The 230,686-nt window shown below is 31.1% G+C and carries 192 protein-coding genes, 1 tRNA gene, 2 other RNA genes, 4 pseudogenes and 2 riboswitches (1 of these 201 cut by a window edge); of the genes and pseudogenes, 52 read left to right on the forward strand and 147 right to left on the reverse strand.

Features of this window, described 5'->3' with window-relative positions; genetic code table 11:
* Positions 1–245 precede the first annotated feature (245 nt).
* Positions 246–321 (reverse strand) — tRNA-Met (locus I6U51_RS05770).
* Between the two features lie 518 nt (positions 322–839).
* On the opposite strand from I6U51_RS05770, the gene I6U51_RS05775 reads away from it, so the two are divergent.
* Positions 840–1,220 carry a hypothetical protein gene (locus I6U51_RS05775; RefSeq protein WP_211141733.1) on the forward strand — a complete coding sequence of 127 codons (381 nt, stop codon included), beginning with the start codon at positions 840–842 and terminating at the stop codon, positions 1,218–1,220.
* Positions 1,221–1,432: 212 nt separating this feature from the next.
* On the opposite strand, the gene I6U51_RS05780 is transcribed toward I6U51_RS05775, so the two are convergent.
* From I6U51_RS05780 to I6U51_RS05790, 3 genes are all read right to left on the reverse strand, one after another.
* The gene (locus I6U51_RS05780; RefSeq protein WP_211141734.1) at positions 1,433–2,548 is read right to left on the reverse strand and encodes a pyridoxal phosphate-dependent aminotransferase; all 1,116 of its coding nucleotides are present in this window, start codon (positions 2,546–2,548) and stop codon (positions 1,433–1,435) included.
* A gap of 323 nt (positions 2,549–2,871) precedes the next feature.
* Positions 2,872–4,626, reverse strand: coding sequence for a sigma 54-interacting transcriptional regulator (locus I6U51_RS05785; protein ID WP_211141735.1), 1,755 nt, complete (start codon positions 4,624–4,626; stop codon positions 2,872–2,874).
* Positions 4,627–4,762: 136 nt separating this feature from the next.
* Positions 4,763–5,101: a hypothetical protein gene (locus tag I6U51_RS05790; RefSeq protein ID WP_211141736.1), complete on the reverse strand. Its 339-nt coding sequence runs from the start codon at positions 5,099–5,101 to the stop codon at positions 4,763–4,765.
* An 824-nt stretch (positions 5,102–5,925) separates the two neighbouring features.
* On the opposite strand from I6U51_RS05790, the gene I6U51_RS05795 reads away from it, so the two are divergent.
* The 3 genes from I6U51_RS05795 to I6U51_RS05805 all read left to right on the forward strand — a co-directional run bounded on the left by I6U51_RS05795 (position 5,926) and on the right by I6U51_RS05805 (position 8,352).
* Positions 5,926–6,390 (forward strand): DUF4342 domain-containing protein, encoded by a 465-nt coding sequence (locus tag I6U51_RS05795; protein WP_211141737.1) that lies wholly within the window; start codon positions 5,926–5,928, stop codon positions 6,388–6,390.
* A gap of 113 nt (positions 6,391–6,503) precedes the next feature.
* Positions 6,504–7,187, forward strand: a complete 684-nt coding sequence (locus I6U51_RS05800; RefSeq protein WP_211141738.1) for a response regulator transcription factor — start codon at positions 6,504–6,506, stop codon at positions 7,185–7,187.
* Positions 7,180–8,352: a sensor histidine kinase gene (locus I6U51_RS05805; RefSeq protein ID WP_211141739.1), complete on the forward strand. Its 1,173-nt coding sequence runs from the start codon at positions 7,180–7,182 to the stop codon at positions 8,350–8,352. Before I6U51_RS05800 ends, I6U51_RS05805 begins: the two co-directional genes overlap by 8 nt.
* 140 nt (positions 8,353–8,492) lie before the next feature.
* Here the strand turns inward: I6U51_RS05805 and I6U51_RS05810 are convergent, their stop codons facing one another.
* The 10 genes from I6U51_RS05810 to I6U51_RS05855 form a co-directional block, all read right to left on the reverse strand.
* Positions 8,493–9,077 carry a DUF3841 domain-containing protein gene (locus I6U51_RS05810; RefSeq protein WP_211141740.1) on the reverse strand — a complete coding sequence of 195 codons (585 nt, stop codon included), beginning with the start codon at positions 9,075–9,077 and terminating at the stop codon, positions 8,493–8,495.
* The gene (locus I6U51_RS05815; RefSeq protein WP_211141741.1) at positions 9,053–9,613 is read right to left on the reverse strand and encodes a DUF3841 domain-containing protein; all 561 of its coding nucleotides are present in this window, start codon (positions 9,611–9,613) and stop codon (positions 9,053–9,055) included. The genes I6U51_RS05810 and I6U51_RS05815 overlap by 25 nt, the downstream gene beginning before the upstream one ends.
* Before the next feature lie 34 nt (positions 9,614–9,647).
* A complete protein-coding gene (gene grdD / locus I6U51_RS05820; protein WP_211141742.1) occupies positions 9,648–10,802 on the reverse strand; it encodes a glycine/sarcosine/betaine reductase complex component C subunit alpha in 1,155 nt (384 codons plus the stop codon).
* A gap of 94 nt (positions 10,803–10,896) precedes the next feature.
* Positions 10,897–12,435, reverse strand: coding sequence for a glycine/sarcosine/betaine reductase complex component C subunit beta (gene grdC / locus I6U51_RS05825; protein ID WP_211141743.1), 1,539 nt, complete (start codon positions 12,433–12,435; stop codon positions 10,897–10,899).
* Positions 12,436–12,531: 96 nt separating this feature from the next.
* Complete coding sequence (gene grdA, locus I6U51_RS05830) at positions 12,532–13,008, reverse strand: glycine/sarcosine/betaine reductase complex selenoprotein A (protein ID WP_211141744.1); 477 nt, start codon at positions 13,006–13,008, stop codon at positions 12,532–12,534.
* 103 nt (positions 13,009–13,111) lie between these two features.
* Positions 13,112–13,435 carry a thioredoxin TrxA gene (gene trxA / locus I6U51_RS05835; RefSeq protein WP_211141745.1) on the reverse strand — a complete coding sequence of 108 codons (324 nt, stop codon included), beginning with the start codon at positions 13,433–13,435 and terminating at the stop codon, positions 13,112–13,114.
* A gap of 19 nt (positions 13,436–13,454) precedes the next feature.
* Positions 13,455–14,396 (reverse strand): thioredoxin-disulfide reductase, encoded by a 942-nt coding sequence (trxB, locus tag I6U51_RS05840; RefSeq protein WP_211141746.1) that lies wholly within the window; start codon positions 14,394–14,396, stop codon positions 13,455–13,457.
* Positions 14,397–14,436: 40 nt separating this feature from the next.
* Positions 14,437–15,981 (reverse strand): glycine betaine uptake BCCT transporter, encoded by a 1,545-nt coding sequence (locus I6U51_RS05845; RefSeq protein WP_211141747.1) that lies wholly within the window; start codon positions 15,979–15,981, stop codon positions 14,437–14,439.
* A gap of 149 nt (positions 15,982–16,130) precedes the next feature.
* Positions 16,131–17,444: a betaine reductase selenoprotein B gene (gene grdH, locus I6U51_RS05850; protein WP_211141748.1), complete on the reverse strand. Its 1,314-nt coding sequence runs from the start codon at positions 17,442–17,444 to the stop codon at positions 16,131–16,133.
* Between the two features lie 14 nt (positions 17,445–17,458).
* On the reverse strand, positions 17,459–18,784 hold the full coding sequence (locus I6U51_RS05855) for a glycine/sarcosine/betaine reductase component B subunit (protein WP_211141749.1): 1,326 nt from the start codon (positions 18,782–18,784) through the stop codon (positions 17,459–17,461).
* Between the two features lie 428 nt (positions 18,785–19,212).
* Here I6U51_RS05855 and I6U51_RS05860 point away from each other — a divergent pair, with 428 nt between their 5' ends.
* From I6U51_RS05860 to hutG, 3 genes are all read left to right on the forward strand, one after another.
* Complete coding sequence (locus tag I6U51_RS05860; protein WP_211141750.1) at positions 19,213–19,833, forward strand: TetR/AcrR family transcriptional regulator; 621 nt, start codon at positions 19,213–19,215, stop codon at positions 19,831–19,833.
* 107 nt (positions 19,834–19,940) lie between these two features.
* Complete coding sequence (locus I6U51_RS05865) at positions 19,941–20,444, forward strand: hypothetical protein (protein ID WP_211141751.1); 504 nt, start codon at positions 19,941–19,943, stop codon at positions 20,442–20,444.
* Positions 20,445–20,520: 76 nt separating this feature from the next.
* Positions 20,521–21,540: a formimidoylglutamase gene (hutG, locus tag I6U51_RS05870; RefSeq protein ID WP_211141752.1), complete on the forward strand. Its 1,020-nt coding sequence runs from the start codon at positions 20,521–20,523 to the stop codon at positions 21,538–21,540.
* A 60-nt stretch (positions 21,541–21,600) separates the two neighbouring features.
* Here the strand turns inward: hutG and I6U51_RS05875 are convergent, their stop codons facing one another.
* From I6U51_RS05875 to buk, 15 genes are all read right to left on the reverse strand, one after another.
* Positions 21,601–21,891, reverse strand: coding sequence for a hypothetical protein (locus I6U51_RS05875; protein ID WP_211141753.1), 291 nt, complete (start codon positions 21,889–21,891; stop codon positions 21,601–21,603).
* A 168-nt stretch (positions 21,892–22,059) separates the two neighbouring features.
* Positions 22,060–23,106 carry an HD-GYP domain-containing protein gene (locus I6U51_RS05880; RefSeq protein ID WP_211141754.1) on the reverse strand — a complete coding sequence of 349 codons (1,047 nt, stop codon included), beginning with the start codon at positions 23,104–23,106 and terminating at the stop codon, positions 22,060–22,062.
* 347 nt (positions 23,107–23,453) lie between these two features.
* Positions 23,454–24,977: a histidine ammonia-lyase gene (gene hutH / locus I6U51_RS05885; protein WP_211141755.1), complete on the reverse strand. Its 1,524-nt coding sequence runs from the start codon at positions 24,975–24,977 to the stop codon at positions 23,454–23,456.
* Between the two features lie 30 nt (positions 24,978–25,007).
* Positions 25,008–25,646 (reverse strand): cyclodeaminase/cyclohydrolase family protein, encoded by a 639-nt coding sequence (locus I6U51_RS05890; RefSeq protein WP_211141756.1) that lies wholly within the window; start codon positions 25,644–25,646, stop codon positions 25,008–25,010.
* A 27-nt stretch (positions 25,647–25,673) separates the two neighbouring features.
* Entirely contained in the window at positions 25,674–26,936 is a 1,263-nt protein-coding gene (gene hutI / locus I6U51_RS05895; protein ID WP_211141757.1) for an imidazolonepropionase, read from the reverse strand.
* A gap of 97 nt (positions 26,937–27,033) precedes the next feature.
* Positions 27,034–29,055, reverse strand: coding sequence for a urocanate hydratase (locus I6U51_RS05900; protein ID WP_211141758.1), 2,022 nt, complete (start codon positions 29,053–29,055; stop codon positions 27,034–27,036).
* 24 nt (positions 29,056–29,079) lie between these two features.
* A complete protein-coding gene (gene ftcD, locus I6U51_RS05905; protein ID WP_211141759.1) occupies positions 29,080–29,976 on the reverse strand; it encodes a glutamate formimidoyltransferase in 897 nt (298 codons plus the stop codon).
* Positions 29,977–30,314: 338 nt separating this feature from the next.
* On the reverse strand, positions 30,315–31,142 hold the full coding sequence (locus tag I6U51_RS05910; RefSeq protein ID WP_211141760.1) for a histidine racemase CntK family protein: 828 nt from the start codon (positions 31,140–31,142) through the stop codon (positions 30,315–30,317).
* Between the two features lie 169 nt (positions 31,143–31,311).
* Positions 31,312–32,790: an amino acid permease gene (locus tag I6U51_RS05915; RefSeq protein ID WP_211141761.1), complete on the reverse strand. Its 1,479-nt coding sequence runs from the start codon at positions 32,788–32,790 to the stop codon at positions 31,312–31,314.
* Between the two features lie 186 nt (positions 32,791–32,976).
* Positions 32,977–36,021, reverse strand: a complete 3,045-nt coding sequence (locus I6U51_RS05920) for an ATP-binding protein (RefSeq protein ID WP_211141762.1) — start codon at positions 36,019–36,021, stop codon at positions 32,977–32,979.
* 235 nt (positions 36,022–36,256) lie between these two features.
* Positions 36,257–36,832, reverse strand: a complete 576-nt coding sequence (locus I6U51_RS05925; RefSeq protein WP_211141763.1) for an indolepyruvate oxidoreductase subunit beta — start codon at positions 36,830–36,832, stop codon at positions 36,257–36,259.
* 2 nt (positions 36,833–36,834) lie between these two features.
* Positions 36,835–38,622, reverse strand: coding sequence for an indolepyruvate ferredoxin oxidoreductase subunit alpha (gene iorA, locus I6U51_RS05930; protein WP_211141764.1), 1,788 nt, complete (start codon positions 38,620–38,622; stop codon positions 36,835–36,837).
* Between the two features lie 32 nt (positions 38,623–38,654).
* A complete protein-coding gene (locus I6U51_RS05935) occupies positions 38,655–39,323 on the reverse strand; it encodes a hypothetical protein (protein WP_211141765.1) in 669 nt (222 codons plus the stop codon).
* A 78-nt stretch (positions 39,324–39,401) separates the two neighbouring features.
* Positions 39,402–40,502, reverse strand: coding sequence for a histidinol-phosphate transaminase (hisC, locus tag I6U51_RS05940; RefSeq protein ID WP_211141766.1), 1,101 nt, complete (start codon positions 40,500–40,502; stop codon positions 39,402–39,404).
* A gap of 12 nt (positions 40,503–40,514) precedes the next feature.
* Positions 40,515–41,576, reverse strand: coding sequence for a butyrate kinase (gene buk, locus I6U51_RS05945; RefSeq protein WP_246517114.1), 1,062 nt, complete (start codon positions 41,574–41,576; stop codon positions 40,515–40,517).
* A 976-nt stretch (positions 41,577–42,552) separates the two neighbouring features.
* Here buk and I6U51_RS05950 point away from each other — a divergent pair.
* Positions 42,553–44,151, forward strand: coding sequence for a sensor domain-containing diguanylate cyclase (locus I6U51_RS05950; protein ID WP_211141767.1), 1,599 nt, complete (start codon positions 42,553–42,555; stop codon positions 44,149–44,151).
* A gap of 111 nt (positions 44,152–44,262) precedes the next feature.
* Here I6U51_RS05950 and I6U51_RS05955 read toward each other — a convergent pair whose 3' ends face one another.
* On the reverse strand, positions 44,263–46,326 hold the full coding sequence (locus tag I6U51_RS05955) for a sigma-54 interaction domain-containing protein (RefSeq protein ID WP_211141768.1): 2,064 nt from the start codon (positions 46,324–46,326) through the stop codon (positions 44,263–44,265).
* A gap of 362 nt (positions 46,327–46,688) precedes the next feature.
* Here I6U51_RS05955 and I6U51_RS05960 point away from each other — a divergent pair, with 362 nt between their 5' ends.
* A complete protein-coding gene (locus tag I6U51_RS05960) occupies positions 46,689–49,238 on the forward strand; it encodes an ABC transporter substrate binding protein (protein ID WP_211141769.1) in 2,550 nt (849 codons plus the stop codon).
* Between the two features lie 50 nt (positions 49,239–49,288).
* Here I6U51_RS05960 and I6U51_RS05965 read toward each other — a convergent pair whose 3' ends face one another.
* Both I6U51_RS05965 and I6U51_RS05970 read right to left on the reverse strand, forming a co-directional pair.
* Positions 49,289–50,497: a P-loop NTPase family protein gene (locus tag I6U51_RS05965; RefSeq protein WP_211141770.1), complete on the reverse strand. Its 1,209-nt coding sequence runs from the start codon at positions 50,495–50,497 to the stop codon at positions 49,289–49,291.
* Positions 50,498–50,684: 187 nt separating this feature from the next.
* Positions 50,685–51,020 (reverse strand): YqfO family protein, encoded by a 336-nt coding sequence (locus I6U51_RS05970; protein ID WP_211141771.1) that lies wholly within the window; start codon positions 51,018–51,020, stop codon positions 50,685–50,687.
* 260 nt (positions 51,021–51,280) lie between these two features.
* Here I6U51_RS05970 and I6U51_RS05975 point away from each other — a divergent pair, with 260 nt between their 5' ends.
* Positions 51,281–51,571 carry a hypothetical protein gene (locus I6U51_RS05975; RefSeq protein ID WP_211141772.1) on the forward strand — a complete coding sequence of 97 codons (291 nt, stop codon included), beginning with the start codon at positions 51,281–51,283 and terminating at the stop codon, positions 51,569–51,571.
* Between the two features lie 83 nt (positions 51,572–51,654).
* Here the strand turns inward: I6U51_RS05975 and I6U51_RS05980 are convergent, their stop codons facing one another.
* A complete protein-coding gene (locus tag I6U51_RS05980; RefSeq protein ID WP_246517116.1) occupies positions 51,655–52,341 on the reverse strand; it encodes an FMN-dependent NADH-azoreductase in 687 nt (228 codons plus the stop codon).
* Between the two features lie 320 nt (positions 52,342–52,661).
* On the opposite strand from I6U51_RS05980, the gene I6U51_RS05985 reads away from it, so the two are divergent.
* Positions 52,662–52,970 (forward strand): winged helix-turn-helix transcriptional regulator, encoded by a 309-nt coding sequence (locus I6U51_RS05985; protein WP_211141773.1) that lies wholly within the window; start codon positions 52,662–52,664, stop codon positions 52,968–52,970.
* Between the two features lie 97 nt (positions 52,971–53,067).
* Here I6U51_RS05985 and I6U51_RS05990 read toward each other — a convergent pair whose 3' ends face one another.
* The 8 genes from I6U51_RS05990 to I6U51_RS06025 form a co-directional block, all read right to left on the reverse strand.
* Positions 53,068–53,865, reverse strand: coding sequence for a 4Fe-4S binding protein (locus I6U51_RS05990; RefSeq protein WP_211141774.1), 798 nt, complete (start codon positions 53,863–53,865; stop codon positions 53,068–53,070).
* Between the two features lie 80 nt (positions 53,866–53,945).
* On the reverse strand, positions 53,946–54,386 hold the full coding sequence (locus I6U51_RS05995; protein WP_211141775.1) for a DUF2178 domain-containing protein: 441 nt from the start codon (positions 54,384–54,386) through the stop codon (positions 53,946–53,948).
* 2 nt (positions 54,387–54,388) lie between these two features.
* Positions 54,389–54,586, reverse strand: a complete 198-nt coding sequence (locus I6U51_RS06000; RefSeq protein ID WP_211141776.1) for a helix-turn-helix transcriptional regulator — start codon at positions 54,584–54,586, stop codon at positions 54,389–54,391.
* 374 nt (positions 54,587–54,960) lie between these two features.
* Entirely contained in the window at positions 54,961–55,980 is a 1,020-nt protein-coding gene (locus tag I6U51_RS06005; protein ID WP_211141777.1) for an alpha/beta fold hydrolase, read from the reverse strand.
* Between the two features lie 211 nt (positions 55,981–56,191).
* Complete coding sequence (locus tag I6U51_RS06010) at positions 56,192–56,827, reverse strand: TetR/AcrR family transcriptional regulator (RefSeq protein ID WP_246517118.1); 636 nt, start codon at positions 56,825–56,827, stop codon at positions 56,192–56,194.
* A 133-nt stretch (positions 56,828–56,960) separates the two neighbouring features.
* The gene (locus tag I6U51_RS06015; protein WP_211141778.1) at positions 56,961–58,199 is read right to left on the reverse strand and encodes an efflux RND transporter periplasmic adaptor subunit; all 1,239 of its coding nucleotides are present in this window, start codon (positions 58,197–58,199) and stop codon (positions 56,961–56,963) included.
* Positions 58,200–58,293: 94 nt separating this feature from the next.
* Entirely contained in the window at positions 58,294–60,657 is a 2,364-nt protein-coding gene (locus I6U51_RS06020; protein WP_211141779.1) for an ABC transporter permease, read from the reverse strand.
* Positions 60,657–61,364, reverse strand: a complete 708-nt coding sequence (locus I6U51_RS06025; protein ID WP_211141780.1) for an ABC transporter ATP-binding protein — start codon at positions 61,362–61,364, stop codon at positions 60,657–60,659. The genes I6U51_RS06020 and I6U51_RS06025 overlap by 1 nt, the downstream gene beginning before the upstream one ends.
* A 177-nt stretch (positions 61,365–61,541) precedes the next feature.
* Here I6U51_RS06025 and I6U51_RS06030 point away from each other — a divergent pair, with 177 nt between their 5' ends.
* The 7 genes from I6U51_RS06030 (at position 61,542) to I6U51_RS06055 (ending at position 67,723) form a co-directional block, all read left to right on the forward strand.
* On the forward strand, positions 61,542–62,216 hold the full coding sequence (locus I6U51_RS06030; protein ID WP_211141781.1) for a response regulator transcription factor: 675 nt from the start codon (positions 61,542–61,544) through the stop codon (positions 62,214–62,216).
* The gene (locus I6U51_RS06035) at positions 62,213–63,241 is read left to right on the forward strand and encodes a sensor histidine kinase (protein ID WP_211141782.1); all 1,029 of its coding nucleotides are present in this window, start codon (positions 62,213–62,215) and stop codon (positions 63,239–63,241) included. Before I6U51_RS06030 ends, I6U51_RS06035 begins: the two co-directional genes overlap by 4 nt.
* Positions 63,242–63,409: 168 nt before the next feature.
* On the forward strand, positions 63,410–64,177 hold the full coding sequence (locus I6U51_RS06040; RefSeq protein WP_211141783.1) for an ABC transporter ATP-binding protein: 768 nt from the start codon (positions 63,410–63,412) through the stop codon (positions 64,175–64,177).
* Between the two features lie 57 nt (positions 64,178–64,234).
* The gene (locus tag I6U51_RS06045; protein ID WP_211141784.1) at positions 64,235–64,804 is read left to right on the forward strand and encodes a TlpA disulfide reductase family protein; all 570 of its coding nucleotides are present in this window, start codon (positions 64,235–64,237) and stop codon (positions 64,802–64,804) included.
* Between the two features lie 9 nt (positions 64,805–64,813).
* Positions 64,814–64,948, forward strand: coding sequence for a CD1871A family CXXC motif-containing protein (locus I6U51_RS25030; RefSeq protein WP_281395932.1), 135 nt, complete (start codon positions 64,814–64,816; stop codon positions 64,946–64,948).
* Positions 64,941–65,786, forward strand: a complete 846-nt coding sequence (locus I6U51_RS06050) for a 4Fe-4S binding protein (RefSeq protein ID WP_211141785.1) — start codon at positions 64,941–64,943, stop codon at positions 65,784–65,786. Before I6U51_RS25030 ends, I6U51_RS06050 begins: the two co-directional genes overlap by 8 nt.
* A gap of 47 nt (positions 65,787–65,833) precedes the next feature.
* Complete coding sequence (locus I6U51_RS06055) at positions 65,834–67,723, forward strand: FtsX-like permease family protein (protein WP_211141786.1); 1,890 nt, start codon at positions 65,834–65,836, stop codon at positions 67,721–67,723.
* Between the two features lie 146 nt (positions 67,724–67,869).
* On the opposite strand, the gene I6U51_RS06060 is transcribed toward I6U51_RS06055, so the two are convergent.
* From I6U51_RS06060 to I6U51_RS06115, 12 genes are all read right to left on the reverse strand, one after another.
* Entirely contained in the window at positions 67,870–68,706 is an 837-nt protein-coding gene (locus I6U51_RS06060; protein WP_211141787.1) for a YARHG domain-containing protein, read from the reverse strand.
* 99 nt (positions 68,707–68,805) lie between these two features.
* Positions 68,806–69,975: a GAP1-N2 domain-containing protein gene (locus I6U51_RS06065; RefSeq protein ID WP_211141788.1), complete on the reverse strand. Its 1,170-nt coding sequence runs from the start codon at positions 69,973–69,975 to the stop codon at positions 68,806–68,808.
* On the reverse strand, positions 69,930–71,207 hold the full coding sequence (locus I6U51_RS06070) for a TRAFAC clade GTPase domain-containing protein (protein ID WP_211141789.1): 1,278 nt from the start codon (positions 71,205–71,207) through the stop codon (positions 69,930–69,932). The genes I6U51_RS06065 and I6U51_RS06070 overlap by 46 nt, the downstream gene beginning before the upstream one ends.
* A 53-nt stretch (positions 71,208–71,260) precedes the next feature.
* Positions 71,261–71,908 carry a hypothetical protein gene (locus I6U51_RS06075; protein WP_211141790.1) on the reverse strand — a complete coding sequence of 216 codons (648 nt, stop codon included), beginning with the start codon at positions 71,906–71,908 and terminating at the stop codon, positions 71,261–71,263.
* 39 nt (positions 71,909–71,947) lie between these two features.
* Entirely contained in the window at positions 71,948–73,210 is a 1,263-nt protein-coding gene (locus I6U51_RS06080) for a vWA domain-containing protein (protein WP_211141791.1), read from the reverse strand.
* A gap of 302 nt (positions 73,211–73,512) precedes the next feature.
* A complete protein-coding gene (locus I6U51_RS06085; RefSeq protein ID WP_211141792.1) occupies positions 73,513–75,858 on the reverse strand; it encodes a hypothetical protein in 2,346 nt (781 codons plus the stop codon).
* A 66-nt stretch (positions 75,859–75,924) separates the two neighbouring features.
* Entirely contained in the window at positions 75,925–79,332 is a 3,408-nt protein-coding gene (locus tag I6U51_RS06090; RefSeq protein WP_211141793.1) for a tubulin-like doman-containing protein, read from the reverse strand.
* A gap of 23 nt (positions 79,333–79,355) precedes the next feature.
* Positions 79,356–81,101 carry a VWA domain-containing protein gene (locus I6U51_RS06095; RefSeq protein ID WP_211141794.1) on the reverse strand — a complete coding sequence of 582 codons (1,746 nt, stop codon included), beginning with the start codon at positions 81,099–81,101 and terminating at the stop codon, positions 79,356–79,358.
* 56 nt (positions 81,102–81,157) lie between these two features.
* Entirely contained in the window at positions 81,158–82,624 is a 1,467-nt protein-coding gene (locus tag I6U51_RS06100) for a TRAFAC clade GTPase domain-containing protein (RefSeq protein WP_246517119.1), read from the reverse strand.
* 31 nt (positions 82,625–82,655) lie between these two features.
* Positions 82,656–85,328 carry a GAP1-N2 domain-containing protein gene (locus tag I6U51_RS06105; protein WP_211141795.1) on the reverse strand — a complete coding sequence of 891 codons (2,673 nt, stop codon included), beginning with the start codon at positions 85,326–85,328 and terminating at the stop codon, positions 82,656–82,658.
* Positions 85,329–85,335: 7 nt separating this feature from the next.
* Positions 85,336–86,514, reverse strand: a complete 1,179-nt coding sequence (locus tag I6U51_RS06110) for a zinc ribbon domain-containing protein (protein WP_211141796.1) — start codon at positions 86,512–86,514, stop codon at positions 85,336–85,338.
* A gap of 34 nt (positions 86,515–86,548) precedes the next feature.
* The gene (locus tag I6U51_RS06115) at positions 86,549–87,577 is read right to left on the reverse strand and encodes a hypothetical protein (RefSeq protein ID WP_211141797.1); all 1,029 of its coding nucleotides are present in this window, start codon (positions 87,575–87,577) and stop codon (positions 86,549–86,551) included.
* 601 nt (positions 87,578–88,178) lie between these two features.
* Between I6U51_RS06115 and I6U51_RS06120 the strand changes: the two genes are divergently transcribed.
* The 5 genes from I6U51_RS06120 to I6U51_RS06140 all read left to right on the forward strand — a co-directional run bounded on the left by I6U51_RS06120 (position 88,179) and on the right by I6U51_RS06140 (position 93,411).
* On the forward strand, positions 88,179–89,420 hold the full coding sequence (locus tag I6U51_RS06120; RefSeq protein WP_211141798.1) for a hypothetical protein: 1,242 nt from the start codon (positions 88,179–88,181) through the stop codon (positions 89,418–89,420).
* 304 nt (positions 89,421–89,724) lie between these two features.
* Complete coding sequence (locus tag I6U51_RS06125; protein ID WP_211141799.1) at positions 89,725–90,450, forward strand: ATP-binding cassette domain-containing protein; 726 nt, start codon at positions 89,725–89,727, stop codon at positions 90,448–90,450.
* The gene (locus tag I6U51_RS06130; RefSeq protein ID WP_211141800.1) at positions 90,437–91,189 is read left to right on the forward strand and encodes an ABC transporter permease; all 753 of its coding nucleotides are present in this window, start codon (positions 90,437–90,439) and stop codon (positions 91,187–91,189) included. Before I6U51_RS06125 ends, I6U51_RS06130 begins: the two co-directional genes overlap by 14 nt.
* Before the next feature lie 74 nt (positions 91,190–91,263).
* Positions 91,264–92,700 carry a sensor histidine kinase gene (locus I6U51_RS06135; protein ID WP_211141801.1) on the forward strand — a complete coding sequence of 479 codons (1,437 nt, stop codon included), beginning with the start codon at positions 91,264–91,266 and terminating at the stop codon, positions 92,698–92,700.
* A gap of 15 nt (positions 92,701–92,715) precedes the next feature.
* Positions 92,716–93,411, forward strand: a complete 696-nt coding sequence (locus I6U51_RS06140; protein WP_211141802.1) for a response regulator transcription factor — start codon at positions 92,716–92,718, stop codon at positions 93,409–93,411.
* 35 nt (positions 93,412–93,446) lie between these two features.
* Here the strand turns inward: I6U51_RS06140 and I6U51_RS25310 are convergent, their stop codons facing one another.
* The 3 genes from I6U51_RS25310 to I6U51_RS06155 all read right to left on the reverse strand — a co-directional run bounded on the left by I6U51_RS25310 (position 93,447) and on the right by I6U51_RS06155 (position 97,365).
* Positions 93,447–95,873: an EAL domain-containing protein gene (locus I6U51_RS25310; protein ID WP_211141803.1), complete on the reverse strand. Its 2,427-nt coding sequence runs from the start codon at positions 95,871–95,873 to the stop codon at positions 93,447–93,449.
* 101 nt (positions 95,874–95,974) lie between these two features.
* Entirely contained in the window at positions 95,975–96,121 is a 147-nt protein-coding gene (locus tag I6U51_RS06150) for a hypothetical protein (protein ID WP_211141804.1), read from the reverse strand.
* Positions 96,122–96,183: 62 nt separating this feature from the next.
* Positions 96,184–97,365, reverse strand: coding sequence for a hypothetical protein (locus I6U51_RS06155; protein WP_211141805.1), 1,182 nt, complete (start codon positions 97,363–97,365; stop codon positions 96,184–96,186).
* Between the two features lie 473 nt (positions 97,366–97,838).
* On the opposite strand from I6U51_RS06155, the gene I6U51_RS25035 reads away from it, so the two are divergent.
* The gene (locus I6U51_RS25035; protein WP_211141996.1) at positions 97,839–98,675 is read left to right on the forward strand and encodes a methyl-accepting chemotaxis protein; all 837 of its coding nucleotides are present in this window, start codon (positions 97,839–97,841) and stop codon (positions 98,673–98,675) included.
* A gap of 87 nt (positions 98,676–98,762) precedes the next feature.
* On the opposite strand, the gene I6U51_RS06165 is transcribed toward I6U51_RS25035, so the two are convergent.
* The 3 genes from I6U51_RS06165 to I6U51_RS06175 all read right to left on the reverse strand — a co-directional run bounded on the left by I6U51_RS06165 (position 98,763) and on the right by I6U51_RS06175 (position 105,739).
* A complete protein-coding gene (locus I6U51_RS06165; RefSeq protein ID WP_211141806.1) occupies positions 98,763–99,689 on the reverse strand; it encodes an indoleacetate decarboxylase activase in 927 nt (308 codons plus the stop codon).
* Positions 99,690–99,712: 23 nt separating this feature from the next.
* Positions 99,713–102,319 carry an indoleacetate decarboxylase gene (locus tag I6U51_RS06170; protein ID WP_211141807.1) on the reverse strand — a complete coding sequence of 869 codons (2,607 nt, stop codon included), beginning with the start codon at positions 102,317–102,319 and terminating at the stop codon, positions 99,713–99,715.
* Between the two features lie 177 nt (positions 102,320–102,496).
* On the reverse strand, positions 102,497–105,739 hold the full coding sequence (locus tag I6U51_RS06175) for a DEAD/DEAH box helicase (RefSeq protein ID WP_211141808.1): 3,243 nt from the start codon (positions 105,737–105,739) through the stop codon (positions 102,497–102,499).
* Between the two features lie 224 nt (positions 105,740–105,963).
* On the opposite strand from I6U51_RS06175, the gene ffs reads away from it, so the two are divergent.
* An RNA gene (ffs, locus tag I6U51_RS06180) (signal recognition particle sRNA large type) lies at positions 105,964–106,228 on the forward strand.
* Between the two features lie 13 nt (positions 106,229–106,241).
* A non-coding RNA gene (gene ssrS, locus I6U51_RS06185) (6S RNA) lies at positions 106,242–106,433 on the forward strand.
* 61 nt (positions 106,434–106,494) lie between these two features.
* On the opposite strand, the gene I6U51_RS06190 is transcribed toward ssrS, so the two are convergent.
* Both I6U51_RS06190 and I6U51_RS06195 read right to left on the reverse strand, forming a co-directional pair.
* Positions 106,495–107,940, reverse strand: coding sequence for a HAMP domain-containing sensor histidine kinase (locus tag I6U51_RS06190; RefSeq protein WP_211141809.1), 1,446 nt, complete (start codon positions 107,938–107,940; stop codon positions 106,495–106,497).
* Positions 107,941–107,958: 18 nt separating this feature from the next.
* The gene (locus I6U51_RS06195) at positions 107,959–108,654 is read right to left on the reverse strand and encodes a response regulator transcription factor (protein WP_211141810.1); all 696 of its coding nucleotides are present in this window, start codon (positions 108,652–108,654) and stop codon (positions 107,959–107,961) included.
* 173 nt (positions 108,655–108,827) lie between these two features.
* Here I6U51_RS06195 and I6U51_RS06200 point away from each other — a divergent pair, with 173 nt between their 5' ends.
* On the forward strand, positions 108,828–109,403 hold the full coding sequence (locus I6U51_RS06200) for a hypothetical protein (protein WP_211141811.1): 576 nt from the start codon (positions 108,828–108,830) through the stop codon (positions 109,401–109,403).
* A 76-nt stretch (positions 109,404–109,479) separates the two neighbouring features.
* Here I6U51_RS06200 and I6U51_RS06205 read toward each other — a convergent pair whose 3' ends face one another.
* Together I6U51_RS06205 and I6U51_RS06210 are read right to left on the reverse strand one after the other, a co-directional pair.
* Positions 109,480–110,649: a hypothetical protein gene (locus I6U51_RS06205; RefSeq protein ID WP_211141812.1), complete on the reverse strand. Its 1,170-nt coding sequence runs from the start codon at positions 110,647–110,649 to the stop codon at positions 109,480–109,482.
* On the reverse strand, positions 110,636–112,474 hold the full coding sequence (locus I6U51_RS06210; protein ID WP_246517122.1) for a MutS-related protein: 1,839 nt from the start codon (positions 112,472–112,474) through the stop codon (positions 110,636–110,638). The genes I6U51_RS06205 and I6U51_RS06210 overlap by 14 nt, the downstream gene beginning before the upstream one ends.
* Positions 112,475–112,677: 203 nt before the next feature.
* On the opposite strand from I6U51_RS06210, the gene I6U51_RS06215 reads away from it, so the two are divergent.
* Entirely contained in the window at positions 112,678–115,008 is a 2,331-nt protein-coding gene (locus I6U51_RS06215; protein WP_211141814.1) for a YcdB/YcdC domain-containing protein, read from the forward strand.
* 85 nt (positions 115,009–115,093) lie between these two features.
* Here the strand turns inward: I6U51_RS06215 and I6U51_RS06220 are convergent, their stop codons facing one another.
* The 4 genes from I6U51_RS06220 to I6U51_RS06235 form a co-directional block, all read right to left on the reverse strand.
* Positions 115,094–115,711 carry a HutD/Ves family protein gene (locus I6U51_RS06220; RefSeq protein WP_211141815.1) on the reverse strand — a complete coding sequence of 206 codons (618 nt, stop codon included), beginning with the start codon at positions 115,709–115,711 and terminating at the stop codon, positions 115,094–115,096.
* Positions 115,712–115,758: 47 nt separating this feature from the next.
* On the reverse strand, positions 115,759–116,934 hold the full coding sequence (locus tag I6U51_RS06225) for a phosphoribosylaminoimidazolecarboxamide formyltransferase (RefSeq protein ID WP_211141816.1): 1,176 nt from the start codon (positions 116,932–116,934) through the stop codon (positions 115,759–115,761).
* Between the two features lie 50 nt (positions 116,935–116,984).
* Positions 116,985–117,066, reverse strand: a riboswitch (ZMP/ZTP riboswitch).
* 192 nt (positions 117,067–117,258) lie between these two features.
* Positions 117,259–117,906: an MBL fold metallo-hydrolase gene (locus tag I6U51_RS06230; protein ID WP_211141817.1), complete on the reverse strand. Its 648-nt coding sequence runs from the start codon at positions 117,904–117,906 to the stop codon at positions 117,259–117,261.
* 61 nt (positions 117,907–117,967) lie between these two features.
* Positions 117,968–119,158, reverse strand: a complete 1,191-nt coding sequence (locus tag I6U51_RS06235; protein ID WP_211141818.1) for a multidrug efflux MFS transporter — start codon at positions 119,156–119,158, stop codon at positions 117,968–117,970.
* 143 nt (positions 119,159–119,301) lie between these two features.
* Between I6U51_RS06235 and I6U51_RS06240 the strand changes: the two genes are divergently transcribed.
* The 3 genes and pseudogenes from I6U51_RS06240 (at position 119,302) to I6U51_RS06250 (ending at position 122,020) form a co-directional block, all read left to right on the forward strand.
* A complete protein-coding gene (locus I6U51_RS06240; protein ID WP_211141819.1) occupies positions 119,302–119,862 on the forward strand; it encodes a TetR/AcrR family transcriptional regulator in 561 nt (186 codons plus the stop codon).
* A 547-nt stretch (positions 119,863–120,409) separates the two neighbouring features.
* Positions 120,410–121,175, forward strand: a pseudogene (locus I6U51_RS06245) (AraC family transcriptional regulator).
* Between the two features lie 74 nt (positions 121,176–121,249).
* A complete protein-coding gene (locus I6U51_RS06250) occupies positions 121,250–122,020 on the forward strand; it encodes an epoxyqueuosine reductase (RefSeq protein WP_211141821.1) in 771 nt (256 codons plus the stop codon).
* Positions 122,021–122,099: 79 nt separating this feature from the next.
* On the opposite strand, the gene I6U51_RS06255 is transcribed toward I6U51_RS06250, so the two are convergent.
* The 3 genes from I6U51_RS06255 to nifJ form a co-directional block, all read right to left on the reverse strand.
* Positions 122,100–123,011, reverse strand: a complete 912-nt coding sequence (locus I6U51_RS06255) for a nucleoside hydrolase (protein WP_211141822.1) — start codon at positions 123,009–123,011, stop codon at positions 122,100–122,102.
* 70 nt (positions 123,012–123,081) lie between these two features.
* Positions 123,082–123,858, reverse strand: a complete 777-nt coding sequence (locus I6U51_RS06260; protein ID WP_211141997.1) for a class I SAM-dependent methyltransferase — start codon at positions 123,856–123,858, stop codon at positions 123,082–123,084.
* 253 nt (positions 123,859–124,111) lie between these two features.
* Positions 124,112–127,642, reverse strand: coding sequence for a pyruvate:ferredoxin (flavodoxin) oxidoreductase (gene nifJ / locus I6U51_RS06265; protein WP_211141823.1), 3,531 nt, complete (start codon positions 127,640–127,642; stop codon positions 124,112–124,114).
* A 207-nt stretch (positions 127,643–127,849) separates the two neighbouring features.
* On the opposite strand from nifJ, the gene I6U51_RS06270 reads away from it, so the two are divergent.
* Positions 127,850–128,692 carry a TrmB family transcriptional regulator gene (locus I6U51_RS06270; protein ID WP_211141824.1) on the forward strand — a complete coding sequence of 281 codons (843 nt, stop codon included), beginning with the start codon at positions 127,850–127,852 and terminating at the stop codon, positions 128,690–128,692.
* A gap of 314 nt (positions 128,693–129,006) precedes the next feature.
* On the opposite strand, the gene I6U51_RS06275 is transcribed toward I6U51_RS06270, so the two are convergent.
* The 4 genes from I6U51_RS06275 to I6U51_RS06290 all read right to left on the reverse strand — a co-directional run bounded on the left by I6U51_RS06275 (position 129,007) and on the right by I6U51_RS06290 (position 132,817).
* Complete coding sequence (locus tag I6U51_RS06275) at positions 129,007–129,777, reverse strand: hypothetical protein (RefSeq protein WP_211141825.1); 771 nt, start codon at positions 129,775–129,777, stop codon at positions 129,007–129,009.
* A complete protein-coding gene (locus tag I6U51_RS06280; protein WP_211141826.1) occupies positions 129,770–130,252 on the reverse strand; it encodes an RNA polymerase sigma factor in 483 nt (160 codons plus the stop codon). Before I6U51_RS06280 ends, I6U51_RS06275 begins: the two co-directional genes overlap by 8 nt.
* A 269-nt stretch (positions 130,253–130,521) precedes the next feature.
* The gene (locus I6U51_RS06285) at positions 130,522–131,913 is read right to left on the reverse strand and encodes an MATE family efflux transporter (RefSeq protein ID WP_211141827.1); all 1,392 of its coding nucleotides are present in this window, start codon (positions 131,911–131,913) and stop codon (positions 130,522–130,524) included.
* Positions 131,914–131,980: 67 nt separating this feature from the next.
* Positions 131,981–132,817, reverse strand: coding sequence for a MerR family transcriptional regulator (locus I6U51_RS06290; protein WP_211141828.1), 837 nt, complete (start codon positions 132,815–132,817; stop codon positions 131,981–131,983).
* A gap of 237 nt (positions 132,818–133,054) precedes the next feature.
* On the opposite strand from I6U51_RS06290, the gene I6U51_RS06295 reads away from it, so the two are divergent.
* Positions 133,055–133,717 carry a hypothetical protein gene (locus I6U51_RS06295; protein ID WP_211141829.1) on the forward strand — a complete coding sequence of 221 codons (663 nt, stop codon included), beginning with the start codon at positions 133,055–133,057 and terminating at the stop codon, positions 133,715–133,717.
* A gap of 157 nt (positions 133,718–133,874) precedes the next feature.
* Here I6U51_RS06295 and I6U51_RS06300 read toward each other — a convergent pair whose 3' ends face one another.
* The 3 genes from I6U51_RS06300 to I6U51_RS06310 all read right to left on the reverse strand — a co-directional run bounded on the left by I6U51_RS06300 (position 133,875) and on the right by I6U51_RS06310 (position 136,753).
* Positions 133,875–134,012 (reverse strand): hypothetical protein, encoded by a 138-nt coding sequence (locus tag I6U51_RS06300; protein WP_211141830.1) that lies wholly within the window; start codon positions 134,010–134,012, stop codon positions 133,875–133,877.
* A 155-nt stretch (positions 134,013–134,167) separates the two neighbouring features.
* Positions 134,168–134,743, reverse strand: a complete 576-nt coding sequence (locus I6U51_RS06305; RefSeq protein ID WP_343069566.1) for a response regulator — start codon at positions 134,741–134,743, stop codon at positions 134,168–134,170.
* Between the two features lie 114 nt (positions 134,744–134,857).
* The gene (locus I6U51_RS06310; protein ID WP_211141832.1) at positions 134,858–136,753 is read right to left on the reverse strand and encodes an ABC-F family ATP-binding cassette domain-containing protein; all 1,896 of its coding nucleotides are present in this window, start codon (positions 136,751–136,753) and stop codon (positions 134,858–134,860) included.
* 214 nt (positions 136,754–136,967) lie between these two features.
* On the opposite strand from I6U51_RS06310, the gene I6U51_RS06315 reads away from it, so the two are divergent.
* Together I6U51_RS06315 and I6U51_RS06320 are read left to right on the forward strand one after the other, a co-directional pair.
* Entirely contained in the window at positions 136,968–137,114 is a 147-nt protein-coding gene (locus I6U51_RS06315; protein WP_211141833.1) for a hypothetical protein, read from the forward strand.
* Positions 137,107–137,544: a hypothetical protein gene (locus tag I6U51_RS06320; protein ID WP_211141834.1), complete on the forward strand. Its 438-nt coding sequence runs from the start codon at positions 137,107–137,109 to the stop codon at positions 137,542–137,544. The genes I6U51_RS06315 and I6U51_RS06320 overlap by 8 nt, the downstream gene beginning before the upstream one ends.
* Positions 137,545–137,937: 393 nt before the next feature.
* Here I6U51_RS06320 and I6U51_RS06325 read toward each other — a convergent pair whose 3' ends face one another.
* The 9 genes and pseudogenes from I6U51_RS06325 to ade form a co-directional block, all read right to left on the reverse strand.
* Complete coding sequence (locus I6U51_RS06325; protein WP_211141998.1) at positions 137,938–138,237, reverse strand: DUF169 domain-containing protein; 300 nt, start codon at positions 138,235–138,237, stop codon at positions 137,938–137,940.
* 68 nt (positions 138,238–138,305) lie between these two features.
* Positions 138,306–138,978 (reverse strand): annotated as a pseudogene (locus I6U51_RS06330) (methionine ABC transporter permease).
* Entirely contained in the window at positions 138,971–139,984 is a 1,014-nt protein-coding gene (locus tag I6U51_RS06335) for an ATP-binding cassette domain-containing protein (protein WP_211141835.1), read from the reverse strand. Before I6U51_RS06335 ends, I6U51_RS06330 begins: the two are co-directional and overlap by 8 nt.
* Before the next feature lie 90 nt (positions 139,985–140,074).
* Positions 140,075–140,908: a MetQ/NlpA family ABC transporter substrate-binding protein gene (locus tag I6U51_RS06340; RefSeq protein WP_211141836.1), complete on the reverse strand. Its 834-nt coding sequence runs from the start codon at positions 140,906–140,908 to the stop codon at positions 140,075–140,077.
* 116 nt (positions 140,909–141,024) lie between these two features.
* Positions 141,025–141,201: a hypothetical protein gene (locus I6U51_RS06345; RefSeq protein WP_211141837.1), complete on the reverse strand. Its 177-nt coding sequence runs from the start codon at positions 141,199–141,201 to the stop codon at positions 141,025–141,027.
* Positions 141,202–141,463: 262 nt separating this feature from the next.
* Positions 141,464–143,200 (reverse strand): hypothetical protein, encoded by a 1,737-nt coding sequence (locus tag I6U51_RS06350; RefSeq protein ID WP_211141838.1) that lies wholly within the window; start codon positions 143,198–143,200, stop codon positions 141,464–141,466.
* A 649-nt stretch (positions 143,201–143,849) separates the two neighbouring features.
* Entirely contained in the window at positions 143,850–144,965 is a 1,116-nt protein-coding gene (locus I6U51_RS06355; protein ID WP_211141839.1) for a 4-hydroxybutyrate dehydrogenase, read from the reverse strand.
* Positions 144,966–145,032: 67 nt separating this feature from the next.
* Entirely contained in the window at positions 145,033–146,496 is a 1,464-nt protein-coding gene (locus tag I6U51_RS06360; RefSeq protein WP_211141840.1) for a methyl-accepting chemotaxis protein, read from the reverse strand.
* Positions 146,497–146,597: 101 nt separating this feature from the next.
* Positions 146,598–148,313 carry an adenine deaminase gene (gene ade / locus I6U51_RS06365; RefSeq protein WP_246517127.1) on the reverse strand — a complete coding sequence of 572 codons (1,716 nt, stop codon included), beginning with the start codon at positions 148,311–148,313 and terminating at the stop codon, positions 146,598–146,600.
* Positions 148,314–148,605: 292 nt separating this feature from the next.
* Between ade and I6U51_RS06370 the strand changes: the two genes are divergently transcribed.
* Entirely contained in the window at positions 148,606–149,985 is a 1,380-nt protein-coding gene (locus I6U51_RS06370) for a cell wall-binding repeat-containing protein (RefSeq protein WP_211142000.1), read from the forward strand.
* A gap of 58 nt (positions 149,986–150,043) precedes the next feature.
* Here the strand turns inward: I6U51_RS06370 and I6U51_RS06375 are convergent, their stop codons facing one another.
* From I6U51_RS06375 to I6U51_RS06420, 10 genes and pseudogenes are all read right to left on the reverse strand, one after another.
* Positions 150,044–151,762: a methyl-accepting chemotaxis protein gene (locus I6U51_RS06375; RefSeq protein ID WP_211141841.1), complete on the reverse strand. Its 1,719-nt coding sequence runs from the start codon at positions 151,760–151,762 to the stop codon at positions 150,044–150,046.
* Between the two features lie 267 nt (positions 151,763–152,029).
* A pseudogene (locus I6U51_RS24710) lies at positions 152,030–152,224 on the reverse strand (methyl-accepting chemotaxis protein); the annotation flags it as partial.
* A gap of 531 nt (positions 152,225–152,755) precedes the next feature.
* Positions 152,756–153,175, reverse strand: coding sequence for a hypothetical protein (locus I6U51_RS06385; RefSeq protein WP_211141843.1), 420 nt, complete (start codon positions 153,173–153,175; stop codon positions 152,756–152,758).
* A gap of 620 nt (positions 153,176–153,795) precedes the next feature.
* Positions 153,796–154,503 carry a purine-nucleoside phosphorylase gene (gene deoD, locus I6U51_RS06390; RefSeq protein ID WP_211141844.1) on the reverse strand — a complete coding sequence of 236 codons (708 nt, stop codon included), beginning with the start codon at positions 154,501–154,503 and terminating at the stop codon, positions 153,796–153,798.
* A gap of 43 nt (positions 154,504–154,546) precedes the next feature.
* Positions 154,547–154,945, reverse strand: a complete 399-nt coding sequence (locus I6U51_RS06395; RefSeq protein ID WP_211141845.1) for a cytidine deaminase — start codon at positions 154,943–154,945, stop codon at positions 154,547–154,549.
* 57 nt (positions 154,946–155,002) lie between these two features.
* Positions 155,003–156,307 carry a pyrimidine-nucleoside phosphorylase gene (locus tag I6U51_RS06400; RefSeq protein WP_211141846.1) on the reverse strand — a complete coding sequence of 435 codons (1,305 nt, stop codon included), beginning with the start codon at positions 156,305–156,307 and terminating at the stop codon, positions 155,003–155,005.
* A gap of 19 nt (positions 156,308–156,326) precedes the next feature.
* Complete coding sequence (deoC, locus tag I6U51_RS06405; protein WP_211141847.1) at positions 156,327–156,977, reverse strand: deoxyribose-phosphate aldolase; 651 nt, start codon at positions 156,975–156,977, stop codon at positions 156,327–156,329.
* A gap of 138 nt (positions 156,978–157,115) precedes the next feature.
* The gene (locus tag I6U51_RS06410; RefSeq protein ID WP_211141848.1) at positions 157,116–158,135 is read right to left on the reverse strand and encodes a LacI family DNA-binding transcriptional regulator; all 1,020 of its coding nucleotides are present in this window, start codon (positions 158,133–158,135) and stop codon (positions 157,116–157,118) included.
* A gap of 200 nt (positions 158,136–158,335) precedes the next feature.
* Positions 158,336–159,436 carry a BMP family lipoprotein gene (locus I6U51_RS06415; RefSeq protein WP_211141849.1) on the reverse strand — a complete coding sequence of 367 codons (1,101 nt, stop codon included), beginning with the start codon at positions 159,434–159,436 and terminating at the stop codon, positions 158,336–158,338.
* 226 nt (positions 159,437–159,662) lie between these two features.
* Positions 159,663–162,014 carry a YcdB/YcdC domain-containing protein gene (locus I6U51_RS06420; protein WP_211141850.1) on the reverse strand — a complete coding sequence of 784 codons (2,352 nt, stop codon included), beginning with the start codon at positions 162,012–162,014 and terminating at the stop codon, positions 159,663–159,665.
* Between the two features lie 268 nt (positions 162,015–162,282).
* On the opposite strand from I6U51_RS06420, the gene I6U51_RS06425 reads away from it, so the two are divergent.
* Genes I6U51_RS06425 through I6U51_RS06435 form a run of 3 tightly spaced genes read left to right on the forward strand, consistent with a single transcriptional unit; the run spans position 162,283 to position 165,556 of the window.
* Entirely contained in the window at positions 162,283–162,987 is a 705-nt protein-coding gene (locus tag I6U51_RS06425) for a response regulator transcription factor (RefSeq protein ID WP_211141851.1), read from the forward strand.
* On the forward strand, positions 162,984–164,426 hold the full coding sequence (locus tag I6U51_RS06430; protein ID WP_211141852.1) for a HAMP domain-containing sensor histidine kinase: 1,443 nt from the start codon (positions 162,984–162,986) through the stop codon (positions 164,424–164,426). The genes I6U51_RS06425 and I6U51_RS06430 overlap by 4 nt, the downstream gene beginning before the upstream one ends.
* A gap of 20 nt (positions 164,427–164,446) precedes the next feature.
* Entirely contained in the window at positions 164,447–165,556 is a 1,110-nt protein-coding gene (locus I6U51_RS06435; protein WP_211141853.1) for a LolA family protein, read from the forward strand.
* Between the two features lie 273 nt (positions 165,557–165,829).
* On the opposite strand, the gene I6U51_RS06440 is transcribed toward I6U51_RS06435, so the two are convergent.
* Positions 165,830–167,170 (reverse strand): aminotransferase-like domain-containing protein, encoded by a 1,341-nt coding sequence (locus I6U51_RS06440; protein WP_211141854.1) that lies wholly within the window; start codon positions 167,168–167,170, stop codon positions 165,830–165,832.
* Between the two features lie 156 nt (positions 167,171–167,326).
* On the opposite strand from I6U51_RS06440, the gene I6U51_RS06445 reads away from it, so the two are divergent.
* Both I6U51_RS06445 and I6U51_RS06450 read left to right on the forward strand, forming a co-directional pair.
* The gene (locus tag I6U51_RS06445) at positions 167,327–168,520 is read left to right on the forward strand and encodes a class-III pyridoxal-phosphate-dependent aminotransferase (protein WP_211141855.1); all 1,194 of its coding nucleotides are present in this window, start codon (positions 167,327–167,329) and stop codon (positions 168,518–168,520) included.
* Positions 168,521–168,558: 38 nt separating this feature from the next.
* Positions 168,559–169,419, forward strand: a complete 861-nt coding sequence (locus tag I6U51_RS06450; RefSeq protein WP_211141856.1) for a DMT family transporter — start codon at positions 168,559–168,561, stop codon at positions 169,417–169,419.
* Positions 169,420–169,667: 248 nt separating this feature from the next.
* Here the strand turns inward: I6U51_RS06450 and I6U51_RS06455 are convergent, their stop codons facing one another.
* The 5 genes from I6U51_RS06455 to I6U51_RS06475 all read right to left on the reverse strand — a co-directional run bounded on the left by I6U51_RS06455 (position 169,668) and on the right by I6U51_RS06475 (position 175,307).
* Positions 169,668–170,777 (reverse strand): amidase domain-containing protein, encoded by a 1,110-nt coding sequence (locus tag I6U51_RS06455; RefSeq protein WP_211141857.1) that lies wholly within the window; start codon positions 170,775–170,777, stop codon positions 169,668–169,670.
* A gap of 72 nt (positions 170,778–170,849) precedes the next feature.
* The gene (locus tag I6U51_RS06460) at positions 170,850–171,788 is read right to left on the reverse strand and encodes a M15 family metallopeptidase (RefSeq protein WP_211141858.1); all 939 of its coding nucleotides are present in this window, start codon (positions 171,786–171,788) and stop codon (positions 170,850–170,852) included.
* A gap of 241 nt (positions 171,789–172,029) precedes the next feature.
* Entirely contained in the window at positions 172,030–172,659 is a 630-nt protein-coding gene (locus tag I6U51_RS06465) for a hypothetical protein (RefSeq protein WP_211141859.1), read from the reverse strand.
* Positions 172,660–172,763: 104 nt separating this feature from the next.
* The gene (locus I6U51_RS06470) at positions 172,764–173,432 is read right to left on the reverse strand and encodes a YIP1 family protein (RefSeq protein ID WP_211141860.1); all 669 of its coding nucleotides are present in this window, start codon (positions 173,430–173,432) and stop codon (positions 172,764–172,766) included.
* Between the two features lie 102 nt (positions 173,433–173,534).
* Positions 173,535–175,307: a DUF2207 domain-containing protein gene (locus tag I6U51_RS06475; protein WP_211141861.1), complete on the reverse strand. Its 1,773-nt coding sequence runs from the start codon at positions 175,305–175,307 to the stop codon at positions 173,535–173,537.
* A gap of 403 nt (positions 175,308–175,710) precedes the next feature.
* Here I6U51_RS06475 and I6U51_RS06480 point away from each other — a divergent pair, with 403 nt between their 5' ends.
* The gene (locus I6U51_RS06480; RefSeq protein WP_211141862.1) at positions 175,711–176,592 is read left to right on the forward strand and encodes a metallophosphoesterase family protein; all 882 of its coding nucleotides are present in this window, start codon (positions 175,711–175,713) and stop codon (positions 176,590–176,592) included.
* 117 nt (positions 176,593–176,709) lie between these two features.
* Here the strand turns inward: I6U51_RS06480 and I6U51_RS06485 are convergent, their stop codons facing one another.
* From I6U51_RS06485 to I6U51_RS06525, 10 genes are all read right to left on the reverse strand, one after another.
* Positions 176,710–177,354 carry a hypothetical protein gene (locus I6U51_RS06485; protein WP_211141863.1) on the reverse strand — a complete coding sequence of 215 codons (645 nt, stop codon included), beginning with the start codon at positions 177,352–177,354 and terminating at the stop codon, positions 176,710–176,712.
* A gap of 226 nt (positions 177,355–177,580) precedes the next feature.
* Positions 177,581–177,901: a hypothetical protein gene (locus I6U51_RS24715; RefSeq protein WP_246517128.1), complete on the reverse strand. Its 321-nt coding sequence runs from the start codon at positions 177,899–177,901 to the stop codon at positions 177,581–177,583.
* A gap of 164 nt (positions 177,902–178,065) precedes the next feature.
* Entirely contained in the window at positions 178,066–178,515 is a 450-nt protein-coding gene (locus I6U51_RS06495) for a pyridoxamine 5'-phosphate oxidase family protein (protein WP_211141864.1), read from the reverse strand.
* A 108-nt stretch (positions 178,516–178,623) separates the two neighbouring features.
* Entirely contained in the window at positions 178,624–179,046 is a 423-nt protein-coding gene (locus I6U51_RS06500; protein ID WP_211141865.1) for a MarR family winged helix-turn-helix transcriptional regulator, read from the reverse strand.
* Positions 179,047–179,215: 169 nt separating this feature from the next.
* Positions 179,216–180,007 carry an arsenite methyltransferase gene (gene arsM / locus I6U51_RS06505; RefSeq protein WP_211141866.1) on the reverse strand — a complete coding sequence of 264 codons (792 nt, stop codon included), beginning with the start codon at positions 180,005–180,007 and terminating at the stop codon, positions 179,216–179,218.
* A gap of 12 nt (positions 180,008–180,019) precedes the next feature.
* On the reverse strand, positions 180,020–180,280 hold the full coding sequence (locus I6U51_RS06510; protein ID WP_211141867.1) for an ArsR/SmtB family transcription factor: 261 nt from the start codon (positions 180,278–180,280) through the stop codon (positions 180,020–180,022).
* 105 nt (positions 180,281–180,385) lie between these two features.
* A complete protein-coding gene (locus I6U51_RS06515; protein ID WP_211141868.1) occupies positions 180,386–180,652 on the reverse strand; it encodes a hypothetical protein in 267 nt (88 codons plus the stop codon).
* 100 nt (positions 180,653–180,752) lie between these two features.
* Positions 180,753–180,881, reverse strand: coding sequence for a hypothetical protein (locus I6U51_RS25040; protein WP_281395933.1), 129 nt, complete (start codon positions 180,879–180,881; stop codon positions 180,753–180,755).
* Between the two features lie 74 nt (positions 180,882–180,955).
* Positions 180,956–182,362: an NAD(P)/FAD-dependent oxidoreductase gene (locus I6U51_RS06520; RefSeq protein ID WP_211141869.1), complete on the reverse strand. Its 1,407-nt coding sequence runs from the start codon at positions 182,360–182,362 to the stop codon at positions 180,956–180,958.
* A 197-nt stretch (positions 182,363–182,559) separates the two neighbouring features.
* Positions 182,560–182,663: riboswitch (purine riboswitch) on the reverse strand.
* Between the two features lie 229 nt (positions 182,664–182,892).
* The gene (locus tag I6U51_RS06525) at positions 182,893–183,048 is read right to left on the reverse strand and encodes a hypothetical protein (protein WP_178910652.1); all 156 of its coding nucleotides are present in this window, start codon (positions 183,046–183,048) and stop codon (positions 182,893–182,895) included.
* 305 nt (positions 183,049–183,353) lie between these two features.
* Between I6U51_RS06525 and I6U51_RS06530 the strand changes: the two genes are divergently transcribed.
* Both I6U51_RS06530 and I6U51_RS06535 read left to right on the forward strand, forming a co-directional pair.
* Positions 183,354–183,947 carry a hypothetical protein gene (locus tag I6U51_RS06530; RefSeq protein ID WP_211141870.1) on the forward strand — a complete coding sequence of 198 codons (594 nt, stop codon included), beginning with the start codon at positions 183,354–183,356 and terminating at the stop codon, positions 183,945–183,947.
* A gap of 219 nt (positions 183,948–184,166) precedes the next feature.
* Entirely contained in the window at positions 184,167–185,867 is a 1,701-nt protein-coding gene (locus tag I6U51_RS06535; protein WP_211141871.1) for a HAMP domain-containing methyl-accepting chemotaxis protein, read from the forward strand.
* A gap of 75 nt (positions 185,868–185,942) precedes the next feature.
* Here I6U51_RS06535 and I6U51_RS06540 read toward each other — a convergent pair whose 3' ends face one another.
* From I6U51_RS06540 to I6U51_RS06655, 24 genes and pseudogenes are all read right to left on the reverse strand, one after another.
* The gene (locus I6U51_RS06540; RefSeq protein WP_211141872.1) at positions 185,943–186,353 is read right to left on the reverse strand and encodes a CGGC domain-containing protein; all 411 of its coding nucleotides are present in this window, start codon (positions 186,351–186,353) and stop codon (positions 185,943–185,945) included.
* 121 nt (positions 186,354–186,474) lie between these two features.
* On the reverse strand, positions 186,475–187,845 hold the full coding sequence (locus I6U51_RS06545) for an AMP-binding protein (RefSeq protein WP_211141873.1): 1,371 nt from the start codon (positions 187,843–187,845) through the stop codon (positions 186,475–186,477).
* 6 nt (positions 187,846–187,851) lie between these two features.
* Positions 187,852–189,036, reverse strand: a complete 1,185-nt coding sequence (locus tag I6U51_RS06550) for a thiolase family protein (protein WP_246517130.1) — start codon at positions 189,034–189,036, stop codon at positions 187,852–187,854.
* Entirely contained in the window at positions 189,029–189,577 is a 549-nt protein-coding gene (locus I6U51_RS06555; RefSeq protein ID WP_211141874.1) for a biotin transporter BioY, read from the reverse strand. Before I6U51_RS06555 ends, I6U51_RS06550 begins: the two co-directional genes overlap by 8 nt.
* A 165-nt stretch (positions 189,578–189,742) precedes the next feature.
* Entirely contained in the window at positions 189,743–190,972 is a 1,230-nt protein-coding gene (locus I6U51_RS06560) for an L-lactate MFS transporter (RefSeq protein ID WP_211141875.1), read from the reverse strand.
* A 293-nt stretch (positions 190,973–191,265) separates the two neighbouring features.
* Entirely contained in the window at positions 191,266–191,988 is a 723-nt protein-coding gene (locus I6U51_RS06565; protein ID WP_211141876.1) for a LytR/AlgR family response regulator transcription factor, read from the reverse strand.
* A gap of 4 nt (positions 191,989–191,992) precedes the next feature.
* Positions 191,993–193,612 (reverse strand): LytS/YhcK type 5TM receptor domain-containing protein, encoded by a 1,620-nt coding sequence (locus I6U51_RS06570; RefSeq protein WP_281395937.1) that lies wholly within the window; start codon positions 193,610–193,612, stop codon positions 191,993–191,995.
* 463 nt (positions 193,613–194,075) lie between these two features.
* Positions 194,076–194,801, reverse strand: coding sequence for a lysophospholipid acyltransferase family protein (locus I6U51_RS06575; RefSeq protein WP_211141878.1), 726 nt, complete (start codon positions 194,799–194,801; stop codon positions 194,076–194,078).
* Between the two features lie 168 nt (positions 194,802–194,969).
* Positions 194,970–195,428 (reverse strand): helix-turn-helix transcriptional regulator, encoded by a 459-nt coding sequence (locus I6U51_RS06580; RefSeq protein WP_211141879.1) that lies wholly within the window; start codon positions 195,426–195,428, stop codon positions 194,970–194,972.
* Between the two features lie 360 nt (positions 195,429–195,788).
* Positions 195,789–196,355, reverse strand: coding sequence for a hypothetical protein (locus I6U51_RS06585; protein WP_211141880.1), 567 nt, complete (start codon positions 196,353–196,355; stop codon positions 195,789–195,791).
* Positions 196,343–197,020, reverse strand: a complete 678-nt coding sequence (locus tag I6U51_RS06590) for a hypothetical protein (protein ID WP_211141881.1) — start codon at positions 197,018–197,020, stop codon at positions 196,343–196,345. Before I6U51_RS06590 ends, I6U51_RS06585 begins: the two co-directional genes overlap by 13 nt.
* Before the next feature lie 18 nt (positions 197,021–197,038).
* Positions 197,039–197,764, reverse strand: coding sequence for a hypothetical protein (locus tag I6U51_RS06595; RefSeq protein WP_211141882.1), 726 nt, complete (start codon positions 197,762–197,764; stop codon positions 197,039–197,041).
* 5 nt (positions 197,765–197,769) lie between these two features.
* Complete coding sequence (locus I6U51_RS06600; protein WP_211141883.1) at positions 197,770–198,651, reverse strand: ABC transporter ATP-binding protein; 882 nt, start codon at positions 198,649–198,651, stop codon at positions 197,770–197,772.
* A gap of 290 nt (positions 198,652–198,941) precedes the next feature.
* Positions 198,942–199,310 carry a GntR family transcriptional regulator gene (locus I6U51_RS06605; RefSeq protein WP_211141884.1) on the reverse strand — a complete coding sequence of 123 codons (369 nt, stop codon included), beginning with the start codon at positions 199,308–199,310 and terminating at the stop codon, positions 198,942–198,944.
* Between the two features lie 173 nt (positions 199,311–199,483).
* Complete coding sequence (locus I6U51_RS06610; protein ID WP_211141885.1) at positions 199,484–201,433, reverse strand: FtsX-like permease family protein; 1,950 nt, start codon at positions 201,431–201,433, stop codon at positions 199,484–199,486.
* Positions 201,420–202,190, reverse strand: coding sequence for an ABC transporter ATP-binding protein (locus tag I6U51_RS06615; protein ID WP_211141886.1), 771 nt, complete (start codon positions 202,188–202,190; stop codon positions 201,420–201,422). Before I6U51_RS06615 ends, I6U51_RS06610 begins: the two co-directional genes overlap by 14 nt.
* Before the next feature lie 115 nt (positions 202,191–202,305).
* Entirely contained in the window at positions 202,306–202,674 is a 369-nt protein-coding gene (locus I6U51_RS06620) for a YxeA family protein (RefSeq protein ID WP_211141887.1), read from the reverse strand.
* Positions 202,675–202,838: 164 nt separating this feature from the next.
* Positions 202,839–203,531, reverse strand: a pseudogene (locus I6U51_RS06625) (sensor histidine kinase); the annotation flags it as partial.
* A 382-nt stretch (positions 203,532–203,913) separates the two neighbouring features.
* Positions 203,914–204,621 (reverse strand): VanR-ABDEGLN family response regulator transcription factor, encoded by a 708-nt coding sequence (vanR, locus tag I6U51_RS06630; RefSeq protein ID WP_211141889.1) that lies wholly within the window; start codon positions 204,619–204,621, stop codon positions 203,914–203,916.
* Between the two features lie 222 nt (positions 204,622–204,843).
* Positions 204,844–205,587, reverse strand: a complete 744-nt coding sequence (locus I6U51_RS06635) for a LytR/AlgR family response regulator transcription factor (RefSeq protein WP_211141890.1) — start codon at positions 205,585–205,587, stop codon at positions 204,844–204,846.
* Positions 205,588–205,593: 6 nt separating this feature from the next.
* Positions 205,594–205,947 carry a hypothetical protein gene (locus I6U51_RS06640; RefSeq protein WP_211141891.1) on the reverse strand — a complete coding sequence of 118 codons (354 nt, stop codon included), beginning with the start codon at positions 205,945–205,947 and terminating at the stop codon, positions 205,594–205,596.
* 6 nt (positions 205,948–205,953) lie between these two features.
* Positions 205,954–206,946, reverse strand: a complete 993-nt coding sequence (gene floA, locus I6U51_RS06645) for a flotillin-like protein FloA (protein WP_246517132.1) — start codon at positions 206,944–206,946, stop codon at positions 205,954–205,956.
* 60 nt (positions 206,947–207,006) lie between these two features.
* Positions 207,007–207,501, reverse strand: a complete 495-nt coding sequence (locus tag I6U51_RS06650) for an NfeD family protein (protein ID WP_211142003.1) — start codon at positions 207,499–207,501, stop codon at positions 207,007–207,009.
* Positions 207,502–207,716: 215 nt separating this feature from the next.
* Positions 207,717–208,577 carry a sensor histidine kinase gene (locus tag I6U51_RS06655; RefSeq protein ID WP_211141892.1) on the reverse strand — a complete coding sequence of 287 codons (861 nt, stop codon included), beginning with the start codon at positions 208,575–208,577 and terminating at the stop codon, positions 207,717–207,719.
* Positions 208,578–208,811: 234 nt separating this feature from the next.
* On the opposite strand from I6U51_RS06655, the gene I6U51_RS06660 reads away from it, so the two are divergent.
* From I6U51_RS06660 to I6U51_RS06675, 4 genes are all read left to right on the forward strand, one after another.
* Positions 208,812–209,408 (forward strand): TPM domain-containing protein, encoded by a 597-nt coding sequence (locus I6U51_RS06660; RefSeq protein WP_211141893.1) that lies wholly within the window; start codon positions 208,812–208,814, stop codon positions 209,406–209,408.
* A gap of 82 nt (positions 209,409–209,490) precedes the next feature.
* Positions 209,491–210,279 (forward strand): hypothetical protein, encoded by a 789-nt coding sequence (locus tag I6U51_RS06665; RefSeq protein WP_211141894.1) that lies wholly within the window; start codon positions 209,491–209,493, stop codon positions 210,277–210,279.
* 17 nt (positions 210,280–210,296) lie between these two features.
* Positions 210,297–210,884, forward strand: coding sequence for a DUF5105 domain-containing protein (locus I6U51_RS06670; protein WP_211141895.1), 588 nt, complete (start codon positions 210,297–210,299; stop codon positions 210,882–210,884).
* A 226-nt stretch (positions 210,885–211,110) separates the two neighbouring features.
* Entirely contained in the window at positions 211,111–212,790 is a 1,680-nt protein-coding gene (locus tag I6U51_RS06675; protein WP_211141896.1) for an alpha-keto acid decarboxylase family protein, read from the forward strand.
* Positions 212,791–212,846: 56 nt separating this feature from the next.
* Here the strand turns inward: I6U51_RS06675 and I6U51_RS06680 are convergent, their stop codons facing one another.
* The 10 genes from I6U51_RS06680 to I6U51_RS06725 all read right to left on the reverse strand — a co-directional run bounded on the left by I6U51_RS06680 (position 212,847) and on the right by I6U51_RS06725 (position 226,344).
* Positions 212,847–213,656 carry a DUF4037 domain-containing protein gene (locus I6U51_RS06680; protein WP_211141897.1) on the reverse strand — a complete coding sequence of 270 codons (810 nt, stop codon included), beginning with the start codon at positions 213,654–213,656 and terminating at the stop codon, positions 212,847–212,849.
* A 57-nt stretch (positions 213,657–213,713) separates the two neighbouring features.
* On the reverse strand, positions 213,714–216,086 hold the full coding sequence (locus tag I6U51_RS06685; protein WP_211141898.1) for a glycogen/starch/alpha-glucan phosphorylase: 2,373 nt from the start codon (positions 216,084–216,086) through the stop codon (positions 213,714–213,716).
* A gap of 10 nt (positions 216,087–216,096) precedes the next feature.
* Positions 216,097–217,575: a 4-alpha-glucanotransferase gene (malQ, locus tag I6U51_RS06690; RefSeq protein ID WP_211141899.1), complete on the reverse strand. Its 1,479-nt coding sequence runs from the start codon at positions 217,573–217,575 to the stop codon at positions 216,097–216,099.
* Between the two features lie 12 nt (positions 217,576–217,587).
* The gene (locus tag I6U51_RS06695) at positions 217,588–219,744 is read right to left on the reverse strand and encodes a TIM-barrel domain-containing protein (RefSeq protein WP_211141900.1); all 2,157 of its coding nucleotides are present in this window, start codon (positions 219,742–219,744) and stop codon (positions 217,588–217,590) included.
* Positions 219,745–219,772: 28 nt separating this feature from the next.
* Positions 219,773–220,600, reverse strand: a complete 828-nt coding sequence (locus I6U51_RS06700; RefSeq protein ID WP_211141901.1) for a carbohydrate ABC transporter permease — start codon at positions 220,598–220,600, stop codon at positions 219,773–219,775.
* Positions 220,600–221,466 carry a carbohydrate ABC transporter permease gene (locus I6U51_RS06705; RefSeq protein ID WP_211141902.1) on the reverse strand — a complete coding sequence of 289 codons (867 nt, stop codon included), beginning with the start codon at positions 221,464–221,466 and terminating at the stop codon, positions 220,600–220,602. Before I6U51_RS06705 ends, I6U51_RS06700 begins: the two co-directional genes overlap by 1 nt.
* A gap of 67 nt (positions 221,467–221,533) precedes the next feature.
* The gene (locus tag I6U51_RS06710; protein ID WP_211141903.1) at positions 221,534–222,865 is read right to left on the reverse strand and encodes an ABC transporter substrate-binding protein; all 1,332 of its coding nucleotides are present in this window, start codon (positions 222,863–222,865) and stop codon (positions 221,534–221,536) included.
* A 97-nt stretch (positions 222,866–222,962) separates the two neighbouring features.
* Entirely contained in the window at positions 222,963–224,063 is a 1,101-nt protein-coding gene (locus I6U51_RS06715; protein ID WP_211141904.1) for an ABC transporter ATP-binding protein, read from the reverse strand.
* Positions 224,064–224,074: 11 nt separating this feature from the next.
* Positions 224,075–225,094: a LacI family DNA-binding transcriptional regulator gene (locus I6U51_RS06720; RefSeq protein ID WP_211141905.1), complete on the reverse strand. Its 1,020-nt coding sequence runs from the start codon at positions 225,092–225,094 to the stop codon at positions 224,075–224,077.
* Positions 225,095–225,471: 377 nt separating this feature from the next.
* A complete protein-coding gene (locus tag I6U51_RS06725) occupies positions 225,472–226,344 on the reverse strand; it encodes a DUF1002 domain-containing protein (RefSeq protein WP_211141906.1) in 873 nt (290 codons plus the stop codon).
* A gap of 362 nt (positions 226,345–226,706) precedes the next feature.
* On the opposite strand from I6U51_RS06725, the gene I6U51_RS06730 reads away from it, so the two are divergent.
* From I6U51_RS06730 to I6U51_RS06745, 4 genes are all read left to right on the forward strand, one after another.
* Positions 226,707–227,708, forward strand: coding sequence for an ABC transporter substrate-binding protein (locus I6U51_RS06730; RefSeq protein ID WP_211141907.1), 1,002 nt, complete (start codon positions 226,707–226,709; stop codon positions 227,706–227,708).
* Positions 227,680–228,432: an ABC transporter permease gene (locus I6U51_RS06735; RefSeq protein WP_211141908.1), complete on the forward strand. Its 753-nt coding sequence runs from the start codon at positions 227,680–227,682 to the stop codon at positions 228,430–228,432. Before I6U51_RS06730 ends, I6U51_RS06735 begins: the two co-directional genes overlap by 29 nt.
* Before the next feature lie 12 nt (positions 228,433–228,444).
* Positions 228,445–229,062, forward strand: a complete 618-nt coding sequence (locus I6U51_RS06740) for an ABC transporter ATP-binding protein (protein ID WP_211141909.1) — start codon at positions 228,445–228,447, stop codon at positions 229,060–229,062.
* Positions 229,063–229,140: 78 nt separating this feature from the next.
* On the forward strand, positions 229,141–229,968 hold the full coding sequence (locus I6U51_RS06745) for an MBL fold metallo-hydrolase (RefSeq protein ID WP_211141910.1): 828 nt from the start codon (positions 229,141–229,143) through the stop codon (positions 229,966–229,968).
* A 162-nt stretch (positions 229,969–230,130) separates the two neighbouring features.
* Here I6U51_RS06745 and I6U51_RS06750 read toward each other — a convergent pair whose 3' ends face one another.
* Positions 230,131–230,686: the end of a CoA-acylating methylmalonate-semialdehyde dehydrogenase gene (locus tag I6U51_RS06750; protein ID WP_211141911.1), read on the reverse strand. It continues 965 nt past the right edge of the window; 556 of the gene's 1,521 nt are visible here — the last part of the coding sequence; the start codon falls outside the window, past its right edge; its stop codon occupies positions 230,131–230,133.

Raw genomic sequence — 230,686 nt, forward strand, 5'->3', positions numbered from 1 at the left:
ATCTATTCACCGATTATTATCGGTTCATACCTTTACCCGTAAAAAGCCATTTAGGCTTTTTACCTCTGTTTAATTTTCAAGGATCATGTCGCTCATTTGCGACTGGATTTACATCTTATCACGCTTGTCTCTATCTGTCAACTAGGAATTTATTTCCAAATTAACAATTGCTGTGCTTAATTTTAAGCTATGCATTAGACAGCTTTTAGATAGTATCATACAAACTAATTTGTTGTCAATACTTTTGGTTGCGGGGGCAGGACTTGAACCTACGACCTTCGGGTTATGAGCCCGACGAGCTACCAGCTGCTCCACCCCGCGTCATTATATATTGTATTGAACAAATTCTTGTTTTGTGTTTGCCGCTCCTTCAAGCGACAAGTGATATCTTATCATGTATGTAGATATAAAAAACCGACTATGCACACCTTCAGTTCAAATGATTATTATAATTCTCACACATTCTTTAATATACTCATTATTTAATATAGTGATACGCCTGACTTAGTTTATTTGAAAACACTTAATTATAGGCAACAAAATTCAAGCTAAGGTCAAAGTATCTCCCCATGTACACATCTCTTTTCATATCTAAGATAATATATAGAATAGCAAAATCATTAAAATTATATTTATATCTCACTCATCTGAATTAAAATAAGCATCAAATTATAAGTTAATTTGATATAGAAAAGTATAAATAGGATTATGAAATCAAATAATAAATTTAAAACCACTTTTTATTGATTAAATCTGCTAGATGAATTTAACCGAGAAAGTATTATGTTAGACGAAGAATATATACTTCTAAATAAATATGTTAGGTGGTGATACATAGTATGGAAATTAGAGAAGGTCAAATGGTTCCACTTGGATACGGCAAATTTGCCCGTTCAGATAAAATTATCAGTTTAGAACGCATTGAAGACGAGCGCGGTCCTGGAAGAAGAACTCTTGTATACGTCGATAACGTAAAATCACCTTTAGTCGCATCCAGAACTGAAAACTCTATTCTTTCAAATATGGTAGAAATACCAAGTGAGGAATTAGAAGCAACTGCAGCTTTAGAACTCTTATATGATATTCGAGATGATATACAACAAATTGGCCCCATGCTACGAAAGAGTATTAAAAAAGAGGCTGAATTTGATTTAGACAAAATTGAAAAACGTATCAATGAAATTCTTCAACATGAAATTGAGTCTGGTGAATTTATGTAAAAATTAATCTAAGTTCGGATAAAATATTAAATGCAAGAAATAAACCACACTATATCCGCTTTTGATTTTTACAGATATAGTATGGTTTATATAATTATTTATTTATTTTTGTCTTAATAGTTAACCATAAATCTTCATTTTCAAAACCAACTCTTCATATGGTTATATCTAATTTAATTGTTGTCTTTAACTATGATACTTACACATCTGTTTTAGATTTTAATATCTTTTTCAATATTTCTTATAACTTCTATTAAATCATCTATCTCTTTAGGTACTCTTAATCTCACAAAATTTTTTCCAAGCCCTATAAAGCATTCTCCTGATTCAGTAATAACATTATTTTTCTTAAAGGCATTATACAAATTAAACTCATTATTCGGATGCATCATAAGCATAATAGGACATTCTAAACTAGTTTCCAGAACCCTTAATTTCGAACATTCTTTTATAACTTTATTTTTTATTTCTTTTATTTTATCTACTGACTCTTTAATAAATCCAGTATCTCTTAATGCCATTCTAGCAATATTATAACTAATTGTATTTATACTAAAAGGAAGTTCCACCTTCTTAAAATATTCTAAGAGAAATTCACTACACAATATATACCCTACTCTTATTCCAGCAAGTCCGAATCCCTTAGAAAAAGTTCTAGCAACAATTAGATTGGCATTCTTATTTAATAATGTAATTGCTGAATTTTTCTTACTCATGAATTCTCCATATGCCTCATCTACGATTACACATATATCCATATCTTTTGCTGCTTCTACAATTTCCTCTAATTCTGATAGAGGTATGATCTGACCTGTAGGGTTATTAGGATTATCTATATAAATAATCTGATTTCTATTATTCATTCGACTTATTAATTTTTTCTTATCAAATTTAAAGTTTATATTATCTTTTAATTCAACATATTCATACATACCTCCCTGACTTTTTACGTCTGTTATATATTCTGTAAATTGAGGACAGTATCCTAATACACTATATTCTTTATCTACAAAGATCATATTAATAGTGTTCAAAATCCCCATAGATCCACACCCAAGTCTTATATTATCACTACTTATCTCAGCAACGTCAGACCAGTATTTAGAAATTTCTTTTCTTATTTCTGTGTATGGGTATTGTGGATAGCTGTTTAAATTTTCTATGCTGAATAGATTTTTTTCTTCACTAATTGATTTTGAGCATCCAAAGGGATTAACGCCAAGTGAACAATCAATCAGCTTCTTTTTACTATATATGTTTTTCTCTCCTTCATCTACATAGCTTACTCTATTAAAATCACGTATGTGCCTTCTCATCTTAATATTCATGCCTTTGCCCTCCCCGTTACTATTCTATTCTGTAATTAAGTAATCTTAACCATATCAAAATAAACAGCAAAATATATGCCAATAGACATCAAAAGTCTAAACTCTCATTCTATGGACTCTAGAGGAGATTTTCTTTAAAGCGCAAAATAAAAAAGTGTAAATCAATTTACACTCTTTTACTTTACTTCCTATATACTTTCACCTATGATCTGCCTTATTAAAGATTACAGCTATTTTGGTTACGATTTTTCTTGATTATGTAAAAGCATTTACATGTAAACATATTTACACTTGTAATGAATTTTCACCTTCTAAATTTCTCTTTATATTTTATACTCCTTTAACAACTTATATAAAGTCGGTCTAGAGATTCCTAATAGCTCCGATACTTTTTTCTTATTTCCATTAGTTGACTCTAATGCATCTGTTAAAGCTTTTTTATCTATTTTAATTGCCTCTCTTTTTATGAATCCCTCATACTTATATTCCTTTAATCCGGCCATTATAAGATTTTCCTCTGTAATATATTCTCCATCGCAAATATACATACATCTTGACAATGTATTTTCAAGCTCTCTTATGTTTCCTGGCCAAGCATATTGCATTATGACTTCTTTCGCTCCACTACTTAAACCGCTAATATTTTTCTGCATCTTTTCACTAAACTTTTTAATAAAATAATCTGCAAGAATTAGTACATCCTTTTCTCTTTCCTTTAGAGGGGGTACTTCCACATAAAGAACCTTTAATCTATAATATAAATCACTTCTAAATTCTCCTTGTTCAACAAGCTTTTCTAGTCTTCTGTTTGTAGCGGCAATAACCCTCACATCAACTTTAATGGGTCTAGTTCCCCCAATTCTATTAATGCACATGGTTTCAAGAACTCTTAATAGCTTAGCCTGAATGTGTATTGGCATTTCCCCTAATTCATCAAGAAATAATGTTCCTCCGTGAGCTAACTCAAACTTTCCAGGTTTCCCGCCCTTTTTCGCTCCCGTAAAAGCACCTTCCTCATATCCAAATAACTCACTATCTACTAGCTCATTTGGAAAGTTAGCACAATTTAATGCAATGAATGGCTTGCTTCTCCTATTACTGTAATTATGTATAGCCTGAGCAAATAACTCTTTTCCTGTTCCGCTTTCTCCAATAATTAAAATGTTTTCGCTACTCTTAGCAAATACCTTTGCAAGCTTAATATTTTCTTTTATTTTTCTGCTTTCCCCTATAATATGATCAAATGTGAAAAAGGCTTCATATCCTGCCATTGTGCTTGTAAGTTTTCTAGACCTTTCAATACTTCTGAATATATCTATTGCTCCAATAACATCTCTTTTTCTATCAAACACTGGATATCCTGAATTAGTTAACTGTACAGTTTTTCTCTTAAATCTTAAAAAATATTCTACATCAATGACACTCTTCTTGGTATCAATGATTTCTCTTAGCAGCGGCTTGTCCTTTGAAAGCTTATCCATTTTTTTGCCTATTAACTCTTCCTTGCTTGCACCTAAAATGCTGCAGCAAGCTTTATTAACATAAATTAAATATCCATCTCTGTCACAAAAGGATATCCCCTCATTTACTGAATCCAGAGCCCTTAATAACAGATCATTATGATTGACATGCTTATCAATTAGACTCATGTATTTTTCTATATTATCATTGATGCTATTAAACATATTCATATACTCTAAATCTTTTTCACTTTCTGATATAAAGTACAAATAGTATTGTGATATATCGAACATATTTACTTTATAAATATAATGATATAATTTATATTTTCTATCTAGATCGATAAATGTTTTAGTCATTTTATTATCATCACTATCGAAATTAAAAGCAATTCTTTTTCCAACCCATTTCTCCAGCTTTTCATTCTTTTCAAAAGAAAATGCAGCAATAATATTTTTATTAATATCAGTAAAAAGGATATAACCATCTTGCTGCTTAATACATTCAATTGCTAGAAAAAAACAATCCTTAATCTTTTCAAAGTAAGCTTTATCAAAGTTTTCATCAATATCTTGAAAAGATGAATATATGTGCTCTTTCACCAAATTATTGCTCATATCTTATCTTTAATGAGAGAGTATATAATGAATATCAAACTCTCACTAAAACTCACCTCTTTTCTTTTTATACGATTTTATGCGTATACCATGTTAATAACTTTATTGATAGTTCACAAAATAAGAACCTTATGACTTAACCGATACCTATAGGAAATGTTGAAACAACAACAGCAAAAGAAATTATCGCTATAATAGTTCCCAGTAAGTTCATGTTCATTTTTTCAAATACTTTTAATTCATTTCTTTTACAATACATATTTAGCACTTGAATAGTATAAAGTCCCCCTGCATATATTAACATTAAAATTATTTTAGGAAATTGCCCTTTTACGTTAACTGCTAACCCCGTAGATAAACCACTAAACATATAGATAACTAATATTTGAATTTTAGGCGATATTTTATCAAATCGTTTATAAACTTTAACTAAGGTTTCAATTATAAACCGTATTTTTTCAATCGCTTTGTTCACCTTATTTACCTCCCTATTCATAGAGTTTATTGCAGTTTATAATATTATATATTTGTGTCATAATATTTTACGATTGTTCACAATATCTTACTATTGTGACTTTTTCTCTTAATCTTATATTTTCATCTTTTAACTTCTTAATTTCCTAATATAGTTGCTTTATTTTATTATCTTTAGAAGTAGCAATCGTCTTTCTCAATGGCTCTAAGGTTTAATATACACTCATTAAGAATTTCATTCTCTAATCCTACTATTTTATATAATTATATTAGTATTTACTATCTATACTATAACCACTAAAGATAGCATATCTTATGCACTTTATGTAAATTTATTTAAACTTCATAATTTTAACAATGATGTTTACAACTATATACTGATATTCCACACAGCTTTATTATTTCCTTTATTCTAATATTAGAGAAACGAACTAGAAAGTTAACTTATACAAAGGGATATGTTTCTAAAGCTGAAGGGAGATTTAAAAACTTTGTGTCAGTCTTAGTGAAGGATTTTAAGACAACCTTAGAATCTTAGATACTGTTTGAGCATAGCGAGTTTATCTAAGTTCTTAGGTCGTCTAAAATACAAGTCTTAGACTGACTAAAAATTTTTAACGGACTGAAGCTTAGAAACATAGTCCGGGGTATAAGTTAACTTTCGACTTTTGAGCTCTGTAGAGCAAAAGAATTTTTTAATTTTCTAATCAAATTTTAATCTTTCACTAATTCTTCTCTAATTATCCTCCATTATTATATAAACATAAGCAATTGGTTCTCATATTAAACTAATTAAATTAAAAATAATGAATTGGAGGAATTAAAATGACAATTACAATTGAACAAATCGATTTATTAAGAAAAAGAGCAAATGTAGGGTATAAGGAGGCTAAAGAAGCTCTTGAAAAATGTAACGGTGACATAGTTGATGCGCTAGGATACCTTGAAGAACAAAACAAGATTAAACCTGAACAAGAAGATTGTATTAAAGGCTCAACTTTCATTAAAAAAGTTAAAAATTTAGTTTCAAAGGCTAACAAAATAAAATTAGTAATATCCAAAAATGATAAAACAATATTAAATCTACCTTCTACACTGGCTGTTTTATTTGGTATCTTTGCAATGCCAGTTGCAATAGCAGCTTTAATACTTGCTCTAGTTACAAATTGCAAGCTAAGATTTAACAAGGAAAACGGGGAGGAATACGACATTAATAACAAAATAGACAAAGTTGCTAATGTAGTAACTAATGTTACAAATAAGATAACAGAAGAAATTAAAAATGCTTAATATCAAGCCTGCTTATGATTTTTCATAAAGCGGGCTTAACTTTTCTCATATTTTCAGGGCAACATAAAAAGAGTATAATTAATTTAAAATGACTGATTTTTGGAGGGTGTAAAATGATCAACGAAAAAATTCTTATTATAGAAGATGAATTAAAAATAGCTAGATTTGTACAGCTTGAACTTGAACATGAAGGATATGTTGTTGATCAAGCTCAGGACGGAAGAATTGGCCTTGATAAAGCTTTAAAAGGAAACTTTGATCTTATAATACTTGATGTTATGCTTCCATCTCTAAACGGAATGGAAGTATTGAGAAGGCTAAGGCAATCTTCTGAAGTTCCTGTTATTATGCTTACAGCCAAAGATGAAGTCATGGATAAGGTTATGGGACTTGACATCGGTGCTGATGACTATATGACAAAGCCCTTTGCCATAGAAGAGCTACTAGCACGTATTCGTGTAACCTTTAAACGTAAAAGAATCTCTATTTCTAACTCTAGCCTTATTGAAATAGGAAAATTAAATTTAGATATGGATAAGTATACTGTAACCTATGATAACGAATCTATAGATCTGACGAAAAAAGAATTTGATTTACTAAAATACTTAATGATTAACAGGGATATAGTATTATCAAGAGAAAGTATACTTGAAAAAGTATGGGAATATGATTATGCAGGTGATACAAATGTAGTAGATGTTTATATTCGTTATTTAAGAAGTAAAATTGATGATAAATATAATGAAAAATTTATTCACACAGTTCGAGGAGTGGGGTATCAGTTAAAACATGAATAAAATAAAATCTATTTTCAAGGTTATATTTCAAGTTATAAAAATTATATTTTTAGTAGTAAAGTCCACCTTAAACTTTTTATCTAAACTACTAGATAGAGTTATTGAAAATATCTCAAATAAACTTCGTTTTTCAATTACATTTAAAATAACAATAACGTATATCTTTACTTTTATAATGATTTTTTCTTTAATGAGCGCAGGAATACTGGCTAGCTTTAAATACTACATTGAGAGTGGTATAAGTAGTGATTATCTGTCCATTCTTGGTGCTATTTTAGCAGGTTGCAACATTATAGGATTGATAATAATTATAATAATTGGTTCAAGAGCAAGTAAAAAATTCCTATATCCTGTAGAAACTATGACTAAAACTGTAAAAGAAATATCTATAAATGCTCTTGATAAAAGACTTGATGTAAGAGGTTCTAAAAATGAACTTAAAGATTTAGCTAAAACCTTTAACGATATGCTTGATAGAATTCAAAAGTCTGTGGATCAGCAAAATCAATTTGTGTCCGATGCTTCACATGAGTTAAGAACACCAATTTCCGTTATACAGGGTTACGTCAACCTTTTAAACCGATGGGGAAAAAATGACAAAGAAATATTAGAAGAGTCTATTTTAGCTATTAAAAGTGAGTCTGAGAATATGAAAGATCTAGTTGAACAGCTTTTATTTCTAGCTCGTGGAGATAAAAATACTCAAAAAATTGAAAAACAAAATTTTATGCTCAATGAATTAATTCAAGAAATATTAAAGGAGACTAAGTTAATTGATTCGGCTCATCAAATAGAAAATGAATATAGTCACGAATTTGAAATCAATGCTGATAGAAAACTTATTAAAGAAGCTATAAGAATATTTATAGATAACAGTATTAAATACACTCCAGAAGGCGGTACGATAAAGCTTGATTCTTACAAAAAAGATGATAAGGCTGTTATAACCATCGGTGATACTGGCACAGGAATTTCCAGTGAAGACCTTCCCTATATATTTGATAGATTTTACAGGGCTGATAAATCTAGAACAAAGACCAATGGTGGCACAGGGCTAGGGCTGGCAATTGCAAAATGGATAGTAGATAATCATGATGGTACAGTTGACGTTTGGAGTAAGCCTGACATAGGAACAATTATAAAGGTAACTCTACCTATAAGCTAATAATACTTCCCCAGCAAAAATCTTATTGCTGGGGTTATAGTTAGACAGAACTCCGCACTTTATTAACAAGTTTCCTATATATCGAACTCTTTAGCTTTTTTGATGTAAGTTATGCTCCTTTTACTACTGGATAATTCATTCTATAATTTAATATCAACAATCCACTCTTTTCTAAGTTCCCATAGACCTGCTTGCAAATCTCTTTCCTGTATAACTCCAGACTTTATTAACTTATGATATCTAAATAAATTATCCCAGCTCTTTTTTACTTCTGATTTTAAATTTGGATAAAAAGGCTTGGTAATTACATCTGACTCAATTGAAATATTCAGCTTTGTCAACATATCCTTATGCATTTTTTCATCTTTTTCATCAGCAGCTAAATATTTTAGATTTAAAATTTTGTTCCAATCTTCAACTTTGAAAAAAACTACTTCTTCAATCGGAACTTCCAAAACAAGCAGGTAGTTGCCTGGATACCATCCAGCATAATCTATTTTAGTATATGTCCAAAATGGATATTCAGCATTTGCAGGCTTTTTTACAATATTCTGTGCTTTACTTATATACCAATTGTATGCTTCCAAAAATACGCTTGAAACTTCCTGATACTTTTTTACAATGAATTCTCTTTTTACATAGCATACCTTATGTTCCATCAATACTTTAATAACCTCTGGACTTTGGGAAGTATACAGTATTACCTTATTACTCTTTGCACCCATTCCTTTTTCACCTCCCAAATTGTTCCCTGCTTTAAATCAGACAATAAATAGGAATTGTCAAATAATCTGTTCCAACTTTTAATTATTTCGGTTTTAAGATGAGGATAAAAACTACTCATATATGCATTTGAATGGTTTGATATCCCATAATTCTTAAGTTTTTTATCGTATTCCTCTTCATCTTTCCTATTTAGCGGAACATACCACAAATTAACTACTCTACCCCATTTTTCTGAATCCGTTACAATAACCAAATCCTTCTCTACTAAAAGTTCTAATATAACGGTACCAGGAGTCTGTTGAAGCATGAAATCGGGAGTTATTGAAACCCAGACAGGATATTTTACATCGTGAGGCTTTGGTACTATTTCACTTGCTTTACTGGTGTACCAAGAATACACTTCAAGATAATATTTTGAACAGTTTTCCATTTTGTTCTCTATGTATTCTCTTTTTGCAATATATCTTCCTTCATCTTCCAAAATTTTGAGAATACTCTCATCCTGTCTGGTCCATATTTTTATTTTTTCTTTCATAAAATCACCTCACTATGAATATCTTAAATTGGTACTACTTAAATCCATTCTTTATAAGTAAGTTGACAGCGTTTTCGCTTTCCTCTTCACTTACCAAAACTATTGGGCCAGTGCAGCCCATTCCGCTCTCAGAATATATACCTTCCTTCCAAAGCACCTTACAAGCATTTTCAAGCTCAAGAATATCGATTCCTGGTATTCCATATGTTACTACCTTTTTAGGTGGAATCTTAACTTCTTCTACTGATGCTGCTGGCTTATCTTTTTCAAGTATTTTTCCTATTATCTCTTTTAATCCTGCAGCATTGGCACTTTTATATTCATCATTAGCAAGCTGTACTAAATTATTCTTTGCAGAAATAGCACAATATTTTAAAGCTTCACAAATTAGTGGTGCACCAGAGGCACGGGATACTATGTTTACTATCTTGTCATAGCCTTCTCCAACACCTGGTCCATATCCATATCCGACAGTTTCATAGTTGCCTCCTGTTGTAAAGGAAGCAAATATCTTTACTATTAAATTTCCTGTCAATGAATCACAAACCATAACATCCGGTGTTCCTGCTAGCAAGTCATTTCCTCTCATAACTGAACCGCCATCTGCTCTTAGGGATTCACCAAAGGTAATATTATAGCCTCTGCCTTGAAGTTCCTTTAAAGCTCTCTCAACTCCTCTGGCACCATCTACATTTAAAATGCCCACCTTTGGCTCTTTAACGCCACAGGCCTTTGCAACAGCTATACCATTTATTGTGTTTTTTATCATTCCTTCAACTCTATGGGTAGCTGTTGTTCCTGTAGTTGTTGCAATTATTAACTCTTTTCCAAGTCCTGGAGTTATTAGCCTTCCCACTGTGGAAACTCCTATTGGAAAATCAAAATGCTGAGTTACACATCCATCTATTACTCTGCTATCTAATAGCTCTACCATTTTTTTATGACCTTCTTCAGCATCAGCGACTTCAACAACTTCAAAGTCACCTTCAACCTTAGGTCCAATTAAAACTATATCAAAATCACCATATTTACTCTTAGCAAGTGCTGCAGCTTTAGCCATCTCTAGGGCACCATGCTCTGAACCAAAAGTGGTTAGTCCAATTTTGACTCTTTTTTCGAAGCTTCCACTTATAATTCCATCAGCTATTTCATTAAATACTTCTGCAATTACTTTTTTAGTTTGCTCCATGTTGCTCCCTCCTCTTTATTAGTATCTACTCGATAATTTCTAATAGCTGTTACCATACAAGGAAATTCTGCTACTTGGCTGAACTCCTCATTGTTTATTCTTCCACCATCTGAGATGCAAATTTCTTTAATTCCTCAGCTATCATACTCTTAATTTCTTCTTTTGAAACTGAAGCTTCATCACTTTCTACTACCCCAGTATTCTTTTCAACTAATATTGAAATTCCATCGAAAAGGTTAGTCATTCTCCCTAAAAATAGACTTCCTTTTCCTATTATCATAAAGTTATTTAACTTTCCTGACATTATATGTTCAATACCATGTCCAACTATAGGAACTCCTGATGGTATATGACCTTGTGTTGGTGCATATCCTGGATATCCATGTTTTGATACAAAATTCGGTAGTTCCTTTCTATCTAATTGTCCACTCTTTACTGCAAGTGCCCCTATCATCTTGTAGTTTTGAGTTGGAACATCTCCTGCCCCTGCTGGCTCTGTTAAATCTGGAGTTTGCATTTCTGGAGCAAATTTATCAACGTCAGTGATTTTTAATCCATTCTTAGCTAATGGCTCTGAAACTAATGCCTCTAAAACCGCCTGTGGTGCAGCTCCATGTCCAATACTATGTCTTCCCACTACATCTGTTCTTAAAATTGGACTTACTCCATCATTTTCAGATATTAATATTGCAAATCCTCCAAGGCAATCTTCTAAAACAGGTAATCCCTTTTTAACATGGTCCTTACCATTCATTCCAAGCTTAGCAGTAGCCCCACCAGCAAAGACTATTACATTCTTGTAAATTCCTGATTTAACTAATGCTGCTGCCGTAACTATTGAGTGTGAAGGACCAGCACAGAAACCTCTCATATCTATTCCTGTAGCACCTTTAATTCCTGCAATTTCTCCACAGGCCTTAGCTATATTTCCGCCGCCTCTTTGATTCATATCTCCTATAGCTTCTTCTGAACATTCGATTAAGTATTCCACCTGGTTAACGTCGATTCCTGAATTTTTCACTAAATGCATTAAGGCAAGAACTCCTGAAGCCTTAACAGCTAAATTCTCCACAATAATATGTGAAGTTAAGTTCTTATCAAATTCGTGGGCTCTTTTTACACAACCAATAAGCTTGTTGTTATCATATAATCCTTCAGCCACGTGATTTTCCACTAGCTTCTCTATTTCAACTAATTCAATACCTTCCTTTAAAGCATCAGCTTTTATATTTAGAACAGGATGAGATTTAAACTTCTCTCTAACAGCCTCTGTAAAATCCTTTTCTAATAGAACAAGATCAAATACATCACTTATTTTCATCAAACCATAGAACTCATCTTGGGACATGATTTCGCCGAACTTACCAAATCTTGATAATCCCGTAGTCTTTTCATTGTACCAAGGTCTTTTTATTTCACCTAATTCTTCTGGGGACATGTTTCCTATATAGGTTTGATTCGGTGCATAGTTAACTACCTCTTCATAAGATCTTAAGTGATTTGGTATAGCCTTTAAATACTCTGATTCTGAATTTGTCTCTCTTTCTAGTGTTTGAGTAGTACCATTATGTAATATCATATCTGGTGTATTTACTAGCACATATGCCGCATTTTTAATTATTGGAAAATTCATTTTTAAAAACCTCCATTCATTATTTTCATATGCCTTCTATACTAAAAGAGCATGCATTTCTGCATGCCATTTTTAAATTGTTAAAGCTTATATGGGTTATTTATTGTATTTTGAATGCTGATCTCTAACAGTTTTTACTTCACTGATAATTGCATCTATGTCAAGAACCATTTCCATCATTCCACACTGTTCATCATAAATAGTTGGATCAAATTCATTTTTAACCTCTGGCTCTACCACATGATATACACCAAGACCTAGTGGAATTCCTGCAAGAGGACCTGCAAAAGTTGGATCTCCTAAAGCTACAGTTTCTGCTGATAGTCCTGATGCCTCAGCCTCAGCTCCCCCTATTATTACCACTACATTTTCAGCACCGTATTTTGAAGTTAAATCAATTACTCTTTGTTGGATCTCCAGATCCATAGCACCTGCGGCTGTTCAAACAAAGCATTCTGTTGAGGCAAATACAACTTCTCCTTTAGCACTTTTCACACATTCTTCAATAGCTGGACCTGGAATTCCATCCCTGTCTCCTATTGCAATTATTTTCTTTCCTTCTAATAAACTCATAGCTTTTCCTCCTTTTAGTCGGAAACACGGGGTAATTTTACCCATTCGCTCCCGTTCATAAATTACCCGTTAAAGGTCATTTAGACCTTTAACCTCCTATAATTTAAGCATTAATATGTTTTGTAATCATTGCATCAATACTTTCTTTTGTAGCATCTTCCTTTACTACTTCCTCAATCTTTTTCCCATCTTTATATAGTGATATTGTCGGAAGCCCAAGTACCTTTTGGGAAATTGCCAATCTTCTAGCCTTTGTAGTATTTAGTTTACAAAATTTAACCTTACCTTCATACTTTTCAGCTAATGCTTCTACATCTGGTAATAAAGCTTGGCATGGTGCACAACCATCTCCAAAATAGTCTACAAGTACATAGCCCTCCCCTTCTAAAACTTCAGAGTTAAAGCTGTCCTTATCTACAATTATCATATTAGCTACCACCTTTCCTTTAAAAATTATTTTCTATATATTTCTCTGCTTGTACAGCAGCAATAGCCCCATCTGCTGTTGCTGTAACAACCTGTCTTAAAGGCTTTTCTCTTATATCTCCAGCTGCAAATACCCCTTCTATATTTGTTTCCATCTTATCATTTGTTATTATATATCCACCTTCATTCAACTGAATTTTTTCCTTAAATAAATTGTTTATAGGTAGATATCCCGTAAAGACGAATATACCAAAAGTACCATCCTCTTCATCAGCGAAGTATTCATGAGTTTCACCAGTTTGAGTATTTTTAAATACCGCTGACTCTAATATTCCCTCACCTTTTATCTCATCAACAACAGTATTCCACATGAAATGAATTTTTTCATTTTTGAAAGCCTTTTCTTGTATGGATTTAGCAGCTCTTAATTCATCTCTTCTGTGAACTATCGTTACCTTTCTTGCAAACTTTGTTAAATAAATAGCTTCCTCAACGGCAGAATCTCCTCCGCCAACCACAAAAACTTCTAGGTCCTGGAAAAAATCTGCATCACAAGTTGCACAGTAAGATACACCTTTTCCAATTAATTTATTCTCTCCAGGGCATCCAATATGTCTAGGTGATGCTCCTGTGGCAATAATCACAGCTTTAGCCTGATATTCTTCACTTTCTCCCCTAAGTAGCTTTATTTTCCCACTAAAATCAACTTCTTTTATATTGTCTTTTTTTCTTTCAGCCCCAAAACTTTCAACCTGTTTTTCCATTCTTGCTATTAAACTTGGACCTGTAGCATCCTCCACTGATCCAGGATAATTAGCCACTTCATCTGTAGTTACAATTTGTCCCCCTACCTTCGTCCTTTCAAGTATTAAAGTTTTCATTCTGGCTCTCGCTGCGTATAATGCAGCAGAAAGACCTGCAGGTCCAGAACCGATAATTATAACATCATATAAATTATTCATATTGCACCTTCTTTTTTAATATTTCAATAATATTTACTTACTACTTAGGTAAATCTACTTTTAGTTCACCATTTTTAGATACTACTATTTCTTCTTTAACTTGCTCTTCCCGAAGAGCCTTGTATATGCTGTAGCACATGACGAGCATAATCAGCATGAATGGAAAGGCAGCAGCAATAGAAGCGGTCTGAAGTGTCTTTATGGCAGCAGTTCCTCCTACTAGAACAATCATTATTGTTACAGCTCCTTGGGTAACTCCCCAGAACCCGCACAGCTTTTTACTTGGATTCGAATCTCCTCCCGATGTCAACATACTTAGTACATAGGTTGCTGAATTAGCAGCTCCTGCAAAGGATGTGATAATCAGGATAATAGCTAGAGGTGCAGTTATGGAATAGAGCGGTAGATGCTGTAAGGTTGCAAATAAAGCAGTGGAAACATCAGTTTTAACAGCTGCCTGAATGGCACCGTTTGACAATGCATCTAGATTAAATGCAGCTCCTCCATAGATCCCAATCCATACTAAGCAGAAACCGGAAGGCAGAAACACTGATGCCAGTATGAATTCACGAATGGTACGACCTCTAGAAACACGTGCTATAAACTGACCTACAAACGCTGCCCATGCAATATACCAAGCTCTATAGAATACCGGCCAAGCTTTAGTCCATTCAATATTTCCCATCCACAAACTCTGTCCGATAAAGTTTTGAATATAATCACCAAGAGTATGAGTGAAACTATTTAATATAAATACCATTCCACCAAAAAGGAATATAAATACCATAAATCCAATTGAAAGCCATACCTTCACGTCAGCAACAGCCTGCATAGCCTTATGTAGACCAGATACAGTTGCCATTGTAAATATTACTGTCATGATTGCTATAATAATAGCAGTAATACCAGGTGTAGCTTTAATTCCCCAGATATATTGTACTCCTGTGGCAATCTGACCAGCTCCCAGTCCTAAGCTTGTAGCTACACCAAACATGGTAGCAAATACTGCTATTACATCGATGGTTTTACCTATAGGTCCACGAATGCGATCACCAAGGATTGGATAAAAAGCTGAGCTGATTAGGCATGGAAGACCTTTTCGATACTGGAAATAGGCCAGGGCTAAACCACACACTGCATAAATAATCCATACATGAATACCAAAATCATTAAATACAATCCTCATGGCATCATGCATAGCTTGCGGAGTCCCCGGTTGTCCCACAGGTGGGGACATATAATGAATCATAGGTTCAGCAATGGACCAGAAAACCATTCCTATGCCCATTCCCCCTCCAAATAACATAGTAAACCACTGGAAATTTGTAAATTCTGGTTTCTCATCATCAAGCCCTAACTTGATATTACCAAATCGGCTGAGAGCAATAATAAATATAAACACTGTAAACACAAATACTGATATAAGATATAGCCAACCAAAATTAGTGGTTAAAAATGATAATACACCATTGGCTCCTTTGGCCATTTGAGAAGGCAAAATTATACTAAATGCTACAAATACCAGAGCTATACCTGCAGAAACATACAGAACCGAGCGGTCTTTTGCTTTTTGTTCATTTGACATAATTAATTATCCCCCTTCACAAAACCAATCTAAATAGGTCTCATCCATTAAGCAGACATCCAAAATCTACGATTTTGTGATGGTCGCTTACTCCTCTGACAGAAGGAAGAGGAGTTTCATTTTTAACAAGACCTATTTAGTTAACTGATTTAGATCTTTACTTTGAATACAGTTTGTTCCTTAATATCAGTTGCAAGAGAGTCTAAAGCTACACCAACTCTATGATATCTTAATTTCCACTGCTGCTCCTTAGAATCTGCAGGGCTTCCAAGTGGATATGGAATAGATATTGTTGGAACTATTCTATTTGCACCTACTGTTGTTGCTACAGGAATTAAATTACACATTTGAACAACTGGGAATCCAGCTCTTTCAATTTCTTTTACCATTGTTGCACCGCAACGTGTACAAGTTCCTCAGGTGGAGGTCATTACAACGGCATCTACATTTGCTTCTTTTAGATGTACAATAATTTCTCTTGCCATTCTAGCAGCCTCACCTTGAGTAGTTCCTGTTCCCACTGTGGAGTAGAAATACTCATGAAGTTTACCTATTTTACCCTCTTTTTCATAGGCTCTTAAAGCATCTAATGGAACTATTACATTAGGGTCTGAATCTGCTGCTGCTGGGTCAAAGCCTGCATGTATTGTCTTGAAGACTCCTCCTTCTAATCTATCTAACTTTGATATGTCATATTTACCCCATCTTGTTGCTGAGGCAGATTGAATTCTATCTGGGTTGTCCACAGGAACTATACCGCCAGTTGTTACACAAGCTATATTTGCCTTACTTAAATCATTAATAGCCTCCGCTATAGGCACTCTGTCCATTTTAGGAATAGGCAGTTCAGTTACAAATTCTTCCCCTTTTAGTTTCTTTAACATCATTTCCACTACTCTATCCGCAGCTGGCTTTCCTGACTCAAGCCAAACCTGATGTCTTTTGCCTCTTCCATAATATCCTTCTTCTTCTGCTGAAAGAAGCTTCTCACCGCTTAATATTTTATTTCCAAAATCAGCCATTGCCTTTATGTCTTTTCTCATTCTTCCAGCATTATTTCCACCCTTAAATATATAGACATCCTTTTTAAACATCTCAACACCTGGATTTTCAATATGCATTGAGGATATAACTGGTACGCCGAACTTCTCTTTTACAGCTTTACAAATAACTCCACAAGCATTTCCATATCTTCCAGCTTGGAAAGCAGGTCCTGCAAAGAATATGTCAAACTCTTTTCCCTCTAAGAAGCCTAGTATTTTCTCTACCGCTTCCTTCTCATTTGAACCCATAAAGTTATCTCCACATATTATTGTGTGAGTAACTTCTGTATCTTTTAGTTGTTTGCTTAGCTCTAAAGCAGGTCCAACTAACCCATCTCTTATTTCTGGAGAAAAATCTGCTTTATCTTCTCCTCCTATTTGTCCAAAGAATTGATTTATATATAGAATTGCTTTCTTCATCTAATCTGCACCTCCTAAAACTCTTTCATTGTTTTTGGTGACCATCCACAGGCCTGATCTCCACAGAACATTGCATTGTTTTCCATAATAATTGAACCATCTTCTCTTACTGAAGGTCCTAATATTTCATCGTTTGCCCAGCCTCCAGAAAGACCATCTCTAGCTAGTGACTGTAACTCTCCTATAACTGTTTCCATTGGCGGCAATTCAATTAACTCTGAAACGTTTCCTGTTGACACAATGGCATCAGCTTTTATATCTAAGGATACTAAAGGCTGTGATTCCCCATCTCTTCCAGTACATTCGTTTGTAATACCACAAGTTTTAACTCCAGCTTCTTCTAAAGCTACTATACAAGCTATGAAGTCAGCATCTGGATTACCATATCCTTCTTCTGCAACAATTGCTCCATCTGCTCCTAGAGATTTTGCCATTTGAGCCACAAATAGAGCTGAACGTTTCTTTTGCTCTAGTGCTACGTTAAGGTTGGACATTATAACTCCTAAGAAGTTAAGAGTCTTTCCATGTTCAGCGTAAAGCTTCTTAATAGTTGGATTGTTCTGAAAATCATATGTAGCCCACTTTGAGGAACATGGCATGAAGCTTCCTGAAATAACAGCTCCGTCTAAAACTTCATTTGGATGCATAAAGGTAGGAACCATGTGATTTGCATCCCATCCATATACTAAATCGTTATATCCCATTTCCTCCATCTGTGATTGAGGTTGCATTACAAATACAACTGATGGCAATTCTTGAACCTCTTTTGCTCTCTTGGTAACTGGTTCTAATTCAAAGGTTTCTATTTCTTCTGGTTCTAAATCTTTAACAGCATTTCCAATAAACTCAGCCAATTTATGTCCAGCCCATCTTAATGCCTTATTTTTCTTTTGCTGCTCATGTTTTTCAAAATCTTCGTCTGTATCTCCTACAAGGACTATGTTCTTTAACTGAGAATAGTAACTGTACTTTGCACCTTCTCCACTCATATCTATTAAACCGTCTTGGAATCCACCCCAGTGTTTTCCAACTACTAAAACACTACAGCCTTTAAGTGCATGAGTTCGTCCTTCCCCTACTGGAATAACCTCTCCTGTAACCCCTGGAAATAAAGTGTTACCGTTTACTTTTACTCTAGGCTCAATTGCCTCTTTTACAGGAACTAAACGAACCTTGTCTCCTGGTTTTACAATTAGTATGTCAGCTTCTGTAATGTGTTCGTCTTCTAACACAAAATCTAGTGCTTCCTTCTTATTTATTGTTAAAATTCCATTTTCGTAGGAAGTCTTTTCTCCAAAAACAATATCTTTCACATGAAAATTTCCAAATTCTAATTTCACTTATACCACACCTCTTTCATAATAAATATCCATAGTGTCACCATGATTTGTTTTTTTAAAACATAATTCAACTTTTTGAAACATAATTCAACAGCGCTATTTGTTTAAATAGTATCACAATTCATATCATTTTGTAAACATGATTATAATATAATCACGATTATATTGTTATAAAAATAACAAATACCTTTTATTACATATTTCAATAATATTCTAACCTTCCTTATTCTCTAGCTTAAGAGCATGTACTCTAAATTTTAATTATAGAAATTATTAATATATTTTATTATGTTATGTAATAATACAAGTCCATGCTTTTAAAAAAGTGAAATTTAAGATATAATTGTTATGCTTACTAGTGTGTTAAAATTTTTTGCAAGATGGTGATTTTAATGGAAATGGATAAAAAAGCTATTCAAAAAAAATGAATGATGAAATATTTTATAGATGCAGTTCAAAAAATAATAAAAGAAGAAGGCATTGATTTTGTTACTATTAGAAAAGTTTCAGATATAGCTGGATTTAATAGCGCTACAATCTACAACTACTTCAACAATTTAAATGAGCTGATATTTTTTAGTTCAATTAAATATTTAGAAGACTATGCTCACGATCTTTCTAATTATGTTAAAAATCATGATAATGCTTTAGATACTTTTATGAACATATGGAAATGCTTCTGTCATCATTCTTACTCTAACCCAAAAGTTTACTACAATCTTTTTTTTGAAGAAAGAGTTAATCCTTCAAATAGTTCAATTAAAAACTATTTTGATATTTTTTCCGATGAAATAAATAATCAATCTGAAGAATTACTTCCAATGCTTCTAGGGGAAAGAATTTATGATAGAAATCTAACTGTCCTAAAGAAGTGCGCTAATGAGGGGTTTATAGCAGAAAAGGATTTGGAACAAATTAATGAAATGATTTTGTTAATTTACCACAGCATGCTTTATAAGGTATTAAAACGTCAATGCGATTATACAGTTGAGGAAGCAACAGAAAGAACACTAAGCTATATAAGCCATACAATAGATTCATTTAGATAAAAAGTCTAAACAACATAAAATCTAAAGAATTATTTAAATCAAACTCTAATCGCAAATTTATTAGTAAATTTGAAATTAGAGTTTGGTATTTTTTAAGGAGTAAATTTATGGGCAAAATAATTGAATTTAAAAAGTTTAGTAAGAGAATTAATAAGGATAATCTAAAAACACAGAGTTTTTCTACTGATATCTTTCCAGAGGAAGATTTTATATACATTAGAAGAGAAATAGAATTTAATCTAGATGAAATGGATGAACTTCTTAATTGTATTTATAAACAAATATCGATTAACGATACTCTCATAATTAGTACTGAAGATAACTATGAATTCGAAAAAACGACTTATTTAAAAGACTTTAATGATAAATTACATGATATTATGTATTTTTTGACAAATACTTCATATCAGAATCCAATTACAATTAATATGAATTTTTTAGAACTTCAGTATTTAGTTGGTACTTTACAATTAGAAACTGAAGTTCTCGAAGACTCCGATGCTTCTATAGATAATGATGCATCATCAGATTACTTTAAAGTTATACATAAAATATATCACAGACTTTACCCAGTATATAATTCTTGGAAAAAAGAATTATATGAAAACTAAGCTATTTCTGATATAATTATAATAAAATTCAAAAAATTTATCTAAATAGTGTTTAAAGAACAACTGGGAGGAAAAAATGTTTGATGCAAATTACAGAATCATAGACGAATCTACATGGCAAGGGCGAATTGACAGTGACAGTAATTATGATGCCTTTAGGTGGCATCAATGGGTTAAAAGTATCGATCTAAGAGACAGAAGCTTAACTCCCTACACTGGAAAACTAGGTTTCGCTTTTATTGGTTTTTGCTGCGATGAAGGTGTTAAACGTAATAAAGGTAGAGCTGGCGCTGCTAATGGTCCACAAAGTATTAGAAAAGAACTATCTAGTTTACCATGTCTTTTCACAAAAGACGTTGAGATTTTTGATGCTGGAAACATACTTTGTGAAAATATATCTCTAGAAGAAGGGCAAAATCTACTTTCAAAAGCAGTGTCTAAAATTTTAGATTTAAATCTTTTCCCAATAGTATTAGGTGGTGGCCATGAAACTGCTTTTGGAAACTATAATGGTATACTAGATCACTTGTCTCAAAACAATTCTAGTCCAAGCATTGGTATAATAAACTTTGATGCTCATTTTGACCTTAGACCATATCCTAATGGCAGCAGCTCTGGAACAATGTTTAGACAGATATCAGATATTTGTAAAGATCGGAATCTAGATTATTCCTATTTCTGTCTTGGAGTCCAAAAACACAGCAACACTGTTGATTTATTTAAGACAGCAGATAAACTAGGTGTTAAGTATATATTAGCAAAGGATATGATAAATACTGATAATTATAGTCTTTTAGAAAAGTTAGATGATTTTATAAAGCTTCAAGAACATGTTTATATAACAATATGTTCTGATGTATTCTCCTCTTCTTTTGCACCTGGTGTAAGCGCTGCTCAGCCTTTAGGATTGGACCCTGAAAAGGTATTAAACTGTCTCAAGCACATTATAAAATCTAAGAAAGTAATAGGTTTTGATATATGTGAGGTTTCTCCAAGATTTGATCAAGATAGTACTACTGCAAATTTGGCTTCAATTATAATTTTCTCAGTAGTTAATACTATATGTCAAATTCACAATTTATGTGATGAATACTAAAATAAGATCAATATAATGGGAAAACTAACTAGAAAGTTAGTTTTCCTATATAAAATTTTATTACATTGACCTCATCGCTATAAATATCGCATAAATTAACATAGCAATAAAATACAGCGAAACTATCATTAATATATTACCAATTAGTCTTTGAGTTTTTCTTTTTCTATATGAAATAATTAGAAAGGAACCAAATATAACTAGCCCTCCTACTAACATCATTATAGTGTTAAGCTTAGAAACAAAAATATATCCTTGTATATATAGAAGAATTCCTAAAAAAATAATACTAGGTAGAACTCCTCTTTTCTTTATAGCATCTTTTCTATTTATAATTTTTTTCTTGTCCATTGTAATTATCTCCTTATCTTATCTTATGTTACTTTCAAGTCTATATTATAATCAAAAATACATAAATATTCTATATGTTTATTTATTGCAAGCAAATAAAAGGTCGTAATACAAGTAAAAAAAGAAATAGAATCAATTTAAATGTTAATTCTGTTTTCCTTTTTCAAATTATAACATAGTAGTAATTTCTAAATTACTTTCCTTTGAAAGATCAATATATTCAGAGTTGACACTAACAATTGGCTTTGAAATATCATGTGGAGGAACGTATAAAATTTCTCCAGTACTTCCGTTATTCAATAGAACCTTCGAACCAACGTAGCAAGCAGCCAAAGTTCCCAAAAAAGTATTTATTATATGTATATCAAAATAACCTATACTATCATTCTGAAGCATTTCAAAAGCTTTAAAGGGAGTTTCCCTTTTTCTATATACTCTTTCTGATATAATCGCATCATATACATCTGCAATAGCAATTATTTTAGAATATATACTTAATTCATCTCCGTCTTTTCCTACAGGATATCCTGATTTATTTATTCTTTCATGATGAGTTAAAATAACTTCTTTTACATCATCTGAAATAACGCTTAGATCTTTTACCATGTTATATCCATAAATAGGATGCTTTTTTATCTCTTCAAACTCTTGAAAATTTAACTTTCCTCTTTTATTTAAAATTTCAGTTGATACCTTTATCTGTCCAATATCGTGCAGTAGTCCAGCTTGAACTATTTCATTTATCTCATTTTTAGTTAAGCATAACCATTTGCCTAGCAGCATTCCATAAAAAGATACATTTACGCTATGATTATATAAATACTGATCCGCTGTTCTTAGTTCACTGAGGCATTTAACAATATAGTATTCATCATTTATAGAGCTATAAATAGAATCAGATATTTTATTTATCCTTTGTACATTTACCTTTTCCCCTCTAGATAAATCATTTATTAATTCATTAATTTCTATGACATTCTGTTTATAATCCTTCTTTAACTTTGAAAAAGCAGTATCCATGACTTTAGGTGTTTCTTTCTCAGAATTTCCATATACCCATATACACTCTATTTCAAATGCTATAAGCTTATTTTTTATATAATTATTTATAATCGTATTTTCTACGGCAATAGTTGCACCATATTTACTTATTATTTTTTGTGCAATTATGTCTCCTAAATTACACTCTGAAACTAATATGCATACTTTTCTCATACCTATCTCCTCAAAAATACAAAATTATTATTTTTCAACTTAATTTTATCCGATGCCTACCGCCACTAACATCCCAACTTCTTAAAGTTGGGGATAAGTGGCGCTACGACCCTGGATAACGGCTTCTAAGCTTCAGATGGAGTTTAAAACTTCACCTGAAGCCAAGAATCCTGTTTATATAATTATAACACTAAATAACATAATTTTCACATATTAGTATTTTAGTTTCCTTAAGGCATCTTCAAAAAAATGAAAAACTATAAGAGACAACCACATGGGTCGACCTTATAGTTTTTTCTATAGTTTTATTTCTTTTACATAAGTCTTTTGCAAGCTTAGAAATCTGTTTATACCTCTAATTCTACTTTCTTCTCTACTGCTTCAAGGAGTTCACCATTTATCATAAGCTCTTCACATTTGTCTAACTCTTTATACATGATTTTGTCTTCTTCAATAAAGCTTATTTTTTCTCTTATTACTTTGTATGTTTCACTAGTACCTTTACCTAGCTTAATTCTATCTCTAAAATCTATAGCTTGACATGCGGCCATAAGCTCTGTTGCAAGTACTCTTCTAGCATTATTTAAGATGTCTAAGCTCTTTCTAGCTGCAATAGTTCCCATACTTACATGGTCTTCTTGGTTTGCTGATGAAGGTATAGAATCCACTGATGCTGGATGGGCAAGAACTTTATTTTCTGATACTAAAGCAGCAGCAGCATATTGTGTAATCATAAAACCAGAATTAACTCCACCATTTTTTACAAGGAAAGGCGGTAAATCATTTAATTGAAAATTCACTAATCTCTCAAGTCTTCTTTCTGATATGTTAGCAAGTTCAGCTACTGCAATACCAAGAAAATCGAAACTCAACGCCATAGGTTGTCCATGGAAATTTCCTCCCGATATTACATCTCCATTTTCAAATACAATTGGGTTGTCCGTTGCGGAGTTTATTTCTATCTCAACTTTTTCTTTTACATAATTTATAGCATCCTTGCTTGCACCATGAACTTGTGGTACGCATCTTAGTGTATATGCATCTTGAGTTCTTATTTCTCCTTGATTAGTTATAGAAGAACTATCTTCTATTAGAGCAAGCATATTTTTAGCTGTTTGTATTTGCCCTTTGTGAGGTCTTACCTCATGAACTCTTGGATCAAAAGCATTTCTTATTCCCCTTAAGGCCTCTAATGTCATTGCTGCTGTAATATCACTAAGCTTTAATAGATTTGTAGCATTATATACAGCTATGGCACCTACTGCAGTCATTACTTGAGTTCCATTTATTAGAGCTAGTCCTTCTTTTGCTACCAATTCTACTAATGGTATACCTGCCTTTTCCATAGCTTCCTTACCTGACACAATATTGCCCTTAAACTCAGCTTCGCCTTCCCCAATCATAGGTAATACCATATGTGAAAGTGGTGCTAAATCTCCAGATGCTCCTAAGGATCCTTTTTCAGGTATAATAGGATGTACTTCTTTGTTAAGCATATCTATTAAAGTCTCTAAAGTACTTAATCTTATTCCTGAATAGCCTTTTGATAGAGCATTGGCTCTTAATAACATTATAGCTCTTACTATTTCTTTAGGAAATTTTTCGCCTGTACCACAGGAATGAGATATTATCAAATTTCTTTGAAGAGTTTTGCATTCTTCTCCTGATATAACTATATCAGAAAATTTTCCAAATCCTGTAGTAATTCCATAAACTACTTTATTGTTACTAACTATGTTATCAACTATCTCTCTTGATTTTTTAACCTTTTCCTTAGCATCATCAGTAAGTGCTACTTTATACCCCTTATATGCAACATTTATTATATCTTCTAATGTAAGATTTGTTCCGTTTAATTCAATAATCCCCATGTTTTTTTCCTCCTTAACTTCTTTTAAACTCTACACCAATTTACTTTCTATGATTCCCATGATTTCTTCTTTTTTCTTCTTACTATTTTCCAATAGATATTTGCACTTATTTTTCAACTCTTCTTTGCGCTCTTCATCTTTTAAACCCATGATATTTATTTTTACGTTTAATATTGCACCCTCTATAGCAGTTTCCACTAATGACGCTGCAACTCCAGCATCTGACACTGCATTTTTATTTCCATACTGTACTGCTATATAAATATGATCATAAAGCTTATATGCTTTTTCAGCCACCTGCAGTGGTATTTCTAAAGCCTCTTTATTACCCTCTGCTATTTTTTCTTTTCTACTTCTGATTTCATCTTCTGTAGTTTTAGGCATTTTAAAAGCTTCCATTAATGACAAGAAAGCATTAGTATCTCTTTCCATAAGTTCTAAAAACTCTACTTTATATAAGTTAACTTCATTAAAGGAATCGTCAACTTTTTCCTTTAATGATTCATCATACTCCATGTATTCTTTCTTTCCAATTGTAAGATTGAATACCATGCTAGCTAATGCACTAGCAAGGGAAGCAGAAAGCGCTGCTATGCTTCCGCCCCCTGGTGCTGGTGATTTAGATCCTAACTCATCTATAAAATCTTTTAAGGCTAGATTTTGTAACATTTTACAATCCCCCATTTTAATATAAAGTTACTTCTGCTTATACACAGGTTTTCCATCCTGAACTACAATTGACCCATTTTTAATTACCTTATCTACTGCATTTACTCCAAAATGGTAGAATAAATAATTTAAATTTTTAGCATTAAATATAGCTAAATCTGCCTTCTTGCCAATTTCAATACTGCCGATTTCTTTTTCTCTACCAACTGCACAAGCAGCATTTATAGTCATTGCATTTATTATTTCCTCTGGCATCATTCTAAGCCCAAAACAAGCAAAAGTCATAGTACTTTGTAATGATTCAGTTGGAGAAGTTCCAGGATTACAATCAGTGGATAAGGCTACTGGAACACCCTCTTCTATCATTTTTCTTGCTCTCGCAAACTTATTTAGCATTAAGTAAAAGGATGTAGTTGGTAACAATACTGCAATAACATTGTTATCAGCCATAGCCTTTATGCCTTCATCTGAAGCTGCTACTAAATGCTCTGCAGATACAGCTTTAATTTCTCCAGCAAGTTCTGCTCCTCCTATAGATTCTATTTCATCTGCGTGAAGCTTAGCTTTAAGCCCTAACTCTTGTCCTGCTTTTAAAATTTTTCTAGCCTCTTCTACAGTGAATACTCCTTCTTCACAGAAACAGTCAACAAAATCAGCTAAATTATTCTCTTTAATATAAGGCATTACTTTATTAATCATAAGATTTATATATTCTTCCCTATTGCCTTTATACTCTTTAGGTATAGCATGTGCCCCAAGATATGTTGAGACTATATCCATAGGATGGGTTTTGTTTAAGTTTTTGTTTACTTGCAGCATTTTTATCTCATTTTCAAAATCTAAGGCATACCCAGATTTACTCTCAACTGTTGTAGTACCATGTGAGAGCATTAAGTCCAATCTTTTTCTAGTTTCAGCCTCCAGCATTTCTTGTGAAGCTTCTCTTGTTTTACTTACAGTACTCAATATACCGCCACCAGCATTAAGTATGTCTATGTACTTCATCTTTTGAAGCTTTAATGGTAATTCAAACTCTCTTGATCCTGCATACACTACATGAGTATGACTGTCTATAAGTCCTGGAGTTACAGTTTTACCTTGAGCATCTACTACAACTCTATTATCATTTAAATATTTTTTATATCCATCACCACTGCCTACGTCTACTATGAAGTTATCTTCTATTACTATATAACCATTTTCTATTATGCCAGCATCTTTTAATTTATCTTTAGTTTTAGGGAAGCTACCAGCACAAGTTACTAGACAACTTATATTCTTAATTATCATTCAATTCCCTCCAATATTTATCCGGTGATTACCCGCTCTTTACTCGCTCTTATCAAAGAGCGGGTAGTCACTGGATTCCTTCAAGGTTCTACTTTATTTAAAAATATTTAGAAACTGCTTTTGTTACTAAATCATCATCTGCTAAATATGGAAGTGTTACATGATCTGTACCTTCATGAGTTTTATTAAACTCTATTACTGTTTCAATTGAATGTTCATTTCTTGCCCATGAACGTCTTGAAACTCCTCCCATAACATCCCAAGTCATTGCTGATTTAATTATTTCATCTATTCTATAACTTCCATCTAAGACTAGTCCAAAACCTCCATTTATGGATTTTCCTATACCAACACCACCACCATTATGAAGAGCTACAAGGCTCATACCTCTAGCAGCATTACCAGCATAACATTGAACAGCCATATCAGCCATTACATTACTTCCATCTTTAATGTTTGAAGTTTCTCTAAATGGAGAATCTGTACCACTAACATCATGGTGGTCTCTTCCTAGCATTATAGGACCAACTTCACCTTTTCTTACCATTTCGTTAAATTTAAGAGCTATATTTACTCTTCCAGTTGTATCTTGATATAATATTCTTGCTTCAGTTCCTACTACCATGCTATTCTTTTCTGCATCTTTTATCCAGTTATAGTTATCTCTATCCTGATATCTTCTATTAGGGTCTATACATTCCATAGCAGCTTTATCTGTTTTAATTAAGTCTTCTCTCTTACCGCTTAAGCATACCCATCTAAATGGTCCATAGCCATAGTCGAATAATTGAGGTCCCATTATATCTTCTACATATGAAGGGAATATAAATCCGTCTTTTTCATCTATTCCATTCTTAGATATTTCTTGAACACCAGCATCATATATTGCCTTCATAAATGAATTACCATAATCGAAGAAATAAGTTCCTTTTTCCACTAAAGCTTTTATTAACTCAAAATGACGTCTAAGAGTCTTATCTACTAACTTAGCAAAAGTTTCTCTGTCTTCTGCAAGTAATCTTGTTCTTTCTTCAAAAGTAATTCCGCTTGGACAGTATCCCCCTTCATATACATTATGACAGGAAGTTTGGTCTGATAATAAATCTATTTTTATATTGTTATTAACTGCATATTCAAGTAGATCTACTATATTTCCTTCATAAGCAATTGAAATAGGTTCTTTTTTATCTACATATTCTTTAGCAATCTTAAATACTTCTTCTAAGTTAGATGAAGCTTTAGTAACCCATCCTTGTTCAAGTCTTGTGTTTATCCTTGATCTATCTACTTCTGCAATTATACCTACACCATTTGCTATTTCCATAGCTTTTGACTGAGCACCACTCATTCCGCCAAGTCCTGAACTTACAAAAATATATCCTCTTAAGTCTCCATCATTCGGAATACCAAGTTTCATTCGTCCAGCATTTAGTAGTGTGTTAAATGTACCATGAACTATACCTTGTGGTCCTATATACATCCAACCACCAGCAGTCATTTGTCCGTAATTTGCTACACCCATCTCTTCAGCTATTTCCCAATCTTTTAGGTTATCAAACATACCAATCATTAGGGCATTAGTTATTATTACTCTTGGTGCATTTGGATTGGATTTAAATAATCCAAGAGGATGCCCTGATTCAATTACTAATGTTTGATCTTGAGTCATAACCTCTAAATATTTCATTATAAGTCTATACTGCATCCAATTTTGACACACACTTCCTGTTTCTCCATAAGTAACCAATTCATAAGGATATAAAGCTACTTCAAAGTCTAAGTTGTTATCTATCATAACTTGGAAAGCCTTGCCCTCTACACAATTTCCTTTATATTCATCGATTGGTTTTCCGTATAGCCTTCCTTCAGGACGGAATCTATATCCGTATATTCTTCCTCTTGTAGTTAACTCTTCTAGGAACTCAGGAATCAACTGTTCATGATATTGAGATGGTATATATCTTAAAGCATTTTTTAAAGCAATTTCTGTTTGCGCTTTAGTTAAATTGAAGCCTCTATTTGGTGCTCTTCTTATTCCTTTTTCAAATTTAGGCATCTCAGGTAATACATCGTCTAATCTTACAGTCATAGCATCTTTAATATCTATATTATTAATCATGGTATATCCTCCTTATTTTTTAATCTATTCTCCTAATCTTGACTCTAATACTTGATTTATATCAAAGTTTTCAATTTGAAGATAATATTCTGCACAATCTATTAAAGCTTTCATTGGAACTAATCCAATAACCTCAGCTCCTACTACTGGAACACCATATCTCTTTGCTTCCATCTTCACCATTTCCTGTGCAGTATAGATAGCTGTTTTTTCATATTGTACTAAGTTTATTGAAACTTGAGCTATGTTTCTTTCAGTTAGCATTACTCCAACTGCTTTAGCGTATCTTAAGCCCCCATTTATGTGTCTTATTTTTCTAGCTATTGCATTTGCTATTTCTATATTATCTGTACCTAAATTTACATTGTATGCGATTAGTGGGAACCTAGCACCTATAACTGTAGCACCGCTTTTTTCATTCATTTCATTTGGTCCGAAATCTGGCTTCCACTCAGGTTGTTTTATTTTTTCAAAGAATCCCTCATATTGACCTTTTCTTATATTAGCTAAGTTTTGTCTTTCTGGTGCTGTAGCTGCATCTTCATATAAATACACAGGAATGTTTAATTCCTCTCCAACTCTTTTTCCTAATTCCTTAGCTAGTTCAACACATTCTTCAGTAGTTATGTCCTTTATTGGAATGAAAGGAACTACATCTGTCGCACCCATTCTTGGATGTGCTCCCTCATGTTTACTCATATCAATTAGTTCTGAAGCTTTTTTAATAAGTTTAAAAGCAGCTTCCTTCACTTCTTGTGGGCCACCTATCATAGTTACAACTGACCTGTTGTGATCTTTATCTGAACAATAATCAAGTAACTTTACTCCTTCTGTTTTTCTAACTTCATCCACAATTTTTTCAATTATTTCTTTATCTCTACCTTCACTAAAATTTGGTACACATTCTACTAATTTTGCCATATGTATTTCCCCCTTAGTTTGTTTTATTTGATTCTATTGTATCGTTTACACATCTATATACCGTCTATTTAATAGTGATTTATTAAGAATTTTCTATATAATTCAAATAATTTAATTATTTTTTTGTCGACGCTAAAACTTTCAATTATTTTTTATTCTAATAAATTTAACTCACAGATTGTATTTCTTTTTATTTCTCAAGTTATTATTAATTAATCCCGAGAACTGAATATTTCATAAAAACAATCAAAAAATAAAAATGGAATTGCCCCAAATCTGCATAAAATAAGTATTTAGGTACAATTCCTATATAGAGTTTTAGTGATGCGAAACTTAAATTATATATAAACTTCTCCTTCAGCAACTATACTCACATTACCCTTCAGATAAATATCCTCAATCAGACCATTCTTCACGGTGGTAAGGACATCTATATTTCCACCAGGCTGCTTTACTTTTTTATCAATACTACTGCGGAACTTTGAGGACAATACTACACCAAGAGCAGCGGTACCTGTACCGCAACCTCTTTCCCATATAAGGCTGCCAGTGCTTTTAACATAGACAAGGGGCGTCATAAAATCTTCTTCTTCATTATAGAACATTATTCCGAGAGCACTGTAAGGTAATGGAGAAAGCTCTTTTACAAGCTTAAGAAGTAACCCTTCGCCAGGAAGATCATTACCTGCAGATATCACTACATGGGAGATTCCATCAAACTCTACAAGAAGCCCACTGTAATCAACTCCATTATAATTAATTTCAATTGGATTGATCGACTTATGCAGTGGAATTTTAACCTTTACTTCAAAGGTATTATTGGTAATCTGTTTAACTTCACTGTAAAGAATCTGCTCAACTGCTGATGATTCAATAGGCACAATATGCTTCCCCTCTTTCAATTCAAAGGAACTATAACCTTTCTGAACCATTACAGCAGCAAAAGCTCTTGAAGCGTTGCCACAAAACTCTCCTCCCATCATATGAAGCCTTGAACAGCTTCCAGGAAGGTTAGGTCTTTCAATAAACCCTACTTGCTCAGCATGGAGGTTGTTATAATTCATAAGCTTGTTTGCTACTTCGGGGTATATTGATCTTGGAAGAGGATCAAGTATGAATATTGTCATATTTTCAGTGGGGTTTACCTTTACAAAATTTAATTTCATTAAGATCAACACCTCTTTTTCTCTGATATAATAACTCATATTCCGCTAAACTTGTTTTACATATTCAATAGTTTAGTATATCGGTCACTTCTTATATAGTTATATATTATGCGAAAAGGAGGCAATAGAAAAATAGTTATGCGGAATATAAGTTATAATTACTATTCAGCTATTTTTCTACATGTTCAAAGTCGCATTCCATTAGAGGAACTACCTTTGTATTATTTGCTTTCTTGTAGCCAAGATAAAGACATAAAAATATAGGAATAACTCCATAGTTAGTTATAAAGTCAAACCAACTGAAGGTTTCTGCCTGAAATACCCATATATTAGCACCAAATAAAACAACAACACAAAGTATCATTGCAAATATAGGACCAAATGGGTACCACAAGGCTTTATATTTTAGATCTTCAATCTTTCTACCTTGAGCAGCATAAGCTTTTCTGAATCTGTAGTGGCAAATTGCTATTCCAAGCCATGCTAAGAAGATTGTAATTCCAGATAAATTGTAGAGTATGTAGTATATCTTACCATCACCAATAAGCGATGCAAAGAATGCTGTTGATGCGACAGCTGCTGTAAGAATAAGTGCATTTATTGGAACGCCTCTTTTGTTTAACTTAGCAAATAATTTTGGGGCTTTTCCTTCTTTAGCCATAGCATATACCATACGAGATCCTGCATAAAGTCCTGAGTTACCACAAGAAAGAACAGAAGTTAATATAACTGCATTCATTATTGACGCAGCAGCAGCAATACCAGATCTTTGAAATACAATAGTAAATGGGCTATATGCTATTTCTGATACGCCATTTTTCAATAAATTGGGATCAGTAAAAGGAATAATAAAACCAATAACAATAATTGCACCAATGTAAAAAATAAGTATTCTCCAAAAAACTGAATTTATGGCTTTTGGCACATCCTTTTCAGGATTTTCGGATTCACCAGCTGCAAGTCCAACCACTTCTGTACCAGCAAAAGAAAATCCAGCTGTTAAAAAGCTCATCAGTATTGCTACTCCTCCACCTACAAATGGTGCAGAATTACCTTTTCCATCATTAAGCGTCCAATTGCTAAAGCCTGTTGAATGGCCTCCCATGATTCCAAATATCATAAGTATACCAACAACAAGAAATATGATGATTGTTACAACCTTTATACTTGAAAACCAATATTCACCTTCACCGTACGCTCTTGCGGACATTAAATTTAAACAAAATAAAATAATTAAAAATCCTACACTCCAAAAGGTAGTCTGTGTATTAGGCAACCAATACTTAATAACAAGTCCAGCTGCAACTAATTCCGCTGCAACAGTAATTGCCCAGTTAAACCAATAATTCCAGCCTAGTGCAAATCCAAGTGCTGGATCAACAAATCTTGATGCATAGGTTTCAAAAGAGCCGGAGCTTGGTATCATTGTCGCCATTTCTCCTAGTGACGTCATTAAAAAATATACAAGAATCCCCATAAGTCCATACGCCAAAATTGCACCACCAGGACCTGAAGAACTAATTGTGTTACCACTTGTAAAGAATAGACCGGTTCCAATTGCACCCCCTATAGCAATCATGTTCATGTGTCTTGTCTTTAAACTTCTTTGCAATTCGCCGTGATTTTTTGTTTCCAAATTTGTGTTCATAAAATCCCCCCTTGTTCTCTTTAAGTTAATATCACTTTAATTAGCTGCAGCTAAACTAATTATATCGTTTACACATCTCTAAAACGTCTATACAAATGGAAGTTTGTTAAAAATTTATTAAGAATATTCTATGAATTTTAACTATTTTTATTGACGCACAAAATAAGCTGATGTTTTTTACATCAGCTACTCAACATTTATTTTATTTAAAGCATCAATTTGATGCTTATCCCTTGCTTCGGTTAAATATTTTTTCCCCTGTTCAATATATTCTTTCAAATCATCATTTAAATAGTTTCCAAAGGTTTGTTCAATATAAAAATTATCTTTCATATTTGCCTTTAATTCTGCTTTAACTTTAAAAACTGTTCCTATCTCTTTAGGGTTTTTTAATGCCTTTGAGTTCATGTCAGCATTCTTCAAATACTTTAAGGCTCCTTCAAAATTTTCTTCATCTACTAGAATCATTGACATAAATGCCTCTGCTATGGCTCTTCCCCATATAAAATCAAACTGTCTGTAGATATTCATCGCATTTAAAAAATATCCCTTTGCCAAAATATAATCACCAATATAATAAGCTGTTTCCCCTGCATTGGTTTGAAATAAAGCAAGACAAGTAAGTACATTTTTTTCTTCACATATTTCAATAGCCTTATTGTAATAGTGTAATGCCTCTAAAAAATTACCATTCTTCTTTCTTATATCTCCAATATAATTATAACAAGCAGCTATGTTCAAAACATACTGGTCAGAATTATTTTTAGTGGTACTCAGAGTATTTATTGATTTGTGCATTAAGGCCTCAGCTTCTTCATAGTCTCCAATCATCTTTTTATACAATGCCTTAAGCCTCAATAATATACCTATTTCTTTGTTGCAATTATATTCCGCAGCTATATCAAGTCCAAGATTAATATAACTTATCATTTCATCAGTGTTATTTGTTTGGATACAATAGTAAATCATCTGCTTGCACCCCTCAATAGCGTAGGCTGAGCTGCTAATTTCCTCCGCCTTTTCAATCATATTTTGAATATTTCTAATTCCTTCGCCATATTCACCTCTTCTTATTAAATATCTACCTTTTATATGAAAAACACAGATCTCAAATTCTAATGTTTCAGCTGAGTTTCCTTCTTCATCCTTTACCTTATTTAAAAGTTCTTCTATTTCAGAAATATTCTTTACAGTTTCACTCTCATTAAAATATAATTTATTGTAGGTCTCATTTTTATTATAAATTACCGGAAAAAGTTCGTGACTAAAATTAAAATATATATTTAAGATTTTGATTCTGTATTTTAAGGTAGCTATATAATTGCTGGCATTTTGAAAATGATAAATTAATTTATAATAAACATTGATATCACCTATATTTTTTTTAAGAGCTCTTTCAAAAATCTCTCCTATCCTGTTATGGAGTATTCTCTTTCTCCCTTGGGATAGCTGTGTATATTGAAATTCTCTTAATTTTTGGTGAGTGAACTTAAAACATATATTATTCCCATTAATTTCTTCCTTCAAAATACACTTTTTCTCAAGTTGCTCTATTATGTCCATAATCTGCAGTTCATCCTTATGTGTCAACTCTTTTAAAATAAACATAGGCACTTCATCTACAAATAGTGATGATATTTCAACTATCTTTCTTTCATCCTCGGACATATCTATAAATCTACCCTTTAAAATGTCTTGCATCTTAGAGGTCATTATATTTACATTTTTCTTTGATTTAATCATATTTAGATATTCTGTAAGGAAAAAGGTATTTCCTTCCGTTTCTATATATATTTTGTTTATCATTTCCTGCGACAAAGTTACATCTGGAAGAGCTTTTTTAATAAAATGTTCTACTTCCTCGGCATTAAATCTAGTAAGCTCTATAACTTGAACCCTATCATATTTGCAAATTGAAGCAAAGAATTTTTCTGTACAAGTATTGATCTCATTTCTACAAGTAATCAAAAATGTTATATTACTTCCTTGCGAATGAGAAATGATACTTGTAAGCAGTGATATGCTAGTTAAATCCATCCATTGAATATCTTCAAAAACTAATAAAACTTTCTTTTTTATAGATATTATTTTTAAAATATCATTTACTATATTTCCTATTACATCGTACTTTAATAAATCTATTGCATTTTCTATCTTAATACTTTCCGAAAATCTGCTATTTCCTATTTCATTAGTAAAGTTACCTATTATGTTTTCTAAAATAGCAGGGATTTTAATATTATCAATACTTATTGTATATGCCAAATCTGATATGATATTTCTCCATGGTTTTAAGGCATAATCGTTCTCAAATTGATAACAGTTTGTTTCAAATATGTATGTATCTTTTCTATTTATAGATTTAAGAAACTTATCCTTAAGGCTCGTCTTTCCTATTCCCATTTCTCCCTTTATTAATATAGATTTTGCACTCTTATCATTAATAAAGTTTGTATAGTTTTTTTCCAGTAACCTTAATTCATTGAACCTTCCATAAAAATAACTTTTGTAGTTTTCTGTCTCTCCTCTGGAATTCATCAAATCAAGTACTTCTTCAAATACTTCTTTAGTTTTATCGCTAGGAGTTATAGATAGTTCTTTTTCTAATATATCAGAAAGTTCATTATATAGCTTTATGGCATTATTAAATTTGTCTTGGTTCTTATAGCAATTAATTAGAGTTCTATATGCTTCTTCATTAAATTCATCTACTTTTATAAGCAGCTTACAGTAATGCTCAACTTTGTTATAGTTTTTATTTTCTTCCTCTAATTTTATTTTATGACTAAGTTTTTTTAAATATAGTTCCTCAAGATACTCTTGGGTTTCAAGCATCCACTTCTCAAAGTTCTCAGCATCCTTAGGTATATACCCCTTTAAAAACTTGCCTGTATATATATCTATTTCATCTTTATTAGTAACAAATGTATCAACGTCTGTTTCAATATTTATATTAGGGTTTAACGTAATTATAGACTTATTTGAGAAGGATAAAATCTCCTCATCTCCAAAGGATTTTTTAAGCTTATATATTGCATTTCTTAAATTTTTTCTTGCAATATTTTCTTCCATATCCGGCCATAAAAGCCCTGATAGCTCTTCTCTTGTAGCCTGTTTCTTAACTACTAGATAGCAAAATAAAGCTTGTACCTTGCTATAGGGAAATGCTACATTTTTTCCATCTAAAGTTACAATAAAGCAGCCAAGCAATCTTACATGGATATAACTCATATCATCACCTCTCTGAACCCACATAATTATTAGTTGCCAATTCATAATTAATTATAAATTTTTTGAATTTTGTTGTCAATTTACTGCACTAATATGTTAGTCTAGTATCTAGATGTTGCTTTATCCTTAGAAATATGAAAATAAATGACAAGTCATAGATAATAGTATATTATTGAAAAAATAAGACAATGGAAAAACTCCATTGTCTTATTTCAAGTTTAAATCATCAGTATTTCTATAGTGCCATTCCTTTTTCAAGTGCAGACACATTTAAATCAACAAATCTTTCTTTTACATTTTCTTTTACAGCTTTAATCCAGTCAACATTTTCAACATTTAAAGCTTTTAATAGTCCACCTAGCATAACTATATTTTGTGCTTTTATATTTCCTAATTTTAAAGCTTCTTCAGCAGCATTTATAACAGTTACATTTTCAAATGCTCCTTTTACTTTATCAATAACATTTTCAGGATATTTTTCTTTTCCTGAAAGTACAGTAGCTGAAGGAATTGCGTAATCATTTATTACTATCTTTCCATTTGGTTTTAGGTAATCTATCCATCTTAACGCTTCTATTCTTTCAAAAGCCACTATTAAATCTGCTTGTCCTAAACCTATTATAGGAGAATAGACTTTTTCACCATATCTAACCTGTGTTGTAACACTTCCTCCTCTTTGGGCCATTCCATGAACTTCTGACATTTTAACATCATAGCCCGCATCTATTAATCCACTAGAAAGTATCTTTGAAGCTAGAATAATACCTTGTCCTCCAACTCCTACTAAAAGAACGTTTTTTACTTCACTCATTATTATTCACCAACCCTTTCTATTGCACCAAACGGACAAACTTGTGCGCATACAGAACATCCTACACACATAGTTGGATCTATGCTTGAGTATTCTTTCATAGCTATTGCTGGACACCCTGTTTTTGTACACATTTTGCACTTTTTACATTTTTCTTCATTAACACTATAAGTTTTTGAACTTAAATCAAATTGTTTTTTATCTTCTTCAGTAAACTTTTTAAGAACACATGGCCACTTTGTAATAATTACTGTAGGTTCTGTTGCTGTCAACGCAGCGCTTACAGCCTCATCTGTTTCTTTTAAATTTAATGGGTTTACAACTTTTAAATTCTTTACGCCAATAGCCTTACAAAGATTTTCTATATCAATAGCTTCCGTCTTTTCTTCCGCCAATGTATAACCAGTTCCTGGATTTTGTTGATGTCCTGTCATTCCAGTTATTCTATTATCTAATATAATAGTAACTGAGTTTCCTCTGTTATATACTACATCTATTAAGCTTAAAAGTCCTGAATGGAAGAAAGTTGAGTCTCCTATTACACTTACTACTTTCTTGTCTACTCCATTTACGTCGAAAGCTTTTTGAGCTCCATGTCCTGAGCTTATAGATGCTCCCATACAGATACAAGTATCCATTGCATTTAAAGGCTCTGATGAACCTAATGTATAGCAACCTATATCACCTGTAATCATTATGTTCTTTTTCTTAGATAATGTATAGAATAAACCTCTGTGAGGACATCCTGCACATAATGTAGGTGGTCTTGCTATAATTTCATCTTTTAAAGCCTCTACTGAGCTTGCTGCTTCAGTTTTAGCTTCACACTCTGTTCCTAATAGTGAATTGGCAATTATATCAGGATTTAACTCTCCTATATTTGAAATTTTTTCTTTTCCTATACAAGCTATTCCCCTTGCCTTTAATTGCTCTTCTATATATGGCTCTAACTCTTCAACTACATATAAAGTTTCAACTTCTTTTGCAAACTCTTCTATCTTTGCAAATGGAAGTGGATGGGTAAAACCTAACTTTAAGTATGAAGCCTTGTCACCAAATACTTCTCTAGCATATTGATAAGATATACCTGAAGTTACAATACCTATCTTTTTATCTCCATATTCCACTCTATTTAAAGGAGTGTTGTTACTGAATTCTTCTAACTTCTTTAATTTATCTTCAACAACTACATGAAGCTTTTTACCATTTGCAGGAGTTGCAACAAATTTAGTTATATTTTTTACATATGGTTTGATTTCAAATGCTTGTCTTTCTCCAAGCTCAACAAGAGTTTTTGAGTGGCACACTCTTGTTGTAACTCTATAAAGAATTGGTGTATCAAATTTTTCTGATATTTCTAATGCCTCTTTTATAAAATCCTTAGACTCTTGGCTGTCACTTGGCTCAATCATAGCAATTTTTGCAAATTTAGCATAATATCTGTTATCTTGTTCATTTTGTGATGAATGCATACCTGGGTCATCTGCAGATATTAATACAAGTCCACCATTTACTCCTGTGTATCCATATGTCATTATAGGATCTGCTGCTACGTTTACCCCTACATGTTTCATTGCAGCAAGTGATCTTGCTCCTGCTATAGAAGCTCCTATAGCTACTTCTAAAGCTACTTTCTCATTTGGAGCCCATTCTGAATAAACCTCTTTATACTCTGCCATATTTTCTAATATTTCTGTTGATGGTGTTCCTGGGTAAGCTGCAGCTACTGTTCCTCCAGCTTCATAAAAACCTCTAGCAATTGCCTCATTACCTGTCATAAGCTTTTTCATTTATATTCCTCCTCTTTCTAAAACCTATCTTATTAATTGGTTACTTCATTTAATTGAGTCTTTTGTGCTTTCTTTTTTGCAAAGGCTAATATTAATCCTAATGCCATTGATAACATTGCGGCAACCAAGACTCTATATTCAGGCGGTAATAAAAAAGTTATTGTATGTGCTGGTATCCAGAAAATCGGAACAGTCTTTAATATAACAAAAGACACAAATCCCGCCCAATCAATCCTTCTAACAACATCGCCAATATTTGTACTGCTTCCTTCGTACTTTGAATCTATGAAGGTATCAGTTATTCTGTGGAATGCCATCATTGTTGGCGCAAAGGTTACATTCATTATGGCACTAGTGAAGAATGCAAAAGCAAACTTAGAACCTTTCCCTGGAAGAAGACCTTTAGACAATGCTGCCATAACACCTGATGCAAACATATCGAATATTAATACGATTGCCATACCTAAAAATCCCCAGATAGCAGCCCTATAAATTGCTCCTTTAGGAATAATCCAACCTCCTGCAACAATTCTTATTGCTAAAAGTTCGCCCATTGTTGCAAGTATGCTAAACTTTACAAATCCTCCTGCATAAGGATGCGCAGTTGTAAACTTCATAAATACATCATGGGTGGTAGGCACTACTAGTATTGCTATTAGTGCTGCTAAGACTAAAGTCCATACTATATCTCCTTTTTTCAAGCTATATCCTCCTCGTATTCTTCACATTATTTTTTAAACCTCTAGCCTATGCTAGGATTGTTCATTATCTCTTATTTTCTAGATTTCCTTTAATACTTCATCTAATCTCTTTATAAACTTCTCTGTTTGTTCCATTGTTCCTGTACTTACTCTAAGCCAGCTATCCCATCCCCATAGGTATCCTGGTCTTATAATTACTCCTTTTTTAAGTAGACCTTGGAACACTATTCTCGAGTCTTCATTTACATTAACAAAAACGAAATTTGCATTAGGTTTTATATACTCAAAATTCTTCTCTTGAAAATATTTTTCCATTAAACCTAGTGATTTATAGTTTAATTCAACAGTTTTATCAAGATGTTCTTGATCTTCTAGTGCTGCAATAGCTGCTGCTTGAGCAAGCCTATTTACGCTAAAGGTTAATTTTATTTTATTCATTGCATCAGCAATCTCTTTTGTTGTCAATAAATACCCTACTCTAACTGCTGCAATTCCTGCCACTTTAGAGAAAGTTCTTAGAATGATAGTATTTGGTCTTTGTTTTAATATATCCAAGCTTTCTGGATATTCTGGATTCTTTATTGCATAGTCATAATAGGCTTCATCTAGTACAATTACTACATCTTCAGGTGTGTTTTTCACTAAATAATCTAAGTCTTCTTTAGGCATTATATTTCCTGTAGGATTATTAGGATTACATACAAATATTAATTTTGTTTTTTCATTTATTCTTTCTACAAAAGTTTCAAAATCATGCTTATAATTCTTTAGAGGAATTTTAACTGCAACTCCTCCCATAAAACATACTTCTGAAGAGTATTTATCAAAGCTAGGATTAGCCATTATTGCTTCATCACCAGGATTTATAAAGGTTTCTGCTATCATCTTTAAAAGTTCTTCTCCGCCATTACCTATAACAATATTTTCAATAGGTAGAGCATACTTTTCTGATAGCTTAATTTTAAGTTCTGTTGAGTTTGCCTCAGGATAGATATGTATATTTGCCGCTTCTCTTCTTATAGCTTCTATAGCCTTAGGAGATGGTCCTAAGGGATTTTCATTTGATGCTAATTTCTCAATTTCCTCTATGCCTAATTCTCTCTTTAACTCTTCAATTGGCTTACCAGGAACATATGGCTTTACATAAGCTACTTCATTTTTAAATAGGCTTTTCCCCATGATCTTATCCCCCTATCCTAAATCATATTCATGTGCCTTTTCTTCACCTTTTAACACTCTAAGAGCCCCAAAAGCTAATGCCTCTAATTCATTTTCTCCTGGAACAATTTCCACTGGAGCAATAAATTGTACTCTTTTCTTTATCCAACCAGTCATCATCTTTGAGTATGCAATACCACCTGTAATTATTACTGCATCTACTTCCCCATCTACCACAGTTGCAAGTTCCCCAATTCCTTTAGCTATTTGATATGCCATAGCTTCATAAACTAATTTAGCATTTTCATCGCCATTTTCAATTTTCTTTTCAACTTCTAAAGCACTATTAGTACCTAAATTAGAAACTAATCCGCCTTCCCCTCTCATTTTCTTTTTCATTACATTTTTGTCAGTACTATAACACATTTGTAGTAACCGTTTGCAAGCTATTCTTCCAGCTCTCTCAGGTGAAAATGGTCCTTCATCATCAGAAACAATGTCAACCATCTTACCTTTATTGTGAACACTAATAGATATTCCTCCACCTAAATGAGCAACAATTAAATTACAATCGTCATAAGCTTTATCTAATTTTTTTGCTACTTTTATTGCCACAGCTCTCATATTTAATGCATGAGAGAAGCTGTCTCTTTTTACATCAGCCATTCCTGTTATTCTTGCAATATCTTCTAGCTCATCTACGGCCACAGAATCATAAATAAATGCTGGTATATTTAATGACTTAGCTATTTCATTTGATATTATTGCACCTAAATTTGAAGCATGTTCCACTAAAGGTCTATTAGCTAGTCTATCTACCATAGAATCATTTACTCTATATGCTCCTGATTTTACTGGAGGTAATAATCCACCTCTCCCAACAACAGCGGATAATTCCTTAACATCGAAATTCATTTCTTTTAGGAAGTTCATTATAGCTTCATATCTCATTTCATATTGTGCTGTTATGTTTTTGTATTTTGCTATCTCTTCATTAGAGTGCTCTATATTTTTCTTAAATAGTTCTTTTGTCTCTTCATAAAGAGCTATTTTAGTAGAAGTAGAACCTGGATTAATAGCTAATATTTTGTACATTATTTCACTCCTCTATTATTATAGAATTTTTCTAAAATTACCCTCAATTCTGTATTTAGCAAATATTGTGCCAGTAATTACAACATTCCTAAATCCTTTATTTTTCTACATTATTATAAAAAAAGTACAAGCAAACGGGGTAAATGGTACAAATTTCTGATACCATTTACCCCGTTTACATAATTTACTTTTAAGGCGCCTATGAAGTAGAAACTTAAATCAGATGGGGTTTCAATCCACACCTGATTCTTAGTTGAACGAATCCATGGACGTAGCCGCTCTTTACTCCCTCTTTGAGAAAAGCAGATATCCCTAATCTGTGATTTGGTGATAGTCGCTTTCACAGAGTGCGAGGGAGTATTAGATCGGGTAGTCATCGGATAAATTTTAAATTTCTTATTTCATATATTTACGTCTATTTAATATCTAACTTATTTCTAACAGCCCTAAAATAGTAGATTTATTGTGAATTATTAATTTTCCATTCTTCTGTGAAGCAATCTCTCCTATTGATAATGCACCTTCAACAGTAAAAGACAGCTTGTCTTGAATATTCTTAAGTTCTACATTAATTGTTCTGTTGGTCTTATTTCTGTACTTTCAACATATTCTTTAATCTGTACTAATGAATTTAAATACAATTGTGTTTCCCCCTTTAAAAATATATTAATTATTGAATTCTATCATTGGTAATCATTTCAATTATATTATTATTTTTCTTACATTTTCTACATAATTTATTATTTTTTTATAAATATTTTAAGTTCGTTATCGAATATTTGTATTATTTTTTATATTAATTTTTAAAACCCTTATTTATTTATAAGCTTCGTATGTATTTTTGTATAAAAAACTCGATTTATATATATTAAAAAATGTTGAAAACTATGTAATTTTCCTGTAATTAATTTTATAATCTTTATATGGATATAATTTTATTCTTTTATGAATTCTAATAAATTTAAAGGATGATACTATGAAAAATTTTTGGGGGATATTTTTTCAATTTATTAATGAAATACACATAGACCACCATCGTGGTCTAATTATTTGTCACTATATCATGTTGATAATATTTTTTATAATAATAGCTTTATTAGTCATGAACATTTCAAAGCGCAAGAAAATTGAAGCTGAATTAAATGAAAGTAAGAAAAGCTTACAAAACAATTTAAATTTTCTGCGGCTAGTTCTTGATACAGTTCCTGATCCAATATTTTGCAAAAATTCTGACGGTGTATATATAGAATTTAATAGCGAATTCGAGAAATGCTTAGGTTTGACTAGAGAAGAAATATTAAATCATACCGCTTATGATCTTAACCAAGGTGAATATTCTAATGTCTACCACGAAGCAGATATAGCTCTAATGAAAACTAGGGGTATGCAGACATACGAATCAAAAGTAAGATATTCCGATGGTAAATTACATGATATACACTTTAGAAAAGCAACAATAATTTCAGAAAACAATGAGGTCAATGGACTTGTAGGCATTATGATAGATTTTACAGATTTGAAGAAGAACGAAAATAAAATAAGCAGGCTTCTAAAAATTAATGAAGCTATGCTTGAAATAAATCAATCTATACTAGGGTTAGATAATATTAATCAGCTATTTGATTTAATATTAGAAAAAGCATTATCAATTATAGATGAAGCAGAATATGGCAGTATATTAATATTAAAAGATGATGAAATGCTTGAAATTGGAGCATCTAAAGGATATGATCCAGTTAAAGCTAAAAATTTTAATCTTCAGTTGAATCATTGCTTTCACTGGCTTAAAACTAATGGTAATATCAAAGATACCGTTATTATCAACGACGTTTCCAAGCTTCCAGGAGCTGATATGACCGACATAACTGAAGAAATAAAACAATGGTCTATTAAGGCCTCCATCAGTACACCTATCATAATTAATCAAAAACTATATGGTATGCTAAATATAGATAGTAATCGTATCAATGCCTTTGTAGAGGAAGATGCTCAAATTCTACAATATATGAAAAGTCAAATTGAAATAGCAATTAACAAACATAATCTATATAAAGAAACAATTTATTTATCTAAATACGATAAATTGACTAATCTATATAATAGAAGCTACTTTGAGGAAATGTTTAATAAGGGTTTTCAAAATATTATTAACAATAATGAAGAATTTAATCTTGTAATTTTTGACTTAAATAAATTGAAGTATGTTAATGATAACTATGGTCATATAGCAGGCGATGAATATATTAAATTATTTGCTAAAAATTTAAGTAATCGATTTAGCTCTCCAGATATTTTAGCAAGATACGGCGGAGATGAGTTCATAGGAATATTCTTTAATACAAATGATGAAATTTTAACTAAAAAATTTGAAGAATTGATTGATTACCTCAAAAATAATCCCTTAAATTTTAATGGACAAAATGTAATATGTAGTTTTAGCTATGGTATTGCTAATTTTCCTACGGATTCTATTTTATATGATCATTTAGTTATAGCTGCAGATGTAAAAATGTATAACTACAAAAGACAGCCAAATATCAGACTTGCAAGCTGTGCAATCTCTAGAAAAGATTAAGGTATAAAATAGGACTGTCGCATTAAGAATAAATACTACAATATATTATGCTAATTTTAAATTTGCAAAGCAATATATTGTATATAAATTCCTTAGTGCGACAGCCCCATTCTAATACTTTTCCTTTAAATATTTAATAACTTTTCTACCAAAATCCGTTATTAAACTTCCACCTCTTCCTACGAAAACCTTTGCCATCGAGAACTTCTCAAGATTAATTAATATAGTTCTTATCTCCTGCTCACTTAAAAAAACGTTATGTTCTGTTGCAATTTTATATAAGGTTCTTCTTCCAAGTCTGCTTTTATTAATATAGCTTTTTTCCAATTCTTCTAGAATAAATAAGTACTTCTCTATCTTTCCTTCTGAGCTTTCCCAAAACTCATCTAATATACTTTTTTCATTTAAAGTTAAAATAATATCATTTCCATCTTCCTCATTATCGAAGGGAAGATCTATTACATCTATTTGTTTTAATCCAAGATTAGCAAAATACTCAACGTAGTTTTTAAGTTCTCTAATATTTCCTTTCCAATTATGATTTAATAAAACTTCTTTTGCTTCCTGTGTTAGCTCAAATTCACTATAAAATTGTTTTTTAATTTTATCAATTAACGGTAGGATATCTTCTTTGCGATCTCTAAGAGGAGGTAGTTTCAACGGAAGTACCCTTAACCTATAGTACAGATCTTCTCTAAACTCGCCCTCCTTAACCATTTCTTTTAGGTTCCTGTTTGTTGCTCCAATTACTCTAATGTTTACATTAATAAGTCTATCGCCTCCGATTCTCATAACTTCCCTCTCTTGAAGAGCCCTCAGAAGCCTCATTTGAAGATTAAGAGGCATTTCTCCAATTTCGTCAAGAAACAATGTTCCATTATGAGCTAATTCAAAAAGCCCTGGTTTTCCTCCTTTCCTCGCTCCTGTAAAGGCTCCTTCCTCATATCCAAAAAGTTCGCTTTCTAAAAGGCTTTCTGGAAGTGCACCACAGTTTATTGCCACAAACTGATAATTTCTTCTTTTCGAATTATTGTGTATAGCCTGAGCAAAAAGCTCTTTTCCCGTTCCACTTTCGCCTGTAATTAAAATGGAGGATTCTGATTTCGCCATTCTTCTTGCTATATCTATACATCTTTTTATTGCTTCACTTTCCCCTTGTATATCCTCAAATCCATATTTTGCTCTATGTCCTTTGCCTATAAGCTGTTCCCTTAATTTATGCTGTTTCTTTTCTATATCATTGAACTTTTTTACAATGGCAACAGCTCCATATAACTTGTTTGAATGTATTATAGGATCAACAGACACAACTATATCATATCCATTTATTCTTATAAGTTTTTCTTTGACAGGCTCTAGATTTTCTAAAACATATTTGAAAGGAATATCCGGCAGCACATGCAACCCATGTTTTCCGATTATATCACTTTTTTTATATCCTATAATATTTTCAGCACCTTCGTTATAATTAGTTATTATTCCTTTAGATGTAATACCTATAATACCATCATCTAGTACCTGAAGTAATATATCTATTTCACTTTCAAAGCGATTTGTTTGTCCTATTATTGTTGACAATCCAGCATCAGTAGTTACAATTTCCTTATAACTTTTCCTAATATTCTGTCTTTGCAAAATATGAATTAAGTTTAACTTTGCTCCAATATTCATTATTGTACTTACATCCAAAAGACTGCCGCCAATATCTATAACTTTATTTGAAATGTTTGAAACATATTTTGTTTCCCCTAATACAATTACAGTCTTTTCTTCGATGCCTATATTAATACCTGGACAAATAGGCGTCAATTCTATATGTCTAACTCCTAACTGATATATCACCGAAACCATTTGTGACGCCATATCTACATTTTCATCCATTAATAAGGCTTGTGTACCCTCTGGAATAGCCATAATTTTTTCTAAAGAAGATTTTAAAATTGTTCTATTTGCAATAACAATCTCACTTCTCTTATTTATATAGGGCTTAATGAGCTTAAATATATTATAAGATTGGATTAATATTAAATCCGCTTGTATACCTTCTTTTATATATTCACTATCTATACAAAATCTATCTACAATGATATTATCTGAAAATAAGCTTATAATTTGCTCATTATAGGTATCAGCAGTTGATGTACTATAACTTATGATAGCTAACCTTTTCTTCATATGTTTCCTCCTTTTAGTGGTCACACTGGGTAATTTTGCTCGTTTCCCTTCGGTCACTGGGTAACTTAAAATTTTCGCTTCCGATCACAAGTTACCCGTAAAAGTTCATTTAGAACTTTTACCTTCTCTTAAGTTTAAGTAAATTGCCATGTAAATTATACTTCTACTAAAAATTATATCACAAACTAAAAAAGAAGTATTATTATTGTATTTCCAAACTTTCACATAAATGATAACATGTAAATATAAAAATATGTTATATTAGATATATAATACAACTTTTTTATACACAGTATACCAAATAAATCAATTTTAACCAGCAATATAATAGTTTAAATAGACAAAGTTGGAGGGCAATGCTTATGAGCAAAACTTTAGTTAAACGAGTAGGCCTAATAATTAGTTTTGTATTATATGTTGTTTTAAATATAAATACCTATGTAAAAGCAGAATCTCATAAAAAGGTTTTAATTCTTCACTCATATTCAGAAGATTTTAAATGGACAAGTAATATTTCTACTGGAATCAGATCTGTATTAGGTGATGTAGATAAAATTGATTTACTATCTACTTACATGGATACAAAAAGAGTTAACAACAGCGCCTACATCGAAAGTCTTAAAAATCTATATAAAATAAAATATACAGATACTAAATTTGATGCCATAATTTGTTCAGATAACGATGCATTAAATTTTCTAGTTAAATATGGGGATAGCTTGTTCCCCAATACACCTGTTGTGTTCTGTGGGGTAAATAATTTTAACCAATTAATGCTAAATGGACATAAAAATTATACTGGTATAGTCGAAACAATTGATATAGAACCAACTATTAAGTCAATGATAAAACTTCAACCTAATATTAAGAATATAATAGTAGTTTGTGATTCTACACCTACAGGAAAGTTAAATGAAGAAGATACTAAAGATATTATAAAGCGCATGAGATTAGACGTTAACTTTCATTTTTATCGTGATATAAATATTGAAACATTAGATGAAACTGTAAAAAAATTTGGTGATAACACTGCAGTTCTCCATGTAGGCCAACTTAAAAATAATGAGGGAGAATTTATTAACTACGAGAATATAGGTCCTTTAATTAGCAAACATATAAAGGCAGCCAACTACATATGCTGGGATTTTGCTTTAGGAAATGGTTTATTAGGCGGCAAAGTACTTAATTCTACAGAGCATGGTAGAGCTGCTGCACAAATAGCGCTTAAGATATTAAATGGTGAAAAAGTAGAAAATATACCTATATTATCAAAAAGCGTAAGTAGTTATACCTTTGATTATAATCAACTAGAGAATTTGAAAATTGATACAGACAAGCTCCCAGATGGAAGTGCAATAATAAATAAAGATTTTTCTTTTTATGAAACCTATAAAAAGCTAGTTTGGTCCGTAATCAGTATACTTATTATATTGTCTACATTTATAATTATACTTTTTATAAATGTTAAGAGAAGAAAAGAAAGCGAAAGAAAACTTCAAGAAAATTTCGAAGAATTAAGTGCTGTATATGAAGAGCTTACAGCAACAGAAGAAGAGCTTAGAGCTCAATATGATGAACTCCAGGAAAGTGAAGAATTTTTGAGATTAAGTGAAGAAAGATATAAGCACTTAGCTTACTACGATAACTTAACTTCTCTTCCTAATAAAATTTCTTTTGTAGGCGAATTAGACAAAGCAATAGATTCTTCTAGCAAAGCTGGAGAAAAAGGAGCCGTTCTTTTTATAGATCTTGATAACTTTAAAAGAGTGAATGATACCTTAGGCCACCACTATGGTGATATATTGCTTAAAGTTGTGGCAGACAGATTAGAAGCTATTATCGATAGGAATAACACCCTTTATAGATTGGGCGGAGATGAGTTTTTAGTTCTTATGAAAAATGTAGAGAATAAGAAACTTATTGCGAATACTTGTAAAAAAATAACAAATAGTTTTAGAACTCCTTTTGAAATAGATGGAAAACAAATTTTTACAACGGTTAGCATAGGAATTTCATTATATCCTAATGACGGACTTGATTCTAATTCGATTTTAAAAAATGCGGATACAGCAATGTACAGAGCAAAGGATTTAGGTCGAAATAGATATGAGTTTTATAACATAGAAATGTTTAACGAAATCCTAAAAAAGTCTCAAATTGAAAAAGGATTAAGAGATGCTATAATAAAAAATGAATTTCAATTATATTACCAGCCTCAGATTGAATGTAAGACAAGAAAAATCAAGGGAATGGAGGCTCTATTGAGATGGAAGAGCAATGATTTCGATTTTGTTTCTCCAGCAGAATTCATTCCTATTGCAGAGGAAACTTCTTTAATAGTGCCAATCGGTCAGTGGGTACTGAAAACTGCTTGTAAGCAGGCAAAACAATGGCTCGATTTTGGTTATAATTTAGGGGCAATAGCTGTAAATGTTTCTATCGTTCAACTTCAGCACCCAGGGTTTATCAATATAGTAAAAAGCGCTTTAATTGACAGCAATCTTCCACCAAAGCTTTTAGAAATTGAAATTACGGAAAGTGTGCTTATGCAGTGCTTGGATTATAATATAGTAATCTTAAACGAATTAAAAAAATTAGGAGTTAATATATCTTTAGATGATTTTGGAACAGGCTATTCCTCTTTAAACTATTTAAGAATACTTCCAATAAATAACCTTAAGATAGACAAATCTTTTATTGATTCAATCCATCTAAATAGCGGCGATAAAGAAATAACAGATGGTATAATTCAACTAGCCCATAAGATGAACTTAACTGTAATTGCTGAAGGTGTGGAATGGGAAAATCAGTTCCAGATACTTCAATCTCTAAATTGTGAAATGGTTCAGGGATATCTATTCAGTAGGCCTATACCAGCTGATCATATCGAAAACTTGAGTGATTTAATGTAATTTAAAAGTGTAGATGCTTTTAAAAACTAAAACCAGCTACACTTTTATCCTTAAACTCTTAAACTAATTGGCTGCAGTACGACAAAGGTATTTTCCATTTTTTCTACCTTCCAATTTAGAATCATACAAGAATCCAGTTTTGGTCTATACATATTAACTGCCTCATCCTTAAGAAACATTTTTAGATTATATGCGGCATATATGAACGCCGCTTTTTTCTTATTTGTATCTGTATATTTTCTTAGATTAATTAACCCTGAGGCAACTCCTGCCAAATGAAATGAAGGATTATACAAACTATTTCTGCTATCTGAAACTACTAGTTTAACATTTTCTCTAAGCTTAGGCATAAGTTGTCTAAGTAAGCTCATTCCTCTTCCCTGCGGAATTTCTACTTCTGTAATTCCTTCACTTAAACTTTCGCAAACCTTACTCCATAACTCCCTGCTAGATTCTTTATCGATTTCTAGATAATCTCCTAAGGTAATAGATTCAAGGTATCTTAAATCATGAAAAACATTACATTCCTCAATCAAATCACAGAAATCAATTATAATTGGCTTATTTTCAGTAATGATTATGTTATCTCCTTGAAAATCTCCATGGGCATAAGCTGTAAGGCAAGTTACCTTTAAACCATTCCAAACATCTTCATTATTAAAATAATAATATGGGTTGGGCAGTAATATATCTGTCCCATCTAAAGATATCCACTTTGTATATTTATCTACTCCTATTGATTTGAAAGCCTGTTCGTACTTATCATCCATATATCTATAGGAAAGTTCATTTTTAACTATATCTTTAGGTGATATGTACTTCTTTGCATGTTCTTTATTCCAGATAAACAAAAATTTAGTCATTTTTGAAATTATACTATCTTTAAGATCGTCTTCATTAATAACCTTGTCCAAAAATGTTTCACTTTTATATATGTCATCACCTGCTAAATCATATAGATTTGCATGTATAGTAGACTGTGTTTTACTTTCTATTTCATAGTTTGCTATAAGTTTAGCAATATATTTATGCATATTATTTTGTACAGCTAAATCATATGCTTTTTGAAATACTTCTGCTTCATTGCTACTTGTTATCTTTAATATTCCTACCCTGTTGTCAGCTCCATATTCAACCATATATACTCCTGCTCCAGACCTTCCTCCATTAAATCTCTTCAGTACTTCTACAGGAGCAATTTTATCCTTAGCCTCATCACTTATTTTATTTATTTCGTCCAATATTCCTACAATATCCATCACTAAACCACCCTATAAATATAAAACTTATTCTATATGTTATATTATAACTATTAATAATAAACAAGTCATCAAGAAAAAATGAATATATTATTAAATTAAATATAACATTAAGCGGTAATATTTATTTTAAAATATTGTTTATTTTACTTTATATTCAAAAGTTAAGTGAAAGATTAAAATAATTTTATAATTCATATGTATTTAAAATTGGAATAACATTTATTATAGGTACTTCATAAGGATGAACTTCTTTTATCGTATCCACTGTTTTTATCAATACTTCTTTGCCACAGCAAAATTCAACCTTACACTCTTCTGCATAACAAATTTCTCCAACCTCACCTTTAAAAGGATCAGCGCCCTGAAGTGGTCTCCATGAGCCAGTCACTTTAGAAACAGCCATACAATTATCATAGTTCCCACCTATAGTAAGCGCTCCAATATCATTTAGACTTTTTCTTAAATTTTTTAGATATTCCTCCGGTATAAAAGTTTCCACTTTAAAAAAATTAAATTCCATTTTGCATTCCTCCTCTAAATATTAGAATCATATAGATAAGTTAACTATAATTAAAGTTTGTATATGTAAAAAATTATTAGTAGTTCTATAAATTATTATAAAACGTAAAAATTTCATTACAGGATTATAATGGACTAAAAAAGTATAGTAAACGTTTTTTAACTATTAAAAATATTGCTAATAGTCTTATTTAATATTTGTTTTTCTATATATTCCATGTTAATATTAACTCATAAGTTAAGTAAAGGGGGAACTGATAGATGAGTACAATGAAAGAATTTGTTTTTTACCCACGTTTTGTTCAATTTCAAGGGGTTAGAGGTGTAACTGTAGATAATAGTCATAAAATATTAAATGAAATAGTTAGAGATGAAGAACTTAGTTTAGGTAATAGACAAGTTGGGAATAGAAGCTATCACGTTTTCTATTTTAAAAACGACTGTTTTGCAGTTTATTATCATGGTGGCGGCACAGATGCATTATTCACTTCTAGATCATTGGATGAAGTTTTAGATTATATAAATGGTTTGAATCCTGAAGATTTTAAATAAGATATATGGATAGAGGCTTTGGCAACTGCTAAAGCCTCACACTATTTTAAAATTTTCCTAGAATTAACTAATTATCTTTTTAATTAAAATCTTTTTGCTACTTCCTTAGCTTTAGCTACGGCACTTGCTTTAATTTCCTCTGCCTTATCAGGCATTGCACTTACTCCTTCTACAATAATAGATTCTTTATCATTTATTCCTATAAAGTTTAGTATTGTATTTATATATTTGTCTCCCATTTCTAAATCGACAGCAGGTCCACTAGAGTACACTCCCCCTCTTGCCTGAATATGAACAGCTTTCTTATCTGTTAAAAGTCCTACTGGACCATTGTCAGTATACTTAAAAGTCTTGCCTGCAATACAAATATTATCTATATAAGCTTTCATCTTTGGTGGTACAGTAAAATTCCAGAATGGTGTTACAAAGACATATTTATCAACAGATATAAATTGCTCTAATATATCGTTCATAGCTGCTATCTTGCTTTGTTCCTCTGATGTTAAATTTTCAAAGGAAAATCCTTTTCCAAACTTATCCCATGCACTAAAAACAACTTCATCAATTAGCGGAATCTCCATCTTATATAAATCTACAGGTATTATTTCATCATTGGGATTAGCATTCTTATAAGCATCTATAAAAGCACTTCCTACTGATAAGCTATATGAATATTCCTTAGACTTTGGATTTGCAGTAATATATAATACTTTTGACATTTTTACATTCTCCTTTTCATTTTTAAATATATTTTTTATAAATTCAAACATTTTTCACCCTTCTTCTTAAATATAGAATAAACAGAATTCTTGGCTTCAGGTGGAGTTTTAACTCCATCTGAAGTTTAGAAGTCGTTATCCAGGGACATAGCCGCTCTTTACTCCCACTTGAAGAAGATGGAAGTATTAGAGCGGGTAAGTCATCGGATAAACTAAATAATAATTTTTATACAAAGTGACAATAATATATATATTTACTTTATAAAATTAAATAATTTATTAAAACTTAGTTACTTTATGTAACTATAGTACAATAAGTCACTTACTTTTGTCAAGTAAATATGATAAAATAATTATAGGAGTTGATATACATGGAAAAATTTCATTTATGTCCTAGGTTTGAATCTGCTTTTGAATTACTAGGAAAAAGATGGACTGGATTAATCATACGATCCTTATTAAATGGAGCTAAGAGATTTTCTGATATTCAGGAAATAATACCTAACCTTAGTGCTCGTATGCTTACAGAAAGGTTTAAAGAATTGGAAGAACAAGGTATTATTACTCGTAAGGTTTACCCAGAAATGCCAGTACGTATTGAATATGAACTGACTGAAAAAGGAAGGGACCTAGAAAAATCTATGGACGAAATTCAAAAATGGGCTGAAAAATGGGCATAAAATAGAAAGCTTCCTCTATTATTTTAGGGGAAGCTTTCTTAATTTCAGTAAACTTCAATTTTTATATTATTTTTAGAAATTTCTGTTCTAGTCTGGTTTATTCTTTATGCCCTTCTTTTCTTATCACCGGAATTCTATATTCACAAGGTACCGCTGTTTGACATTTTCCACAGCCATAACGTGGTGCAAAACGCTTCTTAGTAACATTAGTAAGAAAATCATCACAGGGCTCGTGTTTTTTCCCTAATTTATCAATTGCTTGTGCAGGACATCTATTAATACAGGCACCGCATTGACTGCAATAATCATAAACACCTTCATATTTTCTTTCAGTTGCTTCAAAAGGTATACTAACGATTATACTTCCTAATCTGCCTGCAGCTCCTTTTTCTGTTATCATTGACTTACTTAATCCAAAGGTACCTAGCCCTGATATAAAGGCAACATGTCTTTCAGACCAATTACTTTTATAGTTCCCAGACACAAAACGGGAATCCAATCCTGGGATAATCGCTTCTCCTCCCATGTCTACAACTTTTTTTACTAAAAACTTTGCAAGCTCCTTATTGGCTATTTCCCCCTCAACCCTGCCATACAACCATTCTATTGCTGGTAGATCCTTGTTTTCACGATTTGCCTTTCTCACAGCTTCAGTAAAAGGCAGGAAGTACGATATAACTGCTTTTGCCTGCGGCATCCATTCTAGAGGAGTCATATGACCATCACCTATAACCTCTTTATCTTTTAACTTTAAAAACAATGGATCGTCAGCAGCAGCAATTCCTATAATTGGCGCATCAAACATTTGAATTCCCTTTAGTTCCTTTATCTTATTATAATCGGTATTTGCTATAAATTCCCCTGCCTGATTAATTATCTCTTTAATATTATCCATTTCTATCCCCCTATATTTCCCTTATATAATAATAGAATAAACTTTAAATCCTATCTTTTCAAGCACTCTTTTCTAATTATTTACATCATCTTATTGCTATAGATAGTTATAAAAATTATATTGATGATTTCCATTGTAACTACAAATATAATACCTATTATATATATAGGCATATTTAATCTTATAACTTCTGCTGCTGTTAATATAGTAAAAATTATTATGGCAGCTACAGTAATTTCAAAAGTAGTATAAGCCGCTCTATATCTTATCAGCTTCAGCATTTCATCATCTTTATTTACTACTCCAATACTTTTAATGGGATGCTTTTCAAATAATTTAGTTAAAATCATCCCACAAATGCCCATTATTATAAAAGCTACTGAGAATGCTTTAGCAAATTTCATTCCTTCTCCAGTTGTTCCTTGATAACTAGAATATAGATAAATTGCCGCACCCATTAATCCAATTATTGTGGCTCTAACAAATCCAATAAAATCTGTTCCTAATTTACTAGTTTTCATAATCATTCCTCCTCATAAATAAATATATTTTCTATAGGCATATTAAATATTTTGGAAAGTTTAAAGGCAAGCTGTATTGATGGATTATACTTTCCTTTTTCAAGAGATATTATTGTTTGCCTTGATACCCCTGCTGCTAAAGCAAGTTCATCCTGTGTATAGCCATTTTTTTCTCGTAGTTCTCTTATTACGTTTTTCACTAAAAAATCACCTCACAAAATAATGTAAAGCTAGCTTTACATTATTATTATATTCCAAGATTTGATAAATGTAAAGCTTACTTTACTAAATATTTATATTAGGCATCTGAAAGAAAATAACAAGTCCAAAGATGCGACAGATATTTTGCGTCAGACAAGGAGAAAGGTTCCGCAGATAGCCGACCCTATCTAAGGGTTTTGACGACGCAGTATGACACAAAATAGACTAGCAACTAGTTATTTTTTTGAAGATGCCTTATGCTTAGAAATCTGTTTATAAATAAAAAAAATCCCTGTAAATCTACAGAGATCTTTTTATAATGAGTTTATACTTTTTGAATAAAGATTACACTACTTATTCTATTTTAGTAAGTTTAGTGAAAATAGTTGAATTGGTATACTGAATTTTTTTCTTGTTTTTTATTATTTTTTTCTTCATGTTTATTTATATGTTTGTTTTCACTTGTTAGATAATCAATTACATATTCTCTCATAGCATTCATTGCATCTGCATTTCTAACCATATCTCCATGAGCATAGGAAGTTTGTATTGAGCTAAATCTCTTGTTAACACTATCGAATTTAGAAACTTTTGTTCTCAAAAAATTATATATATCTAGAACATTATCTTCTGTCATATTAGGAAGTAATTTAGCTGCTTCTGGATCAATTCCAAACTCCGATGGATTTTGCTTAATCATAGCTATAATACCTGCTAGTGATGGAGATCCTGTGACAGGATTAGCTAAAAAGTTGTTAGCACTTCCGCCAAGCAGTAATACATCTCTATTTAGATCCCATGTTTTAGTAATATCATTATTCCATGACATATCCATGTATTGCAAAAACTCATCATGGGATAATCCAGACTGAGGATCATATTCAAGAGTAGTTAAAACATTTTCTGTAAGATTAAATTTTTCATAATCTTTATAATTATAATATGCTCTGTCTAATAATATAACATCCTTAACTCTCTCAGGATATTTTTTTGCAAACATCATAGCAGTATCAGCTCCAAAGGAATGTCCAACAAGGTGAGCTTTCTTAATGCCATATGCATCTAGCACAGCTTCTATTGACTCTAGGTGTTTATCCCATGACATTGTAGGAACATGTCCACTATTACCATGATCTAAATAATCCATTGTTATTGTCATATACGGATTGCTTTGATCATATAAAAACTTACCGTGAGCATAACTTCCTCCTAAACCATGTAAAAATATAACTGCCTCTTTTGCTTTTGGAGAATAATTGTAGGATTCAGTGTATATTTTCACCCCCTTGTAATCAACATATTTTTGTTTAACTGCACCTTCAGCTTTACAAGGTGTTATCATAAGACTAAAAGTCAACAACATTGTAAAAACATAAGCAAAAACTTTTTTCATCAATGTTTCTCTCCTTTCTACGTTATATATTATTTACCTACAGTAATATTCCACATTTAAATAACATTTCCTTCAATATTTTATTTTTTTCTTTTACTAACACCAAAATTAGTTACTATTGACATTAGGCAATTATTTTACAGCAATATTTAATCCCCCTAGCCTGCCAAATACAATTTGTTTATAGCAGGTTAGAGGGATTTTATTTCTCTTAGGTCTCACAATACATTCCAAATTTTAAAATGTCCATATATTCATTAAACTCTTTAATGATATTCTCTACATCATTGAAAACTTCATCTATAGGTCTATTTTTATATTTTTTAAGATACTTTTTAGAAATACCATCCATACACATCATCATCAACTCTATAGCTTTTTTAGGATCAATTCCTTTTTTGAATTTTGATGTATCTATATCTCCAAAAAATTCGGGCATATACTTTGCATAGTACTTATTATACCTTTCCGTAATCTCTTGTTTTAATGAATCCGTCATATTTGAAATTGCTGAAAAGACCAATCTACTTTTAAGAGGCTCTTCTTGGGTTATTTTTATCTTTATTATACTAATCCACATAATCCTTTCAAAAATATCCTTTGGCTCTTCTTTTTTCACTGCATAGTATCCATTTATTAAATGATTCATGCAATAGTCAAACACATAAAGAAACAGATTTTTCTTATTTCCAAAGTAATGAAATAATATACCTTTAGAAATATCTGCTTTTTTTACTATAGAATTTGTAGATGCTTTATCATATCCCTTCAAAGCGAATTCTTCAATACAAGCATCCAATATCCTGTTCTTTTTTTCCTCTGGTAAGCTTTCAAATTTATCAATCAATTATAATCTCTCCCACTTTATTCCTTAGCTAAATATCCTATATTAAAGTAATTTAAATTCCTATAGGGAAACTAACTAGAAAGTTAACATATACCGGCGTATAAGTTAACTGACCGCCTAGAAACTTTATACTTTATTTGCTTCTAATCTTCATTCCTTCTTTTATGTTGTTATCAGGTTTAACTAATATTCTTTCTCCTGGTTTCAGTCCTTCTATTACTTCGATTAATTTTTCACTCTCTATACCTTTTTTTATCTGTCTTGTAACAGCTTTGCCGCTGTCTACAACAAATACACAGGAGCTCCCTTTATAGTCAAATACAGATGTATCCGGTACTACCAATGTATCCTTTTTAACCTCTGTTATCACTTTTATATCTAAATCATAACCTGGTTTTAATAATCCTGCTTCATCCTTTATTTCAATAGTTACTGGTACCCTCTTTTGGTTTACCCCTAAAGATGAGGTTATATTCTTTGCTTCCGGTGCTATTTTTGTAATCTTGCCTATAATAGTTGAATTTCCTATAGGTTTTCCACTTACTTGAACCTCATTACCTATTTTAACCTTATAAATGTCATCAGACAATATATTTGCTTCAAGTTCCAAACTTTTAGTGTCTCCTACTAAAAATGCCGCCGTACCTGCAGTTACCGATGCATTCTCATCTATAAGCTTTTCAAGAATGACTCCATCAACTGGTGAAAAAACCTGCTGTTTTTCAATCTCTCTAGTGATGGTATCCCTTAAAATAACAGCTTGTTTAATTTGAGATTCATATTGATTTCTCACATAATCAGGAGTACCATCTTTAATATCCTCTAACTGAAAATTTGCTGATTTTAAAGCCGCTTCAGCAGTTTTATATGCATCTTCAGCATTATTCAGCTCCTGTTTGCTTATACTTCCAGAATCATAGAGCGTCTTTGCATTATTTAAATTTCTAGATGCAGCATCATAAGTAACTTTAGACTGATCTACAGCTGCTTGTGCAATTTCTATTTTATTTACGCTATTTGCAATATCAGTACCCTGCAGCTGAGCCTTGGCAGCCTCAATCTTTGCATTTGCATCTTGAAGTTTTAGCTCTAAGTCACCTTTATCCATGGTTAACAGTATATCACCTTTTTTTACTGCATCACCTACATTAGCCTTAATGCTAGTTATCTTTCCTGAAGTATCAATGTAAGCAGTTTGTTTTTTATTACTTTGAACTGTGGCGGTATCTTCAATATACTGCTTAATTTTACCCTTTGATACAACTGTAGTAGTATCTACAGTCTGTCCATTTTGAAGTTTTACATACGCTAATGCACTAACTGTACATACTATCATTGAGGTAACTATCCAAAATAGCTTCTTTCTTTTCATATAATTTACATCTCCTCTAAAAATATAGAATTAAACTACAAACTTCAGATTATTCTAGCTAGATAGCTGATTTTAAAGTTTTCTTTTCATTTGTCTATTCCTTATTCTTTAAAACCTCTATCATGTCAATGGATTTAATCTTTTTCATCAAAATAAAATTAGTCATAACAGTAAATATAAGTGTAAGAACTATTGTAATAATGTATGTCTTAAATTCAATTACACAGGGAAAACTATATGCATCTGTACTACTTGCAGACATTATAGCTGCTCCAAGCCATCTTCCTAATGGCAATCCTACAGCTATTCCGAATAGGGTAATGATATAATTTTCATTAAAGATTAACTTTTTAATTTCATTATCTTTAAATCCTAATACCTTTAGAGTAGCCAATTCTCTCTGTCTTTCAAAAATATTTATAGTAGCAATGTTATATACAACAGCAATAAGAAGAACTGCTGCAAGCATAATCAATACTCCTATAGAGGATTTCATTGCTCCCATATTTTTGAGCAGGGCATTAAGAGCATCTGTCTTTGATTCTACAGAATTTACTGCAGCCATATCTCTTAATTTACTTTTTACTTCGTTTTCAAAAGCACTGTTATCCAGCTTTATCACAGCTGAATTTGCAACCATACCTTCTCCTAGTACAGTATTTAAGTTATCCATAGAAGTGTATGTGCTTAAACCTAAATACTGAACTACTATACCTTTTACAACTACTTCTTTCTTCTCTTTTCCTGGGTAAAAAAACTTTATATTAACGCTATCATTTGCTTTTACACCTAGGGTATTTGCTAACTTCTCTGACATAAGAATACCACTAGTTGGAAGACTTATAGCTTTACCACTTTTATCTTCAACTCTATACATTTGAGGATCTTTTACAAGTGCAGTAAATCCTACATCCTTGCTTCTCCAGCCATTTGATATTTCAACCCCTGTCTCAAGAACCGGTTCTATTGCTTTTACATGAGGAATATTTTTAATCTTATTTAATTCTTCTACACTTAATAGCTTGGAGAAGTTAACTTTTACATCATAGTTCTGAATACTTCCATATTGCTGACTTATCATAAAATCAATGGAATCTTTCATACTTAGAGCTACTAAAAGTATAGCTGAAGAAAATATAATTCCCAAGGAAGTTAATAATGCTCTTCTTTTATATCTAAATAAGTTTCTTAATATAATCTTCCATAAATAACTAATGTTTTCCCATATTACTTTCACTTTTTCAATAATTATTTTTTTACCAATTTCCGGTGATTTCTCTCTCATAGCTTCACTTGGCATAATTTTAAAGATAACTTTACAAGAATGATACCCTGCAAATAAACAGAAAAATAGAGTTAGTATTGAAGCCGGAAGTACAAGTTCCCCATATATTTTCGCACCTTCAAGAGGTAAGTTAAAATATTGATTAATAAGTTTAGTAAATCCTACTCCCATATAAGTTCCCAGTATAGAACCTATTAAACTTCCGCTAACTGCAATAAGAGCAGAATAACACATATAATAAGTGAGTACTTGTATATTAGTAAATCCTAGAGCCTTCAATACTCCAATCTGCACTCTTTGATTTTCAACCATTCTTCCCATCATAATATAGATAATAACTGAAGCAACCATAAAAAATATAATAGGAAATGTACCTCCCATAGATTGCAGCTTTTTTATTTCTTGAGTTAGCATCATAGTGCTTGTCTGCTCATCTCTATCAATAACACTTTTTACTCCATAATTTTTTAGATTCTTTTTTATATCATCTTTTACAGTTTTAGCATCACTGCCACTAGAAAGTTGAATAGAAATATTATTTATAGATCCCTTAAAATCAAAAATTGCTTCCCCAAAGGATTGCTTGATGTATATTATTCCGAATTTTTTATTATCAGGCATTAGTTCGCTTGCATCCTTCAATGTATATACATATTCAGGACTTTTTACTGAAGCTACAACCTTTAACTTAACCTTATTCCCATTAATGATTGGATATATATAATCTCCTAATTTTAAATCATTTGCCTTGAAAAAATCCTGATCTACAAGACATTGATTGCTGTCTCCTTCTGAAAAATATCTGCCGGATTTTATTACTATATCATTTACTATATCTTTTTTTACATCAGGAAGAGTTATAAATCTCAAAGTCGCATTTTCACCTGAAATATTTATGCTAGCATCTTTAACAATTCTTCCTGTAGCTGTTTTTACATGGGGCAGCTCTTCTACCTTTTCTTTTATGCCTATAGGTGCTTTATAAAGATCTACCCAAAGGTCTGCTAATTTATAATCTTCATAGTATTTTACACTTGAATTAGAAAGATTTCTAAACATAGAATTTATTGATGTGTAAAAAGTAACTCCTAAAATAACAATAACTAAAATAGAAACAAACTGTCCCTTTGATTTTTTTATATCTCTAAGTAAATTCCTGAATAAAATATTCATTACCACTCAATCCTTTCAGGTGGCTCAGGATTCTTATTAACAGTTACAGCTTCAACAGCACCGCTTCTAACTCTAATGACCCTGTCAGCCATAGCTGCAATAGCAGCATTGTGTGTAATAACTATTATTGTCTTATTCATACTCTTATTAATGTCGTGTAAGAGCTTTAAAACTAATTTTCCGGTATTATAATCTAAAGCTCCTGTAGGTTCATCACATAAAAGCAATAATGGATTCTTTACAAGAGCTCTTGCTATAGCTACCCTCTGTTGTTCTCCTCCTGAGAGCTGTGCTGGGAAATTTGATGATCTTTCACTTAATCCTACCTCTTTAATAATATCCTTGGGGTCTAAAGGATCATCACTAAGTGCCTTAACCAATTCCACATTTTCAAGTGCTGTAAGGTTTGCCATAAGGTTATAAAATTGAAATACAAATCCTATATTTTTTCGCCTGTACATAGTAAGTTGATTATCAGAATATCTAGTTATATCTTTTCCATCCACATAGACCTCTCCTGAGGTAGGTCTGTCCATTCCACCAATTATATTTAGAACTGTACTTTTACCAGAACCACTCGGTCCAAGTACTACTACAAATTCACCTCTAAGGATTTCAAAATTCATTCTATCGGAAGCCTTTACGATTATTTCTCCCATAGTATATTCCTTTACAACATCTTTTACTACAACAATAGGATCTTTCATTTTTAACCACCCCACATCCAATTTCCTTGACCATCCGGTCAACTTGATATTATTATGCTCCTTTTTGACCACGTAGTCAATAGAGAAATGTAATAATTTTTCTTTAATTTAATGTTTTAAAGTCTTATAATTTAAAGATGACTCAATTCATAACGAAACTAACTTAGAGGTGATAACATGTTTAAAATTATGATAGTAGAAGATGATTATAAAATAAGAGAAATAATGATAGAAAACATAAAAAAGTGGAACTTTGATGCCATAGCAGTAGAAGACTTCAATGAAGTATTCCATACCTTTGTAAAATATGAGCCTGATCTAGTTCTAATGGATATAAATCTCCCCTGTTTTGATGGATTTTATTGGTGCAACAAGATAAGGGAAGTCTCCAGAGTCCCAATAGTATTTATATCCTCACGAAACACTAATATGGACATAATAATGGCAATAAATATGGGTGCAGACGACTTTATTCAAAAACCCTTTTCACTAGATGTGCTAATAGCAAAGCTAACTGCTATTTTAAGAAGAACTTATTCTTATTCAAATATAGAATCAAATGTACTAGAGTATAATGGTGCCATACTCAATCTGAAAGATTGCAATCTTATGTATAATGAAGAAAAGATAGACCTCACAAAAAATGAATTCAAAATCTTATACACACTTATAAAGAACAATAGAGAGGTAGTTAGTAGAGATAAGATAATGAAAGCTCTTTGGGAAGATGAAAGCTTTGTAGATGATAACACTCTAACTGTAAATATAAATAGACTTAGAAAAAAATTAAGTGATATGGGGTTGACAGATTTTATTCAGACTAAGAAAGGACAGGGATATATAATACAATGAGTTTAAAGGAATATTTAATAGATAAAATAAAATTTATTATTTTTTATGTATTACTGATGAGCTTTATATCTGCTGTGGTGTACTTAGATGGGTTGGTAAAAATAAGGCTTGGAAATATACTATATATTAATGCTATAGGATTGACTTTGCTCTTATTATACTTTTTATTAGATTACTTTCCTATGAAAAAATATTATAGCACCATAAACTATATAGCAAAGAATAGAAAAGAAGATATTCTAACTAGCCTTCCTAAAGCTAAAAACTATGAGCAGGCTTTATGGAGTGAAATTGTAATGAGTATTTACAGAGAACAGCAGCAAAAACTTGATAAGTTATATGAAGGAAAAAAAGAGGGTTCAGAGTTTATAGATTCCTGGGTACATGAAGTAAAAACTCCTATTGCAGTGAGCAGACTTATAATCGAAAACAGCTGGAATAAATCTAAGAATGAGACTTTAAACAGCATAGAAGAAGAAATAGACAAAATAGATAGCTGCATAGAACAAGCTCTCTACTATTCGAAAATAGATGATTTCTCAAAGGATTACTTTGTAAATGAAAACAATATTGAAAAAATAATAAAAGAACTGCTTAAAAAGAATGCTAAAGCTTTTATAAATAAAAAAATAAGCATAGAATTGTTAAACTTAGATGTGAATGTGTGTACTGATAAAAAATGGATACTGTTCATAATAGACCAAATATTATCTAACTCTTTAAAATACACTGATGAAAAAGGAAAAATAACAATAAATACTGAGACGAACAATAAAGAAAAAGTATTGATTATAGAAGATAACGGTGTAGGTATAAAAGAAGAGGACCTTAATAGAGTGTTTAACAAGGGCTTTACAGGATACAACGGCAGAAAAGAATATAAATCTACAGGTATGGGACTGTACTTAGCTAAAAGGTTAGCTGTAAAACTAGGACATGATATAACTATAGAATCAGCATATGGCAAGTATACTAAGGTTAAACTCCACTTTCCTAAACTTATGGATTATTTTAACCTAAATTAAGACCTTGCTTCAATGTTACAAAAATGTAAGGTTTAATATTTACTTTGTAAGTTAAAAAAATGGATAATAACACTATCTTTATGTAAAATAAGGTTACAAACTTAGTTAAATGAGTTTTAACCTTATTTTTATATAGGTTTAAATAAGCAAATACTAGGAGGCAATAAAATGAATACTGTTGTAGATGTGAAAAATCTTAGAAAAATATATGGTTCAAAAGGTAATGTATATACTGCACTTGACAATATCGATTTGCAGATAAAAGAAGGAGAGTTTGTAGGTATAATGGGTCCTTCTGGAGCAGGAAAAACCACTCTTTTAAATGTAATATCAACCATAGATAAGCCTACTTCTGGAGCTATTAATATAGGCGGAGAAAATATAGTAGCTATGAATGAAGATAAGTTATCTTCCTTTAGAAGAAATAAGCTCGGATTCATATTCCAGGATTTTAACTTATTAGATACTCTAACTTTAAAGGAAAATATAATACTTCCTTTAACTCTTTCAAGAATAAAAACTACTTTAATAGATAAAAAAGTAATTAAAATAGCAGAAATCCTTGGAATATCTGAGATATTAAATAAATATCCTCACGAGGTATCTGGTGGACAAAAGCAGAGAGCTGCTGCTGCTAGGGCTATAATAACTGAACCTACATTGATACTGGCAGATGAACCTACAGGAGCTTTAGATTCAAAATCTTCTCAGGAACTGCTTCAATGCCTTACGGATTTAAATAAAAACAATGAAGCTACTATAATGATGGTAACTCACGATGCCTTTGCGGCAAGCTACTGCCAGAGAATACTCTTTATAAAAGACGGCAAAATATTTGCTGAACTTGTAAAAGGAAATAACTCACGGAGAGAATTTTTTCAAAAAATATTAGATATGTTGGCTGCCATTGGCGGTAAAAATAACGATATGATATAGGCATCTTTCACTTGTTATTTTATTTCAGATGCTATAAATAAATGGAGGATTATATAAATGAAAAAAATAATTATTTCTACACTATTAGTAGTTATGAGTTTAAGTTTAACAGCCTGTGGTTCTAAGGAGAATAAAGCTGCAAAAGTCAGAAGTACAGCTCAAACTGAGCAATCTCAAAAAGGTACTTTTGCAGGTTTAAAAGTTATGCCTCAATTTAAGGTTAAGGATATAAACGACAAAGAAGTTACAAACGACATATTTAAAGAAAAAAAGGTTAATATGATAAACATATGGGGAACCTTCTGCGGTCCCTGTGTAGAGGAGATGCCAACACTTCAAGAATTATATAAGGAGTACCAATCACAAGGCTTTAATTTAGTAGGTGTTGTTGCTGATGGAGATACAAACGAGGTACAAGCATTACAAATATTAAAAAAGACAAAGGCAGACTTTGTAAACTTAATACCAGATGAAAAGTTTAAAAATGATTTTGTTAGCAAAACTAAGGCCGTTCCAGTTTCGGTATTTGTAAACAGTAAAGGAGATATCCTAGAAACTGTAGTAGGTTCAAAGAGCAAAGAAGAATACAAGAAAATAATTGAAAGAAATCTTCAGCAAATTAAGTAGGTGTTGAGTATGAAGTACAGAATTAGAACTCTCTTATTTACAGTAAGTATACTTTTTATAGCCGCTGGGATATATAGAGGAGAAGTTCAGAAGGTATTAATAAAAGCTATAAATATTTGTTTGGAGTGCATAGGAATTGGATAAAATAAAGAGAAAATTAGTTCAAATAATAACGCTTATAAGTACTAATGGATACTTTAAGGGATTTTTAGAGGGCAGCATTTACAGTGGAAAATTTAAAAGCATATGTGTCCCTGGGCTTAATTGCTATTCCTGTCCTGGAGCATTTGGTGCTTGTCCTATTGGTTCTCTTCAGGCAGTTATATCAGATATAAAGTATAAGTTTTCCTTTTACATAGTTGGATTTTTAACTCTAATGGGAGTAACTATGGGAAGATTTATATGTGGATGGCTGTGCCCCTTTGGATTAATACAGGAGTTGCTAAACAAAATACCTTCCCCTAAATTTAAGGTCAGTAAAAGATTTGAAAAACTAAAATACCTAAAGTATGTAATACTTTTAGTATTTGTAATTTTACTTCCTATGTTTTGGGTAAATGATGTAGGTATGGGGAGTCCAACCTTCTGTAAGTATATATGCCCAGCTGGAACTCTTGAAGGAGGAGTACCTCTTACTTTACTGGATACCTCTTTAAGATCCGCTTTAGGATTTTTGTTTGCCTGGAAATTAACCTTACTTATAATCACAATAATTCTATCTATAATCATCTTTAGGCCCTTCTGCAGATTTATATGTCCTCTTGGAGCTATATATTCTATTTTCAATCCTATAAGTATTTATAGATTAAAAATAGATAAAGATAAATGTACAAGTTGTGGCACTTGTGCTAAGAAGTGCAAAATGGATATAGAGGTTTATAAAAAACCAAACAGTTTAGAGTGTATAAGATGTGGTGAATGTAAATCTGCCTGTTCACAAGGCGCTATAAAGACATTAATAAGTATGAAAGAGATAAAGTAGTGAAAATTGCTTATTAATATAGAAATAAAAAACTGTAGGAGGAAAAAATGTTATTTACAATAGCTAAAAAAAACGTAAAGAATAACTTTGAAAATTATTTTATATATTTTGCTTCCATAGTATTTAATGTACTAGTATATTTTACTTTTGAAAGTATAAGGTTTAATAAACAAATTGAATCATTTTTAGAAGGCGACCCTAAAGTTCTTTTGGTTTTTAAAGGTGCTTCTGTGATAATTGCTATATTTTCAGTTGTATTCATGTTATACTCTAGCTCTTTCTTTATAAAGAAAAGAAAAAAGGAAGTAGGGCTTTATTCCTTATTAGGATTAAAAAAGAGACAGGTAGGAGCACTTTTATTTTATGAAAATATAATTACAGGAAGCCTTGCATTAATTGTAGGAGTATTGCTTGGGAGTTTACTTTCCAAACTATTTATAATGATTTTAGTTAGGTTTATTGGAATAAATATAGCAATAAATTTTTCTATAAGCATGAAGGCCCTTTTAAACACTATAATAGTTTTTGGATCATTATTTTTATTAATTTCCATAAACGCCTATACCATAATTTACAGATTTAAGCTTATAGAGCTCTTTAAAGCTGAAAATAAAGGAGAGAAAGAACAAAAGTCATCAGCAATTTTAGCAGTACTTTCTATCGCCTTATTCATAATAGAAATCTATGCAGCCATGACTGTTAAAGATTCTCCAACATTTATGAGAAACATGCCTATTATTTTCATATGCTCAATAGCTGGAACTTTTCTTTTCTTTAGATCCTTTTTGATATTTATAGTAAAAGCTTTAAAAAATAAAAAAAGCATATACTACAGAGGAAGTAACTTAATAAGTATATCCCATATCCTATTTAGAATAAAGTCTAACAGTAGAAGTCTATCAATAATAGCTTTGCTTAATGCAGTTACTATAACCTCTATAGGTTACGGCTATAGCTTCTATTATAGCTTTGAAAAAATGGATAAATTAGCAACACCCTTTTCATATTCTTATGTAAGTAATGATATATCTTTAGATAAGAGAATTGAGGAATTGATAGAAAAACATCCTGAAAATAAACTTGTAGCTTCAAAAGATGTAGAACTTATTAAAGTAAATGCTGATTTATCAGAGATTTCGAAAAGCGAAAAAAATATTTATTTAATATCACAAAGTAAAGCTGAAGAACTTATTAAATTTAGAGGTATAAAGGATAACCTCAAACTTTCTTCTCCATCTGAAGGAATAATATTGAAATATGGTAGTTTATCAGAAGATAACTTTAAAGGTAAAATTATAGGCTCGTCAAATACAGGATTAAATAACCCTATTAAAGTAGTAGATAGAAAAAACTATGACCCTATGAACGCTTTGTATGATAAAACAATAGTTTTAGTGGTGCAGGATACAGTGTACAATAAATACTATAACAAGGACAACATTGTCAGAATTAAAGGCTATGTAGTAGAAAATCAAAGAAACAGCAAGGCTTTAACAAAGGACATCGTAAGGATTATTCCTGATAACTTACAGTTTACTTATGAATCCGAAAATTTAGGTATATTGATTTTTTCTTCTATGATATCTTTTATAGGCATTTTTGTAGGACTTGTATTTTTATGTGCTACAGGAAGCATAATTTACTTTAAGCAGCTTACAGAAGCTAATGATGACAAGAAAAGATATGATGTATTGAAAAAGATAGGTATAGGAAATGGTGAAATAAAAAAATCCATCCGCAAACAGGTGTTTACAGCTTTTGCTTCACCATTATTTATAGGAATGTTTCACTGCTTAGCAGCCTTTGCATTTCTTGGCAGCGTGCTAACAGCAATGGATGTATTCCTTCCGGCAGTAGTTACTATAGTATTTTATATTCTAATTTACACTATATATTACTTCTTGACAGTAAATTCATATGTTAAAATAATAGAATAAATTATTAATACCACCAAATACTTTAAGGTAGCCAGGCCTTTGATATAGGCACCCTCATTATTCTCTTTTTAAGTGTTGTGCTGGATTTCTACAAAAAACTCCGTATTTTTATACGGAGTTTTCCATTAGCATAAATTTTACAATTATCACTGATCATTATAATCCGCATCATAATTTGGTGCTAAATTTTTTTCTAGACCTTCTGCTGTCATTATTATTTTTATATTATGTCTTTCTAGTGGTGAAAGTTGTTTACCTTCTCCCGTAAATTTAGGATTAGGCTTATACCAAGATTTTTTATTAAAATAACTTTTATATGGGTCATCAGTAAATATATAACCATGCCTTGCAAAAATTTCATTTCTTGCCAACGCTAACTTTTCTTTACTCATATTTTTAAGATTGCGTAATTCCAAAGGCTTTACATTGCTATATGGAAGTATGTATTCATTTAATTTGCTGTCAACTCTTTCATTGGTGCCACTTGAGTCTGGATTATGGGAGTTTACAGTGGAATTATTATTAATTTCAGTATTAGGGTCACTCTTAGTATTATTGCTCATAAGAAATACATAACTCCCAATAAACCCTAAAATAAAAAGAATCACGAGTATGATAAGAAAACTTCTATTTTTTCCTTCACTTACTTCATCCATATGCTGCTCTTTTATATTATTTGTCTTTAAAGTTTTCTTTGCCTTATCATTTACAGATGTGTTAGGCCTTGAGTTTTGCTTTATTACTGTATCTCTATTAGCTTGCGTAATTTCTATCTTAGGTTCTGTTTGTTCGTTATATCTAGGTTTATCATTGAATTCATATGGTTTAGGCACTTGGAGATTTTCATCTAATTTATTTTCTATGCTGCTTATTACTTTTTCATTAATTATCTTTTCATCTTCGTATTCTCGTTTTGTGCCACAGTTAGCACAAAATTTATCATTTTCATCAAATGGTGTACCACATTTTTTGCAATTACTCATTTTATCAACCACCTTAACTTTCTATTACAAAGGTTAATAGGCCTAAACTATCATTTGATTAAATCTAGAAGTCAGCTATTTTTAAAAGTACATTTTTTATTATATAGAGTCATTACTATTCTTATTAATAATACTTTTAATCTTCCTCCAAATAGCATAAATGCTTCTTGTGTTATTTTCCTTTTTTTCATATTTGGTGTTACTATTATCTTTTGTTTCACTTAAAGATATTTTATCCTCTGTAGATAAAGTATCTTTATAGTTCTTCTTCTCGTCAATAGGCTTAAGAATATTGTCATATTCATAGATGTTAAGCTTATCACTAATAATACCTTTGTCCACTTCATAAAAGAAATCCTTTAAAATTTCTTTATTTTCTATATTTTTCATAACATATTCAATAAATAGATGATTTTCTTCATCGATACCATCCAAATAGAAATTGCCCTCTGCTAGATCAAAAACATAACCTGCTTTTATTTCAGTAGTTAATCTTTTTATGCTCCCTTTGCATAAAAAAATTATGTTAATTAGATTTTTATTTTTTGGCTCCTTCATATAGGTTATAAATCCAGTTTTTTTTCTTACTTCAAATGGGATCGCTCTATATAGGTATTTTAATATTCCTTTAGCCAATGTTGTTATACTTTTGTTATCTGAATCTAACACTATGTATATGTTTTTTCCATACTTGGCTCCATCAAAGGAAGCCTTAATAAGATTCAAAAAGGTTTTTTTGCTCATATCAGTAGCTAAAAACATCTCTTCTATTGAACTAAAACAATCTTCACTGTTACTATTTTCAATTTTGGAGACCTCTGGTAAAAAAGTTCCTTTATCTAAATTATAGTTCAACATAAATCCAGTTGAAAATATCACCTTTTCAGGATTTTCTATGTATTCATTTCTCTCTTCTTCTGAAATTATATAATTATGAGTAAAGTACCTATTTCTCTGCCCTGTATAGTCTTTACCTGCAAAGACTGACTGTCCAACTACCATTCTATTATCTTCTGTGTTTATACAAAATAAAGATGTAGGATATTTTAATACATCCTCCTCTGCTGCAAGGGATGATGGTGCTTCATAGAAGCATAAATCATGAAGAGTATTAATTATAAAATCATCCTCTAAATTTTTACTTTTAGCTACTGTATCATAGCCTGGAGTTTTGCTGAATATTCCTTTCCGATCTCTTGTGTAATAATGCTGTTGAATCATCTTTATTCTCTTCCTCCATCTAAATAGTTCATCTTGTAAAGCAGCCATAAGAACGGTTCATCTACTCTTAAAGGATTTATATTGGTGCTGCTATCTATCTGAAGATTTTGAGGATTACAACCTAGCGATGATACTGCAAAATATCCCGTAACTCCGAAGTAAGTATCCATGGCCCCTTTAAAAGGACTATCTACTTTTCCCAAAAACTTCCTAACCTCTCCATCGATGTTTTCATACTCGTTTAAATTAAAGAATTTTTCGTGTTCATAATTTCTAAATATATTGCTGTTTTTAATTATATATTCTTCATCATTTAAACTCTTCAGCATGTCACTCTTAGTGACTACTACTGCTGTAGGTATGCTAGTTTTTTCATGAGATTGTTTAGAGATAAAATTTTCAAATAAATATACAATTATATCTTTTGGTTCTTGGTATTTCTCAGTAAAATCACCCTTCAATTCTCTATTAGTAAGATTTATCTTTTTCCTTAGCGCTCTCATCTGAAGTGGATCAACAAGAAATATTATTCCATCAGAATTTTTAATATGCTCTCCATGCTTATCTATGTATCCTTTATCAGTCATTCCTTCCCCAGGAATATCATAAAAAATTAAAGTAATCGGTGGTATTTTATCATTCTTAAATTTTAAGTTTTCAATCAATGGCTCTACATGTTGTTTAGGTGTTGGATCTAGCATTATATTTTTATCAAAAATTCTTTCCTGATTTTCTCTTATCTCATCATTATAAGCGGAACTGCCTGCAATAAGGGATGCATCTATCCTTTCACCGGTATACTTTTCAAGCACATATAAAAGTGTTGTCATATATACTGATTTACCCACTTGTGATGCCCCTACAACTGAAATGATCTTTGATGGACCTCTACCTGAGGTCACAGGAAGTTCATTATGACAATAAGGGCATAATCTCTCACTGGTATTGATATCATATTTATCTCTAATTTCTATAAGCACTCCATCTACCCTAATTTTGCTGCTTTCAGGTAGACCTTCTGGTTTAACTATAGGGTTTATTTCTCCAAGAATCCCCTTACCTATTTTCCTATTATAATGATTAAGCAGCTCGTCTATTGTCTTTTCATATTCAGGGTCTCCTTTTTCTGAGTGTGAGGCTCTGAATACCACCTGATCCGTTTTAAACTTCTTGAAACAAAAAGGACATTTTATCATAAAGGGTCCTTTTTCATAAGTTGCTTTTTTATAATCGTTGTTTTGTTTTCTATTGTTACTACGAAAAAAATCCAAAAGCCCCATATACTAATACCCCTTCCATATATAAGTACGTAACTAATCACTTGTTTTTGTAGTTACTTTTGCTTTAATTTATATATATTACCATACTTTTTTATATCTTTTATAAAAATTTTTACATATTCATTTTTATCTACTATTATTTCTGGCATAATGCTTCGGCCTGCATTAATATTGTTAATAAAGTCAAAGCATATCCCATCATCTTTATTGATGGGATATGAATCATATTTTTTTACATAGCATAATGCATCTTTTGGTAAAGCTACTTCTGAATCTATTATAATTTCTAGAGACTTTTCTTTTGAAAAAAAGCTCTTAATGGATTTTATCTCTTTAATCTCGTAGAGAATTTCCGGCTTTCCTGTACTTATCATTAGTTCATTTTTACCATTACCTTGCTTTATGAGCAAAATCTCTCCATCACTTTCAACTGCTGGAAACACCCAATATTTATATTGATTAATTTCTTTAATGGCTTCACAATATCCATTAAACTCCTTATACTCTTCTCTGGTATATAACTTCACATTGTTTTCATTTATATTATCTAATGAAAAATCATCCAAAAAATTTGTTTTTAGTATATATACTATGTCTATATTTTTAGGCCATTTCCACCTTATATTAAACTTTTCCTTATCAAGTTCATAATCCATACCATATATCTCATAACTTGTATCGGGAACCTCAACTATTTTCATTGTAACACCGTCCTTTAATATAGCAGAAATTATAAATCACTATTTGAAGCTGTTAAAATTGTTGTTGCCGCTGAAATTAATATCTTTTTCTTTATCCATATAAGTAGTTTTTGAATAATCTTTTACATCTATATTTATAGGAATAAGAGTAAAAACTAATGCCATAATTATATCCGCTAAAGCTCTATATAGTATCCCAATCCATGGAAGATATAAAAATCCTAGCTCTATAATCAACCCTGCTACGATTCCTGAGATGGCACCACCTAATAAAAAGCCCTTTAATAGATTTTTATTATCAAATACAAGACTCACACTTACAGCAATTAAACATCCTAGTAACGAAATTAATATTACTCTTAGCATTATATATAAAATTGAAGATTCATAAACTCCATTTCTTTTATCCATGAGTAATCGCTGCTGCCTATCTTTGTATATTTTGTTAAATATGCCTTTTAAGTCCTTTGCTTCTTTCACGCCATAGTAGTTTCCATTACTTTCTCTTGATATTTTCTTAAGCATATAATAATTATTTCCATCAGCCATTCCAACAGTGTATATAGGTATTCCAGTACTTTTAAATGGCTTCATAATTTCATTAAAATTGTTGTCCAAATTATATGTGTCACCGCCATCTGATAATAAAATTATCATTGCATTCCTATCAGGTTTTTCTGTTAACTTTATTTCATCATAGGCTTTTTGCAAGGCATCTCCCATATTTGTATTTCCTTTTGGATTTTCATGTAATTTTAATTTTTCCTTTATATCCTTTTTCATCTTATCAGTAACTTCAGTCATAGGTAATATCTGTTCTGAAGTATCATCAAATCTATAAAAAGAGACTCTATTTTCTTCATTCATGCTATTTAATAAATCTAAAGCCGCTGAAAACCTTTCGTTATTCGGATCTGTTTTACTCATACTTCCAGATGTGTCTATAACAAATACAACATCATTGATTTTTCTTATTTTCCCGGTGCCAGCTTCATATAAAAATTGAAAGAGTGCTCCAAATATAAAAAGTAGAACTAAAGTACATGGAATTAGAAATTTGAACGAAGTTTTTAAATAATTGTTTTTCCAACTAAAACCATTGAGCCTTGGATTTATCATTTCTGCTATAAGACACATTAGTCCTATACATAAGGCCAATATTCCAAAATACAGTCCCATTAAAAGGCTGTGGGGTAATGTGTATCTATATAGATTTATCAAAACTTCACCAATAATAAATCCTATACAGCCTCCAATTAAACTCATTACTGTCATAGTTAAATTTATTCTTTTTTCTTTCAAGCAGTACCCCTCCAATACACCTCTAAATTTTTTTTAAATTATAGAGAAAATAACTAGAAAGTTAACTTATACAGAGGGATATGTTTCTAAAGCTGAAGTAGATTTAAAAACTTTGTGCCGGTCTTAGCGAAGGGTTTTAAGAGAACCTTAGAACTTTAGAGTTGTTTGAGCAGAGCGAGTTCTCGAAAGTTCTTAGGTTGTCTTGAAACACAAGCTTTAGACTGGCTAAAAGTTTGTAACGTGCTGAAGTTTTGAAACATATCCCGGCGTATAAGTTATCTTTCGGCCTTTGAGCCCTATAATCAAGTTATTTTAGGCAATTTTTCTATAGCTATTCCATGCATCATATACCCATTCTCTATGCAATAGTTATAGAAGTCAATTGCATTTCTTACATATATAATGTCCTTTACTCCAAATCCACCCATTAGATTTAATTTTTCAATACCGCTGCTCCTTCTTTCATGTATATATCCTATCTTGTAATTTCTTGTTTTTCTATCAAAATCAAAAGCGTATTTTATAAAATCACTGCTATAATCCCCAAAAAAGTATTTTTCCTGATATCTCTTTACATCATAATTCATTAAATAACATTTGAGTTCAGAATTACTATCAAGAATATTATAAAGCTTACGATAAAGCTCTTCCTTTGAAAGTACTTTACTACCCAAGTCCTCTACATTAACATTTGCTCTTTCATTAAATTCTTCTTCGAAGGATTTATTAAACTCCTGTTCTGTTAAAATATATCTATTGCAGAAATATATTATTTTACGTAGCAATTCTTCTTGCCCTTTTTTTAAATCCTGAGATAGACTCCCAATATATTTATCGCCAAGGTAAAAAGCTTTTCCGTAATTTTTCTCAAGTTTGTCTATAATATTATTTATTACATTCCTGTAATAGATCTTCACATTTTGTGCCATATATTCCTCTTGAAGATTTATCATATCATCTTCATACTTTTTAATTCCTTCACCGATAAAGTTAAGTTGATTTATTTCTTCATAAATCTCATCATGAATTTTTAATAAGATTTCCTCATACTTTTCCATAATTTTTTCACAAATGCTTAGTTTTAAGAGCTCAAGTCTTTTACCATATATATCTAAAAATATTTTTTTTCTTACTTCTTGTATATTTCCGCCTTTACTGAAAAGTTTCTTAAAACTAAATCCTTCAATAAACCTTGACTCATATATACTCTCAATTTCGTTCTTTATATTTTCAATATGTCTATTAACTAAATTTCTGCTATCTCTTATGTATTTTATACCTTCACCCTCATCAGAGGTCCATTTCCAAGCACAATATAGTCCTAATTTAGGATTATTGAGTATATTATCATTTAGTAAAGTTCTTATTTCTTTCTCCAAATTTATATTTTCAATATTTTTTTCCGCAACATTTTTAAAGTTTAGGCAAAAAAAGTTCTCACATCTATCTTCATATAAACCTTCCTCCACCTGTCTTAAGGTCAGCTTTGAAAGCCTTTTTTCTATATTAGAAGCGTTTGACATCATAATTCCATTCATATCCATTACAGTTATATTATTTGGCACAATAGGTTTTACCCTTGATGCAATGCTGTTCTCATCTGTCTTTAAAGCTTTAGCTATAAATTCTCTATCTCTTTTTGACAACTCATCTAGTTGTTTTAGAATTCTTTCATAAAAAACTCTTACTACTGTTACAGCAATAGCTCCATTTGGCCTTTTCACCTTTGAAAGTCCTGCTGTAATGTATCTATTTATAGACTTATCAATATTTATATTTGCCTTAAACCTACTGTTATCATAGTGCTGATTTTCCGTATCTAAATAAGTTTCTATACTAACATTCCTGTTCTTTAAAAGATTAATATAGGATATTATTTCATAATTATCTTTCATTGATGCAGCAGGTATTGTTCCTCTTTCACTTTTCTCCTCTAGTAAATATGTCATGTAAAATATAGGGCCTTGCCAGGTTATTGGAAGTTCTCGTTCTTCTCCATAAACAGCTATTTTTTCATCAAATATAAAGTCATTTTTTTGTATATATTCTACCTCTCTAAAAAAGCTTACTGAAGCTGCCTTGGAAAAAAACTCATCTTCTATATTCTTTTCTTTTATTAAAACATAAAGATCAGCGGTACTAAGCTTAAAAACTTCTAGCATTCTTTTTCTAATAAGTAAAGTTACTTCTGGAAGTATTATATTTAAAGGATCATCTGCCATAGTAACTACAGAAATATTTATTCCATCAAAGGAATTAAACAAATTGCCATAAGATAGTATTTTATCTCTTACCATTGTTATTTTGCTATTCAAGTCTTGCAAAAATTTTTTATCGTTATAAAACTTATCTCTTACACTCTTTCTCAAATGCTTTTTATCAGATAAGTTACAACTAAACTGGAAATTAAAAGAGTTATCTTTATCTTCATTAATATCTGTAAATATATTAATGAATGCTATTCCCCGTCCATTATCCCATCTTTCCTGGATAGTACTGCTAATATATTCAGAAGCCTCTCTAGTGCTGTTTCCTATAAACACAAAAAGTATGGGATTATTTGCACTTCTTTGAGAGTCATCATTGTAAATTTTTCTATCTATTTTCAAATCATACTCTTCTGCAAAACTCTTTAATATATTTTCCATAAAAATTCCTCCGAAATATACATTAAGGAACTGGAAGGCAAGGTTTAAACCTTACCTTCAAAGCTATTATTCTAACTGTTTTCTTACCTCCTGTATCCTTGAAAGTATTTCACTATAGAAGGCAAAAAGCTCGTCTCCGTTTATCAATTGATATTTTCTAGTATCTAGTTCCTCTACAATCTCTTTAATGTTTTCTAGTAATGCATTTACATTTAAAATAAGAGTTTCCGCTCCATCCTCCATTGAAAGTTGCTCAAGCTTTTTATCAGAAGTCTTGTCCACGATCATTCTTTCTCTTTCTTCAAGAGCAACATATTTTCGGAATATAGCCTCATGTTGGTATTCCTTTTGTTTTAAAGCATTTATAAAAGGTTCAATATTTACCTTGCTGTCTTCTCCACCATTATAAACATAAAACAATCCTTTTTTTACTATAGTGTCTGTATATAGTGCTCTTAAGAAGTTATCCAAGTCTAGTTCCGCTTTACTCATATCTTTTATTATATTTTCAAGTTCATCTTTTTTAGCAGTAATTTTTTCATATTTTTCAACTTCCGCTCTTACTAACTTAATAAGTTCTGGTGTTCTTATTAAATTATTTTTTGCCTTTTCCTCATTACTACTTTCAAAAATATAATATTTCTGCATATCATGATTTTCCACAGGAGTAAGACCTTCTTTTAAAAGCTTCTTAATATCTGCTATAGCTCTTTTTATCTCTCCTACATTTAGAATATCACTTTCTAGATTAATTGAATAATCTTTCATAAATTCATCAATGTCAAAATACTCAGTAACATTGCATTTATATTTTTCATTGCTACCTTTTTCGGTGTTTACAATACATCCAAATTCTATAGCTCTATCAAATAAGCTTCTTACCTCAGCATTATAGCTCTTTAATCTCTTATTTACATAGGTTGTACCCCATGATTGCTCTGGAACTGGAGAAGGAAGATATACCCAGTTTTTATCCCCATTTTGATATAGGTGTCTTCCTATACCATCATGTTCAAATAATGTATTTTCATATATTTCTTCATAGTGCTTTATTGGAGTATAAGAATATAAAGGCACTCCATTTTTTGTATTTAACCAGAATATTCTATTAGTTACCATACTCTCTTTTATATTCAAAGAATTACCTGTATTGGAATTTTTCTTATATTCTGTAATTCCTTCAAGGATTTTTTTAGCATTTCTTGGAACAGAAACCATACTCCAAGATGGAAAATTTATTGCCTCCATATTGTTTAAATGGAAGATTGGAACTGCATCTTTATCAAGTCTAGGAGCAATTTGATTTTTAACTATGTTGATAATTGACTCATCTTTTCCATACTGTAGAGTCAAAAATTCTTCCATTGATTGAGTTATTACTCCTCCATATTCTTCAGATACAAAATCAGATATTGACCCTACAATATCAATACGAACCTCATCTAACCATTTTTGAGACTCCTCTAAAAGCTTATTAGAAAATCTTCTTACTAATTCATCAGCAGTCTCTTTATTTACTATATTTTCAATATAATCTTTTAAATCTGGTACACTTACTACTGTCCAAGAATAGCTTCTTCCTAGTGCTCCTTCTATTTCTTCTCCCTTTGCAAGTATATCCCCGTCTTCTTTAAATATTTTGTTTAACTCGTTAAGTATTTCAGTATAGACTCTATAAATTTTGTTATTTAGATCACTTAAATCACTAATTACTTTGCTATAGAACTCTATCATTCTCATGATTCTTTCTTCTTCAGACCTTAGTATATACTCTTCACTTTTCGCTTCTATATAGTCATTCTTCTTGCTTTCCTTAGTAAATAAAATTGCTTTTTTTGCTTCGATAAACTTATCCTCAGCTAACTCTCTCTCAAATTTTATTTCCCTGGAAATATTTGAAAGTCTTTCTTGTAGTGAAGTTATTTCTGCTTCTATCGTCTTTACAATACAAAAACTGCTTGAAAATAATAATCTTGATGCATAAAATGGTCCCTTCTTAGCGTCTTTAAAAATTCCATCTACTATTTCTCTTACATTTTTTTGAACTTCACCTGGATACTGAGTTTTTACTTTATTATACTCATTTGTGCAGTCCCTTAAATATTCCTTCATGTCGTCATCAATGTCTACTGATTGCTTTTTTATTACATTATCATAGCTATATTTTTCTCTATTTTTATAGCCAGTTAGAGGTTTTCTGCTCTGAAGTTGCTCCTCGAATCTTTCAATTACTGCATCTTCATCCAACTTCAGTTGTCTTATTACTGCATCTACCTCCTGCTCTGTTGGTACATTATCAAACATATATTGCATTTTCTCAAAAAGTTTATAAGCAAGATATGTGGTTATTTCTTCAAGGGGCAGCACTGCAGAAGATGCGCCTATCATTGTATACTTATAATTTGACATATAAGGTTTTGCCATGTTGTCAGTATTTTGCTTTAAATTACTAATATAGTCCTGTATTGCAAACTCTCCTCCTGACTCCCTTACCTCATTAGACATAAAGTTTACTATATTCTCTGCCGTAACATTCATACAATAATCATAGGCGTTACTCATAGGTCTGCCATCAATATTAGTTGCAGAAATCAAGTGACATAAATTAAATGGAGGCATTGGTGAGTCAACAGTAAGTCTATTTCTATACTTTTGTTTAAACCTTTCATGTCTATCTCCTATTCCCATAAGGTAGTCCAATTCTTTAAGAGCTGCAAATCCATTTTTTATAATATAAGATTGAGAAGACTGATTGTCAGCTGCCTTTGATAAATTAACATCTGGTGTAAATAAATATCCCATAATATTAACTCTATCATTGCCCTTAGCACCATTTATGCTATGCATAATTCCTCTTACTATGTAGGCAATGTCAATAAAAGTTCCTCCACCAGTTCCTCCTGAAAGTCCTGAAAGAATAAATACATGAAGCGGTTGGTCAGTATCTTCTTGAAGAAGTCTTATCTTCTTTTCTATACAATCAACTATTTCATTAATTTTAGTAAATAAAAGCAATCTTCCTATCTGTCTGACTCCACCAGCACCATCAGCACCACTTTCCGAGGACAGTTCTGGTGCCAGCCATTCTTTAATACAATCATCTAGTATTGCTCTATCATTTAGGATAGACCTTATCTCTGCATTTGATAACATTACAAGCTCACTTTGAGGGTCAAGACCTACTCCACCTGTAGCAGGATATCTTTTTGTTTTTTCCTTTTGATTTGTTTCAAAGCCTAAAAATTCTACTTTTCTAGGCTTATCCTTTCTTGTATTTGAAATAATGTCTTCTTCCAAAATAAATCTTTTGCTGATCTGGTATTTTAATCTTAGCATAGCATCTATACCAGTTCCTCCAAGTCCTATTATAAGTACTGGATTTTCTATTGTTTCAATACGTATTTTATCACTTATAATTCCTCCACCCTTGCTTACATCAAGGTCTTGGAGATGCTCTCTAACTCTAGTGTTCATATTAATTCCTCCATTTTATCATCCTATTTAGCATGAAATTCCACTATAATACTTTTAGGCACCTTATTTAAGAATACTGTTACCTTATTTTTATTATAAAGTGTCACTATAGAATCATTATCTAACTTTTTACCTGATTTTTGGATAACACAGTCTGATTTATTAATTAATTCTATGCTATCATCATTTTTAAATACAAACTTTATGTTCTCTGTTTCTGAATATTCTTCTTTAAGCCCCAGTACATCAAAAAGTGTAAAGCTCCCAGTATAACCATCTAAATTCCTAAATTGAGGTGGTAAGACTTCAGCAGTATTTTCATCTCTAATTTGAAGCTCTACTCTTCCAAAACCCTGTATGCGGTTCTTTTTTACAAAAACATATATAACATAAATTAAAGCAGCGGCCAAAATAGCTCCAATCACACCTAGAATTATAGGATTTTGAAATATACCTTTTTTAGAAATTCCGCTTGCTTGAGATTTAGCACTCTCATCCCCTATAATTATAGCTGCACTTTCTCTGTAAAAACTATTTCCGTCTACTCTTACTTTTAGTTCATATTTCCCTTCCCCTGGAAGCTGAAATTCTCCTTTAAATGAGCTTTCTACAGCACTTAGCGGCACTTCTTTAAGAGAGTTGTCCTTTAAATTCTTAATAAGAAGTTTTGCTTTCATGTTATTATACAGCTCTTTATCGGATATTTTCTGGCCATTGCTTGTAAAATAAGATTCTATATTTACTTTATCCCCTTTACTTGGATTCTTAGGAGTAATACTTGCTTGTATTTGAAGGTCATAATTAAATATGTAACTTACTTTTATATTGCTTCCACTAACACCTTTAACTTTTACAGTCCATTGGCCCTCCGCAGGCTTAATTATCTTAAGCATCGAATATTTCTTTGATGAGGTAAAAACTGCATTTGATGATGGTATTGCTACCTCCTTACCAGAAGGATCTAATAACTTTAACTCTATAGGCTTATCAGAAAGCATAGATATATTTGCCTCTAACACATTTGAGTTTGGAATGTAAACTTTTAAATCTTGAAAATCTCCATTTCCAGTAATAGTGCCTCCATCTTGAACTTTCAACTTTGAATTATCTGCATAAATATCTGTAAGAATATTAGGAAGATCTGCTGCAGTATTAGTTATGTAATTTTTTCCTCTAGTTGAATTAGATATTTCGCTAAGTTGAGCCTTATCTACGGTACCGTCATAATTTAAACCTATAGTATATACAGGATAACCTTTGCTCTTGCATATGGTAAGAGCATTATTTAAATCATTTAAAGATTCTTGTGCACTTCTCTGAGGGTCATTTTTACCATCTGATAAAAGGATTATCATAGGCTCATGTCCTTTTTCATGACCACTATCCAACAATTTTACCGCTTCCAGTAAACCATATCCTGTATCGGTTTTTTGTCCAAGAGGAATATTAGAAGCCATATTTTTTATTCTATCCTTATCTTCTGTTGAATTTATACTGTCAAGATTATGTTCTCTTACTATATTATCTGAATATGCTACGAGACCTGCCTTATTTCCTTGCATTTGTCCCATATCAAGGAACATTTTTATAGCCTCTGTTCTTATTTCTTCAGGATCGCTTTCTTTCATAGAACCACTGGAATCCAGTACAAAAATCACGTCCATATTAGATGAAGATTGGCTAGCATATACCTTTGAAAATGGCATAAAAACTATTTGAAATACATATATTAAAGCTACAGCCAAAATCCATTTATTTTTAGTTTTCACAATAATAACACTCCTTATTATATCTAGTTTATATCACAATACACTTCTTCAATTTTCTACTTCATATCTTGATTTATCTGCCCTAAAATCCACTCTACAGGTTCAAATATTCCCTGTGACTTATAGGTTTCTCCAACACTTGAATGCCCTAAAGCGCTACAAGAAAAAAACTGATAGTTTGAAAAGTTGTGTTCAAATTTTCGTATTAATTTTTCTTCTCCTGAATCTTTAAGGAACTCTATAATATTTTCTTGGCCCTCTAACACATCCATCTTATTTACAATAACTGCGACAGGTATATCAATAAGCTTATTAAGTTTCATTTCTCTAACTTCTCTCAATCCTAATATAAAGCGATCTAATAAATCATTTACGTTTGTATTACTAGGACTACTCTTTATAAACTCTTGATTTTCTGAAATACTCTTTACCACACCTTCTATAGATAGAGGGTCTATTATAAAAATCAGCCCATCAGTATATTTATAATAGTTGTGCCTTCTAATAGAAGCTCTTATATCAAAATACTCTCCTGCAATATCATACATATACAAGAGTTTTTCACTACGAAACTTATCTGAATTTATAAAAACACTATAAGGTACTGTATCCTGCTTAATAGTTTTTCTAGGTAAAATCCCTTTATTTAATGTATCTAGACATTCTCTAATCTTTAATTCTTCTTTTTCATTCAAGAATCTTATATTCCACTTTTTTGCTTTTGCAAGATCATTTATTAAAGTGTTTAATGCAGAGTACATAAAAGAAGTTTTTCCAGCAGATACTCCACCTATTATAGGTATACATATCGGTGATGTTTCCTTGCTTTCAATACTCTTAGAACATCTAGGACATACAGCCCTAAGCTTAGCTCTACCTGCAAAATTAGTTGAAGGGATTACCTCACCACATTCACAAGTTCTTTTCATAATTCCATATGGTCCCGCTTCTAATCTTTTATGGACTTTTTCACAGCTTGGACATATATAATAAGGTATATCGAACTTTATATGACAGTAAGGGCAACGGCCTGCTATTCTTTCCCTTGTAAACTTTATTTTCTCCATGGCTATAACTATGAAATAAACTATATAAATAGGGATACTTATAATTGTAATTATCAAAAAATGTATAAAAAAGCAAATTGCATTTAAAATATTCCCCATTATGTATATGATAAATTGCGCAGTTTTTATCCTACCAAAGGTAAAGTATGATCCATTTATCAACTGCTGCTTTAAAACTAAAATTTTACCCTTATTAACAGAAGTGGCACTTTTATATGTATTATTTAAATCCTCATACTGCTTGTAAAAAAAATATTTTTCCTTTGCTGGTTCGTAAAATTCTCTTTTGGTCTTCAGTGAATTTCCTTTATGAATGCTGTATCTTAAACCTCTAAAATAGCTATCTACAGTTTTAAAAAATCCTTCACCTATTCCTATGACGGCTCCAGCTATAATAGCTATTATTGATCCTAATACTATAAAAATAGCTCCTATAGCTTCAAGTATTCCTCCCAAAAGATCACTCCCTTCGATTTAAAACTATTCACTACTTTCTAAAAAGGTTGAAAGGGTTTCTTTTTTGTTTTTTCTCTCTTGCTTTATCCTTAATTATTGACCACTTCTCTATAATTTCCACCTTATTTTTATAAGCGTTAACTTTTCTTTTGAAATAATTATCATAAACCTCCAACTTTTTTTCAGAGCTTTCTTTTAGTATATTTATAATTCTATTTTCTAAGTATTCTTCTGTTTCTTCCTTTACCTTCATATCATTTTTAAATAGGAATATTAAGAAATCAATAAATACTTGATAGCCTTCTCTGTTATTAGATTTTAGTGTATCTTTATATTGTTTAGTAAGAACAATATCATCTAATACATCAAAGTATTTACTATAATAAATTTCTTCATATTCTGAGCAAAATAAAGCCTTCTTTACTTTGTCGTGCTCAGACGGACTCTGAAGGTATACACATAAATTATTAAGAAAACTTTCTAAGAGCTTTTCATAGCTCTTAGTATCTATATTTAGAAAGTCAACTTTAAGATTTTCTAAGTGATTTATTTTAAATGCTGCATCACTATCTTCAATCTTCTGTATACTATAAATTAGTTCTATTATATTACAAGGTGTTTTTATACTACATTCACTCTTTAGTTCAAACATTTTTCTAATAGTATAACTTTCTAAAGCTACCTTCTCTACATTAATTTTATTTTCTAGCTCTATAAAAAATATTTTTAGTACATCTTTATCTATATATTGGCATAAGGACTTTTTATCTATATAACTTATAATTTCTTTATACTCTTCTAAAGAGAGTTCTCCATCTTCACATAAACTTAAATACAACCTAAGCGCATCTGAGAATTTTTTCTTTCTATAATTTTCAAAATAATTAAAGACTTTATAACAATAAGATATAAAAAACTCTTTTTTATTACTTTCATCTCTTAATTCGATACTGTACATAGAAAATAAGAAGTCATTTGCATTAGTTAACTGACTTATACATATACATATCTTCTTTTTCCACTCTTCATCAATTCTTCCTTCTTCTATAATAAATCCTACTAAGGTCTCCTCAATGCTGCTGTCTTTATACAAATAATTATTAATAGAATATGCCTTGATAATTATTTCTGGAAAATATTCATATTCATATTTTAAAGTATGAAGAATGTCTAAAATGTCCTCCGGAGATTTTATAAGTATGCTTAAGCATTTGTTTAAAAATATAGTTATGTTTTTAGCATCTTCTGATTTTATATTGAAAAGATCTATTCCGTCACCATCACTATATTTATCATTAAATGCCATAATGTCACTAATCAAAGACCTAAAATAAAATTTAGCATGTCTTATTTTACCTCCTTCAAGGTAAGTTTGAAGCTCTTTTATCCTAGACCTATGAAGAGATAATTTTACAAACTGTCCAAGAGTAACTTCTTCTATTTTCCTCATTCTTTCATGTAGACTTAATATATCTTCCACATTGATATCTTCATTATCCATGACTAAGTAATGTATAGAATTAAAATAGAACTCATAAGCTTTTCTTATATGTTCACTACCATTAGTTTCTCTTCCTACCATAAATAAAAATTTTGTTATCATCTCTGCTAATTCAACATCTACCTGCGTGCTAATTTTTTCAAGATTATGATCAAGCTGCTGAAAAAGTTGCCTATAAGCCTGAATAGATTTATAGTTAACCGCAAAACTTACCGCTCTTTTAACATCTTCTATAGTTGATTTTTCAACTCCTCTATTTACCATGTTATACAAACACACGCAGTTATCTATATTCTCATCTAGGACATTATATTCAAATTGATCAAGAAAGCATATAAAAGGTAAAAATGTTTCCTTTGAAACTGTATATCCTACTTCTGCTCTCTTTATAAAACTACTATTATAGGTCAAATCTGAACTTTGCCCATTAATAAAGTCAAAAACATTATACTTATAAGACTTTTGAATATCTCTAAAATTAAACTTACTTCCTTCTCTGTCTGCAGCACAAATCATATAAGAAGCATCATCGGGATTGTAACAATAGGTAGTAAAGCTAAATTGCTGTGCTAATTTCCTAGGTAAGGACATTTGCACTGCCCCAATCCAGTATGCAGTGTTGCCTTTATAATCACAAAATATTATCTTTTTCTCAGTTTTATTAAGTTCTATAGCTGACTTCATTAATTCTATGAAATCTTTACTCCTTTTCCCAACATCTGTCCTTTTCAAGAAATTACCTATTGAATCGAAACAAATAGAATTACCTAAATGTATTTCCTCCAGTTCTGGTAAATACTGTATTTCTGATATATTTTCTTCTTCAGGAGTCAACCCAGTTCTAAAGGTAATTGATCCATAAAGCTCTATAGGATAAAAGGGCCATGGCTTGTCAGATACAAGTACATGACAAAAATAATTCCCATATCTACCTGAGTAATCTTTACCTACATATTTAGCAGAAGAAATGCAGTATTTTCCCGTCTTTAATCTAAAAGACGAAAATGCTATCGGAAATAGCTCATCTATTTCTTTATCTGAAGGTTGTGTTGGAAGATTGTCTGGAGGTATATAAACACAATAACCTTCTATCTCTTTTCTCTCCTCTTCAGTAATTCCCTTTGACATAGAATAGGTTTGAAATCCCATTCCGAAAGACAGTCCCTTCTTACATGAGGTGTAAAAAAGCTGTTGAACTGTCATAGCTGAATCACTTCCTTTTTTCCGCCTTTATTAATTTATGTTCATATAGTAACCATAAAAATGGATCTTCTATTCTATGAGGCCTCAATTTTGAAATCCTACTGCTTTCTGGATTACAGCCTAGTGCAGTTATTCCAAAATAAGCATGATTCTTAAAATTTGAATTTAATTGATTTGCAAAGTTTTCTCCACCCCAACTTCTAACTAAAGATTCCATGGTTCCGTTCATATCTTGAAAATCTGAAATATCAAAACTTCCTTTGCTTATGTGTTTACTTGAGTAATTTATGCAACTTGATGGATCTACTAAAGATTCAACTGCATCTATTTTTGAAAAAGCTACGGCCACAGGTATATCAATAAGCTTATCTACCTTTACGTTGTTTGCTTTTCTAATAAGGTTTGCCGTTCTTGAAAGCAAGTCTTCTATTTCGGTGTTTTGTTCTGGCAGTGGTGTTCCTGCTGGAAGCATTTCTCTCACATTTTCTAATTGAAGCGGATCAAGCAAAAATATAATACCAGAGGAGTTATATATGTATCTGTTTACGGCCTTCATTGTATCTTCAGAGTCTAAGTCTTCACCTGCAGTATCAAAAAAGGCAATGGTAACAACATTGCTTATCCTTTTACCTTTAAACAGTCCGCCAAACATTCCTTGTTCCGTAAAAGTAAGATTATAAATAAGAGGTTGCTTTACAGATGAGTCTGTCTTAGCTGAACGAGTTACTCTTATTAATTCATTTCTTTTAAAAACAGGATCATAAAAATCAGTTCTATATCTTTTTATTGTTGCATCATTTACCGCTGAGAGGCTGCAGTTGAAAGCCGAACCTATTTCATTCATTATTTTGTCAATCAAAACTGCAATGTAATGACTTTTGCCGGCCTCTTTTGCTCCTATTACTGCAAAGACTAAATTATCATATTGTCCTATAGCGTAAGGCAGCTCCTCATGACATGTAGAACATATTTTTACATTTGTTTTTTCACCGCACTCAGTGCAGAAAATAGAGTCTGGCATTTCTTTTTTGCTCTCTCCTCTTTTAGACCTGAGAAAAATACCCTCTCTTGCATTTTCACATCCTTCTGGATCATTCTTGCATATAAAACTTACATCATTTAAATCATGTTTAGAAAAACAATATGGACATATATAATAATCTTTTTTCTTTAAATTAAGCTTCATTTCATTGTTCCTCCTTAACTACAATAGCTATTAACTATTTAAAATATAATTTTTCTTTTGCCGGTGATATTATTCTGTATAACTTGCTATTACTGTCGTCTAAGAAAAATAACTTTAGATACATGTTTCTGCCTATATTTTCAATAGGCAAATTTAAAGTTATAGGTTTATCAATAGCAATAGTTTGATAGTCTATATTAAGTATACTTTTACCATCTGATTTCTGAAGAGGCATATTGCCAAACTTACCAACCAATTCAAGTTGTGGCAGATTTATTTCTTTATCTGTAGTAGATAAAACTATTTCCGCCCCTTTAAGTTTTCCAAGGAGACTCTTTTTATGTCTTATTTCATAGAGTATTTCTGAAGGTATTTTATTCATCACAAGTCTTCTTTGTCCCTCAGAATATAGTATTTTTCCGTTACAATCAACAGAAATATATATACAAAAATAGTAGTTTCCTTCTACTGCCTTATGAATTAAATACTCTCCTTTTTCATCACCGTACTCCCTTTTAATCGTAAACTGTGAAGCACAGCCATCTGTTGGCCCTATTGGAAATCTATCCATCCTGTAACATATAATAGCCTTGCTTATACCTTCTGGCCATCCCCATTCTAATGAAAGTTGTCCATATTTGATATCAGCTTTTATAAAAGAAACTTCTGGAATATTACCTTCACTAAATACACTGCTTCCTATATTTTCATCCTGTATTTTATCTTCTATCATATTACTTTCCACAACATCAGTATTAATCGTATCTTGATCTTCTAAAAAAACATTGGATGCTTCAAGTAAATCAATTTTCTCTGAAGTATCATTTTGTGTATCACCTTGATTACTATTCACAATTTCATTAGTTTTATCTATAAAGTTCTGTACGTATATAGAATCACCAGTAATTTCTTCAATCTTTTTTCTTACATCGTATTCTGATAATAAATTAAACTTATTTACAAGATTGTTTATTTCTTCATGGGAAATATTGTCTTTTACAGAAAGTATTATTTCCACTTCATCTGATAGCTCTTGAAGTTCCTGTTGTTTTTCATCAATCATTCTTTATATCCCCCATCTTTATCTGCCTATTTTGTTAACATTTGTTAGTAAAAACTTTACAAAGAAAATAATTTCTTTAAATATAGTATAAATTAGTATACTATTACTACTATAAATATTTTATCACACATATATGTTTTTTAAAGTGACATTACAAAAAGTTCAGTAAAATATAAGAATTTAGTATTTATTAATAAATAATCACAGGAGCATGAAGAACTAAACAAAAATCAAAATATCAGGGATAACTTTTAGGTGTTTATCCGATGACTTACCCGCTCTAATACTCCCATCTTATTCAAGTGGGAGTAAAGAGCGGCTATGTCCCTGGATAACGACTTCTAAGCTTCAGATGGAGGTTAAATGCCTAAATGGCATTTAACGGGCAGAATTGCCCAGTGGTCGCAGACAAACTCCACCTGAAGCCAAGAATTCTGTTTATAGATATAAAACTTTATAGTAGGTAAATCATTTTTCATGCACAAAGTTTATATTTTGTTTATAATTAGTTTATAGAAAATAGAGACACTCCCTTTAAAATAGAATTATGGAAGACTTCCATATTGCAAATTAATTTAAAACTAAAAGGAGATGGTAAAAAATGAAATTTAAGAAGAAAACAGCGATGATTTTAAGTTTTGCTGTAGGTACTCTAATGTTTGCTACTACCGCTATGGCTGAAGTAGTGTCTAAAAGCGGCTATGACCAACTTAAAGATTCTCTAAAGTATACGGCAGAAAGTTGTACAACTAAACTTTCAAATTATACTGTAGATATGTCTTTCGTTGTAAAGGATAATGGCACTCTCGTTTATTCCGAAAACTCACTTAATAAGTATGATACATCAAAAAAGGCTATGGAAAATGTATCAACAAGAGTAGAGGGTTCTACTAAGAAAGAAAACTATTACTATTCCGACAAAAATGGTTTTATTAACAAAAATAGTGATCAAAATGTTTATTATGTAAGTGAGTATACAAGCCCTCGAGAGGTTAAATCCTTTGAGAATCCTTTTAAACAGAAAGAAGCAGGAGATGTTGAAAGAATAGCAGACGCTCTTGTAGGTAATTTAAAAGATTCTGTTGTAGTTACTCAAAATCCAGATGGAAGCAAAGAATTATCTGGTTCTTTAAGTGAAGCACAGATTCCAGCACTAATTAATGCAGTAGTATCTCTTCAATCTAAGAGTGCATTTGGGAATAGACCTAATAATGAAAATAACATGCCTAAAATTACAAAAGATATATTTGTAAAAGAAGTTAAAGGAAAAATGGTAACAGGTAAAGATGGATTAATGCAAAGTGTTCTTGGCACTGGAATTCTTTCTGGTAAAGATGAAAGCGGTAAAGAACATAATATAACTTTTGAGTTATTAGTTAAAATTACAGGAGTTAACTCAACTACTGTAAAAAAACCTGATTTATCTGGCAAGAAGGTAGAAAAAAGCATAGAAAGAGATTATGATAAATTATCTAATCCTTCAAAATACATTGGGAAATATAAAACTGATATTTTAATAGAAAAAGATGACAAGTTCCAAAAAATAGGCGAAAGAATTGTAGACATTGAAAAAATAGATTCTAAGAGCGTTAGTGGAAGCTACCATGAAGAGTATGCTAAAGGTTATGAAGAATACGCAGCTAATAAAAAAGACTTGAAATTTAGTGCAACATTTGAAAAAGATCAATTTAATGCTCCTTTCACTGCTACTACTTCCTCAGGCGCTAATGTTAAAGGAAATTTATCTATTAATCCTCATTCAGCAAAAGTATACTTTAATATAAACGAAAATATGAATGGAAACTTAATATCTGACGGTGAATATAGTAGAGTGTTTAATTAATATATAAAAAAATGGGTCACATTTTTTAGAGGACAGAGGACAATTGACAGAGGACAGTGAAGGAGGATTTTTCTCTGCTTCACTACGAAAAATCTTTAATTTAATTTTATCTTCGGTAAATAAGGTTTAATTAAGCTATGCTTAATTAAATCGATGATGTTTCGCTTTAGCGAAACGAATCCACAAGAAATAAATTAGTTTTCTGACATAAGGAAGAAAACTCACCTTCACTGTCCTCTGTCCTCTGTCAACTGTCCTCTTAAAAATTTTGTGTCGCAAAATTTTTAATTTAGGAGGTATGCAAGTGGAAAAGGTCATTGAAATTAAAGAACTTTCTAAGATATATAAAAATGGAAGAGGTATAACAGATATTAACCTTGATATACATAGAGGCGATATTTTTGGATTTTTAGGTCCTAACGGAGCTGGTAAAACTACTGCTATGAAAATTATGACTGGCCTTATAAAGCCTGATAGTGGTGATGTTAAAATTTTAGGACATAGTATTTTGGATGAATTTGAGCAAGCTATGAAAAAGGTTGGGTGCATTATAGAAACTTCTGAATCTTATTCTTATTTAACAGCTTTTGAAAATTTAAAACAATTTTCAAGATATTATAAAAATGTTGATAATAAAAGAATAGAAGAAGTTTTAGAACTTGTAGGTCTTTTAAAATACAAAAATGAAAAACCAAGAAAATTTTCTCTTGGAATGAAGCAAAGGCTAGGAATTGCTGCTGCACTCTTATCTAGGCCTGAAGTAGTTATTTTAGACGAACCTTTAAATGGTCTTGATGTTGAAGGAATGATTGATATGAGAAATATTATAAAGGAGCTTGCAGAAAAAGAAAAAACTACATTTTTTATATCAAGCCATCTTATTCATGATGTTGAGCTTACTTGTACTCGTATCGGAGTTCTATATAATGGCAAGATGCTTAATGTAGATACTACTAAAAACATATTAAATAACTATGCTTCTCTTGAAAATTATTTTATCAGCGAGGTAGAAAGAAATGGTAGAATTTAAAGCAGCTTTAATTAATGAGATTGAAAAATTATATAAAAAGAAAAAAGTTTTAGTGGCAGCAGTAGTGTCACTTATTTTCATAGTAATAGGACAAGTATCTATTATTGGCTTAAGGAGCGGTTTTGGAGTCCGTGGAGTTTCTAGTATGGAATTTCCTTTGCTTGTGCTTTCTGTGGTTGTTAACACAATTCTTCCCCTATTTACTGCACTTGTTACTATAGATAGTTTTTCTGGAGAATTCTCTCAAAACATTATGAAAATTGCACTTACAAGACCAATTACAAGACTGAAATTTTTTACAGCAAAGATTGTTTCTATAATGCTATTTGTTTTTGTAAATCTTCTGTTTGTAATGATTTTTTCAACCTTAGCAGGTTTTATTTTTAATTCAAGCCCCTTTACGGCACAAGGTATTATTAAAATATTAGTTTCGTACTTTGTAACATTAACCCCTATGCTAATTTTATCACTAGTTATTGTACTTCTTACAAATATATTGAGAAGCGGGATAGGCGTGTTTTTTGTATCTATTCTTATTTTTATTGTTTTCAAAACACTTGGAATTATTTTTTCTAGCTTTTCTACTTTGTTTTTCACAAGCATGCTAGATTGGTATAAACTATGGATTATGAGCAATGTTTCCTTCTTAAAAATCTTACGTCAGTTTATGATGATGTTTAGTTATGCTATACTACTATTTACAGGAAGTTATTATTTATTTGATAAAAAAGAGTTTTAATAAGCTTTAAGTGTATTTAAATGCGTATATTTATAATAAAGTTAAAAATTCTACAGATTATGTAAGGTGAAGAAATGGATATAAAAAAACGTCTAATTATTTTTAATACTATAACCGTTGTAGTTCCATTTATTATTGTATGTTTAACAATTTTCATCTTTATGTTTGTATCTTCAAAAGTTTTTAGTACAAATATAAGTTATGATAATTTCAAAAAACTTGCAGCTACAAAATTTGAGCTAATAAATGCAGTAAAAGATGTATCAAAGTTAAATCCTGAAAGCATTGAAACTGCCGGATTTCAAGAATACTTATACCAAAAGCTTTCAGCTATAAATGGAGAAGTTATAATAATTAAGAACAATAGTATTATATTTGCTTCAAAGGATATTACTAAAATTGATATAGAACGGTGCTTAGACGAAGCAAAAACTAACTCTATAAAAAAAGCTGTGAAAATTGATAATATCTCTTATATGGTTGAAACATCTTCACTTAATTTTAAAGACAGCTCTACAGGAAATATTATATTATTAGCTCCATTGGAAAAATCAATGGATATTTTCGAGAAATTTATTATAACCATTGTCGCTATATTTTTCGCTTCTTTTGTAGCTATAAATATATTTATGTCATATCTTTTTTCAAAAAGAATATTAAAACCTATATCACTTCTAAAAAAAGCTACTGCAGAAATTAGCAGAGGTGATTTAAGCTTTGAAATCGTAGAAAGTGGTGATAGAGAAATTAAAGAGTTGTGTGCAGATTTCGAAGGAATGAGAATACAACTTAAGGACTCTATTCGTATGAAAATGAAGTACGATGATAATAGAAAGATGTTGGTTTCCAGCATATCTCATGATTTAAAAACTCCTATAACTTCTATAAAAGGATATGTAGAGGGAATTTTAGACGGTGTTGCAAATACTCCTGAGAAAACAGAAAAATACTTAAAAACTATTTATTCAAAAGCTGAACAGATTGATATTATGATTGATGATTTACTTTTATATTCTAAACTAGATTTAAACCAAATTCCCTTTAATTATGAGAAAACAGATATTGCGGAGTACTTTGATTATTGTATTGAAGAAAGCGCACCTGAGCTTCAGAAATCTGATATAAAAATATACTTGAAAAATGACTTAAAGGAAGCAAAGTATTTTATAATTGATAGAGAAAGAATGAGAAGAGTTATATTAAATATTATTGATAACTCTAGAAAATATATGAACAAAGAAAATGGACAAGTTACTATAATGTTAAGGGAAACAAATTCTAGCATTATTATTGAAATAAAGGATAATGGATCTGGGATTGATAAAAATGATATAAATAAAATATTTGATAGATTTTATAGAGCTGACTTAGCAAGAAGCGGCACAAAGGGCAGCGGGCTGGGTCTTGCCATCGCAAAAGAAATTGTAGAGGGCCACAAAGGAAAAATATGGGCTGTTAGCTGTGAAAATGAGGGTACAAGTATTGTAATATCATTAGCAAAAATATCATAAAATAGAGAGGTTATTATGAAAAGAATTTTAATAGTTGAAGATGACTTAAGTATTGCTGAACTTCAAAAGGATTATCTGGAGCTTTCAGGCTTTGAAGTTAGTGTATGTACTGATGGTGTACAAGGCCTAAATACTATAAAAGAAAAGGAATTTGACTTAATAATTCTTGATATTATGCTTCCTAAAATTGATGGCTTTAGTATTTTACGCAGTATACAAGAAGATAAAGATATTCCTGTTTTATTAGTCTCTGCCAAAAAAGAAGAAATCGATAAAATTAAAGGCTTAAGCCTTGGAGCTGATGACTATATTACAAAACCTTTTAGTCCTGGTGAGTTAGTTGCCAGAGTTAAATCTCACATTCAAAACTATGAAAGAATAAAAAGCAAATTTACACCAAAGTCAAAAAATAATGTTATAGCTATAAGAGGGCTAGAAATAATTAAAGACTCAAGGCAAGTTCTTATAAACGGTACTGAGGTAAATTTAGCTCAAAAAGAGTTTGACCTATTGCTTTATTTAGCTGAAAATCCTAATAGAGTATTTAGCCGAGAAGAGTTATTTGAAAAAATCTGGGGATTTGATGCTCTTGGTGATACTGCTACTGTTACAGTGCATATTGGAAGAGTAAGAGAAAAAATAGAGTCTTCTCCATCCGATCCACAGTATATTGAAACTGTATGGGGAGCTGGGTACAGGCTTAGGGTATAATCTTATACTCTAAGCCTATTTTGTTTATTATGCTTTTACCAAAACTTTATATCATCGGTCAGTAGTTTTTCGAAAGTCTCTGAATCTATAGGCTTACTAAAAAAGTATCCTTGTAGTTCATCACATTTTTGATTTTTTAAATACTCTGCCTGAATAGAAGTTTCTACTCCTTCAGCAACAACGGAAATGTTTAGCCCATGTGCCATTCGAATTAAGGCATCAATAATAACCTGTTTGTCCTCTAAATTTACAATGTTATCTACAAATGCTTTATCTATTTTTAAAACATCAATCTGTAAACTTTTTAAATAATTCAGCGAAGAATACCCTTTTCCAAAGTCATCAAGAGCAATGCTGATTCCACACTCTCTTATTCCTTTCAATATTCTATTGCATTCGGATATATCCTCCATTAATAATGATTCTGTAATCTCTAGCTCCAATAGGTTAGGTTCTAATTTTGTTTCTTGTATTATCTTTTTTATCACATCTATAAGATTTTTTTGTTGGAATTGAACTACTGAAAGATTTACGCTGACCTTTAAGTTTGATAGCCCTCTTTCATACCATTCCTTTAGCTGCATACAAGATTTTTCTAATACATAATTTCCAATATCAATAATAAATCCAGTTTCTTCAGCTAGTGGAATAAATTCATCTGGGAATATCTTTTCTCCATCTTGTTTTTCCCATCTTACAAGAGCTTCTGCACTGCTAATTTTGCCCGTTCTTGTATCAATCTTAGGCTGATATACTACTTTAATTTCGTCTTTTATTAAAGCTTCTTTTAGTTCCTTTTCCCTAACTAATCGATCAATTAAAGTTTTTTCCATTTCTTTAGAATAATACATGTATTCATTGCATCCTTTGTTTTTGATATGGTGAAGTACAAGATCTCCATTTTTTAATATTTCCTCACTTGTAGTTCCATGTTCTGGATATATTACAATGCCAGCATTAAAAATGGTCTTTAAACTTTTACTTAGAATAAATCTTTCTTTCTGAAGATCATTCATTAAATCCTTTATTTTCTCATTCATATGCTGAAAATCCAAGAAATCCTCTAGTATAGCAAATTCATTATCACTTTTACAGGATATAAATGCAGTTTTCCATTTGGACTTTAAAAAAGCAGCTATACTTAATATTATTTCTTCTCCTGCAATATGCCCTACAATGTCTGTAATTTGCTTAAAATTATGTATTTGCAAAATTATCATTGAAGAAATACCTTTACATTCACGCATATATATTCTTTCATCTATCTCTTCTTTTAATAACTCTTTATTTGGCAACCCAGTTATGCTGTCGTAATATGCCATTGTGCTAATTTTAGTTTCTCTATCTTTAATACGATCTTTCATGATGTTTATATTTGATGCAATTTGTGCAAACTCATCCTTGCCTGCAATTTTAATATCTTGTGAATAGTCTCCTTTGGAAATTTTCAAAAGTCCACTATTAATTTTTTCTACTTTTTTCATAATAAAATTATTTAGAAATCTCCAAATAAGAAAATAGAAAATAGCTATTATAACTAAAGCAATTTTTATTGAACTTATTATTGTCTGTTTTTTTATTCTTTCAAGTGCGGCAAAATCATATATCATTTCTACATAAAACTTTTGTGAAGAATTAAAGCTTTTCCATGGCGTATTTAGTTGATAATATCCATATGTAAATCCATCTTTACTTTTAATAAGTTCATTATTATTCTTTAATTGCTTGAATTCTTCTTTTGTCAAATCTAGTTGCTTTCCTTCATCTGATAAAGCCCAGGTGCCTCTTCCATTATTACTATAAATTTCTATACTTATTTCACCTTTTTCTAAAGACTTTGGAAACTGAAATAAATCTTTAAATAAAAAATTATAGTAGCTGGAATCATATTTTTTTCTTACATATTCCTTTACATCAACAGATATCTCTATAATATAATCACTTTTCAAAGGACTATAGTAAGTATATCTATTTAATTTTCCATTATTCATAGAAAACCCTATCCCTTGGTTATATATTTTTCCTGTGCCATATATTTGTGATAGGTAATTTTTCATATAACTAGTTTTACTAATTAAATTTATTCCCTTATCTAGTTCAAAGCTAGTATGTACTACTTTCCCCTCCTTATTAATGATGTATATGTCTGAAATCGGCAAGCTTTTGGCAAGTTTTTTTAAGGCTTCGTCCTCTACATCTAAAGGATTTTGTTTATTTTGTACAAACCACTGCTCAATATTATTTATGCTGCTCTTTTCAAGTTCTAAAAATTCATCATTCATTCCATATAAGATCATGTCAAGCTCTCTAATTTGCTCATTTGCATGAAAAAGAGCATCTTTTTTTTGTTTTGCAGTTACATTACCAATTTCGCTTTCTATGTTAAAAATAATTAAAGTAGCAAGCGTTATCGTCGCAAATATGACAGATGAGATAAGAAATAATATAGTCTTATTTTTCACGATACCCTCCATTTATAAAATAAAATATATATTTAAAAATCCAAAAATTTCTTTTACATATTTTAGTTTAAAATATTTATAAGAACATGTCCATATTGTCTTTAAATTATTATCCATATTAAGCATATGAAAGTATCATCTTCATCAAATTCATCTACGTACTTCTTGTCCCCTTCATAATACGGCATTTCATTTGTATCAATGTCTTCACTTTTACGTTCATTAATAAATGAATGACTTTCCCTCAAATGATGTGAGCAAAAAATTAAAAACTCCTTGCTATAAACAATCAGCAAGGAGTTTTACATTTTTATTTAACTTTAGATTCACTGATTAAATCTTGAAAATTTGTAGAGTTTTCGCTGTTAATCTCTGGGAATTTTATTTCAACATTTTTATTTATATTAAAAGTACTTGTGTTAAAATCAATTCCTAATTTATATACACCAGTAAGTTTATTTTGTGTACTTGTACCACTTAACTTTTCAACTGTTGGTATGAACTTTGCTGAGTCAAATACTAAGTCTATATTACCTTTTTCATTTACAACATATCCATCTCCATCAACTGCATACTCAATTACGATTCCTTTATCTCCCACAAGAGTTACTCCATCAAAAGCATTTAATATTTTGTTCATCTGTGCTGTAAACTGTGGTAATCCTTTGTCAAAGTCTGAAAAAGCTTTATCTATTGATGCTTGATTAGCTTTTGCTTCTTCCGCGCTTGAAGCAGACAATTTTGTAACTGTAGTTAAATAATCCTTTAATAATCCTTTAGCATCCTTGTTATTTATTAAGTTATTTGAAGTATATTTTATTAAATCTTTGAACTGCTTATCATTTAATTTAACTTGGAAAGTACGAACTAGCTTTCTTCCATCTTGGAGATTCATATATGTATATCCTGTTTCTGTAATAATTTTAAAGCCTGGATCAAAACTTGCCATACTGCTAAGAATCATTTTTGAGAATTTATTCTGCATATCTTCACTTGCTTTAGCTAAATCCATACTTGCATTATTTGTTTTACCCATCATTGAGTTATCTAATACAATATACTGCTTTCCACCCATCTTTTGTGCTTCAGCAGCTGGTACTTTGATAATCTCTTTAAATTCATTTTTACCATCTGCCATATTTACATCAGCCCAAACTCCCATGTTTAATGGCATTGTTCCTAGTTGCATTGCCACATCTGCCTGCATTTTTCCAACCTTACCATCTTTGTCTTGATTTGCCTTGGTATTAATAGTCATTTTTGAACCATTAATCATTGGAATAACTTTACTTGCCTGCTGCTGCTCTTCGGCTGATAAATTTTCTGCGGCAAATCGCAATCCAATCTCTGTTTTACTTTCTGAGCTAGTAATTTTTTGTGTTTTGCTAAAAGCATCAGAAAGAGTTTTTCCCTCATAACTGCACCCTGTAAAAAGAGAAGTGGACATTGCTACCACAGCTCCAATTAAAACTAGTTTTTTTAAGCTTTTCATTATTGCACCCCCATTAAAATTATGAGTTAATTATACCATGGTTGGCAATATTATTCAATAGGGTTTTTTATACCTTTTAATAAGTTTTTACAATCTTACTCTTTTATATGAATTTATTTTGATTTTTTCTCTTTTTCTTACATATACTTAAATCAACTATTATCATAAACTTTCAGTTAAGCTTAGATTCTTTTAAAATATTGTTATACTGAACTAACCTTTTCATCATTTTTTTCTTTACATATTCCAATACATCTTTTTTATCTTTATCTATATTTTCATCATCAAAGTTAACATTTTTACGATTCTTATGTCATTATCTACAACTTTCTATACCTTTTTACAGAAATATTAGAAATTTTTCAATAAAAACTTTCATATTTTAGCATTTTTTGTTAGAATACTTATATATGATGTTAAATGTTATTAAATATGCTATTTAATTTCAGATTAAGGGGGATAAAGATTTGAATATGTTAGATTCTATGTTAAATGTTATTACAGTTCTTGAGGATATGTTTCAAGATGAAGATGCAATGCTTGTAGTATCAGATTTAGAGAAAATAGTATATTATAAAGCTGGAAAAACCGTTAACGCAGGCCATGAGGGGTTACCATTAAGAGCTGGGGATGGGCTATATGAAGTTATCCAATCTAAAAAAACTTTAAGAGTTATTGTTCCAAAGGAATTATTAGGTACTCCATTTAAAGCCATTACTATACCTTTATTTGATGAAAATAAACGAATAGTGGGTGCCGCAGGAGTTGGTTGGAGCTTAGATAGTAAAGTAAAAATATACGAGCAACTAAGCAATGTTGTTGATAGTTTGGCAAGCTCTATCGAGCAAATCTCAACAGGCATCAATGACATAACTACAAATGCACAAAATATAGCTTCCTCACAGGAAGAAATGGTATCTTCAGCTCAGGTGACAAGAAAAAACGTGGATGAGACTTCTAAAATTACAGATTTCATAAGAAATATAGCTAACCAAACTAATCTCTTAGGCCTTAATGCAGCAATAGAAGCTTCAAGAGCTGGACAAGAAGGAAGAGGTTTTCAAGTAGTAGCTGGAGAAATACGAAAGCTTGCTGTAAATAGCAAAAATGCTGTAACCCAGATAGAACAAGGGCTCACTGGCATGCAGACTTCTATAAATTTTATCATGAATATGATAGAAAAGAACACCTCAACAACCCAAACACAGGCTGCTTCTTCTGAGGAAATAAGCGCTTCTATCCAGGAACTAAGAGCTCTATCAGATGTTTTATTGCAAGTCACTAAAGAGTTAGAAATACTGATCAAATAATATAAAAAGAAGCCCCCTTCAAAAGAGGCTTCTTTTTATATTTTGTTATTAGCATAATTCTTTAGTTAAGCAATATAAATCTACTAACTATCCTATGATACATTTAACCCCTAAAGACTCTACTGACTCCTTTAACAACTCCATTTTCTCCTTATCTGGTGAATTTACATCGGAAATATCATATGTTAATCCTAATTGTTCATATTTTGCTACACCTAATTTGTGATAAGGTAGAAGATTTATTCTATCTATATTATTTTCAACGCAGAATCTACTTATACTTATAATATTTTCTTTATCATCATTTAAACCTGGTATTATAGGTACTCTAATTACTACAGGCTTATGCTTTGATATTATTGAAATATTATTTAAAATTGGCTTGTTACTAACTCCTGTAAGCTTTTTATGTTTATCTTCATCCATATGTTTTATATCTGTTAGAAAAAGATCTGTAACAGGTATAAACTTATTGACTATCTCAGCGCTAGTAAACATTGCACTTTCAACAGCAGTATTTATATATTCTTCCTTGCAGGCTTTTAAAATATTAACTGCAAATTCCGGTTGATAGGTAGGATCTCCTCCTGAAAGTGTTACTCCGCCATTTCTTTTGTAATAAGGGCTATCTCTTTTTATAACTTTCATAACTTGCTCTACAGTCATGGTCTTTCCAGTAGGCTTTAGTGCATCATTCAAACACATATCTATACATTTTAATTCACTGCATGTAATGCACTTTTCTTTATTTATGTCTATACTAGCTTTAGTGTCTTCATTATTTTTTAAAGTAATAGCATTGTTTGTACAAGCTTTTGAACATTCCATACAACCTGTACAATTCATCTTATGATATCGGATCTCCGGCAGTATCTTTTGTCCTTCTGGATTAGCACACCATAAACATTTTAGTGGACATCCTTTTAGAAATATAAGAGTTCTTATACCAGGTCCATCATGAAAGGATAAGCTTTGTATATCAAATACTATACCTGAACTCCTTGAATCTCCCATAATTTATGCTCTCTTTCTTAATTCTATATACTTGTAGCATTATACTCTGTTCTTGCTATTATCTCATCCTGTATTGGTTTGGAAAGCTCTACCCAGTAAGCGCTAAAACCTGCTACTCTGACAATTAAGTCACGATATTTTTCAGGGTGCAATTGAGCATCACGAAGCATATCAGAGTCAACTATATTGAATTGTATATGATATCCTCCCTGATGGAAATAAGATTTAACTAAATCAACAAGGTTATGAGAGCCTTCTACTCCTCTAACTGCATTAGGATGTATCTTCATATTAAGTTGAACACTTCTCATTTTAACAGAATCTAGCTTAATTCCTGATTGGAATAATGCTATTGGTCCGTTAACATCTGTTCCTGGTGTAGCTGAAAGAACTCCATCAGTTAAGCTAACGCCAGCTACTTTTCCATCTGGTGTAGCACCACATACACGTCCAAAAGGTCCATGAGCTGATATTGATAAACCAGCAGGTATCCATGGAAGTCCTAAGTATGTTGTCTCTGATAAACATACTTCATTATAATGCTCCCAACACTCAACAAATATTGAATCTACATAATCATCATCATTTCCATATTTAGGTGCGTTTAATAAATCTCTATGTATTCTTTCAAAACCACCACTGATACGCTTTTGTTCAAGCATTGAGAAATTACCAACCTTATCTGCTCTTTCAAAACCAAAGTTTTCTTTTAATGCATGTCTTATCTCTTCTATTGTATATTTTTTATTTTCAAATACTAATTGTTTAATAGCAGCTAAACTGTTTGCAACATTCACCATACCTGAATTTAATAGTGTTACTGACTTGTTGTAACGAGCTCCATTAGAATCTAATGGTTTACCATTTTTAACACAGTCTTTAACGAATACAGAACCAATAACAAGTGGGTTTGTCTCTCTATGTACTGCCATAACATAGTTCCAGTAACGCATATAAACTCTTAAGAATCTATCTTCTACTTTGCACCATGCATTCCATAAATCTTCATAGCTGTTGATGTCTCCTAAAGGCTCAGTGCAGCGTATTCCTGTTCTTGGATCTACTCCATCATTTAAAACTATTTCTAAGCACTTAACCTCATTAAAGAAGCCTGGATGGCATATACCATGGCATGTTCCCTGCATTTGCATTTCAACACAACCACCCATTCCTACATCTCTAGCATCTTCAATAGTTATATTCTCATCTCTGTGGTTTTGTAATAAATGTTGAATACAAGCTTCATTATTAAACCAAGCAGGATATCCTGCACCAGTTTTTGTAGTTTGTGCAGCTTTCATTAATAATTTATCAGTTGTTTTAGAATTTACCATTACACCTAAAGTAGGCTGAATAGTCTGCATGCTGCAGCCTGCTTCAAGTATTATTTCTTCTAACTCGTTGTCTGCACATTTTCCATCTCTTGTGACTCCTCCAACTATCATGTGCTGGAATAGGTTTCCTGAAGCTAAAGCTTCCCAGCTTCTTGGAGATACATATTCTTCACTAGAGAATTTTACTCTCATAAGTTCCATAAGCTCTACAGCTTCTTCTCTAGTTAATCTTCCTTCTTCTATATCCTTCTTATATAGTGGATATAAAAGTTGTCCCCAACGTCCAGGAGAAAGTCCTACTATTGGACCATCTAATGCAATAGCTATATGGCCTATCCAAGCTGCCTGTAGTCCTTCATAGAAGGTTCTTGCTGGTTTTGCTGGAACCCATCTTAGAGTCTCAACCATCTTTAATAGTTCATTTTTTCTTTGTTCATCTTTCTCTTCAGCTGCCATTTCTTCTGCCTTGTCAGCATAATTTTTAGTCCAATTTATAACACCTTCACAAGCTAATATAGTTGCTCTCCAAAATAAAACCTTTTCGGCAACTTCTCTACTAGTAGGAACAGTATTTTTAATTTTTTCCTTACATTCCTGTATAATATCCTCTAGTCCTCTCTCAACAATCATATCATAGGCTGGTATCCATCTTCCTTCCATAATTGATATAACGCTTGGAGGAAATATTACAGTTTTAAATGCATTATCAAGGTCATCGTATTCAGGCATAGTTTCTTTTAAGAACTTGTCCGACTCATCTTCAATACATTTGCCTTCCCAAAACTTACAGGATTCAATTAGAGGCTCTGCATCTTCTTCTTTCATTGCAAAGGTACCCATTTCAATTAACCCTTTGCTTTCTTTATGACTGCGGCCTCCTCCTACTCCAACATCATAAACCTCATCACCTGAGTTTTCAGCCTTTCCAATCATATGTGAATAAAATTTTTGACTATATTGTAGATATACTGGTGCACCTCTCATATATCTAGTTTTTTGCATAGTAATAAGCTCATATGGTTGTATTGCTGGTGTTATATTTTCAATAGCATACTTATATGCTCTTGCTCTACGAATAAGAAGTGGTTCACCTTCTGATCTCTTCCATTCTTCTGTATAAAATATACTAAATTCTGGATCAAGCATACACCTAGCTTCTAGTAATCTATTTCTTATTATTCTACCTCTCTCTGTTGTAGGTTCTTCTAATACTTCTCTTGAAACATATCCCTCTTGTTTTTGCTCTTCATTAGTTGGTGGCCATTTTAATGTTTTTAAATTTTCAAAATCAATCACCTTTAATTCCCCCTTGAATGTAGTTAAATTTTCTGTACAATCTATTATACCATACAAAATGTAATATTTTATACTAAAATGTTAATTATGTAATTTTTTATATTTATTATGTAATTTATATTGTTTTACCTTGGAGTATTATAAAAATAAATAGGAGCTGAATTTATTATCAGCTCCTTACATTTCAAACAATCCAAGTATTTCTTCCTCAGTCAAAGCAGCAAAGTTATCGCCACTAGCCAATTCATCTCCCAAAATTCCTGATATAAGCTTTTTCTTTTCTTCTTGAAGTAATAGTATTTTTTCCTCTATAGTGTCTTTAGCTATAATTTTTATAACTTCTACAACATTCTTTTGACCTATTCTATGAGCTCTATCTGTGGCTTGCTCTTCCACCGCTGGGTTCCACCAAGGGTCAAAATGAATTACTAGGTCTGCAGAGGTTAAATTCAATCCCGTTCCCCCAGCCTTCAAGCTTATCAGAAATACTGAGTTTTCTCCATCATTAAAAGCTTTAACCATATTCATTCTTTTTTCTGAAGGTATTGAACCATCTAGGTAATTAAAAGATATTCCTTCAGCATTAATTCTTTTCCCAATATTCTTAAGAACAGATGTGAATTGAGAAAATATCAATGCTCTATGCCCTTCTTCTATGCTCTTATTAATAAGTTCAACTAATGCTTCTATTTTTCCACTACCACCGCTATAATCTTTCATTAATACCGTTGGATCTAAACACAACTGTCTTAGTTTTGTTATATAAGAAAGTATCTCTATTTTACTATTTTGAAACTCATAATCCTTTACCTTCTTTTGAATAAGTTCAACTGCGTAGTTAGCATAAGTTTTATAGACTTTCTTTTGCTCATCCTCCAAATTCACCACTATTGTTTTCTCTATCTTATCAGGCAATTCCTTTATAACGTCTCTTTTTTTTCTTCTGAGAATAAATGGTTTTATTAATCTATTTAAATCCTCTAAAACTTCTGGACTTTCTCTGAGTTTTTTATGATACCTTACACTAAATCTCTTTTCGTCATATAGATATCCTGGCATTATAAAGTCGAATATAGACCATAACTCCATAAGAGAATTTTCCACTGGTGTTCCTGATAATGCAAATCTTCTCTTTGCCTTTATTTTTTTAACAGCTATGGCATTTTGAGAGTTTGGATTTTTTATATTTTGAGCTTCGTCTAATATACAATAATCAAATTCAATAGAGCTATAACTTTCTAAATCTCTTTTTAATAAATTATAAGTTGTTATAAAAACATCATAATCATCTATTTTCTTAATTATTTCTTCTCTATCTTCCTTTGTTCCATTAATAGCTGCTACCTTTAGCTTAGGTGCAAACTTTTCAAATTCACCTATCCAATTGTATGTTAGTGACGTAGGAGCTACAATTAGTGATTTACTTCCCTTATTAGACAATATAAAAGTAATAGTTTGAAGAGTTTTGCCGAGACCCATCTCATCACCTAAAATTCCGCCAAATCCCAGATACTCTAAGGTTTTAAACCAATTATACCCTACTTTTTGATATGCTCTTAAAGTCCCCTTCAAATCTTCTGGTTCCTTAAAACTTAAATTTTCTATATCTTTAAATTTATCTTTTATTTTCTTTAACTCTCTTTTGCCTTTTATAAATCTAATACCGTTATCCTCTAAATAATTGTGCAAAAAAACACCCTTATTTGATGGGATTTGAATACAATTATCATCTATATCCTTTGATGAAACTATGTCTAAAAGCTTTAGAAACCTATTAAGTTCTAATTCTTCTAGATCTATATATTCACCATTTTTAAGTTTATAGTATTTAAGATTATCTCTAAAGGACCTTAATATATCAGCAGTCTCTTCAGGACTAATATTGCCTATTTTAAAATTCATTTCAAAGTAATCATATTTACTAGATTTAATGCCTCCACTAATTCCTTTTGAACCTATGGACTTTATACCTCTAAAATTTTCAGAATAATAAACTTCTCCCATCTCTTGAAGCTTATTTATTTCACTTTTAAAAAATCTAAATATGTAGTCATCTCCCATTAACAGATAAAACCTACCATTTATTTCTTCAAACCCTAAGGTTCTAAGAATTTGAATCACCTGTGATTCTTTTCTAGAATCTCTGTATATAATTTTTTCTCTGCAATCTTCAAAAATATTAAATTCAAAAGCTCCATACACAACTTTTACCGTAAGTGTAATATCTTCATCTTCTTTATCAAAATAAAAATTGAAGTGACACTTATCAATTACCACTTTTTCCTTTATAGATTTAGACAGAGTAACTATAGGCGACAACCTGTTAAGTTCCGGGATTAACTTTCTGAGTATAGTTTCTTCTTCAGTAGCTTCCATAGTTACTACCTTGGCTTCATTAAATATTTGAAGATATGGACTTATCTTATAACAAAATTCGTAGTCTGGAATATATACAGATGTACCATATACGAAAATATTATTGTTACATCCTAAAGCTTGTGGCATTCCCCCTAGAGCTTTAAGAACATATTCTCCCTTTATGATTTTTAAATCAAACTCTATCGGTGGAGTTTGATTTAAAATTTCAGTTTCTACAGGTCTATAAAAGAACCCTTCATTTAAATAAACTCTATGATTTTTTATAATCTCAAAAAATTCTCTAACCAAACATTTAGGTATATTTATATATTTCCCATCTACAATGCTATCCTCACTTCTGTAAACAGTTTTATTATTTCCCTTTATCTCTTTTAAAGTCTCAATATAATTGATTAGTCTTTTATCCTTTGTGCTTAACCTTTGACTTTTTATATTAAAACTAAAGTTTTTACCATAACTTATAGAAATATTATTATAAAGAGCTACCAAAAACTGATTAATATCTTTTAAAATATAAAGATTGCTGGAACTCATAGACTTAAGTCCTATTTTAAATTCAGCAGTAATGTTATGACTCCACTCATTTTTATTTATATAAACCTCAATTTTTATTTCATCTTTATTTTCATCATCTCCTAAGAGCATATGTAATAGGCTATTTTTACTTTTAAATATACCTTTATCATGAATAACCTCCTCCATCAAAAGGGGATGATTAACTAACTCTTCTAATGCTTTATAAAAAGTTGCCACTAAATGCTTACAGCAATAATTCCTTTTTTTAAACTCATTCTTTTCGTAATCTAAACAGCTGCAATATGTAGAAAAAATGCTCTTTTTTTCTGCATCCATCTCAATTTTTGTGTTATATTCATTAAAGAGATTTTCCGAAATTACATTACCATTTATACAAATCAATTTATCTTCATCAATGATATCTATAGAAGATACTAAATCATTGTTAAAAACTCTTTGCCCATTAGCATAATTTTTACCACTAGTTTCTTCATTAAATATTTGTAATAATATATCTTCTTTCAACGTTCCTTCTCCTTAACAACTTGAAATTTCCAATCCTCTAATTATATCATAAAATGAAATATAAATCAGAGTTTAAGCTTCACAACTACTTCTTCATCCTGTGGCAATCCGAGCTACATCCAAAGCAGGAATAACTTACTATGCATTGAACACTTGTTTTGCTAGTTTATATGTGTTATTATATTCTCAGCGAAAGATAGTAACTACTTTTAATGAATAACTATTCGTGCTAAATGGGGAGCTAGCGGTGCCCTGTAACCTGCAATCCGCTACAGCAGGATTGAATTCCTTCTTTAGGCTTTAAGCTGTTAGGACAGTCTTACTCAAGTGGTGTTGAGAATTGGGTCCCATGCAACAGAAGTTCATAAACTCCGTCAGATCCGGAAGGAAGCAGCGGTAAGTGAATCCTTTTGTGTGCCGTGGAGCAACCTGATTTGAGCTAACTAGGTAAGAAACGCTGGTAGATTATTGCCGACAGAAGGTGCACGATCTACATAGACCATAATTTCTGAGATATTCGTTAGCTCTTATTTTGAACCTACATTAGAACCTTGGGAGTCTAATATTTAGATGAGGATATGTACCTTCTTATGAGTCCTTTTTACGGCATTGAGGGCGATAGATACATCTGTGAGGACACCCCCCTATCGAGAGATAGGTGTCAAAATGAGAGTACCGGTATTTTGGATTTAAATTTGTAAAATTTAAGCCAATGCTAAAGTTTAGCATTGGCTTTTTAAATTAATATTTAAATTTTAATCGCTTCCACCTGGAAGAGTTATTTTAAAACATGCTCCACCTTTAACACAGTTTTCTGCAACAATACTTCCATTATGCTTTTCAATAATACTTTTTGTTATGGCTAAACCAAGTCCATAGTTGCCCTGCTTTCCTTTATAGAATCTATCAAATATATTTGCTATGTCCTTTTCATCGAAACCTGGACCATCATCTTCTAATAATATAATTATTTTTGAACCTTCCTTTTTTAACGTTACATCTATATATTTTTTAGAATATCTTAGTGAGTTTCCAAGAATATTAATTATTGCTCTTATAAGTTTTTCTTCATCCCCTAAAAGCATTATATTATTTTCATTGTATGAAAAATTGATTACCTTTTCCTTTTTAACTGCAATTCCACTTACTCTTTCAATGCTACTCCTTATCATATCTTCTGTGTTTATTCTCTCAAAGTTCATTTCTTCCTGCAAAGCATCTATTTTAGATAAGTACAGCAAGTCTTCTACTAATTGTGATAGTCTTTTACTTTCTTCTATTACAATATCAACAGCTTTATTCTGATCATCTACCACACCGTACTTTATACCTTCAGCATATCCTTGTATTGACATAAGGGGGGTACGTAGTTCATGTGAAGCATTTTGCATAAATGTTTTCATAGTGCTATCATAGGCAGAAAGCTTCTGCGTCATAGAATACATGGTTTCTGCCAGCTGTCCTATCTCATCATCATTGTATTTTATAGGCTCCATGTCATATTTTCTTTCACCAATTTTATTTGCATATTTACTAAGTTGAGAAATAGGTCGTGATATCTTTTCAGATACATTATTTGATATTATCAGCGCAATAATTGCCGCAATAACCATTATCGATAAGAGCATTATATTAACAATAGTTGTAAGCTTGCTGCTTTTATCAAGATCAGAATAAATCAATAAATAACCCTCTTTCAAGTTATTTGAAGATTCCAATGGATATATTGTAGCTGCATATCTTTTTCCTGATGCATTAAAATAAAACACATTATTCTTCTTTGTTTCAGATGTTATCAATTTTTTCTTGTTTATCATAGGAAGTAAGCTGTTTTGTAACAATAAATACTCCTGGTTGCTTTCTTTTAAAGGGTAAATTATATTTTTATTTTTTCCAAATATGGCATAGTTAATATCTAAAAAAGATTGAGTCTTTCTCAAAGTTTTATTAATTTCTAACATACTTTTTATAAGTTCTTTATTATTTTTACCTTGTATTATAATATTTAGATCCTGCAAATCCTCAGACATTGATTTTTTAACAATATCTCCTGCAATTATAAGCTGCTTTTTAGTCTGTGTCCTAACAAAAATTCTAAGACATGCATCAAACACTGCTGCAGTTAAAATCAAAGAAATCAAAATTATTGCTATATGTGAAAAAAAAATTCTTTTCTTTATTGTTATTTTAGAAGGTTTCATGGATATATTCCTTTCATGTTAACTTTGATCCGATATTTTAAATCCAAATCCCCATAAAGTCTCTATTTTTAGTGAAGATCCCGTGCCTGCAATCTTTTTGCGAATTCTTTTTATCATATCGTCTGTTGCTCTAGTATCCACCTCACTATCAAATCCCCACACCTTATTTAAAAGTTCTTCACGAGATATCCCTCTATTCACATTTTTAGCAAGATACAATAAGAGGTTAAATTCCATTGGTGTAAGCTTTAAATCCTGTCCATTACAAACTGCATATCTACCTTCAATATGAATGGTTATGTCAGAAACAGTTATATCTGCCTGATTCACTTTTGGTACCTTCTCAAATTCCATCCGTCTAAATATACTTTTTACTCTCAGAACTAACTCTACAGGACTGAAAGGTTTTGTCATATAATCATCACTTCCAAGCATGAGCCCAGCTATTTTATCTGATTCACTATCTTTTGCCGATATTATAATAATTGGTACATTACTTTCTTTCCTAATTTCAGAGCATAAGGTTAGTCCATCAAGCTGAGGCATCATAATGTCTAAAATCAGCATATCTGAAGGTCTTTTCATAAAAGCTTTCAGAAGTGTTTCTCCATCTGAAAAAACCTGTACATCATAGCCCTCTTTTTCAAGAAACATTTTTATTAATTCCTGTATTTTTATTTCATCGTCTGCAATGTATATAAGCTTTTTTTCCATGTCAGCACCACCTTTAGCTTACTCAACAATTATTTTTATTATATCACTCATAAATTATTTATCCCATATTTGAAGTATCTCTGCCACAATTCTGCCACAGTCTATCGGAGATTTATCCCAAACTAAGATGTTAAACTTAATTTATAAATAATTTAAAATAAGGAGATGTAAAAATGAAAAATTTAAAGTTTAAAATTGTTTCAGCTTTGATTACTGCTTCTCTTTTTGTGCCTGCAATATCTGTTAACGCTGAAGGAACAGCTAGCAGCGCAAATAACTTAGGAAATGGATTAACAAAGCAACAGAAAATTGCTAACAGACAAGAATGGCAACAATACAAAGCTACTATAACACCTAAAAAAGATACAATAAAACAAAATCACCAGACAATTGCTTCTTTAAGAAAAGAAGTATCTGAAAAAAGAGCTACTATAAAAACTTTAACTAAAGGTATAAAGCAAAACAAAAAGAAATTAACAGATGATGATTTATCTAAAGTAAAGACTCAATTGCAAACCATAAAGGATGAGACATCTGCATTATCATCCACTAAGGGAGCTGTAACAAAAGATTTTCAAACAATAAAGACCGATGTTAAAAATAGAAACTTTCAAGATGCTGAAGCACAACTAGACAATGTTATTTCTATTCAAAATACAAGAGTAGATGGATTAAAAAAATTAAGTGCAGATATGGATACGTTAATAAACTTACTTCAGACAGTATCCTCTAATGTTAAAACATCATAAATAAAGTCATATTACAAATCATTAGCAAAATAGAGAGCTCAAATTTTATATACACAAAATTTGAGCTCTTGTATTTTTAATTTACGTAGTTACTTAATTCTTCAAATATAGATCTAACACCACTCCCCCACTTACTGTCCTCTGCGTATTTCTTACCTATCCATAGAAATGGATCTGTATTTTCAGGAGTATTTTTAGACAAGTCAATCAATGTTCTAGCAACTATACTTGAGGAGTCCTTTATGTCAGTGTTATATTCTTGCCAACTATGAAACACATTATATGGATTATTTGCTATTTTAGAAGCATTAGTAGTATCTTTAGGAACAAAACTCTGTTCTTGCCCTGCTACAGAAAAAAGTACAATAGGATTTAAATTAAATTCTTTTGATACAGAAAGTATAGTGGAAAAATAGGGCTCTTTAACTAAAAGGGAATTACGTTTATTTAAAAAGTTTTTCAATTTTTCCTCATTTACTTTTTTATATCTCATATATGTAGGCATGTGAATATTAGGATGAATAGTAGAGACTTCTATAGCTTTATCAGTTTGAAAAATATAATTTTCACTTTTGTATTCAGCTTTTTTTATTTTTAAAACCAATCCTTTACTCAAAGATATACTAAATATACAAATAGCCAGTATTACTATATAGCTGCGAAAATTTAAACCATTTAAGTAACTTAAAACATTTTGTAAAGTAGATTTAAAATTACTGCTACATGAGTTATTTAGTGACATAACACTATTGAATGGTATTCTTTCATTCTCAACTTCTATAACACTGTTAGAAGGCATCTCTTTACTTTCAATATGCATGTCCTCTTTTAGCAATGTATTTGAGTTTACCTCTTTATCATACTTAAATTGTAAATAAAGCTGAGCCTCATCCATTTCAATTTTAGTGTCACTATGTACATTAACCCAGCTTATTAGTTCTCCTGTAAAGTTAGTTCTTAAATTTTCATCAATTACACAAGAATCAAAAATGTCATAAAGAGTAATTAAGTTTTTGCTGCTTCCAAGAGTATTTTTTAAAGTAATAATTTTAATGGATGACTTAAAGTCTTCCGGTATGCCATCTAATTTAGTATATATAACCTGATGAATTGTATCTGAAAGTATTTTTGCATTTTTTACAGCTGTGTTTTTAGGGTACTTTTTATATATATAATTTTTAAACTTTATAATATCGTCCCTATCTATAACCTTTATTTTTTTTAACTCTTCTTCAATATGTTTCATAATCTTTACTACCTATATTACTATTGTCTATATCAATGCCTGCCATTCTCATTAAGTATATAGCATTTCTAGTTGTAGAAACTCCTGAACGTAATTTATAGTCAAAATGTATTTCATTATTTTTATAATGCTCTCTAAAGTGGTAATTCTTAACTTTCTTATTTTTCTCTTCTATATCAGCTAGTTCAAGATCATGAGTTGACACCATTCCCAAAGCATTTTCATTACTTAATTTTTCTATTAAGACCTTTGCGCCTGTATGTCTATCTTTAGAATTTGTTCCCCTAAAAATCTCATCCAGTAAGAAAAAAACTGATTCTTTTTCTTTTGTAGCATCTATAAGCTTTCTTATTCTTAAAAGCTCTGCATAAAAAGATGATATATTTTCTTCTAAGTTATCACTTATTCTCATGCAGGTATAGATATTCATTACAGAGCAACAAAAGGTCTCAGCACAAACCGGTGCGCCTGCATAGGCTAGAACTAAGTTAATTCCTGTAGTTCTAAGCAATGTACTCTTACCGGACATATTAGAACCAGTTATAAGTAGAATTCTTTCGGTTTTATCTATTTTAAGATTATTACACACGCGATTTTTAGTTATTAGTGGATGCCCTATATTTTTAGCCTCTAATATTAGAGAGGAATTATTTATTTCTGGCATTACCCATTCTGGATAGTCATGCTTAATTATAGCTAAGCTAGATAAAGCTTCAAGTTCTGCAATAACATTTAGCCATTGTTCTATACATTCACCAGATTCTTTTTTCCAGCGTTCTAATCTAATTAAACAGTGATATTCCCAAAAAGTTACAATATTTATTATTTGGTAAAAAAAATTAGCTCTATCTGAAATTAGATTCACCAATTTTGACAACTCGTTAATTTGCTTTGTTGCAGTTATTTTATTTTCCCCGGTAAGATTTTTCTTTAATTTTACTAAATATCTATCTTTAAATCTTTTTTTCTCTATGAGATTTAACATTCTATTATATACTTCTATATCTTTTTTATATTTATAAACTGCATCTAATATTTTACTACTTTTTTCAGAGTTAAACTTAATTATAATTGTCTGAACTCCCATACATATAAGTGGAAAATAATATGGTATACTATGTGATAAAAAATATAATAAAATAACTCCTATTGTAATAATCGGTAGACTATATGTCATAAGGATAAACTTTCTGCTAGAAAACAAATTATTTTTCTCTTTTCCCCATTTAAATAATAGTTCTGGATTTTTCTTTTCCTCTGTAGCTATCTTTCCCTCGGCCATAAATCTCTGTCTCCACCCAAGATTATCCGAAAGCTCTTTTACAGCCTCCTGTCTATCATATATTTCTTCTATATTGTAATTTGGAGCTGTTAACATGTACTTTATCTTTTCTCTTCCTAAATAAGTACTAGCAGTGTTAATGTATTGAAAAAGTGATCCTTTTCCAAAAATATCTAAATCCTTTGAATAATTATGGTCATCCTTTAAAAAGTCTGATCCATCATCTTCAAAGGATTTCCATTCCCCTTTCAGACGTTTTAAAGAACTCTCATTTATTTTACACATCAATGTTGAACATTTTTTATTATATCTAATTCTACTGTGTTTATTGAGTAAAATTAAAAACAATATGGCGAATCCAATTAGTATTATAATGATAAAATAGTACTTTTTAATCATATACGAAAAAATCACTAAACCTGCAGCGGCAATAAAAACTATAAGCCTTAAAGCAGATATAAAATTAATTGAATGTACTTGCTTTTTTAATAAATTTTCATAGATAGTTTTTCTCTTTATATATCTAGATTCTATAGCATTCAAATTAACTCTCCCTCCTCTTTTGTACAAAATATTCCTAATTATATATCCATAATGTAACATATTTGTAATCTATGTGTCTAGTTTATCATATATAATACATATATAATGAAAATTTTACCTCAATCGGGAGCGCTTTGCAATTTTGTATCGTCTAATAAAATACCAATAATTTCTACTTATAAAATATAAAAAGGGGGATAACTATGACAAGTAAAAAAACGTACGCTATTATTCTAACTGCTCTAATTTCTCTTAGCCTTGTATCACCGGTTTATGCACAGGAAACGAATAAAATATCGTCCATTACATCTGCATCTAATACCACAACAGTAAGTGCCATAAGCGAAAGCAATTCTAAAATATCAAAAGATGAAGCAAAAGTTATTGCTAAAAAAATTCTAAAAGATTATTTTGAATTTAGTATTGATGACACAAAATATCAAACCAATGTGAATTTCACACCTGATTATCAATTTGGTACTAATAGTAAAAACTATAGTTGGCAGATTAACTGGAATTCCCATGATCAAGAAAAAGATGTGAGCGTTAATGTTTCCGTAGATGCTATAAGCGGTAAAGTTACTAATGTAGACATCATGACATCTTTGCGTGGACAATCTCCTGGAATTGCAACTTTAACAGAAGATCAAGCAAAAGAAGTAGCAGTAAAATTTCTAAATAAAATAAACCCACAAGAATTTTCACAATGCAAGTTGATAAAAAATGATTCTATGAGTTATGGATGGAAGGGAGATCCAACATCATATAATTTTAACTACTGTAGAATAGTTAATAGTATTCCTTTCTCAGGAAACTTTTTGAACGTAACTGTGGACAGTATTACAGGTAAAATACGTTCTTATGGGTTTAGATGGAGTGACTATCAGCTTCCTTCACAAGATGGGGTTATATCACAAGAAAAAGCAGATCAAATATTTAAAGATAACTTAAATTTAGATCTTAAATATGTGCCTTACAGAGATGAATATGGATATGATACAAAAACAAAAACTACTAAGGTTGCCTATATGCCTGATATGTCAAGCGGAGTTAACATTGATGCAAAAGAAGGTAAAGCGCTAGATTATAATAATACCAGTCCACTGGATAAAAAAGTAACAGATTTAGATGAAAATCAGAAAAAATCTTTTATAGGAAGCTATAAACCAGTGCAAAAGTTGGACAAGGAGCTAACTAGCAATGCTGCTGAAACAATAATGAAATCATTGATTAAAGAAATATATGGAGATGGCTATGATATTCAGGCAACAAGCTATCAAGATAACAATGGCATATATGGATCAGTGCTTGCATGCTGGTCAAGTCATTTCACAAAAAAAGGTGCAAATAACGATTTTGCAGATCAAGGACAGATAACTATAGACTCTTCAACAGGACAGCTAGTATCCATAAATAGATTTAATCCCGTTGATAAATTTGGCTCAAATAACGATAGTTCCAAACCAAAAATTACTTGGGAACAAGCATATAGTAAGTCTATAGATATAGTAAAAAAATACTTCCCAGATAAGGTTAAAGATATTGATACTAAGCAAACATATATACAGCGTACAGAGTATTATAATAATGTCCCTCAGTTTGATAGATTATATGGATTTAATTTTAATAGATTAGTAAATGGATTATCCTATCAGGATGATTCTATTAGTGTAAACTTTAACTCATCAACAGGTGAAATAGCTAATATTGACAGCAGATGGACTCAGGATTTAAATGCACCTTCAGCTAATGGAGTTATAAGTAAATCAGATGCACAGAATATATTCTTTAATACCTATAAGCCTCAACTTCAATACACACTTTTTAATGCAAGCAAAGACCCAAAAAATTCAGAGCTTGGAGTTAAATTAGTATATAGTGTACTAGATGGATTACAGTACAGACAACTTAATGGCATAGATGCTTTTAAAGGTAAGTTTATAGATTACAATGGGCAGGAAATTGATAATAATTTTGAAGCATTTAAATCAAAAATTAAGGGAAGCCCTGTAGAAAAAGAACTTAGCATTTTAGCCTCATTAGGAATAATTGACACTAAAGATTTTGATTTAAATAAGCAAATCACCAGAGCTGACCTGGTAAAGATTCTTGTCAATGCAAAAGGTTATAGGCCTTATATGTTAGAAAAATCACCAGACCTTAAAATAAATTATAGTGGTTCAAAAAATGATGAAACATATAAGTATTTACAAATGGCAGTTTCATATGGAATGCTTGATAATTCAGGAGACTTTAATGCAAATGAAAAAGTTACAAGAGAGGAAGCTATCAAAGCTTTGGTAAAACTCCTAGGGTATGATAAGCTTGCACAATCAAAAGGAATTTTTACCCTCTCATATAGCGACGCTAGTGATATAACTCCTGCAAATACAGGTTATGTAGCTATATCAAAGGGGCTTGGACTTACTAATGATACTGATAATAAGTTTAGACCAAAAAATCAAATAACAATATCAGATTTGGCAGTTAATGTATATAGAGCTTTAAACAGCTTAAGAAGTAATGGATATTAATAAAATAATAGAAACTTAAACTTTAAAACACGTTGTATGATCTACAACGTGTTTCTATTCGCTATTATTTTACAGTATAATTTATTTAATAAAAGGTTGTTGCTCTTATTATTTTTGCTTCCTTATCTCCTTTGTTATAGATATTGAGTTCACATTTACTTTCACTACTCTCCCTTGTAACAGAGAGTAATTCTCCTTCATTAGCCTCAAATGTTTTTTCTTGTTCAGTTATTTGAATACTGCCTTGTACAATATAAAAGACATCTGTAATCTGATTTGACTCTTCACTGCTCTCATTTAACAAAATTTTAATCCTATCTTCAGATTTAAAAGATAATGCTTGTAATTTCCCAATGCAGCCCTCATTCATCATCAGATTAAAGTCTGTCACCTTACCAAAGCTCTTAGTTTCCCAATCTCCCATAAAACTATCCTGCTCAAAGGTGCCAAGTACTGCTTTATGGTGGCCTTTATGTTCAAGGGTTAATTTTCCATCGATAATCATAATAATTCTTGAAATACCAGGCAGGTTCGTAAAGTCTGATTCATTTACTTCAACCTTTGCTGAACTAAGTCTCCATTTAAAATTTCTCTCACTATACTTTGCTTTCTCAGGATATATTAAAAGTTCTGTTGTGGTTCCCCCAGACCACATACTTGTTTGAAATTCATTTTTTCTTATTAAGTCAATTTTAGTTTCCATATAACATCCCCCTGTTAATGTTTTATAGTAATTTAATAGTTACAATTTTAATGATGGAATAGCCTCAATCCAGAATAAACCATAGCAATATCATATTCATTACATGCATCTATTACTATATCGTCTCTTACTGATCCACCAGGTTGAACAATGTATTTTACTCCACTTTGAGCTGCTCTGTCAATGTTATCTCTAAATGGGAAAAATGCATCTGACCCCAATGAAACTCCAGTTAAATTGGATAACCATTCTGCTTTTTCTTCCTTTGTCAATCTATTAGGTATTTCTTTAAATACATTGCCCCATTCTTTCATTTCCATTGGAGTAATATCATCTCTAAGATATTGGTCTATAGCATTGTCTCTCTCTGGGGTTGAAATGCCTTCTTTAAAAGGTAGATTAAGTACAGACGGATGTTGTCTTAAGTACCATATATCTGCCTTTGACCCAGCCAGTCTTGTGCAATGTATACGAGACTGCTGCCCTGCACCAACACCAATTACTTGTCCGTCTAATACAAAACAAACAGAATTAGACTGAGTATACTTTAACGTAATCATTGAAATAAGCAAATCTCGTTTTGCTTCCTCTGTAATATTTTTATTATTAGTTACTATATTATTAAGCATATCTTTATTTGCTAAGATATCATTTCTTCTCTGCTCAAAGGTTATTCCATAAATCTCTCTTGTTTCTATTTCTTCTGGTTCATAATCCCAGTCCATTTCTATTATACAATAGTTACCTTTCTTTTTCTTCTTCAAAAGCTCTAGAGCTTCATATGTATATCCTGCTGCAATTATTCCATCTGAAACAGATCTACTTAAAATTGTGGCAGTAGGTAAATCAACAACATCACTTATTGCAGCCCAATCACCAAAGGAAGACATTCTATCTGCCCCCCTTGCTCTTGCATAAGCAGCAGCAACAGGAGTTAACTCTATATCCTGGACAAAATATGATTTTTTCAACGCGTCACTTAAAGGAATCCCCACTGCAGCGCCTGCTGGACTTACATGTTTAAAAGATGCTGCTGCTGGCAGTTTCGTTGCTTGTTTTAACTCCTTTGCTAACTGCCATGAGTTAAAAGCATCCATAAAATTGATGTAACCTGGATTTCCGTTTAGAATCTTAAAAGGTAATTTTTCACCTTTTGTATAAACTCTCGCTGGCTTTTGATGAGGATTACATCCATACTTAAGTACAATTTCTAAATCTTTCATAAAAATACCTCCTAAAAATAAATTAAAACAAAAAACCGCCTGGATAAATTTATATTTACCCAGGCGGTCGATATTCTTCTTCAATCATGCTCCCTATGGTAAACTCCATTTCCGCCAGTTACATGATCGTTTTTATTCTTTTTTATTTAAGTATATCTTATAGATATAGTGTAGTCAATAATAAAAGGCTTTCTAGATATTGATAACATTTCAATTACAGAAGATACAATATGATATGCTTCAGCGTAACAGTTGTAACGTAGACCTTATAGAGTTATAAGTTAAGAGTATGCTATTAGCTTTTCCAGTACTCAAAGGTAAATCTTAATCATATTTAAGCACAGCAATGCCTGAATAACTTTTAATATCTACACTACTTAATTCAAGTTCTATATACTCTTTTGCTTGCAACCCTGAAGCCGATATAAATTTATCAACCTTGGCAAATAGGAGACCCAATACTCCTAATGCTTTTGTTCTGTAGTGCATAGGTACAACCACTGAGGGGTTTAACTGCTTCATTACATTAACTGCATCAAAGGCATCTATTGTAAATCCACCGCCAACAGGAAGAAGCAGTATGTCTACATTGCCTATTTCCTTTACAAGATTTGAATCCAAAGTATGTCCTAAATCACCGCAATGACAAACATTTATTCCATCAATTTTAAAGTTGTATATGGTATTTTTACCCTTCTTGACTCCTGAGAATTTATCGTGAAAGGTTTCCACACCTTTTATTTCTATGCCATGTTCTAAAAACCTACCGGTTCCATTTATGTGTACAAAACTGCTCTTTATTGCACTTATATGATTATGGTCACTGTGATCATGACTTGTTGCTACTATGTCCGCTGCAATTTCTTCCGGCAATTTGTACCCCAACGCATTTTTATAAGGATCCATCAGTATTTTCACCCCATTTTCAGATGTTATCATAAAGCATGACTGTCCAAACCATTTAATTTTCATTTAAAATCCCTCCTGTATTCCTTTTAAGCACATAAAGATTATTAATCTTTATGTGTCTCTACTAATTCAAGTTATATTTTTTATACACTTTAAAATAAACCCACACAGCATTTAATAGTAACAATGCACTTGTAATAAAGAAAACATAGTTAATACCAAACCTTGCTGCTACTTGTCCTCCTAGAACAGAACCCCCAAATACACCTAAATAACCTGCCGATATGGTAAAGCCAAAAATTCTCCCCATAATAGAAGTTGGTGTAATCTTCTTAACCAAGGTATTAACAGACGGATTTAATCCTCCTAGAGTTAATCCTAATAAAAAGCGAAGCCCCATCAGCTGCCAGGGGTTTTTTACAAAAGCCTGTGGTATATAAATCAGTCCTGCAGCTACAAGCGCAATTAATATAACTTTATGTGCTCCTATTTTGTCAGAAAGTTTACCTAAATTTGGAGCAGCAATTATATTTGCCAGACCCGAAGCTGAGAATGCCAATCCTGATATAAGCGCAATATGACTGGTATTTTTGCTTAACTGTGTGACATACACCGTTATAATTGGCTCAATAGTATATAATGCCAGAGTTATTACAAAAAAGGTCACAGATAAAATAATGGTCAAACTCTTTTCAGGAACACTATTCCAAACTTTCATTGCGCTGAGCGGCTTTTTATCTTCACGAATAAAAGACTCTTTTACAAATAGTGCTGTTGTGATAAAAGCAACTAAAAGCAGTGCACTTGTTATAAAAAATACAGGCTGTAACCCAAACATCTCTTCTATTAAGCCTCCAATAGTTGGTCCAATTAGTGATCCAGCAATATTTGCCGTTGAAAGTGTACCTAATGCATATCCTGCATGCTCTTTATCAGTCTGAGTTGCAATAAGTGTAGTGCAGGCTGTACCGTAGCCTGTGATAGACCCCTGCAGCACTCTCAAGCTTATTAACACATATACATTTGGTGCAAAACCCATACATCCTATAACCACCGCCATACCAAGGCTTGCTCTTAACAGCATTGGCTTTCTCCCAAATTTGTCAGCAGCATTACCCCAAATAGGTGAAAATATAGCTGAGATTATATAAGTGATACCAAATGCAATTCCTGAAAGTTCAGCAATTGAAGACGTATTAGCAACACCAAGATGTTTTATATATAGCGGCATTAGTGGTGCAATCTGACTCATTCCTATGCCTGTTACAAACATGCCAAACCAGCAGACTACTAAATTTCTTTTCCACATTTTCATAAATATCACCCCTGCATATATCTTTATAAAATATATAGTAAACTATAAATTGTAGTTTGTAAACTATAATTTATAGTTTGATAAATATACTTTATAATGTTAAACTATTCATAAGAAGATGAATTTCGAGGAGTGAAATACTGATGCAAAAAAGAAATTTAACAAAGGAGAAGATTATTCAGACTGCTTTTTCATTGGCTGATGAAATCGGTCTTAATCAGGTCACCTTTCCTAAACTTGCAGAAAAACTGGGTATAAAATATCCTTCTTTATATAATCATTTCAACAATATGGATGATCTTAGAATAGGAATGACGGTGTATCTTTTAAATGATTTGAATTCGATATTAATGAAAAGATTGATTGGTAAAAGCGGTGAAGCCGCTGTCAGAGAATTTGCTTTTGTCTACAGAGATTTTGCTTTTGAAAATAGAACTGCTTATGGACTCTTTATGAATATTCCAAGCACGGAAAATACGGAAGTATATCGTTTAGTAATAGAAACCACTAGTATCATTTATCAGATTTTAGAATTTTATATCAAGGATAAAACTCAATTGGTTCATAAAGGAAGAACTCTAAGGAGCCTTTTACATGGTTTTGTCTCCTTGTATTCTTTTGGATATTTCCATGGTGAAGTTAATTTGGAAGAAAGCTTTCAGTATATGATAGATGATTTTATTAAGTCACTTTCAACAAAATAGATAAGGTCTATATGATTAGAGATTGCGTTTCAAGACCCTTTTGGGAGCAATAAAAAATATTGTAACATAGTATATCTGTTAACAGCCTGAGCCTTGCTATTTTGCAAGGCTCTATTTTAAATCATTATATACTTTTACAAACATTACTGCTAAAGCCAGTCATATCAACAGTTTTATGGGAAGTCTCCGTTACTTATGGTATGGTTCAGCGTAACGTATATAGCTTAGACTTTTTAATTGAGAATGCTAAATTTATCCGATGACTACCCGCTCTAATACTACCATCACACTCTGTGAAAGTGATTCACACAAAATCATAGATTTTGGTTCTCTACTTTTCTCTAAGGTGGGAGTAAAGAGCGTCTACGTCCCTGGATTCGTTCAACTAAACTTCAGATGGGGTTAAATGCCTAAATGGCATTTAACGGGCGGAATCGCCCAGGGTTGTAAACTAAAACCCCACCTGAAGTAAGTTTCACTTTATGTTATAATAAACTTATTATATTAATTTACAGCTACAATTTATAAAAAGACGAGGTGATCACTTTTGAACAGTATCAAATGTGAACGTAGAATATATAATTGTGAATTCAACACTCATGCTCATTCATATGCTCAATTAATTCTTCCCTTGCATGGAATACTTAATATAAAAACTAATTACAAAAAACTAGCACTTGAGGATGATCACTTGTTCTTTCTTCCTCCAGATTGTGAACACACCTTTAAAGCTGATAATAATAATGAATTTTTAGTTTTAGATGTACCTAGTAATATACTTAACAGATATGATATGGAAAATATGATAGGTGGAAGAGAACTTTTATTCGATGATAAGTGGAAAGCTATAAGGTATTTATTGCTAAATGAGGCTGATAACAATAAATGTTCAAGTTCTATTATTAACTTATTTCTCTACTTTTATGATTTAATTGCAGATGGTGGTAATCTACCTGATTCTATAAAATATATTAATGAACATTTTACAGAGGATATAGATTTAAAAAAATTAGCAGCTATTGAGCATTACAATATTAGTTATTATAGTGAATGGTTTAAAAATAAAATGAAGGTCTCCCCTGTTGAATATATACAAAAATTAAGAATAGAAAAAGCAAAAGAATTATTTTTAAATACAGATCTAACTATTTTACAAATTGCTCAGATGATAGGTTATGAACACAATTCTTCCTTTACTAGAGTATTTAAAAACTTAGAAAAAATAACACCTGCAGAGTTTAAAAGAAAAATCAAATAATAAGCTAAAAACTAACTGTATTTTAGCTAAGACTTATAAATCAAAAAAGCTATAATAGTAAGTAAATAACAGTTTAAAGGACTATCAAAAATAGTGCTTTATTTTTTTATAACTTAGGGGGGGATAATAATGACTAATAAAATAGAGACAATTATAAAACAATTTGTAGAGCAATATCCAGAAAAAATGAATGTTCAAACAAAGTGGAAAGAACCTTTGATAGCTTATGCAGATGCAATGGATGAAATGTTTGATAAGCTTAAGGACGTAGTAAGTCCTTCGCATGCAATGCCTAAGGATTTTTTGCCAGAAGCTAAAACAGTAGTAGCATATTTCATACCTTTTGATGAATCTATAATTAAAAGTAATATGGAAGGAAAAGAAAGTTCGAAAGTTTGGGCAAAGGCATATATAGAAACTAATCAGCTAATATTAGATTTAAATACTTTTATTAAAAATGAATTGCAAAATTTAGGGTATAAATCAAATATTATTCCAGCAACACATAATTTTGATTATAAGAAACTAATTAGTGACTGGTCTCATAGACATGTTGCTTTTATTGCTGGGTTAGGAAAATTTGGATTAAACAATATGTTAATTACTGATAAAGGATGCTGTGGAAGGGTTGGTACTTTTATAACTGATTTAAAGATAGAACCAACTAAAAGAAACAATAGCGAGTATTGTTTATATAAGCGCATGAATGTATGCAAAAAATGTGTAGATCGATGTGTAAATGATGCTTTAAAAATTGATTCCTTTGACAGACATAAATGTTATGAAATGTGTTTGTATAACGATAAACTTCATTCAGATATTGGTTTGTCAGATGTATGTGGCAAATGCTTAGTTAACGTTCCTTGTTCTACAACTAATCCAGTGAAACTAAATAGATAGTTCTATTGCTATACAATATTCTTAAAAGATGGGTCAAGGACTTACTTCGTAGTAAGTCCCATTTTGTTGATTAACTTGCTTATATATTTACGGATTTTACAATAGTCTTTCTAAAGAATTCCTTGTCAATATCGTAGAAAACACGACAGTTAGGTTCTTTATCCAGGCTATGTGTTTCATCTACATAGCTCATTCCCTGTGTAATGCCAGCCCTTGTGTCAATTTGAACATATTGATCCTTGTATTGAAACATATCCGGATCTGAAATTGCCAATATAGCACAGGGGTCATGAATTGCCGCATCATTAGCTGCATAGGATGAAAGAATTTTCGCTCCAATATCAGCTATGGTATTATGAAACCCGCTCATTTCATTTAACTCAATATCAGTTAAGGTTGCCTTTAATGTAACATTCAGGCCGCACATCATTAGTTTAACACCGCTATTAAAAACAATGTATGCAGCTTCAGGATCTATAAAATAGTTAAACTCACTGCATGGAGTTACATTTCCAATATTTATTCCACCGCCCATTATACTGATTGCAGCGATTTTAGATTTTACTTCTGGATAAGCTGACAGAAGTAATGCAATATTAGTTAATGGACCAGTAGCAGCTATATATACAGGTTCATCGCTCTCCATTAATATTTTCCTTTCAACCTCTAGTGCACTCAAATCACTTAATTTTGATAATCTATCATCACCAAATATACCGGCATAACCACCTAATCCATCTGAGCCATGCACATCAGTTGCAGGCAGGACATCCTTTATGAGCGGTTTTTCCGCTCCTTTTGCCACTATGCAGTTCAAACCTAATAGTCCAGCTATAAGCTGCGCATTATGAGTAGTCAAATCAATCCCTACATTCCCTGATACTGAGCAAATAGCTTTAATATCAAATTCTGGTTTTGAATAAGCTACCAAAATAGCAAAAACGTCGTCAACTCCAGGATCACAATCTATAATTAATGGATATCTTCTCATATTTACGCCTCCAATATTTTATACTAAACATATAGCTACGATACTTCCGAATTGCCTTCTTCTCTTTTCCTTATTCTTTTCTCAAAATATCTAACGTATGTGCGCTTGCTCCAAGCAAATCTGGTCTTTCACAGGTAGAAAAATGATAATTAAGAAAAAGCTGAAATGTATCTTCATCCATAGCATTCAAAACAGGTCGCATATAATTAGCATGTCCATCTGCTGCAATTAATTTTATCCTTTGCACTCCTACTTCCTCATTTAACTTATTAATATCTTCAATTCTTACATAATCATATAAATCTTCTGGTTCCGCTATAACATGAAAATCATCAGTAAGCTTCCCATTATCAATACATGCACGAATATTATTTTCCTTAAAAGCATATGTTAATACACTATATTCGTTCATACAATATGCTACTAAGATAACACCTCCTACTTTCGTTACTCTTTTTGCCTCTTGCAGCGCTTTTACTTTATCCTCAAATTTATATAAATGATACATTGGTCCAAACACCAACGTCATGTCAAAAGTATTTTCTGAAAATCTTGATAAATCTAATGCTGTTCCCTGATATGCTTTTACTGTGCTTCCTTTTGACTTTAAAATACCTAGATTATGCTTCACAAGTTCAATTGCAGTAACATCATATCCTTCATTTGCCAATTGTACAGAGTATCTGCCTGTCCCTGCACCAACATCTAAGATTTTTGCTTTCTCATTATTTTCTAGATACTCATGAATATATTTCATGGAAGTAATATATTCAACTTGTCCATATTTTCTCGTTAATCTTTTATCCTCACAAAATTTATTGTAGTACTTTTCTAATTCCATTGTCATCTCTTTATATTCCTCTTCTGTTATTATATTAAAAATTATTAAATACAAAAATTGTTCTTTTGTACACTTCAAATTATTTTTTTGGCAGCTTAATATTTCCCCCACTATGCTCCCTTTACATTCTATCAAATATTATACTATATTTCAGTTAAAATATTAATTTTCTTTATAAATACTGAAATAGGCTCGGATAATGTGCACTAAAAAAGAAGCCTGTGTTAAAGTCAACACAGACTTCTAAAATTTTAATTTTTTATTTTGACATAGCCTTATATTGGTTGTATTTTTCTTTTGCTGCTATTTCTGCGTCTTCGAATAATTGATCAGCAATTTCAGGGAAAGCTCTTAATAAAGATGAATATCTTACTTCTCCCATAGTAAAATCTTTATATGATTTAGAAGGTTCCTTAGAATCTAAAATGAATGGGTTTTTACCTTCCTTTTTAAGTAGCGGATTATATCTGTATAAGTGCCAGTATCCTGACTCTACAGCTTCTTTTGATTCTAGCTGTGCATATGCCATTCCCTTTTTAATTCCGTGATTAATACATGGCGCATAAGCAATTACTAGTGATGGTCCTGGATAACTTTCTGCTTCTTCTAGAGCTTTTATCAATTGTGTTTGATTTGCTCCCATAGCTACCTGTGCCACATAAATGTATCCATAAGTCATAGCAAGCATGCCTAAATCTTTTTTAACTGTTTTCTTACCAGAAGCTGCAAATTGAGCTACTGCACCTAAAGGTGTTGCTTTAGATGATTGTCCACCAGTATTAGAATAAACTTCTGTATCAACTACTAGAACATTTACATTTTCACCAGATGCCAATACATGGTCTAATCCGCCATATCCAATGTCATATGCCCAGCCGTCACCACCATACATCCACATGGATTTTTTAACTAAATGTTCTTTATTGTCTAATATAAACTCTAAAAGCTCCTGGCTCTCTCCTTCTAATTTAGTATTTTCCAATGCTTTTATTAATTTTGTGCTTACATATCTAGTTTTGTCACTGTCGTCTTTATTTGCAAGCCAACCTTCTAAAGCTTCCTTAGTATCTTTACTAATTGTATTTTCTGCTAATTTTAATAACTCTTCTACCTTAGAAGTAACTCTTTCTCTTTGTTGCTTTACAGCTAAACACATACCTAGTGAAAACTCTGCATTATTTTCAAATAATGAGTTTGACCAAGCTGGTCCATGACCTTCATGATTAGTTGTATATGGTACAGATGGACATGCTGCTCCCCAAGCTTGTGTACAACCTGTTGCATTAGCAAAGTACATTCTATCTCCAAACAACTGAGTCATTAATTTTGCATATGGAGTTTCTCCACATCCTGCACATGCTCCTGAGAATTCAAGTAATGGCTGTTCAAATTGGCTTCCTTTTACAGTAAACTTATTCATTGGATTTTCTTTTTTGCTTAGCGTCATAGCATATTCCCAATTTTCCATCTCTTTTACTTGATCTTCCAATGGGCTCATTGTTAATGCTTTTTCTTTAGCAGGACATGTCTGAACACAGCTTCCGCATCCTAAGCAATCTAATGGATCTACCTGTATACTAAATTGATACTTCTCAAGATCTTTACCTTTTGCTTGTACCATTTTATAGTTTTCAGGTGCATTGTTTTTCTCTTCTTCATTTAATAAGAATGGACGTATTGCAGCATGAGGACATACATAGGAACATTGATTACATTGAATACATTTTGTCATATCCCAAGTAGGTACATCAATAGCAACTCCTCTTTTTTCATACTTACTTGAACCTAGAGCTACAGTGCCATCTGCAGCACTTGCAAAGGTGCTGACTGGAAGTTCGTCTCCCTTTTGTGCATTAATAGGATTCATTACATTACGAACATACTCTGGTAATTTTTCATCCACATATGCTTGCTCATCTTTTAAGTTTGCCCACTCTGCACTAACTGTAATTTGTTTAATGCTTTCATTCCCACGATCAACTGCAGCATAATTCATATTTACAATCTTATCACCTTTATGTCCATAGGATTTTAAGATTGCATTTTTCATGTATTTAGATGCTTCCTCTGCTGGAATAATGTTTGCCAATCTGAAGAATGCAGCCTGTAAAATAGTATTAGTACGGCTTCCAAGCCCTAATTCTTTTCCAATGCCAGTTGCATCAATTACATAGAACTTAATATTGTTCTGTGCTAAGTAACGTTTTACGTGATTTGGCAGGTTATTTTCTACTTCCTGCTCATTCCAGCCGCAGTTAAGTAAGAAAACACCATTTGGTTTAAGTTCATTTACTATATCATATTGATTTATATAAGAAGTTTTATGACATGCAATAAAATCAGCCTTTTTTACAAGGTAACTTCCACGGATTGGATTTTTTCCAAAACGTAAATGTGATTTTGTAATTCCTCCTGATTTTTTAGTATCATATTCAAAGTATGCTTGTACATACATATCTGTATGGTCGCCTATAATTTTAATAGAGTTTTTATTTGCACCAACAGTTCCATCAGAACCAAGTCCCCAGAACTTACAGCTTATTGTTCCTTCATCACATAAATCAATGCTCTCTCCAAGCTTTAATGAATGGAAAGTTACATCATCTTCAATACCAACAGTAAAATGATTTTTAGTATCAGATGATTTCATATTTTCATAAACAGCAATTATTTGCTCTGGAGTAACATCCTTTGATGACAATCCATAACGACCTGTATATATAAGAGGTTTATTCTTCTCATTTATAAATGCTGCACATACATCTAAGTATAAAGGTTCTCCTGCTGAACCAGGTTCTTTTGTTCTGTCAAGAACTGATATTTTCTTTACTGTATTTGGCAATTGTTTTAAGAAGTGCTCTATAGAAAATGGTCTATATAAATGAACATGTAAATAACCAGTTTTTTGTCCATTAGCATTTAAATGATCAACTACCTCTTTTGCAACTCCGCTCACAGATCCCATCGCAACGATTACATATTCTGCATCTTCTGCTCCGTAGTAATTAAATAAATGATAATCTCTTCCTGTAATTTTATTAATCTCACCCATATACTTTTCAACAATTTCTGGTAATCTATCATAATATGGATTACATGCTTCTCTTGCTTGGAAAAATACATCTGGATTTTGTACAGTACTTCTTTGCACTGGTCTTTCTGGATTCAATGAGTTCTTTCTGAATTTATTTAATTCTTCATTATTTAGTAATTTTCCTAAATCTTCATAATCCATTACATCAATTTTTTGAATTTCATGTGAAGTTCTAAATCCATCAAAGAAATGTAAGAATGGAACATGTCCCTCAATAGCAGCTAAGTGTGCTACACCTGCTAAATCCATAACTTCTTGAACATCTGCAGTATTTAACATAGCAAATCCTGTTTGTCTGCATGCCATAACATCTGAGTGATCTCCAAAAATAGAAAATGCATGTGTTCCAACAGTTCTAGCACTTACATGTAAAACACCTGGTTGTAATTGTCCTGATATTCTATACATGGTTGGTATCATTAGCATTAATCCTTGAGATGCTGTATAACTAGTAGCAAGAGCACCAGCTTCTAGTGTACCGTGCATTGCTCCTGCAGCACCAGCTTCTGCCTGCATTTCTACTAAACTAACCTTTTGTCCAAATAGATTCTTTTTACCATTAGCAGCCCATTCATCTACATGTTCTGCCATAGGTGAGGAAGGTGTAATCGGATAAATTGTTGCTACCTCAGTAAATGCATAGGAGACATAAGCTGCTGCTTCATTTCCGTCCATTGTTTTTTTAATTTTAGCCATTTTATATTCTTCCCTTCTCTAATATAATTATGAAAACTATTGCTACTTTTCATTTTTAGATGCTGCTTCTTCGCCAAATATTTATCTATATTTAGTCGCTACCTTTGTAGCCTCTATTTATAGAATAGGTTTTCATATTGTTTTTGTCAAGAATTTAATGATATACTTGTTTTTAAATGACAGCTTTTTTGGGGAGGATATTTTATTATGAAACTTGATATATTAAAAACTCTACAAGAGTTAAACTTTACAGAATATGAGGCAAAAGCATACCTGGCTTTACTTGAGGAATCACCTCTTTCAGGGTATGCAATTGCCTTAAACTCCGGTGTTCCAAGGTCTAAAATTTATCAAGTTTTAGCAGAACTAACTGAACGTGGAGAAATTTTTGTAAGTCTTGAAACACCTGTTCTTTACACACCCCTGCCACCTAAAGAATTAATTGCTAAAAGAAAACGTAAAGCTGAAACAGCTTTTCATGCAGCAGAAAAAGCTCTAGAACGGTACACTTTTACTGCGCAGTATAGAGAAAACATTTGGAATATTACTGGACATGAAGCAATCATAAATCGCGTTAAAGAAGTTATAAAAAAAGCAACCAGCCGCATTCTGATTGAAATATGGGCAGAGGATGCAAATGAATTAAAGGATGATTTGGAAGCAGCATCAATGAGAGGAATTGAAGTAATTATCGTATCTTATGGAGATCTGTCTTTTGATTTTGCCAAGGTTTATTCACATGATTCTAGTGATCAAATAACCTTTGAATACGGAGGGCGCTGGATTATCATGAGCATTGATAATAAAGAAGTAGTTGCAGGAATTGTATCCTTAGGTAATGACAGCCGTGCAGCATGGACAGCTCATCCGGCATTAGTTATGCCAATCACGGAAGTTATCATACATGACCTGTATATCATGGAAATGCTTAATAAACATCGTAGTATTCTTGAAGCTAGCTTTGGTCCAGATTTGATTGAACTTCGAAAACGCTTTAATTCAGACTCACCATGGTTTAGTGCTCATGAAATGTTGGGATTAAATGAATAAAAACGCAGGGATATCATCTTCAAGCTACATCTCACACATATTGACATAGTCAGAATAGAAACTGGATTTATTATAGATAGAATCTCTACTTATTCCTGTTTTTTCTGCTAGTAATTCACAAAAGTATCCTATATTATTGTAAAAGATAAAAAATACTGGAAAAGTATACTAAAATAATAGTAAAGTGGATGGAGGATAATATTGAATTGTACTGGAGTTTTCCAAGACATATAAATAATTATAGAAAGCCATAATGACATTAAAAGTCATTATGGCTACTGTTTTATATAGAAAATCTATATGCACTACTATTTTTATTTTGTATCTATAACCTTCTGAGCCATTTTAACTAATTCATCTTTTGATATATTAGAATCACTTGCTAAGAAAGAATAGTAAACTCCATCTTGCATCCAATTTAAAAATTGAATTTGAGAGATTTTTTCCTTGTCAGATCCATAGCTAAATACATATTTACCAAACAATTTATCCTTCTTATCTTGTTCTGTCATTTTATAATCTGCTGGCACAAACTTGTAAGCAGCTGAATGATAATATAAATCTATACCGCTATAAGTATTACTAACAGTCTCTTTCTCTGAGCTTTCACCTAATCTTACATTTCCCATAAAAAGGCTTAATTTATCATTCCCTTTTTTATAAGTAAAATCAAGTGATTTTGTTTTTGCTATCGCTTTATCATTTTCGTCACGTCCTTCATTATTTACAATATGCCCGCTCTCAAAAACATATCCGTTATCAAATTTATTAATTAATTTAGGATTAAATTTTAAATCCTTCTTCACTTGTTCTACTGTAGGTATACTAGTGTATGTTGGTTTACTACTTGAACTTGAAGTTATATAACATATTTTCCCTGCGGCAAATACAGTTGTTCCTACTACCATAGCAGCTACTAATGCAATCATAATTTTTTTCTTAATTGATCCTTTTTTACTTATTTTTTTATTTTCCATTTCATTATTCTCCTTTTTATCTGGTAAGCTGTTTAATGTTGCACTTACCTTATTTTTAAAACTTTCAGGTGTATCCGGAAAGGCATTGTTCCAATTGTATTTATTCATATATTGCCTCCATATTCTCTAACTTTATTTTTAACAATTTTCGTCCTTTTGCTAATCTACTTTTTACAGTTCCTGCAGGTATCTCCAAAATATCTTTAATTTCTTCTACTGAATATCCTTCTACATAATAAAGAACAATTGTAGTACGAATATGCTCTGGTAAATTCTGAATAGCTAAATATAATTCACTATAATCCTTTTTATCATCAGCCTTAGCAGACTCAAAGTATTCTTCATAAGATACCTGTGGATATTCTTTACGTTTTAAACTATAGCATTCATTTATGAGTATCCTAACTAACCATGTTTTAAAATATTGTTCTTTCTTTAGTGTATCTAATTTATTATAGGCTTTTAAAATTGCCCCCTGGACTGCATCCTCACAATCTTCATCATGAATCAAAATTGATTTAGATACATGATATAAAGTAGATTCAGTCTCAAGAACTTTATCTACAAATTCATCTTTATTCAATTGACTTCCTACCTTTCTTTGCAAACTGTAGCGCTACCATTTTGCTTTACACTAATTAGATGCATATATCTACCAAATGGTTCATTAATTTTAGCTTAAAATTAAATTTTTTATAATATCTATAACTAACCTTATTTTCATAATAATTTAATACAATGCTGTAAGCTGCCTCTGTAAATCAACTACAAAACAAAGATATCATAAAATCCATTTCTGAATAATACGATATCTTAAGAAATTATTTAAGCTAATAAGCTGAGCAGCCAGCCTTACCCTCTGGCCTTCACCTCCAGCTTTGAATATTTCCTAATTTCTGATGTAATAAGAATAACAGTCATTATAACTGATAATATTTCTGCACATGGTCCTGCATACAGAACTCCTAAAACTCCCAGAAACTTAGGTAAAATTATCATAAGCGGAACTATAAAGAAGGTCTGCTTACATAATGTAAGTATCATTGCTTTTGCAGGCTTACCTATAGCCTGAAAGAAAACACATGTTGTAAGTTCAAAGCCTATGAACATACAAAAACTCAAAAATACCTTAAAGGATTTTAATGCAAATTCATTATACAGTGTGTCATTTTGACCAAATAAATTTATTATGTTTTGTGTAAAAAACTGAAATATAATAAATCCTATTATTGATACAACTGTTGATATTTTTATAAGCATAAAATAGGTATCTTTCACACGTGTGAAGTTTTTAGCACCGTAATTGTATCCAAGTATTGGCTGACCACCTATAGCTATACCTATTACAACTCCTAATAAAAGCTCATTCACTTTCATTACAATACCAATTGCTGATATGGGAATATCACTGCCATAAATTGATTGCGCTCCATAATTCTTAAGCATATTATTGCTTACTATTATTATTACTGTTACCGCTACTTGCGTAATTAAACTAGATACTCCAAAAAGCATTATTGTCTTACTTACCTTTACATCAAGCTTCAAATATTCTATTTTAAACTTTATATTTTTAAACTTCTTAAGATACATTAGAGAAATTATGCAGGATAAGATTTGTCCTATTATTGTTGCTATAGCGGAACCTTTAACACCCATAGCAAAATGAAATATGAATATAGGATTCAAAACAATATTTACAATTGCTCCAAGTATCATAGCTAACATTGAATATTCTGGACTTCCATCTGCACGTATTATTGAATTTAAACCTGCTGCTAAAATCATAAAAGGAAATCCTATTAAAATTATTCTCATATAATCCAGTGCTATGGAAATATTAGTGCTTGTAGCTCCAAAGCTCCATAGTAACTTCTCCATAAAAATATACCCAACTACTAAAAATATCAAACCTAAAAGCACCATCAAAATAATTGCATTACCTATTGCTTTGGCGCCCTCTTCTTTGTTTTTCTCTCCTAATTTTATACTGTAGAAAGCAGCCGCTCCATCTCCTAAAAGTAGTGAAAAACCTAATGCTAAAACTACAAGAGGAAAAGTTATATTTGTAGCTGCATTACCAATATAGCCTACCCCTTGACCAATAAAAATCTGGTCAACAATACTGTAAAGAGCATTGACTACCATTGCAAGCACGCAAGGAATTGAAAACTTCATAATAAGTTTGCTTAATTTTTCATTTTCAATATAGTTTTCATTGATTTTTATACTCTTTTCGCTCATTAATATACACCTCTTTCAAACTTCATAATTGAAAGAATAATGCATACAGTAACTGGAGAGTCAACACTTATTTTATTGGAATTATCAATTCAGTCACATAATTTCCTTCATCTGCTGTATTTATTATGTCTACAAGATAATTATCTATAGGCTCACCACAAATTTCATATCCATTTTCATAAATGTATTTAAACATCTTTCTATAAGTATCTATCATGTTATTATAACTTCCATAATGGATAGCAGTAACAGCTTTAAATCCTCCAAATTTTCTAACTACATCATCTATTTCTCTTTCTTCAGATACAGCTATACAAACTTCAATATCATATTCCTCCTTTTCTTTTTCTTCAAAATCGATACAGCTATCATAATATATTGCCATAGCATTCTTTGTAATATGAAAATTATTTCTTTCAACTAATGAAATCAGCTTGCAGTACCTAACTGCAAATTCTTCAATAGTACAAGGACCTTTGCTTCTAAGATAAGCAACATAAGAAACAGGTATTTCTTTTATTTCAATTTTAAAATCCTTATGTTTTTTCTCTTCCTTCTTACTTTCTTTAATGCAAAACTGCAATTTTTCTTTTAGCATTTTTAAATCATGAATTTTATTATCAATCTCTATACATTTTTCATTAATTTTTCTTGTGTTATATTCTAAGTCTTCTCTGCCTAAAAGCACTTTTATTTCCCTTAATGAAAAACCTGCTTCTTTAAAATGCTTGATCACAAGCACCAAAGCCAATTGGTCATTTGAATAATATCTATAATTACTGTCTGGATCAATCTTTCTTGGTATTAACAATTCTATTTCATCATAATATCGCAGTGTTTTTATTGGAATATTGCATATTTTAGATACTTCTCCTATTTGATAAAATTCTTTACTTTCGCCCATTTTATTAATCAACTCCTCATATATATTTCTATATGAACGCAATTAACTACATTTTACCATAATTATAATTTTCACGAAGTTTTCTTTAGACAATACCTCTATTCAAATTCCTAGCTTCATGTTTGTAAAATATTTCAAATAAAACAAGAAAAATATGTGAGATTTATTTCACACTTACGATGATTTTATTATAATATTATTATAGTTATTAATTTTTAAATTAAAGGGGTTTGAATTGTGAAAAAGAATTTAGTATTGATATTATGTTTAAGTTTGATTTTCACTTTAGTAGGTTGTAATAGTGATAAAAAAACAAATAACTCTATACAACCTACTAATGAAGCCCAAACTTTAGAAAATAGTTCAAAAAATACTGATGATACAAAACAAACTACTAATGAGAAAAATAATGTTGATGAAAAAAAAGGAACAACTTCAAATAATGCAAATTCTACGCAATCCACAAAAACAAGCCCAGATAAACAAGTAGCAAAAGATAAAAATAATGTTTCTCAAAAAATAACCAAAGTAAATAGTAAAGTTAAATTGTATAACGGCACTTATTTTGATGATAGGCGTTTCGGAGATAATATCTTAAAAAATTATTGTGAAGTTGTAATTTCTAATGTAACTAATACTTCTTTTGATTTTACTGTTTATGAAGTAAATGTGGTAGATGGGAAAAAAGACAAAAAGGTTATTTTCCTTAGAAATACAGCAGTTTTTACCGGAGATGGAACAAAAGCTACTTTTTACGGAAAAGATTATACTCTTAACTTTACCTTTCCCAATTATCATAATGCATATCCTGTTGTAACAGACATGAAGATATCTGGCTTCAAACCATTAGAAGGCAAGACTTATGTTAATAACGGGATACCAGGACATGAATTCGGATAAACAGGATTCTTGGCTTCAGGTGGAGTTTTAAACTCCATCTGAAGCTTAGAAGCCGTTATCCAGGGTCGTAGACGAACCCCCATCTGATTCAAGTTTCCACTTCATAAATCCGTTCTGGAAACATCTTTTCCAACTTAAATCAGTCTATTTAAAATGTTTATACTAATGGTAACCCATTATCGTTTTCAAAAACTGGAGGTCTTCTGATTTCCTTATCGTCGTCATGTGGTCTTCCAATATCGTTTTTCTTATTTTCTTTATTGTTTTTCTTAGCATTTTCAGTTCTTTTAGGCATAGATAACCCTCCTCTCATCATTATATTTTGTAAAATGCAAACTTTTATGCTTTTAAATTAGAAAGTAATGATTTATAGCTAAATCATTATGGAATGGAAATATTCTATTTATATTTTTCAACTTAGCTGTCATCTAAGTTAGAGAAATCACTTCCTTATCTTTTTGGTTTTTCCAACATTGTCCAAATATTATCATACTCAAAATGTGTAACATATTTTTTAAGTATACTGCCAAGCGTAGTATCTTCTACTATAATTTTTTCAATTACTTTTTCGACTTTATTGACATTCAGCCGTGAAATTGCATCATACAATTCATTATGAAGTTCGAGAGACAAGGATTTGATGAGTTGCTGGACATTCTCGTCAAAATTCGCAGACTCTTCCCCGCATAACACTTCATAAACGTATTTGATACCTAGATGCTTGGCCATAGTTGTAAAAATATCCTGTTCACTGTAAGGCTTACCAACAAAATCGGTACAACCAGCTTTTATAATAAGTTTTATTTCTTCTTCCAACACACTCGCTGAAAGCATGACAATTGGCACATCTGCTCCCTCTTGCACAGCACGGATTTTTTTAGTTGCTTCAAGACCGTTCATTATCGGCATGCGAAGGTCCATCCAAATAAAATGAGGTCGCCACTTTGAGAAAACCTCTATCGCTTCTAACCCGTTCTCGGCCTCCTGCACTTCAAAGCCAATTCTCCTAAGAAGGCGAATAAATATGAATTATCAACTAAATCAAAACAATATTTAGTTGTTCCATTTATCCGATGACTACTTGCTCTAAAACCGAAACAAACCACCGACTATCAAAATTCGGTGGTTTGCCTATGTTAATTATTCAGCTAATTTATGCTGCAATTCGTCCCATTCTTCTAAATAGCCCATATTGATCTCTTCCTGTGCCATAAGTTCCTTTTGAAGCTCCGTTAGTCTTACATAATCGGAAATAACCGCTTCCGATTGAAGCTCTTCTTGAAGTTTTGCAATTCTTTCATCACATTCCTTAATCAATACTTCAATTTTTTTAACCCTTGCCTCCATTTTAGCCTTTTCTTTACCAGGTGTTGTAAACTTTTTCTTTTGACTTTTCTCTTTAACTACAACTATTTCTTCATCAGCAAATTTCTTTGCTGCCTGTTCCAAATAGTGCTCATATCCAAAAGGATAGTAGTCAACATTACCATTATCAAATACCAAAACCGATGAAGCAATCTGTTTCACAAAATATCTGTCATGAGAAACGAAAAGTAGCGTACCGCTATAATCCTTAAGCATTTTCTCCAATGTTTCCTTACTTATTATATCCATATGATTTGTAGGTTCATCAAGGATCAGGAGGTTTGGTCTGCGCTTTAATATTTTGCATAGTTCCAAACGTACCTTTTCTCCACCAGAAAGAGCATTAACTGGTTTAAATACATCCTCATGTGTAAAAAGAAAAGCTCCAAGGGCACTGCGAACCTCTGTCTGAGTTAAATTAGGAAACTCATCCCAATATTCATCCAGTACAGTTTTATCACTTTTATACTGTGCCATATGCTGGTCAAAATATCCGATTTTAACCTTATCCCCAAAGGAATATGTACCGCCAAGCTCAGGCATGGCACCAACAATAGTTTTTAAAAAGGTAGATTTACCTAATCCGTTGCCGCCTATAATCCCAATCTTTTCACCACGCATTATATTGAGTGAAAGTGTTGAAAGTGCTTTACTATAGCCTATCTTCAAATCCTTTGCTGACAATACCAACTGAACACTTTGATACTCAGGTTCAAAATCCGCATGAAAGCTCTTTGTATCTGCCAACTCAGGGGCTTCCACAATATCCATACGCTCAAGCTGCTTTATTTTAGATTGTGCCATAGCAGCTTTAGTAGCTTTATAACGAAAACGGTCTACAAGTCCGCTTAAATGAGCAATTTCCTTTTGCTGTTCAATATGTCTTTTTTGTTGTATTTCCCAATCAAGACGCTTTTTTTCAGCAAATGCAGAATAATTTCCAGTATATTTTGTGATTTTTCCTCGTTCAATTTCATAAACTGAGCTCACAATCTTATCTAAAAATTCCCTATCATGGGCAACTATAAGAACTGCATTTTTATATGCCTTTAAATATTCTTCAAGCCATTCAATAGCATTAATATCAAGATGGTTGGTAGGTTCGTCTAATACCAATAAATCCGGCTTACTGAGCAAAAGCTTGATGAAGGCAATTTTAGTGCGCTGTCCTCCAGAAAACTCTGAAAGAGCCTTTCTCTTATCTTCATCAGCGAATCCAAACTGCTTGATAGCAGTCTCATATTCCTTCTTATAAGTGTATCCTCCAATCAGATTATATCTTTCCTGTAATTCTGAATATTTCTTAACTGCAGAATTATTTGAACTGCTTTCCATCTCACTTAGAAGTTTTTCCATTCTAATTTCTATATCAAATATTTCCTTGTAGGCTTTTTTAACTTCATCCTCAAGAGTAATATTTTCATCCTCAAAAGTAATCTGCCTAAGGTAACCGATAGTTATATTCCTCGCTGTAATAATAGAGGAGGTTTCGCCATTATCAAGCTTTGCAAGATCATATTCACCAGAAATCAACTTAAGCAGAGTTGTCTTTCCGCTTCCGTTTCGTCCAACTAAAGCAACCTTTTCACCTTCATTTATTTGAAAATCAATGTTAGATAATATTGTATTTGCGCCAAAAGCAACACAACTATTTGTAATTTTAACTAGCATCTGATGCACTCCTTCTAAATCCCCTTATTTCCCTTTTCAATTATATATCATTTACAAAAAACATAAAGCAATTAATATTATATATTTAGATCTTCCATTTTTCTATAGCAAAAATCAAATGGGAGGTTCAAAAGCTAATGGAATTGAATAATACAAAAAATCCTTACCTAGCATATTATGATTAGAAATAATGCAATTCACTAGGAGGAATCATATGATAGAAATGAATACACGCCAGTATATACCTAGATCTATAAGTGTTGATGATTTTTTTAAACTGTTAAATAAAGAACAGATTAAATATATTATATTACGATGGACTTTCCTATTATCCCAGGCACTGTGCACAAGAAATGCTTAATGAAAAAATTCTTTTGAATAATAAATATTTTGTACCTAATCCTAAACATTATCTGCTAAGTATGGCCTATCATAAAGCAGAAAATTCAGGTTTGCCTCTAGGTGTCAGAGACGAATATAGTGAATTAGTCCACAATAATAAATACACAAGAGCACTTCGCACTTTGATTAATCAGTGCGACATAAATGTAGAATTGGCTTGGGTGGATTTACAGAAGTTTTTGGACAAGAATAACTGGACGCCAGAATTATCAGTACTAAAAAGACTCTCTGAAAAAAGAGAGTGGATGAAAAATTTATATTATTTAAAACTCCATGATCAGCAAAATACAGGTGAAATCATGGCATTTATCATTAGAGAATGGGCTCATGAAAACAACTTAACTGATTGGATACACGGCCTACACATACTAAATGGAGAAGATATATAATCCACTCAAGTGACAATACTTTAGATGCTTTAGAATTTATTAGTACCTTATATCCAACGGAAGTTCCTAAAATTCTAGACAAAATTGCTTTAGAGAAAGAAAAAAGGGAAAAATTAAATTCTGCTATGTTTTCACCAGATTTTTGCCCTTAATATATTATAGCCCCCTTGATTTACCAAGGGGGCTATGGCTTTTAGTAGTTCAACTTTTCCTTATGCCTTAAGCATACTTCTACAAATAGAATCATTATTCAGAAAAAATAACAACCCATAATTTTATTTCTTTTTCACAGAACAAAAAACCACCGCCCGAATTACGCAAGGTTTTAATAGGTATTAAAAAAGCAGACGACTATAAAATATAGAAATCAGCTTTAGATAGATCTCTTTTTTGTTATTTTATACTAATATTATAATAATTGAAGTTATATTTAATATGAAAATTATCAATAGCATTTTCGTGAAGCTTTTTTTCAATTATCTCCTTTTTAGCGTTGCTATCCATTATATTTATTGTATTCATTACTCCTTCTGTTATTTTGAAAAAACTATTAAATGGGAATGATACTGATAATTCATTATCCTTCCAACCTGCCTTATGTCTAGTCCCAATACATAACAAAGAAGTATTAATTCCGTTACTTAGGTAGGGAAAAGCGGTTGATTCTGAACATATCGCTTGATTTCCTGATATTTTAAAGGATTAACAATTGCCTGTCTTAGACTTGTTATATCCATGTCTTACCTCCAAATAAAATCACATTACAATCTTTTGTATAGGTAATTACCAATACTTTGTATAAGAAATATCTAGAATACAAAGTATAATTACAGAAGTATATAAAATTGTATTATTAAAGCTTTGATACCCATAATTAAGAGCTACAGCCCCTAATCCACCTGCTCCAACAGCACCAGCCATTGTAGTAGCAGAGAGGTAAGAGATTGTTGCGAGTGTAATTCCTGAGACAATAGATGGAACTGATTCTTTGATTATTACCCATATAATAATCTGAGTATTTGATGCTCCGAAAGAACGGGCAGCTTCTATAAGCTGCTTATCTACTTGTATAAAAGCATTTTCCAGAATTTTAGCTATAAATGGAGTAGCTGCTATAGTTAAAGGTAAAATCGCAGCTTTTTCTCCTATAGTTGTGCCTACTACTAATCGAGTTAGGGGAGTTATAGCTACTATGAGAATTATAATAGGGAATGAACGAATCGTATTCACTATAAAATCTAAAATGCTGTAAATCCTTTTATTAGGTTTTAAACCTTCATCTCGGGTTACAACAAGAGCAATTGCTAGTATAAAGCCAGCAAAAAGCGCTAAAATCATTGTTGCTCCTAGCATGAAAAAGGTTGAAATAATAGAAGGTGCTATAATTTCCGTAAAATATCTCCACCAATTAGCCCAAAAGACTTGACTAAGCATATGTGGCGTCCTCCTCTTCACTAATTTCACACTCGGATTCAATTGAATTGTATAAGCTCCATTTAACATTGTTACTATCTAAATATTTCATAACCTTACTGCTATCATTTTCCGAAACATTTACTATCACTGAACCCATCACACTATCTTTGTACTTTTCTAACTTTCCGTCTGCAATAATAAAATCAATTTGCAGTTCCCTAGACATCTTGGTAATTATAGGCTTATCATAAATATTCTTAGAAAGTAAAATTTTTATATTTACACCTTTGCTGAATATTACATTATCTTTATCTCCTATAAGATTAATCAGAGCTCTAGGCTGTTTCAAAAATATATCTTCAACAAGACCACTCTCTGCAATTTTTCCATTCTCGAGTATTGATATTTCTTCGCAAGAACTTTTTAATACAGACATTTGATGAGTAACCATAACAATTGTAATGCCAAGCTGGCGATTAATTTGATTTAACAAAGAAACAATTGATTTAGCAGTTTTAGGATCAAGCGCTGATGTTGCTTCATCGCATAGGAGTATTTTCGGGTCCATTGAAAGGGCTCGTGCTATGGCAACTCTTTGTTTCTGTCCACCTGACAACTGTGATGGTTTAAAATTCAATTTATCACTTATGCCAACTATTTCTGCCAGTTCTCTTACTCTTTTATCAATTTTATTTTTTGGATACTTCCAGCATTTCATAGGAAATGAAATGTTCTCATATACGTTCATGCGGCTTAAAAGTGAAAATTGTTGAAAAATCATTCCTATATCTTTTTTGAATTCTCTTGCCTCTTCATATTTTAATGATTTTACCTCAATTCCATCAACTAAAAGTGACCCTTCATCGTAGGTTTCTAATCCATTAATGCAACGAAGAAGCGTTGATTTTCCTGCACCACTCCTGCCAACAAGACCATAAATCCTTCCAGTTTCAATTGTAAGGTTTATGTCCTCCAGGACACTAAGAGATCCAAATTTTTTTTTCAAATTATTAATTACGATCACCTTATCACCTGCTTTTAAATAAAATAAAGGGAAAGTAGTAGAATATGACTACTTTCCTTATATATCTTCTATATTCACTTTTAAATGACATTATTTTTGTTTATCATATAAAACCATGGTACCATCAAATAGTTCATTAAATTTCTTTCTCACAGAATCAGATTGAAGTATTTCCATTGCATCTTTAACCCATGGTTCATTTACATTCTTTGAATCTACTGTAAGGCCAACTGGAAAATTAACAGTAGTTGTATCTTCAGCAATAAAAGCTTTAGGATCAATGCCAGCAGCTTTTATCCTTGTTGAAGGACATATAACAGCAGCAGCATCAGTTATACTTCTTGCAGTTGTAGTTATTTCGGTTTCTAATATTTTAATATTTTTCGGATTTTTTACAATGTCAGCAGGGGTATAGAACTTGTCTTTCTTTTCTCCTAAAGTAATTAAACCTAATTTTTGAAGCATGACTAAGCTATTTTCAACATTTGTTGGGTCGTTTGGAATCGCTATTTGCGCACCACTAGGGAACTCGTTTATACTTTTATATTTTGATGAATATAACGCAGTACGATAATAAAATAGGTAAGGCTTAACCATTTCTAGCTTTGAATTATTTTCCTTATTGAAAGTCTGGATCCAAGGAAGGTGATTATGTATAAATCCATCAATATTTCCATCTTTTGTTGCTGTAGCAGGCATATTATTTGCATCAAACATAACAACCTCTACCTTGTAACCTTTTTTTTCCAACTCTTCTTTTAAAACTGTCGTAAAAGGCTTGATTGTGGAAAGTGTACCTAATTTAATAGTTTTCTTTTTATCCGTTGTACTTGCAGAAGAAGTTTTGTTAGAACATCCAAAAAAAGATAAAGATAGAACTAGCAAAACAAACAAAGATATTTTTTTTAAAACTTTTAACTTCACAAAGATCCCTCCATATTTATGCAAATTATTTAATATTTCGTCATTATCCTAACATAATGGACAAACTGTGTAAAATAGTAAAACCTGATAGGTCGCTGTGAAACTATAATTATTTTTTATATTAACAATAGTTTTGATATAACTTCAATAACCACTAACTCTTCTGTATCTCTGGTATCCACCTCAATCTCACCGGCCCAACCTGTCCATTCGTTTTCCAAGCTTTCCCACAGGATTTGCAAATATTTTTGGAAGTTCTCTGTAGTTTGCTTTCCCTTTGATAATTTCTTCATCTTTGCTTTTTATATTTTTAAAGTAATTCTCCAGCTTTTATTAAAGCACTTTCAACTCTTTCTTTTATGTTCTATCTCTCAATAACTCCTCGCTTTTAAAATTTGCTCTCAGGTTGTGTTCCCATTGGTTAGGCGACATAGGCTTCTTTCAGTCTATCGCTCAGCATACATGCTGGACGTACAAAAAACTAGGAACCTATAATTCCTAGTTTTTTAACTTATAATTTATTTCTCTAATTCTGTAATATGGAATCAAAATTATTTATACATAATTTTTTAATTCTTCTTCACTTAGAACATCTATGTTGTCAATATAATAAGGATAATCTTTCAAAATTGTTTCAACAGTCATTTCTAATTTGCTCTTATCTTCTTTTGAATTAGCTGTATAGATATATTCTCTTCCATCTTCTCTTAACAAGAATTTATCTTCTCCAATTCTCAATAAGCCAGTATTCTTTGAATCCTTATATTCTTCTAAATTTTTATAAATAGTTGTTTTCTTAAGGTATGGGAACCCGCCCCTTGGACAGAACATATGACAGTTACCACATTCGTTACACATGTTTTCAACGTGAGCTATTTGGTAATTAGCTGTAAGTCCTTCAACAACAACTCTCATATTTGCTCTATTTGGACATACGTCAACACAGATTCCACAGCTCTTTAAGCAGTCAAAAGTTTCTAGCTTGTCTTCTAAAACTTTCCCATTACCTTTGTTTTTATAGTTAGCATCGTTCTTTGCTTTATCAGCTAATGCATTTAAAGCTTCAAGATTTAATCCCTTAGGTGCTTGTCCTGCTTTTTTCATTTCATTTAATACAGCATTATTGTTTGTATATCCTTTTGGTTGTAAGAACAATGTTGATATAGTAATAGGAGCAATTCCAGCATTAAATACATCTAATACATTGTTTTTATCTATTCCACCTGACATAGATATAGTTATATCATTAAACTCATTTGCAATTTTTTTAGCTACATTTATTGCTATTGGATATAATGGTTTTCCAGACATGTACATAGCTTCCCCTGGCATAACATTTCTAGTGTTAACTACAGGCAGTGTATTTGTTAACTTAACTGCGAATTTTACATTGTTTTCCTTAGCTGTTTCTAATAGCTTAGCTATTATTTCCTTAGCCATATCAAATTGTAAATCGTGATCGAAATCTTCTCTCTTTAATTCTATGTCACTGTAACCTAAGTTGTCCAAGATTTCTCTTACAGCATCATATCCTAATAATGTAGAATTACATTTTAGTAATGTATTTATCTTTTTATTTGATATTAAATGACTTGCTATATTTAAAATTTCACTTGCTTTACATCCGTGCATTGTAGAAAGTGTAACTATATTTGTAATCTTTGAAGTAATCTTATCTATATCTTCTAGTTTAAATCTTTTGAATTTATTTATGTTTTTCTTTAATACTTCTATACACTCTTTAAATATTTCAGTATCCTTTGCATCTTTAAGGTCATCAATAAAGTCAGAAATCTTCTTTGATTGAATTCCTTCAAGGTCATATCCTACACTTATATTTAGTATAAAATCCTTTACATCTGATAGTCCAAGTTCAATGCCCATAACTTGCATTAATACTGAAGCTTTTATATATTCTTCTTTTGCTTCTTCAACTGTTAACTCTGTAGACCATTCTACATTGTATCCTACATTTTTAACATCGATACATGGTCTTGCAATCATTTCTTGCATTTGTTTTCCATCTACTATTTGAACAGTCTTAGGTTCAAAATATCTACAACCTGTTAGATAAGCTGCTAAGAAGTTTTGAGTTAATTGTGTATGTGGACCAGCTGCAGGACCTACTGGGTATCTTAGATATTCTCCACAAAACTCCATTTCTATACTGTTATCAATATCCTTATGAAAATCCTTTTCCTCTACTTCAAATATTTTTCCTTTTGTATAATAATCTTGAAGAGCTAGCTCAAGAATTCTTTCAAAAGACATTGTTTTCATTACTTCACTCATGGTTGTTCCACCTTTCTTCAAATAAATTTTATATAAACTAATATTGATATAAATTTTTACTATATAAATATAGAGCAATTTTTATGCCAAAAACAAAGGTCAAATACTGTTTTTTCCTGTAATAAAATTTAATTTTCTCCATTTTTTATAACCATTTTATATATATTTCACAAAAAACTTATAAAAATATCAAAATAATAATCTTTATAAAAGCTTGTTCTGGTATCAAAAAATATAAAATTGATAATTTACTATCAATCCGACAACAAAAATTATCATTTTGATAAAAAATTATCAATTTGACAGCAAAAATTATCAATTTGATAATAAAATCAAAAAATTAGCTTTATTTTATATTCTTAAACTAAAAATATCCGAACATTCTCTTTAACGCATCATACCCAAAGCAGATACCTAAATCCACAATTTCAATTTAACTGTTTTTTAATGCAAATAATTATAACACCTTTATAAGCATAGTTTGTATTAGCTTCAACATCTTCACAAACACTTTCCCCGTTATATTTTACTTCGTCTTCAATATTGACATAAATTCTAAAATACAAACAACTTTATGAAAAAAGTGCATACAGGATTATTTCCTGCATACACTTTTTAAATTATCTAATCTCTTTTGCTATACAATATTCTAATATAGATTTTTATATATACCAATTATGTCTTCTCTTGAAAGCGGAACATAACTATTTACCAATAGTCTTTGCTGACTAGCTATTACACTGTCAGTAAAGGTTTCAATTTCTTCTGCCTTCATTCCATATTCTTTTAATGGCTTTCTAGATAATAATTTATCTAAAACAACTGTTAACTCCTCGTATACTACATCAGTATTACATCCAAGAATACTAGCTAATACTTTATTAATATCCTTAATTTTTCCCTCAGGATGTTTTTTATTATATGTTTTAAACACTTCCACAAACATTTGATAGTTTGCTTCTCCATGGGTAACGTGATAAATACCTCCTAATGGATAAGAAAGTGCATGTACTGGACCTGTTCCTGTATTACTGAAAGCAATTCCGGCATAGTTGCTAGCCAAAAGAAAATCCTCAATTATTTCTGTTCTATATTCTTTTCCCTTCTCCAATATCTTTACATATCCATTTAAAATTAATTCTATTGCTTTTACACTGAACAATTCAGTATATGTATTAGATTTTGGTGATACGAAAGATTCTATAGCATGAATCAATGCATCTATAGAACTTGTTACGAAAAACTTATAGGGAAGTCCTTTTACTAGCTCTGAGATAAGCACCGCATAATCAGGGAATAATTCATCTACTGCAAGCCCCATCTTTGTATTCTTTTCCTTTATTTCAGCTATTGATATATTGGAAACTTCAGAACCAGCTCCACAGGTTGTAGGTACTATAATCAATTCTTTATCTTTAACAAATGGTATTCTTTTTTCAAATAAATCAAGGGTATTCTTTGCATTCTTAATTACAAGTAACTTAGCTATATCTATAATTGTTCCTCCACCAATAGCAATGATTCTCTTATACTTCTTGCCTTCCATATCTTTTATAATTAAATTAATCATTTCATCTGATGGTTCACCTTGTCCGTATTTACCTTTAAACATCACATCTGCTTTTAAATTCAAAGAACTCATGAAAGATTTATACGTAGATTCACTAGTTAATATAAAATCTCCTTCACCAATATTAAAGAATTCTGCAAATTCCTTGCAATCATTAAATTTACAAACTTGAGTTCTTACCTGAAATAATTTCATGATCCAACACTCTCCATGCAGTTTATTTTAAAATCTTACTTTGTCACTTTCTATTTTTTCATATGCTTTATAACTTCATCTCAAAAATTTTCCCGTCAATGGATTTTACTTTTTCTGCAATAACATTTAAAGTAGAAATTACCTTATCGGACAATTCTTTAGCTTCTTTAAATATATCATAGATGTCTTCACTTCTGTTTTCTTCTATTGCATCCATTATTTCGTGTGCTTTGCTGTGTAAAAGTAAATGATTTTCATTTATTCCATGCCATTCATCTTTTATCTTTGGATGCTCAACATTTATAGAATTGTAGAAATGTCCAAACTTACATTTCATGCCATTATGCTGAATCGGTATCGTCTCATTACTTTCAACCATTTGCTGGAGCTTATTCATCCACATTTTGTGAGCTTTTATAGCATCCTCCAGTATATTCAAAAATTCTTCATTTGAAATTGGGCTAGTACCATTATTTAAAATTCCTACTAATTCTTTTATAACTTCAGAAATGTTGTCATCTATTTTACCAAGATTGTTAGCATAATAATGGTTTTTTTCAGAGTCATCCGACACTATTCTTGTCATATGGCTAATTTTTTCTGACTCCCCTGCAACAATATTCATAGCAGAAGATATTTCTTCAGAGGATGCCGTTATCTCCTCCATACTACCTGCTAAACTAGTAATGCCACTTACAGTGGTTTCGAGGCTGTGGGCGCTTTCTTCAAAAGATACATTAACTTTTTCAATTTTTTTACTCATATCTATCATTGATGTTATAGTATTATTAACGCTATTCATACTTTCATTAGTTGCATTTCTAATATCCTTAGTAAAAGCTTGCATATTATTAAGCTTAAGCTTTGTATCTTCAGCCAACTTACGAATTTCATCAGCAACTACAGAAAATCCACGTCCATGTTCTCCAGCACGAGCCGCTTCAATACTAGCATTTAATGCAAGAAGATTTGTCTGATCTGCAATCATACCTACGCCATCAACAATCTCATCAACCTGTAAAGATAGTTCTTCCAATGCCTTTATTTTGTCAGACATTATTTCCGCATCATTGACCACCGTTTCTTTTATTTGATTAATTTGTTGAAGCTGATTCTTGCTATCATCATTCGTTTTAATTAAATTATTGGATTTCTCCACCAAATCGTTTAATACTTCTGTATTATGGATAATTGCCTCGCTTACTTGGCTTACATTTGCAGTAGTTTGCTCAACTACTGCCATGTTTGATTCACTAGATTCAGACAATTGCTGAGCAACTTTTTTTAATTCTTTTGAAATAAAGGACATATTTATATCAAAATCGCTAAGTGATGCTGACTCATTAACTAATTTTAAAAGAAGAGAATTATTTAATGATCCAGATTCTAAAATTCTGTTAAACAATTCAAATATATATTTATGAATATCCTTTTCTAAAACTGGTTTTTCTGGCTTTCCTCCTCTTAGATAAGTTTGCACATAATCTGTAATATATGTAACCTCATGACATTGTGTTTTTTTCCCAAACATGTTGTTTCCCCCTAATCATCCCTTATTTATCCTTTTTTATTTATCGTATAATTTTATAATTTCATTATGCTAATTGTTTATTTTATATAAAATTCATTTGATTAATATTTTATAAATTCAAATTTCGAAACATCAAACAATCCCTGATCTGTTATCCTAATTTCCGGTATTACTGGAAGAGCTAAAAATGATAGAGTTATAAAGGGATCTATCTCATTATTAATTCCAAGCTTAAATGCTTCTTCAAGCATACTATTGAGAGTGTTTTCAACATATTCAGCAGTACTATTGCTCATTATACCAGCAACCGGCAGTTCAAGAGTACCAACTACCTTTCCTCTGCTTACAATCGTATATCCTCCATTTACTCTTTTTAACTCTTCTATAGCAATAAGCATATCTTCATCGTTATCACCTACAACAATGAGGTTATGTGAGTCGTGAGCAACGGTACTTGCTATCGCTCCATTTTTAATATTAAAATTACTTACTATGCCAAGTCCAATATTTTTTGTTGATTTATGCCTTTCAATAACTGCAACCTTAGAAAACTGTTCATTCTGTACAAAGGCACCATTTACAACTCTAACTTCTGCTGTTTCTTTCTTTGTAATAAGTTCATTTGAGGTTAGACCTATAACTGTAGCTGTATTCTTTTCTAGACTTATTCTCAAATCCTCTATACTTATGTTTGGAATTCTAACGGTATTAAAAACATTTCTATCCTCTATTTTTAAAGGTATTTCTGTGCATAGCTTATTATTGTCATATACAATATCTCCGCGATACAGAACTTTATTAATATTAAACTCATCAAGACTATCTAATATTATTAAGTCTGCAGAATAACCGGGAGCAATAGCTCCAAGTCTTTTTAACCTATAACATTGGGCAGTATTAATAGTAGCCATACATATTGCTTCAATTGGACCAACTCCACAAGCTATAGCTTTCTTTATGTTGTAACTTATATGTCCTTCTTTTTTTATGTCCTCAAGATGTTTATCATCAGTACAAAATATACATCTATTGAATCCCATATTTTTTCTTAACATGCCCTTTATTATGTTCTCTAGATTTCTAGCAGCAGAGCCTTCCCTTATTTGTAAATACATTCCGAGTCTTAAATGCTCTATTACTTCATCTATAGTTGTGCATTCATGATCTGTCATAATACCGGCAACACGATAAGCATTAAGGGCTTCCCCAGTTAAATTAGGTGAGTGCCCATCTATAATTTTATCATCAAATAAATCAATCTTTTTTAACATTTCTTCTTTTCCGCTAACTACAGAGGGGTAATCCATTACTTCTCCAAGCCCCAAAATTCTTTCACTTGATAAGAGCGGTTCAATTAATTCCGCACTTAAAACTGCTCCATTATTTTCAAAAGGAGTACTTGGAACACATGAAGGCATCATGAAATAAACATTTAAAGGTAATGATTTAGATTGATTTAACATGAAGTGAATTCCATTAATTCCACATACATTTGCAATTTCATGTGGATCAGCTATTATTGTTGTGGTCCCATGTGGTAGAACAGCTTTAGCAAATTCTGAAGGAGTAACCATAGTTGATTCTATATGCACATGACTATCAATTAATCCTGGACATACATATTTACCTTTAGCATCAATTTCATTAATACCACTATAATTACCTATCCCTACTATTTGGTCCATGCAAATAGCAATGTCACCCTCAACTATTTCCTTTGTAAATACATTTATTATATTTGCATTCTTTATTACTAAATCAGCCTTTTCTTTCTTCATGGCTACGTTTACTCTTTTTTGTTTTAATTCCACACTCATTTTATGCCCTCCTCTTTAAGTTACTGTAAATCCGTTCTATTCTAGCTATATTTACATTTTTTTATAAAATATTACATGTTTTAAGTACTATGATACCAAATTTATATATAGTATAGCAATAGCTTAATTAATTCTTTAATATTTAATAAATAAAACTGTAACAATCCTATATACTTTCAAAATATAATTACTTTTTCATATATTTTATTAAAATTTTGTAATACATAAATGATGAAGAGAATACATTAAATATAGATATATATACAAAAGTTTAGGAGGGGTTACATTGAAATTGAAAAACCTATCAATTATACTTTCAACAGTAGTTATTAGTTTTTCTATATCAAGTTCAGTTTCTGCAAAAAATAATTACAATATAAGCAGATTATATGGTGAAAATCGATATGAAACATCCGTTAACATTTCAAATAAATTTAGCCAAGATAAGATAGATAATATAATTATTGCAAGCGGAAATGATTTTCCTGATGCACTGACTGGAAGTGTACTTTCTAAAAAACTTAATGCACCAATCTTACTAGTAGATAAAACACCAGATGAAAATCTCAATTCAATAAACTATATAAAAAATCATTTAACAAGTAACGGTACAATTTATGTGCTTGGTGGAAAGGGATCAGTAAGTGAGAGCTATATAAATTATTTTAAAACAACAGGATATAATGTAAAAAGATTAGGTGGCGCTACTAGGTTTGAAACTAATAAAGCAATAGTTAACTTTTTGAATGTAAAAAAAGGTACTCCATTAGTTTTAGTTAATGGATATGGATTTGCAGATGCGCTGAGTGTTTCAAGCATCGCAGCATCAAAAGGGTATCCTATATTGATGAGTGATGCTAATAACTTACCTACTGAAACTGTAGAAGTTATAAATAGTATTCAACCTTCCAAAGTATTTATAGTAGGCGGTGAAGGCTCATTAGCCAGCAGCATTATAGATCAAATAAAAAATGTAGTCCCTTCGCTAGGTATCAATATAGTAAGAATCGGAGGAATTAATAGATACGAAACCTCCTTGAATGTATGTAAATATTTTAATCTGGATAGGAATACAGCACTAATTGCAAATGGTGAAAATTTTCCTGATGCCCTATCTGGTAGTGCACTTGCTGCTAAATTAAATGCACCAATTATACTTACAGATGGCAGCAATATAGTAACTCAGAAAAGATATTTAGATAGTATGAACTATTCACACTTAATATTATTAGGTGGAAAAAGCGCTGTAAGTGAAGCTGCAGAAAATATATTAAAAGGAAATGAAAAAGCTTTATTTATTATAAAGAGTGCATATCAAGAGCATAACAAAAAGTATATAGATGGTTATTTTGTAAAATGGGTTACGGATTTAGATGAAGCAAGAGATTATGAAAAAAGGACAGGCAATATTGTAATTTGGAATGATCATGATGGATTGGGAGAATATATCCCAGATGATGGCTTTGATATGTCTATAAGCAGCACTGTTACTTTAGAAGTTGGTGACAGTGTAAAGATTAATGAAATAGATTTTGATACTTCTGGAAATATTCTTCATGTTGATAAAAATTTTAATGACATAATAAGTGGTTATTATAAAGATAAGCCAGTTTTTAATATAACTCTAAAAAATGGTACAGTTACAGAGATGTACCAAGAATACAGACCTTAGAAGAAGGTACCATACTCTATATGCAGTATGGTACCTTAAATTTTTTAGTTAATATATTTTACTTTAAATTAAACTCCTGAATAAGTTCTTCTAATTTTATAGCACTTTTAGCATTACTATCAGCTTCCACCATTATTGACTCATTTTTATTGTTAACTTCGCTAATACTTGAAGCAATATTACCGGATGTTTTTGCCACTTCCGATACCGAAATCGCAACATCCTCCATGCTTTTTGTAATTTGGTCAACAGAATCAGAAATATTTTTAGAAACCTCTGCAAATTTACCTATTATTTCTTTTACTGTATCTCCATCATTTTTATATTCATTACTAATTGAAATTAGCTTATCATAATCTTTAAGAACATTATTTTCTATAAATACTAAAACATCCTGTGATGAGTTTGAAAGCTTACCAACTGAATCTAGTACAGTATTTACCTTATTTTGTATCTCTGCAACTGCTAATGATGATTGTTCTGCAAGCTTTCTCACTTCTTCTGCTACAACTGCAAATCCCTTTCCCTGCTCTCCAGCTCTGGCCGCTTCTATGGCCGCATTTAATGCGAGAAGATTAGTTTGTTTTGATATTGCATCTATGCTTTTTGCCATTTCTGATATTTCATTTACAACTGTTACTTCTTGCAATGCTTTTTCTAAGCTTATTTTTGTTTCTTCATATATTTTTTCTGTACTTTCTTTTGCTTGGATAGAATCATTATTTATAGAAACCGCTTTCTCCTGTATATTTAAAGCTACATTTAATCCTTCCTGTGCTTTTTTAGCTGTAATAGCTACTTCTTCTTTTACTGTAGTCGCCATTGACGAAACTTCCTCAACTGCGGCGGAGGATTCTTCCATGCCTGCTGATATTTCTTCTGTAGCTGCTGATATTTGCTCAATTTCATCACTTACTTTTGAAAACATTTTGCTTGCTAAATCACTACTTTGGAGAATAGCATTACTTTCACTTTTAATTAAGATCATATGTTGATTAAGCTTTTCAGTAGCACTATTTAATGCTGTAATAGTTTGTCCTATTTCATCCTTTGCGATTACATTCATTTGAAAATCAAGATTACCTTCTGCTAATTTTGATGCACCGCTCATCACTTCTTTAACTTGATTTACAATACTTTTTCTAATCAAATATGTAAATAAAATCCCTACAATAATACTTGTTATTAAAAAAATAATTATGTATTTTAAAGAAGCATTTGTGGTTTTTTGTGCAAGTTCCCCATCTACCTGTGTTAATTGCCCTTGTAAATCGAGCATATTTTGTATACTTGTAAGTAAGTCATTTTGAGGTTTATCCAATCCATTAAGAATATCTTGAAGTTCCTGATTTGTTACTCCAGCCTTCATACCTTTTTTAACTGCATCGTCAAATGCAGAAAATGCAATTTGATCGTTCTTTTGTATCTCCTTAAATATTTGCTTACCCTTTTCTGTATAGAGCAAAGCTTCAAGTTGCTTTTTATTCTCTTCATAAAGCGCTTTATTATCATCTATTATCTTTTTCTGTGCCTCCATATATTTTGTATCATTGCTAATGTCTATATTTCTTACACCAATTGCAATTTTATTAACATTACCTCTCATACCGTATGCTAAAGCTACTTTTTTATTTTCTACACTGATTAATTTAACAACAGTTTGATTAATTTGACTTAATCTATATATTGCTAATGAAGACACTCCTATTACTAAAATAATCATCAAGGAAAATCCAATTAGCAATTTATTAGATAGCTTAATTTTCTCAAAGTTCATAAATTATCCCCCTTTAATCATAATTTCAATGAAATTATATCATATAATACAATTAAATACAATTAAATACAATTAAATACAAAAAATGCAACTCAATTACAAATATAGATTAATAATCCCATAAAAACCCACAATATATTTATTATTATAGAATTAATTTTTCATTTAATACCATTAGTCTCATTTTAAATCCTACTGAAACACATAGTTTTTTAGTTATAATAATATAATTTAGTCTTATTCTTTTCTAACTCTACATTTACTAAGTTATAACTTAAATTTATGTACCAGTTCATTAAGCTTTTGTGCAAGTTCTCCCTTACTTTGTGCAGTTATTGCCACCTGTCCTATTGATTTTGTTGTTTCATTTACACTTGTTTTTATTATTTCTGCGTTTTCTGATGATTTCTGTGCAACTCCATACATATTCTGCATTGCGTTACTTACTTGGCCAATTGTGGCTATCATTAATATTGTCATAATACTGTTGCTGTTTAAGTATATAGAATGGTTGTTTAAATTTGCTGTTTTAGCACTATCAAGATTTGAATTTATAAGTTTATTAAGATTGTCCGTCATTGACTCTCTTATGGCAGGTATCTGCTGATATTGTTTTGCTGCTTTATCAAAATTTCCAGCATCAACAAGGTAAATACTTTAGTTCTGCAAAATAATATTGTATCCATTGATGATGAACTTTAAAATTACTTAATAGAATTAACTATCTAAATTTTTCCCTTGAACATAAATTGTACTTGTAAGCTAAAGTAATGAATTCTTTTATAAAATTCAAATCCAGTCAGACTACTTGGCACATTCAAAAACTTACTCTTTTATTCCTTAAACTCTCTAATATATATAAATAATTTACCTATACCCTCACTATGCCTTTGAGGTTCTACAAAAAAATTTGATATACCATATTTAAGAAAAATATCATCTCCAGAATTAGTCAATTTATCAGTATCAATAACTTCTCTATTTTCTCTATTTTTAACCAGAGCTATCCTTACTTAATAATTCAATAGAATCCAAATCATTCATTTTAAACCAAAAAACAACTGAAGCATCTTTGTTATTTTCATGTACATCGCCTATTATATTAATAAGCTTAGATTCTCCATTATACCCTTCAAAGTTATACTCCTTATCATCTATTATAATTTTCCCTTCTATTCGATTTATAAAATGAAGGTTTAAACTAATTATTGACCCCCTGTATATTCCTCTATATATTTTCGCATTTATCTCAGCCTTTACTGTATTTTGGGTACCTGGTTTTATTACGAGTACATTACTAAATGTTTTGTGTATGGTAATTGGCTTTCTATACTTGTACATTCCTATAATATATATAAGTATAATAATACTAATGGCAATGATAACATAGGTTTTCTTCGATAACCTCTTCATAAATTTCTTATCCCCCAATATTTCTATTTGTCCATACTTGTTTTATCCTCATTCAAATATTGTATATTTACAATTCTTTAAGATATTCTAATACTTTCTTATGTAAAAATGATTGAATTAGAGGATATGTTAAATCATTTGGTATATTATCAAATAATTCTCTTTAAGCAGTAGATTCTATAGTTTCATTTTCCTCTCTATGCCCGCCTGGAATTTCCCAAGTGTTCCTCTTCCCATTTATAACGATTATAACATTAAATTCAATATTTGGATAAGTACTTAAACTATTCAATATAATTCTTCTAAAACCCTTTCTATATCTACTCTTTGCCCTATTATTTTTCCACTCTAATCCTAATCTCCCTTTTCTCCTTGCCTCTAATCCCTGTCATAAAAAAAGAGCCGAGATTTTTCTCTCAGCTCTGGTTTTTTTGTTTCATTTATCCGATGTCTACCGCCACTAACACCCCAACGCACTCTGTGAAAGCGATTCGCACCAAATCAGAGATTTGGGCTCCCTGCTTTTCTTAAAGTTGGGGATAAGTGGCGCTACGACCCTGGATAACGGCTTCTAAGCTTCAGATGGAGTTTAAAACTCCACCTGAAGCCAAGAATCCTGTTTATAGCGAGTGTATAGTCTCAAGCGCAACTTCCATCATACTTGTGAAAGTTTTTTGTCTTTCTTCTGCTGTAGTAAGCTCACCAGTTACAAGGTGATCGCTTACAGTAAGTATAGTAAGTGCATCAACACCATACTTAGCAGCTAATGTATATAGTCCAGCAGCTTCCATTTCAACTGCTAAACATCCAAACTTAGCCCAATGCTTCCAAGCATCTGGATCATCATGATAAAAAGTATCTGAACTAAAGATATTACCTACCTTTGGATCAATTCCTTTTTCAACTGCTATATCATAAGCTTTCTTTAATAACTTGAAACTTGCTGTTGGTGCAAAATCTCTTCCGTTAAATCTTATCTTATTTATATTAGAATCTGTTGAAGCTGCCATACCTATAACCATATCTCTAACCTTAACTGACTCCTGAAAAGAACCACAAGTACCAACTCTTATAAGGTTTTTAACTCCGTAACTTTGAATTAATTCATTAACATATATTGAAATTGATGGTAGACCCATTCCTGTTCCTTGAACTGAAACCTTCTTTCCCTTATATGTTCCAGTAAATCCATACATTCCCCTAACCTCGTTATAGCATATAACATCTTGAAGAAAATTTTCTGCTATAAATTTAGCTCTTAACGGATCTCCAGGTAACAATATACTTTCAGCTATTTGACCTTCTTTTGCATTGATATGAACACTCACTTTAATACCCCCTTAAAATATGTTTAATTAAATATATAAATAATTATTTATTTAAGTCTTCCTTAGTAAAAGCTCCTGGTAGTACTTCGCTCAAATCTTTTACAATATAGTCATTTTCATTTTTTGCAAGTATTACTTTAATATCCATATTTCCGAATTCAGCAATTACCTGGCGGCATATTCCGCAAGGATAGGTATATGTGTTTAAGTCTCCCACTACTGCCACTGCTTTTATTTCTTTTTCACCTTCTGATATGCCTTTAAATATAGCAGTTCTTTCTGCACAATTTGTTGCTCCAAAGGATGCATTTTCTATATTACATCCTCCATAGATATTACCACTATCGAATAAAACTGCTGCACCTACTTTAAAGTTAGAATAAGGAATATAGGCTCTTTCTCTATATTCTAAAGCTATCTTTATAAGTTCTTTATAGTTCATTGTACATGTCTCCTTATTAAATTTACTTACCTAATAATGTTCAAGATAGGTTTCACTTTACCTAACAACATCATAAACTAGTGGAATATTTTCATCATATTTAGATGTAATTTTGTAGTTAGCTAATATAGCTTTAGCTGATTTTTCTATCTTTGATTCTTCATTAGCATGAATGTACGCTATTATATCTCCTTTTTCAACCTTATCTCCTCTTTTTTTGTTAAGTACGATACCTACAGCTAAATCCACTACGTCTTCCTTAGTAGCTCTTCCTGCACCAAGTTCCATAGCAATTAATCCTATATTTTCAGAATTAATCTTTGACACATATCCTTCTACATCGCTCTTAACTTCATAAACATATTTAGCTTTTGGAAGTAGATCAGGATTATCTATTTGTTCTACATTTCCACCTTGTGCTTCAATAAATTCTTTTAGCTTTGTTAATGCTGAACCATCTTTTATTGTTCCTAAAAGCATTTCTCTAGCTTCTTCAACGGTTTCAGTCTTTTTAGCTAAAACTACCATATTGCTTCCTAAAGCTAAACATAACTCTAATAAATCCTTTGGTCCCTTTCCGCTTAAAGTATCTAATGCTTCTCTTACTTCAAGAGCATTTCCAACTGCCAATCCTAAAGGTTGATCCATATCTGAAATTACTGCAACTGTATTTCTTCCCACATTTTTTCCTATGCTAACCATTGCTTCCGCAAGCTTTTTAGCATCTTCGTAGGATTTCATAAAGGCTCCATCCCCAACTTTAACGTCTAGGACTATACAATCTGCTCCTGCAGCTATTTTCTTGCTCATTATACTTGCAGATATTAATGATATGTTATCAACTGTTCCTGTAACATCTCTAAGCGCATATAATTTCTTATCTGCTGGTGCTAAATCAGCAGTTTGACCCATTATAGCTATTTTCTTAGTATTGACATTGTTTATAAATTGTTCTTCTGTTATTTCAACAGAAAAACCTTCAAAAGATTCAAGTTTATCTATAGTTCCACCGGTGTGACCTAATCCTCTACCTGACATTTTGGCTACAGGTATTCCTAATGCTGCTACCATTGGTGTAAGCACTAAAGTAGTTGTATCTCCAACTCCGCCTGTGCTGTGCTTATCAACCTTTATGCCTTCAATTTTTGACAAATCCAAAATATCTCCAGAATTAACCATTGCCATAGTTAAATCTGCGGTTTCTCTCATATTCATCTTTTGAAAATATATTGCCATCAAAAGAGCTGAAACCTGATAGTCTGGTATATTACCTTTAGTATAGTTATCTATAAAATAGTTAATTTCCTCTTTAGTTAATTCATTGCCATTTCTCTTTTTAATTATTAAATCATACATTCTCATGGTTAAATACCTCCTCGTACTAATAACCTCCGCCTACCAGAGATACACCAATGCTAGCGCCAATTCTGTTAGCGCCTGCTTCTATCATCTCCATAGCAGTTTCATAGTTTCTTATTCCACCTGAAGCCTTAACTCCCATATCTTCTCCAACAGTTTTTCTCATAAGAGCTACATCTTCTTTTTTAGCTCCACCTGTTGAGAATCCTGTTGATGTCTTTACAAAGTCTGCTTTTGCTGCTTTTGAAATTTCACATGCTTTTACTTTTTCTTCATCTGTTAAAAGACAAGTTTCTATTATAACCTTAACTAAAGCCTTTCCCTTTGCTTCTTTAACTACAGCTTCAATATCTTCTTGAACTGCTTTATAGTTTCTTTCCTTAAGTGCTCCTACATTTATTACCATATCTACTTCTTGAGCGCCATTTTCTATAGCTTGTTTTGTTTCAAATGCTTTAACTTCTTTAGTATTTGCTCCTAGTGGAAAACCTATAACAACACAAGTTTTAACATCCGTTCCTTCTAACTCTTTACTTACTAGTGAAGTAAAATAAGGATTTACACATACTGAAGCAAAACCATACTCTCTTGCCTCTGCACAAAGTTTCTTAACCATATCACTGGTAGCATCTGCCTTTAATATTGTATGGTCTATGTATTTTCCAAGTTTCATATTTTCATCATCCTCTCATATATTTTTATAATTATAGTATTCTAAATTAAAGAATTTATTTATTCAATTACACAATTAATATCAAGTTATTTAAAATCCGCAAATTTGTGTAACCGCTTACCTATATGTTAAAAAAAATTATTTTTTTATTTTTTCTGATCCATTTAAAATAATAGTTGGAGAAATTCTAATTCTCTTAACTTCATTTATTGCCTTACCGCTAATTCTTTCATTGAGCATAGTCATAGCAGCTTTTCCTAGCTCTATCGGAGAATCCTCCACATATGTAAGATTTATTCCAACCATATCAAGAAATTCAAGCTTATTAAAGCCTACTATAGATAAATCCTCTGGGATCTTTTTATGCTCTTCTAACATTGCCTTAACACAACCTAATGTCATCATATTACTACATACAACAACTGCAGTTGGTTTATCTTCCATTGATAATATCTTCTTCGTTATCTTATAACCAGTATCTAGTTTATAATCACCTTTAAAGATAAATTCATCTCTTGTACGTATATTGTTTAAAGTTAAAGCTTTTTTGTAACCTATTAATTCATGTATTGCTCTTTCAGAGCTTAAAAGTCCTGTGATTATTGCTATTTTCTCGTGTCCTTCTTTAATTAAAAGATTGGTAGCTTCAAAACCGCCTTTTATATTATCTACAAAAACTCCATTAAAGGTTGAGTACTTTATATCTGCAGCAACTAATACAATAGGCATACTTAAACTTTCTATGGTATTAAAGTATTGACTGTTAAAGTCATCTCCCCCAAAAATAGGAGTCATTATAACGCCTCTTAGTCTTTGTTCCTTAATTACATTAAGAGCTCTTAATTCTTTTTCAAGTTTATCATCTGTATTAAATAATACTATATTTAATCCCTGTTCTTCCGCTACTTCACTTATTCCTTTGATGATTTCACCAAAATAAGAGTTCGTTATATCCGGAACTATCACTCCTATTGTATTTACCTCGTTTTTAGATAAACCTCTTGCTATAGCACTAGGAGTATAATCTAAATCTTTTATTGCATCCAAAATTTTGGTGCGGGTTTCTTCTTTTACATATCCTGAATTATTCAGCACCCTGGAAACAGTTGCCAAGGATACTCCTGCCTTTTTAGCAATATCATTTATTGTAGCGCCCATTATTACGGCCCTCCTTTATATAAAACACTTTCCATCCTGCAGGTTATTATACCACAAAGTGGCAATTTTATATATAATTAAGGAGAATTCAGTTAAATTTATATCTAGCATTTTGATCTTAAATCTAACGTTAAAAATACCTTTATTTAATAATAATCAGATGGAGTATAGTAAACCCCATCTGATTATTTCAGTAATACTTATATTTGTGGAACCTCAAATTTCATTACGCCATCTCTTGTTGAAGGAACTTCAAATTTTCCAGCTTTTATAGCTTCTGTATATTTGTTAACTAGGTCTAAAACATCTTTTGGAGTATTCTTATCTGATGTTGGAGCTATACCTACACCATCCTCTTTTAATCCATATTCTACATGTTTTCCACCTTGGAACTTTCCGTCAACCACATCTTTTGCTGCACTATATGTAGCAACGTCAACCTTTTTAATCATACTTGAAAGGATTACGCTTGCATATTCAGGAACTGTAACTGCCTGGTCCATATCAACACCCATAGCCCAAACTTGCTTTCCTGCATCTTTAAGTTCCTTAGTAGCTTTGAACATTCCTATGCCAACGCCACCTGCTGCGTGGTAGATAACATCACAGCCAGCACCATATAATGATTTAGCTAATTCATAACCCTTGTTTGTATCACCAAAGCTATCAGCATATTTAACCATTGTTCCTGGGTTCTTACCATCTGCACTGATTAGTCCTTTAGCTGCCTCTGGATTTACTGCCTTAACCCCTGCTGCGAAACCTACTTCAAACTTATTTATTGCTGCAAAATCCTTACCGCCTATAAAACCAACTTTGTTAGTTTTAGTCATTTTACCAGCTATAACTCCCATTAAGAATGAACCTTCTTGCTCTTTGAAAGTTATTGATTCAACGTTTGGTGCATCAACAACTGTGTCTATTATAGCAAAATTTTTATCTTTGTATTTTCCTGCTACATTTTTCATAGCCTGCTCCATTTGGAATCCAATTCCAAAGGTTAAGTTTGATCCAGCATTAACTAATGCATCCAGATTTGATTCATAGTCTTCTTTTTTAGCTGATTCTACCGGCTTATAGTCAACTCCAAACTCTTTTATAGCTTTCTTTATTCCAGTATCTGCTGCTTGGTTAAATGACTTGTCATTTAATCCACCTTCATCTGTTGAAAGACCTATTTTTACACTCTTTCCAGCTTGTCCACTTTGTTGAGTTGTGTTTTGCTTGCTTCCACAACCTGCAAATAAACTAGTAGCAATAGCCATTGTAGCTAAAATAGTAATAATCTTCTTTTTCTTCAATTAGTACACCTCCGAATATGTTATCGCTTACATATTAATAATAATGGGAATGTTTCTATAAGTCAATTCTTTTTTTTATAAGGATTTTAAAAAATATTCTTATTTTTTACATAATATTTTCACATTATTTTCATAGTTTTTCATATGTATAAAATTATGGAATTTAAAACACAAAAAATACTACCAGATCTCATTAGTCTGATAGCATTTTTTACCTAATCTAGATTTACTTTTGTATAGTTCCAAGGGATATATATACCGCTTTGATTAACTCTGACATTGTTACATTATCTTTTGGTCTAATTTTACCTTCATTATTTGGTTCAATAACTTTAAGTCCTCCTGCTAGTGAAACATAACCTGTTTTATCAGCGCTTATTGTATTACTATCAGAATATGGTAGATTTAATAAACCTTTAGTTTCAGCAATTCTATCATATCCTAATAACTTTATCAAACTTTTCGATAGTTCTTCTCTTGTAACAAGTTCATTACCTTTAAACTCATCTTTTTTATCTTCTATAATCCCATACTTTACTCCAAGCTGTATATATCTATAGTCTGTTGAGTCTTTTGCTCCTACTCCGCTGGTAAAACTAACATCATCTATTCCTCTTAAATAAGGATTAAAACCTTTAGCATTAACAAGTACTTTAACTAGCTGTAATCTTGTAATTCCACTATCTAATTTAAAATCTTTAGTGTCGATTATACCTTGTGAAGCTAAAATTAAAGCTTCTTTTTCCACAGAACTTCCTTTAATTTTAGCTTTAAATGCATCAGCATTATCATCTACATTTTCCCCGAAAAGATTTAAAGCTTTACCGGTAAAAGCATCTATAGTATTTAGTGGTCTATTGTGTCCAACATAGTATACCAACTGTATCTTTGAATTAGATTTGTCCATATTATTTCCATTATTAAAGAGTAGGTACGTAAGTTGTGGTTTATTTGTATTTAAAAATACTTTTTTAGCCTCATCATTACTTATTGTATTTGCAGCTGGTGGTAAGTCTAATTTATCTTGCCACATACACCCAAAAGAGTTTATTTCTCCTGTTTTACAATCAAGGGTAACATTTATACCGTCATTGTTATAAGATATAGCGTTAGTATTAAAGGTCACACCATTTACCACTCTTCCAAAATCAAATGAAATAAATTTTTTAGCAGAAGGCCCCATGAACATATAGTTTTGATTAGTAAGGTTTTTTTGCTCAGTATTTATATCTTTAATTTTTTCCGGACAATTTTTAGCTATAAACTGAATGGCCTTATCATAAGCTTGTTCCCAAGTTAACTTAGATTGAAAATTTTCCTCTTCCTCATCATTAAAATTAAATCTGTCTGCTCTTACAAGTTCTTCTGTTAGTGTATTTATGGAAATACGTCCTTCAGGTGGTCCAAAGTTATTACTCTTACCTTTTTTAACAAAATCTGCTGACCAAACCTTAAGTTCCTTTCCTCCATAAGCATATCCATTCTCTTCATAATTTACAGAGTTGATTTCATATCCATCTCCATATATATCCTTAATTTTATCTTTTATTAATTGCTCCGCTCTTGTACTGCTAATTGGGCTATCAAGCTTTTTACTTGGTTTAGCATTTTTAAATATATCTTCCTTTTGGTTATCTGATATATTTCTAGTCTTTACACTTTCTATAATTTCTCCATTCCAGCTTAATGACTTTCCGCTTACTGCATCAATTATAATTGGTGAAGAAGAATCTACTCCATAAACAAGCTTTGTTTTACTTTCTTGTCTTCCATTATATTTATCTATGTAGGAATTATAATTTAGGTCCATTTTTGTATTATTATTAAATATATCTTCCGCTTGTTCTTGCTTTATGGATTTATCATTATTGGCAACCTTTACATCACTATCCCATGTAATTTCATAAGATATTACTTTTCCAGTTACCCCGTCTACACCTACTCTTATATAATTGCTTTCAAATGGTATAGAATTTATAGTCCTATTATACGTAAAACTATAATCAGATGGTCCAAAATAGTTAACTGAAGTATCCTCTTTAACAGGAGTGCTTTCTTTAAACTCTTGTGGATTTATCTTTTTTAGAAAAGCCTCTCCTATTTCTTTAGCCTGTTCTGGTGTGATCTTTGCGATAATTGGTGTTGACTGTTTATTGTCAAATTCATATCTATTTACACGCACTACTTTTCCTGTATTTGCATCTATTGATACATTAATACCGATTTGTTTATCTCCATCTTGGGTATTCCAGTGTATGTCCCAAACACTTATTTTTATACCATTAACGTAATTTGCATTAAAATTAACATTATTTTGAAATTTTGTATCATCTATGTTTATTTCAAAGTAATCTCTCAATATATTTTTTGCTGTATCTTTTGCTTGATCTTGTGTTATTTTTGCTTTATCTTTTGCAGATATTGCAGCAAGCTTGTCTGCATTAACCTCTTTTGTAGATGTAGATATGTTAGTATTATTACTATTGGAATTGTTACATGTTTCTGCAGCAAAGACAGGTTTCGCTGATAATATGATTGCAGTGGTTAAAACAAGTAATAGGGTTCTCTTACTCTTCATAATTATAAATCCTCCTATTAATTTAGGCACCTGAAAATAGATGCTTTAATATTATTAATAAATTATACACTAATCCTTGGAAAATAATTGGATAATTAAGGCGACTACAGAAAACTTTTTTAGACATATTACTCCATTTTTTTGTTAATATTGAAAGAAATATTACTATCTTTGCTCTAATAAGAAATTTATATTTATAAAGAATTTATTAAATACAAAAAAATGATAAAATACCAATATATAATGTGAATTGTAAGGAGGTAGCTAAATGAAAGAAAAACTATTAATAGTTGAAGATGATGAGGCAATTGCTAATATAATAAAGGAACATTTACAAAAAGAAGGATATGAAGTTTGGTGGTCCTCTACCGGCAAAGAAGGTTTAGATGATTTTAAAAAACAGAACTTCCACTTAGTTATGATAGATATAATGCTTCCGGAAATGGATGGTTATACTTTGTGCAAAAATATAAGATGGATAAGCGAAGTTCCTATCATAATTATAAGTGCAAGACAAACAGATTTAGACAAAGTAAAAGGCCTTAAGTTAGGTGCAGATGACTATATAACAAAGCCCTTTAGCCTTTTGGAGATATCTGCTAGAGTTGAAGCTCACCTTAGAAGGTACAGAAAAAACACTGGTATTTCCTTATCAGTTAACAGTATAGAGTTTATTGAAGGCTTAACAATATTACCTGAGGAAAATAGAGTACTTTTGAAAAATATAGAAATACCCCTGACCTCAAAGGAATTTGACCTATTGCTTTTAATGTCTCAAAACCCTAATAAGGCCTTTTCTAAAAAAGAACTCTATGAACATATTTGGCAAAGCATAGATGTAGATGGAAATAATACAGTAACTGTTCATGTTAAGTCCTTACGTGAGAAGCTTGGAGACGATGTGAAAAAGCCTACTTTTATTCAAACAGTATGGGGAACTGGTTATAAATTTATTGGTGAGAAAAAGATATGAAGCTTAAAAAGTGGCTTATTTTATCTCATCTAGCTGTAATGCTTACCCCTATACTTATATCTATACTTTTATATAATCTTATCTCTAGTTATCACAAAAAAGTTGAGCTTAATGACTATATAAATGCCTTATCCAGATTCAAAGTATATGAAGAGAAACTAAATAACCCTAAACTTTATACTGATTTTACTATAAAAAATACTATTTTAAATGTTGAGGATAAAAATACAATACAAATTTCTATGTATAACAGCAATGGTCAGAAACTTTATTCTTCCGATGATAGCATTATTTATACGAAATCTAAAGAAGATTTGTATTCTAATCTATATAAGATAACAACTGGGTATAAAGCTTATACTTTGAAAAAACCTGTATTTAATGAAAATGTCCTAGTAGGGTTTTATGAAATTACTATTGCGAGACAAAACTTTATTGAAGGAGTAAATATAAAAACTATTATGGCAGCTGTATGTTTTGTAATTACACTAACAGCAGTATTTATAATTATAATTATCCTTCTTAATAAAAAATTTAATAAACCTATAAACCTCTTAATAGATGGGATGAGTAAATTCGCTGAAGGTGATGAAAGTTATATTAAATATGAAAACAAGGATGAAATAGGCGAATTGATAACTCACTTTAATATTATGAAAAAGGACTTAGAGGAAAAAAGAAAGACTATAGAACTAGAACAAAAATCTAAAGAATATATGATATCTGCAATTTCTCATGATTTAAAGACTCCATTAACATCAATTAGAGCTTACGCTGAATCTATGTATAATGATACTGATTTAAATATATCAAAGATAAAAAGCAGATCTTCTGTTATATTAAATAAAAGTGATTACATGAAAAAAATGATTGATGATCTTATGATATATACTCTTCTTACATCAGATTATAAAATGGATTTTGTGGAAGTTGAAGGAAATGAGTTTTTTGAGATGCTTTTTTCAGGTTACAACAAAACCTGTGAGGAAAATAATATAAATCTTCATGTAGAAATATGCATACAAGGAATATATAAAGTAGATGTTACACAGATGATGAGGGTTGCGGACAACCTCATAACAAATGCAATACGCTATACCCCGGTAAAAGGACATATATGGATAGCTATCTTCTCGCTAGACAAAAGCTTTCCAGAATGGTTAGAAAGTGAATTTAAAGATGAGCTTAAACTCTGGAAAAATTCAGGCTGCATTATAATTGTTAAAAACGAGGGCAGCTCTATCCAAAAAGAGGAATCAGAAAAAATATTTATGCCTTTTTACCAAACAGATGATTCTAGAAACAAGACATCTGAAAGCGGAGTTGGACTTGGTCTTAGCATTGTAAATCTAGTATTGCAAAAGCATGGCGGAGAGTTAAAAGTATTTTCTGAGAAAAATATTACAACCTTTGCTTGCTGGATTCCCCAAACACTATAAAATAGAAAAGGAGAATTTTCATGAAAAGCAAAAAAATATTTTCAATAATTTTAGGAGCTGCTATTGTATCCTCTTTATTTGTAGGTTGTAATCTTCATAAAGATACAATAATTCCTGAAGAAGTAGTAGCAAAAGTAGTTAAAGCAAGTGAAAAACCTAAATCTTACTATGGAGAGGCTAAGTTAGATATATATGAAAATGGAAGCCTAAAAGAAAGTGGTCTTTATAAAGAATGGGTTGATAACTCAGGTAACAAAATAAAAAGGCGCTCAGAAGTTGAATCAAAAGCTGATGGCAAAGTTATAACAACAAATGATGGAGATAAGATTACCATATACATGGAGAAGGACAAAAAAGCTTTAACTTCTAAAGTATCTGATGATTTATCAGTCCTTAACAGTAACTATAAAGATCAGTTTATAAAGCAATTAGGTATTATATCTAAAACTCACGAGTTAACCTTCAAAGGAGAAGAAACCGTAAAGTCAATGAAAACCTATCACATTTTAGCAAAACCAAAGGAAAAAAACAGCTTAATAGGAAATCAAGAATTTTGGATAGAGGAAGAAAATTGGTTTGTAATAAAGAGTTCCTCCGAATCCAACAATATGAGAATTGATCAAGAATACACAAAGCTAGATTTTTCTCCTAAGCTAGATGCCAACTTATTTGTTCAAAAGCTTTCTCCTGATGTTAAAATCGAAAACTTAGATAGCTCAACAGCTCAAAATAAAGGTACTTCTTCGAATTTAAAAGACGGGGCAAAAATGGCAGGAAAACCTATATTGCATTTACCTGAAGACAAGGGATATAAATTAAAAAGTGTTACCACAAACAATTTTGAAAAAATAAATCATAAGGAAGTAGAGCAGACTTATGAAAAAAATGAAGCAGTATCCTTTATTTTAACTACTATAATTTCTGATGATAATTCTAAGAAAGATGACTTCAAGCTTCCTAACGAAAAAGAAATTACTATAAGGGGCCAAAAGGGTACCTTCATGGATGACAGTATAAAGGTAGTTTGTTGGAGTGAAAATGGATTAAACTACAGCATCCTTATTCAAGATCCTAAGCTTACTTTAGAGGAAACTAAAAAAATAGCTGAAAGTTTAGTCTTCACAAATTAATCATATATAGGGTTACTTGGCCGAAAGTTAACTTATACGCCGTGATATGTTTCCAAGCTTCAGCACGTTAAAAGCTTTTAGCCAGTCTAAAGCTTGTGTTTCAAGACAACCTAAGAACTTTCGAGAACTCGCTATGCCCAAACAACTCTAAAGTTCTAAGGTTCTCTTAAAACCCTTCACTAAGACTAGCACAAAGTTTTTAAATCTACTTCAGCTTTGGAATCATATCCCTCTGCATAAGTTAACTTTCTAGTTAGTTTCCCTATAAAATTTCTATTCAATTTTAAACCTAAATATTTCCTCAAATAATATTTGTATTCCAATTCTAATTTCATCTTTTGTAAGTTTTGATATACATATTCTGAAACTATTTTCATTTGAATTATTTTTAATAAAGAACTTTTCTCCTGATGCAATATAAACCTTTCTTTCCTCTAATCTTTTAATAAGTATAGTCATATTAACTTTCTTAGGTAGCTTTATCCAAATAAAAAAGCCTGTAGGAGGAACAAAAAATTCTATTCCATTTTTATTTAACCCCTTTAAACATTGCCTTAGAGAATCCATCTTCTTTCTATATTCTAATTGAGCCTTTTTAATATGATTCTTATACATTCCACTATTAATAAAAATTTCTAATGCACCTTGAGCTAGTACTGATGTATTTAAATCATAGAGTTTCTTATGTTTTAAAAATTCCTTTTTCAACTTTTCATGAATCACTACTGCACCTATTCTTATCCCTGGCATGAATGCCTTGGAAAAACTCTTCACATAAATTACTCTTTCCGAGGTATCATAATAATAGGTTGGTAGGACCTTTTTGTTTGTATCAATATCAGCTAAGTAATCATCTTCAACAATATAAACATCGTATTTTTCAGCTAACTCAACAATTCTCTTTTTTTCTTTCTCAGAGTAATCTGTTCCCAGTGGATTATGCATTCTTGGAATTGTATAAAAAAACTTTATATTTCCATGCTTAAAAATTCTATCTAATTCCTTTAAATCTATTCCGTTATAGTCTCTTTTTATACCAACTAGTCTATCTCCGTTTATCTCTACTAATTCGTGCATTAGACTATAAGTGGGCTGCTCAACTAGTATATTTTTCTTTCCATTCGGAAAAGGCATCTTTGATAGTATGCTTAGCGCTTGCTGCGCACCAGCTGTAATAAAAACATTTTCCTCTGAAGTAAATATCTGATATTCACTGAAATGGTTTACTAATACTTTTCTTAGAGATTTTAATCCTTGAGCATGGCTGTATGAAAATAAGTTGTTTTTATATAGCTCTACCGCTCGATTTATACAGTGATTAAATTCCTTATAGGGCAATAATTTAGACTCAGGTAATACTTCTGAAAAATCAATAGCTTCAATTTCATCCTTGTTTAATTCATTCTTTTCTACCAAATAATATCCACTCTTTGGAATAGCATATATCTTATGATTTAATTCAAGCTCTTTATAAGCTCTTATTACAGTAGACTTATTACACTTATATTTAATGGCTAGAGTTCTTATAGTAGGCAATCTCTGTCCTTGTTTTAATTGATTGGACGCAACAAGTTTTTCAATATATTTTATTATTAATTCATATTTCTTTTCCATGATTTTCTCCTATAGCTTATCCAGCTTATTTCAAGCATAAATCTAGTTTTGTACCAGTACAAAACCGTTTATTTAACGTTGTACCGTATAATTTCATTATATATAATTTAGTTATAACAGGAAAGTAAAAATTATTATGATAAAGGAGATTGTAACATGGTAAAGTCAAAATTAGATCATATATTACATTGTCATCCAATTATAAGGACAGATATAGTAAAAGGTGAAAATACAAATTTATATAGTAAAGATGGTAAAAAAATTATAGATTTTGAGGCTGGAATTTGGTGTACTGCCTTAGGTCATAGCAATCAAAGGATAAAGGCCGTTATAATGGAGCAGCTAGACAAGATTATTCATGTTCATTATAAGTTAACTAATGATATTGCAGAAACCTCAGCTGTAAATTTGCTTGAGCAATTTCACTTTAAAGACGGAAAAGCTGTATTCTTGAGTTCTGGTAGTGAAGCCGTAGAATTAGGCATTACAATTTCAAAATTAATTTCAAAAGGCAGTAAGATATTAACCTTCTCTAATTCCTATCTATCTGCGTACTCTAATACTGCTATTCCTCGTGATAGCAATTTGTGGGTTGAGTTAGATTTTTTACAATGCAATAATTGTCCAAATGAGGAGTGTACAAGTAAATGCAGTGTGCTAGGAAACCTTGTATTCAGCGACATATCGACTTTCGTTTTAGAACCAGGAAGCTCATCTGGCAGAGTTCTTTTTCCACCCTATAAATTAGTAAAGTTTTTAGCAAAGACTGTAAAAGATTACGGTGGTTTAATTGTTGTTGATGAGGTTACTACTGGCTTTGGAAGAACAGGAAAGTGGTTTGGATATAATCATTATGACCTTGAACCAGACATCATTGCACTTGGTAAATCTCTTGGCAATGGCTACCCAATAAGTGCAGTATTAATGAGCAAAGAAACAGCCAATGAAGTTGAAATGAAAAATTTTCATTATGCTCAATCTCATCAAAATGATCCACTAGGCTGTGTAATTGCAAATGAAGTGATAAACATTATTAAAGAAGATAATATGATTGCGTATTCAGCAAATATTGGAGAATTTTTTATCAACCAGTTGAAAGATATTCAAAATTCCAGTTCAATTATAAAAGAAGTTAGAGGAAGAGGACTTATGCTTGCAATGGAGCTAAATATTAAAAATATCACAGAAATTGTATGTGAAAAGATGTTAGAAAGAGGTTATTTTATTGGAACAACAGCAGCTTATAATGTTCTAAGATTTTATCCAGCACTGACTATTTCTAAAAATGATATTTTAAGCATGTGTGAAGCTCTAAAAGATGTGTTAAAACAACTGGAGTATAACAAATAATCAACTTAATTGTATTAATCGTAGTGAGGAATTTAAATATGAATAGAAAAAAAGCAGTAGTATTTCTTGTAATTACAGCACTTTTATGGAGCATTGGTGGGCTATTTATTAAGTTAGTAGACTGGAATCCTATAGCCATTGCTGGAGCGCGCAGCGGTATTGGAGCAGTAATTATGCTGCTTTATTTAAAAAAAACATTAAGAAGTATAAAACTAGGAAAGATTAAATTGTTAGGTGCATGTAGTTATGCATCATTGCTAATATTATTTGTTACAGCTAATAAGCTTACAACTTCTGCTAACGCCATACTATTGCAATTTACAGCTCCAATATGGGTAGCATTATTTTCTAGATGGTTTCTAAAAGAAAAGCCTGCAAAATCTGATTGGATTACAATTATTATTGTTCTGTTTGGAATGACTTTATTTTTTATTGGTGATATAAAAAGTGGTAATATTGCTGGCAACTTTGTAGCTCTTTTAAGTGGGATAGCTATGGCAGGAGTTATTATTTTTTTAAAACTTCAAGATGAAGGCTCTCCAGTAGAAATGACGTTAATTGGTAACATTTTTACGTTTATTATTGCTTTACCCTTTTTCTTCTTATCTGTTCCAAGTTTGAAGAGTATTTCAGGACTTCTTATATTAGGTATATTTCAGTTAGGGATTCCTTATATTCTATATGCAACAGCTATTAAACATGTGTCAGCTATTGAAGCAATTCTAATACCAGTTATTGAACCTTTACTCAATCCTGTTTGGGTATTTTTATTCACAAAAGAATCACCAGGAATCTATACTTTTATAGGAGGTATGATTGTTATTATTGCCATAATAGCAAGAGGAGTATATCAGCAAAGGAAAAATAATTTATGTAAACCAAACTCAAATATCACCTAAGATATTTTGTAAATTAATTCTTTGCAGTATTATATATTAATATGTTCTACACAATTTAGCACTAAACTTGTAATTAATTACTACAAGTTTATCTTTTCCTGTAAAAGCAACCATAAGATATATCTAAGCAATGGCTCTTTATTGCTTTTACAGGAAATTTACCTATCTTTAAATATTTCTTTCCTTCACAAAACACTTCTGCATTATAAGCTCAAACTATTTCCTAAACATTTCAACAATTCTACTTTTTAGTAATGTACACGCACTAACCAAAATCTTATATCTTTATCGCTCCATCCAAGATCCCATGGAACTTTGTCTCTATCCGTATTATGACAGCTAACTAACGAATATCCCTTTGAATCTGCTCCTGTCACTACAGAAATATGAATTATATCCCCTTTCTTTTCATATGCTACAAAATCCCCTGGCAAAAGATTATAGGAAGCTTTATATACCTTATCATAATTCCCATAGGTAATAACTGATGCCCTTCCACTGTTGACCATATAATTTTTAAATCCATCTGCATTAAGCCATGCTCGTGTTGCATCTTTACTATCATAATTCCACGAGGAGTCCTTTCTGAATTTACCTCCCTCAAAGAGAATTTGAGATGCAAAGTTTGCACAATCTCCACCTTCTAGATTATAATTTCTATATTTATTATTATACTTATAATCCTGTTTTTCTTCTTTTGCAATACCACAATACTTATCAGCGTATTGTACAGCCTTTAGTCTTCTTTTGTTGATTCTGGAAAAATCTCTTTCACTCTTTGATAAAATATATTGTCTTATAGCGTTAGCTTTTAAGTTATCTAAATATAAAGAATCTCCAAATGGATCCTTATACCATTCCTTTACTATTACCCAATCACTATCTCTTTCTGCAAGTTCAATAGTATGATATGTTCTAATTCCTGAAGTATTTATTTTCTCTTGTTGATTTTCGTATATATATTTATACTCTGTTGAACATTCAAGATCAACTGAATATCTATAACCATCACTTTTAATTCTTCTAATCACTATAGTAGGATTAATCTCAGTAAATCTAACGCCTTGCTTTTCTTCCCAACTACGAATGTATTTTAACTTTTTTGCTTCATATTCATATGCCCACATCCCATACTTTGTTTTTGTGTCATAAATAGATTTAATTAACTCTAAATCTCCGCTTAATATAGCCTTATTTCTGTTCACAAAAATATTTTGTACAATTCCTCTAATGTCCTCATTGGAATTAATAGCTTTTGCCGACACTGAAGTGCACTGAAATATAAAGGCAAAAATTATAGTTTTTATTATTAGTTTTATTAGATTAAATTTAGAATTTTTCACTATAGAACTACTCATTTATTTTACTCCTTTATCTGAGAAATAAAATCCAATTAACATCTTTTGAAATTTGCATCAATATCTAAAAAGTCATTTTAAAACTTCATTAATTTTTTCAATATAATTTTTTACAGAAGGATCTTCATAAGGTGCACCACTATACCACTCCTTGTCATTAAGCTTACCTCCAAAATATCGGGCCTTTAATATTATCTCTGGTCGATATTCAAAATGAAGAATATCAAAATGTCCCCATTTTCCACCCCATATAAAGTTGTTTTTTTCAAATATTTCTACTAATTCTTTTGGATAAGAAGCTATTCTTTCCTCTCCTTCTTCTCTTGATGCCCATTTCCAATAGTCCCTTTTATCTCGTGCTAGATCAATAGCAATTCCAAAGGAGTGGGGACTTAGTTGGTCTGTTCCTGCAATCAGACGATAGTTAAAGGTACCACTGCAAGGATATAGGTATGCTTTAATATCTCTTCTTTCTTTTATAATAGGCATTAGCTCCCTCATAGCATTCTGTAGTGATTCTGCTGCTTTATTATTATTATTAAACTGATAGTTTTCATATCCTAAACTAACATTTTTTAGATTAGATTCAATCTGTTGCTTAGACTCGCCATAAACTTCCTTTAATAAATCATATACTCTGCGGCGTCCAGGATCAAAATCTTCTTCCATTAAGCTTTTGCTATAAGAAAGCGGATATTCTTGCTCCATCATATCTTGCAAATCTGGGTTACTTAACTTTTTTTTAAAATTTTTGTTTTTCTTGTCATCATAAAGTATCTTTCTTCCTGATTCCATCACCAAATATACTTGTCCATTCTCTTCTTTTTCAATATTTGTGATATATTTTGGGTAAGCCATCATTAAACATAAAAGATCCCTCTTCATAGTTTGATAGTATTCAATAGTATTTGTATCACTAGAATCATTGTTTAAAATTAGTGTTTTTGCCCTAAAGCTTATATTACTAAATAAAACAAGTATTACTACATAGACAGCTGCTACTTTTTTCATAATTACTTTCATCCTTTAATAAGTTTATTCTAAAACTATACATCTTTAAAAATTAAATATACTGATATACTCTTGTATAAGGGTTCACATTTTATATACTTCCCAATGATCCTATATAGTATGTACAAATAAAAATATTTCTATGATTAAAATTTTCCTAATAAACATAATCTATACATAAAAAAGCTATGTTAGGTTAAACTAAAATAGCTTCTTTATTATTTATAAATAAGTATTAAATTTACATAATATCAAAATCTTTTTGAATATCTATTATTCTCCATCTACCATTTTCTTTACTTACTATAAGTGTTGCATGCCAGTTATATGTATCAGAAGCTGATGTTACTGCTTTAAAAACTATATTATATTTCCACGTTGATTCATTAGGTCTTTCCTTAGCAATATTGTAGCTTTCAATCCAGGGACTTGAGAATCCAGTTACCCAACTACCTCTTTTTTCCGCCAATTCTTTAAATTTTTCTTTTAATGGTGCATTGAGAGTGGAATATTGTAATACACCATTTCTTTCCTTAACTCCCTGAGCCCAGAGTTCGGCAATCTCATCTGGAGTTTTGGGATTATAATTATCTATAAACTTTTCAAATAATTTTATTCTACTTTCAAGAGCTATCTTTTCTGTGTCATAAAGTCTTACCTTATTTTCATTTTTATCATAAAACACATTAAACCCAAAATCTCTTTTTAAGGCATCTTGAGATACATATACTTTACTATCTTTTAGTATATATTCTCCATTATTTTCAACCTCTTTATCTCCAATAAGCACATGAACTGGATCTTTGGCAGACACAAATCCTGCAGTAAATGACATTACAAAGCAAATAAGTAATACCACTATTTTTTTCATATCAGCACTCCTTAAAAAAACTACTTATGTATATTTTGCCTATTTTTTTTAAATTTATGATTATTAAAATAAAAAAATAAAGGAACAGCTTTATACTGCTCCTTTTAAACTAAAACTCCAATAGCTATCCTAATAACATAAAGTCCAAACACAATAGCTGATGATTTTTTTATATTCATTTTATAAACAACTGAAGTCGCAATAGACACTAAAGCTGCACTCCATATTACAAATATATCAAGACATGAAAGCAATTTATAAATAGTACTTGTCTCACTTACTGATGAACTTAAAAACATAGCAAAGCTCGTTGTAACATTTTTGATATTTTGAGGTTCTGTAAACATTATAACTACTGCTCCCACTATCCCGCCTATAATCATAGGTATATAAGCTAAAATATTTACAGCTAATAATTGTTTAAAGTTTCCCTCTTCCTCAACAAACATAGTTACAAGCTTGATTAATGCTGTTATTATCACTGCAATTACTATCGGTGAAAGCATTGATGTAATTATAATAGTAGCTATAGTTGTTTTTCTAACTATTGGAACAAGATTTTCAGAAAAATTTGGTGCCTGTTGAAAATTCAACATTGCGAAACCTACAACTTTTGGTAATTCAATTATCGAAATGATTAATTGTACTAATGTTATAGGTATTAAATACTTTAATATTTTAGGATTATCACTTACTCTCTGTAATGCTGCTTTTGGTTCTACTATAACCCCAATAATATTTTTAAAAACTCCACTTATATCTTCTTTAGACATCTAAACTTCCCCCTAATATAAAATATTGATATTTTTAAGCATTTACGCTTTATCTTATACTGGCTAAATTATATATATGTTAATAAATTTAGCTTTATGACTTTAGAATCCTCCTGCGCCGCCGCCTCCAGCACATCCTCCGCTATCTCCAGAGGAGTATCCTCCCCCATCACTAGTACCTGAACTGCTGGAATTATACAGGCTATCTTGAATTATATTATGCTCATTGTTCATATCAAGCCAATAATACCAATATAAACATGAATCATAATAACTCTCTTCTCCTACACCCTTATCTTTAAATTTAATATTGAGTTTTTCAAAAATCCTATCATTAACACCTAAAGACACAGCATAAACTAAATATTTATCTATGGTTTCTATGCTATTTAAATCCTGATCTTTAATAAATCTATTATCATCTAAATATTTTTTAAATACTTTCCACCTCCTAAGTTGGTTTTCACCATAAACACTTTTTTTACCCCATAGCGAAAAACTGAGTATAGTATTAAATAAAGCCGTAATTAATCCTATTATAAAAATTAGACTTCCATAAGCTAAGAAAATAACCATTACTGCTATTTCAGTAACAAATATACTTACAAATACTTTAGCTAATTTTGCTGCATTTTTGTCATAATAGCCTTTTTTGTCAAACTCATGTTTGACCATAACCTTCCACTTATAAAAGTAATCAAAAAATTTATCTCTATGTTCTTTACTGTAATTCTCTATATCCCCTAATTCAACCTTTACACCATTACCTATGTAATCTATAAACCACCTTATAGCAAACTTTTCATGGGATAGCAGATTATCATCTATATTTCTATTTTTTATTATTACATAGTCGCCGTGTCCCAAGTCCTTCATACACAAGTATTTTTTTCTAATTAGGTCTAATATGGTTGCTATAACATCTCTCTCATTTATTATATTTTTATATAATTTGCTTGCTATTGCAGGTGTGCAGTCATCTGGGAAAGCGTTATAATCGTCCTCTATTTTATTTCTTTTTATTTTTAGAATGTATGCTCCCAAGATTAAATTTAAAACAAAAGCTGCTGGACCTATAATATTCCCAATAGACCTTATATATTTTTTTCGGTTTTTTTCATCTTCAATTGCCTTTTGATTAGCACTTTCCTCTTCCAATATTCTATTTAGAGCATTTTCTCCAACTATATTAGTTGATAGAGGTATTGTCTCTTTTGGAAATAAAAATCTTCCTTCTATAGGTGTTTTAGCTTTTACCCTCTCACCTTTAATATTAAAAACATTAGAATCTACTATTGAAGTTTCCATAGTATCTATAGGTCCTCTAGAAAAAATTTGCAATTTACTTCTATCGGCTAACTTTTCTATTGTTAGATTTATATTGAACTTATCTATTGTATTCTCACTTTGGTCTCCCCAAAATCTATAACGCAGCTCACCAATGTCATTATATTTTACAGCTACATTCTTAAGTTTATAGTATATTTTAAATTTCTTATTTGTATCTTTAGCTGGAGAATAAATCTTTAAATTATAGATATCTCCTGACTTTAATATTTGATATACCCCATCTTGTCCATTTTTAGCATCTTCTACTTTATTAAATTCTCTTTCTCCTGATGATGTCAGTTCAGTTACTTTTATATCCTGAACTCCTCCTGAGTACTTTGTATTTATTTCTCTGTATACGCCATTAAAATCTCCACTCATTTTAAATCCAATAACTTCTTCTATATATAAAGAACCATCCTCTAACAATTTTGAATTTACATCTAAGCTATTTATACTAATTTCTTTAGCATATACTTTAAAGTCTAAAAAAATTGCAAATAAAAAAATAAGTATAATTGGCAAATACACTTTCTTTTTGCTCATATATATCTTCTCCTCATTTAGCTTTAATTTTTGCTTTTGCGTGTTTTATGAATAATTACATATATTATGACATTCACTATATATTAAATACCAATATTATAATCAATATACTTGAATTGTATTTCATACAATTATACCTCATTTTATCCATAACTTTCAAACTATGATTTTATGCCTCTTCTTATATCTAACTTTTTCCTTATAATTCATATTATATATAAGTGCCTTATTATTTATTTAGATTTAATAAATTCTTTATAAACAGAATTCTTAATACCAAAGAGTTTGTCTACGACCACTAGACAATTCTATTCTTTAGATGCTTTAATCAGCGTATTATTAAAATAAGCTAACAATACATTTGATACATCATATACTATTACCATAAGGAGGATGATATTACATGCAGCCTTTAAATGCTTGGTCTTCGAATATTTTCCATAACAAATCAGAGAAAATTTATAATTATGTAAAAAAACATCATAAGATTAGTTTTGTTGTTTTAGGGGATAGTCATTTAGTATGTACTGGAATTAGAAATAATCAATATATTATAGATTCGAATGGTCAGCAGTACGAAAAGATTCTAAAGCATATTTTAAAAAACAAAAAAATTAATCCAATGTTTATCGTCCATGGTGGTGATGCTGTTAATGCTGGAGATAATCCTGATAGCTTTGCCGCTTTTGCCCAAGTTACTAAAAGTATATTAAGCAGTAGCAATCTTCCTATTTTCGTTTCTCTAGGCAATCACGACTATAATAGATTTGATGCTAGTAGCCAAAACTTTAAATCTTATATCGGTGCAGTACGAGGTATTATTCCTATTCCTGGAACATATATAAAATATATTTACCTAAATACTCATTTTTCCGATGCCCCAAAGAATGATTATTTTGCAAAATTTAGCGAAAGTGATATAAAGCTTCTTCTTGCTGAAAAAGAAATACTAAACAATAAGTATCATTATATAATCGATTTTCATACACCCTTAGGAAATTCTTCATCTTTTCTAACTCTTAATGACCATGAGTTATCCTTCCTAGAAACAACTAAATTTTTAAACAGTATTAAGAACTTAAATGTTATCGGTATATTCTGCCACCATAAGCATATATCCTATAAAGCTAAGATTAGAGTCCATAATTCAGATGATTCTATACGTTATGTGGTAAGCGGCTGCGGTGGAAATCATAATAATAACGAAAATTTTAGCTATTACTATATAACTATAGATACTAATAGTTTTAAAATGACAAGCTGTAAAAAATATATAGTATCTTAGGTTACTATCTAAAAAAATATAGATATATCAACTTCGATACTTGACTTAAACAAAGTATCCCTATGAATACCGCTAATTAGTCAAGCACCTAGGTTACATATCTATATTTTTATATTTTTATTCTTCTAAAACTACTGAACCTTCAATTAAATATTCATATATATCATCTACCTTGAAGTTACCAAAGGAATAATTTGAAAGATATGAATTTAATGGTACATAGTTTAATCCACTCCAATAGTTTTTCCATAGAATTTCTTTACCTTTTTCATCAAGCATAGAGTTAAAATACATAGATCTAGCTTGCGATACAACTTCCATGTTTACTTTTATCACTCTTGTTAAGTTTTCCTGTATTAATTTAAACTTTTTGACGCTTTCTAACTCCCAGTTATACTTTCTAGAAACTTTTATACAAGTATCATAATCACCAAATGCATATACAGCGGACATTCTAGAAGGATATAGTGGATAAAATTTTTCTCTAATTCGTTCTGCATCGTATTCGACACTAAACTCGTTAATTACAGAGGTGTAAAATGGAGAGGATATATTCATATCATTAGTAGACCTTTTATATGGTAAATATTTAACTCTTCCCTTAATGTATTTTTCTAAAAAGGATTTATCATGTCTACACATAGTATACGCTGAAGAAGAAAATGTTCCCGTAGATCTTAAAGCCTGTGCCGTTAAAGGATTTTCAGTATCAACAAATATATAAAAGCTTTCTGGAATATCTGACTTAGTATTAAGCAACATAAAACATCCCTCTTTTCTTTAATTAAGAACAAGCTACTTTATGTATTACATCCATATTAGTATCATATTTTAATAGGGGGATTATTGTTCCATAAATAATATAGATTTCTTTAAAAACACATCAAAAATTATATACTTACTTCATTGTTATCTATTAATCTTAAATAGCTTCTTTTAATATCAACACCCCCATGAAACACTATTTCATGGGGGATATATAAACTAATTAATCATTAACTACTTCTACTGTTCCTCCAGCTTGTCTAATAGAACTCATAATCCCTGCCAAAGCACCATTATGAGAGCAACCACCTAAAAGTGGAACTCTAACTATTAAACATATTCCTGCTGGAGAAGATAATTCTATAAGATTTAGTAAATTTATCACAGCTCCTGCAGGTATATTTATTCGAAGCACTGTTAGTCCTCCTACTGGCGGCTTGCATCTATCTTTACAATGATGATGATGATGATGGTGATGAGGATGATGAGGATGATGATCACACTCATATCCTATTGTTGAACTAGGTGAAGATACATATTCCAATTAAAAATTCACCTCCTTTTGTTTTTCTACTATATAATATTAGTTAACATAAAAATTGTTACTAAATTTATATTAGAATTGAACAGGAACTATAATTCGTTGGTAATGATAATTTATCTTATGAAAAAAGGTATACCACCAAGCGGTATACCTTTTCATAAAATTTATCCTCTATATAATTCATCAAACATTGCTCTAAAGAAATGTTTAGTTTTATCAGTTCTATGTTTACTACGAATACCATCAGTAACTATTACTGTAGGAGTCGTATCACTTTTTATCTCTTCAACTTTAAATTCAATCATACACATTGCCGAATTACCTTCCATCGGTTCCCTTACAACCTTTGCAGTTCCCTTTATACCAACTGCTATATCAGTACCTTCTGAAACTGTAATAAAAGCTTTTCCATTATCTTTAATGTTTTCTGTTGTTTTATGTATACTCATTAATGCCACTCTTACAGTTTTGTCGTCTGGAGCAGCTATTAGATGAACAGGCAAAGCATGCGGAAATCCTTCATTTGTAACAGTTGAAAGTATAATCGTTGTTAACTCCTTATTAAATAATTCAACAATCTCTTTAGACATTGAAGTTCCTATAATTTTACTCAATTAAATCATCCTCTCGTATTACTGATCTACTTAATTTTAATTGCATGCAAATAATTTGTCAACAAATAAATTCATAAAAAAATAAGTGTTGACATATACCAACACCTTCTAAAAAACTTGACGATTTGCAATTTGTTCTAAAAATTTTTTTAATTGTTCTTGTTCTTCAGAAGTAAATATTTCTAGAATTCGTTTATTTACTTCTTCTATAACCTCTTCTATACACTCACGTAGTTCACGTCCCTGATTAGTAATTACAACTTTTAGAGTTCTACGATCATCTGGATCAGGAGTTCTTCTAACTAAGTTTTTATTTTCCATCCTATCAAGGATTCCAGTAATAGTTGAACCGTCTAAACTTAGAGTTCTAGCAATTTGCTTAGGTGTTTGACCATCTTCATCCCACAAACATTTTAATATTCCATATTGAACTGGTGTTACATCAAATTGTGCAAGATTAGTTTTTAAATATTGGAACACTGTATGCTGTGCTTTTGTCAGTAAAAAATTAATGCATTCATTTAACTCCATAATTAGCGCCTCTCTTAATCTAATAATATATTTATTTTATTTTAAGTTCGCCTAATTTGTCAAATAAATCCTATTGATTTAGTGATTGATATACTTTTATATTAACAGCAAATTTATTTGTTTATAAAAAGCACTGCTCAACTTAAAATGTTAGCAGTGCTTTTGCGCCTTATATTTTTACTGCTTTTACAGATGCAGACATAATATATTCACCTACTTTTAAATTATGTCCCCATTTTTCAGCATATTCTTTTGATACTTCACTAGTTTTAATACTAATTTCACTAAAACCTGCATTTTCTAAATATCGCTTTAACTCTTCAACTGAAGATGCTCCAGTCACTCATCCACAATAAAGTTTTTCGTCTTGCTTCATCTCCTCTGTTAATTCCCTTACAAGAACTATATCAGAAATAGCAACTCTGCCACCTTTTTTTAAAACGCGATATGCTTCATTATATACCCTTTGTTTGTTAGGCGATAAGTTTATAACACAATTAGATATAATTACATCAGCAGTATTATCTGCCACAGGAAGATTTTCAATTTCCCCTAATCTGAAATCTACATTTTTATATCTATTTCTTCTAGCAATAACTCTTGATTTGCTAATCATCTCTGGAGTCATATCAACACCAATAATATATCCATTATTTCCAACCTTTTTTGAGGCTAAAAAACAATCAAATCCTCCTCCGCTTCCAAGATCTATAACTGTTTCTGATTCTTTTATATCAGCTATCAGTTGGGGATTCCCACATCCAAGGCCCATATTAGCGCCATCTGGAGCCATAGATAACTCTTCATTAGAATATCCTATTTTACGTGATATCTCTAAAGCAGAATTTTTTAATGTAATGCCGCTATTGCAACAACCTCCCTTTTTTATATTGCCCACTGCAATCTTTTTATAGTTATCGCGTACAATATTTCTAATATCTTCTTTTTTTAAATTACTCATACTTTTCACTCCTTATTTTAATTTCTCAGCTATATATAGAAGCTGCAAAGTCTTATCATCAGCTATACTATAATAAGTCCACATACCCTCTTTCCTTGAATTTAAAATACCAGCTTCCTTTAATATCTTAAGGTGCTGAGACAAATTGGATTGACTAAAATTAACATCCTCATTTAATTTACATACACAAAGCTCTCCATCAGATAATTTTTTAATTATTTTTAATCTTATAGGATGAGCTAATGCTTTAAAAACTTTAACTTGATTTTCCATATTGGATCTCCCATTCTAGTATTATTATATAAGGATATACTAATATACTTATTACAAAATGTCAATTTAAAAAATGAAAAGAACTTGGACAAACCAAGTTCTTAGTTAATAATCAAAATCATCATCTTCAATGTATAGCATCAATTCCTCAACACTTGTTATTTTTCTTTTTTCAATTAATATTCTTAGCCTTTCATTTTCCATAAAGTATTTATTCCATACTTCATTTTCATTAAATATAAGGCTTCTACCTTTTTGTTTATAAGTACAACTATTTTTCAATTTGTTAAGTATACTAACCCTTGAGTATTCTTCTCTATTGTGACCTACTAGATTTTTTACTATACTCTCAACATCCTTTACATAAATCATATTAACCTCTCTATTAAAATTACTAACTATATCATAATATACGGTAATTTCATAATATGTGCTATTTAAATTAGTTGAGAGTTTTTTTACAAATTATTAATTATATTCTTAATAAGACTGCCGATACTGCAATTAATATTATAGTCATTACTGATACCAACATTATTTGTCTTTTTTTCTTTTTTTTCTTCCTTATATTACGTCTTTGTCTCTTGTTTGTTAACTCCATTCTTATCCCACCCTTTTATAACATAGCTTTACTATAATTATAAATGGATATATTTGGAAATGCAATTATTTAGACTAATTATTTTCAACGATACTCTTTCCCATTAGTACCCCCATTACAGATGCCATCATTAATCCCCTAGTCCATCCACTGGAATCTCCTAAGCAATGAATTCCCTTTATGTTAGTTTCAAAGTTCGTATCTATATTTATCTTGTTACTATAGAATTTAATCTCTGGACCATATAATAATGTTTCTCTGCTTGCAAATCCTGGTACAACAGTATTCATTGCATTTATAAAGTTTAAGATATTCATCATTGGTCTATAAGGAATAGCCGCAGTTATATCTCCAGCCACAGCATCTGGTAGTGTAGGTTTTACATTTGATTGATATAGTTCTTTCTGCCAGGTTCTTTTTCCATATAGTATATCACCGTATCTCTGAACCAATATTTTACCATTTCCAAGCATATTAACTAATTCTGCAACCTGCTTTCCATATTCTATAGGCTGATTAAATGGCTCTGCAAAATTATGGGAACTCAATATAGCTAAATTGGTATTATTTGATTTTTTCTCTTTATATGAATGTCCATTAACTATTGCTAAATTGTTATCATAATTCTCTTGACTTACAAATCCTCCTGGATTTTGACAAAAAGTTCTGACTTTGTCTCTAAAAGGTGCTGGATACCCTATAAGCTTTGATTCATAAAGAACATTATTTACTCTTTCCATAACTTCATTTCTAATTTCAACACGAACACCAATATCCACAGTGCCAGCTCTATGATTAATATTATGTTTTACACACATATCTTTTAGCCAATCTGCACCTTTTCTTCCAGCTGCTAAGACTACTTTATTGCTGCTTGCAACTTCTTCGTTATTCTTAGTTTTGGAGTCTGCTATTATTACACCTTTTATTTCTCCCTCTTCTATAATCAAATCCTTAACTATTGTATCAAATTTAATTTCTACACCTGAATCCAAGAGATAATTTTGTATTTTAAGATATATTTCCTGAGCCTTTTCCGTTCCCAAGTGCCTTATTGGACAATCTACTAACTTAAGCCCTGCCTCTATTGCTTTTCTTCTTATTTCTTTAACTTCTTCAGTGTTTTCTATTCCTTCTACTCTTGTATCTGCTCCAAATTCAAGATAAATTTTATCTGTATATTCAATAAATTCCTGTGCTTTATCACTTCCAATTAAATTTGGTAAGTCTCCTCCAACCTCATAACTTAAGGATAATTTACCATCGGAAAAGGCACCTGCTCCTGAAAATCCTGTAGTTATATGACAATAGGGTTTACATGAAACACATTCTTTTGTTTTTTCTTTTGGGCAATATCTTTTATCTATACTTCTTCCTTTTTCAATTAGTAAAATCTTTTTGTCTGACTTTTGTCTTACTAACTCCAATGCAGTGAAAATTCCTGATGGACCAGCACCTACTATTATTACATCATACTTCAAACTAATCATCTCCCCGATATTTTTATTATTTCCCCCTATAATAAGGTTTTACTATTGCCCTCTCTGAATTCAGCAATATTCGCCCCATTACGAATATTTTTTTAATAATTTGAATAGGTTATATTTTGATTTTTATAAAATTAATTATTTAACTCTTATAGGGAAAATTTAAATAAGAAAGCTTAAAATTGCGTAGTTATAGCCATTAAAACACTTATAGCCTACAACTATTTGAGGTAGCTCGGTAGAGACATCCAGCCCATATTGCTAGATTTATATAAGTGAACATTTTAGATTATTTTATTATTAAAGTTCTTACTACAACGAAATTTTAACTTAATTTAGAATAAAAATCAATACTTTTTTGTTTTTTCTTATGATCACAAGAGTTATCATTAATAATTTATCTATTATATATTTTAATAGAATAGATAAATTAACATTGCTAAAATATAAGAAAACATATATTTAAAAATAAAAGAACCTAAAAAATCAGGTTCTTTCCTTTATAAGTTATTAATCATCTAACCTTAGCTCATTCTCTTATTTTTTCTCATCATGTAAGCTGCTCCTAAGCTTAAAGCAGTTCCAACTACTCCAATCATAGTTGTAGACATCACTCTTCTATTTTTTCTTCCTCGAAATGCTGAAGCCATTGTTTTTGCACCAATAATTTCTCTTATCATAATGCTCCTCCTTAAATATACATTTACAAAAATTATTTTGCATTAAATATAATTAATTATCCATTTTAATATTTTATACTTCTACCTATTTTCTATACTTAATTAACAGATTAAAGTCTAGCGTAAAATAAAGACATTTTTTAATGCTCAATCCATATATGTATTCAATTTAATAGGTTAAATAAGTGATGTTGAAGTAAACTATTAACGTAAGTATAGTAGAAATAAAAAAGTTGATAAAAAATAAAATTTTAAAGAAGCTTTTACTGTTTTATCCACATAATGCTATATTCGGAGGTAATGTTATGAAAAAAGTAGTAAGCATTATAGCAACAGCTTTAATAACTTGTTCACTTTCTGCCTGTGGTAACAAAAATACTGCTTATAGAACTCCTGGAACTACTCAAGGCGGGACAAATATTAACTTAAACCAGCCTATAGGTGCTGCAGCTTTTAAAGACGGAGTTTATCTAGGTGAGGGTAATAAAACTTCACAAGAAAATCACGCAGCTATAGTTACAGTGTGGAATGGTAAGATAAATAATGTTGTTCTCAAAACACTTGATAATCAAGGAAAAGAAATTACTACTAGAAGCAGCTATAACTTTAGTACTGCTGGTACAAACACTACCACAACGGGAAGGACTACGGTAACTGGGACAACGAATGTAACTACACCTGGAGTTAGTCCTTCTGGAGCACCAACAACTGGTTCGAAAAATGGTATTCCTGATAATGCGACATTAACTCATTCTGAAAGAGTTAGACAGGATTTAGCTAGCGCTATAGTTTCTCAACAAACTTACAATGTTTCTATTAGCAACGTTGGTAATGATACCTTCGCTGTAGATAATTGGAAATTAGCTGTAAGTAGAGCCTTAGTTGGCGCTAAAAGATAAGTTAAAAATCAGGTACAAGAGTTTTTATGATTCTTGTATCTGATTTTTAGTTTATTTTTAAATTTAATAAATGTTTATTATAACCGAAAGTATTTTAAATAATAAATGGTATAATTTTGTTGTTATAAGTATAAAAAAATAGTATTTTGCTTCGATAATTTAAATATTATGTTTTACTATATTTATATATAGAACTACTTCAAGGAGGATTAAGACTAAATGAAAAAACTTATAAAAAATCTAAAAATATCTCGGATAATTTCATTAATAATTGCTATTGCATTGATATTTACGTCAATTATTGGAACTTTAGGATATTTTAATATGAAAAAAATCGGTAATAACATAGATGAACTGTATAATGGGAGATTATTGCCAATTACCTCTGTAACTTCAATAAGAGCAGATTTCTTAAACATTAGAGTATATGTTAATAAAGAAATCTCAGGTTACAATAAAGAAGATGATACAAAGATAAAAGATTATCAAAATAGAATAGAAAAAAGATTAGCTGAACTCACCTCAGTTCATACAGATACAAAGGAATCTGAATTAATTAACAAATTTAAGAATGATTACTCACAATATATAAATACATATGAAAAATCCAAACCCTTATTAGAAAAAGGACAGAAGTTACCTGAAGAAGATTTCAATACACTTAATAAAGTATCTGAGAATATTGAAAACTTATTAAAAGAATTAAAAGATTATGAGTTAAACATAGCAGATGAATTAATGAAGCAGTCTGATGCCATCTATGATAAAAATTTAAGATTATTTGTGTCATTATTTTTATTTTCTGTTATTTTCTTAGCTATAATCTCAATTCAAATTATAAAAGTACTAAAGGGCTCTACAAAAGAAATGCTTAATATATTAGATGAAGTTGCAAAAGGTGACTTCTCAGTTAATATAGAAAGTAATGGTAAAAATGAGTTTGAAATAATGAAAAAATCTTTAATAAGGACCTTAGGGATTATATCTCAAATGATTAATGATATAAAAGATAACTCTCGTATAATAAATGAGGCTTCCGAAAATTTATCTGCTATATCGGAAGAGATGGCTTCTTCTGCTGAAAATGTATCTAGTACAGTACAAGCTATGGCTAATGGAACTAGTGAACAGGCCGAAGATTTAGTATCTATAACAAGTATACTTAATGAATTTAGTACTGATTTAGAAAGCGTAGTTAAATTAATAGCTGAAATTGACTCAAATACTAAAGGTATTCACTCTATGGCTGAAAAAAGCAATGGAGATATGGGTAATGTGACAATTTCCGTGCAAAATGTATCAAATTCCTTCGAAGATTTAATTTTTAAAATTTCAAGCGTAGGACAAAATGTAAACAGGATAACTGAAATAACAAACCTTATAAATAGTATTTCTGATCAAACTAACTTACTTGCATTAAACGCTGCTATCGAAGCTGCTAGAGCTGGAGAGGCAGGTAGAGGTTTCTCTATAGTGGCAGATGAAATAAGAACACTTGCAGAGCAATCTAAAACCTCACTGGATAGTATAAATGCTTTAATTAACACAATATCCAAAGATGCCAGCAATATGATAGAAACAACAAACACTGTAAAAAATGAGCTATCTAATCAAAAATTAGACATAGATACAGCAATACAATCATTTACTAATATAACTAAGGCAGTGGATGAGGTAACTCCAAAAATACATTTAGTTAATACAAGTGCTGAAAAAATATCTGATAAGAAAAACTCTATTTTATACAAAATAGAAGATGCAACCTCAATAGCTGAAGAGGTTTCCTCATCTGCCGAAACGATAGCAGCTTCTTCTGAGGAAATGAATGCTTCTACAGAAGAGGTCTCACAAGCAGCACAAAGCCTAAGTGATATGGTTAAAGAAACAATGAATAAGGTAGGGAAATTTAAAACAACTTAGTTAAAAAATAAAAAATGAAGAATTAGAATTTTTTAAGCAAATCTAATTCTTCATTCTCTATTTTTTATAAGTACATTAGTAAGATTTATATATATTTTCTTCTCTTTTCTTTGTTGAGGTTTTACTTACGTAGGATCCTTCTACTAGATTTTTGTAGCCTTTTTTAGTGATAGTCTCTTTAATATAATCAGCATGAGGACATCTATCATAGTGATGGTTGTCAGTTACCATACAAGAAGATAAATGAATTGCAACTTCATCTTTGCTTATATTATTTTTGCTTTTTAACTTTTTAGAGAAATGTTCGAGCTTAGCAGCAATTCCCTTTCCACAACATCCTCCGCAGGTAAAAGAAATATATCTTATATTTGGGTCATAGTCCTTAAAAAGTCCCTCTTTGTTATAAAAGGCATTTGTGCAGGCAAATCCGCTGCACCTTCTATGTGCAATGTCACATTGAATGATAACTATATACTTTGTATCCATATGCTCCCCACCCTTTTCATAATAATATAAACTTAAAAACATAACCTTATTAATTTATTATTAATACAATTATATAACCGAAGTCCTCTTATCAAAAGCATATTTTTACTGATATTAGCATTTAAGTATTTAATATTTTTATCAATTCCAATCTGTCTATTTTTCCACTTAAATTAAGCTTTAGGTCTTTTACTATTTTTACTTTCTGAGGATAACAATGTGATTCTAAGTTTTTTCTACAATACTCCATAACCTCTTTTACAGTCAATTCATTGTCTTTTGGTAGAATAATCGCTGCTATTTCTTGTCCTTTAATTGAATGTTTTACACCAAAAACAAATGATTTTAGTACTTTAGGATGCTCATTTAATACTTTTTCTATATTGTAAGGCAATACTTTTACACCGCCCTTGTTAATAGTATTATTTTTTCTGCCCATAAGATATAAGTTGTGGGCCTTGTCAATTCTTCCTATATCCCCAACAGTAGCCTTAGGCCTAAAATCTGGTGCTATATATGGACTTTTAACCCATATTAAATCATCTTCAATCCAAAATTCTACTTGTGGAAAAGCCTTGCCCACGCTATCTATCTTAAAATCCTCTCCAAAGTTTATATATGATATATGACCTAATTCACTCGCACCATAATATTCACAAATCTGTGCCTTTGGAAATCTTTCTTTTAGTATACTAATTGTATTCATATCCAATTTATCTCCACAGCTTAATAGAGATTTTACATTATATATATTATCCTTCAGTTCTTTTAAGAACAATCTATAATGAGCCGGCACCATAAATATACTGCTGACATTGTTTTTTTCTATTTCATTAATCCAAGTTTTTGGATAAATACTTTTAGAAAAAACTATACTTCCCCCTTCATTTAAAATATGAATAGCACTATTAAGATTTGCTGTATAGCAAAGAGAACCTACCAAAAACAATGTGTCTTTGCAACTAATATGAAATATTTCACTTTGATATTTAAAGGCATTTGTCCAACTTATATGATCTCTATATATAACCTTGTTATGCCCTGTAGTTCCTGAGCTTAAGGCACCTAAGAAAACATCCGTATCCTTTACACCTGAAAATATAAAACTATCTTCTTTAGCAAAATCCTTGGCTTCATGTTTTTTTATTGCTTGCTTTTCGCAATCATTATACATAAATTCATCATCTATTATGCAACAGGGGTTTATCATATCTGTAATTTTCTCCAAGGTTATCGGCAGCATTTTAATATCCACCGGTATAGAAATTAAACCTGCTCTAGAGCAGGCTAAGAAATTGATCAGTGTATTAATTGGATTTTTGTTTTTTATTATTACTTTTGCTCCTTTTGCATACATTACTGATAAGATTTCAGCTTTTTCATCAATGCTTTTTACAAGCTCTTCATAAGTAATTTTTGTATTTTCCAGAGACATGCATAATTTAAATGGATTTTCATTTGCATTTTTGTATATTCCTGAAAAAATCAACATTTTATACTACTCACACCTTTCCACCATTGTTGCCACACCAAGTCCGCCTGCTACCCCTAAAGATGCTATACCTATTCTTTTGTTTTTATCTTTAAGTGCTTCTAAAAGATGAAGCATAATAATTGCGCCAGATGCTCCATAAGGATGTCCATATGCTAGTGCTCCTCCGAATATATTAACTTTTTCCTTTTCATAGTTAAAATGTTTTAAAAAAGCTAATATTTTTACTGCAAAAGCTTCATTTATTTCTATTAAGTCAACTTCATTTATATTTAAATTATGTCTTTTAATTAATTTTTCTACAGCATAGACAGCCCCCAAAGGTGATAAATTAGGGTGAGTTCCCATACTCTCCCCTCCAACCCACAAAGCTTTAGGTGTTAAATTATATTTTTCTACTGCTTTTTCTGATGCCATAACAATAAGTGCTGCTCCGTCATGAGTTAAGCAAGCATTTGCTGCAGTTACTTTTCCTTGTGGATCTATAATAGGTTTGGCTCTCTTCATTAGTTTAAGTGTAACATTGTTTCTAATGCTCTCATCTTCCTTAATTATACCTTCTTCTGTTTTTATACTGCATATAATATCTTTAAGCTTTTCCTCAGCTTTTGCTTTTAATGCTTTCAAATGACTTTCCATGGCCCAAATATCCATAGGTTCTCTTTCAATACTGCAATAATTTGCCGCATTTTCTGCCCCTTCTATCATATCAGGGTCTCCTATGGAATGGGGTGCAAACTGTGCCCTTTTATAAAATACATCTCTTCCTTTATATCTTTTATCTTTGGGGTGATATTGTTTATTAGGTGCTAAACTTGTGCTTTCTGCTCCACCTACTATAATCAAATCTCTTTCTTCAGATTTGATTAGACTTGCAGCTATGTTTATAGCTTTTAAACTGGAACCACATTGAAAATCTATAGTTGTACCGGTAACGTGAAATGGCAGACCTGCTTCTAATAAACTTAATCTTGCTAAATTGCCACCTGGTCCAATAGCATTGCCCAGCATAACTTCCTCTACAGCATCCATAGGAATATTGTATTTATATATAAGTTCTTTAATTAAATAAGAAGTTAACTCTTCTGGCAGAAAACTTTTTAAATAGCCATTAGTTTTGCCTATCGGTGTTCTTAATCCACCAACTATATATACTTTTTTATCTCTGTACATGGAATTTAGTTTATGCATGCGCATAACTTCTTATATTTTTATTTAATCTAACTCCAATTACTACTGCTGCTACAGCCTTAAGCAAATCTCCTGGCAAAAATGGTACTGAACCTACCATAATAGCTTTTTCAATTCCCATGCCAGTAACATAACCTAACCAAGCTGCTCCTAAAATATGAACTACAATTATTCCACCAAACAGACAAGCCAGAAACATAGTTATTTTTGATTTACTTTTTCTAACTAAAATGCTTATTATTACTGCTCCTACTAAGTATCCTATCAAATATCCTCCTGATTTACCTACAATAACACCTATCCCTGTTCTTCCTCCTGAGAAAACTGGAAGTCCTATAATACCCATAAATAAAAATGTTAACATGCTAAGGGCAGCTTGAATTGGTGTTAACACGCACCCTGCAAGCATCACAGCTAGGGATTGTCCTGTTATAGCAATTGGACTAAATGGCAGCGGAATAGTAATATAACCTAAAACTGCTGTAAGTGTTGCAAATAATGCTGAATAAACTATATCTTTTGCTTTTAATTTTTTTGACATATATATTCCTCCTAAGATTCATTTCTGTAAATTTATTATATGGTTATCAAATTTTATTGTCAACTAAATTTTTTTATATTAGTTAACAATAAAATTAAAAAATAACATACCTGTTACTTTAAATAAACAGGTATGTTCACAACATTTAACTAATTAATATATTTTTTAAACAGGATTTATATTCAACTTTAACTTATTATTATCATCTTTGATATTCTCTGTTGACTCCATTGGAGCTTTTATTGTTGCCACTATGACAATTGAGATTATGCACAATATTCCAACAACCATAAATGTAGGTTTAAACCCTCCCATAAGTGCAGCTATAAATGATCCTGAAAGTGCACCTAATCCGAAACCTTGATATATAATTCCATAATTTTTACTATGATTTTTCAAACCGAAGAAGTCACCTACAATAGCAGGGAAAACTGTAATGTTTCCGCCAAAGCAAAATGCGATTCCAGCAACACAAGCGAAGAAAATTGCATAATTTAAATGTACAAAACTCAATACAAATACTGCAACAGCAGTAGCTGTGAGCGTGAACAATACTACTTTTAATCTACCTACTTTATCTGATAAGGCCCCCAATACAATTCTACCAGAAGTATTAAATATCGCTACCATAGCTACGGCATTTGCCGCTACAGCAGGTTTAAGTCCAGCTAATTGAACACCTATATCCTTAACAATTCCAATTAAATAAAGTCCACTCATACATGCTGTAAAGAACACTATAAATAAAAGATAAGCTTGTCTAGTTTTTAACATTTCTCTTACTGTAAAGTTATTTTCTTTTGAACTGTTATTAACAGTAACTGTTTCAGATGAAGCATCTTTTAATAATTGAGCACCAGTAAGTATTAAAATCATTGTCATAATACCCCAATATAAGAATGCTCCAGAAACTCCTTTAGAACTAATTAAACTTGCATTAATGTACTTAAACACCAAACTTCCAGTTCCATAGGCTCCTACTGAAATACCTGATATAAGCCCCTTTTTCTCTGGAAACCATTTTATACAATTTGAAAGAGTCGTAATATATGCAATACCATCAGCTGCTCCAACAATTAAACCTGCTAATACATACAACATAGAAATTGAGGTTACCTTAGATGTTAACATTAAACCAATTCCCATTATTATTCCAGCAATTGATATAAGCCTTCTAATTCCTAGCTTGTCTTGAAGCTTACCTGCAAATAATGTACTAAATGCTAAAGCAAAGCTTGTAATAGAAAATGTAAGAGCTACTTTGCTTAAGTACCAACCAAACTTATTTACAAGAGGCTGATTAAATAAACTCCAAGTATAGATTGTTCCTAATCCTAATTGAGCAATTACTGTACCTAATACTATTAACCAAGGTCGTTCTGATGTGTTTTTCATTTAAAAATCTCCCTTCACCCGCTCTTTAATTTTAGTTCTGCTATTTAATAACTTAATAAAACTTTTTATGTTGTTGTAAACCTTTGCCGTTTTATGCCGTTTACTTGTTTTAAATTATATAGCAATATAATTGAAAATTATTAATTATTGAATGAGATGCACAGAAATCTACATGAAATACACTTATAAAATAACTAGCTACCATTAATGCTCCTGCTATAGACAAAAAAATAAGATAGGAGCTAAATGTCTCTGACTATAGACACTTAGCCCCTATCTGTCTTTACTTAAATTCATATATTCATAAGCTGCTTAAATTCCTTTAGGTTACTTCTACTTACCGGTATTTCGTAATCTATATCTTGAAGTCTTAAATTATATGTGTTATTAAACCAAGGAATTATTTCTCTTATTTTAGTTATGTTAACAATATAAGATCTATGACATCTAAAAAACTTATCCTTTGGCAAGCTATTATAGAATTCAGTTATACTTACACTTACTGAATATTCTTCATCTTTTGTGAAAACATAAGTTACTCTTTCTTTAGCAACACAATAATATATATCATCTAAATCTACCACTCTTATCTTTTCATTCTTCCACAAGTTTATCTTGTTAGCTACACTACTTTTATGCGAACTATCTTTTTGCTGATTATAGCTCAATTCTAACTTTTTTAACATAGATATAATTCTAGATTCATGGTAGGGCTTTAATATATAATCAAAGGCCTCTATTTCAAAAGCTTCTACAGCATGTTCTTTATAGGCTGTTATAAATACTATATAGGGCTTCTTAGAAAATTTACTTATATTCTTAGCTAGTAGCACACCATCAAGTGATGGTATGTTTATATCTAAGAATATAACATCAACTTCATTTTGCTGAATAAATTTAAATACCTCTATTCCATCTTCAAATTCATCTACTATCTCTATATTGCTATAATTTTTTATAAAATATTTAAGCTCTTCTCTTGCTAGAAATTCATCTTCAACTATTATAGCTCTCATAATCTCACCTCTTTATATAGAACTCAATTTTAGTTCCTTTTTCAAGTCTTTTTATTGTAAGTCCTTCTCCATAAATAAGTTTAAGCCTTAGATGTACATTGTAAAGACCAATTTTATTTTCAGGTATATTATCATTGTAAACTCTCTCTATTATATCTTCACTTATACCAACCCCGCTATCAACTATAGATATTTTCACCTTTTCGTTCTGTTCCTTTACACTAATATTTATAGTTCCTGCTCCCTTATCTTTTAAAATACCATGGACTATAGCATTCTCAACTAGAGGCTGTATTGAAAGACTTGGTATTTTAACATCTACATCGTCTATGTCATAAATTATATTTAATTTATCTCCAAATCTAGCTTTTTCTATTTCTATATAATCTTTAACTTGTTTTAGTTCTTTTTTTATATCTATAAATTCATCATTTAGCTCTAAATTATATCTTAAATAGCTAGATAAATTAATTATAAGTTCTCTTGCTTTATCTGGGTTTATTCTTATAGAAGAAGTTATAGCATTTAATGCATTAAATAAAAAATGTGGATTTATTTGAGTCTGAAGCGCTTTAATTTCTGCTTTATTAGCCATTTCTTTTATTTGTTCAATCTTTGACACTTCCATCAAAGTAGAAATAATCTGTGAAAGCCCTACTGCAAGAGTTTGTAGTGAGTATGTGATTTTATGAGCCTTCTTATAGTATATCTTTAATGCTCCAATAACTTCATTTTTTTCTTCAAGTGGAATTATAATAGCTGATTTTAACATTGCACTTTTATCTTCTACATTATCATTTTTTATAATTATTTTGCTACTTTTTATTGCTTCTTTAGTTACTTCAGTTATTATTTCATGGCCTATATTATAATACTCTTCGCCAATTCCAACATAAGCCAATATATTTTTCTTATCAGTTATGGCTACTGCGTCAGCTTGTATGTCTTCTTTTATAATAGTACATATTTTATTTAAAGAATCACTATTTATATTTCTAAAGTATGGAAGAGTTTTGTTTGCAATATCAAGGGCTAATTTTGCCTGCTTAGCAGCTATCTTTTCTTTATCATCTTCTACACTTTGGACTAACAAAACAATAACCCCTACAGTAATTTGTCCAAGTATCATTGGAATAGCAATTTTTGATACAATATCAAATCCTAAGGAATGAGGCTTACTAAATATAAGTATCAATATCATAGTAATTGTTTCACTTAGCATTCCTGCTACTATACCTGCTATCCATCTATAATTCCTCTTCACTTTTTTATTGATATATCCAGAGACCATTCCTGCAGTTATACTACTTATAAGACATGGAATTGAAGTTACACCATTTATGTCAATTAAATATCTGTGCAGTCCTGATACTACCCCCGTTACTATTCCTACAAATGGACCAAATATTATTCCACCAGATACTATAGTTATTGTTCTGACGTTTACTAATGATCCTTCTACATTTAACCCTGTATAAGTCGCTAATATAGCAAATAAGGAAAATACCGTGCAAATAATTGCATAATCCTTCCTTTCGTAGTTCTCTTTTAAAAATATTTCTCTAAAGCTTTGAACCCTAGTTATAATAAATAAACATATAAGGAGTAACATAGCTCTATCCATAAATTGGATTAATATGTCATATATATAATACAAGTTAACTCCTCTCCTTTCTTTAGGCAACAAAAGTTAAAATACTAAGTTTTGTCTATTACTACCGCTTTTTTTGCTTCTATCTGATTGAAGCTTCCCTTCATCTGATATATTATCTATCTTATTATATACCCATGTCAACGGTATAAAAATACAATTTCTATGTTGTTAATTGGCTTTTATGAAAGTTATCTAAAATTAGAGGATTGTTTTATGTGTTTATTTTTAGATATATTAAAAGGTTGATTTTCTCTCATAAGAAAATCAACCTTTTAATATATTTATCCGATGACTTCTAAGCTTGCACTCTGTGAAAGCGATTCGCACCAAATCAGCACTCTGTGTAAGTGACTATCACCAAATCATAGATTTGGGATATCTACTTAAGATTTGGGCTCTCTGCTTGCACTCTGCGAAAGCGATTCGCACCAAATCAAAGATTTGGGCTCTCTGCTTTTAAACCATCCTCTATAATATCATGTAAGATTTCCGCTAAATTCTTTTTCTCATCCGCTGACAAATTTTCTAAATATACTGGTTTATGAAATATAAGTTTAACGGAGTTTCCCGTTACCTTTTCACCAGCTTCTAATACTCTATAAGTACCATCAATAGTAACAGGCACTATTGGCACATTCGCTTTAAGTGCTAATTTCATACTTCCTTTTTTAAATTCGCCCATTTCTGATTTTAAACTTCTTGTTCCTTCTGGAAAAATAATCATTGATTGTCCTTTTTTTAAGTTTTCTACGCCTGAATTAATAGCTTTCATTCCTTCTCTGATGTTATCTCTATCAATATATACAGTATCAATTTGGCTTAACCAGCTTCCCACTAAAGGAATTTTCTTTATTTCTTTTTTAGCAATAAAGGCTGTTAGCTTGTTTATATTCGCAAGTAATAGAAAAGCATCAAAAATTGCTTGATGGTTACTTACAAAAAGACAAGGCCCTTCTGGAATATTCTCCTGTCCTTTTACTAAAGTGTTTGTTTTAGATCTCTTTAAAACATGGTTGGATATATCCTGTAATTGTTTATATGCATATTTATCAGCAAGTTCCTTTGATTTTTTTCTCAAAAAGAATAATTTAGTTCTACCTGTTACGGTTTTAATAAAAAGATAAATTGCAAAATAGACATACCAAAGTAACTTAATCATTAAAATACCTTCTCTCTTATGACGTATATCTTTTTTATTCTATTCGATTACTATTATATATCATATACTAGGCATCTTCAAAAAATAATTAGTCAGTATGACTCAAAATATCCACCAAATCTTTAACTTTTTATTTTCTTTCAGATGCCTTATTAATTTTTTATATAATTATTTTTCTAATTGGTTTAGTTCATTAATTCTTCTACACATATATTCCTTATCAAAAGAAGAGCATATTCTTCTATTTTCATTATCTATTATTCTATAGTGGCTTGATATTATATTTTGCTGAAGTTTGTAGCTATCTTGTGCTTCTACATCTCTCCACCAAACCTTTCCTCCCATAGTCTTCATGCGATTTCCCTCAGATTTTCCAAAGGCTAAAGAAATCATTATATCCTCTAGGTCTTCCCCTAAAGTCATTTGAAGCACTTCACTATCTTTAAATAATGAACATACCACTACTGCTCCACTCCAACCAAGAGTGCCTCTTTCTTTTTCTATCTGAACTAGTGTTTTCTTAGATATTCCAATTATCTCTGCCATTCTATCTTGAGTATAGCTTTTTTCGTTTCTTATTAATTTTAGCTTTGAATCAACTTTCTCCACAAATTCTTCTCTTGTCATGTTATCACCCCTTGCACTTATCTGATGCTAAGAACTCCGTTTATAGTGTAATTTTATACTATAGGTGATTAAAAGTAAATATTTAGACAAAATACATTTTAGATTAGGAAATTCAAAATTTAAAATTGGGATATTTATCCGATGTCTAGCGCCACTAACACCCCAACGCACTCTGTGAAAATGATTCGCACCAAATTAGAGATTTGGGCTCTCTACTTTTCTTAAAGTTGGGGATAAATAGCGCTACGACCCTGGATAACGGCTTCTAAGCTTCAGATGGAGTTTAAAACTCCACCTGAAGCCAAGAATCCTGTTTATAAATTAAAGGGTTTGCAGAAAAAACTTATATTTTAAAGATTTTTACTCTACATTTATAGTTACAGGAATCTTTATATAATCCTTAATCTGCTCTCCATATACTAGAGATATTTTTTCGGCACCTTTATTTTCACCAAAGAACTGGAAATATCTATGATGAAACTGTTCCCCTTTCATCTCTTCGAAAAAAGATCCATATGCCCCCACACTTCCATCATTAACTGGTTTTGCAAACTTTCCCTTAAGATTCAAATCAATAAAATTACTGTGCCAACTCCAACTTGCTTTGTCTGTTGACTTTCCTTCAGCGCATATGAACAGATTCTTATTTTTGGGCAAATTTATAATTACTTCTTTGCCATTTTCAATATCATATCTTTTATAGTTCAATTTGTCTTCATCTAATAGAAATACATAAATATACTTTTTATCTCCGTAGGAAGGAAATCTTAAATTACCTATATTAATTTCTGGTATAGTATTGTCTGCAATCTTTATACTTCCACTGTAACCAATAGGCTCAACTATACTTTTATCTCCCATTAAATACAAGTGGAGCATTATGACTGCTACTACTGCTGCTAAAATTGTAAGCTTTAGTCTATACATAGATCTTCCTCCCTTCTTATAATTCTCCAACCTATATACACAGAGATAGCATAAATAATAATTTGGTATAGATAAATAGTAGCTTGATTCATAATAAAATTCGGTAGGTCATCTCCAAAGATTTTAATTAGAAAAAAATACAACATCACAGACCCGGAAAAATAACCGAAACTCATGGCTAAAGCTTCCCCCAAATCATGTCTTATATTTAGAACCCCTATTAAAGCTCCTGCGCAAGCTGAGCACATAAAACCTAGAAATTGATAAAACCATAGTTCTAAAGGAGTAAAACTAACTACTTGAAGAAGATTAAGTTTGTCATAAGGTCCATTAAATATTTGCATTTGCGACACATAATGGATAAATACTAAGGTTTGTATATAAGAAATTACAGCTGCAGTGAAAATATAAAAAATAAAGCTGCTTAAATAAAAATCTTTCCTTCTTCCACCTATATTAATCCAGTGTGCAAAAGAATTTTTATAATTATAAGCTGAATAAATTATAAAAAACAGGCTTTCTAACGTATATATCTTATCAATACTTATATAAATATTATTTCTTTTTGTTTCTACAAAAAGTATACATAGTAAAATTGTACCAATTAAAACAGGAATTTTCTTAGATAAAAAATTAAGCTTTAAACATACATTTAATTCCCTCATACTCCTATACCCCCTTTTTTAATCTATGTCTATATGCATAAGTACTTTTTTAGCTAAAATATATAATATTATAGATGAAGCTAGATAAAACATAAGAGCTAAAGTTAGATTGCTATTTATATAGGAAATGAATTTAATAAGTTTATTACCGAATTTTTCTTGGAAGATTACTAAAAAAATTGATCCAAATATAATAAAGTTTATTATTATCCTTATAAATTTACTTGAAAGAGATATTACACTTATAAAATTTGCAAAGGCACAAATAAATGTAATTAATATAAATGTTATAAAAACAATTTTTACATAGGAATAAGCTGTAAAGCCTTCAAAACTAAATCCCATGTAAGAAACAATGCCATTTAATTTATATAATTTATCCTTTAATAAATTTATTATATAAACTAGCAATATTACTATTGATGTTATAAAGCTTATAATAAAACTAAACATCATATTGCCTTTATAATATTTTTCTCTTGTATAGCTTAAATTTAAAAAATAAGCAACTGTCTCCTTGTAACCAATGGCTAAAGCTGTATTTACATTTGCAAATATTGCCAACAACCAAAATAAATCATAAGATGTTTTTCCATCATACCCATATCTTAGTGGATATAAGTTTTGTATACTAAATAAGGCCAGACAAAAACCAATTACAGCTGTAGTTATTAAATTCCATATATTTTGTCTTAAAATTGTTAATAACTGAAACTTTAATTTGTTACCTTCTTGCGTATTCATAAAAACTACCTTCCTTTACTTTCAATTGAAGTTAAATGAATAAATAGCTTTTGAAGAGGCATACTTTTTATTTCAAGTCCCATATTTTCAATTTTTATTTTTTCTTCTTTGGAAATGGTATGTAGTACAGCAGCATTAATTTTATTTCCCATAACTTCTTTATAGATAACATTTTTGTTTTTTATAACATCATTTACTTTATCAATATCACCATTTATATAAAAAGCTTTAGTTCTTAAGATGTCCGTTTCTTCCTCTAATATAACTTTACCTTTATGGATTATTATTACATTTTCAAACAACTTACTAACTTCATCTATTAAGTGAGTTGAAAATATTATGGTTCTAGGGTTTTCACTGTAATCTTCTAACAAAATGCGGTAAAACTTCTCTCTAGCAACTGCATCTAATCCTGCATAGGCCTCATCGTATATAGTTATAGCTGCTCTGCTTGCTAGTCCTACTATTATTGATACTATAGACTGCATTCCTTTTGAGAGATTTTTGTATTGCTTGTTCAAATCCACCTCAAACTCTTTTATGAGTGCATTTTCAAAGTCCCTGTCCCAATTTTTATTAAATGCTCTTGCTATATTAAATATTTCTCTTACTGTAAAAGTTGGTATAAACTTTGGCTTATCACTTACAAAGCAGATTTTGCTAAGAGCTTTTTCATTTTCAAAAGACTCTTCACCAAAAACTTTTACTGTACCTGAACTTTTTACATATTGGGCTGCAATTATTTTCAAAAGTGTGGTTTTCCCTGCACCATTTCTTCCTAGTAGTCCATATATTTTACCTTCTTCTATGTTTAAATTTAAGTTATCTAAGGCTTTTGTATTTAAAAATTTCTTATTTAAATCTTTTATTTCTATTGCTAAGCTCATATTCATTCCCCCATATAATTATAAAATTTTACCTAAATTTAATTCGTAATTCAAAAAAATTGCGAAGCATTTTTTTAGAGGACAATTGACAGAGGACAAAGGACAGTGAAGGTGAGTTTTCTTCCTTACGTCAGAAAACTAATTTATTTTTTGAGTCTCGTTTCACTAATGTGAAACATCGATTTATAGTATAAATTAAAGATTTTTCGTAGTGTAACGAAGAAAAATCCTCCTTCACTGTCCTCTGTCCTCTATAAAAATTTTGCGTCGCAAAATTTTTATTTTATGAGTTACTTATCATCAATACTATTAATCATTTCTATCAATTCTTCAGTTGTTATATCTAGTTTTTTAGCTTCAGAAATCATCTTACACAAATAGTCATTAAAGAAATCCTTTTTACGTTTCTTCTTTATATATTCTTTTGCCCCCTCTTTTACAAACATTCCTATTCCCCTTTTCTTAAAAAGTACACCTTCATCTACCAACATATTTATGCCTTTACCTGCAGTTGCTGGATTTATTCCGTAAATAACTGCAAATTGATTGGTAGATAAAACTTGATCTCCTTCATTTATAATTCCATTTAAAAGGTCGTCTTCTATGCCCTCTGCCACCTGCAAATAAATCGGTTTACTATCATCAATTAAAATTTTCATATTATATCCCAACCTCATTAGTTAGTTACTTATGCAACTAACTATATAACACTTGGTTTTATTTGTCAAACAAAAATGTGAAATTTCATTGGGTTTAAAAACTGTTGCATTTTGTGTTGAGAGTAAATATATGAACGCAAAAAGAGCCGCACGAAAATCATGCGCCTCTCGAATTAATCGTGATTGACAATTTTAAAATAAGAATGAACGGTTAAAAAATAATAGCAAATATAAATGACGCCATATACACCGATACTTATTAATAACGGAATCAAAATTTGGTATGCCATTAAAGTTGATAAAGCTTTTAAAGCGAATAAACTGTGTAAAATACCAACAACTAGTGGAATAGCAAAGATAAATCTTATTTGTTTTTCTATTGCTTTTTTCATCTCTTTTTTTGTTACACCAACTTTGTGAAGGACAATGTAACGATTACGATCTACATTGGCTTCTGTTAACTGTTTAAAATAAATGATGGAACCTGTTGCAAATAAAAATACTAGACCTAAGAAGATACCGATAAACATCATTAAACCTGTTGCTTCAATTCCACTTTGGAAATCAGTGTAAAAATCTTCAAAAGGTTGTACACTTTCAAACTCTCCTAATGGCATCACTTTCTTTAATTTTTCGGTTAATACTTTACTATTTCTTTCATTTTTCACATCAATGTTTTTTACAATACGCGCTCCAGCTGTCTTTTTGGCACTTTCGTATACTTCATTTGGAACAATAATAACTAGCTCACCTAAACTTGTAAGGCTACGACCTTCCGCACCTTTAATTGTTAATGTTTTTGTTTTATTTTCAACAGGGAATACCGCTTTATTTCCTTTGTATATTGGACTAAACTCATATCCTTCGATATACATACCATCATATACGAATGCTTCCCCAGCATTTAAATTTACAGCACCTGTACCCATTCTTTTTGCAATCTTATTAAATGATGATTGGGCTACAAGATGATAATACTCTGAAATAAGATAATTAGCATTCCTAACCTTATCAGATTTTTTACCTTCAAACATCCCTTTAACAGGAACCATTTCTATTTCAAATTGATCCGTCACTGGATGGTTGTCTTTTTCTTGATTAAGAATGCTATTTACTTTACTATCCAATTCTCCATCCTTCTTTTCATAGGAATAACTAAATGGTGCAAACCTCTTAGCTTGTACAAATGTGTTATAATACATTGTGACAGAGGCTCCAACCGATGTTAATGTAACAGCACTTAGTACTGCAATTGTTGCAAATGATTTCGCATTTCCTTTAATGCGATACAGTAACTGCGATGTTGCTACTATATTCATACCATGATAAAACGAAGCCTTCTTTTTTCGTGCTCTTTTCAGTATAAAAACAGTAAAGAAGCTAAATAGTAAATAGGTACCAATCACTGTTGAGAGTAGGATGTAGAGAGCGATTGTCAGGGGATCTGCACCTTTAATAACTTCTGCAAATGTCAATGATAAAAAATAACCAGAACCTATTAAAAAAACTGAAATACATGCCATAATAACCGATCCTTTTGGCATTACTTCTCCCTCACGTTCAGCGTGAAAAAGCTCAATTAATTTAAAACGATAAATTAATCGATAACCTTGAAAGGATGTATATAGTATAATCACAAAAAAGATAATAGCTGTATCTATAACTGCACCCATAGGTACTTCAAAATGAACATTCAAATTTAATCTCATTATACTTATTAATAGTTCAATAGATATCTTGGATAGCAAACCTCCGATTACAATTCCAATTACTAATGATAGTAGCCCCATTAACATATTTTCATAAAATAGCATTCTACCAATTTGTTTTTTACAAATTCCTAGTAATGAATATAATCCCACTTCTTTTTTACGTTTACGTATGAAAAACCCATTGGAATATATAATAAAGACTGCAACAAATATAATTAACATCACACTGGAAATCTTAAAAGCATCACCAATCTTATTGGACTTACCAGCAGCTTTTACTATTTGGGAATTGTACTGTAATGCTTTGAATGTAAAATAAATTACAATGCTAAAAATCATGGAAGCAAAGTATAGAAAATAATCTTTAAAATTGCGGTTTATATTACGGATGGCAATACTAGATAGCTTCATTTACTGAACCTCCAGAAATGGCAGACATAACATCCACTACTTGTTGAAAGAACTGCTTTCTTGTTAACCTAGAACGGTGCAATTCTTTGTATAACTCACCATCTTTAATGAAAATGACGCGCTTACAATAACTAGCGGCAAATGCATCATGGGTTACCATTAAGATTGTCACCTGATCATGCTCATTTAATGATTTCATGCTTTCTAATAAATCTGTCGCTGATTTCGAATCAAGAGCTCCTGTTGGCTCATCTCCAAAAATTATACTTGGATTTGTCACAATGGCACGTGCTACTGCACAGCGTTGCTTTTGTCCACCCGAAACTTGATATGGATATTGTTCTAAAATATGATCAATTCCAAACTTTTTTGCAATCTCAAGTACCCGAAAGTCTACTTCACTAGCTTTTACTTTTGATAGTGCAAGAGGCAATGCAATATTTTCTCTTACCGTTAACGTATCTAGTAAATTATAGTCTTGGAAGATAAATCCTAAATGATCTCGACGAAATAACGCCAATTTATCATCATCCATCTTTACTATATCTTTTTCATCAATTAAAATTTCACCTTTGGAAATATTATCAATTGTAGATAGAACATTTAAAAGTGTGGTTTTACCTGACCCCGAAGGACCCATTATTCCAACAAACTCACCTTCTTTTACCTGTAAGTTAATTCCTTTTAACGCTTCAAATTTATTTCCACCTGTATCATATACTTTCGAAATATGTTTTGCTTCTAATATTGTTTTCATATTCGTAATCTCCTCTTCACCGTTATCACTATCCCTGTTTTCTCAGAATTTGTATAATACAGCTTAAATATAAATTTAGTTAGTGACTTTAAAATCTATATCTTATAATAAATTTTTACTTTAATCCTAATTTTACTTTTGCTGCATTAGGTATTTCATTTGGTTGTACTTCTTCGTAGTTTTTTCCACTTTTCCCTGCTGATAGTATCGATAAGTAAGCTCCATGGCGTAAATTCTTCGTTGCATTAATTATAATCTTTTGCTCTTTTCCTTCGCTATTGTAACCTACAAATTCATACTGATAGCATTTATCTTCTTTTCTAACCTTATCCTGTCCTAAGTATTTGCCATCTGTTTTTACAATTGTGTAATAAATTTCCCTTTTAAGAAATGGGTTCATTCTGTCAGCGAACTCACTTCTACTCGTAAGAAATACTCCTGCTCCAACTACTAAAATCATAAATACAATTATAAACTTTTTCATATTCATTCCGCCTTTCATTATAAAATAGAGTTTTTTATTGGTTATCCTCCAAAGCAAAGTGCTCCTTGCTTTGGTAATATAATTATACCGAAGCAAGGAGCACTATTTGTTCGTTTTTTCATAACAAAAACCTACTTTATTATGATGAAATTCTTACGATTTTCCTACGAAATTATAGGGATAAAAACCTCAAATTCAATTACTTCATTTTCACTATATGCTGTAATAGTTCCTTTGTGCAATTCAACAATTTCTTTCGCAATTGCAAGCCCCAATCCTGCCCCACCTGTCTTAGAGTTTCGTGCAGCGTCCAGTCGATAAAACTGCTGAAAAATATGGTTCAACTTTTCTTCTGGGATAGTGTTGCCCTGATTGTGGAATTTCAGCTTTAGGCCATCTCCATCTTGGGCAGCTGTAATTTTAATAATGCTGTTTTCAAAACTGTAGTTGATAGCATTACGGATTAGATTATCAAATACTCGTTCCATCTTTTTAACATCACATTTAATTATCACATCCGGAGCCATATTTAAAATACATTGCAAGTTTTTTGTTGCCATCATTGGTCTAAATTCATAGGTAATTTGCTCTAACATCCTTGTTAGATTAACCCGGCTTAATTCCAATATAAGATTCGACAGGTTAAATCTTGTGATTTCAAAAAACTCGTTAATTAAATCTTCCAAGCGTTCAGCTTTTTCTAAAGAAATATTAAGGTATTTTTCTCTTAATTCTTCTGAGATTTGTCCCTCATCACGTAATAAAGTCAAATAACCGATAACAGATGTAAGGGGCGTTTTTAAATCATGTGCCAAATAAACCACTAAGTCATTTTTTCTTTGTTCTGCTTCTTTTGCAACTTGTTCTTTTCGAAGCATATCTACTTTTATATTATTCATCTGATCTTCCATCTGTTTTAACACAGTTGGAAAATGAATAAGCTCCTCATTTGAATTAATAATAGAATTACTGGCTTCTGCTACTATTACAATATAGCTGATTGTTTTAATCCAATACCATGCAAGTATAATAATAATGCCAACAATCCATATAACTGAGGCTATGAGGTTTTTATTATCATCAATAAATTTAAAAATTCCATAACTGGTTGTACCCTTAATAACATCATAAATAGGATAGCCTATGACTACAAGCATAACTGAGAATATTGTTACCGTTAAAATTAGCTTTCCAAATATGTTAAAAAATAAGTTTCTTGTGAAATTTTTCATGTTAATTTTATTCAATTTTATAGCCAACTCCCCATACTGTTTTTATAAATTTAGGATTTCTGGATGGCTCATTCATTTTTTCTCGTAATCGTCCAATATGAGCCATAACTGTATTATTATTATCTAAGTATTTTTCTCCCCATACTGCTTCAAATAGCTCTTCTGAAGAAACCACCTTACCTTTATGTTCACACAGATACCAAAGAATAGAAAATTCTATTGGCGTTAACAATAACTGCTTTCCATATAAAGTACATTTATGAGTATCTTTATTGATAAGCAAGCCTTTAAGATCATATTCACTGCACTTTTCAGAGCCGTTACTATTTGCTTGTTTATCTTGATTATAATTCATATATCGTCGAAGCTGTGTTCTTACTCTTGCAAACACTTCTAATGGATTAAAGGGTTTCGTGATATAATCATCTGCACCTATGGTTAAACCCATAATTTTATCTATATCCTCACCTTTGGCTGTTAGCATAATAACAGGAAAAAAATGATTCTCTCTAATTTTCTGACAAATCGTGAATCCATCTATATCAGGAAGCATTACATCTAAAATGGCTAAATCTAAATCCTGTAAATGAATGCAATCAAGTGCATCCCTACCATTATAGCATTTATAAACGATATACCCTTCATTTTTTAAATATACTTCTAATAAATCTGCAATTTCTTTTTCATCATCAACTACTAAAACTTTAGCATCCATAATTTAATTCTCCTTTCTTAAAATACGAATACCGTATTAATGAGTAATCTCAACTATACTAAAAATGTTAATACTTATTATATCATGATATTTTTGGTTTTACAAAAATCGATTCGATATATAAAAATAGTTTATTATAAGTTGCATTAATCTCAAACTACTTAAAATCTCATAAAAAAGGCAGGAACTGATTTTTCTATTTAAATCAATTCCTGTCCTATTTTAAGAACTAAACATACTCTTCAATACATCATATCTTTCGTGAGTTAAAAGAGCATCTTTATCTGTATTTTTTAGCTTTACAATATAAGTCCATCGCCCATAGGGATATATTTTGTGAATCATAGAAAGATTAATAATATATGATTTATGGCTTCGGAAAAACTGAGTTTTATCTAATTTTTCTTCTAGCTCACTCATACCTTCAGAGGTAGTATAACTGCTATCTACAGTATAAATTACTGTATTTCTATCCTCTCTTTGTATTATAATAATATCTTTCATGTCTACAAAACTTATGCCTTCTTTGCTTCTAATGAGTATTTTATCTAATCCCTTTTCATGACGAATAATCTTATACATATCTTGTTCACTATTATATTGGTTTAAAGATTTTATACGATTTAAGGTTTGATAAATTCTATCAAGCTTAAAAGGTTTTACTATATAATCAAAGGCATAAAGCTGAAAGGCATCAGACATATATACAGAATGAGCTGTTGCAAAAATAATTATAGTTCTAGGATTTATATCCATTATTCTTTTTGCGCATTCTACACCATTAAGCTTTGGCATCTCTACATCTAAAAATATAACGTCAGGGTGTATTTCTTCCACAGAAGAAACAACAGCTTCACCATCTTCTGCTTCTCCTACTAATTTAAAACCCTCTATTTTTTCAATGGCCTTTCTTAGAACCATCCTCATTCCCGCTTCGTCATCTCCAATGAAAACTTTAAGCTCCAATACTTGTCACCGCCTTCTTGTCTTTGCCTTTGGTTTGCCAAGTATTTCTGAATATACAATGGCCTGCAAAACTTTCTCTTCCGTGAACTCAATATCTAATCCTGCTTTTTTATCTTCTGCTTCGCTCTTTTCTATAGAAATTGGCTTTTGCTTATATTTTATCTCTTCCTTTTTTCGTGAATATGCATCTATTAATTCTGATCCTTTATTGGAATCTCTTTCTTCAGGTTTACTTACTTCATTAATGCTAGAAAATGCACCATTAAGCTTTTCAACTCTAGAATTCAACTCTTCTTTTAAATCACTAAACATCTTTTTCATAGCATATCCAAATTCTTTAAAATCATAAGAAGAAATCATGTTTTATTACTCCTTCATATCCTTAGAAGTTTTATATGAATTATTTTCATTTTTATTCTTACTAACTTTAGATATAGATTCTCTCATTTTTGTATCTGAGATGATATTTTGCATATCATAATAATCCATTACCCCTAGTTTTCCCTCTCTAAATGCTACTGCCATAGCTCTTGGTATTTCTGCCTCAGCCTCTACTACTGCAGCTCTCATTTCCTGTTCTTTTGCAACAGCCATTGCTCTTCTTTCTTCAGCCTTTGCTTGGGCAATATTTTTATCTGCCTCTGCTTGAAGAGTTTGAAGCTGAGCACCTATATTTCTTCCAACATCAACATCTGCAATATCTATTGATAATATTTCGAAAGCAGTACCTGCATCTAATCCCTTTGCTAGAACTGTCTTGGATATAGCATCTGGATTTTCTAATACTTCTTTATGAGAAATTGATGTACCTACTGTTGTTACAATACCCTCTGCAACTCTTGCAAGCACTGTTGCTTCTCCAGCTCCACCTATTAATCTATCTAAATTTGCCCTTACTGTTACTCTCGCCTTTGCTAAAAGCTCAATACCATCCTTTGCAACTCCTGAAACATTTGGTGTTTCAATTACTCTTGGATTAACACTCATTTTTACAGCTTCAAGTACATCTCTACCTGCAAGATCTATTGCTGCTGCTCTTTCAAAAGGTAGTTGAAAATCTGCTCTGTGAGCAGCTATAAGTGCATCTACTACTTGATCTACATTTCCCCCTGCTAAATAATGGGCTTCTAATTCATTTACACTTATATCCAATCCTGCCTTTGTTGCTTTAATTAGAGGTAAAAGAATTTTTTTTGGTGCAACTCTTCTCAGTCTCATCCCTATTAAATTAAATATGCTAACTTTAACGTTTGCTGCTATAGCTGAAATCCACAGTGTAATAGGTACAAAGCTTAGAAATAAAGCTAAAAAGCAAGCAATACCTCCTAAAATTATAACAACTAAAACTGTACTATTCATAATATTATCCCTCCTAATTCATCATAAATCATATTTTTTGATAAATACTATTTTTCTTATCTATACTTTTTCTCTAACAACAATCCGTCGTCCCTCTACTTTTATAATTTCTATTTTTCTATCCTTAGAAATAAACTCCCCCTCTGAAACCACATCAAGTTTTATACCATTGACATCTGCTATACCCGCTGGCCTTAAAATTGTTAAGGTGGTCCCCTCTTGTCCAACAAAATAATTAAGATCTTCTGTACCTGTATATCCTGCTTCTTTTTTTTGAGTTTCATGCAAAATTAATATTTTCGAAAGCCGCCCTTTAGTTACAGATTTTAAAACAAGCGTAAGTGCTACTCCAAGTACCGAAATAATAATAACAAGTAAAATTAAAACTTGTATTGCACTTGTTGCTGTTAAGACTACTCCGGCAATGAGAAGTATTCCTCCAAAAATACCAGAAATTCCGAATCCAGGATGAAACATTTCAACAATTACCAGCAAAAATCCGAATCCAAAACACAACAGTGCAGCCCAACTTATATTAGATAAAAAATTCACCATCTCCAAATAACTATACCTTCCTTTCTTATTTATACTTTACATGATTGTCACCAAGCATATGTAACCATAATACCAGTAACACTAAATTCCTAGATTCAAGTCTCACTAGCTGGGTCTATAACAATATACTACTTCCATTTTATTTATTAATGAATATGTAGTTGTTAAGATATACATTCAGCAGTTTAAAATGTCGTATTTTTAGCTTCTCTTTATTATCTTTGAACCCATCCCTCAAAAATAGTAATATCTTTATTGCTAGTCACATTAATGTCTCCACCATATTCAGTAAGTATATCTTTTACAATAGCTAGTCCCATACCTTCTCCCTTTTCTCCCTTCGTAGTAACTCCTGCCTTAAAAATCCTTTCAATAATTTCTTCTGGAATCATTGGCCCGTTGTTTTTTATTCTGAATCCATATGACTTTAAATCTTCAAAGAGTTCAATTTGTATAGTTCTATTTTCTTTTACTTCCTGTAGTGCATAGATTGCGTTATCGATAATATTTCCAAGTACTCTACAAAACTCCCAAGATGGCACTTTTAAATCATTAAATGAAGTTGTAATAACTATTTTTGTTTTTATTCCTCTTTTTTCTCCATATAATGTTTTTGCTTGAAGCAATGCATTTACTGCCGGGTTTGAAGTCTTTAGAACTTTATTTACCTTTTGAATATCTTTAAATACTTTTTCAATATACTCTCTTGCATCAAAGTACTCCTCCATTTCCATAAGGCTGTATACTACCTGCAAATGATTCATAAAATCGTGCCTTTGACCACGAAGAGTTTTATTTAGATTTTCTAATTGTTCTAAGGTGCTTTTTAATGTGGTATATTCATAACTCTTCCCATAAAGATATCTAATGTTCTTCACAGTAAAAAAACTATTAATAATTCCTATAAACATAATTGCATATATGAGCAAATCTCCATTATAAAGCTTTTCCTTGAAGTTAAAAGGATTTTGATGAAAATAATTGTATAACACTACTATTATTACTGTACTTATTTGCATTATACTTAAAGCAATTATCGTTATGATTGTCTTATTTATGTCTAATTTTTTTCTCATTGTTAGCTTAGGCTCCCTTCTTATTCCACCAATACCTTTTATTTTAACATATTTAAAATAATATCCAAATACCCGCTGTAGATCAGTGCAATAATTTAAGCAGATACAACCTATATTTATTCACACTTTGATGCAAAATATTGCAAAATTATATATTTTTCTATATATAATTTAATTACTTTATTCCACATTTTATAATTAATGTTATAATATACATAAATGGGAGGGGATTTTATGATTAGAAGAGTTTTATCTATATTATTTTTCTTTATACCTATATTATTACTTTCAGAAACCTCAGCTTACGCCAAATCTACCGTAGATAAACCATGGTTTCATACATATGTAGCTGATTATGAAAATATACTTTCTAGCGATACCTCAAAAAAGCTAGAATCTGATTTAGACAAACTAAAAGATAATACAAATGTTGCAGTATATGTGATAACTATAGATAAATTAGAGGACATGAGTATTGATAAATATTGCAAAGAATTGATATCTAATTGGAAAATTGAAGGTAAGTATGTGATACTTCTAACATCAACTAAAGAAAAACAATATATACTTTTTTCCAGTAAAGACTTGCAACCCTATATTTCTATGAGTACTATAAAAGATTTTCCAACATATTTTAATGAAAAAAAATATAGCGAAGGAGTATTATATGCATCTAATAGTATTACCTCTACTATAACATCACATTCTGATAAAATTCATCCTTCTAATAACTATAAATATATATGGTTAGTTGTTCTAGCTACAATAATAGTATACTATGTAAAAAAATCACGTTTAAAATTAAAAACTTCATCACAAGAGACACTTTGATAAAATACAAAATATAATTTTTCATTTATTAGCTTAGTTTAAGGGGGAGTTTATCATAAAGAAATATTTATTATGCTTTTTAATGGCCTTTCTTCTCATATTTAATAGTTTTTCTACAGTTTATTCAAAGGGGGGATCATCTTCAAGCTCTTCATCTTCAAGTTCATCTTCTAAGTCTTCCAGTTCATCTTCAAGTTCATCCTCTAAGTCTTCCAGTTCATCCTCAAGCTCGTCATCTTCAAAGTCCGCTGGAGGTAGTTACAAAAGTGGAAGCTTTAGTAATTCGAGCTCAACTAAGAGCGAATCTACAACTTCAACTAAAAGTTCCCCTTCTGGTTCTAGTAACTTTAAAAGCGGAGACTTTAGTAATAAAAGCTCTACTAAAAACGAATCCAAATCTCCAAGTAAGAATTCATCTACTACCTCTAATACTTCTAAGACCTCTAGTGCTTCTAAAAGTGGAGATTTCTATAATACAAAAGCCGTAAATAAACCTTCAAGTACTAGTACACCTATTAAAACTGAGAAAATTACTTCTGCACCAACTATTGATAGCACAACTAAAAAAGATTCCGTAATTACAAACGGTAAATTTAAAGGCGGTATTCTTAAAAGCAGCAACGTTGTACCTGCAAAGGGTATGCCTGTAATTATATCTATGAATGGAAATGATATATATGTTGATTCTTCTGATGACGGAGAATATGTCTACTCATATTATGCATCACCTCCATCTGAAAATCCGTCTTCTTGGCAAGGAAGTGTAGGCTACTTAGAGTCTGCACCAGTTAAAGAATCCCATACTGGAACTTATATCATTGCAGGATTGATCATAATATTCTTTTTACGTAAAATAATTAAACTGAATTGATTCGAGGGGGATTAATTATGAAAGTCTTAAAAAAATTAACTCTAATCTTAACTTTAGTTTTATTCACTTTAACATTAGTTGCATGTGGACCTAAGCCAGATGAAACAGTCAAAAATTTCTTTGAGGCCGCTAAAAAATCAGATTTTAATGCTATGGCAACTTATATGAAAAAAGAAGGTAACAAAGGTGACTTTAAATTTGATGATGCAAATCAAGAAAAAATAGTTAAAGCTGTTTTCTCAAAAATAAGTTACGAAAGTGTTTCTTCTACAGTAGATGGTAATAATGCTACTGTAAAAGCTAAAGTTACTTCATTAGACTTACCTAGAATATATGGTAAGACAGTTGGAGATTTAATGCCTACTCTTCTTGCATCAGCTTTTTCTGCCACTGAAAATGATGCTAAAAATAAGGCTGATGTTGAGAATCAGATAATGCAAGCATTTTTAAATGCAATGAATGATCCAAATGCAGCTAAAACCACAACAGAAGTTGACATTAAATTGGTTAAAGGTGATAAAGGTTGGGTAATAGAGCCTAATGATGATCTATTAAATGCCTTAACAGGTAATTTAAGCAAAGCCTTTAAAGATACAAATAAATAGTTAATAAAAAATGCCCTAGGATACTAAATCTAGGGCGTTTTTATTTAAATTTTTCTCTAATAATTAAAGTAGTATCTTGCAAAGAATATGTAAATTTATACTAGTACGAATACCTTTATAGTATATTTCAATAATTCTGGTAATAATAAATTAAGCTTCATATTGATATTTACAGAGTTACTATACAAAAGGTTAAACTAACTATTTTAAAATTATGGAGGGAAAAATGGTTGAGGATAGTGTAAATTCATCTGATTTAAAACAAACCGTTGGGTACTATTTATATGATTGTTTAAGCAAGGAAGGTATTACAGAAATCCTTGGCGTTCCAGGAGATTATAATTTTTCACTTCTAGATATTCTAGAAAAGTATGAAGGCATAAATTTTATTAACTGTCATAATGAATTAAATGCTGGCTATGCAGCTGATGCCTACGCAAGGGTTAAGGGAATAAGCGCCTTAATAACTACCTTTGGAGTAGGTGAATTAAGTGCTTGTAATGCTATTGCAGGCTCCTACTCAGAAAGTGTGCCCGTTATCCATATAGTTGGAGGCCCTAAAACAAAGGATCAGCAGGCGCATAAGCAAATGTACCACAGCTTATTAAATGGAGACTTTGATGTTTTTAGAAAAGTTTATGAGCACTTGACAGAATATACAGCAACAATAACTCCTGAAAATGCTGCCTTTGAAATTAAGGCAGCTATTCAAAAAGCAAAAGAAACAAAGAAGCCCGTATATCTGCTTATCGCAACTGATATTGCCAATCAGCCTATAATAAATAGAGATGTTAACCTTACGATTAAGCAGACAAATCAAAGTTCATTACAGGCTGCAATACAGCACATAGATAAGATAATAAATCAAGCACAAAGACCAGTTCTTATTTCTGGTGTTTATGTGTCAAGATATAATCTTCAACCTCAAGTTCAGCAGTTAGTGGATAAAATGAACCTGCCCGTGGCAACTATGATGATGGGTAAAGGCTCCTTTGATGAGAGTCATAAAAATTTTATTGGATTATATGCTGGAGATCTTGGAAGCAAGGAAGTACAAAATATAGTTGAAGCTTCTGATTGTATTTTAGCCATTGGTACTATGTGGTCAGACTACAATACCGGTTCCTTTACTGCAAAGTTAAACCCTTTAAATATTATAGAACTTCAGCCTGATAGTGTGAAAATTGGAATGGCAGCATATGAAAATATACTAATACAGGATATGTTAAATGAACTTTTGACAAGGATTAATAAAAGGATGACTAATGTTCCAACTGCACCTTCCCCTTATGTTGATGTCAATATATCATTGGAGGAAGATGTTTCTTCAAAATATTATTATCCAAGATTTCAAAAAATGCTTAAGGAAAATGATATACTCATTGCAGATGCCGGTACTTTTGAATTTGGAATAGCACAATTAAAACTGCCAAAAGGCGCAACTTATATAACTCAGGGTGGCTGGGGCAGCATAGGTTATGGGACCCCTGCAGCCTTTGGTGCTTGCATAGCAGCAAAAAATAGACGTGTACTATTGTTTGTGGGAGATGGATCTAATCAAATGACAGTTCAAGAGTTCAGCTCCATGCTGCATAATAACTGTAAGCCTATTATATTCTTGGTTAACAACAAAGAATATACCATAGAAAAATATCTTAATGTATCCCAAAAAAATACCCATTACAATGATTTACCTTTATGGGACTACTCAAAGCTTATAACAGCCTTTGGTGGAGACTCTTATACAGCAAAGGTTTATACAAATAAAGAACTTGATGAAGCAATAAAGAAGGCAGAAGTTCAGTGCAATGAGAGATTATGCTTAATTGAAATATATGCTCCTAAAATGGATGCTCCACCTATAGTTCATAAAATGACAAAGATGCTTGAGCAAATGCAAAAATAAATAGTTAATAAGAAAACGTCCTAGGGCACTAAAACCTAGGGCGTTTTTGTTAAAATTTAAAAACATACTATATTTTCTTTCTTAAGTAGCTCTGTTAAGTTATGTACAAGTTCATTTATTTCTTCTAGTATTCCAGCATCAAAATCCATACAATTATTGAGAATATTTGCTATGTTCTTTTCCATATTAAAAGGTATCTTATCACACTTATTATTTATAATTTTTATCAGCTTCTTTTCCCCAGGATGCGGAATTTCATTTATAGCAAATATGATATCAAAATAACTTGCAAGCAGCGCAGTTACTCTGTGATTTACACTAACCAAATCCTTTCTTTTAATGGCCTTTTCAATTTGGTAATAGTATGAAGACATATTTTTTCTCAATATAGGATAATTCTTTGCAACGATATTTTCCTTTAATTCTTTTGGATACTTTACATTGTACTTACCTCGAATTGCTGACAGTTGTCCATTTCTATCAAACACAATCTTTGAATCTATCACATTATGCCAAAAACAAGTGGTATAACCTACACTAGCTTCATGCCTATCTATTACTTTTTCAAGATAATCCTTTATCCATTTCATGTCCAAATATATTATGTCTATAGCCTTTTCAGAATTTCTTAGTTTCCACTCATCTCCTGGACCCCAGAACTGATTGTCAATTTCCATATAGTCTGCAAATTCTTTAGCAATTATTTCTCTTTCAAATACTGATATATCACTATTTATGTATACATCTATATCTATGTCCGAATTCTCATCTTCAGTTTGAAATGCAGTGGAGCCAGCTAATGTTATTGCCTCTACCTGTGGCAATTTACTAAACCTATTAATTATCTCCTCAATAATTTTAATCATAATAACACATCTCCTAATCAGCAGTAAAAACTTTAATCAAGTTTGAGCCCTATACTTTTAAGCTTGTTTAGCTTCTACCTTCCAAATTTCTTTTGCATACTCTAGTATAGTTCTGTCGCTGCTGAACTTACCTGCATTAGCAATATTCATTAGACATTTTTTTGCCCAGTTTAATCTATCCTTATAAGCTTTATCAACCTTATTTTGAGCATCTCTATAATCTGCAAAATCTCTGAATATGAAATAATTGTCTGGGCTATGCCAGCTTGCACCTTCAAGTAGAGAGTTATATAATTCTTCAAACATTCCAGTATCACCATCATCAAAGGTTCCATCAATTAGCGTATCTACAACTCTTTTTAATCCGGTCACAGTTTCATAGTATTCTTTAGGGCTATAAGTATCTTTAATTTTTTCTATTTCTTCTACCCTAGCTCCAAATATAAAGTTATTTTCTTCCCCTGCCTCCTGTACTATTTCTACATTAGCACCATCGTAAGTTCCTATTGTAGGAGTTCCATTTAACATAAACTTCATATTTCCAGTACCAGATGCTTCTTTACCAGCAGTAGATATTTGCTCAGATATATCAGCTGCTGGGAATAATTTTTCCCCATAGGAAACTCTATAGTTCTGTACAAATACCACTTTTATTTTATTATTTATTTCAGCATCATTATTAATCAAATTAGCTATTTCATTTACGAACTTTATTATACCCTTAGCTCTAAGATATCCTGGTGCTGCTTTAGCTCCAAAGATAAAGGTTCTAGGTACAATATCTATTTGTGGATTTTCCTTTAATCTAAAGTATAAATCCAAAATACCAAAGGCATTTAAAAGCTGTCTCTTATATTCATGCAATCTCTTTATTTGAATGTCAAATAAGGAATTAGGGTCAATTTCTATCTTTTCATTTTTATTAATATAAACCGCTAATTGCTCTTTCTTCAACTGTTTTATTTCTAAAAATTTATTTAAAACAACTTTATCATCTATATATTTTTCTAAACCCTTTAGGGCACTTAAGTCTGTAATCCAGTTATCACTGCCAAGAAGTTCTGTAATAAATGCTGATAACTCTTTATTACAGAATGCAAGCCATCTTCTTGGAGTTATCCCGTTAGTTTTATTTAAAAATCTATCCGGATAAAGCTCGTACCAATCTTTTAATTCTTGATTTTTTAATATGTCTGTATGAAGCTCTGCAACGCCATTGGTAGCATGAGTACCATGAATTGCAAGCCAGGCCATTCTAATTCTGCCCTTGTAAATTATCTTCATTGAATTAATTTTTTCATAGCTATATTTTTTTTGTCCAAGTATTCTTATAAATCTTTTATCTATTTCTTTTACTATTTTATAAACTGAAGGTATTATTTTTTTATAAAGTTCAATATCCCATTCTTCAAGAGCTTCTCTTAGTATAGTGTGGTTCGTATATGAGAATGTAGCTACAGTAATCTCCCATGCCTTGTCATAGCTAAGTTTTTCTTCATCAATAAGTATTCTCATAAGCTCTGGTATAGCTACCACCGGATGGGTATCATTAAGTTGAATTGCATGATAATCCTTAAATAACTCAAAGCTATTTCCATGCTGCTTTTTAAAACTTCTAACTAAATCCTTTAAAGCTGCTGAAACAAAGAAATACTGTTGCTTTAATCTTAGCATTTTACCTTCCACTGTAGAATCATTTGGATATAACACCCTTGAAATATCTTCAGCCTTATTTTTTTCCTTTACTGCTTCTGTATATTCCTGAGAATTAAACAATTCGAAATCAAAATCCTGTAAAGGTTCAGCTTTGAATAGTCTAAGCTTATTTATATTATTTGTTCCATATCCAATAATAGGAGTATCATATGGAATAGCCTTTACTTTTTCATCGCCAAACTCAACGATAACAGCATCATCCTCACATCTTATTGACCAAGGATCTCCATACTTTAGCCAATTATCAGCTTGTTCTATCTGGAAACCCTCTTTAAAACTTTGCTTAAATAGTCCATGGCTATATCTTATTCCATATCCTGTTAAAGGAATATTTGTAGCAGCTGATGAATCCATGAAGCAAGCAGCTAGTCTTCCTAATCCGCCATTACCAAGGCCGACATCTTCTTCTATTTCCTCAATATCATTTATATTTATCTTTAATTCTTCTAAAACTTTCTTTACTTCATCATAAATTCCTAAGTTCATTAGGTTGTTTCCTAAGGCTCTTCCCATTAAAAATTCAGCAGATAAATAATAAGCTTGTTTACCTTTTGCATATACTTCCGCTGTCTTATCCCAGTTGTCAATTATTGTTCCCATGACTGCCTTAGAAAGTGCATTGTATTTCTCATAATCCTTTGCCTTATCTATACTTTTACCATAGTTTGTTTTTAAAATTCTTTCTATAGTTATCTTAAATTCCTTAGTATCCATTATTTTACCTCTACCTTCCATATAGTTTTGTAATTTTGTTAATTTTTTTTGCTAGCTTATGGCTTAAGTACTCTCTTTTTACTCTCCAAAGCCAGTTTCCACCTAAAGTCGAAGGAATATTCATTCTTGCTTCACTTCCAAGTCCTAAATAATCCTGCATTTGAGCTATTGCTAAGTTTCCAACAGAACTTAAGGCGCCTCTTATAAATCCCCAGTTATATCCTTCTTTTTTATTTAATTTTAAATATCTCTTTGCAAAATCAGTGTCACTCTTTTGAGTGTTTTCAAACCATCCCATAACAGTATCATTATCATGAGTTCCAGTGTAAACTATGCAGTTTTTCTCATAATTGTGTGGCAAATAGTCACTTTCTTCTCTTGTATCAAAAGCAAACTCTAATACCTTCATTCCTGGATAACCTGAAGCATCCCTAAAATCTATAACTTCCTGTGTTAAATATCCCAAGTCCTCAGCAATAATATCCACTTCTCCCAATGCTTCCTTTACTGCATTAAAAAGCTTTATTCCAGGGCCTTTCACCCATTTTCCATTTACCGCTGTTGGCTCTCCGTAAGGTATTTGCCAGAAGGATTCGAAACCTCTAAAGTGGTCTATCCTTGTTACATCATATAAATTAATATTTCCTTTGATTCTTTCAATCCACCATTTATAATTAGTTTTTTCTAAATAACTCCAATTATATATAGGGTTCCCCCATAATTGCCCTGTAGCTGAAAATGCATCAGGAGGACACCCGGAAACAACAATAGGTCTTTTCTCTTCATCAAGCATAAACACTTCACTATTCGCCCAAGTATCTGCACTATCCTCAGCTACATAAATTGGAATATCACCAATAATTTTTATTCCATTAATATTTGCATAGTTTTTTAATGCTACCCATTGTTTAAAGAATATGTATTGTAAAAATACCCAGTAATCTATTTCATTTTTCAATTCTTCCTTATAATGCTCTAAAGCTGTTTTCTTTCTTAATTTAATATCTGTATCCCATTCCTGCCATGACCTCAAATCGAATTCTGATTTTACAGCCATATATAATGCATAGTCCTCAAGCCATGCCTTATTTTCGAATTTAAAATTTTTTATTTCATCTTTATATTTTCCTTCGCTATTTTGAAAAGCAATTTTTAATATAGGCATTTTATTGTTAAACATTTTTTCATAATCTACTTTTTCAGGATCATTACCAAAATTCACATTTTCATAATCTTCTTTTGTGAGTAATCCTTCTTCTTTAAGTAAATCTAAATCTATAAAATATGGATTACCTGCAAAGGTTGAAAAGGATTGATATGGTGAATCTCCTGCTCCCGTTGGCCCTATAGGTAGTATCTGCCAATATTTTTGTCCTGCTTCCACTAAAAAATCTACAAACTCGTAAGCTTCCTTGCCAAAGGTTCCAATTCCATATGGGCTAGGCAAAGATGCAATATGCATTAAAATACCACTACTTCTTGTAATCATTGCCCTTCTCCTTTATCCATTTAAGTAAGTCTTTTTTCTATGTATGTTTCCGTCAATATCAACTATTTCAAAATTCAACTCTTTAACAAGTTCATTCCCTCTATTTTCAACAGTCATTACATAGTCTTTTTCTGTCTTTTCAATTTGAATAAATATTTCTGTATATCTATTATTTTTATAATCACAGGTTTTTCCATCATCATCATAGTAAATATATTCTGCTTTATCTTCTACAAAAGCTATTATATTTAATTCTTTGTTATCTAGCTTTTCAACATTTTGTGCATGTTTGCCCAAAACTAACATTTTATTTTTTCTAATAAAAATTGGTACTTCATCTAAGCCAATATCTATATAATGGTGCCCCTGCTTAACTATGCTGTACTTCCTCTTCTCATATTCCTTAACCTTCCATAAAAGCATATCCTCCGGAAGGTAAGCGTATCTTCCTATTGCATTTTCCTCATATATAGGAGTAAGCATTAGAGAATCCCCTAATAACAACTGGTTTTCTATTCTTTTTGACATTTCATCTTCATATACAAAAGATAATGGCAAGAAATACATATCTCTATTCTTGACTGCTTTCATATACTCAGAATAAATATATGGTATTAAAGCATATCTAAGTTCTATTGCTTTTTTAAGTATGCCATTTGTGTCTTCATCAAAGGAGAAAGGTTCTTGGAATCTAGTTCCCATTGCAGAATGGTTTCTAAATAATGGTGTAAATAAACTAAACTGGGTCCACCTTGTAACTAGCTGACTATTAGCATTACTGCTGAATCCGCCAGTATCTGCACCAATATACAAGAATCCACACATATTTAAAGATGGCATCATTTTTATATTTAGTAATATATGTTCCCACCAAGAACTATTATCTCCAGTCCATATACCGGAGTATCTATGCATTCCTATATATGAAGCTCTAGAAAATAATAAGAATCTTTTATTATTTTCTATTTCCTCTAATCCCTCTGCTGCACTTCTTGTCATATTATAACCGTAAAGATTATGAACCTTATAATGATTTATAAGTTTTCCATTTATGTTATGATAAAAGCTTTTATAATCTTCTATGTTATTTGACATATTAATAAATTTATCTTTTAAAGCAAAACAAGAATAAATATCTAAATTTTCCTTCTCAGAAGCCTTTGCCGTTTCAATTGCTTCCTTTAACCCTCTATTTGTATAAAATAGGGCTGGCTCATTCATATCATTCCAAAAACCTTCTATACCTAGTTCAGTAAGATTTTTATATTTAAGACCAAACCATCTTCTTGCTTCACTATTTAAAAAGTCTGGGAAATGACATCTTCCTGGCCAAACTGCAGCAATAAAATTATTGCCATTTTCATCAGTACAAAAATACCCCTTTTGTACACCTTCCTCATAAATGTCATAATTCTTTTCTATCTTAACTCCTGCATCAATTATAGGTATAAGCCTAAAGCCCTTATTCTTAATATCTTGTACAAAGTCCTTAAAGTTTGGAAAAGCTTTTTCATCTATAGTAAAATCTTTAAAGCTTTCCATATAATCAATATCAAGATAAATTGCATCGCAGGGAATTTTATTCTCTATAAACTTATCTGCAATTTTGTTAATAGCATTAGCATCTTCATAGCTCCATCTAGATTGCTGATATCCAAAGGCCCACTTTGGAGGAGCATAGGTTTCACCAATGATATTTAAAAATTCCTTTACAATCTGTTTTGCTGACTTTCCATTGATAATATAAATATTCACATCTTTTTCTTCTACCTTAATTTTCAACTCATCTTTGTGAGAAAAACCTATATCAAAGACAGCTTTTCCCGGGCAATCAACAAAAACTCCAAATTTGTCTTTTCCATCTATAACTATAAAGTTATGAGCACCATATAATGATTTTTTGTCTGGAGTATGCATTGGATCATCACTGCAAAAGGCCTCATATATTCCGCCTCTCTTATTCATTCCTCTTTGACTTTCACCAAGTCCGTATACAATATCAGTTTTGTTCATTATATAGCTAAAGCTTAAGTCTTCTTCAGCCTTTATATTAAAGAAATCAATATTATCTTTATAAAGTTCTTCGCCACTTAAAACCACAGCATCAGTATTTATAGGATTTCCAAAGGTATATTTAACTACATTATCATTTAATTTATAAGCTTTCATTATTATCACCTCATGAGTAAAAAGTTCATCACTTAATAGATCCTTGAGTAATTCCTTTTACTATATGTTTTTGAGCAAATAGATAGAATATGATTATTGGAATCATTGCCAAAACAAGTCCCGCTAATGCTAAGTTCCATTGTTTAGAATACTCTCCAAAGAAATAGAACATTTTAAGTGGAAGTGTTTGCCAACCTGGTTTATTTATAACAAGCTGGGGCAGCAAGAAGTCATTCCATATCCACATAGCATTTAAGATGCTTATGGTAACAGTTATTGGCTTCAATAGTGGAAAAACAATGAGCCAAAATATCTGCAATTTGTTACATCCATCAATAGTTGCTGCTTCTTCTAGTTCTACTGGTATATTTTTAATAAAACCATGGTACATAATTATTGATAAACTAGATCCAAAACCTAAATACATAAGTACTATTCCTACAGGATTTAATAAATGTAATTTTCCCATTAGATTTATAAGAGGTAGCATTACAGCTTGGAATGGAATAAGCATAGCTATTGCAAATAGAAAGAATAAAAATTTGCTTAATTTTGTCTTTGATCTAACTAACATCCAAGCAGCCATTGAAGCAAATATTACTATAAGTAAAGTACTAGATGTTGTAATTAAAAAAGAATTCATAAAAGAATGAAAAAATTCTAAGTCTTTAAAGGCCTGAACATAATTCCCTAGTGTAAAGACATCCTTTGAAGGAATACCTATAACATTCGTGAAAATACCTTTTGGAGTTTTAAAAGAATTTGTAAAGGCAATATATAATGGTGCTAAGAATATAATTGCTACAAAACAAGCAAATATGCTCCATAATATATTTTTTTGAAGGCTTTTTTTCATTACATCTCTACCTCCTTTTTCTTACTAAAACTTAACTGAGTTAATGTTATTGCAGCTACTGCAATTAAAAATACCACCGCTTTAGCTTGAGCTAAACTAAATTTATTGTAAACAAAGGCTGAACTGTAAATATTCAATGCTAACATTTCAGTTGATCCATATGGGGTACCACCTGTAAGAGATAAGTTCTGATCAAACAATTTAAAAGAGTTGGATAGTGTCAAGAAAAGTCCTACTGTAAATGCAGGTGCTACAAGCGGAATAGTTATATTAATAAGTTTTTCAAAAGAATTTGCTCCATCTATTTCAGCAGCTTCCAATAGATTTTCCGGAATACCTTGAAGTGCAGCTATGTATACAACCATCATATATCCTGACATCTGCCAAGACATTAATATTACTAATCCCCAAAAACCAGTTCCTGTAGTTGAGAGCCATCCTCGCAGGAAATCTAATCCTAGTTTAACACCTATTGCATCAAAGGCCTTTGTAAAAATAAACTGCCATATAAAGCCAAGTATAAGTCCTCCAACCATATTGGGCATAAAGAAAATACTTCTTAAAATATTACTTCCTTTCATTCCTCTAGTAACCAGCAGCGCTAGTCCAAAACCAATTAAATTTATCATAAAAACAGATACAATAGAGAATTTTGCAGTAAATATAAAGGCTTGTAAAAATCCGTTTTCTTTTTTAAATATCTCTAAATAGTTTGCAACTCCAATAAACGCTGCTTTGTTTTCTATACCATTCCAATCAGTAAAAGAATAATATATTCCTAATAAAGCAGGTATAATTACAACCAGTAGAAATGCAATTAGTATAGGCCCAACGAAGAAACTAAACCATAACTTTGACTTTTTCATAGTAACCTCCCTTATCTTGTTCTTATATAATTTGAGGAGAGAAAAAATCTCTCCCCATAGTTAATTATTATTTTCTCATTTCTGCCCACTTAGCCTGAGAATTCTTTACAAGATCTTCCCACTTTTCTTCTCCAGATAAATACTTTTGAATTTCTAGTCCAAGAACTTTCTGACCCCATCCAGTTGGATATCCCATGAATACCCATGGTGATGTCTTTCCAGCTTGAACATATCTGTTAACTGCAGCACCAAGAGCATCCTTTGGCTGTAATTTTTCATATCCTTTAAGTGCTGGTATAAAGAAGAATTTATTAACAACAAAATCTTTACCTTTATCAGAAGTATATAGCCAGTTTAAGAAATCCTTAGCAGCTTTTTGTTGTGACTCTGAACCCTTATTGTTAACTGCCCAATACATTGGAACTCCTACTGGGATTGTATCTTCTTTTCCACCTTTAATTGGCATTGGCAATATATCTAAATTGTTTGCAACTTTTTCATCTGTTTTTTTCACATCATTAAAAATCCAGTTTCCTTGTTGAATGATAGCAACACGTTCAATTGCAATACCTTGGCCAACTTGAGTTGCATAATCAACTGCATTTAATTTTCCTTTTGAATCTTTACTTGGTGAATAATTAGCTTGTAAGTCTATTAATGCTTTTAATCCATCGCCATATTTAAAGTCAACTTTTTTAGCATTAAAGGCTTCTAAACCACTCTTAAATTCTTGTCCTAGTGCTGCATTTGATGCATGTAATCCAGTTACCCAATCTTCTTTAGCTGGAAGTTCAAATACTGCTTCTAATTTTGGATATTTGCTCTTTAATTCTCCTGATTTTATCTTAGCATCAAGAGTTTTTACTGCAGTTTCTAAGCTTGCATAATCTTTAATATTTTTAGCATCTATACCTGCAGCTTCGAAAATACCTTTATTGTATACAAATCCATAGCCTTCAACTGCAAATGGCATTCCATAAACTTTGTTATCCACAGTTACTCCTGGTAATACTCCATCAACAGCTTGTTTTACCCATGGCTCTCCTGATAAATCTACAAGTCTTGATTGCCAATCTTTAACGTCTTGAGGTCCACCTATGTTAAATATATCTGGTTCTTTGCCAGACTGAATTTTGGCTCTAAGCGCAGCACCGTAGTCTGCTCCACCACCAACGGTTTCAATATTGATTTTAACATTTGGGTGATCTGCAGAATATGCTTTCGCAGCTTCTTCCAATTCTTTAGCCATCTCAACTTTAAATTGGAATATGTTTAATGTTACAGCATCTTTTCCAGCAGATGCACTTTCAGATTTTGATGAGCATCCAGCTAACCCTAGTGATGATACAAGCATCAGTGATGTAATAGCTAATGCCACAACCTTTTTGACATTTTTCATATAATTTTACCCCCTAATTTTTAACTTTTATTAAACTGCCTTATAAATTTGGCAGTATGGTTACCTTTTTAATAGTGATTTAAAATTAAGCTCTTAGTTATAAAGATATATTTTCTTCGCTTTCAAAATCGAATATGTGACAATTCTCCATATAAAGCATAAACTTTTTGTTTTCTCCAAATTCTAAGTCTTTTGAATCATATATATCTACTTTTGCAACAAATTGACTTCCAGCAAAATTAAAGTATACAAAAGATTCGTTTCCCATATGCTCCACAACATCAATTACTCCATTCACTGCAGCAGAAGTGTTACATTCTCTTAATCCAATATGTTCTGGTCTAATACCGAACCAAATCTTTTTCCCTAAATATTTCTTTACTTTATCACCTTTGTTTTGTGGTAATGCTAATTCTATATCTCCTATTTTTACAGCTACATATGTATTTTTACCAACTAATTCTCCCTCTAAAAAGTTCATTGCAGGAGAACCAATAAACCCAGCTACAAACTTATTTGCAGGATAACTATATAAATTAAGAGGAGTGTCTACCTGCATAATCTTACCAAGATTCATTACACATATTCTATCACCCATTGTCATTGCCTCTACCTGGTCGTGGGTAACATATATCATAGTTGATTTTAACCTTTTATGAAGCTTAGAAATTTCAACTCTCATATGAACCCTTAGCTTTGCATCAAGATTTGATAGTGGCTCATCAAAGAGAAACACATCTGGATCACGAACTATAGCCCGTCCAACCGCTACCCTTTGTCTTTGTCCTCCTGATAATTCTTTAGGTTTTCTATTTAAAACAGTCTCCAAATCTAATATTTTTGCCGCTTCTTTAACCTTTTCATCAATAACATTCTTTGCTGTTTTCTTTATTTTCAATGAAAAAGCCATATTTTCATAAACTGTCATATGTGGGTACAATGCATAATTTTGAAAAACCATTGCAATCCCTCTATCTTTAGGTGGAATATTATTTACTAGCTTGTCTCCTATGTAAACTTCTCCTCCTGAAATTTCTTCAAGACCTGCTATCATTCTTAAAGTAGTAGACTTAGCACAGCCTGATGGCCCTACAAAAACCATAAATTCTCCATCATTTATTTCTAGATCAACTCCATGAACAGCTTTGAATCCATTTTCATAAACTTTTTCAACTTTCTTTAAAAATACTTTAGCCATGACCTTCCTCCCTAATCGATTTTTTTACAAGATTCTCTTTCTAATAATTCTGTTTCTAGCACTATATGCTGATGTTTTTTCTTATTTTTAATTAAGTGAAATAAAATATCTACACTTTTTTCTCCCATCTCTTCTACAGGCTGCCTAACAGTAGTAAGTGATGGATGGAAGAACTGAGCATAATCTATTCCATCAAAACCCATTACAGAAATATCTTCTGGAATTTTAAGTCCTTTGCTTAGTATTGCCTTTGAAGCCCCTATAGCCATAACGTCAGTAGTTACGAATAAGGCTGTAATACCCAAGTTTTTATCCAGCAATCTGTTCATTGCCTCAAATCCAGATTCAAAAGTATAGTGTCCTATTTCCATGAGGCTTGAATTATATTCAATATTATTTTTTAAAAGTGCCTTCTTATAGCCCTCAAATCTTAATTTGCCAATACTTCTATCCTGTTCTCCAGTAGTTATAATCCCAATTTTTTTGTGACCTAATTTGCATATATAATCTACTGCATTATATGCTGCCTTTTCATTTTCTATTATTACACTTGAAAAAAAGCTTTTATCTAAATTTTCAATAATACTTGTTGATGTGAGAACTAATGGAGTATCCAAATTTTCTATCTGCTCTTTATCTAAATTATCAAAGTCACCTCCAAGACATATTAATCCTTTTAGTTTTTTCTCTTTAATAAGTTCAACAGCTGCATCAAAATCATTAGGATTAGTTTCATTGTAGTGAAGAAACATAGAATATCCTTTATCATCTATTTTTTCTTCTATGGATTTTATCATCCCGGAGAAGAAAGGATTATGAATACCTTTAATTAAAACACCAATATTATTTGAAGTATTTCTTTTTAGATTTCTTGCACTATTGTTAGGTATATAGTTAAACTCCTCTATAACGCTTAATACTTTTTGCCTTGTTTCTGGCTTAACGTCTGGATGATTATTTAGAACCCTTGATACAGTACTTACTCCAACACCTGCAATTCGTGATATATCTTTTATAGTAAAATCGCTCATTAATAACTCTCCTCTAAAAATATTTTTACAACGTTTACTTAAATTTTATGAAATAAAACCTGTAAAAGCTATCTTTAATAGTATTTTCAATTGCTTGTACTTTTTTCGGCAACGTTTTCGGTAACGTTTCTGGTAACGTTACCAACTTTAAATTTATTATATCATATTTAAAAATTTTTTAAATACCTTTTTCATTATTTTTTAAAAATTTATAAAGTTTTTTAAAAAGCATTAATTCTTAGTTTTAAAATTATTAATATTAGATTTATCTTTTTCAATTCCACACTCTCATAATTTGAAATGCAAAGGAGTGCACATTATTTGCGCACTCCTCTGTTCTAAACGTTGCTTATATACTTTAATATTTTTACTATAATCTAGGAAAAAAGCTTTGAGAAAAAGTTCTTAATTCCATCAAATAAATTACTAAAGAAACCCTTAGCTTGATCACTATTTAAGTTTTGTTTTAATTGATTTGTTACATCATTTAGCTGATTTTTCATCTGTTTAAAATCTAAATTTAACCCATTTATCTTACCCATTAAGGAAGTTATATTCTTAATATCATCACTGCTTAAATTAATGTTATAATTGTTAGTTACATTTAATACTATTTTTTCTATTTCTTTTTCATTTTTAGGCTTTTCTTTGATAACTTCCTTTTTTACTTCATTTATTAAACTAGCCGCTTTGTCTTGTCCAATTTTCTCACCTAAATTACCAGTAGTAACTATCTCTTCATTAGCAACTTTCTTTTTGTTTTCATCAATCTTTTTACCACCAGTACTGTTTTCAAATCCTTTCAATATTCCTGTAAGTGCTGCAGTACCAGACACATTAAAAGGAGCTGCCGCTTTAACATTGGCGTTCTCTATACCTGCAGTAATAAGAGCATTTTTTATCATATTTTCATTAACCCAATATATATTATTTGTAGATACCTTCAATCCGCCTTTTGTAGTAGGTTCTACATAAGAACAGGATATGGACTTTGTTCCTATCTGTTTTTCAGAAGCTACACCACCAAGGTACTTAACTTCCTCATCTCTATTAACTTCTAATATATTAGCTTCTTCCTTAGTAACACCAAAATACTTTAACATGTCTTCCTTTTGTTGTTTTGTTAAATCTGCTCCTAAGGTTACAACCTTATAAGCATCAGCATGAGCCTTTCCCACAGGCACAGCTGTGATTATAGATGCAACAAAAAACACAAATAACAATTTACTTATAAATGTCTTACACCTCATCTTCTAAATCTCCTTTGTTTTTTTATGAATAAACCAAGGATAAAATTCCCTAGTTTATTTAACCAACATAATATATTATATACATAATTCAACTCAAATCATATCCTAAAATTTTAGAATTAAATATCTTTAACTTCATTTTCCTACATTATGGACCTTAAAATCATTTAATAACTTAGCATTATTATATAAGCTTTGTACTTATATAATAAGCTGGAAGCATTATAGCTGGTAATTATGGGATAAAAAATTTACAATATATAGATACAAATGGTAATTTGTTATATAATTATATTTGGAGCAAAACATAAAGTCTATAAGGCTTTTCTAAACATTAAAGCCTATAGGACAGGAGGGGTATTATGAAAAAAAGAATAGGAACATTGCTTATGGCATTCATGCTTGTGGCTTCAACATTGTTTGCAATAGGCTGCTCAAAAGACTCCAGCACTACTGGACAAGCTTCTAAGGAAACTAAAAAAGAAAAAGTTAAAATAGCTGCACTAAAAGGACCTACAGGTATGGGTATAGTTAAACTTATGGAGGAAAACAAGGATGCTTATGATATTACATTGTTTGATTCGCCAGACCAATTAATATCTAAAATTGTAAACGGTGAATTAGACGGTGCTGCAGTGCCATCTAACCTTGCCCCGGTTTTATATAATAAAACAAAAGGTGGTATTCAATTAGCAGGTATAAACACCTTAGGAATTCTATACATTGTTGAAAATGGTAACACAATAAAAGATATAAAAGATTTAAAAGGAAAAACAATTTATTCTAGTGGAAAAGGTTCAACTCCAGAGTTTGTACTTAATTACATATTGAAGAAAAACGGTCTAGAACCAGATAAAGATGTTAAAATTGAATACAAAATGCAGCATAGTGATCTAGCTACAGCAGTAGCTTCAAAGGAAGTCAAGATAGCTGTTTTACCGGAACCTTTTGTAACTACAACAAAAATGAAGGACAAAGACTTGCAGGTAGCTGTAGACTTAACTAAAGAATGGGAAAAAGTATCAGAAAACAATTGTAAGTTAGTGATGGGAACCTTAGTATTTAGAAAAGACTTCTTAGAAAAAAGAGAAAAAGATGCAGAAGAATTCTTAGTTAAATATAAAGAATCTGTAGATTTTGTAAATAAAAATAAAGAAGATGCAGCAAAGCTTATAGAAAAGAATGGTATACTTCCTAATGCTAAGATCGCAGAAATGGCTATTCCGAAGTGTAATATAGTATTTATAAGCGCAAAGGATGGCAAAGATTCCTTGGATAAATTCTACAAAGTTTTAGAACAAAATGATCCAAAATCCATTGGAGGAAAACTACCAGATGAAAATTTCTATTACAAAGGAAACTAGAAAAATAGGAATATTAATGTTTTGGGTGTTAATTTGGGAGCTTTGCTCCCTTTTTATTAATAACCCAATACTACTTCCCTCCCCCATTGAAGTTTTAAAGGTCTTAATAGTGCTTATTGGTAGGGGTTATTTTTGGAAAAGTGTTTTCAGCAGTGTATTTAGAGTTATATTAGGGCTTTTTCTATCAATAGGCGTAGGAGTGTTAACAGGGGTTATTGCAGGAGTTAATAGATTTATAGAAGAATTACTAGAACCACTAATTGTATGTATAAAATCTACTCCCGTTATGTCTATAATAATTTTAGCTTTAGTTTGGTTTAAGTCTTCCTATGTAGCTATATTTACTACTATACTAATGTGTTTTCCAATAATATATACTAATGTGCTTCATGGAATAAAATCTGTAGATGCGCAATTGGTTCAAATGGCCAATGTATATAAAGTAAAGAATAAATACATAATAAAGGACATTTATTTGCCTTCAATAAGCCATTATATTATTTCTGGGATATTGATGTGTTTAGGTCTTGGGTGGAAGGTTTCTGTAACTTCTGAAGTTTTAAGTACTCCAAAATATTCTATAGGTTTGAATCTACTAAATGCTAAATCAACTTTAGAAACAGCGGAACTCTTTGCATGGACTATTGTGGTCGTCTTATTAAGTTTTATCTTTGAACATATATTTAAACTCTATATTAAAAGGAAAAATAACTTCAATCAATAGAGGATGGTATTTATGGAACTATTAAATAACTACGAAGTGCAAATAAAAGACTTATGTAAATCCTATGAGAATCATAAAGTTCTACACAACTTTAGTATGAATTTCACAAAAAATAAAATTACTGTTATTACAGGTCCTTCCGGTTGCGGAAAAACAACACTTCTAAACATTATAGGTAGTATTGAAAAGGAATATAGTGGACAAGTAATTTCACCTAATAATAGCATATCCTACATATTTCAAGAGGACAGGCTTCTTCCTAATCTTACAGTTTATGAAAACATTGCCTTTGTATTGAAGTCTACAATGAGCAAAGAAGATATGAATGCTATAATAAATAAATATTTAAACATGGTTAAGTTATCTGAATATAAACATAAACTTCCAAGCAAATTAAGCGGAGGTATGAAAAGAAGAGTTGCTATAGCTAGAGCTTTTGCTTATAAAAGTAGATTACTGCTAATGGATGAACCTTTTAAGGGGCTTGATGATAAGTTAAAAATGGAAATAATAGATGAATTCTTAAAGCTTCATAAAGAGGATAGACGAACTGTTATACTTGTAACCCATGATATGAAAGAAGCAGAGCTTTTAGGAGATATTATTTGCTCTATGCCTTCTGTTGAATAGAATAGTGTATATCTGCACATGCTAAAAACCGATACCCTCTATAATGCCCATACACACTAATAATGGGAGGTGTTAGTTTTGATAACAGAATTGCTCGAAAAAGTATCTGACATAACTATGTCAACAGCTGAAGTTACTAAAGATATATTAGTGTTAAATTTTACTGTTGTTAATGTCGCCATTGTAAGCAATTTAAATAATAACTTTAATGAATGGGTACTTATTGACACCGGTTTGGAAAACTCATGGAAAGATATAATTAAAACTACAGAAGAACGTTTTGGTAAAGATGCTAAACCAAAAGCAATAATTCTTACCCACGGACATTTTGATCATGTAGGCTCTGTAATTGAGTTATCTAAGAGATGGAATGTTCCTGTATATGCACATGATTTAGAACTTCCTTATCTTACAGGACAACGTGATTATCCATCAGGTGACCCTACTGTTGATGGAGGGTTAGTAGCTGAAATGTCGCCAGCATTTCCACACCACAGCATAAACTTGGGAAATCATGTAAAAACTCTGCCTTCAGATGGAAGTATTCCTGACATGCCTGGCTGGCGCTGGATTCACACTCCTGGTCATACACCAGGGCATATTTCTTTATTTAGAGATAAGGATCGTATACTTATCGTTGGTGATGCCTTTACTACTGTAAAGCAGGAATCGCTTGCATCGGTATTAACACAAGAGACAAATGTAAGTGGTCCACCAGCATATTTAACTACAGATTGGGAATCCGCAGAAAAATCTGTAAAAGAACTCACTGCGTTAAAACCCTCTTTGATTATACCAAGTCATGGTCAATCTATGAGTGGAAGTGATATATCCTATTACTTAGAGAATCTATCAAAACATTTTGAAAGTATTGCTGTTCCAAAACATGGACGCTTTATTGAATAAATAGCAATTTTGATATATAGGTTGAAAATAACAAATTTAAGTTTAATTTTAGGATATATTGATATTGACTTAGCACCTAAAATACTTTTAAGTATACTTTTAACAATATCGATATATCCCTCAATATAACTTAATTTTTACTCAAGAAAAACCTTAGTAGGACTATTTCCCTCCTAGTGACCCATCCCAGGAATCTACTTTAGTATTCTTCATTTCATCTTCATCAAACCATCTAGTAGTTACTGCCTTAGTTTCTGTATAAAATCTTATTCCATCTTTACCTAAACAATGCAAATCGCCAATAAAGGAATTTTTATGACCTGTAAATGGAAACATTGTTACTGGAACTGGAATTCCTACATTTATTCCTACCATACCACCATGGGTTCTTCTAGCAAATTCGCGACTATAGTATCCACTTTGCGTAAACACTACTGACCCATTTGCAAATGGATTGTTATTCATAACTTTTAGTCCTTCTTCAAAATTCTTAACTCTCTTTATACATAATACTGGTCCAAATATCTCACTATCCCCTACTGTCATCTCTGGAGTTACATGATCAAGTATTGTAGGCCCAAGATAAAAACCCTTTTCATATCCTTCTACGGTAGTATTACGACCATCTAATACAAGTTTTGCTCCTTGCTCTAATCCTTTTTCTATCCATTTTAACACAAAGTTTCTGTGTTCTTCTGTTACTACAGGACCAAGTTGA

The sequence above is a fragment of the Clostridium aciditolerans genome (assembly GCF_016316925.1).
In the GTDB taxonomy this organism is placed as follows: domain Bacteria; phylum Bacillota; class Clostridia; order Clostridiales; family Clostridiaceae; genus Clostridium_AM; species Clostridium_AM aciditolerans.

Coding starts and splice junctions, on each gene's coding strand:
- I6U51_RS05775 (WP_211141733.1), top strand. CDS start 840: ATGGAAATTAGAGAAGGTCAAATGGTTCCACTTGGATACGGCAAATTT.
- I6U51_RS05780 (WP_211141734.1), bottom strand. CDS start 2,548: ATGAATATTAAGATGAGAAGGCACATACGTGATTTTAATAGAGTAAGC.
- I6U51_RS05785 (WP_211141735.1), bottom strand. CDS start 4,626: ATGAGCAATAATTTGGTGAAAGAGCACATATATTCATCTTTTCAAGAT.
- I6U51_RS05795 (WP_211141737.1), top strand. CDS start 5,926: ATGACAATTACAATTGAACAAATCGATTTATTAAGAAAAAGAGCAAAT.
- I6U51_RS05800 (WP_211141738.1), top strand. CDS start 6,504: ATGATCAACGAAAAAATTCTTATTATAGAAGATGAATTAAAAATAGCT.
- I6U51_RS05805 (WP_211141739.1), top strand. CDS start 7,180: ATGAATAAAATAAAATCTATTTTCAAGGTTATATTTCAAGTTATAAAA.
- I6U51_RS05810 (WP_211141740.1), bottom strand. CDS start 9,077: ATGGGTGCAAAGAGTAATAAGGTAATACTGTATACTTCCCAAAGTCCA.
- I6U51_RS05815 (WP_211141741.1), bottom strand. CDS start 9,613: ATGAAAGAAAAAATAAAAATATGGACCAGACAGGATGAGAGTATTCTC.
- grdD (WP_211141742.1), bottom strand. CDS start 10,802: ATGGAGCAAACTAAAAAAGTAATTGCAGAAGTATTTAATGAAATAGCT.
- grdC (WP_211141743.1), bottom strand. CDS start 12,435: ATGAATTTTCCAATAATTAAAAATGCGGCATATGTGCTAGTAAATACA.
- trxA (WP_211141745.1), bottom strand. CDS start 13,435: ATGATAATTGTAGATAAGGACAGCTTTAACTCTGAAGTTTTAGAAGGG.
- trxB (WP_211141746.1), bottom strand. CDS start 14,396: ATGAATAATTTATATGATGTTATAATTATCGGTTCTGGACCTGCAGGT.
- I6U51_RS05845 (WP_211141747.1), bottom strand. CDS start 15,981: ATGTCAAATGAACAAAAAGCAAAAGACCGCTCGGTTCTGTATGTTTCT.
- I6U51_RS05860 (WP_211141750.1), top strand. CDS start 19,213: ATGATGAAATATTTTATAGATGCAGTTCAAAAAATAATAAAAGAAGAA.
- I6U51_RS05865 (WP_211141751.1), top strand. CDS start 19,941: ATGGGCAAAATAATTGAATTTAAAAAGTTTAGTAAGAGAATTAATAAG.
- hutG (WP_211141752.1), top strand. CDS start 20,521: ATGTTTGATGCAAATTACAGAATCATAGACGAATCTACATGGCAAGGG.
- I6U51_RS05875 (WP_211141753.1), bottom strand. CDS start 21,891: ATGGACAAGAAAAAAATTATAAATAGAAAAGATGCTATAAAGAAAAGA.
- I6U51_RS05880 (WP_211141754.1), bottom strand. CDS start 23,106: ATGAGAAAAGTATGCATATTAGTTTCAGAGTGTAATTTAGGAGACATA.
- hutH (WP_211141755.1), bottom strand. CDS start 24,977: ATGGGGATTATTGAATTAAACGGAACAAATCTTACATTAGAAGATATA.
- I6U51_RS05890 (WP_211141756.1), bottom strand. CDS start 25,646: ATGTTACAAAATCTAGCCTTAAAAGATTTTATAGATGAGTTAGGATCT.
- hutI (WP_211141757.1), bottom strand. CDS start 26,936: ATGATAATTAAGAATATAAGTTGTCTAGTAACTTGTGCTGGTAGCTTC.
- I6U51_RS05900 (WP_211141758.1), bottom strand. CDS start 29,055: ATGATTAATAATATAGATATTAAAGATGCTATGACTGTAAGATTAGAC.
- ftcD (WP_211141759.1), bottom strand. CDS start 29,976: ATGGCAAAATTAGTAGAATGTGTACCAAATTTTAGTGAAGGTAGAGAT.
- I6U51_RS05910 (WP_211141760.1), bottom strand. CDS start 31,142: ATGAAATTAAATTTTGTAAAGGTAAACCCCACTGAAAATATGACAATA.
- I6U51_RS05915 (WP_211141761.1), bottom strand. CDS start 32,790: ATGAACACAAATTTGGAAACAAAAAATCACGGCGAATTGCAAAGAAGT.
- I6U51_RS05920 (WP_211141762.1), bottom strand. CDS start 36,021: ATGAGTTATATCCATGTAAGATTGCTTGGCTGCTTTATTGTAACTTTA.
- I6U51_RS05925 (WP_211141763.1), bottom strand. CDS start 36,832: ATGAGTGAAGTAAAAAACGTTCTTTTAGTAGGAGTTGGAGGACAAGGT.
- iorA (WP_211141764.1), bottom strand. CDS start 38,622: ATGAAAAAGCTTATGACAGGTAATGAGGCAATTGCTAGAGGTTTTTAT.
- hisC (WP_211141766.1), bottom strand. CDS start 40,502: ATGGGGAAAAGCCTATTTAAAAATGAAGTAGCTTATGTAAAGCCATAT.
- buk (WP_246517114.1), bottom strand. CDS start 41,576: ATGTACAAAATATTAGCTATTAATCCAGGTTCTACTTCTACTAAAATA.
- I6U51_RS05950 (WP_211141767.1), top strand. CDS start 42,553: ATGAAAAATTTTTGGGGGATATTTTTTCAATTTATTAATGAAATACAC.
- I6U51_RS05955 (WP_211141768.1), bottom strand. CDS start 46,326: ATGAAGAAAAGGTTAGCTATCATAAGTTATAGTACATCAACTGCTGAT.
- I6U51_RS05960 (WP_211141769.1), top strand. CDS start 46,689: ATGAGCAAAACTTTAGTTAAACGAGTAGGCCTAATAATTAGTTTTGTA.
- I6U51_RS05965 (WP_211141770.1), bottom strand. CDS start 50,497: ATGGATATTGTAGGAATATTGGACGAAATAAATAAAATAAGTGATGAG.
- I6U51_RS05970 (WP_211141771.1), bottom strand. CDS start 51,020: ATGGAATTTAATTTTTTTAAAGTGGAAACTTTTATACCGGAGGAATAT.
- I6U51_RS05975 (WP_211141772.1), top strand. CDS start 51,281: ATGAGTACAATGAAAGAATTTGTTTTTTACCCACGTTTTGTTCAATTT.
- I6U51_RS05980 (WP_246517116.1), bottom strand. CDS start 52,341: ATGTTTGAATTTATAAAAAATATATTTAAAAATGAAAAGGAGAATGTA.
- I6U51_RS05985 (WP_211141773.1), top strand. CDS start 52,662: ATGGAAAAATTTCATTTATGTCCTAGGTTTGAATCTGCTTTTGAATTA.
- I6U51_RS05990 (WP_211141774.1), bottom strand. CDS start 53,865: ATGGATAATATTAAAGAGATAATTAATCAGGCAGGGGAATTTATAGCA.
- I6U51_RS05995 (WP_211141775.1), bottom strand. CDS start 54,386: ATGAAAACTAGTAAATTAGGAACAGATTTTATTGGATTTGTTAGAGCC.
- I6U51_RS06005 (WP_211141777.1), bottom strand. CDS start 55,980: ATGAAAAAAGTTTTTGCTTATGTTTTTACAATGTTGTTGACTTTTAGT.
- I6U51_RS06015 (WP_211141778.1), bottom strand. CDS start 58,199: ATGAAAAGAAAGAAGCTATTTTGGATAGTTACCTCAATGATAGTATGT.
- I6U51_RS06020 (WP_211141779.1), bottom strand. CDS start 60,657: ATGAATATTTTATTCAGGAATTTACTTAGAGATATAAAAAAATCAAAG.
- I6U51_RS06025 (WP_211141780.1), bottom strand. CDS start 61,364: ATGAAAGATCCTATTGTTGTAGTAAAAGATGTTGTAAAGGAATATACT.
- I6U51_RS06030 (WP_211141781.1), top strand. CDS start 61,542: ATGTTTAAAATTATGATAGTAGAAGATGATTATAAAATAAGAGAAATA.
- I6U51_RS06035 (WP_211141782.1), top strand. CDS start 62,213: ATGAGTTTAAAGGAATATTTAATAGATAAAATAAAATTTATTATTTTT.
- I6U51_RS06040 (WP_211141783.1), top strand. CDS start 63,410: ATGAATACTGTTGTAGATGTGAAAAATCTTAGAAAAATATATGGTTCA.
- I6U51_RS06045 (WP_211141784.1), top strand. CDS start 64,235: ATGAAAAAAATAATTATTTCTACACTATTAGTAGTTATGAGTTTAAGT.
- I6U51_RS25030 (WP_281395932.1), top strand. CDS start 64,814: ATGAAGTACAGAATTAGAACTCTCTTATTTACAGTAAGTATACTTTTT.
- I6U51_RS06055 (WP_211141786.1), top strand. CDS start 65,834: ATGTTATTTACAATAGCTAAAAAAAACGTAAAGAATAACTTTGAAAAT.
- I6U51_RS06060 (WP_211141787.1), bottom strand. CDS start 68,706: ATGAGTAATTGCAAAAAATGTGGTACACCATTTGATGAAAATGATAAA.
- I6U51_RS06065 (WP_211141788.1), bottom strand. CDS start 69,975: ATGGCTGCTTTACAAGATGAACTATTTAGATGGAGGAAGAGAATAAAG.
- I6U51_RS06070 (WP_211141789.1), bottom strand. CDS start 71,207: ATGGGGCTTTTGGATTTTTTTCGTAGTAACAATAGAAAACAAAACAAC.
- I6U51_RS06075 (WP_211141790.1), bottom strand. CDS start 71,908: ATGAAAATAGTTGAGGTTCCCGATACAAGTTATGAGATATATGGTATG.
- I6U51_RS06085 (WP_211141792.1), bottom strand. CDS start 75,858: ATGGAAAATATATTAAAGAGTTTTGCAGAAGAGTATGATTTGAAAATA.
- I6U51_RS06090 (WP_211141793.1), bottom strand. CDS start 79,332: ATGAACACTAGAGTTAGAGAGCATCTCCAAGACCTTGATGTAAGCAAG.
- I6U51_RS06105 (WP_211141795.1), bottom strand. CDS start 85,328: ATGACAGTTCAACAGCTTTTTTACACCTCATGTAAGAAGGGACTGTCT.
- I6U51_RS06110 (WP_211141796.1), bottom strand. CDS start 86,514: ATGAAGCTTAATTTAAAGAAAAAAGATTATTATATATGTCCATATTGT.
- I6U51_RS06115 (WP_211141797.1), bottom strand. CDS start 87,577: ATGATTGATGAAAAACAACAGGAACTTCAAGAGCTATCAGATGAAGTG.
- I6U51_RS06120 (WP_211141798.1), top strand. CDS start 88,179: ATGAAATTTAAGAAGAAAACAGCGATGATTTTAAGTTTTGCTGTAGGT.
- I6U51_RS06130 (WP_211141800.1), top strand. CDS start 90,437: ATGGTAGAATTTAAAGCAGCTTTAATTAATGAGATTGAAAAATTATAT.
- I6U51_RS06135 (WP_211141801.1), top strand. CDS start 91,264: ATGGATATAAAAAAACGTCTAATTATTTTTAATACTATAACCGTTGTA.
- I6U51_RS06140 (WP_211141802.1), top strand. CDS start 92,716: ATGAAAAGAATTTTAATAGTTGAAGATGACTTAAGTATTGCTGAACTT.
- I6U51_RS06155 (WP_211141805.1), bottom strand. CDS start 97,365: ATGAAAAGCTTAAAAAAACTAGTTTTAATTGGAGCTGTGGTAGCAATG.
- I6U51_RS25035 (WP_211141996.1), top strand. CDS start 97,839: ATGTTAGATTCTATGTTAAATGTTATTACAGTTCTTGAGGATATGTTT.
- I6U51_RS06165 (WP_211141806.1), bottom strand. CDS start 99,689: ATGGGAGATTCAAGGAGTTCAGGTATAGTATTTGATATACAAAGCTTA.
- I6U51_RS06190 (WP_211141809.1), bottom strand. CDS start 107,940: ATGAAACCTTCTAAAATAACAATAAAGAAAAGAATTTTTTTTTCACAT.
- I6U51_RS06195 (WP_211141810.1), bottom strand. CDS start 108,654: ATGGAAAAAAAGCTTATATACATTGCAGACGATGAAATAAAAATACAG.
- I6U51_RS06200 (WP_211141811.1), top strand. CDS start 108,828: ATGAAAAATTTAAAGTTTAAAATTGTTTCAGCTTTGATTACTGCTTCT.
- I6U51_RS06205 (WP_211141812.1), bottom strand. CDS start 110,649: ATGAAACATATTGAAGAAGAGTTAAAAAAAATAAAGGTTATAGATAGG.
- I6U51_RS06215 (WP_211141814.1), top strand. CDS start 112,678: ATGACAAGTAAAAAAACGTACGCTATTATTCTAACTGCTCTAATTTCT.
- I6U51_RS06220 (WP_211141815.1), bottom strand. CDS start 115,711: ATGGAAACTAAAATTGACTTAATAAGAAAAAATGAATTTCAAACAAGT.
- I6U51_RS06225 (WP_211141816.1), bottom strand. CDS start 116,934: ATGAAAGATTTAGAAATTGTACTTAAGTATGGATGTAATCCTCATCAA.
- I6U51_RS06230 (WP_211141817.1), bottom strand. CDS start 117,906: ATGAAAATTAAATGGTTTGGACAGTCATGCTTTATGATAACATCTGAA.
- I6U51_RS06235 (WP_211141818.1), bottom strand. CDS start 119,158: ATGAAAATGTGGAAAAGAAATTTAGTAGTCTGCTGGTTTGGCATGTTT.
- I6U51_RS06240 (WP_211141819.1), top strand. CDS start 119,302: ATGCAAAAAAGAAATTTAACAAAGGAGAAGATTATTCAGACTGCTTTT.
- I6U51_RS06250 (WP_211141821.1), top strand. CDS start 121,250: ATGACTAATAAAATAGAGACAATTATAAAACAATTTGTAGAGCAATAT.
- I6U51_RS06255 (WP_211141822.1), bottom strand. CDS start 123,011: ATGAGAAGATATCCATTAATTATAGATTGTGATCCTGGAGTTGACGAC.
- I6U51_RS06260 (WP_211141997.1), bottom strand. CDS start 123,858: ATGACAATGGAATTAGAAAAGTACTACAATAAATTTTGTGAGGATAAA.
- nifJ (WP_211141823.1), bottom strand. CDS start 127,642: ATGGCTAAAATTAAAAAAACAATGGACGGAAATGAAGCAGCAGCTTAT.
- I6U51_RS06270 (WP_211141824.1), top strand. CDS start 127,850: ATGAAACTTGATATATTAAAAACTCTACAAGAGTTAAACTTTACAGAA.
- I6U51_RS06275 (WP_211141825.1), bottom strand. CDS start 129,777: ATGAATAAATACAATTGGAACAATGCCTTTCCGGATACACCTGAAAGT.
- I6U51_RS06285 (WP_211141827.1), bottom strand. CDS start 131,913: ATGAGCGAAAAGAGTATAAAAATCAATGAAAACTATATTGAAAATGAA.
- I6U51_RS06290 (WP_211141828.1), bottom strand. CDS start 132,817: ATGGGCGAAAGTAAAGAATTTTATCAAATAGGAGAAGTATCTAAAATA.
- I6U51_RS06300 (WP_211141830.1), bottom strand. CDS start 134,012: ATGCCTAAAAGAACTGAAAATGCTAAGAAAAACAATAAAGAAAATAAG.
- I6U51_RS06310 (WP_211141832.1), bottom strand. CDS start 136,753: ATGCTAGTTAAAATTACAAATAGTTGTGTTGCTTTTGGCGCAAATACA.
- I6U51_RS06315 (WP_211141833.1), top strand. CDS start 136,968: ATGATAGAAATGAATACACGCCAGTATATACCTAGATCTATAAGTGTT.
- I6U51_RS06320 (WP_211141834.1), top strand. CDS start 137,107: ATGCTTAATGAAAAAATTCTTTTGAATAATAAATATTTTGTACCTAAT.
- I6U51_RS06345 (WP_211141837.1), bottom strand. CDS start 141,201: ATGAAGAAATTATCAAAGGGAAAGCAAACTACAGAGAACTTCCAAAAA.
- I6U51_RS06350 (WP_211141838.1), bottom strand. CDS start 143,200: ATGAGTGAAGTAATGAAAACAATGTCTTTTGAAAGAATTCTTGAGCTA.
- I6U51_RS06355 (WP_211141839.1), bottom strand. CDS start 144,965: ATGAAATTATTTCAGGTAAGAACTCAAGTTTGTAAATTTAATGATTGC.
- I6U51_RS06360 (WP_211141840.1), bottom strand. CDS start 146,496: ATGTTTGGGAAAAAAACACAATGTCATGAGGTTACATATATTACAGAT.
- ade (WP_246517127.1), bottom strand. CDS start 148,313: ATGAGTGTGGAATTAAAACAAAAAAGAGTAAACGTAGCCATGAAGAAA.
- I6U51_RS06375 (WP_211141841.1), bottom strand. CDS start 151,762: ATGAACTTTGAGAAAATTAAGCTATCTAATAAATTGCTAATTGGATTT.
- I6U51_RS06385 (WP_211141843.1), bottom strand. CDS start 153,175: ATGAAGAGGTTATCGAAGAAAACCTATGTTATCATTGCCATTAGTATT.
- I6U51_RS06395 (WP_211141845.1), bottom strand. CDS start 154,945: ATGAACTATAAAGAACTTATAAAGATAGCTTTAGAATATAGAGAAAGA.
- I6U51_RS06400 (WP_211141846.1), bottom strand. CDS start 156,307: ATGAGAATGTATGATTTAATAATTAAAAAGAGAAATGGCAATGAATTA.
- deoC (WP_211141847.1), bottom strand. CDS start 156,977: ATGAAACTTGGAAAATACATAGACCATACAATATTAAAGGCAGATGCT.
- I6U51_RS06410 (WP_211141848.1), bottom strand. CDS start 158,135: ATGGGCGCTACAATAAATGATATTGCTAAAAAGGCAGGAGTATCCTTG.
- I6U51_RS06420 (WP_211141850.1), bottom strand. CDS start 162,014: ATGAAGAGTAAGAGAACCCTATTACTTGTTTTAACCACTGCAATCATA.
- I6U51_RS06425 (WP_211141851.1), top strand. CDS start 162,283: ATGAAAGAAAAACTATTAATAGTTGAAGATGATGAGGCAATTGCTAAT.
- I6U51_RS06430 (WP_211141852.1), top strand. CDS start 162,984: ATGAAGCTTAAAAAGTGGCTTATTTTATCTCATCTAGCTGTAATGCTT.
- I6U51_RS06435 (WP_211141853.1), top strand. CDS start 164,447: ATGAAAAGCAAAAAAATATTTTCAATAATTTTAGGAGCTGCTATTGTA.
- I6U51_RS06440 (WP_211141854.1), bottom strand. CDS start 167,170: ATGGAAAAGAAATATGAATTAATAATAAAATATATTGAAAAACTTGTT.
- I6U51_RS06445 (WP_211141855.1), top strand. CDS start 167,327: ATGGTAAAGTCAAAATTAGATCATATATTACATTGTCATCCAATTATA.
- I6U51_RS06450 (WP_211141856.1), top strand. CDS start 168,559: ATGAATAGAAAAAAAGCAGTAGTATTTCTTGTAATTACAGCACTTTTA.
- I6U51_RS06455 (WP_211141857.1), bottom strand. CDS start 170,777: ATGAGTAGTTCTATAGTGAAAAATTCTAAATTTAATCTAATAAAACTA.
- I6U51_RS06460 (WP_211141858.1), bottom strand. CDS start 171,788: ATGAAAAAAGTAGCAGCTGTCTATGTAGTAATACTTGTTTTATTTAGT.
- I6U51_RS06465 (WP_211141859.1), bottom strand. CDS start 172,659: ATGAAAAAAATAGTGGTATTACTTATTTGCTTTGTAATGTCATTTACT.
- I6U51_RS06470 (WP_211141860.1), bottom strand. CDS start 173,432: ATGTCTAAAGAAGATATAAGTGGAGTTTTTAAAAATATTATTGGGGTT.
- I6U51_RS06475 (WP_211141861.1), bottom strand. CDS start 175,307: ATGAGCAAAAAGAAAGTGTATTTGCCAATTATACTTATTTTTTTATTT.
- I6U51_RS06480 (WP_211141862.1), top strand. CDS start 175,711: ATGCAGCCTTTAAATGCTTGGTCTTCGAATATTTTCCATAACAAATCA.
- I6U51_RS06485 (WP_211141863.1), bottom strand. CDS start 177,354: ATGTTGCTTAATACTAAGTCAGATATTCCAGAAAGCTTTTATATATTT.
- I6U51_RS06500 (WP_211141865.1), bottom strand. CDS start 179,046: ATGGAGTTAAATGAATGCATTAATTTTTTACTGACAAAAGCACAGCAT.
- I6U51_RS06510 (WP_211141867.1), bottom strand. CDS start 180,280: ATGGAAAATCAAGTTAAAGTTTTTAAAGCATTAGCTCATCCTATAAGA.
- I6U51_RS06515 (WP_211141868.1), bottom strand. CDS start 180,652: ATGATTTATGTAAAGGATGTTGAGAGTATAGTAAAAAATCTAGTAGGT.
- I6U51_RS25040 (WP_281395933.1), bottom strand. CDS start 180,881: ATGGAGTTAACAAACAAGAGACAAAGACGTAATATAAGGAAGAAAAAA.
- I6U51_RS06525 (WP_178910652.1), bottom strand. CDS start 183,048: ATGATAAGAGAAATTATTGGTGCAAAAACAATGGCTTCAGCATTTCGA.
- I6U51_RS06530 (WP_211141870.1), top strand. CDS start 183,354: ATGAAAAAAGTAGTAAGCATTATAGCAACAGCTTTAATAACTTGTTCA.
- I6U51_RS06535 (WP_211141871.1), top strand. CDS start 184,167: ATGAAAAAACTTATAAAAAATCTAAAAATATCTCGGATAATTTCATTA.
- I6U51_RS06540 (WP_211141872.1), bottom strand. CDS start 186,353: ATGGATACAAAGTATATAGTTATCATTCAATGTGACATTGCACATAGA.
- I6U51_RS06545 (WP_211141873.1), bottom strand. CDS start 187,845: ATGTTGATTTTTTCAGGAATATACAAAAATGCAAATGAAAATCCATTT.
- I6U51_RS06550 (WP_246517130.1), bottom strand. CDS start 189,036: ATGCATAAACTAAATTCCATGTACAGAGATAAAAAAGTATATATAGTT.
- I6U51_RS06555 (WP_211141874.1), bottom strand. CDS start 189,577: ATGTCAAAAAAATTAAAAGCAAAAGATATAGTTTATTCAGCATTATTT.
- I6U51_RS06560 (WP_211141875.1), bottom strand. CDS start 190,972: ATGAAAAACACATCAGAACGACCTTGGTTAATAGTATTAGGTACAGTA.
- I6U51_RS06565 (WP_211141876.1), bottom strand. CDS start 191,988: ATGAGAGCTATAATAGTTGAAGATGAATTTCTAGCAAGAGAAGAGCTT.
- I6U51_RS06570 (WP_281395937.1), bottom strand. CDS start 193,612: ATGGATAGAGCTATGTTACTCCTTATATGTTTATTTATTATAACTAGG.
- I6U51_RS06575 (WP_211141878.1), bottom strand. CDS start 194,801: ATGATTAAGTTACTTTGGTATGTCTATTTTGCAATTTATCTTTTTATT.
- I6U51_RS06580 (WP_211141879.1), bottom strand. CDS start 195,428: ATGACAAGAGAAGAATTTGTGGAGAAAGTTGATTCAAAGCTAAAATTA.
- I6U51_RS06585 (WP_211141880.1), bottom strand. CDS start 196,355: ATGTATAGACTAAAGCTTACAATTTTAGCAGCAGTAGTAGCAGTCATA.
- I6U51_RS06590 (WP_211141881.1), bottom strand. CDS start 197,020: ATGAGGGAATTAAATGTATGTTTAAAGCTTAATTTTTTATCTAAGAAA.
- I6U51_RS06595 (WP_211141882.1), bottom strand. CDS start 197,764: ATGAATACGCAAGAAGGTAACAAATTAAAGTTTCAGTTATTAACAATT.
- I6U51_RS06600 (WP_211141883.1), bottom strand. CDS start 198,651: ATGAGCTTAGCAATAGAAATAAAAGATTTAAATAAGAAATTTTTAAAT.
- I6U51_RS06605 (WP_211141884.1), bottom strand. CDS start 199,310: ATGAAAATTTTAATTGATGATAGTAAACCGATTTATTTGCAGGTGGCA.
- I6U51_RS06610 (WP_211141885.1), bottom strand. CDS start 201,433: ATGAAGCTATCTAGTATTGCCATCCGTAATATAAACCGCAATTTTAAA.
- I6U51_RS06615 (WP_211141886.1), bottom strand. CDS start 202,190: ATGAAAACAATATTAGAAGCAAAACATATTTCGAAAGTATATGATACA.
- I6U51_RS06620 (WP_211141887.1), bottom strand. CDS start 202,674: ATGAAAAAGTTTATAATTGTATTTATGATTTTAGTAGTTGGAGCAGGA.
- vanR (WP_211141889.1), bottom strand. CDS start 204,621: ATGGATGCTAAAGTTTTAGTAGTTGATGATGAAAAAGAAATTGCAGAT.
- I6U51_RS06640 (WP_211141891.1), bottom strand. CDS start 205,947: ATGATTTCTTCTTATGATTTTAAAGAATTTGGATATGCTATGAAAAAG.
- floA (WP_246517132.1), bottom strand. CDS start 206,946: ATGAATAGTACAGTTTTAGTTGTTATAATTTTAGGAGGTATTGCTTGC.
- I6U51_RS06650 (WP_211142003.1), bottom strand. CDS start 207,501: ATGGTGAATTTTTTATCTAATATAAGTTGGGCTGCACTGTTGTGTTTT.
- I6U51_RS06655 (WP_211141892.1), bottom strand. CDS start 208,577: ATGAGAAAAAAATTAGACATAAATAAGACAATCATAACGATAATTGCT.
- I6U51_RS06660 (WP_211141893.1), top strand. CDS start 208,812: ATGATTAGAAGAGTTTTATCTATATTATTTTTCTTTATACCTATATTA.
- I6U51_RS06665 (WP_211141894.1), top strand. CDS start 209,491: ATGGCCTTTCTTCTCATATTTAATAGTTTTTCTACAGTTTATTCAAAG.
- I6U51_RS06670 (WP_211141895.1), top strand. CDS start 210,297: ATGAAAGTCTTAAAAAAATTAACTCTAATCTTAACTTTAGTTTTATTC.
- I6U51_RS06675 (WP_211141896.1), top strand. CDS start 211,111: ATGGTTGAGGATAGTGTAAATTCATCTGATTTAAAACAAACCGTTGGG.
- I6U51_RS06680 (WP_211141897.1), bottom strand. CDS start 213,656: ATGATTAAAATTATTGAGGAGATAATTAATAGGTTTAGTAAATTGCCA.
- I6U51_RS06685 (WP_211141898.1), bottom strand. CDS start 216,086: ATGGATACTAAGGAATTTAAGATAACTATAGAAAGAATTTTAAAAACA.
- malQ (WP_211141899.1), bottom strand. CDS start 217,575: ATGATTACAAGAAGTAGTGGTATTTTAATGCATATTGCATCTTTGCCT.
- I6U51_RS06695 (WP_211141900.1), bottom strand. CDS start 219,744: ATGAAAGCTTATAAATTAAATGATAATGTAGTTAAATATACCTTTGGA.
- I6U51_RS06700 (WP_211141901.1), bottom strand. CDS start 220,600: ATGAAAAAAAGCCTTCAAAAAAATATATTATGGAGCATATTTGCTTGT.
- I6U51_RS06705 (WP_211141902.1), bottom strand. CDS start 221,466: ATGAAAAAGTCAAAGTTATGGTTTAGTTTCTTCGTTGGGCCTATACTA.
- I6U51_RS06710 (WP_211141903.1), bottom strand. CDS start 222,865: ATGAAAAATGTCAAAAAGGTTGTGGCATTAGCTATTACATCACTGATG.
- I6U51_RS06715 (WP_211141904.1), bottom strand. CDS start 224,063: ATGGCTAAAGTATTTTTAAAGAAAGTTGAAAAAGTTTATGAAAATGGA.
- I6U51_RS06720 (WP_211141905.1), bottom strand. CDS start 225,094: ATGAGCGATTTTACTATAAAAGATATATCACGAATTGCAGGTGTTGGA.
- I6U51_RS06725 (WP_211141906.1), bottom strand. CDS start 226,344: ATGAGGTGTAAGACATTTATAAGTAAATTGTTATTTGTGTTTTTTGTT.
- I6U51_RS06730 (WP_211141907.1), top strand. CDS start 226,707: ATGAAAAAAAGAATAGGAACATTGCTTATGGCATTCATGCTTGTGGCT.
- I6U51_RS06735 (WP_211141908.1), top strand. CDS start 227,680: ATGAAAATTTCTATTACAAAGGAAACTAGAAAAATAGGAATATTAATG.
- I6U51_RS06740 (WP_211141909.1), top strand. CDS start 228,445: ATGGAACTATTAAATAACTACGAAGTGCAAATAAAAGACTTATGTAAA.